Here is a 221413-nt window from a genome sequence, read left to right as displayed (position 1 = left end):
CGGTGGGGCAGAAGCTGCTACTGCGGCTGGGGCCGGCCAACGAGGCCGAACTCAAGGCGAAGCTGCGCACGATCCGCGGCCTGCTGACGGCGCGGCCGCCGTCGCATTGATCGACCTTGCGCGGCTTCAGTCGACGGCGCAGGGCATCGCGCGCCGCGCTTCCTCGTCGGCGCGGCGCGAATGCGTTTCCGAACACCACGACACCAGCGGGCGCAGCGCCACCGGCGCGCATGGCGGCATTGGCAACGCGGACGGTTTTTTCCCGGCAAGCATCCCTGCGACCCTGTGTGCCGTGCGTTCCACTGCGCGGCGGGTCAGCAGCATGTGCTACGACAAGACATGATCTGTAACTTTCTCAGTATTGTTGGCGTTGTACGGTGGTAGCGTGCTTTCGCGGGTGGTGGAGTTGGTGTTGTCGTAGGGCTTGACCGGCATGATGCGGGGTGGGTCGTCATGCGTGGTTTCCTTTCGACGTGGATTCGGAGGGCGTAGGAAAGTCGGACGAAGACGCGTGCACGTCGTGTTGGTCGTCCTTGCCCTTGGCCGGCACGTCGATTGGCTGTTCGTAGAGTTGAGTGCCGTCCTCAGCACTGAAACGCAAGCGGTATTTACCGGGGCGCAGGTACAGGTCGCTGATGGGCGCTCCCTGTTCAGTTGTGGTCACGCGAATAGGAGAGGCGCTGGCCAACGAAGCCTGGTCGAGCATTAAACGGTCAGCTGGTATCGCGTCGTTATCCTCGTCGGCATAACGCGCCTCGACCAGACAGGGGTAGTGCCGCTGACAGCGTGAACCATCCACGAGCCACGGCCGGCGCAAGCCACCCAGCGTCAGCCAGTCGGGACGGCCGTGTACAAGGCGGGCAGGCGGGAAGAACACGCTGACATCATAGCCTGGCTGCAGTGACCAGGGCTTGCCCTGAGTGTCGGCGAACACAATGGGTGCAGCGGGATGCAACTGCCGCATCACCGCGTCGTAGATGGGATGGTTGTCCTGGGCGAAGGCGTGCGGGTAGAGCATGGTCTGTTCAACCGAAAGCATTGGCAGCTCCGTGAGCTGGTACAGGTGCTCAGCCATCGATGAGCCGCCCAGAAAGCCGCCGGTCTTCACGATGTGCGCGTAGCCAGCGTCCACCACCAGACGTGCCTTGGGGTCGCGCTTGAACACCGCTTCGTACAGGTTTCGCGCCTGCTCGGCCTCACGTGCGTTACCAGTAGCATCGGAGAGCGCTTCGTAGGCCACTACCTTGAAACCTAGCTTCAGTGCGGTGCGTACCATTTCCGCGCACACTGGCTCTTCGGTGTAGAAGCCGCTTTTGTCCACGGGATAGCCGCGCTTGGCCAAGCCAGTGTCTGTCTGGTAGAGCGTTTCGGCGGCGAAGTAGTTGAAGCCTTCCGCGCGCAGCCGTGCGAGCAACTGCACGGTAAGGCTACGGGTGAGTGCGACATTGTGCGCTTCGTTCAAAAGCACGATACGGTAGGGTTTAGCCAGATCGGGGATCGCCATCAGCGCGGGGCGTGCTGTTTCGTTGGGCAGTTCTAGCGGCGAGAGGGCGTCATTCGCCGCAGGTGCCTGCCTGATCGAGAAACTGGCGTCGGCGTCCGGATAGTCGCCGATGAAACTTTGGTACCAGCTGAGGTATTGACCGAAGATTAGGCGGAAGGCCGGCGTGTTGTCCTGAACGTAAGCGTCGCGCATCGCCAAGTACTGCGCCAAAAGGCCCTTGCGGGTGTTGGCGTGGGCCATGATCTTCTCGGACTTATTCGATGCAGCGATCTGCAGCGCCTGCCATTGGGCCGCAGTCTGCGCGTGGGCAGCAGGTGCACTGCCTGCCAGCAGGATGGCGACGATCAGAACGATGGGGGAACAGCGCACGGACATCTGCAACCTCCGCATGGGTTTGCCACGTCACCGACGTTTTACCAGCCGTGCCTTGTCCTGTCGTGTGCGGCATGGCGGCATGGGCCATCAGTCATGCTTGTGCGACGGTTGCGGCGGCGCGTGCGGGTGCACAATCTGGGCTTCCATATCGAGATGGGGGTGCGCCATGTATCCGTCCACGCTTGCTGTCCTTTTGCTGTGCCTGCCCATGGCCACGCCGCTCGCCGCCGCAGAGGTACCCGCTCCGCCAGCCTATGTCGTCGCCGCGATCAACGATCCCGCACGTGCCGCCGACCGCCACGACGACGCCCGCCGCCAGCTGGCGGCGGTGATGACGTTTGCCGGGGTGAAGCCGGGCCAGAAGGTGGTGGAACTCGATCCCGGCAGCGGTTATTGGACGCGCGTGTTCAGCGCCATCGTGGGGCCGACGGGCCGCGTCTACACCGTATGGCCGGACGAGATGGCGAAGTATTCGGCCGAGAGTTTCGCGAACTGGCAGAAGCTGGTGGCCACCGCGCACTACGGCAACGTGAGCCTGCTCAAGCAGCCTGCCGCGCAGTTCGACGTGCCGCCCGGGATCGACCTGGTGTTCACCTCGCAGAACTACCACGACTACCACGATGCCTTCATGGGCCCGGTGGACATGGCGAAGTTCGACAAGCGGGTGTACGACACGCTCAAGCCCGGCGGCGTGTTCGTGGTGATCGACCACGTGGCGCCGGCCGGCTCCGGCCTGGCCGACACCGACACCTTGCATCGCATCGATCCGGCGGTGGTGAAGAAGGAAGTGGAGGCCGCCGGCTTCGTGTTCGACGGCGAGAGCGACGCGTTGCGCAACCCGGCCGATCCGCACACGGTCAAGGTGTTCGACAAGTCGATACGCGGCCACACGGATCAGTTCATCTACCGTTTCCGCAAGCCCGCCAGGTAGCCGGCTGCCGACGGCAGCCGGCGGGCCATGGATGGCCCGCACGCAGCCAATCACAAGGTGATTGGCTGGCGGAGCCAAGTCCGGCCATGGGCCGGACTTGGTGAGTCTTGAAAGTGCAGGACTGCACTTTCAAGACATCAAGGACATGCTCCGCTCTGGGGGCGGCGCATGCAGCGAGCTACCATCGACGCATGTCCCCGCTGCACTTCGACAACGCCTTCCTCCGCGAACTCCCAGGCGATCCCTCCGATGCGCCCGGCCCGCGCGAAGTGCCTGGCGCCTGCTATTCGCGGGTCATGCCCACGCCCGTGGCCGCACCGCGGTTGCTGGCCCATTCGGCGGAAATGGCCGAGACACTGGGCTTCGGTGCGGAGGAACTCGCCAGCGACGCCTTCGCGCAGGTCTTCGGCGGCAACGCCCTGCTGCCCGGCATGCAGCCTTGGGCGGCGAATTATGGCGGCCACCAGTTCGGCGTGTGGGCGGGGCAGCTCGGCGACGGTCGCGCGATCTCGCTGGGCGAGGCGGTCACGGACGGCGGCGAACGCTGGGAACTGCAGCTCAAGGGCGCCGGCCCCACGCCGTACTCGCGCGGCGCGGACGGATGCGCGGTGCTGCGTTCCTCGATCCGCGAATTCCTGTGCAGCGAGGCGATGCACCACCTCGGCATCCCCACCACGCGCGCGCTGTGCCTGGTCGGCACCGGCGAGGGCGTGGTGCGCGACCTGCTCTACGACGGCCACCCGCGCGCGGAGCCCGGCGCCATCGTCTGCCGCGCGGCGTCCTCCTTCATCCGCTTCGGCAGCTTCGAGCTGCCTGCGTCGCGCGGCGACACGGTGCTGCTGCGGCAACTGGCGGACTTCGCCATCCGCCGCGATTTTCCCCATCTGGCCGGGCAGGGCGAAAGCCTGTACGGCGACTGGTTCGGCGAAATCTGCGCGCGCACCGCACGGCTCATGGCCGAGTGGATGCGGGTGGGCTTCGTGCACGGCGTAATGAACACCGACAACCTGTCCATCCTGGGCCTCACGCTGGACTACGGCCCCTACGGCTGGATCGACGACTACGATCCGGACTGGACGCCGAACACCACCGACGCGCACCGTCGCCGTTACCGCTATGGCCAGCAGCCGAACGTGGCGTGGTGGAACCTCTCCCGGCTTGCGCAGGCCTTGGCACCGCTGTTCGGCGACATCGCGCCGCTGCAGGCGGGGCTTGACCGCTACGTCGCCGTCTACGCCGAGGCGGATCGCGCCAGCATCGCCGCCAAGCTCGGCCTGGCCGCATGCCGCGACGGGGACGTGGAGCTGATGCGGTCGCTGCAGTCCCTGTTGCAGCAGGCCGAAGTGGACATGACGCTGTGGTTCCGCAGCCTTGTCGACTTCGATCCGCGGCATCCGTCGCTGCAGCCGTTGCACGAGGCGTTCTACGACGAGGCGAAGCGGCACGCGAACGAGCCGGCCTTCGTGGACTGGCTGGCGCGCTACGCCGCCCGCCTCGCCGACGATCCGTTGCCGGCCGCGCAGCGCCGTGCCCGCATGCGTGCCGCCAATCCGCGCTACGTGCTGCGCAACTACCTCGCGCAACAGGCGATCGAGCGCGCGGAGCAGGGCGATTGCGGCGGTATCCACGAACTGCTCGACGTGCTGCGCCATCCGTGCGACGAGCAGGCTGGCCGCGAGGCCTTCGCGCGCAAGCGGCCCGACTGGGCGCGGCACAAGCCCGGCTGCTCGATGCTTTCCTGCAGCTCCTGAGCGGGTGCTTGTCCGCCATCTCCGCGTGGTCTCGTGGAGACAGTGAACAGGCTCTCAGGATTTGCGCCCGCGCACGATCCACACCCACGGAAACATCAGGAACAGCGGCCACGAGCGCTGCACGGCCAGCCCGGCTGCGCGCAGGGTTTCCGCGTAGTGCGCCGTATGGCGGAAGTCGAGCAGGGCGAGCTGGCCGCCGGGCCTGAGCACGCGGGCGATTTCGCGCACGGCCTGCTCGCGGTCGGTTTCGGTGGGCAGGTTGTGGATGGCGAGGCTGGAGACGACCGCGTCGAAGCTGGCGTCAGGATAGGGCAGCCGGCGCATGTCGCCGGTATCGATCTGCACGCGTTCGCGCAGGCCGGCCAGTTCGGCGTTGCGCGCGGTGGCCTCGGCGGCGTTGCCGCTCTGGTCGCGCGTGCTCCACAGATCCAGCCCGGTGACGCGGCCGCGCGGCAGGTGGCCGGCGGTTTCCAGCAACAGCATGCCGCGCCCGCAACCCACGTCCAGCGCCTGTTCGTCGCCGCGCAAGGCCAGCGAATCGATCATCCGCCGCAGCAGGATGCGCTTGCCGTACAGGCTGCTCAGCGTCATCAGCAGCGCCTCGGCCGCCATCACCGCGCCGGTCAGGATCAGCGTCCCCGCCAGCGAGGGCGACAGGAAGCCGGAGCCGGCGAAGCCGAGCGCGAGCAGCAGCGGCCAGCCGATGGCGAAGCCGAGCACCAGCGTGGGCGCGTCGATGCCGAACCGTGGTTTCCCCTGCATGGCCTGTTCTCGCGGCGAGATGTCGGCCATTCTTCGCCGGGCGCGGCAGCCGCGCCATTGACAGCTGTCATGCGTAGGGCGGGAAGCGAGACAACAGGAGCGAGGAGCAGGAGCAGGCGTGAAGCTCTTCGGCTTCCCTCTCGCGGCTCACTCCTCTCCCTCGCTCCTCGATCTTCAGCCCGGTCGCCGCGCGCCCAGCAGCACCAGCACTTCCTGTGCACTGCGGATGCGCTCGCTGGCGCCGGGCAGGTCGAGGGTGATGCGCAGCTTGTCCTGGCCGTCCAGCTTGTACACGCGCGGCAGCTTCTGGATCAGCCGGATGATCGCCATCGGATCGACCTCGGGCTTGTCGCGGAACACGATGCGGCCGCCGTTGGGGCCGAAGTCGAGCTTGCGGATGCCCAGCGGCGTGGCCATCAGCTTGAGGCCGGACAGCGCGAACAGGGTCTTGGTGGGCTCGGGCAGCAGGCCGAAGCGGTCGATCATCTCCACCTGCAGGTCGCGCAGCGCGTCTTCGTTGCGCGCGCTGGCGATGCGCTTGTACAGCGTCAGGCGCGTGTGCACGTCGGACAGGTAGTCGTCGGGGATCAGCGCGGGCAGGTGCAGCTCGACCTCGGTCTCGTGCTCGGAACTGAGGTCGAAGTCGGGCACCTTGCCGCTCTTCAGCGCGCGCACGGCGCGGTCGAGCAGCTCGGTGTAGAGGCCGAAGCCGATCTCCTGGATCTGGCCGGACTGCTCGTCGCCCAGCAGCTCGCCCGCGCCGCGGATCTCCAGGTCGTGCGTGGCGAGCGTGAAGCCGGCGCCAAGTTCCTCCAGCGAGGCCAGTGCCTCCAGGCGCTTTTCCGCGTCGGCGGTGATCGACTTGCGGTCGGGCACGATCAGGTAGGCGTAGGCGCGATGGTGCGAGCGGCCCACGCGGCCGCGCAACTGGTGCAGCTGCGCCAGGCCGAAGCGGTCGGCGCGGTCGATGATGATGGTGTTGGCCGTCGGGATGTCGATGCCGGTCTCGATAATGGTGGTGCACACCAGCACGTTGAAGCGCTGGCGGTGGAAGTCCGCCATCACCCGTTCCAGCTCGCGCTCGGCCATCTGGCCGTGGGCCACGCCGATGCGCGCGTCGGGGATCAGTTCCTCCAGCTCGCGCGCGGTGCGCTCGATGCTCTCCACTTCGTTGTGCAGGAAGTACACCTGGCCGCCGCGCTGCAGCTCGCGCTGGAACGCCTCGCGGATGGTGGCCGGATCCCATGCCGAGATGAAGGTGCGCACGGCCATGCGGTGCGCGGGCGGCGTGGTGATCAGCGAGAGGTCGCGCAGTCCGCTCATCGCCATGTTCAGCGTCCGCGGGATCGGCGTGGCGGTCATGGTGAGCAGGTCGACTTCCGCGCGCAGCTTCTTCAGCTGCTCCTTCTGGCGCACGCCGAAGCGCTGTTCCTCGTCCACGATGACCAGGCCGAGGTTCTTGAACTTGATGTCGGGCTGCAGCAGCTTGTGCGTGCCCACGATCACGTCGATCTGGCCGTCGGCCAGTCGCTTCAGCGCCTCGTTCACTTCCTTGGCGGACTTGAAGCGCGACAGCACGTCCACCTTCACCGGCCAGTCGGCGAACCTGTCGGCAAAGTTGCGGTAGTGCTGCTGGGCGAGCAGGGTGGTGGGCACCAGCACCGCTACCTGTTTGCCGGCGGTGGCGGCGGCGAAGGCGGCGCGCAGCGCCACCTCGGTCTTGCCGAAGCCCACGTCGCCGCAGATCACGCGATCCATCGCGCGCGGCGCGGCGAGGTCGCCGAGCACGGCGGCGATGGCCTGCTCCTGGTCGGGCGTTTCCTCGAACGGGAAGCTGGCGCCGAATTCCTCCACCAGCAGGCGGTCGATCGGCAACGACTCGCCGCCGCGCGCCTCGCGCTGCGCGTAGATCGCCAACAGTTCCGCCGCCACGTCGCGCACCTTTTCCGCGGCCTTCTTGCGCGCGCGCTCCCAGGCGTCGCCGCCCAGCGAATGCATCGGCGCCAGCTCCGGCGCGGTGCCGGAATAGCGGCTGACCAGGCCGAGCTGCGCCACCGGTACGTAGAGCTTGTCGCCCTTGGCGTACTCGATGACCAGGAACTCGCCTTCCATGCCGCCCAGTTCCATCGACAGCAGGCCCTGGTAGCGGCCCACGCCGTGATCCACGTGCACGATGGGCGAGCCGATGGAAAGCTCGGTGAGGTCGCGGATGATGGTGTCGGGATCGCGTGCCGCGCCGCGCCGCCTGCGCCGCTCGCTGCGCACGCGCTCGCCGAACAGCTCACGCTCGGTGAGCACGGTGAGCGCGGGCTGCCTGAGCGCGAAGCCTTGTTCCAGCGGAGCGATGGCGATGGCGAAGCGCGATGGCTCGTCATTCCGGCGCAGGCCGGAATCCAGCGGCGTCGTCGTGTGTTCGGGCGTTGCCGCAGCTGGATCCCGGCCTTCGCCGGGATGACGAGTGAGAAAGGCTTGCCAGCTTTCGACGTTCTCCGGCTTCAGCCCAGCGCTTGCCAGCGTCTCCAGCAGCGCTTCGCGCCGCCCCGCCGAATCCGCGGCCACCAGCACGCGGCCCGGATAGCTTTCGAGGAAATGCCTGAGCGACGTGCCCGGTTCCTCGCCCTTGCGGTTCAGCGGCAGCTCCGGCGCCGGTTGCGTGCCGGCGTCCATCGCGTGGGCGTGGCCGCTGTCCACCACCTCCACGCGCAGGCGCCTGTTCAACTGTTCGCGCAACTGCTCGGGCGAGAGATACAGCTCGGCCGGCGGCAGCACCGGGCGCTCGATGTCGTGGGCACGCTGGTCGTAGCGTTCGCCGGTCTGCGTCCAGAACACCTCGCTGGCCTCGCCCGCGCCTTCACCCAGCACGATGAGCGCGTCGTCGGCGAGGTACTCGAACAAGGTAGAGGTCTGCGGGAAGAACAGCGGCAGGTAGTACTCGATGCCGCCCGGCGTGACGCCTTCCTTCATGTCCTGGTAGAGCGGGCAGCGGCGCACGTCGATGGGGAAGCGCTCGCGGAGGGCGCCGCGGAAATCCCTGGCGGCCTGTTCGGTGAGCGGGAACTCGCGCGCGGGCAGCAGCTCCACCTTCTCCACCGGTTGCGCGGAACGTTGCGTCTCCGGGTCGAAGCTGCGGATCGATTCCACCTCGTCGTCGAACAGCTCGACGCGGTAGGGCTCGGCCGCGCCCATCGGATAGATGTCGATCAGCGCGCCGCGCACGGCGAAGTCGCCCGGCTCGGCCACCTGCGGCACGTTGCGGTAGCCGCTGGCTTCCAGCCGGCGCTGCTCGGTGGCCAGGTCGAACTTCTGCCCCTTCGCCACCACCAGGCCCGAGCCGGCGATGTGCGAGCGCGGCGCGATGCGCTGCATCAGCGTGGCCACCGGCACCACCAGCACGCCGCGCTTCACCGCCGGCAGGCGGTACAGCGTGGCGATGCGCTGCGAGACGATCTCCGGGTGCGGGCTGAACACGTCGTAGGGCAGGGTTTCCCAGTCCGGGAAATGCAGCACCGGCAGGTCGCCGGCGAAGATGCGCAGTTCGTCCTCCAGCGCCGAGGCGCGCTGGGTATCGCGCGTCACCGCCACCAGCAGGCCCGGATGTGCGCGCGCAGCTTCGGCCAGCAGCAGGGCGCGCGACGAGCCGTGCGGCGGCGTCCAGTAGCGGCGTTGCTTCGGCGACGTGGGGAGCGGGGGATGCGGAATCGGAGCGGACATGGGCACGCGGGCGCTGGGGGCGCGCATGGGGTGCCGCGCCGGGGAAGCGTTCAAGTGTAGCGCGTCGCTCCGCTCCGATCCCGCCCGCGCGTCAGCGCGCGTCGGGCTTGAGCATGCCCTTCACCGCGTCGTAGTCGCCGTCGTTGCGGTCAGCGGGGATGCCGAGCAGGTGGGTCATCAGCGGATAGACGTCCACGTTCGGGAATTCGGGGAAGCGCGCTCCCACCTGGAACGCCGGGCCGTGCGCGACGAACAGCGCGCGCATCAGCGGGTCGGCGTTGTCGTAGCCGTGCTCGCCGATGCTGATCCTGCCCTTGTGCTTGGCCAGGTAGTCGGCGGTGGTGATGCGCCAGCCGGTGTCGGCCACGCACACCAGTTGCGGCACGCGCGGGTTGCTGCCGTAGTGCAGGCGGGCGGGGATCCGCGTCTTGTCCCAGCAGCGCATGTGTTGCTGCGGCTGCTCCAGCCTGCGCTCGATGGCGGCGAAGTCGAAGCCCGGCTTCGGGTTGAAGCCGGCGACGATGCCGAGGCTGACGGTCTTCACCTCGTCCAGCGGCACCAGCTTTTCGATCAGCACGCTGTTGGGAAGCGGATTGCTGGCCATGCCGTGGTCGGCGAGCACGATGAGGTTGATCCGGTCGAACAGGCCGCGCTGCTTCAGCCCCGCCACCAGGCGCGCCAGCGCGGCGTCGGTGTCGCGCAGCGCCTGGTTCACCTCGGGCGAATCCGGGCCGTGGTCGTGGCCGGCGTGGTCGACTTCGTCGAAATACAGGGTGAGGAAGGTCGGGCGCTGCGCGGCGGGAAGATCCAGCCAGGCCAGCACCTGATCCACGCGCTGGTCGGGCGTCACCTTGCCGTCGTAGGGCAGCCAGTAGTCCGGATGCCTGCCGTGGATGTCGGCCTCGCTGCCGGGCCAGAACATGGTGGCGGTGCGCAGGCCGTGCGCGTCGGCGTCTTCCCAGATCGGCGTGCCGCCGGCCCACCAGCGGCCGTCGCCCACCGCCTTGCGGTTGCCCAGCGTGAACTTGCCCAGCGCCGGGTCGACCATGGTGTTGTTGACGATGCCGTGGTGGTCGGGGCGCAGGCCGGTGACGATGGTGTAGTGGTTGGGGAAGGTGAGCGAGGGGAACGAGGGCTGCATCGCGTCGGCATGCACGCCGCCTTGCGCCAGCATCGCCAGCGTGGGCGTGAGGCCGCGGTCGATGTAGTCCGCGCGGAACGCGTCGATGGAAACCAGCAGCAGCGGCGCCGGCCGGGTAGCGGCAGCGTGCGCGGGCGTGGCGGGCGGCTGCGTGGCGCAACCGGCGCTGAATGCGACCAGCGCAGCCAGCAGCAGGCGTGACAGTAATTTCATGTGGATGTCATACGATGCGGGTGTTCCCCCAATGATCGCCCAGAAGCCATGACAATCGCACGCATCCGCAGTGGATTTTGTTCGCTGGCCGTCCTGCTGGCGTTCGCCGGCGCCGCCTCGGCGCAGACCACGCCCGCGAACGCAAGCTTCCAGCAAACCGCGCAACGGCAGCACGTGAACGACCAGTTGCAGAAGAGCCAGCAGCAGTCGCAGCAGCGCCAGAACGTCTCGAACATGGCGCAGCAGCCGCTGGCGCAGGGCTCGGACGCGCGCCGTCAACAGGAGCAGGCCGACAGCGCGCAACAGCAGCGCGACAACGCGCAGCAGCAGGATACGGCCAGCCAGTACCGCGATGCTTCTACGCCGGCTGTTCCACAACAGGGCCATCCCTGAGAGCCTGTTAGCGACCTTCAATCCGTTGGTTTCTGTTTGTGGGAGTGGGGTTTTGCGTTATCGCTCGTCATTCCGGCGCAGGCCGGAATCCAGTGACCGTAAGGCTTGAACAAGCGTGATCGCTACTGGATCCCGGCCTGCGCCGGGATGACGAGCAGAGCTTTCGGGTTTTCAGTTCCCGCGCCGACGCGGCAGTGCCATGAGCAGCAACGCGGCCAGCAGCGCCAGATCCAGCCACGCGAACCAGTCGCCCCAGCGCGCGTAGAGCGTGTGCGTGGCGCGCAGCGGCAGGTCGCCCACCAGGGTTGCGTCGTGCATTTCGCTGGAGGTTTCCGCCAGCACGCGGCCGCGGTCGTCGCTGAGCGTGAGCCTGCCCCTGCGCGCGGAGCGGGCGATGGCGAAGCCGCTCTCCACGCCGCGCATGATCGCCATGCGGCTGTGCAGCCAGCCGTCGATGCCGAAGTCCCAGGCGGGCACCAGCAGCAGTTGCGCGCCGCGCGCCGCGTAGGCAAGGCTGGTGTCGTGGAAGTCCATGTCCTTGCAGATCGCCAGGCCGATGCGCGGCGTGCCGGGCAACATCGTGTAGTCCGTGCCTGGCGTGTACTGGCGTTCGAAGCCGGGGATCAGGTGGTGCTTGTCGTAGGTGAGCGGCGGCGCGCCGTCCGGCGCGAACGCCATTGCCATGTTGCGCTCGGCCTGCGGGTCGCGCGTGGAGTCGATGCCGATGTCCAGCGCCAGCTCGTGCCGGCTGGCCAGCTGCGCGAAGGCGGGCACGCTGGCATCGGCGGTGGCGAACGAGGTTTCCGGGATCACCACGGCGCGCGCACCCTGCTGCGCCAGCGTATCGATGGCTTGCACGTAGCGCGCCTGCAGCGCCTGACCAGTGGCGCTGCCCAGCTCGGGGCGTATCGGCTTCTCGATCGACGCTAGCCCGATGCGCAGCGTGGAATCTGCCGGCGCCTGCAGGCGCAACCCGCCGTAGAGCAGGGCGGCGGCGAGCGGAGCCAGCGCCACCGCAAGCACGGCGGTATGGCCGCGGCGCGATGGCGTCTGCGGCCACGCCAGGGTCGCCATCGCGGCGGGCAGCAACAGCAGCAGGAAGCTCACGCCCCACAGGCCGGTGACTGCGGCGACCTGGATTACCGGCAGCGCGTCCATCTGGCTATAGGCGATGCTGCCGAAGGTGCCGTGCGGCGACAGCAGGCTGTTGGCGTATTCGACCGCCACCCACAGCGCGGCCGGCGCTAGCGCGGCGGCCACCGTATGGCCGCGCAGCAGCAGGCGGCGGTGCAGCAGCACGGCCAGCATGAGCACCAGCGCCGGCCCGGCGATGGCCTCCATGATGAACGGCAGCGGCAAGCCGATGACGCCGTGCAGGTAGGCCCACTGGTTGCAGCCGCCGATTGCATAAGCGGCGAATGCGGCGAGCGCGGCCCAGCGCGCCCGCCCGCGCGGCGCCAGCCACAGCACCGGCAGCGGCGCGAGCCAGGCAAGCCACCACAGCGGGCGCAGGCCGCTGCCGAACCACCAGCCCAGCGCACCCAGCGCCGTCGCCGCGAGCGCGCCGACGAGTTTCCTGCGATCAAGCCCTGATGCCATCGAGCAGCCTCCCTATCGACGCGCGGTAGAACGCGCGGAATCGTTCGTCGTCGTAACTGAAGCGGCCGGCGCGGTACAGCGCGATCAGGCCGTGCGTGTGCGCCCATAGCGTCATCGCCACGTCCCACGGGTCGTCCTTGCGCAGCGCGCCTTCACGCATGCCTTCAGCCACGGCGTCGGCCACCACGTTGAGCGTGGGTGAGCGGCGCGCGCGGAAATCCTCGGGAAAGCGTCGCGCGTCGTCGCGGCGCACCGAGAACGCGTGGTCGAACAGATGCGGGTGCGTCAGCGCGTAGTCGAGGTAGAGCATCTGCGTGGCGAGCAGTCGCCCGATGACGTCTCCGCGGCCGGATTGCTGCTGCCAGTCGTCGGCCACGGACTGGAAGCCGTCGTCGGAGACGCGCTTGAGCAACGCCTCGCGGTTCGGGAAATGGCGGTAGATCGCCATCGGCGTGATACCCACCGTCTCGGCCACGCGTCGCATCGTTACCGCGTCCGCGCCTTCGCGGTCGAACAGCTTGTGCGCGGCGCGCAGGATCTTCTCGGAGGTGGTTAGGCGTGTCATGTATACATTGTATACATCGTGCGGCGTGCGACACCATATGCCGTTGGTTGGGGCGGTGTCGCTTATACGAAATGCAACAGGAAGGCGACTCCACTTCCGGTGGCGATCACCTGCCCGGTTGTCATCCCGGCGCAGGCCGGGATCCAGTGACGGTCACGCTCGATCAAGCCATACGGCTATTGGATTCCGGCCTGCGCCGGAATGACGTACACAGGGCTGGTGCTTCGCGCAGGTGCCCGGGAACCGTGAACAGGCGCTCAGGGCGCCGCGAACAGATCCCCGCGCGCGTGGCGGTCTTCCATCGCCAGCAGGAAGCGTTTGGTTGGCAGGCCGCCGCCGAAGCCGGTGAGGCTGCCGTCGCTGCCGATCACGCGGTGGCAGGGCAGCACGATGGGCAGCGGATTGCGGCCGTTCGCCGCGCCCACCGCGCGTACCGCCAGCGGCTGGCCGATGCGGCGGGCCATGTCGCCGTAGCTGACCGTGGTGCCGTAGGGGATGCGCGCCAGCTCCTGCCACACGGCCAACTGGAACGGCGTGCCCAGCGGATGCAGCGGCAGGTCGAATGCCTGCCGCGTGCCGGCGAAGTATTCCTCCAGTTGCACGCGGGCGAACGCGAGCTTGTCCGCATCGTGCACCCAGCGCGGGTCGGGCGATTTCCGGTGTTTCCCGTTCTCGAACCATATTTCGCGCAGGCCCTGCGCGTCGGCCACCAGTCGCAGTTGGCCGATGGGCGTGGCCAGTTCGTCGTACCAGATCGTTTCCTGCGTGCTCATGCGTGGGCTCCCTTGCGTTTCGTGCGCGGCGCGGGTGCGGCGTCGGCGCTGGCGCGCCACAGGTGGATCACCGCGTATGCGCGCCACGGCCGCCATGCTTCGGCGAGCGCGGTCAATGCCTTGGTGCCGAGCGCATCGCCGCCTCGTGCGGCGGCGCGGCGCAGGATCAGGTCGGCGGCGGGGAACGCATCGGGATGGCTCAGCGCGCGCATCGCCATGTAGTGCGCCGTCCATTCGCCGATGCCGGGCAGCGCGACCCAGCGCGCCACGAATTCGTCCAGCGGCCGTTCCGCGCGGAAATCCACGCGGCCGTCGAGCAGGGCGCGCGCCACGCCGCGTATCGTTTCGGCGCGCGCCGTGGTCACGCCGAGTTCGCGCAGGTCGGCATCCGCCAGCGCCTCGGGCGTGGGGAACAGGCGATCCAGCCCCAGCAGCGGTGCGGCGGCCAGCGCGATGCCGTGACGTTGCACGAGGCGCGTTGCCAGCGTGCGCGCTGCGGCCACGCTCACCTGCTGGCCGAGGATCGCGCGCACCGCGATCTCGAAGCCGTCCCAACTGCCGGGCAGGCGCAAGCCAGGGCGCTTGCGCAGCAGCGGGCGCAGCGTGGCTTCGCCGCGCAGCGCATCGGCGATCGTGCGCGGGTCGGCATCAAGGTCGAACAGGCGGCGCACGCGCGACACCACACCCTGCATCTGCGCCGGCTGCGGGCAATGCAGTTCCAGCTTCAGCGCGTGTTCGCCGCCCGGCCACGCGGAAACGCGCAGCCAGCCCGGCGCGTTCGCCGGGCCGAACACGCGCGCATACGTGGATTCGTCCACCTGCTCGATGCCGGGCAGCGCGCGGCCGCGCAGGAACGCGAGCAGCGACGCGAAGTCGAACGGCGGGCGGTAGGCCAGCCGCAGCGTCAGCGCATCGCTCTTCGCCGCGCGCGGCTGGCGGCGCAGTTCGCGCGGCGCGATGCGGTTCGCCTGCGCGAACGCGGCGTTGAAGCGGCGCAGGCTGCGGAAGCCGGACGCGAGCGCCACGTCCGTCACCGGCATCGCCGTCTCGGTCAGCAGCTGCTTTGCGAACAGCAGGCGGCGCGTGGTGTGCACGCTCAGCGGCGGCGCGCCCAGCCGCTCCGCGAACAGGCGGCGCAGTTGCCGCGCACCCACGCCGACGCGTGCGGCGAGCTGCTCCAGCGAGCCTTCGTCCAGCGCGTCGTGTTCGATCAGTTTCAACGCCCGCGCCACCACGTGGTCGCCGCGCTGCCACACGTCGTTGCCCGGCGACAGCTCCGGGCGGCAGCGCAGGCAGGGCCGGAAGCCGGCCGCTTCCGCCGCCGCCGCGCTTGCGTAGTAGCGCACGTTCTCGCGCTTCGGCGACGGCGCGGGGCACACCGGCCGGCAATAGATGCCGGTGCTGCGCACGGCGGTGAAGAACAGGCCGTCGAAGCGCGCATCGCGGCTGAGCCGAGCCTGCTCGCAAGCGCGCACATCGGGCAGGGCGGGGGCGTGTTGATCGTTCATGCCAGCAGGCTAGCACCGCGCCGACAAGGAAACTCGCCGTTTTCGGACATCAATGCATCAGGTGCATGTGCCAAGCTGGGCAGGGTGACGCAACCCACGCCATTACTGAGGATGCTTCGGTTTATCCGGCGCATGCGTCGCTGCCAACGGAATTGACCAAGGCCGGCAGCCCGATGATCGTTCTGCGAAGGCCTCCGCTGTCGCAGGTGACACTGCCGGGATATGGTGTCGGCCCGTCAGGTTCGTTGTAGCCGTGAACCGGACTGTCAACGCGAACACATAGGCCATAGGCTTGTTGTCGCTCCATCGAGCCAAGGAGAGCCGCCATGCCCATGCTTCCCTCGCCGTCGGTTCCGCAAAAACTGCGCGAGATGCTCAAGGACTATCCAGAGCATATCGAGGCTCTGCAGCAGTCGCTCAATCAGCTGGTTGAGAAGCCAAAGCACGGGGTTCCGCAGTTTGAGCGGGCTGTATGGGCCATTGAGGACCAGTTGGATGTCTTCTTTTCCGAGGCAAAGCTCAAACTCGAGGCCGCGGAGGCTGGTGGCGATGCCGAAGCCATCGCAAAGGCATTTCAAGTAGAGAGATTGATGGGAGCAGCCCGCTTGAACATGGGCGGCATGTCGGAACTCTGGGACTACTTCCAGACGCATGCAGATGCCTGCCCGTGAATTCCGTCATGGCATCACGCATGTTTGCCATGCGGGCGTCGCCGGTTTCATTCACCATGCCAGAATCGCAGCCGCGGAACATCACGCGTCACCAAACCATCGATAAGGAGATCGCGCCATGACCCAGACCATCGACCCCATCAAGCTCAAGGCCGCTGCCGAGCATCTGGAGTGGGTGCTCAAGCAGTATCCCGACAGCGATGATGTGCAGAGCTTGCTGCACTCGCTGACTCCGCTGATCGAGGATGCCAAGGCAGGCAGGATATTAGTGCCGATGGATAGCATGGATGTCCCTGGCGCGTGGAACTTTGGAGATGGACGCTACATCCCATACAAGAATCCAAGCGTCGATGATGCTTACGTGGAATTTTCCGTCGAACTAAGAGGAGGCCGAACCGAGCAAGACAAGCAACGCATCGCGCGTATGGATGCCATGCGGAAGGCTATGGCAAAAGGCTCGCAGCCATGAACGGCAACGACCTCACCGCCGATGTGCTCAAGCAGCAGCATGTTGCTGCTATCGCCAAGGGCGATACCTTTAGACCCAGCGGTGTAAGCGAAGCGGACGCACGCGCCTACCTAGACACCAACGAGGGTACCCTGTACTGGTATCGGCTTGCGGAGGCCGATCCAAATGCGCCTTCATCAACGATCGATGATCGTGCCATCAAGCACCTGCGATCTGGTCGAGAACTCCCCCGCATGGAGACACTCGGCACTCAAGACGCGCTAGTCAAGTTCGTCGCCAAAGGCGCGAGTCCAAGCGCCCACTCCCCATTTTTCGCGCGGGAGGCCCACGCCGAAGCCGCCATGGCCTCTGGCAAGAACATCTCCGAGTACTTCGGCCTGCCCATCGGCAGCGAGGCGCCGCGTTACGACATGTACCGGATTGCGCCCCAGATTCCCACGCAGGTCTTCGTCAATACAGTGGCGCCAACCTCCGAGCTTGGCGGCCTGGTCACCAAGACCGGTGGTGCCGAGCAGGCGCTGGTACCGAATCGCAAGCTGTTCACCGCACCGGTCTACGTCAAGACTATCGACAACACACCTCACCTTGCCGCCGACATCGAACGCGAGGGGTTCTCGCCCAATCTCGTGCGTGGCGCCAGTGCTCTCGGCACGGCGGTCGTCATGGTCGATGCGACCCGAACTGCGGGGCGCGCCTCCGACCTGCTCGATCAGGGCAATCGGATCGGTGCGGCCTCGACGATCGAGCACTTCGGCGCACGCAATCTCGGCGCGTGGGGCGGTGCGGCGCTTGGCGCGGAAATATTTGGGACAGCGGGCGCTGAGTCCGGCCCGTTCGATCTGCTTGTCGCCGGGGCAGGCGGCGTGGCCGGCGCCATCGGCGGCGACAAGCTCGCCGACGCCTGGGACAACCACAGGATCTACAACCAGACCGATCCGCACGGCACCACGTGGCACCTCGACCCGGAGCAGCCGCAGCAGGGCTGGACGCGCACGGCGGTCGATGCCTTCGCCGAACGCGGCTTGAGCAGCACGCACGTCGAAACCGCTCCGCCCGCCGTGGCCGAACGGCTGACCTTCCAGGCCAACAGCACAGCCGTGGAGCTGGCGCTGGCCCATCCGCCGACGCCGCGCGATCCCTACACGCAACCGGCCGGGCCGAAAGACACGCCGAGCCGTCTGGATGCGCCATGGGTGCGCGACGCGCAGACGCAACAGTGGTCGCGTACCGTGACCGACCAGTTGATGGAGCACGGACTCAAGAGCACGCATGCCGAAGTGGCCAGCCCGCAGCGCGCCATGGAACTCGACGCGGCGGCGCACCAGGCCATCCGCGACAACCTGGCAAGTTCGCCGCGCGGCATCGCGGAACGCTACCAATCGGCGTACGAGCGAAACGGCTGGGAGAAATTCGGCCCGATGCCGGAGTCGGTGACCGCTGCGCTCAAGGCAAGCGAAAACACCTTGCAAGCCTCGGATGGCCATACCTACACCCGCAATGCGGACGGGCAGTGGAGCACGCCCGGCCTGTTGTACGGCTCGAACGTCGCGGAAGGCCATGTACGGGCGGAGCTCGACGCCACGCGCGCGGCCGTGCGGCATCCGGCCATGCAGTCGCCGGCCGCGCAGGCATCGTTGCCGCCGCATTCGCCAACCCGGGCCATCACGCCGGCTGATCCGGGCTATGCGCGCAACGATCCGCGCCATGCGGATCATCCCGATCACGCGCTGTACCAAGAGTTGCGCGAGCGCATCCCGGCCGCTGGCGAAAAGCGCCTGCTGCAGTTCACCGCCGCCTGCCATGCTGGCGAGCTCAACCACCGCAACCTCGGTTCGATCGCCTACGACGAGCACCGCGGCGTCATGCACTTCATGCCGGCCATGGAGCCCAGGCCGCCGGTCGTGGTGGACGTGAAGACACCGTCCCCCGAACCCCAGCAGTCGATCCAGCGGATCGAGCAGGCCGATCGAATGCAGGCGCATGTCCAGGCCTTGCCCAGGGCCCACGGCGCGCAAATGGGCCAGCAGTCCGCTCCGGGCCTGTGAGCAGTCTTGCCGTGGATGCGATTGCCGCTGCCGCGACCATCTGACTCGCTGTTTCGTCGGGTCTGGACATCACAGCGGTTGTCCGCTGCGTTGACATCTGGCACAGCCTGCCGAACGATCCGGGAAGACGCTCCCTCGCTCTCCGGCACATACGCATGGCACACGCACATCGCGCTCTCCCTATGCGGCTCGTGATCGCGCTGCTGTCGGCCTGCCTGCCTTTCCACGCCGGCGCGACGGATGCGAAGCCGGCGGCGCGGAAATGGATCGCCACCTGGGGGCAGGCGATGACTTCGCAATACGTGCAGGTCGCCGGCAGCGACGGCAAGCCAAAACTGGACGCCTACGGCCAGCCCATCGAACGCGCGCCCACGGTCGATCACCTGACCCTGCGCCAGAGCGTGAACGTTAGTGCAGGCGGTGAGCGCGTGCGTATCTGTCTGTCGAACTACTACGGCCGCGCGCCGCTCACCGTGAGCGCCGCGCGCATTGCGCTGGGCGCGAGGCATGCCGGCGACCTGTCGGCGATCGAACCCGACAGCGACCGGGCGTTGAGCTTCAACGGAGGTAAACCCTCGATCACCATCGCGCCCGGTAGCGAGGCAGTAAGCGATCCGGTCGAGCTGCGCGTGCCGGCACTGTCGAGCGTGGCCGTCAGCCTGTACTTCGACGGGCCGGCCCAACTCGCCGATTTCCATCCGCTGGAACCGGTGCGCGTCGCGTACGCGGTCGATGGCGATGCCCTGCAACAGGCGTCGCTGGCGCAGCGTCCCGCCGCGAAAGCGCTGCCTCGCACGGATGGCGATCACATCTATGTGCTGGCCGGCGTCGAGGTCGAGGCGCCGGCCTGCACCCGCGGCATCGTCGCGTTCGGCGATTCGATCACCGATGGCGCACTCGCCAGCGCGCCCACCGCTACCTGGCCGGCGGTGCTGGCCGGCCTTGCGCAGCGCAACGGCGATGCGGCGGCGGTGGTGAATGCCGGCATCAGCGCCGACGAACTGAGCACCGACCAGATCGGCTCGCCCGAGGCCGGCGCTTCCGGCCTGAAGCGCTTCCTGCGCGACGTGGTCGACCGCCCCGGCATCACGGATGTCGTCGTGCTGTTCGGCGCCAACGACATCAATCGCGGCATCGATTCCGCCGGTTATCCAACTGGCGCATCGGCGGGCGACCTCATCGCTTCCATGCGCATGCTGGCCGACGTCGCCCACCAGCATCATCTGCGCATCTATGCCGGCACCGTCATGCCGTTCGCCGGATTTCCAGGCTGGTACAACCCGCAGCGGGAGGCCGTCCGGCTGCAGTTCAATCGTTGGCTACGCAGTTCGGGCAGCTTCGATGGCGTGGTCGATTTCGCCGCCGCCGTGGCAGGCGCGTACAAGCCGCCGCCGCTGGTCGCACAGCAGTCGCCGTTGCCGGTCGGCATGGCCACCGTCTGCGCGGGCGACACCGGCCTGCATCCGAACGACCGCGGCTACGCCGTCATGGGCACGCTGGCCTACGACGTGCTGTTCCACGCGAAGTTGCAGCCGCCGCTGGCTTGCCATTGAGACTCCGTCGCGGTGATCGCATCACGGCCCGTGCCTTCTCCCTACCATGCTCGCCAGCACCCCATCGCGTCGGATCAGGCCGTGGTACAGCGCTGCGCCCAGGTGCGCGAGGAAGGTGAGCAACAGCAGCAGTGCCAGCCAGGTGTGCAGGTGGCGCAGGATGGCGAACGCGGTCGTGCTGACGGGGAAGATCGGTGGCAGCCGCAGCGAATCGCCGAGCATCACCGGGTAGCCGCCGGCCGAGAGCATCGCCCAGCCCACCAGCGGCATTGCGATCATCAGCGCATAGAGCAGCCAGTGCGAGGCGTGTGCGGCCAGCTTCTGCAGCGCGGGCAGATCCGCCGGCAGTGGCGGTGGCGGATGGCGCAGGCGCACGGCGAGGCGCACCACGGCCAGCAGCAGGATCGCGATGCCCAGCGGCTTGTGGATGCGCAGCAGCCATTCATGGCGCTCGGATACCGACGCCACCATGCCGACGCCGATGAACAGCATCGCCAGGATCAGGATGGCCATCAGCCAGTGCAGCACGCGGGCGGGCAGGGTAAACACGCCGGTGGTGTTCTTCATCGCCGTGCCTCCGGTTGCGCTTGCGCGGGCATGCGGGCGGAGCCCGGCAGGTGCGCTTCCTCGCTGGTGCGGCGCAGATAGGAATCGGCATAGGCGGCCGAGCGCGCGGGCAGCAGCGGGTCGTCGGAGATCGCGATGCCGTGCGGCAGCACCGTGGGGTCGTAGTTGATGTCGCGGCATTCGCCGCTTGCCTGCGGCGTGGTGTCGGTGAGCGTCAGCGTGCCGGCGTCGATCTCGCGGCGATCCGCAGGCCATGTTTTGGTGGCGTCGCCGGTCGGGTCGCCGGGGTTAGCCAGCGTGACAAGCAGGCGCCAGCGCAGCGCACCCTGCGCCAGCCGCCGCGCCAGGTCGACATCCAGGTAATCGGTGCCGGCACCGCCCGCCGCGGCGGCGCCGTTTTCGGGAACCATGCGCCAGCGCACCGCATGCCGCTTGCCCTGCGCGTCGATGAAGTAGAACGCGTCCAGGCCCCAGTAGCTTTCCGTGGCGAAACTCGCGGACGGCTTCGCGGTTTTCGCCCAGGCGCGGAACGCGGCGGTTTCCGGATGCGCCGCGAAGAAGGCGGCAAGCTTCTTCGGGTTCGGCTTGCCGGTGGCCGGGTCGGGCTGCCCCGCCTGCAATTGCTCGAAGAACGCCTGCGGCGTGGCGACCGGGAACACCGGCATGCTGTTCATGCCGGTGCGCCACTGCTGGCCGTTCGCCTGGGCGAAGCGCAGCGCCATGCTGCGGATCGGCACGCTGCCGTCGGGGGCGTAAGGGTTGCCGCCGGGAATCGCGAAGCGGCCGACCACCGGCGTGCGCTGGCCTGCCGCGAACACCTGTGCCACCGAATACGCGGCGGCCTGGCCGTTGCCCTGGAAATAGCCGGCGACGCACACGCCCTTGGCGTGGTTGCGCCGATAGCCGGGATGCAACCCGGCGTTGGCCTGGAGCTGGTCGATGAGGCGCTTCGGCGTGAGCCGCTGCGGCGAAAGCCAGCCGCCGACGTAGGCGAAGGCGAGCGTGAACAGGGCGGGCGCGGCGACGATCGCCGTCCAGCGGTAGGCAGCGTGTTTCCTGGGCAGGGCGGCGGGCGTCATGCGGCATTTCTCCAAGTCCGATGGATGGCTCTTCGCTCGTACGCCTCGTGCGGTTACGCGCGGCGTTTGAAGCACGCATCGATGCCGATGCCCGCCGCTGACAGCCGGTGTACGGCGGTGCTACTGTCGGCGCCATCGTGCCCAGGGAGTGAGGCGGCTCATGTCGACGCGTGGACGCATCCTGCTGATCATTGCGCTGATCCTGCTGGGTATCGGGGAATACGGTTGGTCCATTACCAAGGCGATGTCGCTGTTTGCCGTGCCTCTGGACGGCAGGCCGCAACTGGCAAGGCAGCATGCACGCCGTGTGCCTGCCCTGAGCCGAAGCGGTTTCACGCCCGCCGAGGTGCATGCCTTTCTCGACAAGGTTCGGGCCGCCGAGGCTGTGGCCGACCCGCTGCAGCGCTGCCTTGATTATCCCGATCCGCCGCGCAGCCACTGGTCGCCGGCAACGGTAGAGGCCTATTGCCATTACTACCTGCAGAAGACGATCTCGTTCCACGAGGCACAGGAACTCATCCAGAGCGGGCACGCCGCCGAGCTGGATAGCCGGCTGGCGCAAGCCCTGCAGGCGCAGCGCACCCGCCCCGAATCGCGCGGCCTGCTGGATCACACGTACTTCAGTGCGTTCGATAATGGATCGTTCGATGTTCGCCAGACGCTGGATGCCTGGAAGCGCGCATCGCCCGACAGTGCGTTCGCCTTTGCCGCAAGCGGTTCGGCGTATGTGGCAATGGCATGGAAGGCGCGCGGCGGAGCCTATATAAACGATACGCCGCAAAGCAACATCGACGCCATGAACCGCCTGCTGATGGAGGCCGACTCCGATCTGGAGCGCGCGCTGGCCCTGAATCCCCAGGTCACGCCGACGTACGTCGCGATGATGCGCGCCGGTTCGCTGAGCTTGGGAGGCAGCTACACCCGCCGTGCCGTTCAGCGCGGCCTCGCGGTGGCGCCGGACAACTACTCGATCTACGGCACGTTGAGTTCCGTGGAGGAGCCTCGCTGGGGCGGCTCGTTGGAAGCCATGGATCGCGTCGCCCGGCAGGCGCAGGCGCACGTGAAGCGGAATCCGCTGCTGGCGATCCTGCTCTCCGCGGAACCGGCTTACCGCTACGACGTGTGCAATTGCCGGTCATCGGCCAGTTGGCCGGCTTATCCCACGGTGTTCGACAACGTGGCCAGCACGGCCCTGCTTTCCAGCGCCGGCAAGGCGGCCAGCGAAAACGGGCATCCCGAACTGGCGGTGATCTACCTGTCGGAGGCGCTGCGCTTTCAGCCGGGCGCCTTGGGCACGCGCCGGCAGCGCGATACCGACCTCGCCTACGTGGGTGAACCCCGGATGGCGCTCGACGACGCCAACCGGCTCATTGCGGACAATCCGCACGATGCCCGCAACTACCTGCTGCGCGGCAACGTCTACCGGTCGCTGATGGACACGCGGCATGCCGAGGAGGATCTCGAACACGCGCTGGCCATGGATCCCGACGACATCGATGTGCTCGGGCCGCTGGGAAGTCTCTACATCGACCAGACCCACGAGTGGGACAAAGCCTGGGACATCACCGATCGCATCATCCGCAAATATCCGGGCAGTCCGGCGGGATGGGTGATGCGGGCAACCATCCAGGAGTCGCAACCGCGCGCCGGCCTGGACGACACGTATCGGTACTTCGTCGAGCACTTCGGCCATGACCCCTCCATGCAATGGCAGATCGCCCACATCCGCGAAGTGCTTGCCAAGGCGAAGGCGCCGGCCGAACAGGTGTCAAAAAGCAACCAGGCCGACGGGTCGGGCCGGTAGCCGCTGCCAGCCGCCTGCCGGCACGTTTCGCCTCGCCTATACTCGATGGACTGTCCCACCAAGAGTTTGCGCCCATGAACGCCCCCACCCGCATCGACACCACCCGCACCATCCGCGCGCCGCGCGGCACCGAGCTGAGCTGCAAGAGCTGGCTCACCGAGGCGCCGTTCCGCATGCTGCAGAACAACCTCGACCCCGAGGTGGCGGAGAACCCGGCGGAGCTGGTGGTGTACGGCGGCATCGGCCGCGCCGCGCGCAACTGGGAGTGCTTCGACGCCATCCTGCGCAGCCTGCGCGAGCTGGGCGACGACGAGACCCTGCTGGTGCAGTCCGGCAAGCCGGTGGGCGTGTTCCCCACGCACAAGGACGCGCCGCGCGTGCTGATCGCGAACTCCAACCTGGTGCCGGCCTGGGCGAACTGGGAGCACTTCAACGAGCTCGATAAGAAGGGCCTGATGATGTACGGCCAGATGACGGCCGGCTCGTGGATCTACATCGGCTCGCAGGGCATCGTGCAGGGCACCTACGAAACGTTCGTGGAGATGGGCCGGCAGAGCTACGGCGGTTCGTTGAAAGGGCGATGGATCCTCACCGCCGGCCTGGGCGGCATGGGCGGCGCGCAGCCGCTGGCCGCCAGCCTCGCCGGCGCGTGCAGCCTCAATATCGAATGCCAGCAGAGCCGCATCGACTTCCGCCTCAAGACCCGCTACGTGGACGAGCAGGCCAGCGACCTCGACGACGCGCTGGCGCGCATCGCCAAGTACACCGCCGCCGGCCAGGCCAAATCCATCGCGCTGCTGGGCAACGCCGCCGACGTGCTGCCCGAACTCGTGCGCCGCGGCGTGAAGCCCGACGCAGTCACCGACCAGACCAGCGCGCACGATCCCGTCAACGGCTACCTGCCGCAGGGCTGGACGCTGGAGCAGTGGGCCGAGCGCCGCAAGAGCGACCCCGCCGGCACTGCCAAGGCCGCCAAGCAGTCCATGAAAAAGCACGTGGAAGCCATGCTCGCCTTCCACGCGCAGGGCATCCCCACCTTCGACTACGGCAACAACATCCGCCAGATGGCCAAGGACGAAGGCTGCGCCAACGCCTTCGCCTTCCCCGGCTTCGTGCCCGCCTACGTGCGCCCGTTGTTCTGCCGCGGCGTGGGCCCGTTCCGCTGGGTGGCGCTGTCCGGCGACCCGGAGGACATCTACAAGACCGACCAGAAGGTGAAGGAGCTGATCCCCGACGACCAGCACCTGCACAACTGGCTGGACATGGCCAAGAGCCGCATCAGCTTCCAGGGCCTGCCGGCGCGCATCTGCTGGGTGGGCCTGGGCCAGCGGCACAAGCTCGGCCTCGCGTTCAACGAGATGGTGCGCAACGGCGAGCTGAAGGCGCCGGTGGTGATCGGCCGCGACCACCTCGACTCCGGCTCTGTCGCTTCACCAAACCGTGAAACCGAGGCGATGAAGGATGGCAGCGACGCCGTGTCCGACTGGCCGTTGCTCAATGCGTTGCTCAATACCGCCGGTGGAGCGACCTGGGTGTCCCTGCATCACGGCGGCGGCGTTGGCATGGGCTACAGCCAGCACTCCGGCGTGGTGATCGTGTGCGACGGCAGCGCCGAGGCGGACAAGCGGATTGCGCGAGTGTTGTGGAACGATCCGGGTATCGGGGTGATACGGCATGCGGATGCGGGGTATGAGATGGCGGTGGAGTGTGCGAGGGAGCAGGGGTTGAAGTTGCCGATGGTTTGATATTTGTCGAGAGATGTTCGTTCTGTCCTGGCCAGTGAGAGAAATGCTATGCCGATCAAAACTCCAAAGCGACGTATGACAAATATGGACTCTTCGAACTCTATGAAGTCCGCAGTCAAGGGTGTTACGAAACGAGTTCGTAAACAGAAGGCCACTGTCGATAGCGGCTTGGTAAGCAAAATCAACCAACTTCGTGAGGCTGCTCCGTTCGTAAAATCGGTGTGTTTCTTTAATAATAAAGGCGGTGTTGGGAAAACTAGTCTGGTTGCTAATTTGGCGGCTCAACTCGGCTTGAATTGCGGTGCGCGCGTTCTTGTTGTCGATGCCGATCCTCAATGCAACCTCACTCAGTATGTATTAAGCGAAGATGATTTCTTGGATGCGTATAAGAACGAAGGGGCTGCGGAAAGCATTTATAGCGTCATTCACCCTCTTTCGGTAGGAAAAGGGTATACAAGTAGTTTGCCGATTAGAAATATTTCTAAATTTGGATTTGATCTTGTTCTTGGTGATCCTCGTCTAGCTTTGAAGGAAGATCTATTGGCGCAGGATTGGAGGGATGCCAGGTCAGGAGGGACTCGTGGCCTTAGGACTACTTTTGTATTTTCAGATCTAATTAAAAAGGCAGATAAGTACGATTTTGTATTTTTTGATATGGGCCCATCTCTGGGTGCTATTAATAGGGCGCTTTTGCTCTCCGCAAACTATTTTGTAGTGCCTATGTCGATCGATATATTTTCTCTATGGGCTATTCAGAATATAAGTGAGGCTATAAGAATATGGAGTAGAGATATTGCTACCGGTCTTAGGCTCGCGGAAGATCCATCTGAGTTGGATGTTTTGCGCGCGACTAGACTGAAATTCTTGGGGTATGTTACGCAGCAGCACAAAGAGCGAAGTGAGTCGGGTAGTCGCAGAATTGTTGAGGCTTATAATGCGATAAGTTCAAAAATACCTGATGAGATTAATTCGCGGCTCGGCGAGATTTTCTTAAGTAAGAAAATTCAGCCTCATTTGGGGGATATCAAGCATCTAGCTAGCTTGGCGCCGAAATCACAGACGCTCCATGTTCCGATGATCAATGTAACTGCGGTTGGTAGTTACGCCAGTATGCGTAAGCAGGCACGTAGTATTTATACGGCTATATCTGAGGCGTTTATCGACAATCTTCTGAAAGGTGCGTAGTAATGTCATCCTTTCAGATCAATGCTGATCTAATTGACGATTTAGCGAAGCGGCGTGTTGTTCTCTTTCTCGGATCCGGAGTATCCGCGAGTGCAGTGACGAAGGCGGGAGTGCGTATCAAGCAATGGGGTGCTTTTCTGGAAGGATGTGCAGATTTTTTGCCAGATGCTAAGGCAAAGAGTCTCGTGGATAAATTACTCAAGAGCCAGGATTATCTTCTTGCATGTGAGGTGCTTAGGCGGGGTCTGTCTGATATGTGGAGTAACCTCCTCCATAAAGAATTTGGGCAGATTGCTGATCCATCGTTGTTGCATAATGCAATTGTAGATTTAGATCAACGAATAATTGTTACTACAAATTTTGATAAGCTTATCGAGGCTGCGATTGAGCAGGGTAATTCGACGCATTACCCTAGAATAATAAATAAATTGAGTGCTGACGCATTTAAGATGTTGCGTGATGATGGTCGGTATCTTGTTAAAATGCACGGATCTATTGATGATCCAGAGACATTTATTTTTACAAAGTCTGAGTATATAGCCAAGGCATTCGAAAACTGGATATATGGTGAATTTCTTAGGACTTTGTTAGTAACTCACACTGTTTTATTTGTTGGTTTTTCAATGAGTGATCCGGCGGTTTCATCGCTTGTTGAGCAATATGCTTTTCGTTTTCCGAATGGTCGCCCTCATTATATTTTGCAAGGCGGCCCGATTGATCAGGAGCTGATCGATATAAATAAATCGTTGCGCAAATTATATGCTATTGAATACGACTCGCGGGACGATCATGCTCAATTGGTCGAGGTGGTGAAATTTATGCATTCTGAAATGATTCGGCGCCGATTGGAGCTGGTGGCTGATTCTTCAAATTTAGTGAAAACAGATTCGTAGTGAGGAATGATGAGTGGCGGGGCCAAAATGGGGTCAGATTCACTTATCCCACCAAAACGGGGTCAGGTTCACTTATCCCGTACTCGGAAGTGAGCTTGATCCCGTTTGATTTGGAGTTTTCCTGAATAGGAGATTGACATGGCATGGTCACCAGCAGGTATTCTTGCGCGTAATCGAGTCTGCAATATCGTCTATGGTGGTGCGATAGGGGGCTTTGATCCATTCAATGGGTTTACGTTTGGAGCCTGGCATCCACACGGAGCCCGTATTGGTTTTGATCAAGCAATAATTCAACACGTATACGCAAACGCTCCTGCTGACAACGGAGTTCCTGCATGGTATACCTGCCACTATTGCAATTGGGAGTACCCAATTGCGCGTTGCCATATAGATCATGTAATCCCTTGGGCGGATTATTCGCTGACCGTGACGAATAGCCTCACCTTGCCAAATGCTCGCGCTATAGAAGTCTGGGTCGGGTGCAACGACCCGGCGAACTTGGTGGTGGCTTGTGATTCTTGCAATACATCCAAAGGCAATAACGCGGTAACGCAGCACTGGATAAATAACAGGCGTGCATTGGCGAACGCGAATAATGGTTTTTAAGTAAGCAACAGTGCGAAACAGGGGGGGCAGAGTGCATTTTCTCGCGGTGTCAGAAGCATCTACGGAGGGATTTCCCTGTGACTGGGCAGACTCAGGATTTTTTTTATCATTATCGAACAATGGACACGCGCATCCTGTTGGCTCGTTACCGCAGCGGCGGGTTGTTGCCGGAAGCCAAGGCCGCATTGCTGGAGGTTCTAGCGGATCGCGGCTACACCGTGGAAGCATTGGAACCCAATAGCGTAGGTGGGATCGTCGAACTACGAGTTGATGAGACGGCCGAGGCGCACCCGTTTTCGATAAAGACGAGACCCTCGCTTTCGGTCGCGTGGAGCCGGATCGAGCAAAAGGTGGTGGCTGCCGCTTTACAGTCCAAGGATCGAGTCCGCTTTCGGGAAACTTGGGCGCAGGTTGCTCGCTTCGGCCTGCTTGCAGCGTGCTTGTGGTCGGTGCGACTAGCCACCTTGTTCGGCTTGGGGCTCTTTGTGACCGCGAACGTTTTTTGTGACTCCGGGCCAGAAGCAAGGTGTTTTCACATGGGTCTGCACTTTCTCGAGGTCGGCATGACAGCCGATGCCCTGTTGATGCCGGCCATGGTTGCTTTGCTGTTTCCGAAAAGATGGATTGCCTGGTATCTCAAGGTAGTCCCAGCGCTTTCGCTCGCGGTTTTCGGTGCATCCATCCACTGGTACCGCATACTTCCCATGCTCTGCCTGAAGGCGGCGGAGCTAAGTGCCTTGATTGCGTTTCTAGCGGCCGCCTTCCTGATCCTTTCGCGGAAGTCTGGACTTCTGCCGGTTCCGTAGACGCCATCCTAAGCTAGGAAGCGAACCTGACCCAGTCAGTTCGTGTCCCCATCCCCCGAAAAAACGCACACGCCCAACGCCTGGCTCTTGGCCTGGTACATCGCCGCATCCGCGGCGCGCAGGTAGTCGTCGGTGGTCGCGAAGCCGGACTGGCTGCTGACCACCCCGATGCTTGCGCCGCAGGTCACGGTGTGCGGGCCGATCCGGTAGGGGGCCGCAAGGGCGGTCGCCATCTGCCGGGCGCGGTCTGCGGCGCCCGCGGGATCGATGGACTCCAGCAGCACGTTGAACTCGTCGCCGCTCATGCGGGCGACCAGATCGATGGGTCGCACGCAGGATTCCAGCCGGCGCGCTACCTGCTGCAACAGTTGGTCGCCCGCATGGTGTCCAAGGGTGTCGTTGACGGCCTTGAACCGGTCGAGATCCAGCAGCAGCACGGCGAACGTGGTGGTGTCCGCTTGCGATGGCGTGTCGCCGCTTTTCGAAGTGCCGTCCTGGTGCAGCGCGATGGCGTGTTCGAGGCGGTCGCGGAACAGCGGTCGGCCGGGCAGGTTGGTCAAGGCGTCGTAGGAGCTGCCGCGTTCCGCCAGGTCGCTGAGCGACCCGGCCATGCGCACGGCGGTGCCGTTTTCGAATTGGGCGATCCCGCGCCAATTGAGCCACACCAGCCGCCCCGAACCATGGCGGGCGCGGAAATCCACGGAGAAGTTCGGGTGGTGGCCCGACAGGCGCCTGCGGTAGGCCGTCTCGACGCGTTCAAGGTCGTCGGGGTCGATGAGCAGCTGCAGAAATTGCCAGCCGTCTTCATGCAGGTGGCCGGCGTCGCCCAGCCCGACGATCTCGTTGAAGCGCTGCGACACATGCAGCACGCCCGTCTGCAGGTTCCAATCCCAGATGCCGTCATTGGAGCCGCGGGTGGCGAGCGCATAGCGGTTGTCGGACTGCACCAGTTCGAGTTCGGTACCTTTCTGCTCGGTCACGTCGATCATCAGGCCGATCATGCGATTCGGGCGGCCCGGCTCGACATCCACGCGGCACAGGTCGCGCACCCAGACGACCTTGCCGGATTTGGCGATCAGCCGGTAACTCATCTCGTACGCATAACTGTGCGTGGCGTAGTAGGCGGCGTCGTCGATGACCAGGGCTTCCGCCAGGTCGTCGGGGTGCACGTGTGCCCGCCAGAAACCGGGGTCGGCCCGCCACTCTTCCACCGAGTAGCCGAACAGGCGCTCCACCTGCGGGCTGAGGAAGGTATTGCCTACGCCAAGCTCAGCCTCCCACACCACGCCGTCGATGGTTTCCAGCAGCCGCAGGAAGCGCTGGCGATCCTCCATCAATACCTGCTCGCCGATCTCGGTGATCTCGATCAGCACGCCCTGGCGACTGATCACGCGATCCGCGGCGTCGGTCTTCGGTTGCAGCTGCAGGCGCATCCAGCGATGATCCGAGTCGGCGAAGCGCAAGCGGAACACCGGCATGCCTGCGCGCAAGGCTCCGGTGTCGTCGGGATGCACGAAGTCGAGCAAAGATCGGCCGAGCGCACCCTCCACCGGATGACCCGTGAGCCTGTGCCAGGCCGGATTCAGATAGGTGATGATCCACCGCGCGTCCGTTTGCACCACCGCGTCGGGCAGCAGTTGCAGCAGTTCTTCGGACGGGGTGAGAGGGGTGGGCATCGGTTCCTTATGCTCACCGAAGCGCAATCGTCCAGTCCAGCCCCGCAAAACCGGGGCCGGCTTCGCTTCGTGACCCGCTCGCACGTGAGGTGGGGACGGGTTCGCGTGGATGTTCGCGATGGTGGCGCCTGATCCTGTTCTGGCCGTGATCCATGCACCGTTTTAAAGTGGCCGCTGGCCCGAGCGAAGGAGTCGCCCCATGCTGACGACGCTTGCCGTTGCGAACTACCGCTCGTTGCGCGAACTGATCGTGCCGCTGGGACGGCTCAATCTCGTCGTCGGCGCGAACGGCAGCGGCAAGTCGAATCTGTATCGCGCACTGCGCTTGCTCGCCGAATCGGCGCAGGCGGGGATCGTGCCGGCGCTGGCGCGCGAGGGTGGCCTCGGCTCGGCGCTGTGGGCGGGGCCGGAGACGATCAGCCGCGCGATGCGGCGCGGCGAGGTGCCGGTGCAGGGCGGGCCGCGGCAGGAGTCGGTGCGGCTTTGCCTCGGCTTCGCGAGCGAGGAGTTCGGCTACGCGGTTGATCTCGGCTATCCGGAGCCCTCGTCCAGCGCGTTCGCGTTCGATCCGCAGATCAAACGCGAGGCGATCTGGAGCGGCCCGTTCCTGCGTGGTGCCAATACCCTGGTGGATCGCAACGGCAACATGGCGCGCGTGCGCGATGGGCGCAGCTGGTGCGTGGTGCATCAGCACCTCGACCCGTTCGAGAGCGTGTTCGGCCAGATCGCTGACCCGCAGGGTGCGCCCGAGGTATTGAGCCTGCGCGAGACGATCCGCGGCTGGCGCTTCTACGACCATTTCCGTTCGGATGCGGATTCGCCCGCGCGCCTGCCGCAGCTCGCCACGCGCACGCCGGTGCTGAGCCACGATGGCCGCGACGTTGCCGCCGCGTGGCAGACGATCCTCGAAATCGGCGATGCGCGCGCGCTCGATGCGGCCGTCGCGGACGCGTTCCCGGGCGCGGAAGTCAAAGTAAGCAACACGGATGGCCGCTTCCTGCTGCACTTCTCGCCGTGCGCCAAGTCATGGCTCACCCTATCGAAGCTTAAGGTTTGCCGCTTGGGGCATCTGCTACCAAATAGCGCTACTTCGTGCCCATTGCGAGGTCAATCGCCGCGGCCGGCTCGCCTGCCGCGCTCTTGCGCCGCCGAGGTTTCCTTTCCGACGCCGCCAGCAACTGCTGCAGGTAAGCGATGCCTTCTTCCTCGGGAAAGAAGGCCACCACATCGGCCACGCTGAGCTGATGACGTTCGCGCAGTGCGAGGAATTCCTCGCGGGCGCGGGCGATGCGCGCGGCTTCGGCGGCCCGCTTGCCAAGCGGCCTGGCTTGCTTTGGTTCGGAAGGCGTTTCCGGCTTCGGTTCGGGCCTGGTCTGCTCGAGCGCGGCCAGCTCGGCCTGGAACTGGCGAAAATCGTAGGGTCTGGAACTCATCGTGCTTGCATGCGGCGGGAACGAGGCATTCTCGCATGCCCGCGCAGGCCGTGCAGGCTTCCGGCGGCGGGCCGGATCGCATCTAATGCCCGCTGGTTTCCGTGAAACGTTCCCGATGAGTGCCTTGCTGCTGTTGTTCGTCTGCCTGGTGTTGGGCATGCTGGTGCGCCGCCATGCGCAACCGCCGGCCGGCATCGTGCACGGCCTGAACTGGTGGGTGCTCAACATCGCCCTGCCGGCGCTGGTGCTGGAACTGATCCCCACGCTGAAGCTCGATGCGCAGCTGTGGTTTCCGGTGGCCGCGATGTGGCTCACCTTCTTCGGCGCATGGCTGCTGTTCGCGTGGCTGGGGCGGCGGCTGGGCTGGTCGCGCGGGCGCGTCGGCGCGCTGGTGCTGGTGTGCGGGCTGGGCAATACCTCGTTCATGGGCTATCCGATGCTGCAGGCGCTGCACGGACAGGCGGGCCTGGCGCTGGCCGTGGTGGCCGACCAACTAGGCTGCTTTCCGCTGCTGGCCTCGATGGGCGTGGTGGTGGCCTGCGTATATGCGGGACGCACGCCCAACCCGCGCCTGATCGTGCGGCGCATCCTCACCTTTCCCGCCTTCATCGCCCTGGCGGCGGGCCTGCTGGTCGGCGCGCTGGGCGGCTGGCCGGAGGTGCTGGACGGCGTGTTCCATCCGCTGGGCGCCACGCTGACGCCACTGGCGCTGTTCTCGGTGGGCCTGCAGTTCCGCCTGCGCCTGGGTGGGCGCCAACTGGGCGCGGCGGCCTGCGGCCTGGGCTGGAAGCTGCTGCTGGCGCCGGCGCTGTGCTGGGTGCTGGGCGTGGCGGCGGGCGTGGGCGGGCTCACGCTTACCGCCGGTGTGCTGCAGGCGGCGATGGCGCCGATGGTGTCCGCGGCCATCCTTGCCGACGAGTACGAGCTCGATCCCGAGCTGGCGAACACCGTGCTCGGCGCGGGCATCGTGCTGTCCTTGCTCACCGTGCCCCTTGGTAACTGGTTGCTGGGGATGTGAATGTCAGGACATGACGCCGAGACGCCGTGCCATGTCGTCGACTGCCGCTCGAGCCTGCACGAGGCTGGAGCCGTCGCGCTGACGATAGAGGCGGAGCGCCTCGACGTAACGCCCGGCGCGCAGCTCGGCTTCGATCTCGGCGTTCCGGATTTCAGGGCGTAGTTCAGGCCGCTGTGCGGTGGAGGCGCGGTTGCGCCAACGCACGATCAAGTAACAGGCCGCGAGACAGCACAAGCCAAGATCCAAGAGGTGCTTGGCGATGTAATCCATGACAAAGCTCCATGAGGGATGTGGCGATAATGCCAGCGATGAACCATCCGCACAGCAACGATCCCACCGAAGTGCGCGCCGACGTCTGGCTGTGGGCCGCGCGCTTCTTCAAGACGCGCAGCCTCGCCAAGCAGGCCATCGACGGCGGCAAGGTCGAGGTCAACGGCGCGGGCTGCAAGCCGGCCAGGGCGCTGCACGCGGGCGACATGCTGAAGATCGGCCGCGGCGAGGAAAGGCTGGAGGTCGAGGTGTTGGCGCTGTCCGACAAGCGCGGCCCGGCCAGCACGGCACAGGCGCTGTATCGCGAGAGCGAGGCCAGCCGGCTGGCGCGCGAGGCATGGCGCGAGCAGCGCCGGCTGGTCGGCGTGCAGGCGCCGCGCCAGCGGCCGGACAAGCACGCGCGCCGTGAACTGCGTCGCTTGAAGGACGATCCGGGAGCCTTTTGAGCCGTCCCTGAGCAGTGCATCGCAGATTGCGCGGCGGTTCTGCCGCACCATGCGCGACAACGTCGGGGGCAATCCCCGCGCGACGGCAAGGGAGCATTGCAATGAACGGCATGGGTTTCTTCAAGCGTTGGCTGGGTGGCGCCGAAGCGTCGGCGCAGCGGCTGGAGATCCGGCGGCAGGCGCCGGCCGGCACGCGCATGCTGGTAGTGGACGACTCGCCCACGATCTGCGCCGTGCTGGGCCGCATGCTGGAGCAGGACGGCTACGCGGTGCAGAAGGCGGCCGACGGCGAACATGCGCTGGAGCTGGCCAAGGCCGAGCCGCCCGAACTGATCTTCCTCGACATCGTGCTGCCGGGCATCAACGGCTTTGCCGTGCTGCGCGCGCTGCGCCACGATCCGCGCACCGCGCACGTGCCCATCGTGATGATCAGCGGTAACCAGCAGGCCACCGAGCAGTTCTACGTGCAGCGCTATGGCGCCGACGATTTCATGAAGAAGCCGTTCGGCCGCGCCGAGGTGACGGCCAGCATTGACATGCTGGTGCGCGCCGGCCGGCTGGCCGCGCGGCCAACCGAACTGCCCGTGGCGGCGCCGGATCTGGTGATCGTGCCCGCGGTGCTGCCGGGCATGGCGGCCTGAAAGCCGGCTCATCGCCTCCCCGCAACGCGCTGGGCTGGTATGGCGGCGCGTATCTGTCCGCTTGCGCATGCCGGCGCCGGCGCGGAAACTTCGCAGATGTCGGTATCGGGGTAGGGGCAGGGAGATGGCCGGTTTCGGTTTGATCAAGCGTCTGGTGGGCGGCGATCGCCGCCACAGCGAGCCGCGCGTGCGAGCGGCAGCCAGCACGCGGGTGCTGGTGGTGGACGATTCGGCGACCATCCGCGCCGTGCTGGGCAAGATGCTTGGGCAGGACGGCTACGAGGTGCTCAAGGCGGCCGACGGCGAAAGCGCGCTGACGATGGCGCGCGAGGAGCCGCCGGGCCTGGTCTTCCTCGACATCGTGATGCCTGGCATGTCCGGCTTCGAGGTGCTGCGCACCCTGCGGCACGAGACCGCCACGCAGCACGTGCCCATCGTGATGATCAGCGGCAACGTGCAGGCCACCGAGCAGTTCTACGTGAAGCGCTACGGCGCCGACGACTTCATGAAGAAGCCGTTCGGCCGCGAGGAAGTGTTCGAGCGCATCCGCCAACTGGTGATGGCCGGCCGGCTGCCGGCGCGCACCACGCACGAGGATCCCGTGCTGCCGCAAGGCGTGAGCCAGGCGGAATGGGATGCGATCCCCGATATCGCGATGCCGGACGAGGCACATGTGCTGCCGCCGAAACCGGACGATCAGTAAGAGCCTGTCGCTACTTCCTCACTGCCTCCACTCAACCCTTCCCCTCGAGGGGAAGGGTTTTCGTTGGGAAGTGCAGCCATGGATGGCTGTCCGCTTGATTCTTGCGATCAGGGACGATCGCAAAGATCACTTCAGGTCGAAGCGGTCGAGGTTCATCACCTTGGCCCAGGCCGCCACGAAGTCGCGCACGAACTTCTCCTTGCCGTCGGCGCTGGCGTAGACCTCGGCCAGCGCGCGCAGCACCGAGTTCGAGCCGAACACCAGGTCGACGCGGGTGCCGGTGTACTTCGGCGCGCCGGTCTTGCGGTCGCGGCCTTCGAACAGCTCGCCGGCCGGCTTCCACTCGGTGGTCATGTCCAGCAGGTTGACGAAGAAATCGTTGCTGAGCACGCCGGGCCGCTCGGTGAACACGCCGTGCGCGCTGCCGTCGTGGTTGGCGCCCAGCACGCGCAGGCCGCCGATCAGCGCGGTCATCTCCGGTGCGGTCAGGGTGAGCCGTTGCGCCTTGTCGACCAGCAGGTGTTCGGCGGGGATGTCCGACTTCGCCTTGAGGTAGTTGCGGAAGCCGTCGGCGAAAGGTTCCAGGTAGCCGAAGGATTCGACGTCGGTCTGCTCCGCGCTGGCGTCGACGCGGCACGGCGAGAACGGCACCTCGATGGCGATGCCCGCGGCCTTCGCCGCCATCTCGATACCCACGCCGCCGGCCAGCACGATCACGTCGGCCAGCGAGGCCTTGCCCGAGGCCCGCTGGATCTCCTCCAGCTTCGGCAGCGCCTGGACGGCCAGCGCGTTGACCGCCCAGTCCTTCTGCGGGGCCAGCCGGATGCGCGCGCCGTTGGCGCCGCCGCGCTTGTCGCCGCCGCGGAAGGTGGAGGCCGAGGCCCAGGCCAGCGAAACCAGTTGCGACACGCTCAAACCCGAGGCGGTGATCCTGGTCTTGAGGTCGGCGATGTCGGCGGCACTGGGGTGGTGGATGGCCTTGGGCAGCGGATCCTGCCAGAGCAGGTCTTCCTGCGGCACTTCCGGGCCCAGGTAGCGCGCCTTGGGCCCCAGGTCGCGATGGGTGAGCTTGAACCACGCCCGCGCATAGGCGTTGGCGAAGGCCTGCGGGTCGTCGCGGAAGCGGCGCGAGATTTTTTCGTAGGCCGGGTCGAAACGCAGCGACAGGTCGGTGGTGAGCATGGTCGGCCGGCGCTTCGGCGAGTCGGCCGAAGGGCCGGGGATGATCGCGTCGGCGCCCTTGGCCACCCACTGGTGCGCACCGGCAGGACTCTTTTCCAGCTCCCACTCGAAGTCGAACAGGAACTTGAAGAAGTCGTTGCTCCATTGCGACGGCGTGCGCGTCCAGGTGACTTCCAGGCCGGAACCGATCGCATCCTTGCCCTTGCCGCTGGCGAACGTGCTGGCCCAGCCCAGGCCCTGCTGCTCCAGCGACGCGGCTTCCGGCACGTCGCCGACGTGGCTGGCCGGCGCGGCGCCGTGGGTCTTGCCGAGGGTGTGGCCGCCGGCGATCAGCGCCACGGTTTCCTCGTCGTCCATCGCCATGCGCGCGAAGGTCTCGCGGATGTCGTGCGCGGCGGCGAGCGGGTCGGGATTGCCGTCCGGGCCTTCCGGGTTCACGTAGATCAGGCCCATCTGCACGGCCGCCAGCGGGTTGTCCAGCGTGCGCTCGCCGGGCTTGCCGTGCGAGTAGCGGCTGTCCGGCGTGCTGCTTGCGGCCAGCCATTCGGTTTCGTTGCCCCAGGACACGTCGAGGTCGGGTTCCCAAACGTCCTCGCGGCCCGCGGCGAAGCCGAAGGTGCGGAAACCGCTGGATTCCAGCGCCACGTTGCCGGCCAGCACGATCAGGTCGGCCCAGGAAATCCGCTGCCCGTATTTCTGCTTGATCGGCCACAGCAGGCGGCGCGCCTTGTCGAGGCCGACGTTGTCCGGCCACGAGTTGAGCGGCGCGAAGCGCTGCTGCCCGCGCCCCGCGCCGCCGCGGCCATCGCCGACGCGGTAGGTGCCGGCGCTGTGCCAGGCCATGCGTATCATCAGGCCGGCGTAGCTGCCGCCGTCGGCGGGCCACCAGTCCTGCGAATCGGTCATCAGCGCCAGCAGATCCTTCTTCAGCGCGGCGTAGTCGAGTTTCCCGAACTCCTCGCGGTAGCTGAACTTTCCGCCCAGGGGGTTGGATTTCTCGGAATGCTGGCCCAGCAGGTCGAGCCGCAACTGGTTCGGCCACCAGTCGCGGTTGGTGGTGCCGGTGATGGTGTGGTGGAAGGGGCACTTCGCTTCGGCGGACATGGACTTTCTCCTTGGGCGTGGGGTGGCCAGGATCAATCTACGCAGCTTCGGCCATTCATGGAATTTGAATGTTCCAATGCTTGCGATAGTGCCTGGCTATCGACAGGCGCGAAGCCCGGAGTGTGCCGGATGGGCCGTTACGGAGAGGTGTCGATGTGCTGGTTCAAGGGCGCTCGGTCAAACGGCTTTTTGTTCGTCATTCCTGCGAAGGCAGGAATCCAGTGTCTTTGCATTCAATGGTCTGCAGACACTGGATCCCGGCCTTCTCCCACTGCTGTCCGGAATAATCTGGGGATGGTGTCGAAGGATGAAGGCCCGCGCCGCTTGCACGAAACATGGCGAGAAGGCGACTTCATTTCCGATAACGACCACCTATCCAGACTGTCATCCCGGCGAAGGCCGGGATCCAGTAGCGACCATGTTCGCTCAGGCCGCACGGCCACTGGATTCCGGCCTGCGCCGGAATGACGAGAAAGACCGCGGCCACGAATGTTCAAAATTATTCCGGACAGTTGTGGGCCTTCTCCGGGATGACGAGCGGATCTTCAGCGTAACTGCTTGAGCCGGTAGAGCGCTTCCAGCGCGTCGCGCGGCGTCAGTGCGTCGGGGTCGATGGCATCCAGCGCATGCTCCACTGCCGAGGGCGCGGGTGGGGCGAACAGCCCGAGTTGCGGCGAGGCGGCGGCGGGTGCCGGCGCGCTGGCGTGTGTGTGCATGCCGCGTTCCAGCTCCGCCAGCGTGCGCCGCGCGTCGGCGATCACCGCCTTCGGCAGGCCGGCCAGCGCCGCGACCTGCAGGCCGAAGCTGCGGTTGGCCGGGCCGTCCTTCACCGCGTGCATGAACACCAGTTGCTCGCCGTACTCGACGGCGTCCAGGTGCACGTTGGCGATGCCGGCGAACTCACCGGCGAGTTCGGTCAGCTCGAAGTAGTGCGTGGCGAACAGCGTGAACGCGCGGCTGGCGGTGGCCAGGTGCACCGCCGCCGCGCGTGCCAGCGCGAGGCCATCGTAGGTGCTGGTGCCGCGGCCCACCTCGTCCATCAGCACCAGGCTGTGCGCGGTGGCGTTGTGCAGGATGTTGGCGGTCTCGCTCATCTCCACCATGAAGGTGGACTGGCCGCGCGAGAGGTCGTCGCCTGCGCCGATGCGGGTGAAGATGCGGTCGACCGGGCCGATCGCCGCGCGGCTCGCTGGCACGTAGCTGCCGATGTGGGCAAGCAGAACGATCAGCGCGTTCTGCCGCATGTAGGTGCTCTTGCCGCCCATGTTGGGGCCGGTGATCACCAGCATGCGGCGGCCGTCGGCCAGTCGCAGGTCGTTCGGCTCGAACGGTTCCTCGCGCACCTTTTCCACCACCGGGTGGCGGCCGCGTTCGATGGCGATGCCGGGTTCGTCGGCGAGTTCCGGCGCCGTCCAGTCCAGCGTCCCGGCGCGTTCGGCCAGCGTGGCAAGCACGTCGAGTTCGGCGATGGCGGCGGCGGCCTGCTTCAGCGGTTCCAGCTTTTCGGTCAGCGTGTCGAGCAGTGCCTCGTACAGCGCGCGTTCGCGCATCAGCGAACGTTCCTTGGCGCTGAGCACCTTGTCCTCGAACTGTTTCAGTTCCTCGGTGATGTAGCGCTCGGCGTTCTTGGTGGTCTGGCGGCGGGTGTAGTGCGTGGGCGCCTTGTCCGATTGCGCCTTGCTGATTTCGATGTAGTAGCCGTGCACTCGGTTGTAGCCCACCTTCAGCGTGGGGATGCCGCTGGCGGCCTTCTCGCGTTCCTCCAGCTCGACCAGGTACTGGTCGGCGTGGGTGGACAGGCGGCGCAGTTCGTCCAGTTCGGCGTCGTAGCCGTCGTTGATGACTCCGCCGTCGCGTTGCAGCACCGGCGGCTGTTCGACGATGGCGCGCCGGAGCAGGGCGGCGGTTTCGGCGTGGTCACCGATGCGGTTGACGAGGGCATGCAGCAGCGGGCTGTCGAGTTCCGCGATTTTTTCTCGCAGCTCCGGCGCGGCGAGCAGGCCATCACGCAGCGTGGAGAGATCGCGTGGCCGCGCCGAGCGCAGCGCCACCCGCGCCAGGATGCGCTCCAGGTCGCCGATGCCGCGCAACTGCTCGCGCAAGGCCTCGTGGTGGCGGTTGTCGATCAGCGCACCGATGGCCTGATGGCGTGCGCGCAGCACCTCGCGCGAGCGCAGCGGCCGGTTCAGCCAGCGGCGCAGCAGGCGCGCGCCCATCGGCGTCACGGTTTCGTCCAGCACGCCGAGCAGGGTGTGTTCGGTGCGGCCGCTGGGGTGGGTGTCCAGTTCGAGGTTGCGGCGGGTGGCGGCATCCAGCGCGATGGTTTCGCTGGCCGATTCCACTGCCATGCCGCTCAGGTGCGGCAGCGCACTCTTCTGGGTTTCCTCGACGTAGCCGAGCAGGCAGCCGGCCGCGCCGATGGCCAGCGGCAGCTTGTCCACGCCGAAACCGGAAAGGTCGCGCGTGCCGAAGAAACGGTTGAGTTCGCGCCGCGCGGCGTCGCTCTCGAAATGCCACGGCGGCCGCTTGCGCAGGCCGGGCAGGCTGGCGACCAGTTTCGGCCAGGCTACGCTTTCGTCCACCAGCGTTTCCGCCGGCTGCAGGCGCGCGAGCTCAGCGGCGAGTGCTTCCGCATGCGGCACCTCGCTGAGCAGGAAGCGGCCACTGGAGAGATCCACCCAGGCGAGGCCGTAGCCGTCTTTCGCACCGGCACTGATCGCCAGCAGCAGGTTGTCGCGGCGCTCCTCCAGCAGCGCGGCGTCGGTCACCGTGCCGGGCGTGACCACGCGCACCACCTTGCGCTCGACGATGCCCTTGGCCAGCGCCGGGTCGCCGATCTGCTCGCAGATCGCCACCGATTCGCCCAACCGCACCAGCTTCGCCAGGTAGTTCTCGACCGCGTGATAGGGCACGCCCGCCATCGGGATCGGCGCGCCCGCCGACTGCCCGCGCTGGGTCAGCGTGATGTCGAGCAGCCGAGCCGCCTTGCGCGCGTCGTCGTAGAACAGCTCGTAGAAATCACCCATGCGAAAGAACAGCAGCACATCGGGATGAGCCGCCTTGGCCGTGAGGTACTGGCGCATCAAGGGGGTATGCAGGGAAAGATCGTCTTGGCTCATGCGTAGCTGCGCGTGGGTGGAACAGGGCGGCCGATCCGCGTTAACGTGCCGGCCTTGAAGATCGGGAGTCTCGCATGGAGTCGTCGTCTGTTCCTACCGATGCCGAGTTGTGCGAACTGGCGCAAACGGTGGCGGACGAGACGCTGCGCCAGCGGCTGATGCTGGTCACCGCGGAGTCCTGCACCGGCGGCTGGGTCGCCAAAACCCTCACCGACCTGCCGGGCAGTTCGGCCTGGTTCGACGCCGGCGTGGTGGCCTACAGCTACGAGGCCAAGCAGGCGCTGCTGGGTGTCGATCCGCGCATCCTGGAGCGCGTCGGTGCGGTGAGCGAGGAGATCGCGCTTGAAATGGTTTCCGGCGCGCTGGCGCGCTTCGGTGCGGGCGTGGCGGTGGCGGTCACCGGCATCGCAGGCCCCGGCGGCGGCACGCCGGACAAGCCGGTGGGCACCGTATGGATCGCCTGGAAGCGCCGCGGCGGCTACGCCCACGCACAGCTGTTCCATTTCGCCGGCGACCGCGAGGCGGTGCGCCGGCAGACCGTGGCCGCCGCGCTCGTGGGCTTGCGGAAAACCCTGACGGAATGACGCGCTCCGGGCCGGCTGGCCGGCTTGACCGGTGTGGGATACTGCGGATTCGCCGTGATCGCAGTCCGTGAGACGCAATGCGGCCATCATGTGTCCCATTCACAGCCCAACCGGAACCAAGACGATGGATGACAACAAGCGCAAGGCGCTCGCCTCGGCCCTCGGCCAGATCGAAAAGCAGTTCGGCAAGGGTGCCGTGATGCGCATGGGCGATCGCACCAACGACGCGATCGACACCGTATCCACCGGTTCGCTGGGCCTGGACATCGCGCTGGGCGTGGGCGGGCTGCCGCGTGGCCGCGTGGTCGAGATCTACGGCCCGGAATCCTCGGGCAAGACCACGCTCACCCTGCAGGTGATCGCCAACTGCCAGAAGAACGGCGGCACCGCGGCCTTCGTCGACGCCGAGCACGCGCTCGATCCCACCTATGCCGCCAAGCTGGGCGTGAACGTGGATGACCTGCTGGTCTCCCAGCCCGACACCGGCGAGCAGGCGCTGGAAATCGCCGACATGCTGGTGCGTTCTGGCGCCGTGGACGTGGTGGTGGTCGACTCGGTCGCCGCGCTCACGCCCAAGGCCGAAATCGAAGGCGAGATGGGCGACTCCCACGTGGGCCTGCACGCCCGCCTGATGAGCCAGGCGCTGCGCAAGCTCACCGCCAACATCAAGAAGTCGAATTGCCTGGTGATCTTCATCAACCAGATCCGCATGAAGATCGGCGTGATGTTCGGCAGCCCGGAAACCACCACCGGCGGCAACGCGCTGAAGTTCTACGCCTCGGTGCGCCTGGACATCCGCCGCATCGGCGCGGTGAAGAAGGGCGACGAGGTGATCGGCTCCGAAACCCGCGTCAAGGTGGTGAAGAACAAGGTGGCGCCGCCGTTCCGCCAGGCCGAGTTCGAGATCCTCTACGGCGAGGGCTCCTCGCGCGAAGGCGAGATCATCGAGTTGGGCGTGGCGCAGAACCTGATCGACAAGTCCGGCGCCTGGTACAGCTACAAGGGCGACCGCATCGGCCAGGGCAAGGAGAACGTGCGCCAGTTCCTGCGCGACAACCCCGCCATCGCCAACGAGATCGACGCCGAGCTGCGCGCCCGCCTGCTGGTGAGCGCCGGTGGCAGCGGCTTGCCGTTGGCCGCCGAGGCGATGGAAGGAGCGTAATGCTGCTTCTTCCCGGTTCCCTCTCCTGCGTGCAGGGGAGGGGCGGGGAAGGGTAAGTCGCGGCTATGAAGCGACACGACCATCCTGACAAGTCCCGACCCAGCGCCTACGACAAGGCGCTGGGCCTGCTGGCGCGCCGGGAGCAGTCGAAGCGCGAACTCCGCCGCAAGCTCGACCAGGGCGGCTACGCTGGCGAAGAGTCCGATGTGGCGCTGGCCAGGCTCGGCGAACAGCGCTACCAGGACGACGAGCGCTTCGCCGCCATGCTGCTGCGCAACCGCGCCGCGCAGGGTTATGGCCCTGCGCGCATACGCATGGAGCTGAAAACCCACGGTCTCGCGGACGCCGCGATCCGCCAGTTGCTCGACGAGGCCGAGGTTGATTGGCAGGCCCATGCCGCCAACCAGTTGCGCCGTCGCTATGGCGGCAAGCCCGCTGCGGATCGCGCCGAGCAGGGCAAACGGGCGCAATTCCTCCTGCGCCGCGGTTTTGCCGCAGCCACGGTAAGATATGCGACCCACGCCGAAGTGGACGAGGCCGACGAGGAAAGTTGATCGCGGCGGAGTAGCGGCGTGCCTCCCGCAGCCATCGCCGCCACGAATGAAAACCGCCGACATCCGCTCGACCTTCCTCGACTTCTTCCGCGCGAAGGGCCACACCATCGTGCCTTCCGCCTCGCTGGTGCCGTCCAGCGATCCCACGCTGCTGTTCACCAACTCGGGCATGGTGCCGTTCAAGAACGTGTTCCTGGGCAGCGAGAAGCTGCCCTACGTGCGCGCCGCCGACGTGCAGCGCTGCCTGCGCGCGGGCGGCAAGCACAACGACCTGGATGCCGTGGGCTACACCGCACGCCACCACACCTTCTTCGAGATGCTGGGCAACTGGTCGTTCGGCGACTACTTCAAGCGCGAGGCGATCACCTGGGCGTGGGAACTGCTCACCCAGGTGCTGAAGCTGCCGGCCGAAAAGCTGTGGGTCACCGTCTACCACACCGACGACGAGGCCTACGACATCTGGCACAAGGAAGTCGGCGTGCCGGCCGAACGCATCGTGCGCATCGGCGACAACAAGGGCGCACCGTTCGCCTCCGACAACTTCTGGCAGATGGCCGACACCGGCCCCTGCGGCCCCTGCACCGAGATCTTCTACGACCACGGCGCGGACGTGGCCGGCGGCCCGCCAGGCTCGCCCGATGAGGACGGCGACCGCTACATCGAGATCTGGAACCTGGTGTTCATGCAGTTCGACCGTGCGCCCGACGGCACGCTGTCGCCGCTGCCCGCGCCCTGCGTGGACACCGGCATGGGCCTGGAGCGCCTCGCCGCCGTGCTGCAGCACGTGCATTCCAACTACGAGATCGACCTGTTCCAGCACCTCATCAAGGTGGCTGCGGAACTCACCGGCACGAAGGATCTGGCCAACCAGTCGCTGCGCGTGATTGCCGACCACGTGCGCGCCTGCTCGTTCCTGATCGTGGACGGCGTGCTGCCGTCGAACGAGGGCCGCGGCTACGTGCTCCGCCGCATCATCCGTCGCGCGCTGCGCCACGGCTGGATGCTGGGCGTGCGCGGCGACTTCTTCTGGAAGATGGTGCGGCCGCTGGTCGAGGAGATGGGCGAGGCCTATCCCGAGTTGAAGGCCAAGCAGGCCTTCGTGGAAGACGCGCTGCGTACCGAGGAACAGCGCTTCGGCGAGACGCTGGAGCACGGCATGCGCGTGTTCGACGAGGTCACGGCAAAGTCTTCCGGCAAGACCATCGCCGGCGCCGACGCGTTCCGCCTCTATGACACTTACGGTTTCCCGGTCGACCTCACGGCCGACATCGCGCGCGAGCGCGGCCTCGCGGTGGACATGGAAGGCTTCGAGCAGGCGATGAACGAGCAGCGCGAGCGCGCCCGTGCCGCGGGCAAGTTCGAAGCCAAGGGCCAGATGCCAGCGGAACTCGCCAGCCAGCTTGCACCTACGGCCTTCCTAGGCTACGAGGCGCTGGCCGCGCAGGGCTGCAAGGTGCTGGGCATCGTGCGCGACGGCCGCCAGGTCGGGCAGCTCGCCGAGGGCGAGCAGGGTTTCGTGATACTCGACCACACGCCGTTCTACGCCGAATCCGGTGGACAGGTGGGCGACACCGGCACGCTGTCCAGCGGCGCCGGCCGTTTCGAGGTGGCTGACACGCTGAAGATGGGTGGTGTGTTCTTCGGCCATGCTGGCACCTGGCGTGGAGCGCAGCCGCTCAAGACCGGCGACGCGGTGGATGCGCAGGTGGACACTGCGCGCCGCCAGGCCATCGTGCTCAACCATTCCGCCACCCATCTGTTGCACGCCGCGCTGCGCAAGGTGCTGGGCACCCACGTCACGCAGAAGGGCTCGCTGGTGGCGCCGGAGCGCCTGCGCTTCGACTTCGCCCACCATAAGCCTCTGAGTCGCGATGAACTCGCCGAGGTGGAGTCGCTGGTCAATGCCGAGGTGCGCCGCAACACCGCCGCCGAAGTGCGCCACATGGGCTACGACGACGCCATCGCCTTCGGTGCGATGGCGCTGTTCGGCGAGAAGTACGGCGACGAAGTGCGCGTGCTGAAGATGGGCGAGTTCTCCACCGAGCTGTGCGGCGGCACCCACGTGAGCCGCACCGGCGACATCGGCCTGTTCAAGATCGTGGCCGAGTCCGGTGTGGCCTCTGGCGTGCGCCGCATCGAGGCGGTCACTGGCACGGGGGCGCTGGCCTTCGTGGCCGACGAGGAGCGCCGCCTCGGCGAACTGTCGCACCTGCTCTCCAGCAGCGGCGACGACGCCATCGAGAAGCTGCGCCAGGTGTTCGACAGGCAGAAGAAGCTGGAGCGCGAACTGGAATCGCTGCGTGCCAAGGCCGCCGGCAACGCCACCGCGGAGCTGGCTGGCAGCGCGCACGACGCCGGCGGCATCAAGATCGTCGCCGCACGGCTGGAAGGGTTGGATGCCAAGGCGCTGCGCGACAGCGTGGATCAGCTGAAGCAACAGCTGGGTGACTGCGTGATCCTGCTGGCGGGCGCGGCGGATGGCCGCGTGTCGCTGATCGCCGGCGTGCACGGCCGCGCGCTGGGCCGCATCAAGGCTGGCGATGTGGTGTCGCACGTGGCGAAGCAGATCGACGGCAAGGGCGGTGGCCGTCCCGACATGGCGCAAGGCGGTGGCGTGGATGCGCCCGCGTTGCCAGCGATACTGGCGAGCTTGCCGGTGTGGGCCTCCGCGCAGTTGTCGGCATAGGCGTGGCAACCCTGCCGAAGGTCATGTCGGTGCGCATTGCGCAGCGGATACATGCTCGCTAGTATCGTACAAACGTCGATTGCGACCGTCACGCATGTCTGAAGTGACTGCCGCGTCAGCTAGTTGAATGGAGAGCCGGGAAGGCGGTAGGGCCTTCGACGGATCGAACGTCAAGCTGCGGTGATGGAGGCTCAGGGGTGAGGCGCCATCGGTCGCAGGTCTGGAACCAGGAATAATGGAGCAGCAACCATGTTGATTCTGACCCGCAGGGTTGGCGAAACCCTGATGATCGGCGACGAGGTGACCGTCACCGTGTTGGGTGTAAAGGGCAATCAGGTGCGCATCGGTATCAATGCGCCCAAGGACGTTGCCGTGCACCGCGAAGAGATCTACCAGCGAATCAAGGGCGAGCACGATTCCGGCAATGCTCATGGCGGGGATCAGCACTGATCGCAGCCTTCGGGCTTTACGTCGAACCTGCCACCCGGTATTCTTGCCGGCTCTTAGCGACACCAAAACCCGGAGAGATGCCCGAGTGGCCGAAGGGGCTCCCCTGCTAAGGGAGTATAGGGTCAAAAGCCTTATCGAGGGTTCGAATCCCTCTCTCTCCGCCAGTACTGCAAAGCCCCTGTTTATACAGGGGTTTTTGCTTTTCTGAGGATGGGCTTGTCGCTCCACATATCGCTCCACAGCGAGCCGATATGCGCATCCCAAACTATCTGCGGTTGGCACCCTCAGGCATCTGGCATTTTCGCCAAAGAATTCCATCACGTCAGACCCGCAAGACGGGTAAGCACGAGGTCACGCGAAGCCTTGGAACACGTGACCTCCTGACCGCGCAGCAACGTGCGCTGGTTCTCGTCCAGGGGTATGCTCAGACCACACCAGTTGATGGGGAGTGGATGCGCCTTGGTGGATGCGTCAGCATTCCGCGAAGCGAAGTAACCGCGAATCCGCGACACGTCAACGTTGATCCACGCATCAGGGGGCTGAGTGTGGCTAGGGATAGCGTTCCGACCGTATCAACGATCCTCGGGGCCAAGCGCCGTGAGGATTACAAGCTTGTCCGTCGACCAGATGGCTCCATCGAGATGGAGGCCAACGGCGAGGAAGACCACGGTTTTGCCATGGATGCGCTTGAGCGCATCGGTCGGTTAGACCAAGAACCGTACTATCAAGAGCTCATGCGCTCCGCTCAGGCAGGTAACGCATCTTCTGCTCCTCCCCCTGACCCTGCATCGAAGATTCCAGTCATCCAGATTGGCAAGGCCGTGACGCAGTGGTTGGCTGAGATCAAGTCCAGCACACGCCCCAAGACCTTCAAAATAAAAACAACAGCAGTCGAGGGATTCGCCAAGCACTATGGCGAGAAGAGCTCACTCAAGGATGCTGGTCGGATTGATGTAGGCAACTGGGTTCAGGCCTTGAGGGCTGGCGGTCTGGAAACCCCGACCATCGTGAACAAGTGTTCGTATCTTCGTGGCTTCTTCGATTGGGCCAAGGCCCGTGGGTACTACCCACCTTTTGCCAAGGATGAGAATCCTGCGGCAGGTCAGATCGTGTTCGGGACACGTGAGAAGCGCGCCAGGCGAGCGTTCGGGTTCAAAGCTTTCAATGATGACCAGGTGTGCAAGCTCTTCGATGCCAAGGCCTTGGAAGGGCTCAGCGAGTCGGCCCAGTGGGGTGCTTGGATTGGCTTGTACACGGGCGCGCGCGTTGCAGAAGTTGGGCAACTGACGCTGGCAGACTTCGTGGAAGTCGATGGCATCTCCTGCATCCGAATTTGTGATGAGGGTGAGGGCCAATCGGTCAAATCCGAAGTCAGCATCCGGACGATTCCCGTCCATCCGAAGCTGATTGAGCTGGGGCTGTTGAAGCGCGTGGATGAGCTTCGGAAGGATCGTGAGAAGCGCTTGTTTCCGAAGGTGAAGGTCGGCGGGGTCAATGGGCCCGGAAACTGGTTGAGCAAGGCTTTCAGCCGTCATGTGCTGGCGACAGTTGGCAAGCCAGAGAAGGGGAAGTTTGGCTTCCACAGTCTTCGGAAGACGGTGGTGCAAGGGTTACAGAGTGCTGGGGTGACCGCTGAGCTTCGTGCTGCCTATGTGGGGCATGAGCTCGATGATGAACACCATGGCGCTTACAGCAGGGCTCCGACCATGCGGGAGTTGTTGGATGCGGTGAAGAAGTTGGATTGGGGCGTTAGGCAATAGGTGGAGCTGCTGAACTCGCAGCTCGTGTTCAATTTTGACAACCAAGGTGGGGCAAATGGATATTGTTGCTGTCATTAACTATAAGGGTGGAGTTGGTAAAACCACCGTAACCTCAAATATCGCAGGAGAGCTTGCCTTTCGTGGCAAAAAAGTTCTGTTGATCGATACTGATGCTCAGGCAAGTTTGACTTTCTCTTTTATCACTCCTGACGAATGGGACGAGGATTACAAATCCCACAAGACAATCAAGACCTGGTTTGATGCAATAAGTGGCGGTCACAATCCGAGGGATTTGAAGGAGTTCATCATCTCGCCTGCCAAGGTAAATGGATATCTTTCAAGAAAGGATACGGGTGGTCGGATAGATTTGATTTGCTCTCATCTTGGTCTAATCAATGTTGACCTTGAGTTGGCAACCCTGCTTGGTGGCGCCAATCTGCAACAATCAAAGCGCAACTATATCAAGGTGCATGGCAAACTTAGGAAGGCGATTAGGGATCTGGTCGATGAAGCGGACTATGATATTGTCCTTATTGATTGCCCTCCAAACTTCAATATCGTCACTAAGAACGCAATCATTGCCAGCGAGAAGATCCTGATTCCGGCAAAGCCTGACTATCTGTCCACGTTGGGCATCGATTATTTGCAGCGTAGTGTCAATGATCTCGTCAAAGAATTTAACGAATACGCGGCGCTTGACGAGGATGAGGATGAAATCGATCCTTCTATCCTTGGTGTCTTGTTTACGATGATTCAGATCACGAGCGGTCAGCCTATTTCGGCGCAGAGGCAATTTATTGCGCAAACCAAGCGGCTTGGTGTTCATGTTATGAATGCATACTTCAGGGAGAATAAGACCATATTTGCCAGCGCGCCTCAGGAGCTCATTCCTGTTGTCTTGAATGCTTATTCAAACAATACGCATTCAGACGCGGTGAAGGAAATTGAAGGCGTGGTTCGTGAATTCCAGTCGCTACTCTGAGGTATAAGAATGGACAAGTCGCAGAAAGCATTGGCTCTTATCCTTAATAAGGTTCTTTCAGGGGTGATGAACTTATCGAGCGAGGATGTCGATAAGTTATCTGACAAGGGCTACGACATAGAGCTTAGGGTTGTGCGCAAGCGTACTAAGGATGAGGTAGAGCAGGTTCCACTGGAAGATTTTAAAGCACTTGTTGAAAAACTAACTTCATTTAGTAGCCGTGATGAAGCTTCAGATTTTCTATTGCGAACCTTTGAGACCAAGAAGTCCGTCGAACAACTGGCTAGATCTTTGGATATACCCATCCTTAAACAGGATAAAGTTGAAACTCTCCGAGACAAGATCATTGAGGCGACGGTTGGTGCGCGAATTCGGTCTGAGGCTATCAAAGGAAAAGCTTGATTTCTATTTCTTTTAGGAGTTGGCTGCTATGTGGAAAATAATCGTCGTTCTGTTAATCGTGGCTGCTGCTGCTTTTTACTTTTTTGGCGGCCATCATTCCATGGCGAATGATAAAGAAGATTGTGCGAAGTCCACGGCTGGGATTTATGCCAGGCTAGGCGAACCAAGTCCGATGGATCAGTGCATGAAAAGGAAGGGTTGGAAGGTTATTGGAGATGGAGAGTACGGGCCTTAACCTCATTATGGCCTATATGGTATCGCCCAGTTCCATATCACAGAATATGTGGCTGGGCGTACATAGAGTCGACCATCGTCTGCCTTCTGTGGAATGTGCTCTGGAATATATATCGATAAAAGAAGTAAGCCAATGATGCCGGCTGCCTTAATATAACGATGTTTTGGTTTTTTATTATTTAGCGTATACATTTGTCGTCCTTATCTTGATCATATGACTCCTTTGTATCAGGATTGGCAATTTGGTCAAGGTGCTGATTTGTATTGGTATCGATATGCTTCCTCATTTGATGGGTTTCCGTTTTGCGTTTTAAGTGATTATCCTAGGCTATTGCCATGATAGGTATGGGCAGCAATTCATGAAGTGTCGAGATTTTTTGAGGGGATTTGTGTGGATCTGAGTAATTATGTTCATATAGTGCAGGATGCTGCCTTGCTTATACGTTATGACAGCCATAAAAAAGGGGTGCTGACGGAAGGGGTCGAATCTTGCTTGCTAATAATTGCTGAGGGTGGCGAGTCTTGTGCTTTTGTTCACGATTCAGGGCAACTTAATATCGCTGATATTGCTGCTCTGATACGAAGAGTTGAAAATCTTCGGAAGCTAACTTTTGTGCTAGGAATACAGGCATTCTCTCTTCATCGTGACCGAGTTAAGAAGCTAATAGGCATGTTGGGCGTCGCGGGTCGGCGTATTAACAGATCAAAGATTAACAGCCCCTCATTTGATTTTGCTTGGGGCTTTGATGGTGCGCATTTCGATGTGCCAGCAGGCGGTTTTTCTAATAAAGGGGTGCGAGATCCGAATCTTGCGATGCGCTCTGCTATAAATAGGCTTAACATTTTTTTTCTGGATAAAAATGCTCAAAATTTGAGTCTTGACCTTCAATATGAGTGGTCAGCGTTTAGTCCGATTCCTTTGCTTGGGTTGACATTAAATGAAATGTTGCGCAAGGTTTCAATTGAGAAGAAATTCATTGATCTGAATTTGCATATGCTTTACGAAGGGCACGTGGCTGGCGTTATCCGGATTCCAGACGAGCTATTGGGAATCGTGAGGAAATATGGTCTTGAAAAGCCAAGAAGACTGATCGACCCTAGTGGTTTAATTGAGGAATATATGAATTGGTTCGTAAGATGAGGAATTAGAGCTAGAGCGCGTCTATGTGTTGTTCCAACACGCCGCTCAAAGCCAAATCAAAATCTAAAGCATTCCAAAGCCGACCGTTGCTTGGGTTGGCTTTTTTGTGCGTCAAGATTGCTTGACATATATAGATTATCTGTTTTGATGTTTTACAGGTTACGGATTGACCTGCTACTAAGTCACGGAGGACGCATATGGATATTCACGCCCACGCTCGCCCACACCTTGAAGTTCATACCCGTTCCAAAGGCCATTCTTCGGTCGCTGGTTGTGCTTATCGTCTTGGCCTTCGGTTATATGATGAACGTGCTGGTGTTTGGCATGATTTCCGAAAACGGGAACTTGGCGAAGAAATTGTTCGCGCCCTGACCATTGCACCTGTGGGCGCACCATCATGGGCAACCGATCCCGCTCGGCTTTGGAACAGGGTCGAGCAAGCCGAAAAACGTAAAGACGGCCAGGTTGCCAGGGATTACCGTATCCCCATCCCCTTTGGCCTGACCGACCAGGATGCAGGGGATCTTGCTGAGGCCATGGCCCGTTTCATCTGTGATGAGTTGAACACCCCTGTCTCGATGGGCCTACATAGAGATGCTGACCGCGATGCGCTTGGCAACCTCAAGTCGTCGGACAAACAGGGCTTCCATGCGCATCTGTACTTCCCGACCCGTCCCTTGCTTGATGATGCAGATGGTGGTGATGGGAAGGGCCAGGCAAGTATGGGTTTTGGCCCGAAGCATCACGAATTTTCCAAGCAACACCTGGGCGCCGCCTTCATTGAGCTGTTGAACTGTCGTTGGTCAGAGTTGGCAACCGACTACGCTCGGAAGGCTGGTTCGGATCTCACCTACCAGTTCAAAAGCTACAAGCGCCTCGGGCTGAACCTGACACCGCAACCGACGTTGGGACGGTCAGCAACGGCCATGGAACGGAGGGGCATCTATACCAACCGAGGCGATTCCCTGCGCGAAGCTTTGGTCATGGCCCAGGTCTACGAGAAAGCCCATGCCAGCGCCTTGAAGGCCCAACACACCCAGGCCCGTCAAGATGTGGCAAGGGAAGCTGAGAAGCGCTCATGGGGCCAACCAAGCCCCATGCCATCACAAGCACCCCGTACCTTCACCTTGTCTGGAAAACGGAAGGCGTCAGTCGTCCAACCCATCATCCACAGGCAAGGTTCGCTCGCGCACCGATTGAAGGCATCGGCCCCAACACCGAAGACCAAGGAAGAACATGATGCGTTGGAGCGTTCCTTGGTTCTCATCGAAGCCTTGGACAAAGCATTCGCCGTCTACCATCAGCTTCAAAATGAGATGGATGAGCTGTTCAAGATCATCGAAGCAAACCGTGCGGCAAAGCTCGATGCAGAGTTCCAGGCCGACCAAAGCCGTCAGCATCGGAACCAGGCAAAGGTTCGGCTAGCACGTTGGGAAGAAGATCACCGTTGGCGGGTGCGAATGTTCGCAAGCATGGGTGGTTCACCTCTTCCAGAACACGAACGGCTTCGACAGGACGTTCGCCGACACGATGAACACGTGCAAGCCTTGAAGCAGGCTGTTGCCCATCATGCTTCCGAGGTGGTCAGACTAGATGTGGAAGCAAACACCTTGCAGGCCAAGCAAGCCGAAGTGCTGGCGACCATTCGGAACTCCTTGGTCAAGCTGCACGACCAGCAATCCACCTTGCTTCCAGAAATGATAAAAGCCCTGTCGGAATCCGACAGGGCCTTGGTGAGGGAGCAGTTGTCTGTCCTCTTTCCTGAGGTGGGGAAGATGGAGCAAGGTGTTAACGAAGTCGCATTGTCCAGCAGTACGGCTCCATCTTTGAAGATGGGCTAGCCCTGTCCACCCCACCACTTCATATATTTTCCCTTTGCATCGAACTGGACATAGGTCATGCTTGATTCGTGCGTGCTCTTGCCAAGGGCGTTGCCGAGGAAGGGAATGTAGGACTTCGCATCCTGTCCGTTCTTGCTGTAGAAGTAAGTCAGGGTCGTAGTGCCATCGGGATTCTTGGCAATACCTGTCGGTTGCCCGAGAAGGGCTTCAGCTTGGGCGATGGTGCTGACCCCTGCATGGAGCTGGTCAAGCTTGCTGGTGTCCATCTTGACGCCCGTGGTCGTGTTGACACAGGCCGAGAGAATGAGGGTGATGGCGATGGTCGCCAGAGTCTTCTTCATGATGGTTCCCCTGTGTTTTAAATGCCGAGTTTTCGGCTGATGGCCTGCATCAGGCCGTTTGCGGTGATTTCATCCATCCCACCCGCAAGCACATGACGCTTACCTGCTGCATGGACTTCGACCATGTACGAGTGGTCAGCAAACCAGTTCATCCGCTTGGCCCTTGCGCGCTCACCCATCTGTCGAACCGCGTCACCTGGCGCACCACTGGTGAATTGCACGAGGGTTTTATTGGCAAGGGATTGCTGAATCCGAAGACGGTCGATGGCGCCGACTTGCACCATGGTCAGTGCGAAGTCGTTGGCTGGGTTGGGGTAGTTGATAGCAGCGCCAGACACATAGATGCGCCTATCGGAGGCATGCTCTCGACGGTCGGCATTCTTGTGCAGCACGGCCAAAGCGAAGCCGATGCCAGCAACGGGTGACAACAGCAGGAGAAGCGGACTTCCATGGAGTGCCACCATGATGCCAGTGACGACTCCAACGATGGCGGCCATCATCAGGCCGATGAAGATGGAGGCTGGGATGGTGAAATCCTGACGATGGGCAGGATGCACGTCGAAGCGGATTTGGCCGTCTGATTCTTCTCGGGCAGTAAACGAACTGTCCTGGCGAACCTTCCTGTTTTTCTTGCTCGCCTGGACGAGGCTGTAGATACCCCAGCCAACGAGAGCGAGGGGCAGAAGCCCCAGCCAGGCATAGTCTGTAAGGGTGAGTACAACGCCAGCCATGATGCCGATGATGACGGCACTGACCGCGATTCCTTCCTGCTTCATGAGAACCCCTGTTCCTTGATGGAGGTTTGGATACTACCTGTTCTAGGGATACGTGCATGAAAATCAGGTAAATGGAACAGGGATAAAGACTTGGCTGGCCCGACCAGGATCAGCCTCGATGAAGCCCACTTCTGTCCATCGTCCCGAGTACGTTGCCCTCATCGCCCTCCTCAAGGAATACCGCCTCAAAGCAGGCTTGACCCAGGTGGCCGTGGCCGAGAAGCTCGGCATCAGCCAGACTGGGGTCTCCGACATCGAAGTCGGTAGCAGGGGCGTCGATTTCCTCGTCGCGCGTGACCTATGCAAGCTCTACGGGCGAACCCTTGACCACCTTTCAGCCGACCTCGACAAGCGGTTGCTGGATGAGAAGATCGAACCAGCGCCCCGCATCAAGCGAAAGGATCGGATGAGGCTGTAAGGCTTGGTGCAACGCCAGCTCCACTTTTGGGTGGTCTACCTCGTCTCTTCCTTGTGGATGGAGGCGTGACGGTCAGGTCATCTGCAGTTGCATATTTGATTTCATCGGCAAAATAATCCGCGAACTGCTCGTGGTTGTAAGGCATGAAATTCACGACAGGGAAGGCAATGTCTTCCATTGCTTTCTTGCAACCTTTGACGTCGGCTTCCTTGATGTAATGGACGCGCTCTACAGACCGACCTCGGCCCGTGCCTGTCAATTTCCGTATGGCTGATTCTGGAACCTCGGGCGTCAATTCCGCATATGTCCAAAAATGATTGCGGAAAGAGTGGAATTTTTTCTGAGAATCATCAATTTCGCACCAGCTCTTAAGATGCGTGGAGTTGAACCAAGCTGAAATCTTGGAGCCAGGCGTGCCAGAACCCTTATGTAAATCAGGGAAAAGATGCTTGAAGTGCTGACTCTTCATATAACGAACGTAGTCAAGAAAGCCCAGTTCAATAACCTTGGAATGAATGGGTAAGTATCGTCTGGCGTTTCTTGTTTTTAGCTTCTTACCATTTCTTCCATTGAGCGAAATACAGGGCACTGTGAGGGTATGGCCTTCCTTGTCGACACCGATAGGTACTTCGCAGATATCTTCCACATCAATTTGACCAATTTCATTTACCCTCATGCCTGAAAAGAAAGCAATGAGAATGGCCCAGAACTTCCATGGCGCATCAAGCGCCTTGAGGAATTCAGGGTCAAAGATGGTAGCTAACTCGTTATCATCGAAGGGCTGTCTAGCTTGCTCTTCATCGCGGATGTAATCACTTCCTCGAACGCAGCACGTAACATCACGGCGCATGTCGAATTGAACCATGCACCAATGGAAAAATGATTTTAGCGCCTTGATATGCTTGTACTGAGTCGCCGAGCATATGGGTTTCATACCCTTGGCGTGCGCCTCTCTTGCAATGGTGTAGTAATCCTTGTCCTTAAATTCTTCTTTCTTCTTAGCGTTGGCTGGAATGTGCCTGAGAATGTCGGTGTAGTGAGATACGTCTTTATATCGAAGCTCAGATAAAAGCTTATCTCCAACAATGTCTGAGAATGATGCTTTGACGAAGGCGTAAACGCCTTTGCGAGAATGATGGAGCTTTTTGTATGCACTAGATAGGAAGTATTTTTCCATCGCCTCAGAGAACAAGTGATCCTCTTCAATGGCCTGCTCTTTGATAGTCGTCATGAGCTGCTGATGACGATGCTCGATAACGGCAGTTAATGCCCGGCCCATGCTCTCAATCGCATCGGATGTTGGCGATGGAGGCGGTGGCTGAGTGGGTTCGGTAGTGGGAACTGTTAGTGCAGTTGGTGTGGCGTTTGAGCTATACGCAGTAGGGACAGCCGATTGTCTTAACCATCCATACTTACTGATGCTTTCAAGAATAACGGGGACTTGGCTTCCATCTCGAATGTTAATAATTGCACCAGACGGTAGGACTATCTCACAGATTGGTTTTCCTGATGTATCAGTTTCGTGGTTTATATGGGGCATGAGTCACTTCAAATTATCCCAACATCAGAACTCCTGACTTTCAGTAATGGTAAGTACTTTGGGCGTGCTGTTATATGATAAATGAGTCGCTTGTCAAGCGATTAGATGGGCCGATCAAAAATGCTAAAAAATAGCGTAAATGCTTGCGTTTTTATGTGCTTTCCGATCCGATGAAGTTGGTGAATTTAACCTTGACAGGTCTAGTATTTTTGGCATGATGCAATTAGGTTCGTAAAATTAGACGGTTTATTTTAATTTCACAGAGCCTGGGACTACTTGCTAGTCCATACTTATCTATGGAGTAGTTCTGGAAAATTGAACTAAATCATGGATGTGTTGGTAGGTATTTTTACCTGGGACTAGTGATTAAGAAATGCATGGAGCTAATGTTGGTCATGGATGACCGTTTTCCTTCAACAAAAAAAGCCCCGCAGTAATGCCTACGGGGCTTCTTATCACTCATCCAACGCTGAGTATCACTTCTTGGCGGTGGCCTTTTTCTTCGCTGGAGCTTTCTTGGCAACCTTCTTGGCCGATGCAGTCTTGGCACCTTGGATGAGCAGGTTTTCTGCCGTTACACCACGCTTCTTCAGGGCTTCAACGAACCAGAGTGGACGCTTGCCACGACCCGACCAGGTCTGAGCCGCGTTGTCAGGGTTTCGATACTTCGGAGCCACAGCAGCCTTCGGGCCTTTCGCACCCTTACCACCCCGCCTCGGGTAGACCTCATCCAAGGTCAGGCCAGAGCTTGCAAGGAGTGCGTCCATCTTGGCGCGAACTTCATGGATGTGGTTTTTGCGGGCGGCACCCATCTGGGCCTCGGCACTTTTGATGAGCGCTTGGAGTTCTGCGGGGGAAAGGGCATCGAGATTGATAGCCATGGTGATCCTTGGTTGAAGGGGCGGTTTTGTTTATCACGGGTCGGGTAGGTGTTCAACGGCTAGGTTCATTTGAACCGCCTGTTCTGACCTTGACCGATGGAATAGGGCAGGCCAAGATCACTCCACAACTCAAACCACGATGTGTGGCTTGGCAGGCCTTACGGGATACGGGGGAGATCACCTCCCTCTCTCTCCGCCAGATTGCAAAGAAGCCCTTTTTTAGGGCTTTTTTGTTGTCCTGGAGAAAGGCGCTTGGTCAAGTCGGTTGGTCAAATCCAATGCGACTTGCACACCATTTGCTGCGCCATGCCTCGGGCGTGTTCCACTTCCGCCTAATCGTTCCGGCCGATCTTCAACCCCTCCTTGGGCGGCGAGTCATCAAGAAATCGCTGGGCACCCGCGACCCCACATTGGCACGCTGGTGGGCCTACGCGCTGGGTGCGCGCTATGCTCAACTCTTCACCACGGCAAGGAGCAGGGGGAGCGCGATGGCCAAGGAGCCCAGGGAGGACGGCGTGTCTGCGCCGCCGAGGAAGCGTGATGTCCAACTTCGCACGGGCAGCGGTAACGAGGTGGTGGATTACGCCTGCGAGATCCGGGCGGATGGCTCCATGCGTATGGAGGCCAAGGACGAAGCCGATCACGCGCGCATGATGGCAGCGCTGAAAGAGGCCAAGGAGCCTCCCGCGTGGTTGACGCAGGCATTGCCTCGGCCCTCAGCCCCCTCCGCCGCGTCGGATGTGATGGGATTGGCTGGGGCGATGGAGAAGCTGGGCGCATCGCTGGCCCAGTCGTTGTCCGCGCAGGCCGTGTCCTCGTCAGCGTCCCCGGGGGCAGTGGTTCCGTCCCGCCCCCGTGCGATCGGGCTGGCGGCGGATCAGTGGCTGAAAAGCATCGAGACAGAAACACTCCGGAAGACCCTGACGATCAAGTCCGCGGCCATCATGGGTTTTGCGCGGCACGTCGGCTTGAAGAAGCTCTTTCACGAGGTGCAGCGCGAGGACGTGCATGCGTGGGTGGAAGCGATGCGGGCCAGCGGCTTGCAGACGCCCACCCTGGTCAACAAGACCTCCTATCTGCGCGGCTTTTTCACCTGGGCGGTGCAGGCCGGGCATTACCCCAAGTTCCCCAGAGACGAAAACCCGGCCATGGGCCACGTGATCTTCCGCAAGCGGGAGAAGCTGAAACGGAAGGCGATGGGGTTCCGGGCCTTCACCCAGGAGCAGATCCAGGCGCTCTACGCGCCGGAAGCCTTGGCGACGCTGGGCGAGGGTGCCCGTTGGGGCGCGCTCATCGGCCTCTACACCGGGGCCCGTGTGTCAGAGGTTGGCCAACTTGCGCTGGCGGATTTCATCGTCGTGGATGGGGTGCCGTGCCTGACGATCACGGACGAAGGAGAAGGGCAGAGCATCAAGAATGAGGCCAGCCGGCGCACGATCCCCCTCCATCCGGATTTGCTCACCCTGGGGCTCATGGAGCGGGTCGAGCAGTTGCGGCAGAAGGAGGAGACGCGGCTGTTCCCCAAGGTGAAGGTCGGGGCGGTGAACGGGCAGGGCCAATGGCTCAGCAAGGCGTTCACCCGGCACATCGAAGCAGTCGGGATCACAAAGCCTGCCAAGGGCAAATATGGGTTCCACAGCCTGCGAAAGACCGCAATCCAGACGATGAAGTCAGCCAAGGTGCCGTTGGAGTGGCGCTGTGCTTATGTTGGGCATGATCTTGATGAGGAGCATGTCGAAACGTATTCCGGCGAGTATGGGCCGCGGGAGATGTTGGGTGTGGTGATGCCAGGACTGGGTTGGGGAATGGGTGTTCCGGAGCTTCGCCGGGTTCTATTTGGATAATGAAGAGTCTCGTTTAGTCGAGTGGCAGGGCTGCTTTGCTGCTTCGACCGTTCGCCCGGTTCGGGTCATCTCAAGTTTCGAGACGCCCTGAGATTACCCTTGGTTTTCGGGTATGCGAGGTTGACCGTTATCATGCTTTAACCGGCTTGCCGCCGGAAAAACGGGGGAGCAATGGACGCATTAAAGAGTGCAGTCATTCATAGTTTGGAAAAGGACGCGCACGACGCTATGACCACAATCCGGCATGCGAGGGGTGCCCTCGATGTGACGGATAGGATGGTCGTGCAGTTGGCTCGTCAGCTCGCTGACTTGGTGGGTAAGGACGGAAATGCTGTGCTCTGGGGGCAGTTCGCTGCCGCCAACCGCGAAGGCAACTTCCCTGGAGCTGTTCGCACGCTGATGGATGAGGAGTTTGCCACATCGGCCTTTATGGATCTGTCTGTCGCAACCATGGAAGAGCTGAGGGAGCAGGCCGAGAAAAAGAGCGGCGCGACCGGTGGCCATATCTTCTTCGGTCAATATCAGACCAACGGATCCGCGTTCCTGTTGGTAGCCATGATCAAACAGAAAGGGGCCATTACCTTGTCTGAGGATCTTCGCCCGACAGAGATCAAAGAAATCGACATGTCGAAGCTTCACCAGGCCGCCCGCATCAACCTGGCGCGCTATGGTGAGCATCTCTCCGCCGACTCGGATGATGACGGGAATACCCAAGATCAGACCGAAAATTCGGAAGAAAAGACCTATCTGTGCTTCGTCAATCGCCGGGGGCGAGAGGAGGTTGCCGATTACTTTGTTGATGCTCTGGGGTGCGTCAAAGGCACTTCCTCATCGCAGCTGACCACGAAACTACTCAAGTCCGTCAAACAGTATGTGCGGGATCTACCCGAGATCGCGGGCGCGCATACGGAGATCAAGCAGGGCGTTGTGGACTACATGCAATCGCTTGGGGAAGGCCAGAACGTAAAGCTGGACGAAGTGGTCTATGCCGCCAAGGCAAAGGTTCATCCAACGCAAGCTCAGATCCTTGATGGGCTCAAACAGTTCCTGAACTCCGATCAGTGTCAAATCCCGGACGAGTTTCCGTTGAGCCGCCAAGCCTTGAAGCCGCACATTCGCATCAATGCTAAGAAGTCAAACTGGGGCCTGTGGTTCGAGACCGGCATTGTTGGCACTGCCGACTCCGAGTTTCTCTATGATGTTGTTCAAAAGCGACTGACGCTGACCGACCTGCCGCCGGACACGGTCGGTAGCATCGAGGCGGCGCTTCGGGCGCGTGGTCAGTTGTAGTCATGTTCGCCAACGTCGTCGCGCTTTACAGGAACTCGGGCCGCCCCGGTCTGGCTGGAGATCGCTTCTCTTTCCTGGGAACGGCTACTCCTGCGTTGGACGACACCATTCAGGCTTGCGAGCATCTCGACCCCGGCTTCGGGCACTTCGTCGACGGACCGGATCGATCAGACGGGGAAGTTGATTTTACGTGGGCGTTATCTAGCAATGAAACCGGTCGGTTCTACTTGTCCGTTGACGACTTTGTTGCTCGATGCGAAACCATCCACCGGGGCGAGTTTCCGCAGCACTTCTACATTGTCGATTTGGACTATTTTTCCCAAGAGCCTCGGACGACGGCCGTTGCCCAGCTGCAAGCGATTGAGCGTCTGTGCGAGCTGATCAGGCTTCTGGCTGCTCTTAGTGTCAGTGGAAACCTTGCATTGGCCGCAGGTCGGCCAGCACATCTGCTTTTCGTGAAGCCAGCGGCCTCAGGCGCGCCTCCAGTGACCGTGGAACTTACCACTCGTATTCAATTGGCCATGCTTGCGGCACCGAAGCCCGATATGGAGGTTCTCCGGGATCTTCTAAGTGAACAATCCCAGGGCAAGGTGAGAACCGAGGAATACAAGGCGATCTTCCGACTGGCCATTGCTGGGGTATGTGCTGAGGAGTCTTCTGAGGTTTCGCGTTTCGCACTACTGGTCGAGAAATGGGGCAGCATCCTGCAGCGCTTCCGGTATGACGTTGAATGCGTTGTGGATCGTATTTCTTTTGACGCCTTACGCCGGGAGATCGCGGACGCCGAACTCACATTTGTGGGCAAGGTGAACACCTCAGTTGTGGACAACGCCACTAAGTTCCTAGGTATCCCCGTTTCACTCGTAGCGGTTGCTGCGATTGCGTCCAGTAACTCGATCATCAGCGACATGCTTGTCTGTCTTGGTGCGCTGATCGTTGCCTTGGTCGTGAGTGGGGTATCGAAGGCGACCCGGCTACAACTCGGGACGACGACAACGGCGTTCAACACAGCACTGGCAAGTATGCGAGATCGGTCTCAAGCGAGCGGTGATGTGGCCGACCAGCTGAACATCCTTGCGAAAACCTATAACCGGCGGCGCGCCTTTGCTTCCCAAGTCGTCGCCACCTTTCAGGTCATGGCTTGGCTGCCCCCCTGGGTGGCCTTAGCCATCATCGCTTGGAAGTTCCCGCCGCCATGGATGATCAGTCTTTATGGGAGTTAGCAAGACATCATAGAAACATTCCATGGCTTATATGTATGTGGATTGCGCAAAGGCCTGTCTACATTTCATCCAAGCAATCCAAGATCGCTGATTTTACTTTTTAAACAACTAAGGAGATCACACATGCGTCCTGGAAGCAGATCGATAGGAAGGATCCGTGTTCCCTCTCCGCCGGCTGGAAAGTATTCGACCAGTGCTCCGAGCTTCTATGTCATGGAGGTTTTTTACGTGGATGAAGAAGGAAATCGGCTAGATCAACCACCTACTTGCTGGTATGTGATGGAGGATAGCGTTCCACCCACTGTTAAGAAGGTATGTTCAAGCCCCGATGATGCCGAGGCCTACGTGCTCGCGCTCCATGAAAAATACGGGCGAGGTTAGATTCTCTCCCGGAGCTTGGGCACATGTGCCACGTCCTGCTTTTGCCACAGGATTGGAGATGCCGACCATTCTGTATTATTGGACTGCCACTGTTCGATGCATGCTTTCAAAGCTTCATCGGCCTGGGTTCTTGCCTCCGCAACTGGGCATCTTGTCAGAGCAGCTAGAAAGGCTTGGTTCCAAAAGTCTTCGATCGTCATGGCGGATAACCTTGAAGTTGTCGTCACACATCTAGCAGGCGGCAATCAACTGTCAAGTAACTCGTGGGAACATCGGGGACAAAAGCGAAGCAGTGCAGGTCGTAGAGCGCGTCTTAGTGTTCTGCGAACACGACGCTCACAGCCCGGCCAACGCTAAGCATCTAGCCACCAGCTTGTGCTGCTCGCTGGCCTAACCGCCTGAGTTGGCCCAGAAGGTCTGTGCGAAGCCTGCATCATCCGCCAGCAGCAGCCAGAGGTGTTCCTTGAAGTGAGGGCCCGACATGCCGCGGTAGCTCAGGCTTACTGGAATGGTTGCGCCCGATCGCCAATCACCTGCGGCGCCCAGTGAACCAAAGGCATTCGATGCGCCTTTGCCATTGGCCAGGACCGGAATAACAATGTCCGAGAAGAACACCCGTGCCGCATCGTTGGGGATGGGGTGCGCTGAATCCGGATGGGTCATTGCTGCCCGGATGTCGGCCTCATCGGCATGAAGAGACACGTCCAGGGCAGGACGCGTGCCCGTATTCTCAATGAGTAGGTTCAAGGCAATCCCCGCGTTGCCACCGTCGTGAGTGCTGATCCTGACGGTCAGTAGGGGGCGGTTGGATTGCCGCCATGCCCGTATCGTGGAAACCAGGGAGAGGATGGCCACCAGCATGGATGTGGTCGAGATCCACAGCGCCATATCGGATTCTCGATGCTGGGGCGGGGTGGCTGCCTTGGCTGGGACGTCCCCTGTCGGTGTTGGTGCTGTGGTTGCCGCCGGGCAATCACCCACCCTGCGAACCTGCGACGCCGGGATGAGTTGCGTGGGTGCCTGATGCGACAACTTAGCGTAGTAAGTGTCATCCAATCGGGTGGCAAACCAAAGAGGTTGGCTTTGGCCGGGGTGGGTAGGATCGAGGATGTCTGCCCATGTTTTAGCCGGAGCGTTTTCGCCGGCATACAGCAGGACGCACTCCCTACCATCCTGGGATGAAATTCGGAGCGGATAAGCGGCAATCTGGCCGCCGAAGGGTGGGTAAAGAAGCGGGAGTGCCATGACCCCGATGGCGAGAAGAACCGCAACCCTCGCGTCTTTGAACGACCAGCCGTGAACGGCTTTGTGGGCCGTGATCAATTGGGCCAGGGCGATGGTGATGGAAAGCGCCATACAAGCCGCGCTTAACTCCATCAAGGTTCGGGGTTGAGCGTTTGTGGCCATTTTGAGCGCCCCGAAATACACCCAGAACACCACAAGCATCTGACTGGCCACCGCAAACGATAGCGCCGATACAAATCGCCATGGTGAGGTTCGGTCGCTTCGGGCCAGCTTGTAGATTCGCCACATGAGCCAGTAGGCCAGTGCCAGCACGATTGCCAGCAACCCCAGGATGAAAGGGCCGGCACCGATGTCATGAAATCGGGTCATGCCAAAAATGATCAGTGGCCAAGCGATGGCAATGGCCACGCTGATCAGGCCCCACCGTTCTGGCAGCGATAGCGAACCGTAAGGCGATTTCGCGCCTCTTTGTAAGGCTTGCCTTCGTTCTAAGGCCCACTGTTGATGGCCATGAAGCAAGGTGTGCCCTTTGGCATCGACCGGCATAGAAAGGAAAATCGCCGGCGCGAGGGATGCAAGGGACAGAACAGCTACGTTAGCGCCGACTGCGGCAGCGAGCGCAGGGAGGCCAGAAAGGACTCCTGGTGATGTAAAGCCCACCGGGAGGGCAAAGGTTTTGGTGAATTCGAACCAGTAGAGGGCACTGATGGCTAAAAGTATGCCTCCCAAGGGCACGGCCACCTTGGCCAGCCATGCGATGAGATCCAGAACGTGTTCGGACATGGTGGGCCGATCAGGTCCATTCGACGATGTCATGTGTGCTCCATGCGTATGGTTAAACGGAGACTTGGCTGGCTAGGGTGGTGCCCCTTGGCGTGCAAAGACTACAAGGCATCATTCGCAGCAGGTTAGCCCGCTTAAATGCCCACTTAGCTGCGCAATGTTGAGGATGTTTTGTGTCAAGTATGCTTGACACGTTACAGGCATCTGCTTTGATAGCTCTGTGGGGCGGGCATGCACGGCCGGCAGCCCGCTTCTTTATGGTCAGGATGACCGATCGCCCACGCAGGGCGGCCTATGACAAGGATGATGACATGGCTCTGCATGCCCGCCCCCACCTTGAAACCCACAGCCGGGGTGCCGGTCACTCGGCCATCGCCGGGGTCGCTTACCGCCTCGGCCTGCGCCTCTACGACCGGCGCACCGGCCAGTGGCACGACTACCGTCGGCGGAAGATCGGCGAGGAAATCGTCCGGGCGCTCACAGTGGCCCCCGAGGGTGCGCCGCCCTGGGCTACGGATCCCGAAGAACTCTGGAACCGTGCGGAGGCCGCTGAGAAGCGGAAAGACGCCCAGGTGGCCAGGGATTACAGGATCCCGGTGCCCATTGGTTTGACGGATCAGCAGGCCGGCGACCTGGCCGAGGAGATGGCTCGGTTCATCTGCCGAGAACTGCATACGGCGGTTTCGTTGGGTCTGCACCGCGATGCAGACGTGGACGCCCTTGGCAATGTGAAGCCACCTGATAGGCAGGGCTTTCATGCTCATATCTATTTCCCGACCCGCCGGCTGGAAGATATCCAGGGGGAGGACGGTGCCTCCAACTGGGGGCTGGGCGCCAAGCTGGTGCTGCTCTCGAACAAGAACACGTCCGGGGCGTTCGTGGAACGCCTCAATGAAAAGTGGGCAGAACTGGCCAACCGTTATACGGCGGCCAACAACCTGCCCGCGGACTACACCCACCTCAGCTATGCCCGCCAGGAGCTGCCGTTCGTCCCGCAGCCTACGTTGGGCGCGGCCGTCACGGCCATGGAGCGGAAAGGCTTCTTTACGCGCCGGGGCGATGCGCTGCGCGGGGACATCCTTGTTCCATCCTTGGTCTACGAGGCCGCCCATGCCGTCGTGCTCGAAGAGCAGCAGCGACAGGCTCAGGCCGACGTGCAGCGAGAAGCAGTGCAGCCAATCAGGGCCGAGCCGCCACCGGATCCATGCCCGGCGACGGGTCAAACTGATGCAACGCCGACGCCGGCAGCCACCCCGTCATCCGCCCCGGCGGCAGACCCGCCCATTCCGCTATTGGAAGGAGCGCCCGGTTCACTTCTGGCGAGGTTCCGGGAAAAGGTGCCCGCCCCCGAGGAACCCGAGGCGCGGCGGTTGTTTGCCCAGGTGCTGCGCCTAGTGCGGGTGATCGAGAAGGTGCTGAGTGTCCTGGCTCGCCTGGCGATCCAACTCAGCGACCACCATGAGGAACGCGACCGGCGCGAAGCCACTGCCTTCATGCATGAGGGTCAACACCGCGAACGGCGAGCGGTGCGTCAGTCCGCGCGGCAGCAGCTGGCCCAATGGGAGGCCGCGCATCCGTGGCGGTTGCGCACGGCCACCGTCATAGGGGAGCCCACCGAGTGGCAGCGACTACACCGCGAGGTGAGGCGATGGGATGAACTCACCCACGAGGCCCAAACCGCAGGGCGGCGTGTGCGGTCGCAGATCGCCACGTTCGACCAAGAAGGTCACCAACTGCGCGGTGACCAGCGCGAGCAGTTGGGTCGGCTCGGCGGCTCATTGGACAGCGTCCGCGACACCAGCGCCGATTGGGTTCTGGCCCTGCGCACCGCGGCAACCGCCGAGGAACAGGATTGGATCAAGGCCGCGCGGCCGGTGCTGGTGCGGGAGGACTGGAAGACCGCTGAGCCGACGCTTCGGCAACCGGCGTTGGAGCATCGGCCGAAGATGGGGCGGCCGGCATGAAGGGATATCCGTGGCTGAAGTCTGAATTGTGGGATGAGCGGTTAGGTAGTAGGCTCAGAATGGAATATCGTCGTCAAAATCTTTGCTAACTTTATTTGGTTTAGGCTTCATCAAAGTAAATTGGGACTTATTTGCCATAAGCCATTCCCAGCCGCTCTCCGTGAAGCTGTATACGGTAATCAGATCACCATCCCTATCAAGCCCTTCCGTCTGCGAAATGAGGCCATGGTTTACTAAGGCTTTGGCTGCAAGTGCGGCAGCAAATGGTGTGAAGCCAGCTTTCTCCATATCTCTGCGTATAACATAAAGACTGACGTTATCTTGAAGGGAGTAGAGATTTTCTCCTATGGTGGCGAGTGCCACCATTTCATGGGTCTCCAAGCCTTCAATTTTTGTCAATTTCGATAACCCAGCCGCAGCATCCCGTAACGTTGTTTCCTTGTTGAGGAGGGCTTTCATCCGTTCAGTGACTTTTGATTGTAGTTCTTTAAAATCCTGAGGGGTGCTCGTTTTGTATTTCAGAATGTTCCGATGCTGGACGTCAAAGGGATATTTGGTGGGGCGGTGCTCAGAACAAATCATAACCACCGGGCGATCGGAAGCGATGGCAAAGCCAAGTTCGAACCACACGTTTGGATTGTCCAAGGTGATATCTGCCAAGCAGATCCGCGCATCCCTGATCTGATCTTCAATCTCTTGAATGGGGATGGATGCTCCCGGATCCCGATCAACACGATACGGCTCCAGATCGGCTGCAACAATCGCAGGTGCAAGCACTTGATCGTATCGAGCGTCGAAATCGCCGCCATCAAACGGCTGGATGACAAAACACCGTTCCATCGTTGTGCCCCGTGCCCCTGTATTCAGTCGGGGCATCATAGAAGGTATTTCGCCCTTCGTCCTTTTCTGCTGACTACTGGCTTCCCTTCTTCCCCCAGCCGTTCCGCATGGGCTCCTTGGGCGGTGGCCAGCGCCAAGTAAGCCGCGAACCGCTCCGACACATACGGCACCAGATCCAGCGGTGGATAGGTCACGCCATCCAGGGCGCGTTTGCATTCCAGCAGTGACCCACGGGCCACGTAGGTTCGTGCATCTACGCCCTGGCCGTCACTGTGGCCGTTGATCGTCTGGATGACGCTCTTGGGGACGTGAGCCCGGTCGCATCGGGTGGTCAGGGTGTGGCGGAAACAGTGCAGGGATTTCTTGGCGCTGGTGATCCCGCAGGTATGGCGGAGGTGATGCTGGTTGAACCACCGGGAGGTGGTGCGGCCGGGGCCACCCTCCGGCCACTGCAAGCCGGGGAACAGGTGCTCGGATCCGGATGCTCGGACATCCGCCACGTAGCGCTCGAACCCCAGTTTCAGCAGGCGCGCCGGCACCGGCATCCGGCGCACTGAATAGACCGTCTTGATGCTCTGGCCGTCGCGGAACGGGCTGATGTCGAAGTAAGGGATAGTGTGCTCCACGCCCTCCTCATCTGTCTCGGTGTCGGTCTGGATATCGTCCAGATAGAGCTGCGAAATCTCATTGACCCGCATGCCCGTGAACAACGAGATCAGCGGCACCCAATATTTGTGCGGTTCCGTGTAGCGGCTCAGGTGCTGGGGCGCAAAGATGGCTTGAAGATCCTGCGCGGAGAAGATGTCCTTCTTCTTCGGGATCGCGTCTCGGTAGCGGGAGTTGTCCACGTAGTGGAATGGGTTTTCCGGGATCGTCTTGGTCTCCACGCACCAGTTGAAGAAGGCGTTCAGGCCCATGATGTGCTTGTATTGGGTGCCGCGCTGGATCGTTGTCAGTTTCCGCTTCTTGGTCTGGGCAGCCACTGTCCGCGCCGGGAGACCGATGAGTTCCGGGTAGTGAGCCAGATAGCGCGGCCAGGAGGCCAGGACATCGGCCATGGCGTTGGCATCTTCGGCGGTGACCTCGGCCACAGGCTTGTCGCCCAGCACATCCAGCAGCATGTCCAAGATGTAGCGGCGATCCCGGGTGGCCGGGGTGGCTTTCTTGGGCCCGCGCGCCAGGTTGGCGAGGTCCAAGGCCATCATCTCGCTCAGGAGCCGACCGGTGGCGATCGGTGCTGATTCGGCCGTGGCCTTGGCTTTGGGTTGGATTTGGATTCCGGCCGGGGTGCCCAAGGGCGGGAGTGTAGCGGGTGGCAGCGCGGGAACGATCTCCGCCGCGGCGGCATCCGTAATGGGGACAGTATTCGCCCCCTGACCAGTCAGTGGCAGCGACGGCGGGGGCGGTGCGGGCACCGGCGTGGAGGCCCAGACACTCTCATGCCGATGGGCGGTAGCATCCATGCCGAGTGATGGCGGCGACCGGAGAAACCGGATGGCAGTGTCGGCCCGATCCAGCATGAACTCCCGATCCACCATGCCTGGCCGGCCCGCCTGCGCCCGCATGCGATCAAGCAGGCCCAGCCGTTCGACCAGCTCCATGACCAGGACATGCCCATCCGGACAGGTCGGGGAGACGCGGAACCCTTCACGGGTGGCCACGAGGTCGTAGAGATGAGGTTCGGGGCTGGCGAGGGGCATGACGAGAACAACCGAGAAACGGAGCCGACGTTCTAGTCAAGATTTGTGCGCTGTCAACCCATTGTTTTTGCAAAGAAAATCACACTTTCAGAATCGACATTCTGGCGCGGTTGGCGGCCACTCAACACCGAAATGGCCGAGAAAACGGGGTGTTTCTCTTGCCGCCGTCGATACGCAACCCGTCCGGCGAGCCGGTGGCGTTGACAATCTGTGCGTTTCTGGGAGGTTAGACCCCTCTGCCCGGAGGCCCCCATGGCCGTGTCCCGAAACGTGTTTTTTGCCGCTTCGACCACCCCAGGGAAATAGGTAGGGTCTAAAAGACATACCACCTATTTTCAAGTAAAGCGCCGCCAGCGTTGAGATTTTCCAAGCTGCATTTTTCCGGATACTCGTCCGGCACAGGCTCATAGAAAAAGCCGCCCCCAACGGAGGCGGCCCCCAGGTTCCGGTGCATCGGCGCGTGCGCCTGACTTCTCGGAGTCACCCAAGCCTGGTGTGGAGAACAGCGGTCAGGGGTTCAGCAACGCCGTGAGTCGGGCATGCCATTCCTTCGCCAGTTCATGCTGGAAGTGGCTGCCCATCTTGATCTTGTGGGTGGGATGATCCACGTCGGCTGTTGTGAGGATCAGGTAGTTATCGTTGTGCCAGATCTTGCCGTAGCCATTGGGCTGATCCACCCACTCGTGCTTCCACCGGCGGACGTCCTCACGATTGAGGAGCCATTCCTTGCCCTTGGTGTCGCGGAACCACACTTGGCCTGTGGCCGCATTGATGGCGACATTCTTGGCGTGGTGCGTGGCTTCGAAAGAATGGCCGTTCGCGTGAAGCGTGATTGGCCCGGCGTTCTTGGCCTTGGGCTGGGGGTTGAAGACCGAGAAGAGCCTCGGCAAAAGAAACCAGGCTCCCAGCATGCAGCCGGGCACCAGCAAACCAGGCGGCAGGAAACGAAGCCCCACCACAAAAAACAGGAGCCATCCGGCGATGAAGCCAGCCACAATGGCCACGGCGATGCGCGCGATCTGGATCAGGATGCCCATGCTGATCCCCCTCACTGGTTTGACTGGGTGTTTTCAGCCCGCAGGTATTTCCCATTGCGGTCGAAATACAAATAGCTGTCCTTGTCGCTCGTGTTCGCTTTGACCGGGGCAAAGGGCACGTAATCGTCCACGGATGATTTGCTGACGATGACCTGATAGTGAAGGCGGGTGGTGCCGTCGCTTTCGGTTTCCCGTTCTTGCGGCTGCCCCAAGGCTGCGATGACCTGATCCATCGTCGTTTGATGCGGGACGAACCCTTGAACCGCGCTTTGGTTGAAATCTTTGCCGATGGTCGTGGCGCAACCGGCCAACAACATCATCACCGCCATCACCGCGGCCAGTTTCAGACTGTGCTTCATAGGGAACCCCTGTCTCGGAGCAGGTGCGCGTGACGATCACCAAGGCCGCACCTGCGCCGTCCCTGGCAACGCGAGAATACCGATGCAAAACGATTAAAGTCGAATAGTGATTAAATGCGTAGTCGCTACATGCGTAATGCGTTGATGCATATAGCTTTATGGCCTGTCCTGTTTCAGGGAGCCGGCCATGGCCACGACGAAAAAGGCGGTCCTTCGCCCCGCCAAATCCATTCATCGGCCTGAAAACCAGGTCGTTATCGAGGTGTTGCGGGCCTTGCGCGAGCGCACGGGTCTCAACCAGACCCAGTTTGCCGAGGCGCTGGGACGCACCCAGAGTTACGTGAGCAGTGCCGAGCGCGGGGCCAAGCTGGACACCTTGCAGATCCGGGACTGGTGCCATGCCTGTGGCACCGACCTGATCGGCTGGGCCACGGAGGTTGAGAAGGCCTTGGGTGGTGGCCGCAAAGTCATCGGGCGCAAGGGATTAGCCTGACGCCGGATGCCCTTCGGGCGGGCCGACACCGAGCGCCGGACGTCACCGGCGCCCCACATCGGCCATGGAGTCAGGGGCGTAAATGGCAAGTGCGGCACCTACCCTCCGCCTTCGAACGCCCAATCGTAAACCTTGTCCGGCGGATGCGGCCCCACATAGAACACGACCACGATTGATTGGCCATGGCGCTCCAGGCAGTCGAAATACACGCGTGCCGCTGCTTCCGCCGTGGTGTGATCGCCATCCTTTAGGTGCCACCACGATTTTTTATTTTGCGGCGGCCCACCTCTAAATCCCACTTTACTGTGGGCGGCATAGTCCACCCTATGGCGCGCCTTCCACTCGCGCATGGGCCCCAGATCCTCGCCTTGGGCCTTGCGCATCAGGATGTTGGCGGCGCGTTGGATGAAGGGCCAGCGCAGCGGGTCCGTCTCATCGGCACGCGCCAACGCCCCCTCGGCAAGCACTAAGTGATTGCATTGGGCCACACATGCACGGAATGCCTCGGTCGGGCAGACCACTGCTTGGGCTGCTGCTGGCTGGGTGGCTTGTAGCCAGGCGATGAGCTGTTGGTCGTCGCCCCGAAAGGTCTTGGCGCAATATTCCACCGTCGTCACTGCTTCCACAGCCCGACGATACCCACGCACGATCTGACAGGTTGCACAAGCCGGTTTGATCGTGTCCAGTCGCTCGAAAAGATGGTCATCGGGCCGATCTTCGCCCTTTTTGACCAACACCACTTCCACATCCGTTGTCCCGGTGCGAGCGACCAACTCTCGGGCTTGGACGGCAAAATGTTGGTAGACGAAGAGGTATCGCACGACCTCGCCCCGGACCGTTACCGCGACGCGCCTGCAGCGTCCAGCACCAGTCCCAACGGGAGTTTCAGCTCGCGCAATTCGTCGTCAGACATCCGCAAAACCGCGGCAATCGCAACGCGCTGCAATGCCGAGGCGCCCCCGTGGTCGACGGTGGCCACAACAACCGGCTCTGGGGTCGAATGTTGTGTAGGCGGCTGGATGACGGACAGAGCTTTCTCGACGGCGCGGTGAGACAACGCGGCCTGAGTCAGCTGACACTCCAACTCATTGCGAAGTCGGACGACGCGGTAGGCATTCCAATCCTTTCCTAGCCCCACCTTGCGCAATGCGGCAAACCACGGCTGCCACCAAGTCGCCCGCTGCTCGTCCTTGGCTAAGTCGCGGAGGGCATCGATATCGTCCGTGTGCGGCGGCTGATCGAGAAAGTCCAAAGCCATCTTTCGATGGAAGCCAACCGAAGGGGGAACCAAATGCACCACACCAGCGGCTGGGCTGGTGCCGCGGGCACAGGCCGTCACCTCACCTTGGTCTCGGTCGATGGCCAAAACAAACGGGGCATTGGGGCTGACCCAGGTCTGCCACAGGTTGGCCCGGGTGCCCGGCGCAGGCCGCGACGCAGGCAGTGGGCCCCATCGGTAGATGGGGTCAAGGCCGGCTCGCCCGACCACCACTACCGAGGGCACGTGCTCGGCGATGAATAGTCTTAGGCTGGCCGTTCGATAATGGCGTGGATTGAAATCTGGTAGGCGGGCTTTTAGCGCGCGGCTCAGCTGCGCGCCCGTGATGTCGCCGGCACCACTAACCAGAGCAGACACAGCAGAAACTGCTTCCGACAATTCCATAGTCATCCCCATAGCAAAAGGCTCACCAAAATATGGTGAGCCTTCGCTTTATTCGGAATCGCGGGATTACTCACAAATCTGACGTAACCCACGGCGTCTTGGCTTGGCCGAGCCGCTAGACAACCCCCTCGCAGTTTCTAGGCCGGAGCGAGGGATTGCCGCCAGCTTAGGCCGAGGTCTGCGGCTTGTCAAATGGGATCGCCCCGAAGGGGCAAAGCAGCAGCCCAGCCAAATGACTACGTGCGTGAGGCAGGCGACGTTGGCCAACCATGATAGCTTTTAGCGAACTTGGTCACCTCGGGAGGTCAAACTTTCCGACTTGGCTGGGCGTCGCAGGGCTTGTCTGGCTGGGGTGTCGATCCGCTCCCTCTCTCTCCGCCAGTACTGCAAAGCCCCTGTTTTTACAGGGGTTTTTGCTTTTCTGAGGATGGGCTTGTCGCTCCACATATCGCTCCACAGCGAGCCGATATGCGTATCCCCAACTATCTGCGGTTGGCACCCTCAGAGCCTGTTCACGATCTCCCCATGACCCGCGTTGCCTTGCCGTGGCCGTCAGGTGGTAGTACGTGGCGCAGTGCTTGCCTGGCTGGCAAGCCAAGCCGCGCGCTGCCGCATGGCGGCCACGGCAAGGCAACCCGAAGGGCCGGGTCTGTTTGCCCCCATCCCTGCGTCATCACTCAGTCGTGGACGGACGTCCACTCCTTCGTTCTTCCTTGATCTGCGTGCAAACAGCTCCCGGCGCGGGCCATGGGGAGATCGTGAACAGGCTCTCAGGCATCTAGCATTTTCGCCAAAGAATTCCATCACGTCAGACCCGCAAGACGGGCAAGACTGAAATCACGCGAAGCCTTGGAACCCGTGACCTCCTGACCGCACAGCAACGTGCGTTGAACCTTGTCCAGGCGTATGCTCGAACCTTCACACAGGTTGGGGGACTGGGTGTGTCTGTAGCTATGGATGGCGTACCTTCTGTTGAGGAAATCGCCAGGGCGATTGCTTTGGGGTACAAGGTCATCCGTCACCCGGATGGCAGGGTCGAAATTGAGGCCAACGGCAAAGCAGACCATGGTTTTGCCATGGATGCGGTCGACCATATCGGACGGCTGGATCAAGAGCCGTACTACCAAGAATTCATGCAGGCAGCTCGTGTTGCTGCATCTTCTGCTTTTCCCCCTGACCCTGCATCGAAGATTCCAGTCATTGCTATCGGCAAGGCTATGACGCAGTGGTTGGCTGAGATCAAGTCCAGCACCAGGCCCAAGACCTTCGGAGAGATCATGAAGAAGCTGCTCATCGCACTCCTGGCCATCATGTGCGCCGCGTGCGCACCGGTAGTAACCAAGGTGAACATTCCGGATATCGGAAAATCCGACGCAGTGCAGTTGACCGATATGCGGCCGGCCAGCGAAAAGGAACACGAGATCTTCAGCTTGCTGATCACTAGCAAGGAATATGGCATCTGGCGCGTAGGCGACGTGCAGCTGTCGCCCCCACCGCTGAAACTCCTTCAGTACGAATTTGCCAAGCAACCGAATGCCGGCAATGCGACGCCCAAGGTGATCGTTCGCCACTTCGTGGTCTACGCCAACATGCAATCGCAACTCAGGCACGGCGCGGTGGGGGCGGGCATTGGCGGAGTCATCGGCGGCCTGATCGGCAACGCCATGGCTAACCATGACGAAAGCGCCTTGACCAGCAACGTCGACGAGCGAGCGTTCGATGCGATGGCGACTGAGGAATACAAGCGCGGACTCTTCACGACCGCCGAAGATCCAGACAAGGCGTCGGTCTTCATCGTCTACATAGACACCGAGATCAACGGCGTCCGGGTCTTCACCCGCACCATCGCGCCTGCGATCTCCAAGAAAGGAACCCAGCCTCCGCTGGTCGATGCGGTGGAGCTGGCGATCCGGAATCAGCTCGCAAAGTACGGCAGTGACCCGGCCATGGCGCATTCCTGACGACCGGGCGGCCGCGGGTTGGAACGATTGGGCATACAACGGGACGGAGGCAATGAAGTCGTGGAGATGGCCTCTGTTCCCCTTGCGGGGTGATGGCGCACGGTGGCGTGACGGCGACACGGAGCAAAACAGGGGCGCGTCGAAAGCAGGGGCAGAGTGCACTCTCTTGAAGCGAGTGTAGTGAAAAGTCGACTCTGCCTCCTGCTTCCCGTTTGAAACTGCTGGCCTCGCTGATGAAGGTCGATTGACCCATGAGCACGTTACCCGCCTCGAGCGATTTCAACGTGGTGCGGCATGCCTGGGCATTTCTGCTCGCGTTCGATCAGAAGGGGGGGGGGCGGATCGGGCGCGGTTTCGCGCATGATCCATTGGGACTTCGACAACTTTGGCTTTGGCCAAACCGGATGTCGGCCGGATCGAGGGGCGAAGCCCGCCCGACAGGACGAACCGCGCACATCAGGAACGATCCGCCATGAAACAGATCCAGACGCGCTCCAAGACCGGCGTGATGCTTTTCAAGAACCGCGCCCGCAACGACTGGCTCAAGCGCAAGGGCATCGAACGCGAGAACATCCAGCTGGGCAAGCGGGTGCGGAAGAAGACCCGGTTCTACACGCCCGGCGAGATCCAGCCCCACATCGAGATGTTCGCCATCGCCGGCCAGCAGCGGCCGGGCCTCAACCCGGGTACCCACTACCGGCGAGCGGTGCATATTGCCTATACCGGAGGCTGGGCGGGCGACTTCGTGCTGGCCAATGCCACGGCCGGCTACAACCAGACGCCGGCCGGTTACGTCTGGCACCACTTCCACAACTGGACGCCGCCGCTGGTGAACGGCGGCAACGGCTATGGCACGTTGTACCTCATGACGGTGGCCGAACACGCCATCTACCACTGCGGCGGGGTGTTGCAGGCGGAAACACACCTGGGCGTTCCCTATCGGCCGTGAGCTGGCGACGGATCGGGTGGCACTGCATCTTCAATGTCTTTCAAAGGGAGCGCCGCCGGCACTGTGGCAGATCCAGCGCCGTTGCGGTCATTCCATGCTGTTTTCTACATTAAGGAGAATGAGCATGTCGTTTCAGTCGATGGCGGAGGCGGGCACAGGGTTCTTCCATCCGTGGAGCCAGGATACGTATCTGGAAACGCAAGGCATGGGTGACAGCTCGGGGATTTGCTACGCGGTCGCCGCCATGTGGATCGAACAGCGGTATCTGGCAGCCATAAGCGGTAAATCCGCCCGTGATGCCTTCAAAGCATTGTTCGCCAGCACGTCCGGAAAAAGCATCGCGATGCGCTTGCAGGATCAGCACAGCGAGGCGATACAGAACCATCTCAGCGCCGAGCCCAAGTTCCTGGTGGCTGCCAAAATGACCCCGGCCTTCGAATACCTCGGCGGATCGGGTCTCGGGCAAAAGGGTGCTACCGTGACGAACGATTTGCGGGTGTTGACCGATTTCGTGGAGGCCATGCCCGGCTTCTACTTCATCGGAGCCCACGGGCCAGGCGGAGGTCATGCATTCGCGGTTCACCACCGGTCGATGCCGGCACGGGCCATCACGCTCTTTGATCCGAACTACGGCGAAGTCACGTGGAACTCGGAGCTTTATTACAAGAGGGAGTTTTGCGCGTTCTTTTCCATGGTTCGCAATTTCGTCTACAAAGGCTCCTTGAGCGGCTTGATGGTGGTGTTCAGGGTCAGTAGCTGACGGGCGTTCTTGCGGCTACGGAACGAACCGAGTAACAAGGAAAGGGGGGGGGCGGGTTCGCCTCCGCGGTCTATCTGGAGCGCGACGACTGACGCGCCGGGTGAGCAGGCTAACGGGGCAGGTTCACTTTGGGGCATGTGAACCTGCCCCGTTTGATATCGACGGCTTGATCGGAATCAGGCGACGGCATAGTCGCCCATGCGGATATCCGGCCGGATCGGCAACGTGAGATCGCCGGCGATGAGTTGCAGTTCGCCTTCCTGGATCAGGCACTGCAGGCGCATGCTGCGCTCGCATAGGGTGGCCAGCTGCTGCATGTCGGTGGGATCGACGGCGAGCACGCTGAGGTTGTCGTGGCGCGTGAGCGCGCTGGCGATCTTGTTCCACCAGATGTCCGCGGCGTGGCCGCCGTAGGCCAGCACCACGACGTGCCGCGACTGGTTGCAGGCCTTGCGCAGGCGCGTTTCGTCCGGCAGGCCGACGTCGATCCACAGCTCGATCTCGCCGGTATAGGCCTTGCGCCACAGCGCCGGCTCGTCGGTGTCGCTGAGCCCCTTGCCGAACTCCAGCCGCTCGTCGGCATACAGCGCGAAGGCGAGCAGGCGCGCCATCAGGCGCTCCTCGGTTTCCGACGGATGCCGGGCGAGGGTCAGCGCATGGGTGGCGTAGTAGTGGCGATCCATGTCGCTGATCGACAGTTCGGCCTTGTGGATGGTGGCGGTGAGAGCCATGGGAGCACTTGGGTGAGCGTAAACCGGCCATTCTACGTGGCGTCGGCTCCAATGGAGGGAAACCGGCGCGGATGGAAAAGGCTGAGGGACGATTTTCAAAAGCCGACGTGCCGACCGGGAGGTTGTCCCTCACACTCGGGTCTTGTCGATCTGCAGTCCCGCCATTCGTCGTAACTCCGAGGCAGGCATCCGGCCGGCCACGACCAACCACGCCAGAGTCAAGGGAGAATCCACCATGCGCCTTACCACGCTTGCGCTGCTGCTGGCAGCCATTCCGGTCATGGCAACGGCCACGCCATTGCATTTCACCCTCGATCCGGATCACACGTATCCCAGCTTCGAGGCCGATCACATGGGGCTGTCGATCTGGCGCGGCAAGTTCGATCACAGCACCGGCACCGCGACGCTCGATACGGCCGCCAGAACCGGCACGGTGGATGTGACCGTCGACATCGCCAGCATCGACTTCGGCAATCCGGCGTTGAACAAGGTGATGCTGGGCGCCAAGGCGCCGATGTGCCAGAGAGAGTGCGGCACCTTCTTCGTGGCGAAATATCCGACGGCGCGCTACCGGGGCAGGCTCGCGGATTTCGTCGACGGCGCGCCGACCAGGGCCATCGGCACGTTGACGATGCGCGGGGTGACCCAACCGTTGACGCTCACCATCGATCGTTTCAAATGCGTCCCCGATTTCATGCTCAAACCGCGACTACGTTGCGGTGCCGATGCGCTGGGAACGTTTCAGCGCGACGCTTTCGGACTCGATGGCGGCAAGTCGTTCGGCATGGACATGAAAGTGACCCTCCGCATCCAGGTCGAAGCGGTTCAGGACAAATGAAGCCGGTCGGGGCGCACAACTGTCCGGAATAATTTTGAACATTCGTGGCCGCGGTCTTTCTCGTCATTCCGGCGCAGGCCGGAATCCAGTGGCCGTGCGGCCTGAGCGAACATGGTCGCTACTGGATCCCGGCCTTCGCCGGGATGACAGTCTGGATAGGTGGTCGTTATCGGAAATGAAGTCGCCTTCTCGCAATGCTTCGTGCAAGCGGCGCGGGCCTTCATCCTTCGACACCATCCCCAGATTATTCCGGACAGCAGTGGGCCGGGGCGGGCAGGTTGAGCCGCCCTGGATTTGCCGGATATTCCGGTCGCCGACCTCCGGCGATCCGCCGCCATCCTCAGTCCGGATCCTTGTCGTAGCGCGCGATGCCTTCGGGCAACTGCACCCATGCGTGCCGGCGGCATTCGTAGACCGAGTCCTGCGGCGGCGGAAAACCGGGATCGGCGAAGGCGCCCACCGCCACCATCACGAAGGCGTCGTTGCCTTCCTCGGTGTGGAACACCTGGCTGCCGCATACCGGGCAGAAGCGGAAACGGAAGCTCGCGCCCTGGTCGCCCGTGCGCACGAATTCGGTGGCCGTGCCTTCGACCTTCCACGGCGCCGCATAGCCGGCCAGCGCGGCGAAGACGCTGCCGGTGCGCTGCTGGCAGGCCAGGCAGTGGCAGACGCCGGTGCCGAGGGTCGGGCCCTGAACCTCGATACGCAATTGCCCGCAATAGCAGGACGCGGTGCGGCTTTCCATCGGATACCTCGGCGACAGCTTCGGGATGCCCCGGATGCGGCGAACGGCGGCGAGGCCGTCACCCCGGGAAACTCTTGCTTTGCTCGTCATTCCTGCGAGAGCAGGAATCCAGCGTCTTTGCGTTCAATGATTTGTAGGCAATGGATCCCAGCTTGACCAGCCCTGCGGCCGTTGAAAAGCACCTCGCTGGGATGACAGGCAAGAAGCGGATTGATCGGCTCTTTCCTTATAGCCTCGGTGCCGCACCGCCGACAGGGCCGAAAGGCACATCGGCCGTGGACGGCTGCGATCACTCAATCCGGCGAGGTGCCATGGTGTCCCAGCGCTCCAAACCGGCAGGTGTACCATCGGCGGCCAGAGGCCTGTCGCTTTCCGGCAGGTAGCTATCGAGGCAGATGGAGATCGCCCATGGTTGCGCAAGTCATTTCCGGTGAGACGCTCGATTACTCGCAGCCGGAAGGCATGCTCCCTTACGACAAGAACTGCGTCGCCATGACGTTCTCCCGACTGCTTGGCGTCGGGGTGTATCCGACGATCAACTTCCTGATCAGGAAGGGCTGGATCAGCAGGGCCTCCGACCTGGAGAACGACACCACCATCGACAAGGTGATTGGCAAGCTCGGCCTGACGGCACGTTATGCGGACACGCCTTGGGAAACCGTCAAGGTGGGCATGAAGGGCATGCCTGATGGGCGCTATTACGCCACCAACTGGGGGCCAAGCGGCTCCAGCGGCGGCAAGGGGCACGCTTTCGCCATCATCAAGAAGGGTGGGGTCGGCGTCTATGGCAACAACCAGGAAGTGAAGCAGTCGAAGAGCAGCTCGTCGAAGCCTTATCACCAGGCGATACACACCACGCACAAGATATCGGTCTACGGCCCCATCCTGTAGTGGCGAGTGCTTCAGCTTCCGACGCAGCCGGTTTCTGCAACCACCGGGCACCGAGGCTGGCGCATGCGGAAAATTTCCCGATGCGCCTGACGCTTGATTGCTTCCGGCAGCCATGCCCGCGGCGCTATTGTTTGGGCACCAGTTCGCCCGTCACCTTGCCGTTGGCGTCCAGCATCTGCAGCGACGGCGAGCCGTCCCTGGCGACCTTCATCACGATGCGCGGGTGGCCCTGCAGGTCGTCCATGGCGAGCTGCACGCTGCCGTCGGTATTGCGGCCGAGCACCATGCGCCGGGTCGGGCCGCCGTGTTCGGCGAAGAAGGCCTTCATCCTGGCCTGCTGCTGATCGGCCGGCAGGCTCTTGATGGAATCCATCAGCCGGATTTCTTCGAGGATCGAATAGTCCGGGTAGTCGTTGAACTGCAGCTTGGTGTAGCGGCCGTCCTTTTCCTGGTGGGAATCCAGCGCCATGGTCTGATCCTGCTCATAGGCGTCGAAGGACAGATGGCCGTGCGATTCCTTGGTTCCGTCCTTGTCTTTCTCGCCGCCGAAGATCAGGCCCCCGTTCTCGGTGCCTTCGTCGTTGTAGAAGATCATGCCGGCGGCCTTGCGGTTCGGGTGCGGGTATTCCTTGCCCTTGATGATGATGCCCGGTGCGGTGGCGGCATCGGAGATCACCAGGCGCAGCGTGCCGTCGGGTTCGCGCACGTTGATGCGGTGCACGTCCAGTTCGTCGAGCGACAGCTTCTTCGGCGCCTGCGCAAATCCGCTCAGCACCGTTGCGGCGAATACCACGGTGAGCACGCCGGCATAGATCGTCAGGAAACGCTGGCCGATGGGTTTCATGGGCTTGCCTCCTCGGTTGTGGGAAGGGATGCCCGGTGCGGTCGCGCGATGGTTGTCCGGGCAGCGGAACCGGGTACGGAAGGCGACGGGGAGCGCCTCCGAACCGGATCCATGCTGCAACCTTGCCTGCCGGAGGCGGGTCTTGAACGTGCCGGAAGTCCCCCGGACTTCTGGCGGCGGGTACTTGGTGCGAAATGCCAACCGCCATTTCACCTTCGCCATGGCAACTGACCGGCGGGTACCGGCCGCCGAGCCAGGCATTGCAGGGATCGCGACCATCCTTGCCCATGGATCAACACGTGTTCGCGGTGGCATGTCCGATGATCCGAAACATCGAAGGAAACACGCCGCTTTTCCGTGCTCCGATGGTTCCGTGAGCGCTTCGCTGCAGCCTTCATGCGGCTCCGAGGAAGCGCTCGACGATCTCCGGCAGCATCGGATCGACGGGGATCGTGTAGTGGGTGGTGTTCGGCACGATGGCGAGCTGGTTTGCGGGCCGCAGGGAGCCATCGATCCCGGCATCGCGCTGGCCGCCTCCCAGCGCCTTCCAGAACTCGACCATGTGTTCGGGCCGGATGGCGTCGGCGTCGGCATAGACCAGCAGCGTGCGTGCCTTGAGCCTGGCGACCTCGGCGCTCCAGTTGAAGGGGCGTTTGGTCAGGTCGCCGACCTTCCTGAAGAGATTCGTCCAATCGACATCGGGATAGGCCTTCCCCAACGGCGATGCCTTGACGCCAGGGCCGAGCGTGGCGGCGTTGGCCTCCAGCTGTTTGAAGGCCGTTACCCCCTCCGGATAAAAGCCGTCCTGCCTCATCGCCGCGGACACGAGCACGAGCCGGTCGACCGCGTCCGGATGGCGGACGGCGGTCTGCAGGGCGACGCCGGCGCCCAGCGAGTAGCCCATGACGTCGGCCTTGCCGAGATTCAGATGGCCGATCAAGGCAGCGATGTCGTCGCCCATCGTTTCGAAGCGTAGCGGCCTGTCGGTATCTGGCGTGCGCCCATGTGCCTGGAGATGGGGAGCGATCACCTGCCGGCCCTTGGCCAGCTCGGCCAGATTGCCCTTGAAGCTTTCCGGGTCGATGCCGCCGTGGAGAAGAACGAGCGGCTTGCCGGCGCCATGCACGCTGTAAAAGAGGTGCTGGCCATCGACGTCGGCAAAATGCCCGTTCGAAGCGACGAGAGCCTCCTTGGCTCGGACGGGAAGGATCGTGGCCAGCACGGCGGTCGCTGCGGCAGTCTTCAGGAAATCGCGTCTGAGCATAGCGTCCTCAGGTGGCGCCGAGCTGGCCAGCGCGGCGGTGATCGCGTGTTTCACCGCGATCACTTCCATGCGCCGGTGGATACGGTGTGGTTACGATCTTTCCGCGAGCAACGCATCCAACTGCGCGAACTGTTCGGGCAGGCCTTCCGCCGAGCCGGCGAGGGCTTCCTCGAGGGCCGCTGTGGTGGGATAGAGTTCGTGGAAAGTGACCAGCGTCTTGCCGTCATTTTCTTCGAACGTCACCGTGGTCACGGCGGCCTGATCGCTTTCTTCGTTCGTCCATACGATGCGCTCGTGCGGCGTTACTTCCCTGTACGTGCCGAAGAACGCCATCGGTTGATCGAAAGCCGGATGGCGGAACACGAGGCGATACGTTCCCCCGGTGCGAATATCCATGTCGCACGAGACCAGCGACATGCCCGCCGATTTCGGAACCCACCACTGCTTGAACAGTTCGGGGTTGCTCCATGCTTCGAAAACGATGCGCGCCGGGGCATCGAACGTCCGTGTCACCAGGAGTTCGCGGTCGGATTTGCGCTCCACGACAGTGCGGTTCATGGCGGCGGGGCTACCTTCTTTTGGTTTTGGCATCTGCCTTCTCCTTGCGTTTCAGGTGTTCGACAAGTTCGTCCAGCGCGTCGAAGCGCGCGCTCCAGAGTTGGCGGTGCCGCTCGATCCAGGCCGACTCTTCTTCCAGCCGGCGCAATCCGAGCTTGCAGGTGCGTATGCGCCCGACTTTCTCCGTGGTCACGAGCCCCGCCTGCTCCAGGATGCTGACGTGTTTCTTCATGCCCGTAAGGGTCATGTGAAACCTTTGGGCAAGGTCGGTGATCGAGGCGTCCGAGCTCCCGAGTTGCTCCAGCACGCCGCGTCGGGTGACATCGGAGAGCGCGGCGAACGTTGTGTCGAGGCGGGCTTGATAGTGAACCATATGGTTCACTGTATGGCGCATATGGGCGATTTGCAAGCAGATGGCCTCGTAGGCGCAAACCGCATGTGGTTCCTCTGCCGCTCCGAATCCAAACCGCGCATGCCAGGCACGGGCAACGTTCCGACTGGCGGCTTGTGGCGACTCGGTCAGGACGCCGGGTGATTCCTCAGGGAGCTGCCAGTCGACCGCTCCGTCAGCCAGTTGGGGACGCCCGTCGGGTTCTATGCCGCTCCAGGCCAACTTTGCCGGCGATACGCGACTTGGTCTGGTGGCGCGGTGCCCCCATGGTTTCGTGGAGGTGGCTGGCGATGACGGAGAGTGGAGCATGAAATCCTTCGGCAAACCGCCGCAGGGCGAGCGGCTGGAACGGTTGCGCGACCTGCCGTTGTGGGACGGCGAACGGCTGCGCAACATCCATCCGGTGCTGCCCGGCCTGCGCGACCCGCAGGCGCCGCGGCCGACCTTGCGCGAGTTCCTGTGCGGCGACGACAACCGCACGCCGCCGCAGCCGTTGCCCGCCAACGATCCGCGCGGCGCGTGGCTGCGCAAGCCTGCGAGCGGGCTGCGCGCCACCTGGCTGGGCCATTCCACGGTGCTGCTGGAGATCGATGGCTGGCGGGTGCTCACCGATCCGGTGTGGGGCCAGCGCGCCTCGCCGTTCACCCTGCTGGGGCCGAAGCGTTTCCAGCCGGTGCCGGTCGGGCTGCGCGACCTGCCGGCGATCGATGCCGTGGTCATTTCGCACGACCATTACGACCACCTGGACTATCCGACGATACGCGCGCTCGCCAAGTCGAAGGTGCCTTTCGTCACGTCGCTGGGCGTGGGCGCCCACCTCGAAAGCTGGGGTATCGCGCCTTCGCGCATCACCGAGCTGGTGTGGTGGCAAAGCCATCGCGTGCCCGGTACCGGACTCACCATCACCGCCGCGCCTTCGCAGCATTTCTCCGGCCGCGGCCTGAAGGATCGCAACCAGACGCTGTGGTCGTCGATGGTGATGGCCGGCGAGCGCCACCGCGTGTTCTTCAGCGGCGACACCGGGCTCACCACCGAGTACGAAGCCATCCGCGACCGGCTCGGCCCGTTCGACCTGGTGATGCTCGAAGTCGGCGCGTTCCACCCGTCCTGGGGCGACATCCACCTCGGCCCCGCCAATGCGCTGGCGGCGCATCGCCTGCTCGGCGGAGGCGTGCTGATGCCGGTGCACTGGGGCACGTTCGCGCTGTCCACGCATGCCTGGGACGAGCCGGTCGAAGACCTGCTCGCGCTGGCCGATCCCAGCGATACCGCGCTGCTGCTGCCGCGTCTCGGCGAGCCGGCCGAACCCGCCGAGCGCCGCGAGGTGCAGCCGTGGTGGCGGCGCGGACAACCCATGGGCGACGAGCGGCCTGTAGCCCAAGCCGAACCGGTGGAAGATGCGGCGAACGACCGCCTGGGCGACCAGTTGCCCTGGCCGCTGGATTGAGCGGCGCGACCTTGCCGGTCAGCCGGGCGGCCGGCCGTTGAACACCGCCAGCTGGGCGGCGAAGGCGCGCTGGTAGGCGGGGCGCGCTTCGCCGCGCGCGACGTAGGCAGCGAGGTTCGGGTATTCGTCCAGCATGCCGGAGGGTTTCAGCCGCTGCAGCGTGTGCACCATCATCAGGTCGCCCGCGCTGAACGCGCCGTCCAGCCATTCGGCCTTGCCACGCCGGACGGAAAGCTCGCCCAGCCGGGTGCGGATGCGATCCTTGATGAGCAGCAGGCGTTCCGCGCTCCAGGGCTTGTCGCCCTCCTGGAACTTGGCGACCTGCAGTTCGAGGATGGGCGGCTCCACCGTGTTGAGCGCGGCGAACATCCAGCTGATCGCGCGTGCCCTGGCATTCGGCTCGTCCGGCAGCAGGCCCGCGTGGCGCTGGGCGACGTGGAGCACGATGGCGCCCGACTCGAACAGCACGAGGCCGCCTTCCTCGTAGGTGGGGATCTGCCCGAACGGATGCAGCGCGCGGTGCGCGGGTTCCTTCATCGCCTTGAACGAAACGAGGCGGACATCGTAGCGCTGGCCGGCTTCTTCCAGCGCCCAGCGCACGCGCATGTCGCGTGCGAGCCCCTGGCCGCGGTCGGGCGAGCTTTCAAAGGCGGTGATGGTGGGGATCATGGGGAGGTTCCGGATGATGGAGCTAAGTCGTGGAAAAGCCCTGCGCCTGGCGACGCTTCGACTGCGCTCGCTGCGCGGGCTACGCTCTGCGCGAACGGTTGAGGAATGCCAGCCAGCGCGAACGGTTGGGGGTTGTCATCCCCGCCGCGCCGCCTCGATTGCCGCGATGTCGATCTTCGTCATGGTCATCATCGCCTCGAACGCGCGCTTGGCCGCGGCGGGATCGGGATCGCTGATCGCGGCCATCAGGGCGCGCGGGGTGATCTGCCACGACAGGCCCCACTTGTCCTTGCACCAGCCGCAGGCACTGGCCTGGCCGCCATGGTCGATGATGGCATTCCACAGGCGGTCGGTTTCGGCCTGGTCGTCGGTGGCCACCTGGAACGAGAACGCGTCGGTGTGCGGCAAGCCGGGGCCGCCGTTGAGGCCCAGGCAGGGGATGCCTGCGACCGTGAATTCCACCGTCAGCACGTCGCCCTGCTTGCCTGCGGGGTAGTCGCCGGGTGCGCGGTACACCGCGCCCACGCTGCTGTCCGGGAAGGTCTTGGCGTAGAACGTGGCGGCGTCCAGCGCGGTGCCGTCGTACCAGAGGCAGATGGTGTTCTTGCCGGTCATTGCGGTTCTCCTGGTTCGGGGCGACAGGGGCCCCTCATTCCTGCGACGAAGCAAGGCGGCGCGTATCGACATCGACGATGCGCGCGCAGTTCACGCATGTCCGTTCCCGGCGGCCCTGACGAAATCGACGAACGCGCGCAGCGGTGCGGGCAGGTGCTTGCGGCCGGGATAGTAGAGGTACGGCCCGCTGAAGGGCTGCCACCACGGCTTGAGCAGCGGCACCAGCGCACCGCTGTCGAGGTGCGGCTGCAGCCAGGCCTCGAACAGGTGGATGATGCCGAGCCCGTCCACCGCGGCGGCCACCTTGAGATCCACCGACGCGCCCAGGCGCACCAGCAGCGGGCCGCTGGGGTCGACGCGCACGATCTCGCCCTTGCGCTCGAATTCCCAGGCCGGGATGGCGCCGCTGGGGAACTGCCCGCGCAGGCAGGCGTGCCGCAGCAGGTCGCGCGGGTGACGCGGGCGGCCGTGCGCCTCCAGGTAGGCCGGCGCGGCGGCGGTGGCCATGCGCTGCACGCGCGGGCCGATCGGCACGGCGATCATGTCCTTCTCCAGCCGCTCGTCGTAGCGGATGCCGGCGTCGCAGCCGGCCGCCAGCACGTCCACGAAGCTGTCCTCGACGACGACTTCCAGCCGGATGTCCGGATAGGCCTTGAGGAAGGGCGTGACGATGGCGGGCAGCACCAATCGCGCCGCCGCCGCCGGCACGTTGAGCCGCAGCGTGCCGGCGGGGCGGTCGCGGTAGTGGTTCACCACGTCGAGTGCGTCTTGCACTTCGCCCAGCGCGGGCGACAGCCGTTCGGCCAGGCGCGCGCCCGCCTCGGTGGCGGCGACGTGGCGCGTGGTGCGGTGGAGCAGGCGCACGCCCAGTTGCGCTTCCAGCCGGCGCACGCTCTCGCTCAGGCGCGAGGCGGACATGCCGCTGCCGCGCGCACCTTCGCGGAAACCGCCGGCGCGCACCACGGCGAGAAAGGCGAAGAGATCCCGCAGTTCCGTATCCATTGTCCCGATTCCCGCACGGCCCGTGCCGATTGCACGGGATTATCGGCCAGGTGGCCGTGGCGTACAGTGCGGGCATCGGCGCCATCCGGCTGCCCTTGTCTGGAGACGATCATGAGCAAGCTGACGAACGCGGGCACTTTCGCCCTGGGCCACCGCACGGTGAGCCGCATGGGCTACGGTGCCATGCAACTGGCCGGGCCGGGCGTGTTCGGCCCGCCGAAGGATCCCGCCGCGGCGCTGGCGGTGCTGCGCGAGGCGGCGGCGAGCGGGGTGAACCATATCGACACCAGCGACTTCTACGGCCCGCACGTGACCAACCGGCTGATCCGCGAGGCGCTGCATCCGTATCCGGACGACCTGACGATCGTGACCAAGGTCGGCGCGGTGCGCGGCGCGGATGCCTCGTGGAACCCGGCGCAGAGCCCGGCCGAGCTCACCGCAGCCGTGCACGACAACCTGCGTAATCTGGACGTGGACGTGCTGGACGTGGTGAACCTGCGCACCATGGGCAACGTGCATGCGCCGTCCGAGGGCTCGATCGAGCCGCAGTTCACCGCGCTGGCGGAATTGCAGCAACGCGGCCTGATCCGCCACCTGGGGCTGAGCAACGTCACCGCGGCGCAGCTGGCCGAGGCGCGCGGCATCGCCGAGGTGGTCTGCGTGCAGAACCACTACAACCTCGCCCATCGCGGGGACGATGCGCTGATCGACGAACTCGGCCGCGCCGGCATCGCCTACGTGCCGTTCTTCCCGCTGGGCGGCTTCACCCCGTTGCAGTCGGACACCTTGTCGAAGGTGGCCCGTCGGCTGGGCTTCACGCCGATGCAGGTGGCGCTGGCGTGGCTGCTGGCGCGCGCGCCCAACATCCTGCTGATCCCGGGCACGTCATCGCTGGCCCACTTCCGCGAGAACCTGGCGGCCGCGACGATCCGGCTCGACGGGGACGCGCTGGCCGAGCTGGCGACGATCGGCGTCTCTGCGTGAGTGGCTGACCGCGCCGGCATCCGCGTTCAGGGCGTGTCTTCGCAGCAGGCGGTGGCGGCCGAGGGGCGGGCCTCGCCGTCGTAGCGGTCGTGCAGGCGCACCCAGTGCATGCCCTTGCCGTCGAGGTCGGGCATGCCGTCCCAGCCTTCGCCGCGGCCGAACGGCGTGAGGTCGAGGTAATGGTGGGTGGTCAGCAGCATGTCCAGTCCGCGGGCATAGCTGGAGTAGCTGTGGAACACGCGCTCGCCGTCGCGCAGGAACACGCTGACGCCGGGCAGTTCGCCCTCGAGGTAGCGATCCTCGCCGTGTGCGAGCATCTCGGCCTTGCTGCTGTAGTTGTATTCCATCGGCGCCACCGATTCGTCCTGGCTGACGTGGAAGTCGTGGTTGAAGTCGCTGCCCCAGGAGGAATACCACGGCAGCGTCCAGCCCATGCGCGCCTGGAAGCGCCGCAGCTCCGCCAGCGGTGCGCGCGAGACCAGCGCCAGCGTGGTGTCGCGCGCGTGCAGGTGCGCGAGGTGGCCGATGTTGTCCGCCAGGAAGGCGCAGCCGGGGCAGCCCTCGCCGCGGTCGCGGTGGAACATGAAGTGGTACACGATCAACTGGCGCCGGCCCTCGAACAGGCCCAGCAGGGTGGCTTCGCCGTCCGGCGTGTCGAACAGGTAGGGCTTTTCCACCGGCACCATCGGCAAGGCGCGGCGTTGCGCGTTCAGCCGATCCAGCATGCGGGTGGCGGCCTTCTCGGCGGCCAGCAGTTCCTTGCGCGCGGCAAGCCAGTCCTCGCGGCTGGCAATGGCGGGGAATGTGGACATCGTGCGTCTCCGGGCTTTGGGGTTACTGGAGACGACGAACGGGGCGGGCCGGAATCGACACGCCCCGTGATCGGCGGCTGCCCTGCGGCAATCGGGCGGAGCTTCAGGCCGCCGCGTCCACCAGCACCAGCTCGGCATCTTCCAGCGCGGTGACGCGCAAGGCGCATTCGTCGCGGATCGCCGCGCCGTCGCGGGCTTCCAGCTTCACGCCGTTGAGTTCCACCGTGCCGCTGGCCGGCACCAGGTAGGCATGGCGGCTTGGCGCCATCGCGTATTCCGCCGTCTCGCCGGCCTTCAGCGTGGCGCCCAGCACGCGCGCATCGGTGCGCAGGGGCAGGGCGTCGCCGTCGCCCGGCATGCCGCTGGCCAGCGCCACGAAACGCCCGGCGCGGTCGCCCTTGGGGAAGGGCCGCGTGCCCCACGATGGTGGCTGGCCGTGCGCGTCGGGGATGATCCAGATCTGGAAGATGCGGGTGGCCGTGTCCTCCATGTTGTATTCGGCATGGGTGATGCCGCTGCCCGCGCTCATCACCTGCACGTCGCCCGCGACGGTGCGTCCCTTGTTGCCGAGGCTGTCCTGGTGGCTGATCGCGCCTTCGCGCACGTAGGTGATGATCTCCATCTCCGCGTGCGGATGGGGCGGGAAGCCGGTGTGCGGCGCGATGGTGTCGTCGTTCCACACGCGCAGCGCGCCCCAGCCCATGCGCGCCGGGTCGTGGTAGCCGGCGAACGAGAAATGGTGCTTCGCGTCGAGCCAGCCGTGGTCGGCGCCGCCTAGGCGGTCGAAAGGCCTGCGTTCGATCATGGGAATGCCCTCATGGATGGATGCGCACAGCATGGGGCCCGGCAAGTCATGGGGGAACCGGCAGCCGGTGAACGGATCGTTTCCGCCGTGGATCGCGGCTGAAGCGCGCTTGTCCGCCTCGTGCCCGCTGTCCGCTGCGAGTGTCCGCGGACGGATATTCAGCCTTGGGTGGAGGCCGGGATTGGCCTGGGAGTGCGGTTTCCGGGCACCTGATGCGTTGGCACGGCGCTTGCTGAGTACATCTCGCGATCTCCTTTCCTCTCCCGACGGTGGAACCACCATGAAATTCAAAATCGAAACCCTGATGCTGCAGAGCCTGTTCGGCGCCTGCCTGCTGGTTTGCGTGATGGCGGTTGGCGGTATGCTATTGGGGTGAGCGGGTGACTTCTTGCCCATGCGTGTGGGCATTGCAGAGCGGGCAGGCTGAGGCAGATCACCCGGTTGCCGAGCACCCCAACGTGGAAGTGATCGTGGGCCGCGGCGTCGAAGTGGATTTTGATTGCAGCACGATCAAGTGCGATGCGGGTGCTGCCGGAAGTAAGCCTCGGGGCACGCATTGCCTTTGACGTGCTGAACGTGACAAAGGAGGCCCAGCGGGAAACCGTCTGGCCTTTTTCTTTTCGATCCTTCCGAGTTTAGCGTGGGTAGAGATCGAGGCCGCCACAAAAGAAGTAGGCGGCGGTCTTGAAGTGTTCGGGGTTTCGATATCCGCAGGCGCGGCGCTTGATGGCCATGAGTTTGCTGTTGATGCCTTCGGCAACCGCGTTGGTGATGCGTAACCGGCAATAGGTCAAGATGTTGTCCAGCCGCCGCTTGAGCATGTGGGCGACGTGGCGCATGGGTTCCAGGCGGCTGTGCGTCGCCTAGTGGAACCAGGCTTTGAAATAACGTCGCGCCCAGGCTTCACGCCGATAATCTCAAAGATGGCACAAGGCTTCCTTGATGGCCCACGCCCGTGCCACCTTCAAATGCTGGCCCATCAGCTCACGCAGTTGTACCCAGCCGCTGGCTCTGAAGGTTTTCCCAGCTGTAGAGCCACAGGTACTTGGTTCGGGCCAACGTGTTGTCGCCCTCGGCCCGCAAGGCGCGGTGCTCGGCCTTGCGCACCGTGTCCACGGCTTGGCCGACGTGCTGCATGATGTGGAAGCGATCGAAGACCACCTTCTGTGCGGCCTGGGGGACATGCGGAGTGGTTGCCTACCGGTAGGGTTCCCACATGTCCATGGCGACCACCTGGATTTGTTCGCGCTGTGCTGCGGACAGGGCCTCGTAGAATCCGGCCAGTGATTCCCGTGTACGCTCGTCCGCCATGTATTCGATGGTGGATCAATCGATGTCGCTGACGATCGTCGTGTACGAATGGCCTTTGCGGAAGGCCTTCTCGTCAACCCCGATACGCCGCAGTGACAGCGGTTCCTTGCGGGCTTGCCCACGCTTGACCGCCCGCTGCATCACGCCATACACCGCGTCCCATGGCAGGTGTAACAACCGGCAGGCGCCACTGACCGTGGCGCCCTGCTGCAGAACATCAATGATCCAGCGCTCCATCAGCAGCGTGAAGCGTGAGCGCGGCTCGGCCCAAGGCACCGCGATCTGCACTACCCCGTGATCTGGGCAACGCACCCGCGGGATCCGAGCCTTGAGGATCGTCTGCAACTGGCACGTATCCAGAGACGCCAGGAGCGCTCCGGCGCATGGTCGTGGATCGGTAGTTCCTGCCCACATTGCGGGCAGCGCCAACGTTGCCCCTCAGGGTGCTCGACCTGCACCTCCACTCGTTGACCTTCCAGATCCAGCTTTACCTCCGACACGAACCACGGTGCCGGCAGTCCAAGGATCTGGCGATACAAATCCACGTCGCGCATGGCAGGAACTCCTTTTTTGGAATCCCTCCATCCTTCTACCCAACACTAACCACGGGAAATCCCGGAAGGACCTTCTTTTCACGCCATAGCGGCGCTCGGCGTGCCTGCGAGCAGGAAATCCAGCGCTGCCTCGCAGGGCGCATCCACCTTCAGCGCGAGCAGCGGATCGGCGCGGGTGCGGCCGAGGGTGACGGCGGCAACGGGTTTGCCCGCCTGCGCGGCGGCGTGGGCGAAACGGTAGCCGGAATACACCATCAGCGAGGAGCCGAGCACCAGCATCGCATCGGCGTTGCGGCAGGCGCCCATGGCGGTGGCCACGCGTTCTCGCGGCACGTTTTCGCCGAAGAACACCACGTCGGGCTTCACGATGCCGCCGCAGCGCGGACAGGGCGGCACGTCGAAATCGTCGAAGCCGCAGCCTTCGAGGTCGGCATCGCCGTCGGGCGCGTCGGCGGCGTCGAGTTGCGCCCAGGCGGGATTGCGTTCGACCAGTTCGCGCTGGAAATCATGGCGTGGATTGCGCCAGTCGCAACACATGCAGCGCACGGTGTCGAGCCGGCCGTGCAGATCGACGACGTAGGCGCTGCCGGCGCGCTGGTGCAGGCCATCCACGTTCTGCGTGACCAGCAGTTCGATCCTGCCCTGGCGCTCCAGCTCGACCAGCGCGTGGTGCGTGGCGTTCGGTTGCGCGTGGCCGAAGCGGCGCCAGCCGACCAGGCTGCGCGCCCAGTAGCGGCGGCGGGTATGCGCCTCCTGCATGAAGGCCGCGAAGGTCACGGGCGGCGTGCGCTTCCACTGGCCGTCGCGGTCGCGGTAGTCGGGAATGCCGGATGCGGTGCTGCAACCCGCGCCGGTCAGCACGAACAGGCGCGGGTGGGCTTCGATGAAACGTTGCAGCGGGGTCATCGAGGTGGCGATCAGGCCTGCTTCAGCGTAGCCATGTCGATCACAAAGCGATACTTCACGTCGCCCTTGAGCATGCGCTCGTAGGCCTCGTTGATGTCTTTCATCGCGATCATCTCGATGTCGGACACGATGCCGTGCTCGGCGCAGAAATCCAGCATCTCCTGCGTTTCGCGGATGCCGCCGATCAGCGAGCCGGCGAGCTGGCGGCGCCGGAAAATCAGGTTGAACACGGTAGGCGAGGGATGCGGATGCTCTGGCGCGCCGACCAGGCACAACGTGCCGTCGCGCTTGAGCAGGGAGAGGAAGGGATCGAGGTTGTGCGAGGCGGCCACGGTGCTGAGGATGAAGTCGAAGCTGCCGGCGTGCGGCGCCATCTGCGCCGGATCCTTCGACACCACCACTTCGTCGGCGCCGAGGCGCTTGGCGTCCTCCTGCTTGCCGGGCGAGGTGGTGAACAGCACCACGTGCGCGCCCATCGCGTGCGCCAGCTTCACGCCCATGTGGCCGAGGCCGCCCAGGCCGACGATGCCCACCTTCTTGCCGGGGCCCACGTTCCAGTGGCGCAGCGGCGAATACGTGGTGATGCCGGCGCACAGCAGCGGCGCCACGGCGGCGAGCTGATCCGCCTTGTGGGCGATGTTCAGCACGAACTTCTCGTTCACCACGATGTTTTCGGAATAGCCGCCCCAGGTGTTCTCGCCGCCGAACACGGGGCCGTTGTAGGTGCCGGTGAAGCCGTTGTCGCAGTACTGCTCCTCGCCGTCGGCGCAGGAGGCGCAGTGCTGGCAGCTGTCCACCATGCAGCCCACGCCCACGGTGTCGCCGGGCTTGAACTTCGTCACCTGCGCGCCCACCGCGGTCACGGTGCCCACGATCTCGTGGCCGGGCACGGAGGGATAGAGCGTGCTCTGCCATTCGTTGCGCGCGGTGTGCAGGTCGGAGTGGCAGACACCGCAATACAGGATGTCGATCTTGACGTCGTGCGGGCCGGGCTCGCGGCGTTCGATGGCTAGCGGTGCAAGCGGCTGGCTGGCGGAGGCGGCTCCGTAGGCGCGGGTCTGGGTCATGCGGGATCTCCGGGGATGAGGTGATGCAAGCGGTTGAGTCTACGCTTCGCGGCGTGAAAGCAAAGGCATTGAACCGCGGTGTGGCGATACCCATGTGCGAAGGATTGTCCCCGTCGAGAACCCGCCATGTCCGACCTGTCCGCCTTCCCGATCACGCGGCGCTGGCCCGCGCAGCATCCCGACCGCATCCAGCTCTATTCGCTCAACACGCCGAACGGCGTGAAGGCGTCGATCATGCTGGAGGAGACCGGATTGCCCTACGAGGCGCACCTGGTGGACATCGGCAAGGACGAGAGCCATTTGCCGGAGTTCCTCGCGCTGAATCCCAACGGCAAGATCCCCGCGATCATCGACCCCGACGGCCCCGGCGGAAAGCCGCTGGGCCTGTTCGAGTCGGGTGCGATCCTGCAGTACCTCGCGGAGAAGAGCGGCAAGTTCCTGCCCGCCGATGCGGCGCGGCGCTGGGAGACAATCCAGTGGGTGTATTTCCAGATGGCGTCGATCGGGCCGATGTTCGGCCAGGTGGGTTTCTTCCACAAATACGCCGGCCGCGAGTATGAGGACAAGCGGCCGCTGGCGCGCTACGTCAACGAGTCGAAGCGCCTGCTCGGCGTGCTGGACGAGCGTCTCGCAGGGCGCGAGTGGATCATGGGCGACGAGTACACCATCGCCGACATCGCCACGCTGGGCTGGGTGAACAACCTGATTGGCTGGTACGACGCCGGCGCGCTGGTGGAATACGAGCATTTCAAGCACGTCGACGCCTGGCTGCAGCGCGGCCTGGCGCGGCCGGCGGTGCAGCGCGGCCTGAAGATTCCCTCGCGTTGACGCGCACGCGGAGGCGCGTTCGGTGAGCGGCGCGCTGCGATCCCTGGTCGAGGCGCTGGAGCGCGAGCCTTCGCTGCATGCGCCGGGCCGCCTGCGCGCGCGCATCGAGGCGCTCGACCGCCTCGATGCGTTGATGCCTGCGGCAGGCGAGGGCGTGGAGCCGCGGTACGCGCAGGCGTTGCGGCTGCGACTGGAGGCGGCCAATGCCGTGGAATTCGAGGCCATCCGCCGGTCGATACGCCAGGGCGATGGCGGCGAGGCGCTCCGGCGTGCTTGGCGCATGGACGACGACGGCGTACGCCACGCCGGCGATGCCTACGACTGGCGCGACGAGTTGATCAGTGGCGTGCTGCCGCTCGGAGAGCCGGGCGACACGGCAGCGCCGGCGCCGGAGATGGTGTTCTACCAGCCCACGCCTGCGCGGCACGTCTTCGACCTGCTCGGCCGCCTCGGGCTGGGCGTGGACGACGTCCTGGTCGACCTGGGCTCGGGGCTTGGCCATGTGCCGCTGCTGGTTGCCATCTGCACCAGGGCTCGCGGCGTGGGTGTCGAGATCGAGCCGGCCTACGTGCGGATCGCACGGGCCTGCGCACAGGATCTGCGATTGGCGAACGCGCAGTTCGTGCAGGGCGATGCCCGCGACGCGGACTTCGCCATCGGCAGCGTGTTCTACCTCTATACGCCATTCACCGGCGCCATTCTCCGCAGCGTGCTGGACGCGTTGCGCGGCGAGGCCGGACGGCGCGCGTTCCGCGTATGCAGTTTCGGCCCCTGCACGGCCGCGCTGTCCGCCGAGCCCTGGCTGGCGAGCGAGGACGCGCCGACGCCCGATCGCGTCGCGGTCTTCCGCACGCAGGGGTGAGTCGCGTCGCCGGTTCTGTCCGCACGATCGCCGTGGAGCGCCATGCCGTCACGGTGGCGTTAACCATGTCTTCATGCAATGACTCCGGAATATCGACAAACGCCTGAGTAGGGTCGATACGCGAGCGCGGCATCACGGTTTTGCCGTGGAAGTGAACGTGAGCTGCTGCAGCAGCGCCGCGCTCGCACCCAATCCCGCAACGGAGACCTCACATGAAAGGTTCAGTCACGGCAGGACTGTTGATTGCAGCTGCGCTGGCATTGTCGGCGTGCGGCAATAACGGCGGGACGCCTCCTCCCGAAGCCCCCGATCACGCGGCGAGCACACAGGCCCCGGCTGCGCCATCGCCTCCGGCGGCGCCGGCCAGCGCCCCCATGCCCGCAGCGACCAATGCCGCACCGGCGCCGGCCACGACCGCCGGAAGCGGATCGAATCCGCAGCATTAGAGATGCCTGATGCCTAGGGAAATCCCGGGGTGTCCCGGCAGACCATGGACGGTCTGCCACGACATGCATGCGCGTGCTCCTGGACAGTGCGGTGCGGCATGGACGGATGCATGAATCCGTCCACTCATTCGCCGGGGCGATACACGCGTTCGGTGTGCCCCTTGAGCTGGTCGGGCCAGAAATACACCGTGCGCAGGTTGCCGCTGGCGTAGCGCCCGGCCTCGTCGGCGAAGTGCGGGGAGTCGGGATGGCCGCTTTCGCCTCCGGCGGTGACGGCGCGTGCGCTCACCCGCGGGCCGAACTCCACCACGGCCACGAAGCTGTTGCCGCTGGAGCCGTAATACTTCTTCGTGCCCGGCCAGCGATGCGCGCCGAACGAGGCCAGCGAACCCCAGCGCGATGACACGAACGGCACCGGAATGCTGGGCTTGCCGTCGTCGAAGTGCGGCTTGATCGTGTCGTCCAGGCGCTGGAAGCGGTTGATCTCGCCCCAGGCCACGCCCCAGCTGCCGAAGTCCCGTACGAGGCGATCCACCGCCTCGTCCAACGCATGCAGGCGCTCCTGCGCGCCGCTGTCGCGCGCGATGTAGTCGTAGGGCGAGATGCCGGCGGCCTCCGCCTTGGCGTAGCTCTCGTCCCACAGCGTGTCGCCCCAGAACACGGCGAGCGAGGTGGGCATGGAGGCGATGTCCCAGCGGTCGTCCCAATGGCGCAGCAGTTCCACCGGGCCGGCCAGCTTCACCTTCAGCGGATTGCTGGCGGGCAGGGCGTCGTAGTCCTTCGCGAGAATGGGAACGAGCTTGGCGAACTCGGGCAGGTAGGAGTCGAATGCGTCGGCGATCAGCTTGGGTTTGCTGAAACCGCTGGCGCCGGTAAGCATGCCGGTGGCGTGGATGCCACGCGGGTTCTCACCGAAGGTATCCATGTAACGCGGGAAGTCGGCCTGCTTCGGACTGTATTTGCCTGCAGCGGAGTACGGCCAGTCGTTGGTGTTCATCACCCAGCCGTTCGGCGGATTCACCGCCTGCGGCAGTTCGTCCAATGGCGTGAGGCCATGCCAGTCGGTGGCCGGATCGCTGCCGTCCACCGGCTTGGTGTAGTCGAAGCGGTTGTCGCGTTTCGGCACGAACTGCGGCATCAGGAAGGCGATCTCGCCCTTGTCGTCGGCGAACAGCGTGTTGTTGGAGGAATTGGCCTTCAGCTCGGCCACCTTTATGTAGCTGGCGTAGTCGTGCGCCTTGGTGCGCAGCCAGCTCTGCTCCAGCGCGGCGACGGGCTTGTCCATCAGCGCCTCGGCGATCCACTTGCCGTCCTCGTTCTTCACGATGGGGCCGTGGTGGGTGAAGTACGCGGTGAAGCTGCGCGTCTTCAATGTGCCGTCGGCGGCGCGGTAGCGCACCGCGATCGTGCGCGCGGTCACCGGCCGCAGCGCCTTGCCGTAGCGGTAGTACGGCTTGCCGTCCTTGCGCACGATGGTCTCGGCGAACTCGTCCACCGCGTCGAGGCCGGTGGAGGTGTGCATCCAGCCGATGTGCTTGTTGAAGCCCTGGTAGATGAAGAACTGGCCCCAGGTCACCGCGCCGTAGGCGTCCAGTCCCTCGTCGCTGGACATCTGCAGCTCGGAGCGGAAGTAGAACGAGGTATGCGGGTTGATCCACAGCAGCGCGTGGCCGTCGGTGGTGAGCTTCGGCGCGATGGCGATGCCGTTGGAGCCGGTGGGCTCGGCCCAGCTCGGCGGGTTGGCCTCGCGGCTCCGCCGCCCCAGCGAAAGCCGGGGCCCGGTGACTTCATGCCGTGGAGTGCAGAGGCGTTGGGTTCCCGCTTGCGCGGGAGCGACGGGGGCGCAGGCGAGATCGTCCGGCTTGCCGTAGAACGCGGCGAGATCCTTCAGCGACACGCGCTCGATGTCGCCGCCGATGCTGCCCTCGGTGAAGGACAGCGCCATCCACGGCTCGAAGTGCGCGATCACTTTCGGGTGGACGTCCGGATGCGTGGCGAGATACCAGTTGAGGCCGTCGGCCCAAGCGTCCATCAGCTGGCGCAGCCAGTCGGGACTCTGCGCGTAGAGCCTCTTCAGCTCCGGCGTGTCGATCCACAGCCGCTGGCGCAGATCCTGCCAGATCGCGGCTTCGCCCTCGGCCTGCGCCGTCCAGCCCAGCGCGGTGAGGTAGTTCGTCTCCACCCGGTTGAAGTCGTCCTCGGCCTGGGCGTAGGCCATGCCGAACACCGCGTCTGCGTCGGTCTTGCCGTGCACGTGGGCGATGCCCCAGTCGTCGCGGGTGATCGTCACCGCCTGCGCCTCGCGTTGCAGGTGCGCGTGCTCGGCGGTCTGCGCCGGCGCCGCGGCGGCGAGGCCGATGGCGAGCATGGCCAGCCAGGGGCGGGCGCGGCGCAGGACGGAAATCGGATGGCGTGCGGGCATGCGTGCGGCATCGCTGCAGGTGGGTGTCCGGGCATCTTGCGGCGGCGGCCGTGCAGGGACAAGGCAACGCATGACAGGGTCGCGAACGAAACGGCCCGCCATGTGGCGGGCCGTTTCGTCGCGCATGCCGTGGCGGCAGGTCAGTGCCTGTGGTGATCCTGCCAGCCATCGCCGCCACGTGCCGCAGGGCGCGCGCCCTGGGCCGGGCGTGCGGCAGGCCGATAGGCCGGCCCGTTGCCCGGTGCCGGGCGATACGTCTGCTGCATCGGGCGATAGGTTTGTTCGTGGTAGTAGTTCTGCGGCTGGTAGTGCGTCGGGCGGTAGCCGCCGTTGCTCGCCGGCCGGTAGCCGACGGCATGGCTGCGCGGTGCGTAGTTGGCCGAGCGCAGCTCGGCATTCGTCCGTGGCGCATAGCGCACGCCGCCCGGGCCGCCGTTGAAGCTGGGGCGATTGACGGGGCCGCCCGATACGACCGGTCGGTTGTAGACGTTGGTGATGCGGTTAGTGACGTGGTTCACCGAGCGGTTGTAGTAGAAGCCGCGGCCGCGCCAGTAGCCGCCGTCGTAGCCATGGCCACCGTAGCCGTAGCCGTAGTTGATGCCGCCGTAGTAGCCCACGTGCCGGCCCCAGTAGCCGGCGTGGAAGATGTACACGCCGCCGCTCCAGCCCCAGTAGCCCGGCGTCCACAGCGCGCCGACGTAGGGCGCCAGCACCCAGGCGCCCGGTACCCAGTAGTACTGCGCGCCATCCCAGGCCCAGTAGCCCGGCGTCCACATGTAGCCAGGGCCCGGGATGGGCGGCTGCACGTACACCGGCAGCGGCGGTGGCGCGAAGTTCACCGAGACGAACACGCCGGCGTGCGCGCGGCCGGGGATGGCGGCGGCGATGGCGGCGGCGAGCAGAACCGCCGCGCCGCGCGCCAGCCAGGGGCTGCGCAGGGTGAAACTGCTGGTGGCGATGCGGGTGTTCATGGCGATTCCCTGTTGACGGTTGTGGGCATGCTAACGCGGCATGCGCCTGCGCCGGCGACGGCCGGGCGCAGTGCGGTTCAGCACCTGGGCGGATTGCCGTATCGCGACTGAATGCGCGTCGCGGCGCCGGGCGATGGTTATGCTCGGGATTCGCAACGTGGCGTCTTTCCGAGAACAGGATTTCCGTGGCCAGCGTGCCGCGGGATCGCGGCCAGCCTGTGGATCCGGCTCTTGGGTCGGTCGTGTGATGCAGCAAGCAGCCGGACATCACCCACCACAGATCAGGAGTACGTCATGCATACCCGTTTTGAACGCAATGGCCCGTTGACCGAACTGGCCAGCTATCCGCAGTGGGCACAGGATGTGGTAGCCGATTGCGAAGCCACCCGCAGCAGGGTGCTCGGCCACGAAATCTGGGCGCGGATGACCGTGCTCGAGCTGGACGGCGAATCCACGTACAACTTCATGGCCGGCCTGTGGCCCTTCATCGAGCGCTTTCCCAGCTACATGGCGCTGAACCTGCTGAAGACCCGCTATGGCCGCAGCGAGGGCGACGACATGGCCCGGCGCTGGCTGGTGCGCAATATCCGCGTGGAGCAGAACCATGCCGAATACTGGCTGGATTGGGCCGAGGGCGCGGGCGTGCCGCGGGCGAGCCTGCTGCACAAGCCCGCCCCGGCCGGCACCGACGGCCTGTACCGCTGGTGCGAGGAAATCTGCACGCACGGCTCCCTGGCGGCGGGCCTGGCCGCCACCAACTACGCCATCGAGGGCGTCACCGGCGACTGGGCGCACATGGTGTATTCCAGCGCCGCATACCGCGACAGCTTCGCGCCGGAGGCGCGCGCTGCCAGCCTGCGCTGGCTCAAGTTGCATGCGGCCTATGACGATACCCATCCGTGGGAGGCGCTGGAGATCATCTGCGCCGTGCTGGGCAGCACGCCGTCGGCGGCGGATGTCACGCATCTCCGCGAATGCATCGAGCGCAGCTATCTGTGCATGATACTGCTCGGCGACCGCTGCATACGCACGCACCACGAGGCGCATCTGCAGGGTGGCGTGGCGGCGTAGATTCGCGGATTGTCCACATGGCCGCTTCGACAATGCGGCAGGGGAGCGGGCGGCACCGGCGTGCCGCCCGCAATTTGGCATCATGGCACCGGCTCGATGGCGGAGGTTTCCGCGGCAGGGATTACGAAGCATTTCGATGGTAAAGATGCAGAAGCCATTGTGGCGACGCCTGATACCGCTGGCCTGGGGGCTGGCGGCAGCGGTCGTGCTGTTGTTCGCGCTGGCCTGGGGCGTGCTGCAGGTGCAGGTGACGCTGGCCGGGTTCCTCAACAGCGAAAGTGTCTGGTCGAAGGCGCAGAAGCAGGCGGTGATCGACCTGGAAAATTACGCTGCGTACGGCGATGCGAGCGATCTGGCCGGCTATCGCCGCAACCACGGCGTGCTCGCCGCCGACCGCTGGGGCCGCGACGCCATCATCGGCGGGCGCTACGACAAGGCGCGCGTCCACCAGGTGTTCGTGCAGGGCAACATGCTGCCGGCGGCCGAGCGCGGCATGACCTTCATGCTGGCGCATTTCTCCAACGCGCCCTACATGGCGTCGGCCATCGAGGCCTGGCGATCCACCGACGGCGACATTGCCCAACTCGACGTGATCGCCGGCGAACTGCAGCGGGCCTACGCGGCCGGCGCGCCCAGCCAGGCGGAAATCGACCGGCAGCGCGCGCGCATCGCGGCGATCAATGAGGACATCGCGCCGCGCAGCAACCGCTTCGCGCTGCAGATGGTGAGTGGCGCGGTGTGGCTCGGGCGCGCGCTGTTCGCCGCGGTGTTGCTGGCCGTGCTGCTGGTGGCGGTGCTGTGGCTGGGCATGGCGCGGCGCGTGCTGGATCGCATCCGCGGCAGCGAGGAGCGCTATCGCCTGCTGTTCGAGAGCGCGGTCGTGGCCATCGCGATCGTGGACGAGGCCGACGGCCGCATCCTGGAGGCGAACCAGCAGGCTTCGGAATGGACGGGACGCGCGCCGGAAGCCCTGATCGGCACGCGTTTCGACGACTTGTTCGTGCCCGATTCCGAGCATGCGGTCGGCCCAGCGCTGCAGGCCATGCTGTACGGCGGCGACGGCTCGCAACGGCCGGTGGAAATGCAGGTCAGCCACACCCTGTGGGGGCGGCGCCCGGTATGCCAGATGATCGTGCGCGACATCTCCGAGCGCGTGATGCTGGAGCGCGAACGGCGCGTGGCGTCCGAGGCGCTGGCCAGCATCGCCGAGGGCGTCATCATCGCGGACGCCGAGCGCCGGGTGATCTCGGTCAACACGGCGCACGTGGAAATCACCGGCTTCACCGCGCAGATGCTGGAAGGGCGGCGCTTCGACGAGCTGCGCCGCATGCCCGACGGCACGCCGTTGCCGGCGTCGATCTGGTCAAGCATTGCCGGCGGCGGCAACTGGGGCGGCGAGGTGCTGGGCCAGTACGCCGACGGCAGCAGCTATCCCGAGCAGATCAGCATCAGCGCGATCCGCGACGCCCAGCGCCAGGTGCTGCATTACGTGGCGGTGTTCAGCAACATCCAGGCGCTGAAGGTGCACCGGCGCCGGCTGGAGCACATGGCCAGCCACGATGCGCTCACCGGCCTGTACAACCGTTCGGAGTTCGAGCGCCGCGTGGAGGCGGCGATCGTGGCGGCGACGCGCACGCGCACCGCGATAGCGGTGCTGTTCGTGGATCTGGATGCGTTCAAGATCGTCAACGACAGCTACAGCCACGCCATCGGCGACCGCCTGCTGCAGAAGGTCGCCGAGCGCATCAGCCAGCAACTGGGCACGAACGACGCGGCCGGGCGCATCGGCGGCGACGAATTCACCGTATTGCTGGACAACCTCGAACTGCGCGAAGACGCCGGTGCCGTGGCCGAGCGCCTGCTCGCCAGCCTGGCCGAGACGATGGTGGTGGAGGATTGCGAGCTGGCGCTGAGCGCCAGCATAGGCATCGCCGGCTATCCGCTGGACGGCGGCGACGCGGCCACCCTGATCGCCAACGCCGACGCCGCGATGTACGCGGCGAAGAACAGCGAACGCAACACCTTCCGCTTCTACACGCCGATCATGCAGGCCGACGCGCGCCAGCGCCTGCTGCTGGTGTCGGAACTGCGCCGCGCGCTGGCCGAGGACGAGTTCCGCCTGAATTTCCAGCCCAGCGTGGACATGCGCAGCGGACGCATCGTGGCGGTGGAGGCGCTGCTGCGCTGGCAGCATCCCAAGCGCGGCGAACTGCCGCCGTCGGAGTTCATCCCGGTGGCGGAGAGCCTGGGCCTGATCCGCCGCATCGACGAGTGGGTGCTGCAATCGGCCTGCGCCCAGATCAGCGCCTGGAACCGCATCGGCATGCCGCCGATCCGCGTGGCGGTGAACGTGTCCGCGCGCTGGTTCGGCCATGCCGGTTTCATCGCCCACCTCGACCGCACCCTGCGAGCGCATGATGTGGCGCCGAACCGGCTGGCGCTGGAAATCACCGAGGGCGCCATGCTGAGGCTGGGCGACGACACCGAGCGCACCATGCACGCGCTGCATGCGTTGGGCGTGGAGGTGGCGATCGACGACTTCGGCACCGGCTACTCGTCGATGGCCTATCTCAAGCTGCCCTCGGTGACCAGCCTGAAGATCGACCGCTCCTTCGTCACCGGCCTGCCGGGCGAGACCAACGACGTGGCCATCGCCGAGGCCATCATGGCGATGGCGCGCAGCCTGGGCCTGCGCACCATCGCCGAGGGCATCGAAACCGAGGCGCAGCACGAGTTCCTGCTGCGCGCCGGCTGCGACGAGGGGCAGGGCTACCTCTACTCGGCCGCCGTGCCGCCGGCCGCCATCGAGCGCATGCTCAACGTGCGCGCGCGGACGGGGCCGGCGCCGTTGAGCCTGGTGCCGCATCGCCGCGGTTGATGGAGCGCCCTGCGTGACCGATGCCTTCGAGCTGGACGCCTATCTGCAACGCATCGGCCATCGCGGCGCGGCCACGCCGGATTTCGCCACGCTTGGCGCGCTGGCGGCGGCCCATGCGGCGGCGATCCCGTTCGAGAACCTCGATCCGTTCTGCGGCGTGCCGGTGCAACTGCAGCCCGAGGCCATCGTGCGCAAGCTGCTGCACCAGGGACGCGGCGGCTATTGCTTCGAGCAGAACCTGCTGTTCGCCGCCGCGCTGCGCGCCATCGGCTACGCGGTGCAGGGACTGATCGCGCGCGTGCTGTGGAACCAGCCGGAGGACGCGATTACCGGGCAGACCCACATGCTGCTGCTGGCGAGCGCCGGCGACGCGCATTGGCTGGCCGACGTGGGCTTCGGCAGCATGACCCTGGCCGGCGCGCTGCGGCTGGAGCCGAACGTGCCGCAGCCGACCGCGCTGGAGCCGTTCCGGCTGCTCGAGCGCGACGGAGAATGGCGGCTGCAGGCCTGCGTGCGCGGCGACTGGCTCACGCTGTACCGCTTCGACCTGCAGCCGCACGAGCACATCGACTACGTGGTGGCCAACCACTTCGTCTCCACCTTCCCGGACTCGCGCTTCGTGCGTCATCTGGTTGCCGCACGCACGGCTGCCGACCGTCGCCTCAGCCTGCTCGATCGCGAGTTCACCGTGCGCCGCCCCGGGCAGGAGCCCGAGCGCCGCAGCTTGCGCGACGGCGCGGAAGCGTGCCGCGTGCTGGAGCGGGAATTCCTGCTGCGCCTGCCGGATCGCGCCGGGCTGGAGCGGCGGATCGATCAGTTGCCTTGAGAGCCTGTTCACGATCTTTTCCAAAAGGAGAGACAATGTGCGGATGCGCAAGAAGACATATCCAAGTGATTTGAGCCGGGAACGGTTCGAGCTGATTCGGCCCTGTTGGAGCAAGCCCGCAAGCGAACCAAGCCACGCACGGTAGATCTGTACGAGGTGTGGTGCGCGGTGCTGTACCTACTGCGCACGGGCTGCCGGTGGCGGGCGTTGACCAGCGATTTCCCGAAGTGGCGCACGGTGCACGCGTATTTCCAGATATGGAGCGAAGTCGACAAGGACGGGGTGAGCCTGCTGGAGCGGGCGCTCAAAAAATCAGGTTGGCGTGGCCCGCGAGAAGGGGGCACCGCCTGCAGCCAGCTCTTGATCGTGGACGCGCAGAGCGTGAAGAACACGGATACGGCCGGCCAGAAGGGCTATGACGCCGGCAAGAAGGTGTCGGGGATCAAGCGGCACCTCGCGGTGGACACGCAGAGTTTACCGCACGCCATCGCGGTGACCACGGCGGAGGTGACCGATCGCCAGGGGGCCTTGCAGGCGTTCGAGCGCGGTAAGGCCAACCTGGGCCAGGTGCAAAGCGTGCTGGCGGACAGCGGCTACGTAGGCCACCCCTTTGCGCAGGGCGTGCAAAAGGTCTTGGGCGAACACACGTCAGGGCATGTCCTATGATTTTGTGTAAACGGGTTCTTGGCAGGAAACTGCCGTTTAACCCGGAGACACCATGAGTCCACCCCGCAAGCACGACGTACCGCACGAACTGCTCGACAGCCTGCTGGCCAACTACTCCAAGCCTGAAGACCTGATCGGCGAGAACGGCCTGCTCAAGCAGCTGACCAAGCTGCTGGTCGAGAAGGCGCTGGATGTGGAGATGACCGAGCACCTCGGTCACGAGAGGTATGAGCCGGTGTCCAACGCCGCCGGCAACACCCGCAACGGCCGCGACGGCACCTTCGAGCCGAAGCTGGTCCCCAAGCATCAGACCCGCTGGACCGGCTTCGACGACAAGATCCTGTCGCTGTATGCCCGCGGCATGACGGTGCGTGAGATCCAGGCGCACCTGGAAGAGATGTACGGCGCCGAGGTGTCGCCCAGCCTGATCTCCTCGGTGACCGATGCCGTGGTCGATGAGGTGAAGATCTGGCAGAGCCGGCCGCTGGATCCGGTGTACCCGATCGTCTACCTCGACTGCATCCACGTGAAGGTGCGCGAGGGTGCGGTGCGGGTGAAGGCGGTCTACCTGGCCATCGGCATCACCATGGCCGGCGAGAAGGAGGTGCTGGGCCTGTGGCTGGCCCAGACCGAGGGCGCGAAGTTCTGGATGCAGGTGGTGACGGAGCTACGCAACCGCGGCGTGCAGGACATCTTCATTGCCTGCGTCGACGGCCTGAAGGGCTTCCCCGAAGCGATCGAGGCGGTGTTCCCGCAGACGACGGTGCAGTTGTGCATCGTGCACATGGTGCGGCACAGCCTGAACTACGTGTCGTGGAAGCGGCGACCGGAGGTAGCGGCTGACCTCAAGCGCATCTACACCTGCGCCACCGCCGAGGAGGCCGAACTGCGGCTCGCCGAATTCGAGGCGCACTGGGATGAGGAGTACCCGCCCATCAGCCAGTCGTGGCGGCGCAACTGGCCGCGCCTGATCCCGTTCTTCGACTACCCGCCGGAGATCCGCAAGGTGATCTACACCACCAACGCCATCGAGTCGGTCAACTACGGCCTGCGCAGGCTGACCAAGCACCGCGGTGCGTTCCCCAGCGACGAGGCGTTGATGAAACTGCTGTATCTCGCCCTGCGCAACATCAGCAAGCGGTGGACGCTGCCCATACGCGATTGGAAGGCTGCACTCAACCGCTTTACCATCCAGTTCGAGGGACGCTTCCCTCAGCCGTAAACCAACCCGCCCGGTTTACACAAAATTCTGCACACGCTCTTGCCCAGCCACGGGAAAATATCGCTTTCCAGTCGGCGGATAACCTTGGTCGCGTAGTTGTCGCTCCAGCTTGTCTTTTGCTTGGCGAACCACTCGCGGCCTACGACCTCGAAACTGTTCGCCGCTGCGGCTTCGCTGGCGACCTTAACCGCCTTTCGTTGTGCGCCGGGGTCAATGCCTGTGGCGAGTTGCTTGCGAGCTTCTGCGAGTCGCTCGCGAGCGTCAGCAAGGCTTACTTCCGGGTAGGTGCCAAGAGAAGGGTGTTCCGCTTTTTGGTGACTGGTCGGCGGTAGTCGTAACGCCACCAACGTGCGCCATCTGGGCGCAGCAGCAGATAAAGGCCATTCCCATCGCGCAGCTTTTGATCGCGTTCGTTGGGCTTGGCTTTGCGGATAGCAGTATCGGTAAGGGACATTAGGCGGCTCCGTGACGGTAACAGGTTAGGGATGTGCCCCGGTTACCGCCAAACTTACCGCCAGTTACCGCTGGATTCGGCCGGTCTAGACTGGACTGCCTTGGATACAAGAAAGGCCGAAAACCCGTTATTTCTAGGGGTTTCCGGCCTTGGTTGCACCGTCTAGGACGGATAGATGGTGGAGCCAGGGAGGATCGAACTCCCGACCTCGTCATTGCGAACGACGCGCTCTCCCAGCTGAGCTATGGCCCCGAAAAGGGAAGGCGCATGATAGCCACTCGGGCTGGGGCGGGCAAGCCTGCGGCGTGCTCAGGCGGGCAGCAGGGCAGGCAGGCGTTCGCGCAGCACTTCGCCGCGCCAGCCGTCGAGGAAGTCCGGCCATTCGGCGGTGACCACGTATTCCTCCAGCACCTTGCGCGGGCAGAGCAGGCCGGGTGGCAGGTCGAGCTCGGCGGCGCGCTGGTCGATCAGTTCCTTCATCGCGTTCAGCGCCTTTTTCGCCTCACCCTGCGGGTGGGCGGGAATGGGGCGGGTGGCGGCGATCTCGTCGGCGGCCAGCGGTTCGCGCAACAGGGCGAACAGTTCGCCGCGCTGGGCGCTGCGCAGGGCGCGCTGGCCGCGCCCGCGCTGTTCGAGTTCGGCGAGGCCGGCCGGCGGTTGCTGGGCCAGGCTCATGGCGAGCGCGTCGTCGAGCAGCCAGGGGCGCGGACGATCAAGCGTGCGCGCGCTGCGGTCGCGCCACAGCAGGATGCGGCGCAGCAGGGCCTGCTGTTCCGGCGGCCATTCGGCGGCGCCGCGCATGGCGCGCTGCGGCTGCGGGTCGCCGTCGCGGTGGCTGGCGCGGCGCTTCAGGCGTTCGCAGTCTTCGGCGAACCAGTCGCTGCGGCCGCGCTGGCGCAGGCGTTCGGCGAGCTGGGCATGGATGGATTCCAGGTACACCACGTCTAGCGTGGCGTAGCTGCGCTGCGAGGCGGTGAGCGGGCGCTGCATCCAGTCCGAGCGCGTCTCGCCCTTGTCCAGTTCGTCGCCGCACAGTTCCGCGACCAGCGCGCGATAGCTGATGCCCAGCCCCATGCCGACGAAGGCGGCGGCGATCTGGGTGTCGAACAGCACGCGCGGGCCGTCGGGCAGCAGCGGCGCCAGCGTTTCCAGATCCTCGCCGGCGCTGTGCATCACGGTGACGGCGTCGCCGTGGCCCAGCTTCGGCTGCAGCGCGTCGCCGATGGCGAAGGCCAGCGGATCGACCAGCGCGTGGCGACCGCGGCAACCCAGTTGGAGCAGGGCGAGCTGCGGATGGAAGCTGTCGCGGCGCATGAACTCGGTGTCCATGCCGATCACGGCGTCCGCCGGCACGTCGTTCAGCCAGGCTTGCAGCATGGCGCGGTCGGCGATCCAGTCGGCGTTGGCGTCGGGCAGGGGCATGCGTATTCCTTGAAATCGCGGGGGCGTGGATTGCCCCGTCACCGGCGGTGACATAAGGTGGGCGGACGACGATAACAGGCCGATCCGGGAACGCCCAAGCATGCCGAGCAACGACACGCTGCAACGTCAACGCAATTTCGGCGGCATGGTCGGCATCGTCGTGCTGGCCCTTGGCCTGGGCTACCACTTTTTTCCCAATCTGTTCCATGCCGAGCCGGATGAAGCAGTGCGGCGCAGCGTGCCGGCGCCGCCGGCGAACGCGGCGGGCAGCGCGGCGATGGCCAGCGAACCGGCCGCCGGGGAGCTGAACGCCGGGCCGCCGCTGACCCTGGCGCCCACTGCGGTGATCGCCGCGCGGCTGGCGCGCGAGCACGCGGATCTGCCGAAGCAGCTCACGCCGGATCCGCCGAAGCTGCGCGCGTTGCTGGATCGCGCCGACAAGGCGCTGGCCGCCGGCCGCCTGGCCGGCGACGCGGACAGCGCCGCCGCGCTCTACCTGCAGGCGGCCAAGGAAAAGCCCGACAGCCGCCGCGCCGCGCAAGGCGTGATCGACGTGCGCGCGCGCCTGGCGGCGCAGACCGAACGCGACATCGCGCTGGGCAACGCCGAGGATGCGGGCGAGCACCTGGCGGCGTTGCAGCAATTGCCCGGCAGCGACGGCGACGCCATGCGCCTGTCGGCCGCGCTCAACACGCTCGCCGAAGTGCGTCCGCTGCTGGCCAAGGCGGCCGGCCTGCTGCAGCAGGGCAAGGCGGATCAACCCGTCGGTCGCAGTGCGCTGGACGTCTACCGCGAGGTGCAGCGGCGCGATCCGCAGAACGCGGTGGCCGAGCAGGGCATCCTGGACGTGCAGCGGGCGGTGCTGGATCGCGCGCTGGCCGCGGTGGCGCAGAACGACTTCACCGTCGCGGACAAGGTGCTGGCCGAGGCGCAGGCGATCCGCCCGGGCTCGCAGCAACTGCACGACGTGCGCCAGCGCGTGGCCGGCGTGCGCAATGCGCGCGCCAGCAGCGTGCTGGATCAGGCCCGCTCCGCGCTGGATGCCGGCAACATCGCGATGGCCAGGCAGCTCGCCGCGCAGGCGCAGGCGATCAGCCCGCAACTGCCCGATCTCGCCGCGTTCGGCCAGCAACTGCTCAACGCCCAGCTCTACGACAGCCACAAGCCGGGGCAGGTGTTCAGCGACCGCTACGTGGACATGACGGGACAATCGCCCGCGATGGTGGTGATTCCCACCGGCAGCTTCCTGATGGGGGCGGCCGGTGGCGACAGCAGCCGCGAGGCGAGCGAACAGCCGCAGCACAGGGTCGAGATCGCGCAAGGCTTCGCGATGTCGCGCAGCGCGATCACGGTGGGCCAGTTTCGCGAGTTCGTGCGCGCGAGCGGCTACGTGCCCGATTCGGTGAAGCACGGCGGCGCCAGCGTCTACGACGAGCGCAGCGGCGCGATGCGCGACGACAGCCGCGCCACCTGGCAGGACGACTACGCCGGACGCAAGGCCGCCGACAACCTGCCCGTGGTCAACATCTCGTGGGGCGACGCCAAGGCCTACGCCGACTGGTTGAGAGAACGCACCGGCAAGCCCTACCACCTGCCCAGCGAGGCCGAGTTCGCCTACGCGCTGCGCGGCGCCACCACCACGCGCTATTGGTGGGGCGACGGCACGCCTGCCGGCACGGTGGAAAACCTCACCGGCTCGAAGGATCGCTCGCCCAGCGGCCGGCGCTGGAACCACGCGTTCCGCAACTACGGCGACGGCTACTGGGGGCCGGCGCCGGTGATGAGCTTCGCGCCCAATCCGTTCGGCCTCTACGACATGGGCGGCAACGTCACGGAATGGACGGCCGACTGCTGGCACGACAACTACATCCGTGCGCCCGTCGACGGCACCGCGTGGATCAATCCGGGCTGCAGCACGCGCGTGCTGCGCGGCGGATCATGGGGCAGTTCGCCCGAGCAGGCGCGCTCGGCGTGGCGGCAGGGCGCCGATGCCGGCACGCGCAGCGGGCGCGTCGGTTTCCGCGTGGTGCGCGATCTTTGAATTTGTCGCGTCGCGACTACACCAAACACCTAAATTTCGCGTAGATTGTGCATGCCGCACGGCCATCGCCTCATCGGGGGCGGTGCCTCAATCACTACTGATGGATGCCCATGGCTACCAAGACCACTGCCAAGAAAGCCCCCGCCAAGGCCGCCAAGCCGGCGCCGAAGGCTCCCGCCGCCGTCAAGCCGATCAGCGACTCGCTGAGCAAGTCCGGCCTGATCGCCCACATCGCCCAGCACGCTGGCGTCGAAGCCAAGCACGTCAAGGCGGTGCTGGCCTCGCTGGAGCACGTCGTGCTCGGCTCGCTGCACAAGAAGGGCGTCGGCCAGTTCACCCTGCCGGGCCTGTTCAAGGTCAACGCGGTGAAGGTGCCGGCCAAGCCGAAGCGCACCGGCATCAACCCGTTCACCAAGCAGGAGCAGGTATTCGCCGCCAAGCCGGCCACCGTGAAGGTGAAGGTGCGTCCGCTGAAGAAGCTCAAGGACGCCGCGCTCTGAGCGCTCCGCTGCCTGGCCGGCGCAGCGCCGGCAGGCATGCATCACGGCCCGCTTCGACGGGCATGGCACAGGCCGCGCAAGCGGCCTGTGTCGTTTCATACCCGTGCGCGGCCACGGCGGCAGGCTAGACTTGTCCGCCACGAATCCACGAGCCAGCGAGGAACAGCGCGTGCCAGCATCCATGCCGCAAGCGGTCGATACCCCACTCACGCATGCCGCGATCTTCCTGGTCGTGACGCTGAATCCGGGGCCGGAACACCGCGACGCCGTGCGCGCGTTCTGCGGCGACCTGCCCGGCCTGCTGCGTGCGGTGGGTTTCCGCGACCTCGACGGGCGCCTGTCCTGCGTCACCGCGTTCGGCTCCGACGCCTGGGACGGCCTGTTCGGGTCGCCGCGGCCGAAGGAGCTGCATCCGTTCCGCGAGATCCGCGGCGCGCACCACGCGGTGGCCACGCCGGGCGACATCCTGTTCCACATCCGCGCCATGCGCATGGATCTGTGCTTCGAGCTGGCGATGCAGATCATGGCCAGGCTCGGCGGCGCCGTCGCGGTGGCGGACGAGGTGCACGGCTTCAAGTACTTCGACAACCGCGACCTGCTCGGCTTCGTCGACGGCACGGAGAACCCCCTGGGGCAGGAGGCGACCGGCGTCACCGTGATCGGCGACGAGGACGCGGCGTTCGCCGGCGGCAGCTACGTGATCGTGCAGAAGTACCTGCACGACATGCGGGGCTGGGACAGCCTGCCGGTGGAGGCGCAGGAAAAGATCATCGGCCGCACCAAGTTCGCCAACGTCGAGCTCGACGACGCGGTGAAGCCGAGCTGCGCGCACAACGCGCTGACCACCATCGTCGAGGACGGCGAGGAGCTGGACATCGTGCGCGACAACATGCCGTTCGGCGACGTGGGCAAGGGCGAGTTCGGCACCTATTTCATCGGCTACGCCAAGTCGCCGCGCCGGATCGAGCGGATGCTGGAGAACATGTTCGTCGGCAATCCGCCGGGCAATTACGACCGGCTGCTCGACTACAGCCGCGCCGTCACCGGCTCGCTGTTCTTCGTGCCGCCGGCGGCGTTCCTGGAGAGCTTCGGGGACTGACCGAACGCCCGCGCGGCTAGACGATGGGCACCTGGTTGACGTTGTTCTTCGGATCCGCCCAGAACGCCTCGTTCGCGAAGCGTCCGAAGATCTCGCGCGGCAGGATGGGCTGGCGTTCGAGGGCCTCCACCTTGGGCCGCACCGAATGCAGGCCGGGCATGCCGACGCGGGCGTCGAACTCGTCGGCGTTGTATTCGATGCGGTCGAAGTCGTGCTCGAACCACGGCTCGCCGAGGAAGCGGTAGACCGCGCGCATCGCCGCGGCCGGATCGCGCACCAGGCTCTCGTAGGTCAGCATCAGCAGGTGATCCTGCGCATGCTGGCCGTAGAACGCGTCCTTGGTGGCCTGGTAGGCGAAGCCCACCATGCCGCGCGGGTCGGTCAACGCCTCGATGCGCGAGTACACCGTGGTGTTGGTGTCGAAGCGGAACACCTTGCTGACGCTGACCGGCTGCCGGCGCACCAGCCGCTCCATGCTGTCCAGCACCCATGCCAGCTGGCGCACGCAGGCGATCACCTTCACGCCGGGGAACAGCATGTCGAGCAGTTGCATGCGGCTGCACCACAGCCGGCTGGTGTCGAACACCACCCCGGCGCCCGCCTGCACCGAGTAGAAGTTCTCGACCAGGCCGCGCAGCAGCGCGACGCGCTGCTCGTCGGAAACGTCGAAGGAGAAATCGTTCTTGCTGCTCGCCTCGGCCATCACCACGCCCATGATGTCGGCCAGCGGGCTGGTCATGCCGGCGCGGAAGCGCGGGTTCTGGTTGAGGATGGCGGCCAGCAGGGTGCTGCCCGCGCGCGGCAGGCCGGAGATGAAGTGGAATTTCCGTGGCGCGCCGGCGGCATCGGGGGCGGTGGGCATGGGCAAGCTCTCCTCTCGATCAACGCGGTGGGATTCGTCGGATGGTACGCGAGCCGCTCACGGCGGGGACGCGGTCGAGGCGCGTATGCGCATCTCGTAGCCGACCTCGACCATGCGGGCTTCGCCCTTGTCCTGCACGCGCAGCAGCAGTTCCTCGGTGGCGCGCCGGCCCATCTCGCGCACGGGCTGGTGCACGGTGGTCAGCGGCGGCCATACCTGGGTGGCGATGTTGGTGTCGTCGAAGCCGCAGATGGAGATGTCGCCGGGTACCGCCACGCCGGCTTCGGCGGCGGCCCAGATCGCGCCGGTGGCCATGTCGTCGTCGGCCGCGAAGATGGCGGTGGGCCGTTGCCGCAGCGCCAGCAACTGGCGCGTGGCCGCCACGCCGGACTCGAAGGAGAAGCGGCCCTGCACCATGTACGCGGGGTTTTCCCGCAGGCCCGCGCGCTTCATGCCGTCGCGGAAGCCGGCCAGGCGCCAGACGCCGCCGCCGTGCTTGGGGTCGCCGATGATGTGGGCGATGCGCCGGTGGCCTAGCGAGGCGAGGTATTCCACCATCGCCGCGGCGGCCTCGCGCTCGCGCAGCAGCACGCCGATGCAGTCTTTCGAATGCAGCGGGGCGATGGAGGCGAACGGCAGGCCGTTCCTGCGCAGGCAGTCGAGCAGTTGCGGGTGGTCGGTGAGCGGCGGGGTGAGGATCAGCCCGTCGGGCCGGTGCCGCGACAGGATGTCCTCGACGCGCTCGGCGAGATCCGGCGCCGTCGAGACCAGCGGCTGCACCATCATGCTGTAGTGCTGCGCCTCGCAGGCCGCCAGCACGCCGGCCTGCACCTCCATGATGTAGCTGGGCGACAGGTTGTCGTACAGCAGGCCGATCATGAAGGAACGGTTGGTGGCCAGGCTGCGCGCCGAGGTGAGCGGGCGGTAGTTGAGTTCCGCCATCGCCGCCAGCACGCGTTCGCGCACCGCGTCGCGCACGTTCGGCTCGCTGTTGAGCACGCGCGACACGGTTTTCTTCGAGGTGCCCGAGGCGCGGGCGACGTCGTTGATGGTCACGCGCGCCATGGGCGCCTGCTCGTGTTCAATGCGGGTTTTCCTGCGTGGCGGTGGCCGGGACGCTGCGTGCCGGAACGTTCCACCCGTCCACTTCGACGACCGGCGCGGCGGTTCCCTGCGCTGCGTAGCGCGCGGTCAGGATAATCGACTCGCCGGGCCACAGCGTGACGTCGTTGTCGCTCCACGTGATGGGCAGCGCGAGGTCGCCGTGCGCACCGCGCCGGATCGACACGTGCTGGAACAGCGCCACGGTCTTGGACGATACCGGCACCGACAACGTGACCGTGGTGACGTCATCGCCGCCCTCGTGCCGGGTCGTCGCGCGAACCTCGCTGGCTGCGGTTGGCAGGGAATGCAGCGCGGTCAGGTCGGCGTACTGCGTCAGCGGCGTGAGGTACCAGTTCGAGCGATCCCAGTCGAGCACGTCGGCTCGGGTGGACAGCCAGTAGACGTTGCGGCTGAGCGGCTTGCCGCCGGCGTCGGCGAGGTCGAGCTCGACGAAGTACGCGGACGACAGCCCGGCGATGGCCGGCAGCGTCGCCACCTGTTGCGCATGGTTGCCGGCGAGGGCGATGTCCTGCACGCGTTTCTCGTAGCGCACGCTGCCGTCCAGGTTGCGCACGCGGATGTCTGCTTGCAACCCGTGCGCCTCGTCCAGCGTGTGGTTCACCAGCACGATGGCGTGGGTGTCGTAGGCGTACTGGATGTGCAGCGGCTCGTTCGCCTTCTTGGCGCCGAAGTAAGCGCCCGCCGGGTTCATGTAGTAGTCGTACAGGTGCCAGTGCAGCGAGGGCCAGGCGTTGTTGAGCATCCAGTAGATCACGCCGGTGGAGGGATTGGCCGCGTCCATGTGCGCGTTGAACGCCTCGAACTGCGCGCGCACGTTGTCGTAGTTGTCGAGCTGGGCCTTGGCGACGTAGTCGGCGAGGCTGGTGGGCGCGCCGTAGCGGTGGGCCAGCGCGTTGTCGAACGGCGTCAGCACGGCGAACGGCGACCAGTCCGCGGAGGCGTGGTACTGGCGCAGTTCCGGGTACTTCCACAGCGCTTCCTGTTCCTGCGGCGACAGCATGCGCTGGAGGTCTTCCAGCCGCGGGATGGTGGCGCCGGCGCTGACCTCGGAGTCGAAGCCGAACGCGCCGCCCAGCTTGTCGGCGTACCAGTACGAAGGCGGGATCCAGTCGTACGGCCCGGCCATCTTCATGCCGGAAGGGCCGGTTACGGCGGTGCCCTGGGGCGTGGCCGCCGCGATGATGGGCAGCGGCCAGTCCGCGGCGCGCAGCGTATCCACGTACATCCTGGCGATGGCCGGCGGCGGCGCGTTGTCGCTGCCGATCAGGAAGCCGATCACCGAGGGATGGTTGCGCAGCAGGCGCGCCTCGCTGGCCATGGAATCCTCGGCCACCTTTTCGTCGTCGGCGCTCCACGGCGCGCCGCCGGTCTTGGCGGCCGATTCCCATTTGTCGCAGCACTCCCAGCCGGCCAGGATCAGGATGCCGTCGCGGTCGGCGAGGTCGTAGAAGCGCTGGTCTTCCAGCTTGCCTTCGCTGCGGATGGTGTTGAGGCCGAGGTTGCGCACGTAGGCGAACTCGGCCTCCATGCGCGCGGGGTCGTCGCGCAGGAACATGTCCGGCGCCCAGCCCGCGCCGCGGATCAGCAGCGGCTTGCCGTTGACGAAGAACTGGCGGTAGCCCTGCCTGGTGAGGCTGGAAGTGACGCTGCGTATGCCGAACGTGGCGCCGGCCTTGTCGGAGATCGCGCCGTTGACCGTGGCGGTGAGGTCGAGCCGGTACAGCGGATGGTCGCCCATGCCGATCGGCCACCAGACCTTCGGGTGATCCAGCGCGAGGCCCGGCGTGGTCTTCGGCGAGAACGCGACCACCTGCGCCTGGCCGGGCGCGAGGTGGATGGTCTGCCGCAGCGTCACGCCGGCCACGGTGCCGGCGATCGTCGCGTCGTGCGCCACCGTGTCGAGGTTCCTCGCCTCCACCTTCACGCTCAGCTCGGCGTGGGCAAGGTCGGGCAGCGACAGCGATGGGATCACCTGCGGCCAGCGCAGTTCCACCGGCCCGGTCTGCACGACGTCCACGCCGCGCCACGGGCCCATATTGTTGTCCGGCGGCGTGGGGTTCCAGTCCACCCAGCTCGTGGTCAGCGCCATCCGCGGGTCGGCCGGATGCACGTCCAGCGCGAGGGTGTTGGCGCCCGCATGCACCCACGGCGTCACGTCGATCTCGTGGACGGGGTAAGCGCCGGCGCTGTCGGCGACGCGGCGCCCGTTCAACCATACGTCGGCGCTGGCGATGATGCCCTTGGTGCGCAGCAGGGTGTGCAGGCCTTTCGCGCCGGCCGGCAGCATGAACTCGCCGCGGTACCACCACGGCGTCACGAACAGGGTGCCGCTGGAGTCCGGCACCTGCACGGCGCGCAGGTTGTCGCTGTGGAACACGTCCTTGTACGTGCCGTTTTCCAGCAGCCCGGCCATCACGGTGGCGCGGCCGCTGACCGGATACCAGCCCTTGGTGGCGTAGCCGGCGGCGGAGACTTCCGCGCCGCCCTGCTGCGCCTTCGCGCTGTCCTGGATCAGCCAGTGGCCGATGGCGGTGACGGAGCCCGCGCCGCCGGCCACCTGCGTGGCGGCCTGGTTCGCCTGCGCGTGCACGAGCGGCGCGGCGAGCAGCAACGCGGCCAGCATGGAAGGGGTATGTCGGATTCGGATGCGCATGGCGTCAATGTTCCCCGAGGTAGGCTTCGCGTATTTCCACCGGCGCGAACGGCCACGAGTGGTTGGCCCTGGCCCAGATCGCGAACACCACGACGCCGGCGAGTATCCACAGCCCGGACAGGATCAGCGACGAGGTGGAGGCGGATACGTACACGTAGATCCAGCCCAGCAGGGCGATCGCGCAAGGCACCGGGTAGAGCCACTGCCTGTACGGGCGTTCGAGCGTCGGCTGGCGCCTGCGCAGCACCACCAGCGCGGCGATCTGCGCGATGGACTGCACGATGATGGTTGCCGCCAGCAGCATGTTGATGACTTCGGTGAGATCGAAGAAGGTGCCGACGGCGGTCACCGCGCCCATCGTCAGCAATGCAACGTGCGGAAAGCCGAGCCTGGCGTGCAGGCGCCCGAACACGGACAGGAACACCTTCTCCTGCGCCGCCTGGAACGGCACGCGCGAGCCGCCCAGCAGGCCGGTGAACACCGAGGCGAACGCGGTCACGATGATGAGCACGGTCATCACCGCCGCGGCCAGGTGCCCCCAGCTGCGCTCCACCACCAGCGAGGCCACCGACTTGGACTGGGCGATCTCCTGCCACGGTGCCACGCCGAGCACGCTGATGTTGAGCAGCAGGTAGACGAACATCATCGCGATCACCGAGACGATGATGGAACCCGGCATGGTGCGGCCCGGGTCGCGCAGCTCGTCGCCGATGTAGGCGGTGGTGTTGTAGCCGAGGTAGTCGTAGATGCCGATCACCAGCCCCGCGCCCAGCCCCACGAAGAAGTGGTTGCCGAACACGCCGGCCGGCCAGGCGAAGGCGTAGCCCGCGTTGAAGTGCGAGAAGCCGGCCGCCGCCACGCCGATCACGGACACCAGCATGATGACCCACAGCGCGATGGTGATCGCGCGCACCGACTCGATGCGCCGGTACAGCATCCAGGTGACGAGGGCGGTCGCCGCCAGGCCGATCAGGTGCACCTGCCACCAGCCCAGGTTGGGGAAGAAGAACTGCAGGTACTCCACCATGCCGATGATGCCGGTGGACATCAGCAGCGGAATCGCCAGCAGCATCGTCCAGATGAACAGGAACGGCATCAGCTTGCCGGTGCGGTACTGGAACGCCTCGCGCAGGTAGACGTAGGTGCCGCCGGAGCCCGGCATCGCCGCGCCCAGTTCGGCCCAGACCAGGCCGTCGGCCATCGCCAGGATGGCGCCGGCGATCCAGCCGATCACCGCCTGCGGCCCGCCCATCGCGGCCACCATGATGGGGATGGTGATGAACGGCCCGATGCCGCACATCTGCGTCATGTTGATCGCGGTGCCCGAGAACAGGCCGATGGAGCGATGGAAGCCGTTGTCGCGGGCGGGTGGGTGGGCGCTGGAGTCCTGCATGGTGGCCTTGTCGTCGTGGGTTGCGTGCGTGCGCTGGTGGAGATGCGCTGCTTTTCTTCATCGTCATTCCGGCGCAGGCCGGAATCCAGTGACCGTATGACTCGATCAGGCGTGATCGCTACTGGATCCCGGCCTGCGCCGGGATGACGAGCGGATTGTCGAGCACTCATCAATGAGGCAAGGTCGAACCCTCTCCCCCAGCCCCTCCCCCGGAGGGGGAGGGGAGAAGGGCGACCGCCAGGATCGGGGCAGCGAGGGGGACTGCCAAGTCACCGCTCCGCTCACCACTGTCCTCGTATGCCGAACATGAACATGCGCTCGGAGAAGTTCGAGTGCGCGGGCTGGTCGGGCCACACGAGGTAGTAGCGCTGGTACTCGTTGGTGAGGTTGGTGCCGTCCAGGAAGATTTCCGCGTACTTGCTGAGCTTGTACGAAACCGACGCGTCGAGGTACTTCTGCGGCGCCTCGTACATCTCCATGCCGGTGATGCCGCCCACGCTGTCCTGCACCGCACGGCGCGAGCGGTAGTTGTACGCCACGCGCGCCTGGAAGCGGTCGTCCTGGTACCACAGGATGAAGTTGCCGGACTTGGTGGAGTTGTCCTGGAACGGGATCTCGTGACCGGCCAGATCCCGTTCGCCCGAGTTGCTGGGCGCGTAGGTGGCGTTCACTTCCATGCCCGTCCTGGACAGGATGCCCGGCAGGAAGGTGAAGCCCTGGCGGTAGTCGAACTCCGCGCCGTGGATGCTGTTGCCGGTGCCCTGCACGGGTTCGGTGATCACGATGCAGTGGTTGCGCACCACGCCGTCCTCGTCGGGCAGGGTGCAGTTGGTCACGCTGCCGTTCTTGATGAAGCTCTGCATGTTGATGCGGAACAGCGCGAGGCTGAGCATGCTGGTGGGGTTGATGTAGTACTCCAGCGACGCGCCGTAGTTGGTGGAGCGCCACGGGTTGAGGTTGGGGTTGCCGTTCGACTGGCCGTCCGCGACGCGGAAGATCGGCCCCTGCGGCGTCTCCATCAGCGAGTAGTCGAGCTGCAGGCCGCCGCCCCAGGTGCTGAGATCCAGCGGCATCATGTTCTTGGAATAGGCCAGGCGGAACTTCAGGCTGTCGGTGATATCCAGCGAGAAGTTGGCCGACGGCAGCACGTCCTGGTAGCTGCGCCGGGTGACGGAGGTGCCCACGTCGGCGGGCTCGTCGCCGTACGAACCGGGGTCGCCGCTGAGGTGCTGGGTCGTGGCCAGGTGGGTGCGGATCACGCGCACGCCGACGTTGCCGCTGTAGGGCATGTCGCCCAGCATGCCGCTGAAGTCGCCCTGCAGGTAGCCGGTCAGCTCCTTCAGCCCCACGCCCCAGGTGGTGCCCGGTTCGCCCACCTCGACGGTATCGGGATAGAGCGACTTCCAGTACGAGACCGGGTTGATCATCGCGGACGGATTGATCGCCCAGAAGTTGATGCCCGAGCCGAGCAGGTTGGTGTATTCCTTCCAGTTGCCCGACAGCGGCGCCGGCGTCTTCGGCATGGAGATGGCGGAGATCGGCCCGGCGCGGAAGGCGCCCTGGTCGTTGCCGGCGGTGCACGAGCCGCTGTCCATCACCACGTCGGCGCCGACGTAGCGCACCAGGCATCCGTTCGGGTCGCTGGCGCCCATGCCGGCGTACACAGGCGTCTCCAGCGTCCAGCCGATGTTGTCGGCATGGCGGATGCTGTTGCGCAGGCCGAATTCGAGCTTGAAGCCGTCCTCGAAGTCGTACTTGCCGTCGAAGCGCAGCGCGTTGAGGCTCACCTGGCGGTCGTAGTCGCCGGCGGATTCCAGCGTCTTCATCGTCCAGCCGTTCGGGTTGGCGAAGTCGGCGGCCAGCGAGGAGGGCATGCTGATCGTGAGGTAGCGGCCGCCGAAGTTCGCGATGATCGGCACCGTGTTCTGCGGCACGCCGTTGGCGTTGAACACGCGGTTGCCGCCGAGCTGCGACGGGAAGACCATGGTGCCGGGCGGTACGGCGGAGGCGCTGCCGTCCACCATCGCGTTGGGCCACAGCGCGCCGTCGGAATCGGAGATGTTGACGTCGGTTTCCATGTTGGACTGGAACGCGGTGTCGCGCACGCCGCGCAGGCTGGCGGTGAACGCGCCGCCGTTGTCGTAGTCCAGTTGCAGGTTGAAGTTCTTCGCGTTGGAACTCTTCTGCGTGATCTGCGAGAACGACTCCACGTCGCCCGGCCACTTCTCGTACACCTGCGTGGTGTACATCTGCATGCCGTTCCAGTCGGGATCGGGCGTGCCGTAGGCGCCGAGCGCGGGGCTGCCGGTGTTGCGCGACTGCAGCGGCACGTAGGTTGCGCCCTCCCAGTTGGTGGAGTTGAACTGGATGCCGACGTTGCGATCCCACTCGCGCTGCTGCGAGTAGAAGTAGTCGCTGGTCAGGCTGAAGCCGTTGCCGAGATCCATCTGGAACGAGGCGTTGGCGGACTTGCGCTTGCGCTGGGTGGTGGTGTCGTAGAGGCCGAAGTTCTGGCTGCCCATGAACACGCCGTTGGACTTGCCGTCGCCGTTGACGTCCACGCTGCCGTCGGCGTTCTGCACGATCTGAGAGGGGATCGGCGCGCCGTTCCAGCCGGACAGGAAGCCGTTGTAGCCGCCCGCGCTGGCCGCGTTCTCGCCGTTGAGCACCACGCCGTACTGGTCGAGGCCCTCGCTGGCGTTCATGCGCGTGGTGTCGGAGAAATCGGCGGACACCAGCAGGCCCCACTTGCCATCGTCGTTGTACGAGATCAGGCCGTTGGCCTCGGGGCCCCATTTGCTGGTGCTGCTGCCGCGCTCGCCGTTGGCGGAGTAGCTGTAGGTGAAGCCGCTGGGCAGATCCCAGGGGCGGTAGGTGTGCAGGTCGATCGCGCCGCTGATGCCGGCGTCGGTCTCGCTGGCGGTGGCCGACTTGACCACGTCCACGCCGTGGAAAAGGGTGGAGGGCAGCATGGTGAAGTCGGGCTGCTGCGAGTCGATCTGATCCGCCGTGATGAACACTTCGCCGTTCAGCATGGTGCCGACCTGGGGCAGGCCGCGCACGTCCACCGAAGTGCCCACGCCGGCGTCGCGGTTGATCTGCACGCCGGTGACGCGCTGCAGCGAGTCGGTGATGGTCACGTCGGGCAGGGCGCCGATGTTTTCCGCGGTGATGCTGTCCTGGATGTTCGGTGCCTCGCGCTTGATGTCGATGGCGCGCATCTGCGACGCGCGCACGCCGGAGACGGTGACGGCCGACAGCGTGACCGCGTTCTTCTCGGTGTCGGTCTTCTTCTTCGCGTCCGGCGACGGCGTGGCCGGCGCGGTTTGCGACGAGGCGCTTTGCGCGCCGGCGGCGTCCGTCTGCGCAGGCGTGGAAGCCATGGCCGAAGTCGACACGACGGCGAACAGCGACATGGATATGGCAAAGGACAAGGGATGCTTGCGATGTGCGGTGGACATGGGCTTTACCTCGTGGTTGATGCCGGTCGAATCTCGGGTGCTCCGCGGTGTTCCAACTCGTGTAGCCGGGCGGCGCCCGCTGCCGGCGCCTTGTTGCGATGTTTCTCGATCCCCTCGCCGTGGGCTTGCGCGCCACGGCGGTTTCCATCCGGTGTTGCCGCGCGGGCGCGTGCCCGCGCTTGCCGCCTATTTCGAGAACGCGATGCGCGCCAGCGCCCACTGGCCGTCGCGTGGGTCGCCGGTGGCGAAGATGCACAGCTCGCGGACGCCGGCCCCCACCGGTATCGTCAGGTTTGCGTCGAGGCGGTTCTGTCCTTTTGCCTGCGCCGCCGCCAGCGGCAGGCTGGCCAGCAGCGGCCCCGCGCAGGAACCGGCGTGGATCTCGAACTCGCCCGCCGCGCTGGCCTTGCGGCGCACCACCGCGCCTTCGGCCTCGTCGCCGAAGCGCCACGCGATGCGTTCCACCTCCAGCGCGACATGCTTCGCGCCTGCCAGCGAGGCCTGCGGCCACAGCCAGCACGCATTGCCAATGTCCACCGCATAGACCGGTCGCGGCCCCTGCGCCGGCCGGCTACCGTCCAGGCGCGAGGGCGGCTGTTGCGAACAGGTGGCGAGCGCGCTGCCGTCGCGGGTGAGCAAGGTCGTTTCGTCCAGCACCTGCGTGCGCGGCGCGGCCAGTTCGAAACCGTCCGCCGCGAACGTCGCGGCGCGCAGCGTCGTGCCGCCCGGCAGCGTGAGCGGCTGGGCATAGCGCGTGGAGTCTTCCGTAGGGGCGGAGCCGTCCGTGGTGTAGCGGATCGCGCCGAATCCCGTCTGGCTGGAAAGTTCGACGCGGAACGCGCCGTCGGCGCCGGCCGCGACGTGGAAGGCGGGCGCGAACGCGCCGTCGGCATAGCCGATGCCCAGCGCGCGGTAGCGCGCCAGTTCGGCGGGCAGGCGTTGCAGGAAGCCGTTCCAGTCGTGCGCATCCGCGGGCGACCAGCCGAGTTCCGCCAGCGCCGCGATGCGCGGGAACACCGCGTGCTGGTCGTGCGCGAAGGTCGGCATCTGCTCGGCCCACAGGCCGGCCTGCACGCCGACGATGCGCGCGGCCTCGGTGGCGCTGGCGCCGGGCGGCACGACGGTGGTGTCGTAGGCCTGGCGCAACGTGGCCATGGGCGCGGGGCCGGCCCATTCGTCGGGCAGGGCGGACTGGTAGTGGTCGAAGTACAGCGATTCCTGCGGCGTCATCACCACGTCGTGGCCCTGCCGGATCGCCTGCAATGCCACGCGCTCGTGGTCGTCGCCGTGCCACGACATCACCACCTGCGAGGCCGGCAAGGTGGCGCCGGCGACCAGTTCGTCGTCCCAGCCCACCGGCGTGCGCCCGTGCTGCACGAGGTAGTCGGCGAGCCGGCCGATGAACCAGCCCTGCAACTGATCCATGTTCGCCAGGCCCAGCTTGTGCATCTGCGCGCGCACTTCGGGCGAGGCGTTCCACTGCCGTTTGTCGGCCTCGTCGCCGCCGAGCGAGACGTACTTCGACGGGAACAGCCGCATCACCTCGTCCAGCACGTCGTCGACGAAGCGCAGGGTCTTTTCGTCGGGCTTGAGCAGCCACGGGCTGACGCCCCAGTCCGTCCACACGGCCGGTTGCTGGCCGGTGACGCCCAGCCACGGATAGGCGGCGATGGCGGCCTGCGAATGGCCGGGCAGGTCGATCTCCGGCACCACGTCCACGTAGCGCGCGGCGGCGTAGCGCACGATGTCGCGCACCTCGGCCTCGGTGTAGTAGCCGCAGTAGGGCTTGCCGGCGGCGCCGGTCAGCTCGCCGTCGGTGCCGACCGCCTGGCGGCAGGCGCCGGTTTTCGTGAGCTCGGGATACCGGGGGATTTCCAGGCGCCAGCCCTGGTCTTCGGTCACGTGCCAGAGCAGCACGTCGAGCTTGTCCAGCGCCATCCAGTCGATCAGCCGCTTGATGTCGGCGACGCTCTGGAAGTGCCGCCCGGAATCCAGCAGCAGCGAGCGCCAGGCGAAGCGCGGGTGATCGTCGATGGTGCCTGCGGCCACCTCGGCCGGCGCGTTGCGTCTCCAGCCGGGCGGCGTCAGCAATTGCCAGAGCGTGACGCTGCCGTAGAACGCGCCGCGTGGCGTGCGTGCGGTGACGCGGATGCCCTGGTCGTCCACCGTGATGCGATAGCCCGCGTCGCCCACGACATCCGCACCCGGGTTCACGTCGAACGTGATCGCGGGATGAGCGGCGGCATCGGCGGTGATGCGCAGGTGCAGGCCGCGGACGTCGGCCAGCCGCTGCATGAGCCGCTCCGCGATGGACTGCACTTCCTCGCGATGCGCGCCACGTACCGCGATCGCGGCGCCATCCGCGATCTCGACCGCACCGGATCCGGCAGGGCGGGCCAGCACCGGTTGTGGCAGCAGCGACCATGCGGGCACGGCGGGCGCCGCAGCGGCGCCGCCGCTGGCCGCCAGCCACGCGATGGCGATGCGCCGGAACAGCTTGGCTGGCGCGACGCGGCTCATGCGGCCAACCGCCCGAGGTACCACCGGGCCGCGCCCAGCACGCCGTGGCGGCCATGCTCCGTTACCCACACTGGAACCTGCGAAAGCAATGCACGTGCGCTGCGCCCATGCAGGAAGCGTTGCTCGAAGGCGCTGCGTTCGAGCAGCGCGAACATCGAGGACAGGAAGCCGCCGGCCAGGTACACGCCGCCGGTGGCCATGAAGGCCAGCGCGAGGTTGCCGGCCAGGCTGCCCAGCGATGCGCAGAAGATTTCCACGGCTTCCATGGCCAGCGCGTCGCTTCCCGCTGCGGCCGCGGCGGTGACGGCCTCGGGTGTCGCCAGCTTCGGCGCCTCCCCCTGCAGGGTGCACAGCGCCGCGTACGCGGTCAGCAGGCCGGGGCCGGACACGATGCGCTCGAACTCCACGTAGCCGCCGCCCGGCGCCAGGTGCGCGAGGATCTCGCGCTCGCGGATCGAGTTCGGGGCGTAATCCATCTGGCCGGCTTCCGTCGTCAGCACGCAGCCGCCGGCCGGGCCGGGTACGTGCACGGCGGCACCCAGGCCCGTACCCGGCCCGATCACCAGGGTCGGGCCGTTGCCGGGCGTGGTTGGCCCGCACAGATGGCGGCCGCCACGGGCGAGATCGCCGTCGAGCGCATGGCCCAGTGCCTCGAAGTCGTTGAGCACGGCCACGTCGTCCAGCCCAAGCGCGTGGCGCAGGGTCGGCAGGTGGATGGGCCAGGGAAGGTTGTCATTGGCCACCTCGTCGCCCAGCAACTGGCCTGCGCAGGCCAGCACGCAGTGGCGCACCGGCTGCCGCACCTCGGCGTTGATGAATGCCTGCAGCAGCGCCGACAGCCGCGGGAAATCCGCGCACGCGAACTTGCGGTAGGCGAGCACCTCGGCCATGCGCCCGCCGGACTGGGCGGCCCGCATCAGCGCGACGCGCGCGTGCGTGCCGCCGATGTCGGCCGCCAGAAATGGCGTCGCCGGTATCCCGGCCAGTCGATCCGCATGGTTCGTTGCCACGTCCAACGCGCTCCCCCGCAATGGCTTCGTCACCAGCTTGAAACCTTGTTGACACCGGTGTCAAGTATCGGCGCAGCATATCGGTGGCGCGCCGGAGCGGGGCATTCAAAGGGGAGTGGTTGCGACGGAGGAGCTTGTGATGACTGGCTCCGGGCACGAAAAAGCCCGCGGTTGCGCGGGCTTGGGATGTCTTGCCGGGTTGTGCTGTAACCGCCTGCAACCCTCGCTTGGTACCGGTGAGAGGACTCGAACCTCCACTCTGTCGCCAGAAGCGGATTTTGAGTCCGCCGCGTCTACCATTCCGCCACACCGGCATGTGGATTACACATTATGCCGGGATCAGTGCACCGGGTCGAGGCCCAACTGGCGTTCGCAGCGCTCGTAGCCGGATTCGCCGGCCAGCGGCTGGAACACCGCGCAGTGGGTCATGTTGCCGGAGTAGATGTGCAGGCTGACCGCGATGTCGTGGTCGCTGGGGTTGCGGATGGTGTGGTACTCGTGCGGCGGGATCAGGCTGCCGGCGGAACCGGGGCCGGCCTGCACCGAGCCCACCGGCTGGAAGCGGCAATGGCCGTCGGCGTCGTCCATGCGCTCGTACTGCACCACGTCCAGCGCGCCGCGCCAGACGCCTTCCACGCACCACATGCCGGCGTGGTCGTGGATCGGCGTGCCCTGGCCGGGGCCCCAGGTCATCGCCACCACGCAGTAGCCGTGGTCGTCGCTGCGGTACAGCTCGCGCCGCGCGTAGCGGCCTTCGGCAGTTTCCAGCACGCAGTCGGGCAACTGGATCTGGTTGCCGCGGATCAGCTTGCACAGGCTGTTGCGCAGGCTGTCGGTGATCGCCGGCGTGCTGTTCTGGGCGACGGCGGTGTCGATGGCATCGATGAGCTGGCGACAGCCTGGGAATTCGGTGGTGAGCATGGCGACTCCACGCAAAGCCTGAAAGGGTCAGGTGATTATAGATTCGGCGGTCGGTCATGACGAATGGTCATGAGCGGCGCCCGCAGCGGCGTCCTGCCGTTCAGGAGCGGACGCGGGAATGTTGCGGTGCGTTTGTGCCGTGGTGGATCGAAGCGCGCCGATGTTCGACGGCTACGCGCTGCGCAACGGGCCGAACCGGAGCGAAACGCGGCTGATCGTCGTCTGCGACGAGCACGGCAACTGCCACGACCCTGTGCCGCCGCCGACCCATGCCGCGCCGCCGGGTGCCATGGCAGGCGGGGCCGGCTTCGACTTCAGGGGCTTCGGGTCGCGCGTGTCCGCGTTGCCGGTTCCGCCGTCAGGCGCTGGAGGCCCCGCAGATATGCGCCGCGCGTGCCGGAGGTGCCTGTTGCCATGGTCTGGAAAGATTCGTTTTCGATCCGGAGCAGATGCTTCGGGTCTGCGCAATACAATCCATCCAATCGGGTCAATTCACAGGGGGGCTGGGCATGGGAACCGTTTGTCAGGCATGTGGCTACGAAAGAAAGCCGACCGATCAGGCGCCTGACTGGCAATGCCCCGCTTGCGGCAAGGCGTATGCGAAAACCCTGCAGGAACCACACCGGCCGCTGGCGCCCTACGAGGATGACCCCAGCGGGGAACCCGATGACGAACCGCACGAAGACCCCTGGTTCCAGATGGGGCTGAAGGCGATTTTCAGTGACAGATCCGTATGGCTCAAGGCTCTTGTCTGCCTGCTTCTTTTTGCTTTTTTCCCGGTTGTTTCCGTGCTTTCCGGTGATGTGCCGGCATCCGACCTCATTCTGCACAGTGATCTTGGATCCACTGCGTTTCTTGCCGTCACGATGACGGCGATAGCGGTTGTGGGAAAGGTCGCGAGTGCGCGGGTTGATTTCAATGACCCACGATCCGTACTTGTATTTGCGGCCCCACTCATCGGGATCGCCCTTGTGTTGATTTTTCTCCCTGGGGCGATTTCGCGACACAACCAGGCGCATGACGATGCCAGGATTCGGTATAACGGGTTGCGGGCCAGGGCGGAGGTCGTCCACGTCTATCAAGGTGTCTTGTACGGAACGCGTGCGATTCACTCCTACTACGTGGAATACGCGTTTGTGCCATCAGGCCAGACGGAGTCCGTACACGGCTACGCATGGCTCGGAGACGATGGCGACCCCCATGTCGATTACGCGCGTTCGAACGGTCAGGTTCCGATTGCCTACGAAGTCGGTCATCCCGAAGTCTCCGAGCTGAACTTCGATGATGAAGTTTTTCGCCGCGACTATGGCGCAAGCCCCGGTGGCATGGGGAGCTTGCTGATCCGGGGCGTATTGGTGGTGGTCGCGGTCGTGGTCTTTCTCAACTGGCTGCGTTCTAGAGGGGGAATGCAGCAGTGATCCTTACTTCGCGGGCCGGTTTTTGCTGGGACGACGAGGAAATCAGGGCCTTCAGGCCGTAATCCGCACCGGATTCAGAGCTTCGCCAGGAAACTGCCGATGGCGCGGCTGTAGTTCTCGATGTCCACCAGGAAGGCGTCGTGGCCCTGCGGCGAGTCCAGCGCCACGAAGTCCACCGCGGCGCCGGCGGCGCGCAGGCCGTCGGCGATCTGCTCCTGCTGCTCCAGCGGGAACAGGATGTCGGTGCTGACGCCGATCACCAGCGCGCGTTCGACGCGGATGCGCTTCAGGCCTTCCATCACGTTGCCGCCGCCGTACTCGGCGGTGTCGAACCAGTCGCTGGCGCGCGAGAGGTAGAGGTAGCTGTTGGGGTCGAAGCTGCGCACGAAGCGGCGGGCGTGGCCTTCGAGGTAGGACTCCACCTGGAACTCGAAGCCGAAGGGCTGTGCGGCCTGCTGCTCTGCGCGCTGCTCGGCGTCGAGGCGGATGCGCGCGAAGCGGCCGTTCCATTCCATCGCCGAGCGGTAGGTGATGACGCCCAGCTTGCGCGCGATGCTCATGCCCATGTCGGGATAGCGCGTGCCGTCGGCACTGCCGTCGTGGGGGCCGATGTCGTAGTGGCCGCCAGCCCAATCGGGATCGAGCCGGATCGCCTCGCGCTGCAGCGAGCGGATGGCGATGGCGAAGGGCTGCGCCTGCGGCGCGGTGTCCACGCTGACGTGGGCGCGCACGGTGCCGGGATGCAGCAGCATGTAGGCCAGCGCGGCCATGCCGCCCATCGAGCAGCCGACCAGGCAGGCAAGGCGTTCTATGCCGAGCTGGCGCACCACTTCGCGGGCCGCGTTGGCCACGTCTTCCAGCGACAGCTCGGGGAAGTCCAGCCGGTACGCCTCGCCGGTGGCGGGGTTGGTCGAGGCGGGGCAGGTGGAGCCCTTGTCGCTGCCCAGCGAGTTCACGCAGACCACGAACCAGCGGTCGGTGTCGATGGCCTTGCCGGGGCCGGCCATGCCTTCCCACCAGCCGGGCGTGGGGTCGTCCGCGCTGGACATCATGTGCGCGCTGGGCGAGAGGCCGGTGAGCACGAGGATGGCGTTGTCGCGCGCGGCGTTCAGCGTGCCCCAGGTCTCGTAGGCCACGCGCGCGCCGTGCAGCGTGCCGCCGCGCTTCATGGCGAACGGCGAGGGCAGGTTGCAGTAGCGGCGTGCGTCGGTCACTCAGTGCACCTTGTCGATGGTGAGGGCGATGGGCGTCTTGCGTCCGGTGTCCACGATGCCGGCGCTGCCTTCGAGGTCGCCGGCTTGGGCGATGGGCTGGCCGTCGTGGCTGATGCGCGCTTCCACCACCACGCGCGCCACCGAGGAGAGCTTCAGCTCCGGTGTCATCGCCATCGCGTCGCTGAGCGTGACGGTGGCGGGCAGCGCGCTGGCGGCCAGCTTCGCCACGGCCAGCGGCATCGGCGGGCCGCCCACGGCGCGGGCGAATACGTAGAGCTGGTCGCCGGCCTGCAGCTTGTTCTTGAGCGCGGGGGCGAGGCTCACCTGCACGGTCAGCGTGGTTCCTGGGTTGGTGGCAGGTGCGGACTCGGCGGAAGGTTTGATGCCGGCGCGGGCGTCAGCGTTGGCGATCTGTTCGGCCACGGCCTTGGCGACCGTCGAGCCGGGTTCCAGCAACGGTTGCAGCCTGCGCCAGGTGGCGGCGGCGTCCGCGTATTGCGCGTGCTGGAACTGGCTGATGCCGAGCAGCCACAGCGCGCGCTGGCTGTCCGGCTGCAGTTCCAGCGCGCGATGCAGCCGGTCGAGGGCGCGGCCGTCGATGCGGTGGTCGCTGCGTGCCATCGAATCGGTTTCGGCCCAGCCCACCAGCGCGGTCACGTCATCTGGCGTGAGCTTCAGCACGTGATCCCAGGCGTCGCGCGCGTCGGCGGGCTGCTTGAGCGCGGTGGTGGCTTCGGCAAGCAGGGCCCAGCCCTGCGCGTCGTTCGGCTGTTGCGCCAGGTGCGTGCGCAGGTCGGCCAGCGCCTGCTGGAAGTCCATGCGCTTGGGCGCGGCGGGCACGCCGTCCAGCGCGATGGGCGTGCCGACGTGCAGGTACAGCGCGCCGGCGCCCAGCGGCAGCAGCAGTGCTATGCCCAGAGCCAGCGCGAACACGCCGCGCGAACGGCCGTTGCGGCGCCCCTCGCGCAGCAGCGGCACCAGCAGCAGGGCCAGCGCCACCGCGAGCATCGCGGCGGCGGCCAGATAGAACGCGAGCTTCACCAGTCGTCCCCCGTGTCGGCGGGCTCCGCGCCAGCCGGGTTGTCGTTCGCGCCAGCGGCACCGCGGCGCCGGCGTATCGCCACCGTCACCACCGCGGCGCCGGCCAGCAGGATCGCCAGCGGGCCGAACCACAGCAGCCAGGTGGCGGGTTTCAGCGGCGGGTCGTACAGCACGAAGTCGGAATAGCGATTCACCAGGTACTGCTTGATCTCGTCGTCGCTCTTGCCCTGCTGCATCAGCTGGAACACTTCCAGCCGCAGGTCGCGCGCGAGGTCGGCGTTGGAGTCGGCCAGATCCTCGTTCTGGCAGACCATGCAGCGCAGCTGTTTCGTCAGGTGCTGGAAGCGCACTTCCTGCGCGTGATCCTTGAACGGCAGCGGCTCGATCGCGCCGGTGGCGGCGAGCGCGTGGCCGGCGCAGGCCAGCAGCGCGGCGAGCAGCAGCGCGCGCGGCTTCATGGCGTCTCCCGCTGCACGGCGGCGATGGCCGGCTGCAATTCCCGCGCGATCACCTCGGGCGTGAGCGGGCCGATGTGCTTGTAGCGGATCACGCCCTTCGCATCGATCAGGAAGCTCTCCGGTGCGCCGTACACGCCGAAGTCGATGGCGGTGCGGCCGGGCCGGTCGGCGACCACCACGTCGTAGGGATTGCCGCGGTCGCGCAGCCAGGCCTTGGCGTCGTCGGGCGCGTCCTTGTAGTCGTAGCCCACCAGCGCGATGCCGAGCTGGCGGCCGTCGGCCATCAGCACCGGGTGTTCCTCGGCGCAGGCCACGCACCAGCTGCCGAACACGTTGAGCAGGTAGGGCTTGCCGAGCAGGCTGGCCTTGGTGACGGTCTGGTCGGGCGCGTCCAGCTTCGGCAGCGCGAAGTCGGGCGCGGGCTTGTTGATCAGCGGCGAGGGCACGTAGCGCGCGTCGTGCCAGGTGTTCCACCAGATGCCGAAGCCGAACAGGCCCACCAGCGCCAGGAACACGATGAGCGGCACGAAGCGCTTCACGCCGGCGACTCCTGCGCCGCACCGGATGTCGCCGCCTCGGCGGCGATGCGCTTGATGCGGAAGCGGCGGTCGCCGGCGGCGACGAAGCCGCCCAGCATCATCAGCACGCCGCCGCCCCAGATCCAGCGCACGAAGGGCTTGTAGTACAGCCGCAGTGCCCAGGCGCCCTCGATGTTGTTCGCGTCCATCGGCTCGCCCAGCGCCACGTACAGGTCGCGGAACACGCCGGCGTCCACCGCCGATTCGGTCTGCACCTGTTCGTGCGAGTAGGTGCGCTTCTGCGGGCGCATCGTCGCCACGGTGGCGCCGCCCTGCAGCACGGTGACCACGCCCTGGTCGGCGTGCCAGTTCGGGCCCACGGTGCGATGCACGCCGTCGAAGCGGAAGTCGTAGCCGGCGACGTGTTCGCTCTGGCCCGGGGCGAGGCGCACGTCATGCGTGACGCTGAGCGATTCGGACAGAAGCACGCCGATCACGAACACGCCCACGCCGAGGTGCGCCAGCAGCATGCCGGCCATCTCGGCGGGATAGCGCCGGCCGCGCGGCACTTCGCGCCAGCGCTTGTACGCGTACAGCAGCACGCCCACCGCGATCCACACCGCCGCCGCCACGCCGACGATGGCCTTCGACTGCCCCTGCACGAAGAACGCCGCCACGATGGCGCATGCCGCCGCGGCGATGCCCGCGCGCAGCGCGATCGCCTTCAGCAGGCCGGCATCGGCCTTGCCCCAGTGCAGGAACGGCCCGAACGGCAGCAACAGCACCACCGGCGCCATCAGCAGCGGGAACAGCAGGCCGAAGTAGGGCGGCCCCACCGAGATGCGGCCCAGGTGCAGCGCGTCGCCGATCAGCGGGAACAGCGTGCCCAGCAGCACCATCGCCGAGGCCGTGGCCAGCATCAGGTTGCCGATCAGCAATGCCGTCTCGCGCGAGACGATCTGGAAAGGCCGCCCGCCCGCCACCTTGGGCGCGCGCAGCGCGTACAGCAGCAGCGAGCCGCCCACCACGATGGTGAGGAAGATCAGGATGAACACGCCGCGGCGCGGATCGGAGGCGAACGCGTGCACCGAGGTGAGCACGCCCGAGCGCACCAGGAAGGTGCCCAGCAGCGACAGCGAGAACGCGAAGATCGACAGCAGCAGGGTCCACGCGCGCAGGCCGCCGCGCTTCTCGGTGATCGCCTGCGCGTGGATCAGTGCCGCGCCCACCAGCCACGGCATGAAGCTGGCGTTCTCCACCGGATCCCAGAACCACCAGCCGCCCCAGCCCAGTTCCGCATAGGCCCACCAGCTGCCGGCCACGATGCCGAGGGTGAGGAAGCCCCAGGCCGCGTTCGTCCACGGCCGCGCCCAGCGCACCCAAGCCTGTTCCACCTCGCCGCCCAGCAGGGCCGCGATGGAGAACGCGAACGCCACCGAGAAGCCCACGTAGCCCATGTAGAGCACGGGCGGGTGGAAGGTCATGCCCGGATCCTGCAGCACCGGATTCAGGTCGGCGCCGTCGGCCGGCATCGGCAGCAGGCGGCCGAACGGGTCGGAGGTGAACAGGATGAAGGCGAGGAAGCCGATGGCGACCAAGCCCATCACGCCGATCACGCGCGCGGCGAACACTTCCGGCAGCTTGTGGCTGAACGCGGCCAGCGCCACCGTCCACGCGTTGAGGATCAGGATCCACAGCAGCAGCGAGCCCTCGTGCGCGCCCCACACCGCCGCGATGCGGTAGTACCACGGCAGCGCGAGGTTGGAGTTGTCGGCCACGTACTGCACCGAGAAATCGAAATGCAGGAAGGCCCACACCAGGATCAGGAAGGCCGTTGCCACGAACACCGCCTGGCCGGCGGCGGCGGGACGCGCCACCGCCATCAGCGCGCGGTTGCCGCGCCATGCGCCGACCAGCGGCAGCACGCCCTGCGCGATGGCGAGCAGGAAGGCGAGCACCAGCGCGAGCTGGCCGAGTTCGGGGGTCATGGGCTCTTGTCCTGCGCGGCGGCCTGCTTCACCTTCGCGTCCGCATGCGCCTTGGCCATCGCGTCCTTCAGCTCCTTCGGCATGTAGGTCTCGTCGTGCTTGGCCAGCACCTCGGTGGCGACGAAGCGCGCGCCGGCCATGTGGCCGGTGGCGATCACCGACTGGTTGTCGCGGAACAAGTCGGGCAGGATGCCGGTGTATTCCACCGGCATCGCGCCGCCGGCGTCGACCACGGTGAAGGTGACCTGCAGCGAATCCTTGCTGCGCTGGATCGAGCCGGCCTTGACCATGCCGCCGAGGCGGAAGGTCTTGTACTGCGCGGCCTGTCCCGACTGCACCTGGCTGGGGGTGAACAGGTAGTTCATGTTCTGCTGCAGCGCGTACACCACCAGGCTTATCGCCAGCGCGGCGGCGACCGCGACCACGATCACGAGGGTGAGCCTGCGCTTGCGGGTGGGGTTCATCGGCATGGCGGGTCAGTTCGTTGAAGATGAGGGGCGGCGTTCGCGCGCGGCCTGCCGCGCCAGCCGGCCGCGCAGTTCGCGCAGGATGCGGCGGCGGCGCAGCCGCGGCGCCACGCTGTCGGCGATCAGCACGATGAAGAACACGGCATAGGCGGGCCACACGTAGCCTGCGTAGCCGCCCATCCTGAAGAAAGCGGCGGCTTCGCCGCTCAGCACGAAGAGGTGCGACAGCGCGCTCATCGGCCGGCCTCGGCTTGCGCGATCCCGCGCACCCAGTCCTTGCCGCCTTCCAGCGCGAGGATGTCGGTGCGCGCGCGGCGGCACAGGCTGGCCGCGTAGTAGCACTTGGTGGCCAGCGTCATCGCCAGCAGCGGCCACAGCATCTCCCACGGCATCTTGGAGTGGCCGAAGATGTTCACCGTGCTGCCCTGGTGCAGCGTGTTCCACCACACCACCGAGTAATGCACGATGGGCACGTTGATCACGCCGATGATGGCGAGGAAGCTTGCGGCGCGCGCGCCCTGGCGGCGATCCTCGAAGGCGTGGTACAGCCCGATCACGCCGAGGTAAAGGAACAGCAGCACCAGCTCCGAGGTGAGCCGCGCGTCCCACGTCCACCACGTACCCCACATCGGCTTGCCCCACAGCGAGCCGGTGACCAGGGTGATGAAGGCGAACGCCGCGCCGATCGGCGCCGACTCCATCGCCACCACCTCGGCCAGCTTGATGCGCCACACCAGCGCGATGAAGCCGGACACGCCCATCATCGCGTAGACGAACATGCTCATCCACGCGCTGGGCACGTGGATGAAGATGATGCGGTAGGCGTCGCCTTGCTGGTAATCCGGCGGCGCCAGCACCAGCCCGCCGTACAGGCCGACCGCGCCGAACAGCAGTGCCAGCCCCATCGCCCACGGCCACACCGCGCCGGCGAAGCGGTAGAAGGTCGGCGGCGAGCCCAGCTTGTGCAACCAGAGCGGAATCCAGGTAGACATCGCTTACGAGTCCAGGGCAATGCGCAACGCTGCCGCGCAGGCCAGCGGCGCCAACACCACGCAGAGGATGAGTGCGGCGGCCAGCCACGCGACCGGAGCGAACCACGGAAGCCCCTCTTGGGCGGCTGCAACCGCGCCGGCCGCGAAGATCACCACCGGCACGCACAGCGGCAGCAACATCAAGGCCAGCAGCATACCAGAGCGCCGCGTGCCGGCCGTCAGCGCCACCAGCACCGCGCCGAGCAGGCTGAGCAGCGGCGTGGCCAGCAGCAGCGCCAGCAGCAGCGCAGGCATCGCAGCGGTCGGCAGGTGCAGCATGCCGGCCAGCAGCGGCGCGATCACGATCAGAGGCAAGGCCGTGGTGAGCCAGTGCGCGAGGATCTTCATCCCCAGCATCAGTGCCAGCGGCTGCGGCGCCAGCACCAGTTGCTCCAGCGAACCGTCCTCGATGTCGCTGGCGAACATCGCATCCAGCGCCAGCAGCATCGCCAGCAGCACCGTCACCAGCACCACGCCGCCGGCGATCCGCTGCAGCAAGGCCAGATCCGGCCCCAGCGCGAACGGGAACAGTACCACCACGATCACCGCGTACAGCACCGGCATCGCCAGGTCGCCGCGGCGGCGCCAGGCCAGGGTGAGATCGCGGCGGAGCATGGCGGCGCAGGCGCGCGGGAGCGGGGTGCTCATGGCGCAGCCTTCCGCAGTACCACAGCCATTTCCCTTTGGGCCAACAAAGCGGAGTGGCTCGGGTGCTGGTAGGTGACCGAAAGCTCGCGGCAGACGAGCCAAGGCTCAGAAGAGCGGAAAGATCGTCGCGAGCACCCGCCCCTCACCCCAACCCTCTCCCCGAAGGGGAGAGGGAGCTTGCCCGCTTGGCCGGAACCGCACGCCTGCATTCGGCAGGCGACCGAGAGGTTATCCCTGGTGAGCTTGCCTGCGATGGCATGCGATGGTTCCCGGACATGCTTACGCATGCAGGCGTATCCGTTGCGGCTCGCCGCCATGGAATCCCACCGCTCCATGGCTGCTCACCAGCGCCGCGCCGCCTTCGGCGATGTGCCGCTCCAGCAATCGGTTGACCAGCGCGATACCGTGCCGATCAAGGTTTGCGTAAGGCTCGTCCAGCAGCCACAGCGCAGCCGGTTGCAGCAGCAGGCGCGCCAGTGCGGCGCGCTTCTTCTGTCCTGCGGAAAGCCGTCGTACCGGTTCGTCTTCGTAGCCGTGCAGGCCCACCTCGTCCAGCGCTGCATCCGGCGCGACGCCGTCGCGGCAGCCGTGCAATCCGGCGGCAAAGGCCAGGTTCTCGCGCGGGCTCAGCTCGTGCTTCTGCCCCAACTGGTGGCCGAGGAACAGGATCTCGTTCGCGCAGGCGTCGTGCCGCCACGGCGCACCGCGCCAGCGCAGTTCGCCTTCGCTCGCGTGCAGCAAACCGGCCAGCAGGCGCAGCAGGGTGGACTTGCCGCTGCCGTTGTCGCCCTCGACCAGCGTCAGTTCGCCCGCATGCAGCCGGAAATCCAGCGGCGCGAACACCGGCTCGTCCTGGCGGTGGAAGCTCAGGCGGCGTGCTTCGAGCAGGGGCATGGCGACGGAGGCGGCGGTCATCCGCCGCATTCTCCGCAATGCCCGGCGAGCTTGTCCATGCGGCGCGCTGCCGCTGCGGTCACGCCAGCATGCGCAGTTCGGCGGGGCCGTCGGCCTCGCCGTGCACGTAGGCCAATTGCGCGTGCTCGCGCATCAGCGTGTCCAGCGTGGGCACGTCGGCGCCGATCACGAACAGGCTGGGTTCGCTCCAGCCGGTCTGGCCCACGCCGATGGCGGGATACACGGCGACCTGCGGTAGCCTGCCCAGCGCATCCACCAAGGCCTGCTGCGCAGCGAGGTTTTCCGCGGGCGGTCGCCTGCGCGCTTGCGGGTTCCACGCGGTGATGAAGCCCCACGGACGCGCGCCGACGACGGTGGCCAGTTCGGCCGGCAGCGGCAGGTCGATGCGGATGGCCGCCCAGCGCACCGTGTCGAGCACCACGTGGTAAGTGGTGTTGCGGAAGTCTTCGAGCAGGAACTCGTTCATGGTGCGGCGTCGGCGGGGCTACAGGGGCAGGGGCGGCAGCCGAGCTTGCAGCATTCGCGCCGCCGCGTCGAGGTCGATGGCGTCCGCATTCGGTGCGTCGCGCAGGATTTCTTCCAGCAGCGCGTCCTGCATGCGGCCGCGTTCCAGCGCATAGCCGTAGGGCAGGTGCGTGAAGGTGACCATGCGGTAGCGCGCCATGAAATGCTTTGGCGCGCGTTCCGCCAGCTTCGCGCCCAGCGCCCGCTTGGCGAGGTAGTGCGGGTCGGCCACCGAGTCGCGCATCTCCACGTAGTTCTCCAGCGCCATCGCGGCGATCGCATTGGCGTTGGGCTGGCGGATGCGCTGGAACTCGGCGAACACGCCGGCGCTGTCGCCGGGCGCGGCGGCGAGCAGTTCGGTCAGCGTCACCGTGTCCTCGAAGCCGCAGTTCATGCCCTGGCCGTGGAACGGCACGATGGCGTGCGCCGCGTCGCCCACCAGCAGCGCGCGGCCGTCGAGGTGCCAGCGGTCGAGATACAGCGTGGACAGCGTGCCCATCGGGTGCCCGGCATAGTCCGCGTCGAAGCGCGGGATCAGCGGCAGCAGGTCGGAGAAATCCGCGGCGAAGAACGCGCGCGCCGCCGCCGCGTCGGGCAGGGTGGCAAAGCTGGGATGCGCGCCCTGCGCGGGCAGGAACAGCGTCACCGTGAAGCTGCCCTCGGCGTTTGGCAGCGCAATGCACATGTAGCCGCCGCGCGGCCAGATATGCAGCGCGTGCGGTTCGATGGCGAAGCGGCCTGCGCCGCCGGCCTGCTGCACCAGCGCAGGAGGCAGGGTGTCGGCGGCGGGGATTTCCAGTTCCTTGTAGCCGTGGCCCAGGGGCTCGATGCGCTCGCCCAGCGGCGCATGGGCGTTCATCGCCGCGCGCAACGCCGAACCCGCACCGTCGGCACCGATCAGCAGGCCCGCGTCGTGCCCGCGCATGGCACCGGTTTCGTCGGCCAACTGGATGCGGCTCTGTCCGAAATCCGCACCCGCCAGCGACTGGCCGAAATGGAAACGCACGCCGGATGTCTCAGCCGCATCCAGCAGCAGCATGTTCAGCGCACCGCGCGACACCGACCAGATCACCTCGCTGTCGTCCACGCCGTAGTGCTGCAACCCGCTGGTGCCGTCCGGCGCATGCACCATGCGCCCGCGCATCATCACCGCGCGTTGCAGTACCTGGTCGGCCAGCCCCGCCGTGCGCAGCGCCTGCAAGCCGCGCTCGGCCAGCGCGAGGTTGATCGAGCGCCCGCCGAGGAAGCCCGCGCGGCGCGGATCGGGGCGCTTCTCGAACACTTCCACCGCAAAGCCGCGCTGCGCCAACTGCCGCGCTTGCAGCGCGCCCACCAGGCCGCCGCCGATCAGGGTGATGCGAGGAGCTTGCGTCATGGCGCGTTCCGGGAGAGGGGTCGCGACACTGTTCCGCATGCGGCGGAGGACTGCAACACTGGTCGGAGTGCCGCGCCGGTTATCGAGACCGGGGTTGCTTCAGTCGCTCACTGGCCGAGTGAGTTATCAAAGGTGATGGATGTGACCTTCACGTCCCCCAGTTTCTCTTGCGCCGCTGCAAGCAGTTGAGGATCGGCATTGTAGACATCGCTCGTAAGCTCATCGTTGCTTTTGCCGAGACGTTTGCCTTCCTCTTCCATCATGTTGAAGAGATCATCGTTGTCCTTGTCGCCAAGAATGGTTCCCGTGAACTGCACCTCAAGCCAACCATCTGCGTGGCTTCCTCCGAGAGTGGCACTGATGCTTGGATCCGTGGAGGCGCCGCATTCGGATGGCCCCGCACAAGACAAGGTGGGGCCGGAGGCTCCTCCCGCATTGAACACATCGGCAAAGGTGAGTCGTGTAAGGTCGAATGCCGGCTCACTCGGCAGCATCGCCTGCATCGAAACGGTACAGGTTGGGCCGATATCGAGGGAAAGCGCTTGAACGGTGTTCTGGGAGATGTTCGCCGTGACCCGGCAGCCATCGACCTGGTAGGTGCGTGTCTGTTTCCCGTCGCCCTCATCGTCGATCCGCTGCGCAGGCCCGGTCATCGACTCTACCCAAGCCGGGTTTCCACCTATGGCACCGGGGACGAAGAGCTTGGAGAGTGTGGAGGGTAAGGCAGGGGAGGCGGGTAAGGCGGCATTATGGTTGCCCTGTGCCTTGTCCTGCTTTTCATGGTCATGGATGGATTCGCCGATCTTGCCAAAAAGAGAATCCTTCGAGCACGCGGTCAATGTCAGTAATGCAGCAAGAATCACTAGTGGTTTCATTATTACTTATCCTGTCGCGAGGATGGATGGTGCTATGCCGTGCGAGTAACGATTTCTCGTTTTGATATTCATTCTGCATGGCCTTGCGCGGGTCCTGCTGGCTGATCTGAAAATGTGATGCGGCGGGATAGCGGCGGTCTGGGTGGTTCGGTCATGGATGTTTTCTTGGCGGCGCGACGATCCATCCACTGGAAGAATTCCGTCAGGATGCTGAGTGCTCCAAACGTTACCGCTATGAAACCCTCGATGTTTGATGCATTTATAAAAAATAGAATGATCATTGCAATGAGAGTGCATGTTTCAATGAAATAACGAGGCCACTTGATTGCAACGGCCAGCAGGCATATGAATAACAGGATGCATTGTGCCCCCATGATGCCAAGGACTTGGGCTGCATTGGAGATTTCATTGAAGAGATCGTTCATCTTACTTCCCTAGGTTGAAGCCATGACCTGCATCGAAAGTAATAGGTAAGGTCAAAGTCGATTTCGTAGGTATGTCGTTCTTGAGGTATGGAAGGTATTGGGACTTGAGGGCGGCCTCGATGGCGGCCTTGTCCAGTTCGGGGTATCCCGAGCTCTGTTGGATACGGGCGCTGACGGCGTGGCCGTCGGCATCGACGGTCACGAGTACGTTGGCTATGCCTTGATGGCGATTTCGAATGGCCTGGGGCGGGTAACGGGCTTGGAGCGCATGGACGATAACTGGCCCTTTGCTCTGATCCGTATTGGTTCCCGGGGGTGTTTGTGCGGAAGCCGCTCCTGCATTGAATGACAGGGCGGTGATAAGGCACGACAGGATCAGTGCCTTGCAATGCTTCATCATTTCAACTGTCTCCTCAATGGTGAGGGTTCAATCAAGGTGCGGAGAGGCTGTTTGTCTTGTGTGCGCCACCATTTCGACTGAATTAACTAGTGAGTGGGCGCTGCGATATTTCCTGGATTTCCTATTGAGCACACGTAATTCGGAAGCAGTTCGACCGAGGCATACCATTGCACGAAATGCTTGGCAAACAAGAAGAACGCTACCTGATCAGGCGGGAGAGAGCCCCCTTCGATGGTGCCTCTTGCCATGCGCGCCATATTTAATTCATCGTTTGCGATTGAATATGGTTCTGTTGCAGAGTGTAGCTGCACAAAAAATGAGTTGTCGTGCGAGACTAAGCGGCATCGTGATAGATGATTTTCGGAGATTTCTGAATTCATTTCTGGTTCGGAATTGTTGTCAGTGGAAAATACAAGGACACCCATGTCCGGGTTCTGGGTGATTACTTCTCCGATAACATATGGTGGTTTAGGTGGATTTTGCTTTAATGTAAATGTATCTATGCCAATAATCCGATATGAGGAATAAGAGATCGGCGCGAGCTTTGGAGGGGAGGAGGCTGCGAGTGAAGATCCGGCTACGGCCAGATATGCCAGCAAGGCCATGCTGAACTTCATGGCTTTTTCTCCAGCGAACCACTAAAGGCGTGAGCTTCGCTCTCCTCAAACCAGTACCCATCCACATCGCCGCCGCGTACGGTTCGGAATACGATCTTGCATGGATAGCCTTCCTCGCCGTTTTGGAACGATGGGGCCATGTCGGAATGGAATTCGTGGCCTTGCTGGCGTGCGACGCCTTCTCGTCGCCAAAACCCGTGCTCGCCCCAGCCGCCTGTGAGGTCGAAGGCGATCTCGCTGTCGCGCACGATGAACGAGCGAACCTCGACAGGATCGCCGTCCTCGAAATACAGAGTCCCCGAATACATGGTGTCGCCCCCTGGTTCGATGGAGCCGTGCCAGCGGAGACTTCATCCCGTTGCCCTGCGTGGCGGCGTATCCGCCACCTTCTGTCGCTGGCGAGAGCCTCGAAGAATCCCCGTTGCCACTGCGAAAATTGAAGCCCTTGGTTCGGCGCTTCCTTCCTTGTAAGTATTGGATCTCCGAACTTTTACTGTCAAGCCATGGCCGCACGACACTGGTTCGGAATCCCCATACCGTCAGGAACCCCGTTCACGGAGCCTGCGGATGAAGCATTTCGGCGATCGCCTGCGCGAGGCGCGCGTGGCCGCGGGAATGACGCAGGAGCAGCTCGGCTTTGAACTTGGCGTCACCAAGTCGTCGGTGTCGGCCTGGGAGAACGGCCGCGAGACGCCCAGTTTCCGGATGCTGCCGGAGCTACGGCGCCAGTTGCGGCGCTCGCTGGACGAACTGATCTGCGGCATCGGCCCGGTCGACGCATCGCCGGAACGTGTAGTGCGGGATGTTGCCGACGAGACGTCGCCACTGGCTCGCGACGAGAAGGAGCGGGCACTGTTGGTGCGCTACCGCAGGCTGCTTCCCCGGCAACGGGCCGCGCTGCTGGATTTGATCAAGCAGGCGGAGTGACGTTGCAAGGGGGCGGCGATCCCGTGTCGGGGATCATGGTGCATGGATTCCGGGAAGCGCCCATATCCCTCGGCTGCGCCGAGAGAATCGAGCGGAATCAGAAGCTCATGAAATACCCGCCGTTCACCGGCAGGTTGACGCCGGTGAGGTAGCTGGCGTCGTCGGCGCTGAGGAAGCACACGGCGCGGGCGATGTCGGCGGGCTGGCCCAGCCGGCCCACCGGGATGCCGGCGACGATCTGGGCGCGGATCTCGGCCGGCACGGCGGCCACCATCGGCGTGTCGCAGTAGCCGGGCGAGACGGTGTTGACGGTGACGCCCTTGCGCGCGGTCTCACGCGCCAGCGCCATCGTGAAGCCGTGCACGCCGGCCTTGGCGGCGGAGTAGTTGGCCTGGCCGAACTGGCCGGTCTGGCCGTTCACCGAGCTGATGTTGACGATGCGGCCGAAGCCGCGCGCGGTCATGCCTTCCACCACGGCCTGGCTGGTGTTGAACACGCCGTCCAGGTTCACGCGCATCAGCTCGTGCCATTGCGCGGGCGTCATCTTGCGCAGGCTGGCGTCGCGGGTGATGCCGGCGGCGTTGACCAGGATGTCCACGCCGCCGTGTTCGCGTTCGAGGCGGCCGACCAGCGCGGCGCAGGCCTCGTGGTCGCTGACGTCCAGCGCTTCATGGCGGATGGCGTCGCCGAATGCGGCAGTGGCTTCGCGGAAAGCGGCGAGGCGGGCTTCGCTGGCGGGCAGGTCGGCGGCGACCACGCGACGGCCGGCTTGCGCCAGTTGGCGGCAGATTTCGGTGCCGAGGCCGCCGAGGCCGCCGGTGACCAGAGCCAGGCGGGAGGTGACAGGTGCGTTCATGGGGTTTCCGTTGCCTTGCGATCGTCCCTGATCGCGTGAATCACACGGGCGGCCATCCATGGCTGCACTTTGGGGTGTTTTTGCGATCATCCATGATCGCGAGAGTCAAACGGGCGGTCATCCATGGCCGCACTTTTCAAATAAAAACGCGCCGCTTTTGGGCGGCGCGTTGGCGGGATGGTGTGGCGTTGATCAGCCGGATTTCTTGCCGCGGCCGCCCGGCGGGGTGATCTGCGCGGCGGCGTCGAGCAGGCCGCGCTGCATGGTCTTCCACGCGTCCATGTTGCGCTCGGTCAGCTCGTTCACCATCGCCCAGGGGGTCTGGCCCATCAGGCTGTTGAGCTGGGTGCGGAACTGCTGCTGCTGGTCGAGGAACACCTGCAGGCTGCGTTCCAGGTACGGCCCCATGAAGCCCTGCAGCGAGTCGCCGTAGAAGCGGATGATCTGGCTGAGCAGCTGGGGCGACAGCATCGGCTGCCCCTTCTCCTCGTGCTCGGAGATGATCTGCAGCAGCACGGAGCGGGTGAGATCCTCGCCGGTCTTGGCATCGCGGACTTCGAAGTCCTCGTTGTCCAGCACGAGCTGACGCACCTCTTCCAGCGTGATGTAGCTGGAGATCTCGGTGTCGTAGAGCCGACGGTTCGGATACTTCTTGATGGTGCGTTTGTTTTGTGCCATGCGGCGAATCTAGCAGGAGATATTGCGCCGCACCAGTAGACCAATGGCATGCGTCTGCCGAAATTGGTCTGCTCGGCGATGGCCGTGGCGCGGCGATGTGCGCCACGGTGGTCTGCAACAAACGGTGTCGGATCAGTGCCCCACGGCCCCGCCGGCGCTGCCGAACGGCGGCTTGGCGAACCACAGGATGGGGATCAGCAGCACGAACAGCACCGCGCAGCCCCAGAACACGTCGTTCACCGCCAGGGTGAGCGCCTCGCGGTTCACCAGCTGGTCGATCAGGCCCAGGCTTTGCGTGTGCGGCATGCCGTGCTGGGTCAGGCCCTGCAGGAACCGCGTGGCCGCGGGGTTGGCGTTGCTGACGTTCTCGGTGAGATTGGCATGGTGCAGCTCGCCGCGGTGCTGCCACAGCGTCACCGTGATCGCGGTGGACATGCTGGAGCCCATGGTGCGGCAGAAGTTGGACAGGCCCGAGGCGCTGGCGATCTCCGAGGCGGGCAACCCGGAGAGATAGATCTGGTTCAACGGTATGAAGAAGCAGGGGATGGCCATGCCCATCACGAAGCGCGGCACCACCAGCGTGCCGAACGAGGCGTTGCTGTCGAAGCCGGCGAACCAGTACGAAGTGAGCGCGAAGACGATGAAGGCGAAGGTCACCACCGCACGCAGATCCAGCCGATGCATGTTCTTGCCGAGGATCGGCGACAGCAGGAAGGCCAGCACACCCACCGGCGCGGTGGCCAGGCCCGCCCAGGTGGCGGTGTAGCCCAGGTCGAGCTGAAGCCACAGCGGAAACACCACGTTGATGCCGAAGAACGCGAACATGCCCAGCGTCAACGCCACCACGCCCACGGTGAAGTTGCGCTGCTTGAACAGCGACAGGTCGATCACCGGATGCTTGGCGTGGATTTCCCACACCACCAGGAAGGTGAGGCTGACCAGGGCGACCAGGCCCAGGGTGAGGATCAGCGGCGAGGCGAACCAGTCGTGGTCGTTGCCGTTGTCCAGCATGAACTGCAGGCAGCCCACGCCCGCCACCAGCAACACCAGCCCTATGGCGTCGATCGGCGCCTTGACGGTCTTCGTCTCGCGCTTGTGCAGGATCGACCAGGTGATGACCGCAGCGGCGATGCCCACCGGCAGGTTGATGTAGAAGATCCACGGCCAGGAGAAATTGTCGGTGAGCCAGCCGCCCAGGATCGGGCCGAAGATCGGCGCCACCACCACCGTCATCGCCCACATCGCCATGGCGATGCCCTGTTTCTCCTTCGGATAACTGGTCAGCAGCAGGGTCAGCGACAGCGCCACCATCGGGCCGGAGCCCGCGCCCTGCATCAGGCGCGCGAACACCAGCATCGGCATGCTGGTGGCCAGGCCGCACAGCATCGAGAAGATCACGAACAGCAGCACCGACACCACGAAGGTGCGCACCTCGCCGAAGCGCCGCGCCACCCAGCCGGTGAGCGGCTGCATGATCGCGCTGGCCAGCGAGTAGGAGCTGATCGTCCAGGTGCCTTCGCTGGCGCTCACGCCGAGGCTGCCGGAGATGTGCGGCACGGCCACGTTGACGATGGTCATGTCCAGCACCTCCATGAAGGTGCTGAACGCGACGGCGATGGTGAGCAGCGCCAGCGGGCCGCCGTGCAGCGGCTTCAGCGGTGTGGCGTTTTCGGGCGTGGTGGCCATGCGGGGCTCGCGTGGGTGCTTGGAGCTATGGGTTTGTGGTTGCAGTTCCAGGCTCGTCATCCCGGCGAAGGCCGGGATCCAGCGCCCACGAGCCATCGAGCGCAAAGACACTGGATTCCGGCCTTCGCCGGAACGACGAACAGAGTCCGGGTGCCCTCAGCGCGACTTGCCGCCAGCGCCGAGGTTGGCCGCGATCACCTTGTCGGCCTCGGCATCGGCCTGGCTGGCGATGGCGTCGTACACGCTGGTTTCGGCCGCAGGCTGCGCCGGGCCGGTGGCCAGCACCTTGCCCTGATCCCGGCTGATGTCCACGGTGACGTCGGCGGACAGGCCCACGCGCAGCGGGTGCTCGTCCAGTTCCTTGTCGTCCAGCGCGATGCGCACCGGCACGCGCTGCACCACCTTGATCCAGTTGCCGGTGGCGTTCTGCGCGGGCAGCAGCGAAAACACGCTGCCGGTGCCGGCGCCCAGGCCGATCACCTTGCCGTGGTATTCCACCTTGCTGCCGTAGAGGTCGGTGGTGATGGTCGCCGGCTGGCCGATGCGGATGTGGCGCAACTGGTTCTCCTTGAAGTTGGCGTCCACCCACAGGTGGTGCAGCGGGATCACGCTCATCAGCGGCTGGCCGGGCGCGACGCTGTTGCCGAGCTGCACGCTGCGCTGGGCCACGTAGCCGGACACCGGCGCCACGATGGTGTTGCGCTGCGCGGCCACCCAGGCGGCGCGGAAGTTGGCGCGCGCCTGCTGCACGGCCGGATTGTCGGCGATGTCGGTGCCGGCGATGGCGGCGTGCGCGGCCTGCGCCTGCGCCTGCGCCGCGTCCAGCGCGGCCTGCGCGCCGGCCACGGCGTCGCGCAGGTGCTGCACGGTCTCGGGCGATTCGGCCTGCGCGGCCACCAGCGGCAAGTGGCGCTTGAGGTCGGCCTCGGCCTTGGCCAGGTCGATCTTGCGCGCCGCCACCGCGGCATCGGCGCCGCTGGCGCTGTCGGTCTGGCCGCGCACCTGGCGCACCGCAAGCGCGAGCGCGCTGCGCGCCTGCCGCAGGCGCACGTCGGCGTCGGTGGCATCGAGCTTCACCAGCACCTGGCCGGCATCGACGTGCTGGGTGTCGTCGGTGAGCACGGCGACCACCGTGCCGGGCACCTGCGCGGAGATGCCGACCTGGTTGCCGCCCACATAGGCGTTGTCGGTGCTCTCGCGGGTGGAGAACACGAACTTCCACAGCAGGAACCAGGCCAGTGCGGCGAGCACGAAAACCATCGTCACGATCAGCAGCGCGCGGCGGCGCTTGGGTGGATCCTTGGCGGCGAGGCCGCTGTCGTTGGCGTCCTGCGGAAGGGCGGACTCGGTGGCGCTCATGGGCTGGGGCTCCGGTTGGCGTTCTTGGAAAGTGGCGTGTTGGAAGGCGTGGTCGCGGCAGCGGCGTCGGCCGGCATGCGGTAGCCGCCGCCGAGCGCGTCGACGAGGGCGAGGTCGGTGCTCAGCGCCTGCGCGTGCAGGGCGACGGCCTGATCTTGCTGTTGCAGCAACTGCGCCTGCGCGGCGAGGCTTTCGCGGGCATCGCGCACGCCGCGTTGCAGGCGGGCCTGCGCGTTGGCGTCGAGCCGTTCGCCGGCGTCGACCTGTTGTTGCTGCTGCTGGCGCGTGGCGGCCAGGCGCTCGGCGGCCAGTACCTGGCTGGCGACCTCGCGCGCGGCGTGGAACACGGTGGCGTTGTACTGCGCCACCGCATCGTCGAGCTGGGCGCGGCTGATGCCGTAGGCGGCCTTCAGGCGTCCGCCCTCGAAGATGGGCAGGTGCAGTGCCGGGGTGAGGCCGAGCACGCGGCTGCTGGGACTGAACACGTTGCCGAGGTCGCCCGAACCGCCGCCGCCGAATAGTGCGGGCGTGGCCTGGTTGGTGCTGGACAGCCCGGCCATCGCGGCGATGCTGATGTCGGGGAAGAACTGCGCGCGCGCTTCGTCGGTCTGCTTCAGCGCCGCTTCCACCTGCCAGCGGCTGGCGGCGATGTCGGGACGGCGGGCGATCAGGTCGAGCCTGGCGTCGGCGGGCAGGCCGCCGCGAACCGCCGGCAGCGGGCGCGGCGACAGCGGCGGCAGCTCCTCGGGCGCCACGCCGAGCAGGGCCGCCAGCGCCACCTTGCGGATGCGCGCCGAGCTTTCCAGCGCGGTCTGCGCCTGTTCCACGCCGGCGATGCGCGAGCGCGCCTCCTGCACGGTGTCGGGCAGATCCACGCCCTGCCGCACGCGCAGTTCGGCGATCCGCAGCAGGCGCTGCTGCACGTCCAGCGATTGCCTGGCCAGCGCCAGCCGCGCCTCGTCGGCCAGCCAGCCGAAATAGGTGTCGGCCACCGCGTTCTGGATAGTCAGCGCGGCAGCCGCGCGCTGCGCCTCGGCGGCGTGCGCCTGATCCAGCGCGCTCTCGATGGCGGCGCGCTTCTTGCCCCACCAGTCGAAGTCGTACTGGAACTGCACGCCGAGGTCGGCCTGGTTGTACCAGGTGAAGCCGAGCAGCTTCGGCGGCATCAGGCCGTGTTCGCTCATGCGCTGGCGGGCGACCTGCGCGCTGCCGTTGATGCTCAGACCGGCCTGCGCGGCGGCGAGCTTCACCGACTGCTCGGCGGTGTGCACGCGGCTCTGCGCCTGCGCGAGGTCGGGCGACTGGCGCAGCGCGGTCGCCATCAGGTCGTCGAGCTGCCGGTCGTCGTAGCCGCGCCACCAGTCGGTGGCGGGCCAGCCGGCGACGGCGGCGTCCTGCAGGCCGGCCAGCGGCACGTCGTCGCGCAGGGCGGGGTGCTGCAGCTTCGGCGGCGCGAACGCGCAGCCGGCGAGCGCCAGCGCGACGGCGAGTGCCATGGCTGTGCGTGGACGCGGCGGGATGAGGGTCATCTTGGGCTCCTTCACGACGCGTCCTGCGCGTCGAGCTGGTCGAGGTTCTTGGCGAGCTTGCGCAGCAGCCGGCTGAACTGCTTGCGTTCGGCGGCGGTGAAGCCGGCGAAGATCGCCTCGGTGTGCGGGAACATCGGCGGCAGCATCTTCTGCACGAAGCGGCGGCCGGCGGCGGTGATGCGCATCAGCACGCAGCGGCGATCCTCGGCGCTGGCGCCGCGGGAGATCAGGTCGCGCTTCACCAGCGCATTGCCGATGCGCGTCATGTTGGTGCTGCCCTGCGAGGTGAATTCGCACAGCTCGCCTGGCGTGGAGCTGCCGTCCGGGCGGCTGTGCAACATCATCAAGGTGAGGAATTCGCTGTGGTTGAGCTGGTGCGGCTTGAGCTTCTCTTCCAGGCCTTCGTCCATGCGCTTGCCCAGCATGGACATCAGGCGGCATAGCGTGACCTGCTCGACGGGCAGCCCGGGCACGGCCTCGCGCATGCGCCCGACGCCTTCGTCCATCATTGCTATGCAGTTGCCCAAACGAGTCATTTCATCAGTTCATATTTCACTGGTGAAATAAATTGTGGCGCGGCTTCGCGCGCGGCGCAAGTGTCGCGATGGATTACGCGGGATCGGGTTCGGGGAGGCCGAACAGGCGGCGGGTATTTGCGGCGGTGGCGGCGGCCACGTCGCGCTCGGTTTCGCCGCGCAATGCGGCCACGCAGCGCAGCACGTCGGCGACGTGCGCGGGTTCGTTGCGCTGGCCGCGATGGCTTGCGTCGGGCTGGTCGGGCGCGTCGCTCTCCAGCAGCAGGAATTCGAGCGGCATGCCGGCCACGATGCGGCGCAGGCGTTGCGCCCGCTCGTAGGTGACCGGGCCGCCGATGCCGACCAGGAAGCCGAGATCCCACAGCCGGCGCGCCTGCTCCTCGCTGCCGGAGAAGCTGTGCACCACGCCGCGCACGCCGGGGTGGCGGCGCAGGGTGAGGATGACCTCCTCCAATGCCTGCCGCGCATGCACGATCACCGGCAGGCCGAGCTCGCGGGCCAGCGCCAGTTGCTGCTCGAAGTACTCGCGCTGCAACGCGGGATCGAGGCCGGGCGCCGAGAAATCCAGCCCGATCTCGCCGATGGCGACGGCTTCGTTCGCTTCGCACCACGCTGACAGTGCGACGACGTCGCCTGGCGCATGCTGGTGCAGAAACACCGGGTGCAGGCCGTAGGCGGGATGCAGCATGCGCGGGTGCGCCGCACAAAGACCGCGGATGCGCGGCCAACTGGCAGCATCCACGGCCGGTATCACCAGTTGCCGGACACCGGCGTCGCGCGCGCGTTGCAATACGAGCGCCCGGTCGGCGTCGAAGGCGCGGTCGTCGAGATGGACGTGGCTGTCGGCAAGCACGGGTGTGATGGGTCTCTCGGTGTCTGGCTAGTGTAACGATGCCGGTCTAGGCAGTATTCAGATTCATGAAGGTTCAATGGCACCGCAGGCCGCACGAAGTTGCGCTTGCGGCCGAAACACAAAACAGAGGAGGAGTGGTCATGAAGAAGTTGATGGTCAATGCACTCAACGTGGGGATTGTGGCGGCGCTGGCTGTCGGCTTGTCGGCTTGCAACCGCAGCGCCGATGCCGGCACGGCGGGCGACCAGGCCGGGAACGGCGCGCAGCCCGCGGCCGTGCAGCAGCCGGCCGGCCCGCAATACGCGCAGGTGACCAGCGTGACGCCGGTGCATTCGACGACGGCGTCGCACCAGGTCTGCCACGACGAAGTGGTCAGCCAGGCCGCGCCGCCGAAGGATCAGCACAACATCGCCGGCACTGCGATCGGCGCCGTGGCCGGTGGCCTGCTCGGCCACCTGGTCGGCGGCGGCAAGGGCAAGACCCTGAGCACGGTGGCTGGCGCGGCGGCGGGCGGTTATGCCGGCAACCGCATCGAGAACGCGCACCACAAGCCGCAGGTGACCCAGTCGGTGCAGCGCCAGTGCAGCACGGTGGCCGGCAGCGACAAGATCGTCGGCTACGACGTGCAGTACGTGTACAACGGCGTTACCCGCACCACGCGCATGGATCACGATCCGGGCAATCGCGTGCAGGTGCAGGAAGGCGTGACGGCGGTGTCGGACGCCCGTTGATTCCGGCATGGCGTGAACCTCGAAGGAGCATGTGATGAACCTTTCCGTGCGAAGCATCGTTCCCGTGGCCGTGCTGGCCGCCGGGTTGGCGTTGTCCGGTTGCGTCACCAGCCCTGACTACGGCCATGGCGGCTATTACGCGCAAGGCTCTGGCAACGGCTACCGCCGGTGCCAGAGCTGCGGCGTGGTGCAGGACGTGCGGCAGGTGTACCTGGATGGCGGCAACCCGAACGGCGGCGTGCTGGGTGCGGTGATCGGCGCGGTGGCCGGTGGCGTGCTGGGCAACACCATCGGCAAGGGTGATGGCCGCAAGGCCGCCACGGTGGCCGGTGCGGTGGCCGGCGGCATCGTCGGCAACCAGGTCGGTCAGCGTTCGGGCGGCGGGCGTGACGCGTGGCGCATCGTGGTGCGGCTGGACGACGGCCGTTACGCCACGGTGACGCAGCGCGAAGACCCGCGCGTTCGCAACGGCGATTACGTGCAGGTGAGCGACGGGCACGTCTATCCGATGTAGCCATCGCGAGTGCGTCAAGAAATGGACGCCTGGACGTCTGGACGTCCAAAAGAAAAGGCCCTCGCAAGAGGGCCTTTTCATTCCTGCGATCATGCACGATCGCGGGAGTGCTGAGCGGCGCAGCCGGGGGCGGTCGCTTGTTCGGCTCTCGCGGTCATGGGCGACCGCGAAAGCGAATCCTCAGTTCACTGCATAGAACGTGTGGTCGCCGATGGTGATGCTTTGCTTGTTGCGCGACCATGCAGGCGAGATCGTCGCGGTGGCGAAGTGATCCGCGCGCGGCACCAGCATGCGGCGCTGGTTCTTCGGCAACTGCCAGTCGTAGATGGTTTGCCCGGCAACCTCCCACGCCTTGTGGAAAGCGTCGAGGTTGGTGATCTCGAATGAGCCGGGCACGGTGGTGGTCGCGAACTGGTGCGGAGCGGTGACGACTTCGCACACCGTGTCGCCCCACTGGCCGCGTTCGCGGCGGCGCATCGCCACCTCGGCCACGGCCATCTGGCCGATGGTGGGTTGGCTGCGCGCCTCCAGATATACCGTCGTGGCCAGGCAGGCCTGGTTGGCGACGGGTTGCGGCATCAGGGTGGTCAACCACAACAACATGGAAAGTTTCATTGTCTGCCTCCAGCGTGCTGTACGCGCAGACGGTGGTATGTCCTGGCGCCGTTGCGGTGGACGGGCGGGCAGGCCGTTCCACCTGGATTGAATCGCGCAACCGAAACTTGTGGCTGGGCGAAGTGCCACGGGATTGTGGCGTCCGGACGGCGGTGCAGCTGTGCCGTCCGGGGTTTGTCGTTGCTGGCGTTGCGCGGCGTGTCGCCGTGTAGCCTGCAACTTGTTCCGCACTCTGGCGGGTGTTCCATCCGGTGCTCTTCACCGGGTCGCGCCGATTCGGAATCTTCCGGTTCGTCGCGTGCATCGGCAGCCGTGTGTGACGGGGGCCGCATTGATTTGGTGGGCGGAGCCTAGCGGCGGTTTTTTTCCACGGCAAGTGCCTGGTGATTCCAATTCGGTGCAAATCGACGACGAAAGTGAACGAATGTTCACGTATGCGCGACTATGTACGCGTCAGTTTTCCCATTGGTGTCGCACACGCAGTACGAGTCCATCGTCGAGCGGCAGCGTTGCTCCATCCAGATGCGTGGATGCGATGTCGTCGTTCAATACGGCAAGGGCGTCGATGTGTTTGCCGTGCGCGACGGCGTCGAGCAGCACGCCGACCTCGCTGCCGTCGCGACGAAGCACGTCGCCAGGCGTCGCGTTGCGTTCGAGTTGCACCTTGCACAGATGCCGCTTGTGCCCGCCGCGCCAGTGCAGGCGCGCGACGATTTCCTGGCCCGGGTAGCAACCCTTGTCGATGGCGACGGCCTGCAGCCGGTGCAGCGACAGCGCAGGAGGCAGCAGGGTGTCGAGTGCGGATGCCGGCAGCCATGGCCAGCCGAGTTGCAGTTGAGCGTGGCGCCACATCGCATCGCCTTCGCCTTCGGTGGCGATGCGCAGGCCGTGCGTGCCGCAGCCGAGCACGATGCCGTTCGGTGCGGCGGCCACTTCATGCAGGGGCAGGGCGGCATCGGTGGAGAGCGTGCGCCACGGCGAATCCGCGATGGCGAGTTTCGAGCGGAACACATAACGGCGCAGCGCGTCGCCCATCGCGGCGGCCTCGCCTCCGCGCAACAGCAGCAGCAGGCGTTGTTCGTCCAGGCGCGCGAGATGGAACAGCGCGCGCACGCGGCCCTGCGCATTCAGCCATGCGCTGAACTGCCACGCGCCGACGGCGAGTGACTGGACGTTGCTGCTGAATTGCGCGTGCGCGAAAGCGATCGCGTCGGGGCCTTCGATCAACAGGGTTTCGGCGGGGCAGGGCATCGGCATAGGTGAGGCAAGATGTGGCCGGTGGCGACGGATCGCAAGTCGTCAAGGTTGTGCGGCATTGCGTCAAGTATTAATCTCCGGCCGCTTGCGATGACCATGTCCGACACTTCCCGCCCTCCCGAATCCAGGCCTGTTTCCGCCACGTCGGAAACCGTGGCCGTGCCCGCGCAGCCAGCGGGGGAGAAAGAGGCGACGGAGCGGCCGGCGCTCGATCCCACCCGCTACGGCGATTGGGAGAAGAACGGGCGCTGCATCGATTTCTGATGCGTCGCGCGGCGGCATGCGTCGTCGCGCGGAGGCGGTTCGGCTTGGCAGGCAGCTTCAGCGATTCCACTTCAGGATAGCCGCCATGGCAGACACGCGACGACCGCTCTCTCCGCATATACAGATCTACAAGTGGCAGGTGCAGATGGTGACCTCCATCCTGCATCGAGCCACCGGCATCGCGTTGGCCGTGGGCACGCTGCTGGTGGTGTGGGGCCTGCTCTCGCTGGCCGCCGGCGAAGCCGCCTTCGGCCAGTTCAAGACCTGCATGGGCAGCCCGCTGGGCATGATCCTGCTGCTCGGCTGGAGCTGGGCGCTGTTCTACCACCTGTGCAACGGCATCCGTCACCTGCTGCAGGACACCGGTGCGGGTTACGCCATTCCGAAGTTCGTGCGTTCGAGCTGGCTGTCGGTGATCGTCAGCCTGCTGCTGGTCGTCATCGTCTGGGCCTGCGTGCTGACCTGTGGAGGTGCCGCATGAGCGCGAACGCGAAAGACCTGCGCAATCCGCTGAAGCGTGCGCGCGGCCTCGGTTCCGCGCAGTCGGGCGTGGGCCACTGGTGGACGCAGCGCGTCACCGCCGCCGCGCTGATCCTGCTCGGTCTGTGGTTCGTGTTCACCGTGCTGTCGCTGCTGCACGCCGACTACGCCACGGCGAAGGCCGCGGTGGCGAAGCCGTGGAACGCGCTGCTGCTGATCCTGTTCGTGGTCACCATGTTCTGGCACGCCGTGCTCGGCCTGCAGGTGGTGATCGAAGACTACGTGCACACCCGCTGGAAGGAAGTGGTTCTGCTGGTGGCGATCAAGTTCCTCGCGGTGCTGGGCGCGCTCGCGGGCGTGCTGGCCGTGCTGCGCATCGCTTTGGGAGTCTGAGTCCGTGGAAAGCTACAAGATCCAGCAGCACAAGTTCGACGTGATCGTGGTCGGCGCCGGCGGCGCGGGCCTGCGCGCCACCTTCGGCCTGGCCGAGAAGGGCCTTAAGACCGCCTGCATCACCAAGGTGTTCCCGACCCGCTCGCACACCGTGGCGGCGCAGGGCGGCATCGCCGCCGCGCTCGGCAACATGGGCGAGGACGACTGGCGCTTCCACTTCTACGACACCATCAAGGGTTCGGACTGGCTGGGCGACCAAGACGCGATCGAGTACATGTGCCGCGAGGCCATCCCCTCGATCTACGAACTGGAACACTACGGCGTGCCGTTCTCGCGCACGGACGAAGGCCGCATCTATCAGCGCCCGTTCGGCGGCATGACCACGCATTACGGCAAGGGCACCGCGCAGCGCACCTGCGCCGCGGCCGACCGCACCGGCCACGCCATCCTGCACACGCTGTACCAGCAGGCGCTGGCGCACGACGCCACCTTCTTCATCGAATACTTCGCGATCGACCTGATCTTCGACGACGAAGGCGTCTGCCGCGGCGTGCTGGCGCTCGACATGAACGAGGGCACGCTGCACCTGTTCCGCGGCCAGGCCGTGGTGCTGGCCACCGGCGGCTACGGTCGCGCCTACTTCAGCGCCACCTCGGCGCACACCTGCACCGGCGACGGCGGCGGCATGGTGCTGCGTGCGGGCCTGGCATTGCAGGATCTGGAGTTCGTGCAGTTCCACCCCACCGGCATCTACGGCGCGGGCTGCCTGATCACCGAAGGCGTGCGCGGCGAGGGCGGCTACCTCACCAACTCCAAGGGCGAGCGCTTCATGGAGCGCTACGCGCCCAGCGCGAAGGATCTGGCCTCGCGCGACGTGGTCAGCCGCGCCATCACCATCGAGGTGCGCGAAGGCCGCGGCGTGGGCGAGCACAAGGATCACGCCTTCCTCAACCTGATGCATCTCGGCCCCGAGGTGATCCACGAGCGCCTGCCGGGCATCGCCGAGTCGGCGCGCATCTTCGCCGGCGTGGACGTGACCAAGGAGCCGATCCCGATCCTGCCCACCGTGCACTACAACATGGGCGGCATCCCGACCAACTACCACGGCGAAGTGGTGCAGAAGAAGGGCGACGACGTCGACGCCGTGGTGCCGGGCCTGTTCGCCATCGGCGAGGCGGCCTGCGTGTCCGTGCACGGCGCCAACCGCCTGGGCTCCAACTCGCTGCTCGACCTGGTGGTGTTTGGCCGCGCGGTGTCGCACCGCTGCGCCGAGCTCATCAAGCCCGGTACGGCGCACAAGGATCTGCCGGCCAGCGCGCTGGACAAGGCGCTGGCCCGCTTCGACGGCCTGCGCCATGCCGATGGCGAGCTGCCGACCGCGAAGATCCGCCTCGACATGCAGCGCACCATGCAGAGCGACGCCGCGGTGTTCCGCACCGGTGAGACGCTGAAGGAAGGCTGCGCCAAGATCGACGCCGTGCATGCCTCGTTCAAGCATGTGCGCACCAGCGACCGCTCGCTGGTGTGGAACTCCGACCTGATCGAGACGCTGGAGCTTGCCAACCTGCTCGACCAGGCGGTGGGCACCATGCACTCCGCCGAGCAGCGCCCGGAAAGCCGCGGCGCCCACGCGCGCGAGGACTTCCCGGATCGCAACGACGCCGAGTGGATGAAGCACACCTTGGTGAAGGTGGACGAGAACGGCAAGGCCAGCTTCGATTTCCGCCCGGTGCACATGTACACCCTGACCGACGAGGTCGAGGTGGTGCCGCCGAAGAAGCGCGTTTACTGATTCTTCTTGGAAAGTGCGGCCATGGATGGCCGCCTTTTGACTTTCGCGTTCATGGATGGACGCACCAACACAGTCGAGGCAAACGTGGCCGAGTTTTCGCTACCCAAGAATTCCAAGATCCAGCCCGGCAAGCACTTCCCGGCGAAGGATGCGAAGAAGCCGCGCACCTTCCGCATCTACCGCTGGAACCCGGACGACGGCCAGAACCCGCGCATCGACACCTACGAGGTGGACATGGCCGCATGCGGCCCGATGGTTCTGGACGCGCTGCTGAAGATCAAGAACGAGATCGACCCCACGCTCACGCTGCGCCGCTCCTGCCGCGAAGGCATCTGCGGTTCCTGCGCGATGAACATCGACGGCACCAACACGCTGGCATGCATCTGCGCCGTCGACAGCGTGGCCAAGGGCGACGTGAAGATCTATCCGCTGCCGCACATGCCGGTAGTGAAGGATCTGGTGCCCGACCTCACGCACTTCTACGCCCAGTTCGCCTCGATCAAGCCGTGGATGCGCACGCAGAGCGCCGCGCCCGACCGCGAGCGCCTGCAGTCGCCGGAAGACCGCAAGAAGCTCGACGGCCTGTACGAGTGCATCCTGTGCGCCTGCTGCTCCACGAGCTGCCCCAGCTACTGGTGGAACGGCGACCGCTACCTCGGCCCGGCCATCCTGCTGCAGGCCTACCGCTGGATCGTGGACAGCCGCGACGAGGACACCGGCGCCCGCCTGGACGACCTGGAAGACCCGTTCAAGCTCTACCGCTGCCACACCATCATGAACTGCGCGCGCACTTGCCCGAAGGGCCTCAACCCGGCCAAGGCGATCGCGGAGATCAAGAAGCTGATGGTGGAGCGGCGCGCCTGATCTTTCCCCTCTCCCCTCCGGGGAGAGGGCAGGGTGAGGGGCGGGTGCTCGCGGGAAAGTTGATCGAGGAAAGCTTTCGATGATGGATCGACGCAAGATTGGCCCCTCACCTCAATCCTCTCCCCGAAGGGGAGAGGAGGCTAACGCGGCGCTGCGCGCCAGCTGTCATGGATAAGAGCGGGCGCCTCCGCTGGCGCACTCGCCGCGGCACCCGCGAACTGGACGCGCTGTTCGGCGGCTGGCTGGACGAGGCCTTCCCGCACGCCGACGAGGCGCAACAGCAGGCCTTCGACGAGCTGCTCGACGTGCAGGATCCCGATCTGTGGGACTGGGTGATGGGCCACGCCAAGGCGCCGCGCGCGGACTGGCAGGCGATCATCGATGACATCCGCGCCCGCCATCGGCTTTGAGTACCGTCCCTCGCGCTGGCTGCCGCGCCTGTTGTGGCTGCTGGCGGCGCTGGCGCTGCTGGCCATCGCCCTGGCCGGCTTGCCGTTCTGGTTGAAGTTGCCGCTGGCGCTGCTGGTTGCCGGATCGGCGTGGCGCGCCGTGCGCCGGCACCAGCGCTCGCCGGTGACTGCCGCAGGCTGGAGCGGTGAGGGCGGCTGGAGCCTGCGCTTTGCCGACGGCAGCGACGTTCCCGCCGCGCTGGCTTCGTTCCGCGTGCTGGGCGCCACTGTCATGCTGCGCCTGCGTACGGCGCTGCCGGGCGAACAGGTGCTGCTGCTGGCGCCCGACAACAGCGATGCGGACATCCGTCGCCGCCTGCGCATGCGCTTGGCCGCGGCGCAGGCGGGACTGGCCGCGCCCCGCATCTGAATCTCCGCTGCGCGGGCACTTTGCCTCCCCTGCGTTGTCTGTGCGAATGCCGGATAATGCCGGCTCCCGCGGGCGAGCCGCCCATCGAACCTACAGCGACCCGCCCATGTTCCGACCGCTAGAGCTTTTCATCGGCCTGCGCTACACCCGCGCCAAGCGGCGCAACCAGTTCATCTCCTTCATCTCCGCCGTCTCCATCGTATGCATCTCGATCAGCGTGATCGCGCTGATCGCGGTGATGTCGGTGATGAACGGCTTCGACTACCAGATGAAGACGCGCATCCTCGGCGCGATCTCGCATGCCACCATCTCCGGCGTCGGCCAGAGTATCGAGGACTGGCCGCGTGCGCTGAAGATCGCCGAAGCCAACCCGCACGTGAGGGGCGCCGCTCCCTACGTGGAGATCCAGGCGCTGCTGCAAGGCCGCGCGCCGGCGGCGGCGCTGGTGCGCGGCATCGTGCCCGGCCTCGAATCCAAGGTGGTCGACATCGGCAGGCACATGGTGCACGGCAAGCTCGATGCGCTCACGCCGGGCAGCTGGAACATCGTGTTGGGCCAGGATCTCGCCACCCAGCTCGGCGTGGGCGTGGGCGACCAGGTGGTGATGGCGGTGCCGGAATTCCGTGCCACCCCGTTCGGCGGCGTGCCGCGCATGCGCGGCTTCCACGTGGTGGGTACCTTCACCATGGGCATGGAGCAGTTCGACTCCGGCCTCGCCCTGGTCAACATCCAGGACGCCGAGAAACTCAACAGCCTCAGCGGCCCCAGCGGCATCCGCCTGAAGCTGGACGACCTGTTCAACGCGCGGCCGGTGGCGCGCGAGCTGGCCGACACGCTGGGCCAGGTCTACCAAGTGCAGACCTGGGAGCAGACCAATGCCAACCTGTTCTCCGCGCTTACGATGGAGAAGAAGGTGATGGGCATCATCCTCTCGCTGATCGTGCTGGTGGCGGTCATCAACCTGGTCTCGATGCTGATGATGCTGGTCACCGACAAGCAGGCCGACATCGCGATCCTGCGCACCCTGGGTGCCACGCCCCGTAGCGTGATGGGCATGTTCATGGTGCAGGGCCTGCTGGTGGGCCTGGTCGGCATCGGCTTCGGCGTGAGCCTCGGCTCGCTGCTGTCGTGGAAGCTGCCGGGCATCGTGAAGGTGATCGAGCGCGTGTTCCACGTGCAGTTCCTCTCGCCGGACGTTTATTACATCAGCGAAGTGCCCAGCCGGCTGGAGCTGCACGACGTGGTCTGGGTGGCGCTGGTCACCTTCGCGTTCTCGCTGCTGGCCACCCTGTATCCCGCGTGGCGCGCCTCGCGCACGCAGCCGGCGCAGGCGCTGCGCTATGAGTGAGAAGAACTCCATGCCGTCGAACGCACCCGTGCTGCGCGCCCATCGCGTGGCCAAGACCTACGCCGAGGGCGGCCTGCATACCGAGGTGCTCACCGACGTCAGCTTCGAGCTGAAGCGCGGCGAGACCATGGCCATCGTGGGCGCCTCCGGTACCGGCAAGAGCACCCTGCTGCACATCCTCGGCGGGCTGGACACGCTCAGCGCCGGCGAGGTGGAAGTGGACGGCCGCCAGCTGTCGAAGCTCTCCGATGCCGAGCGCGGCCGCGTGCGCAACCGTTCGCTGGGCTTCGTCTACCAGTTCCACCACCTGCTGCCCGAGTTCACCGCGCTGGAGAACGTGTGCATGCCGTTGCTGATCCGCGGCACGGCGATTGCCGAGGCGCGCCGGCAGGCGTCGACATTGCTTGAGCGCGTGGGCCTTGCCGCGCGCCTCGACCACAAGCCGGCCGAGCTTTCCGGCGGCGAACGCCAGCGCTGCGCGGTGGCGCGCGCGCTGGTGACCAAGCCGGCCTGCGTGCTGGGCGACGAGCCCACCGGCAACCTCGACGAGGGCAATGCGGCGCAGGTCTACGAGCTGATGCTGGAGCTCAATCGCGAAGTGGGCACCAGCTTCATCCTGGTCACCCACGACACGCGGCTGGCGGCGCGGATGGATCGCACGCTGGTGCTGCATGCGGGTGTGCTGCGCGAGCAGGCGCGCGGTTGAGATTTCTCCCTCCCCCTTTGGGGAGAGGCTCGGAGTAAGGGACGGGGGCTCGTAACGACCTCTCACTTCCGCCCTTGGTTAGTCTGCGGGCGGCCGATGGCCCACGCCATCGCCAGGAACGGTGGCCGCCGACGAGAGCCTCGCAGCGGCCATTCCGCGCCGTATCTGCGAACCGGGGGCTTCGTGCTTGAAGTCGCCTGCAAGGCCTAGTCCTACACGTTTTTCATCCGATTCTCTGCCGCTGGCGCGTTAGCCTCGATCGATCCATTCGATATCGGGCAAGGCATGGCGCAGACGGGCGACAAACCGTTCACCGCGACAATGGCGGCGCCCGCGCTGCTGCTTGGAGTGCTGGTCGTGCAGTGGTTGCCGGCCTTGCCGCCACGTTGGCTGTCGCTGCTGTTGCTGTTGCCTGTCGCTGCGGCTTTCTGGTGCTGGCCGCGCTGGCGCTTGCCGTTGTGCTGTTGCGCCGGTGTGCTGTGGGCGATGGCCTGCGGTGCGGGGGCGATGGATGCGCGCCTGCCGCGCGAGCTGGAAGGCCGCGACTTCGTGGTGACCGGGCACATCGCCGAACTGCCGCTGGTGCGCGAGGACGCCACGCGCTTCGCGCTGTATGTCGATGGCGCCACCCTGGACGGCAAAGCCGTGCCCTTGCGTGGCCGCGCGATGGTGTCGTGGTACGACGATGCGCCGCCGCTCGCGCCTTGCGAACGCTGGCGCCTGCTGCTGCGGTTGAAGCGTCCGCGCGGCCTGCTCGATCCCGGCGCGTCGGACGGCGAACGCATGGCCTTGCAGCGCCGCATCGTGGCCACCGGCTACGTGCGCGCGGACAAGGCCAATGGCCTGATCGGCCGCGCGGCGTGGTGCGTGGACGGCATGCGCGACGCGATCTCGCGTGGCATCGCGGCGCGCGTGGGCGATCCGCATGATGCCGCGCTGCTGCAGGCCTTTTCGGTGGGCGACACGCGCAACTTGAGCCAGGACGATTGGGAAGTCGCGCGCGCCAACGGCATCCCGCATTTGATCGCGATCTCCGGGTTCCACGTGGGCGTGGTGGCGTTGATCGGCGCGTGGCTGGCCGGCTTGCTGTACCTGCTGTGGCCGGGACTGGCCCTGCGCCTGCCGCGCGTGCAGGCGCAGGCCGCCGGAGCCCTGTTGATGGCGGGGTTGTATGGCGCGCTGGCCGGCTTCGGCCTGCCCACGGTGCGCACGCTGGTGATGATCGCGGTGGTGGCGCTGGCGCGCTGCTCGCGGCGCGGCGGGCATGGCGCGCATTCGCTGGCGCTGGCGATGATCGTGATCCTCCTGTTCGATCCGTTGTCCGTGCTGGCGGCGGGCTTCTGGCTGTCGTTCACCGGCGTGGCCCTGCTGATGCTGTGCCTGCAATCGAGTGGCCGCGGCCTGCGCGCCTTCCTGCACGAACTCACGGCGGGGCAGCTCCTGATGACGGTGTCGCTGTTGCCGCTGACGCTGTGGTTCTTCGGCGAGGCCTCGCTGGTGGGCGCGCTGTCCAACCTCGTCGCGGTGCCGTTCGTGAGTTTCGTCATCGTGCCCTGCGTGTTGCTGGGCACGGTGCTGCTGGGCCTTTGCCCGTCGCTGGCCGTGCCGGTGCTGTGGCTGGCGGCGAAGTTCGCGCACGCGCAATGGTGGCTGCTGGAGCGCATGGCGACGTGGCCGGGCGGGCACTGGTACCTGCCCGAGGTGCGGCCGTGGGCGCTGCTGCTGGCCACGCTTGGTGCGTTGTGGCTATTCCTGCCGCGCGGCGTGTCGCTGCGCGCGCTCGGCCTCGTGCTGTTCCTGCCGCTGCTGTGGCCGGAGCTGCCGGTGCCGGCCGGCGGGGCGTTCCAGGCCTGGGTGCTGGATGTGGGGCAGGGTTTGTCGGTGCTTGTGCGCACCCGCGACCACGCCTTGCTGTACGACACCGGCGCGCGATATCCCTCGGGCTACGACCTGGGCGAGGCGGCGGTGCTGCCTTCGATCCATGCCCTGGGCATCGCGCGGCTCGACGTGCTAATGGTGAGCCATGCGGACAACGACCACGCCGGCGGCGCCGAAGCGGTGGTCGCCGCGTTCCCGCAGGCGCTGCGCTACGCGGGCGAACCGGGGCGTATGCACGTGCCGGTGCAACGCTGCGCGGCGGGGCAGGCGTGGACATGGGACGGCGTGCGCTTCCGCGTGCTCAGCCCGGCGGTGGGCGAACACGGCAAAGACAACGACCGCTCCTGCGTGCTGCTGGTGGAAGGCACGCGCGGCGCGTTCCTGCTCACCGGCGACATCAGCTCGAAGGTTGAACCGACCGTGGCCGATGCGGTGGGAGACGGCCCTTCGCCGGTGCTTCTGGTGCCGCACCACGGCAGCAAGACCTCGTCCAGCGCGGATTTCATCGACGCGGTGGATCCGCCGTTCGCCGTCGTCTCCGCCGGCTGGCGCAACCGCTTCGGGCACCCGAAGCCAGAGGTGCTGGCGCGCTATGCGGCGGCGCGCGTGCCGGTGCTGAACACCGCCGACAGCGGTGCGGTCGCGCTGGATTTTCCCGCCGACGGCCCGGCCCGCGTGACGGCGCGCTGGCGCCTGCGCGATCCGCGCTACTGGCGCGAGCGGCCGTGAGGTTCGGGGACTGCCACGCCCGCCACGGAACCGCGCGAACCGGCTGCTATGATGCGGCCTCTCGTTTTGAACGTCCGGTGGAACGAACGTGCTCGATATCCTGATGGCTGGTGGTTGGGCGATGCTGCCCATCCTGGTGTGCTCGCTGGTGGCGCTGGCGATCGTGCTGGAGCGTTGCTGGACGTTGCGGCGCAATGCCGTGCTGCCGCCGGGGCTGGGCGAGGAGGTGCGCCAGTGGGCGCGCGCCGGCCAGCTCGATCCCCGCCATCTGGAAGCGCTGTCCAACGATTCGCCGCTGGGCGAACTGCTGGCCTCGGCGCTGGCGGTGCGCGGGCAGTCGCGCGACATCATCAAGGAGCGCATCGAGGACACCGGCCGCCACGTGGTGCACCGGATGGAGCGCTACCTCAGCACGCTAGGCACCATCGCGCTGATCGGCCCGCTGCTCGGCCTGTTCGGCACGGTGATCGGCCTGATCCGCATGTTCATGCAGGTGATGGCCGGCGGCATCGGCGATCCGGCGAAGATGGCCGGCGGCATCGGCGAGGCGCTGATCTGCACGGCCTCCGGCCTCACCGTGGCGATCCCCGCCTACGTGCTGCACCGCTGGCTGCGTTCGCGCATCGCCGGCTACTGCGTGCAGATGGAGAAGCAGGCCACCGCGCTGCTGGACGAACTGACCCTCCCGGCGCCCGCCGCCGCGTCACGCGTGCGCCGCGCGGCCGCGACCGCCGCGCCGAACGCAGGCTGATTCCATGCGCATCGGCAACGACCGCCGCCGGGACGAGTTCGAGATCAACGTGGTGCCGCTGATCGACGTGCTGCTCACCCTGCTGATGTTCTTCGTGCTCACCAGCACCTTCGTGCAGCACTCGCGCATGCAGGTCACCCTGCCCAGCGCCAGCGCGCAGGATCGCGACATGAACGCGCCCGCGCTCACCATCACGGTGGATCGCGACGGCCGCTACTGGGTGGGCAGCGACGCCGTGCCGGGCGAAGGCATCGCCGTGCTGAAGCAGGCGATAGAGAACAACGCCAACGGCGACCACGACCGCCCGGTGACGATCCGCGCCGACGCGCTGTCCTCGCACCAGAGCGTGGTGACGGCGATGGACGCGCTGGGCCAGCTCGGCTTCACGCACCTGTCCATCGCCACCACGCCGACGCAGCCGGGCGCGGCGCGATGAGCGGCGGCAAGACCAGGATCTGGGACGCGCACACCTGGGCCGTCTACAAGCGCCTGCTGGGTTACAGCCGGCGTTACTGGGCGGTGGGGTTGATCGCCTTGGTCGGCATGATCCTCGACGGAGGCGGCCTGGCAAAGTTCACCGAGCTGATCCAGCCGATGATCGACAACCTGTTCAAGGACAAGGATCCGTACCTGATCTTCTGGATGCCGATCTGGATCATCGGTATCTTCTTCGTGCGTTCCATCGGCACCTTCGTCAGCAGTTATGGCATGGCCTATATCGGCCGGCACGTGGTGCAATCGATCCAGAGCGACGTGTTCGCGTCCTACCTGCGCCTGCCGGCCGCCTATTTCGGCACCGAGTCCTCGGGGCAGCAGATCTCGCGCATTACCTATACCAGTGAACAAGTGGCCTCGGCCGCCAGCGATGCCGCGAAGATCGGCATCACCGACGGATTCACCGTGCTGGCGATGTTGTACGTGATGCTGCACAAGAGTCCTTACCTGGCGATGTCCCTGCTGGTGATGGTGCCGGCGATTGGAGTGGTCGCCACCGTGGTGAGCCGGCGATACCGGCAGATCAGCCGGCGCATCCAGGGCTCGATGGGTTCGGTCACCGGTACGGTGGAAGAAGTGGTGGGCGCCCACCGCGAAGTGCGTATCTACGGCGGCCAGGAGCACGAGGCCGGGCGCTTCGGCGAGGTGACCCGGCATACCCGTCGGTTGAACTTGAAGATATCCGCCACCAACGCGGCTTCCAGTTCCACCGTGCAACTGGTGGCGGCCGGGGCGCTGGCTACCCTGGTGTTCCTGGGCACGCGGCCTGCGGTGCTGAACGATGCGATGACGCCGGGCGTGTTCTTCGCCGTGCTCACCGCGATGGGCGCGATGTTGCCTTCGTTGAAACGTCTGACCAACGTGCAATCGAACATCCAGCGCGGCATGTCGGCGGCGGAGGATCTGTTCGAAATCATCGATCTTCCGCCGGAAACCGACCGCGGCACGCGCGTGCTGGAACGCACCCGTGGCGACCTGCGCTTCGAGGATGTGCGGCTCACCTACCCGCGCAACGAATTCGAGGCGCTGCGCGGCGTGAACCTGCATTGCGCGCCGGGCACGGTCACCGCCCTGGTGGGGCGCTCGGGCAGCGGCAAGAGTTCGCTGGTGAGCCTGTTGCCGCGCTTCAACGAGCCCAGCGATGGGCGCATCGTGCTCGACGGCGAGAACTACCAAGACTACACCCTGGCCTCGCTGCGCCGGCAGATCGCCTGGGTGGGGCAGAGCGTGGTGCTGTTCGACGACACCGTGGCCAACAACATCGCCTACGGCGAACTGGCCGGCGCCAGCGAGGCCGACATCGTGGCCGCGGCGGAGGCCGCCAACGCGATGGAGTTCATCGCGCGCCTGCCCAAGGGTATCCACAGTCACATCGGCGAGGGCGGCAACACCCTGTCCGGCGGCCAGCGCCAGCGCATCGCCATCGCGCGCGCCATCCTCAAGAACGCGCCCATCCTGGTGCTGGACGAGGCCACCAGCGCGCTGGACACCGAATCCGAGCGGCTGATCCAGCAGGCGCTGCAGAAGCTGATGCGCAACCGCACCACGCTGGTGATCGCGCATCGCCTTTCCACCATCGAGGGCGCCGACCAGATCGCGGTGATGGAGCAGGGCCGCATCGTCGAGCGCGGCGGCCACGCCGAACTGCTGGCGCTGGGCGGCCACTACGCCGCGCTGCACCGCATGCAGTTCCACGACGCGAACATCGGCGGCGATTGAAGCTGCCATGGCGGTTGCCGACACACTCGCCGAAGCGTGGTACGGCCATCGTCGCAGCCCATGGTGGACATGGCCGCTGGCCGGCCTGTACGGCGCGCTTTCCGCGCTGCGCCGCGGGCTGTACCGCCTAGGCGTGCTGCACCGCGTGCGCGTGGCCGTGCCGGTCGTCGTGATCGGCAACCTCACCGCCGGCGGCACCGGCAAGACGCCGCTCACCATCGCGCTGGCGGAGGCCCTTCGCGCACAGGGATTCCGTCCCGGCGTGGTGAGCCGCGGCCACGGCGGTCGCCAGCGCGAACCGCTGCTGCTGGGCGACACGCCCGACGCCGCCGACGTGGGCGACGAGCCTTGCCTGATCCGCGCCAGCGGCGTGCCGGTGGCGGTAGGGCGCGATCGTCCCGCGGCGGCGCGGTTGCTGGTGGCGGAAGGCTGCGACGTGGTGATCGCCGACGACGGCCTGCAGCATTACCGCCTCGCCCGCGACGTCGAGATCTGCGTGATCGACGGCGCGCGCCGCTTCGGCAATGGCCGGCTGCTGCCCGTCGGCCCGTTGCGCGAGCCGCTGCGCCGGTTGGCGCGCGTGGATCTGCGCGTGTGCAACGGCGGTGCGCCGCGGGCCGGCGAATTTCCCATGCGATTGGCCGGCGGCGAGGCCGTGACATTGGACGGCGCGCGCCGGCAACCGCTGGCGGATTTCGCGGGCCGGCGCGTGCATGCGGTGGCGGCCATCGGCAACCCGGCGCGCTTCTTCGACAGTTTGCGCGAGTGCGGCATCGACGTGGTCGAACACGCCTTCGCCGACCACCACGCCTTCGTCGCCGACGACCTCGCGTTCGGCGACGAACTGCCCGTGCTGATGACCGACAAGGACGCGGTGAAGTGCCGCGCCTTCGCGCAGCCGCACTGGTGGCGCGTGCCGGTGCGCGCCAAGCTGCCGGCGGAGTTCTTCGATGCCGTGCTGGCGCGCCTACGCCGCGACTGACTTCCCGGCCACATACACCTGCCGCGCGAGTTGGCCGCCGATCCAGTAGCACAGCTCGGCGGGCTGCTTCGCATGCCATGCCACCAGGTCGGCGCGCTGGCCCACGGTCAGCGTGCCGCGGTCGGCCAGGCCCAGCGCGCGCGCCGCGTTGACGGTGACGCCGCGCAGCGCTTCCTCCGGCGTGAGGCGGAACAGCGTGCAGGCCATGTTCGCGGCCAGCCGCAGCGAGAGCAGGGGCGAGGTGCCGGGGTTGCAGTCGGTGGCGATGGCGATGGGCACGCTGCGCTCGCGCAGCGCGGCCAGCGGCGGCAGCCGCGTCTCGCGCAGCGCGTAGAACGCGCCGGGCAGCAGCACGGCCACGGTGCCGGCCTGCGCCATCGCGGCGACGCCGGTGTCGCCCAGGTGTTCCAGGTGGTCGGCGGAGAGGCCGTCGAAGCTCGCCACCAGTGCTGCGCCGCCCTGGTCGGAGAGCTGCTCCGCGTGCAACTTCACCGGCAGGCCGAGCTGCGTGGCGCGCTCGAACAGCCGGCGCGTCTCGGCGTGCGTGAAGGCAATCTTCTCGCAGAACGCATCCACCGCGTCGACCAGCCCTTCGGCGGCCAGCGCGGGCAGCATCGTGTCGATGACCAGCGTCACGTAGTCGTCGCGACGCTCCTTGTACTCGGGCGGCAGCGCGTGCAGGCCGAGGAAGCTGGTGCGCACGGTGATGCCGAGTTCCGCGCCGATGCGCCGCGCCACGCGCAGCATGCGCCGCTCGGTTTCCGGTTCCAGCCCGTAGCCGGACTTGATCTCCAGCGTGGTGACGCCGTCGGCGCGCAGGGCGCGGGCGCGCGGCAGCGACTGCGCGAACAGCGCGTCCTCGTCCGCTGCGCGGGTGGCGCGCACGCTGGAGACGATGCCGCCGCCGGCGCGGGCGATGTCTTCGTAGCTGGCGCCGTTGAGGCGCAGGTCGAACTCGTTGGCGCGGTTGCCGCCGAACACCAGGTGCGTGTGGCAATCGACGAGGCCTGGCGTGAGCAGGGCGCCGCCGAGATCCTCGACATGCGCGGCGCTGGCGCCGGGCGGCAGTTCGCGCATCGGGCCGATCCACGCGATGCGGCCGTCAGCGCAGGCCAGCGCGCCGTCCTCGATCAGCCCGAACGGCGTATCGCCCGCAAAGCTGGCGAGGTTGGCGTGGGTGAGCAGAAGGTTCCAGCGCGACGGCGTCATGGGGCTTCGGTCGTCTCGTCGGGCGTCGCCGCCGGTTCGCCGTAGGCGCTGGTGGCGCCGGCGTTTCCGGGCTCCGGCTCATCCACCCCGCCATCGGCCTGCGCGTGCCCCGCGTGCTGCTGCTCGAAGTCGCGCACCATGCGCTCGGCGAAATCCTTGTAGACCGGCGTGGGGCTGAAGATCGACGCGGCGGCGCGGGCGAGCAGGCAGGCGGCCATGATCGGTATCACCATGTCCTGGTTGTCGGTCAGCTCCATCGCGATCACCGCCGAGGTGAGCGGCGCGCCGGTGACGCCGGACAGGTAGGCGCTCATGCCCAGCAGCACCACCGCCGCCTCCGGCGCGTGCGGCAGCAGATGGGCGATGTTGTGGCCCAGGCCCGCACCCACCGCCAGCGCCGGCGAGAAGATGCCGCCCGGGATGCCGGCCCAGTACGAGACCACGTTGGCGAGCAGCTTGACGATGCCGAAGCTTTCGCCGGGCGTGGTCGAGGCCTCCTGCACGAAGGCGCGCGCCTGGTCGTAGCCGGTGCCGTAGACGCTGTTGTGCGAAAGCACGCCGATGACGGCCAGCGCCAGTCCGCAGCCGGTGGCGAACAGCACCGGCCAGCGCGCGCGCAACCGGCCGATCATGGCCAATGGGCCATTGCGGCTGAGCAGAACCAGCCGCGCGAACAGGCCGCCGAGCAGGCCGCAGACGACGCCGCACAGCAGCACCGCCAGCCAGGCGTGGCCCAGCAGCAGGTCGGCCTGCACTTCGCCGAAGTACGAGTAATTGCCCATGATGCCCAGCGACACCACGCCGCCCACGATCACCGCGGTCAGCAGCAGGCCGCTGAAGCGGTGCTCGAAGGTGCCGGCCAGTTCCTCGATGGCGAACACTACGCCGGCCAGCGGCGTATTGAAGGCCGCCGCGATGCCCGCCGCGCCGCCGGCGAGGATGAAACGCGAGGCGGCCTTGGGATCGGTGAAGCCGAAGCGCCGGCCCAGCGAGTAGAACAGGCCCGCGCCCACGTGCACGGTCGGCCCCTCGCGGCCGATGGAGGCGCCCACCGCCAGCGCGATCAGGGTCAGCAGCATCTTGCAGGCCGCGATCGGCAGCGCCAGCATGCGCGCACGGAACCCCTCGTCCTCGATGTGCATGGTGGCGATCACCTGCGGGATGCCGCTGCCGCGCGTGGCGCGCAAGCGCCCTTCGGTGGCCCAGGCCAGCAGCCCGAACACCACCGGCGTGATGATCAGCGGTATCCACACGCCATGCGCGAGGATGTGCTGGAACAGCGCATAGGCCCAGTTGCTGGCCTTGGCGAACAGGATCGCCGCCAGCGCCACCAGGATCGCGCCGCTCCACAGCGCGATGCGCCGTTTCCACTGCATTGGCGCGAAGAATTCGTGTCCAAGCAGCGCCTGCAGGCGTGGGTTGGATGATTTCGTCGTTGACTCGGGCATCGGGCGATTATCGCAGATGCCGCATGCGCGGCGGCTACAATGCCGCGATACGCCCGGGAGCCCTCCATGAGCCAATACGTTCGCAAGTTCTCGCCGGTGTCGCCATGAACGGCTGGAGCGGCCGGGTCGACCTGCCGGAAGACGCCTCCACGCGGCGCTGGCACCAATGGGTGCGCGAGCCGGCGGCCGGCAGCGCGCCCGGCGTGGCCATCTTGGGTTTCGCCAGCGACGAAGGCGTGCGCCGCAACGGCGGTCGCGTGGGCGCGGCCGAAGGCCCCGCCGCGCTGCGCAGGATGCTCTCCAACCTGCCATTGCTCGACGACACGCCGCTGTACGACGCGGGCGACGTCGATGCCGCCGATGGCGATCTCGAGAGCGCGCAGTTGCGTTACGCAGCGAAACTCGCCGCCTTGCTCGACGCCGGCCACCTTCCGGTTGGCCTGGGCGGCGGGCACGAGATCGCGTTCGCCACCTACCAGGGCCTGGCCATGCATCTGGGCGAGCGGCGCCCGCGCGTGGCCATCGTCAACTTCGATGCCCATTTCGACCTGCGCCGGCAGGATCGCGCCAGTTCCGGCACGCCGTTCCTGCAGGCCATCGAACATGCCGCCGCACATGGCCTGCCGCTGGATTACTGCGTGCTCGGCATCAGCGCCTCGGCGAACACGCGCGTGCTGTTCGACACCGCCGACGAACTGGGCGTGCATTACGTGCGCGACGACGAACTGGGCCTGCTCGAACTGCCCGCGCGCATCGCGCAGTTGCAGGCCTGGCTGGCGGACGTCGACACCGTCTACCTCACGATCTGCCTCGACGCCTTGCCGCATGCGGTGGCGCCCGGCGTCAGCGCGCCCAGCGCCCGTGGCGTGCCGCTGGAGGTGGTCGAGCCGCTGCTCGACGCCATCGCCGCCACCGGCAAGGTGAAGGCGATGGACGTGGCGGAACTGTCGCCGCCGTTCGACCGCGACAACGTCACCGCGCGCGTCGCCGCGCGGCTGATCCATCGCGTCGCGCATGCCGTGCGGCGCGCTTAGCCGCCGCATCGATGGATGACAGGGCCGTTGCGCCCTGTTTTGCCTGCGCTCAGGTCGATAAGGCCCGGCTGAACCCGCGCGGCCCGTGTCGTCGGCGCTGATTTGCGCGGGACGTTTCCAGCAGCACCAACCCCATGCGGAGGAGTGCTGCCATGCGTCGTTTCCTTTCCACTTGCCTGCTTGCCGTCGCCCTGGTTGGAGGCAGCGTTGCACTGACCGGCTGCGTGGTGGTGGCGCCGCGCCACGAGCGCGTATGGGTGCCGGGTTACTGGGGCGCCGGCCACGTGTGGGTCGGCGGTTACTGGCGCGCTCGCTGAATCCTGCGCTGCGCAGGAAGCCGATGGATCCATCGGCCTGTTCAAAATCTACTGTTCGCCTTTTCCGGTTTTGCGGCCGGTTTTTTTGCAGTTATCCCTAGGAATAGAGCGCTGAAGTCGTCTGCCGCTGGCAAGTTCCCTCTCCCCTGTGGGGAGAGGGCTAGGGTGAGGGGCGGGTGCTCGCGACAACCTTTCGTTTTTGCGATTTGGCTCGCCTGCAGCGGGCTTTCGGACGCCTACCGGCGCCCGAGTCACTTCTCTTTGCTGGCCCACGCCACCGCAGGAGCGGTGGCGAACGGCGAAGCCGGCCCGAAGGGCGGAGGGCAGGATGCACGGAGTCAAGAGAAGTAACCAAGAGAGAAGGGCCTGGTTCAATCCGCCGGAACTACAAGCAGGCCATGTCGAGGAAGTTGGACAAACTCCCGCCGACACGAGCTTCACAGCGGCCACGCCGCACCGTATCTGGACACTGAGGGCGTTCACAGTCGTTATCCTGTCGCAGGCGGATGCTGCGCAGCGCATAGAACATCCACAGACGCGATTCAAAGCTATGGCGCACAAGGTCGCCGGCGTGGGCCGGACAGAGGCTTTGAACAGGCTTTCAGGGATCGCCGTGGCGAAAAAAAAGCCGCGCCGGCGATGGCCGGCGCGGCTTCACGTTGCGCAGGGGGAGGAAATCCCGCGCGAACGTCCTTACTGGCCGCCGCTGGTGCCGGCGGCCTTCTGCTGGGCGCGGAACTGCTCCCACTGCTGGCGGCGGGCCTGCGCCTGCGCCTTCTGTGCGGCCAGCTGCGACTGCTGCGCCGGGGTCAGCACGTTGTAGACCTGCGCGCGGACGTTGGCCATCTGCTGCACGCGCGCCGTGGTGGCGGCGCCTTCGGCCTGGGCCAGCGCGGCGGCGGCGGACTGGTAGCCGGCGTCGGTCGGGTTCATCGCCTCGAAGGCTTCGCGCTGCTGGCGCAAGGCCTGGCGCTGGCCCTTGTCCTGCTCGAAGCTGCTCTTCATGATCTGCTTGATGCTGGCCTTCTGGGCATCGCTCAGGTTGAGCTTGTGGAAGTCCATCATGCCGTGGTGGCCGCCATGGTGGCCCCAGCCGCCGTGGCCGCCCGGGCCGGGGGCGCCCTGGGCTGCGACGGCGAAGCTGCCGATGGCCAGTGCCGAGCTGAGGGCCAGGCCGAGAATGAGGTTCTTGCGCATGGTTGTCGCCTCTTGCGTTGGGGGAGTGGAGCGTGTGGCTATTGGACGACAACCCCGCGTGTACCTACTTTGCGGGAACGTAAAGATGGGTAAAGCCGTTGCCGCCGGTTGCCGCCGCATCGCTAAATAACGCCATGACCCGCATCCTGATCGCCGACGACGACCGCGAACTCTGCAGCTTGCTTGCCGAATACCTGCAGCGCGAAGGCTTTGCCGTGGATCTCGCCCACGACGGCGAGGAGGCGCTGGCGCGGCTGCACAACGCGGCGCAGCGGCCCGACCTGCTGATACTCGACGTGATGATGCCGGGCCGCGACGGCCTGGAGACGCTGCGCGAGCTGCGCATGAAGTACCGCCTGCCGGTGATCATGCTCTCCGCGCGCGGCGAGCCGGTGGATCGCGTGGTGGGGCTGGAGCTGGGCGCGGACGACTACCTCTCCAAGCCCTGCCTGCCGCGCGAACTGCTGGCCCGCGTGCGCGCGCAACTGCGGCGCCATGCGCCGGGCGCGGCCGCCGCGGGTGAGTTGCAGCTCGGCGCGTTGAAGCTGTTTCCCGGCGAACGCCGCGCGCTGGTCGGGGAGCAGGAGCTGTCGCTCACCGGCGCCGAATTCCAGTTGCTGCTGGCGCTGGCGCAGCGTGCGGGCGAGCTGGTGGACAAGGCCGCGCTCACCCGCCTCGCGCTGGGCCGCGAACTGGAGCGCTACGACCGCAGCATCGACGTGCACGTGAGCCGCCTGCGCCACAAGCTGGCCGAAGCCTCCACGCAATCGCCGCGCATCGACTCGGTGCGCGGCGCCGGCTACGTGCTGGTGGCGGGCGCGCCATGAACCCGTTCAAGAGTTCGCTGTACTGGCGCCTGCTGCTGTGGTTCTGCGCGGCCAACCTGCTGGTGCTGGTGCTGGGCGCCTTCCTCACCCAGCGCTTCGTGGAATACACCACCGAGGTGGAGATCGACTGGGCCGCGCTGGCGCAGTCGGCCGACCAGGCCTTTGAGCGGGGCGGCCCGGCCGCGCTGGACGAGTGGCGCGGACGGCAGCGCCACGAGGGCGTGGACGCCACCTTGTTCCAGGACGGCCGGCCGTTGCTGCCGATCCGCCTGCCGCCGTCGATCCGCGATTCCTTGCCCGACATGCTGGCGACCAACCGCAGCCTGGTGCTGAAGCCCTGGCGTAACCAGTTCATGTACCTCGCGGTGCAGCCGGTGATCGGCGCCGACGGCCGGCAGCGCCAGCTGGTGGCGATCAGCCGCACGCATACGCGGCTGCCGCCGCAGGCGCGCGCGCGGATTCTGCTGTCCGTGCAGTTCGCGTTGTCGCTGCTGTTCATCGGCCTGGTGGGCTGGTGGGTGGCGCGCAGCGTGGCGAAGCCGGTGCAGGCGCTGCGCGACGCGACGCGGCGCATGGCGGCGGGCGAGCTGTCGGCGCGCGTGGATCATCCCGGCGGCGCCTCGCGCGACGAACTGGCGCAGCTCGCCGGCGATTTCGACGCCATGGCCGAGCGCATCGAGGCGCTGGTGACGCACGACCGCCGCGTGCTGCAGGATCTCTCGCACGAACTGCGTTCGCCGCTGGCGCGCCTGCAGCTGATCCTCGACCTGGCCCAGCGCAGCGACGATCCCGCCGCGGCGGAGCGCTACTTCCGCCAGGCCGAGCAGGAGATCGCACGGCTCGACCGCATGACCGGCGACATGCTGGCGCTGTCGCGCATGGAAGGCGGCCTGCCGGGCATGGAGCGCGAGCGGCTGGACTTCGCCGAGCTCGCGCACGAAAGCCTGCGACAAGCGACGCTGGAAGCGGATGCGCGCCGCATCGGCCTGCAATGGCAGCCCGTCGACGGGATGATCGAGGTGGTCGGCACGCCCGTGCTGCTGGAACGCGCGCTGGGCAACCTGATCTCCAACGCCATCAAGTACAGCCCCGAAGGCGGCAGCGTGGAAGTCTCGGTGCGCAGCATCGAAGGACAGGCCGAGTGCCTGGTGCGCGACCACGGCCCCGGCGTGCCGGAGGCCGAGCTGGCGTCGCTGTTCCGGCCGTTCTTCCGCGGCAGCAACGCCGCGCGTGCCGAAGGCCACGGCCTAGGCCTCGCCATCGCGCAGCGCGTGGCCAAGGCGCACGGCGGCGACATCCTCGCGCGTAACGGCGAGGGCGGCGGGCTGGAGGTGCGACTGAGGCTGCCGAGGGTTGGCGATTGAAGGCTTCCGTGCGCCATGTCCGCGCGAGCGGGCGAGGGATGCTCCCGCGGTTCAAAAGCATCCTGTGGATGTACGCCGCCGCGCTCGTCGTCCTGTATTTCGCCGTACCCGCCGCGCTGCTGCGTTGGGGGTTCGACCGGGCGATATTCAGCGCGCAGTCCAGCGACCGGACGCACGAGGATGCGCGGTTCGATCTCGCCGTGTCGCCCGATGCCACGGTCGTGGTGCGCAGGTACGGCGACGCCGGGCGGGCATGCGCGTTCTTCTTTCCGGGCCAGCACGGCGGCATCGGCACCTACGAGAAAACCCTGTTCCCCTTGATGCGTGCATCCGGGGCCGACGTCTACGCCATTTCATACCCGGGGCAGGATGGAGCGAAGGGACGCGCCCATGTCGCCAGCCTGTTCGACCAGGTGGCGTCGGCGCTGTCTCGGGCGAGCCAGTCGGCCCATTGCGGCATGGATCGCAGCGTTTTCGTCGGCCGGTCGCTGGGCGCAACCGTGGCGTTGGCGGAGGCGGTGAAATTCAGGCCCAGGGGAGTGCTCGTGGACAGCCTGGGGGCGGATCTCACCAGCGTGGTTCGGGCCTGGATCGGCCGGCACCGGCTATTGATGGGCTGGCAGGCGCTGCCCGTGCGCGCGTTGCTGGGGCGGCGGGACTATCCCGCCGCGTCGCTTTTCAGGCAGATGCCGTCCGTGCCCGTGTCGGTGTTCCAGGGAACCGCCGATATGGTGACGCCCTATGCGCTGGCCCGGAATGCGACACTGGGGCGCCCGAACGTGACGTTCACGACGGTGGATGGCGGCACGCACCATGACACCTACCTGCGCGCCGGGGAGGCGTATGCCGCAAGCCTGCGCTCGTTGCTGGATGCGGATACCTCGCGGAACAAATGACCCTGCCTGACGCCCACGACCTGCCAATGCGCCGCAACGCCTTCGCCGCCGTGGGCCTGGCGCTGTGCGCGGCGCTGTTCTTCACGATGACCTACGTGCTCAACCGCAGCCTGGTGAGCGGCGGCGGGCATTGGGCGTGGGCGGTGATCCTGCGCTACCTCATCACCTTGCCGCTGCTGGCGCTGGCCCTGCCGTGGCAAGGCGGGCTGGGCGAGCTGCCGCGCGAACTGCGCACGCATCCGCGCGCGTGGCTGACGTGGAGCAGCGTGGGCTTCGTGCTGTTCGGCATCCCGCTGACCTGGGCCGCCGGCAGCGGGCCGGCATGGCTGGTGGCGGGCAGCTTCCAGACCACCGTGTTGGCCGGGCCGCTGCTGGCGCCATTGATCTATCGCGATGCACGCCGTCGCTTGGCGTGGCCCACGCTGGCGATCGGCGTGCTGATCGTGGCGGGCGTGTTCGCGCTGCAATGGGGTCATGCCCACGGCCATCTCGGTGCGGGCGACTGGCTGGCGGCAGGCGCGGTGGTGCTTTCCGCGTTCGCCTATCCGCTGGGCAACCGCATGCTGTTGCTGCATCTGGAAACCAGCGCGCAGCGGGTGAATGCCTTGCAGCGCGTGTTCGGCATGACGCTGTGCAGCTGGCCGCTGTGGTTGCTGATCGCCGCCATCGCATGGCGCACGATCGGCCTGCCGGGTTGGCGCGAAGTGTTGCTGGCCGGCGGCGTGGCCTTGTCCTCGGGCGTGATCGCTACCGTGCTGTTCTTCGCCGCCACCGACCGCGTGCGCACGCAGCCCACCGCGCTGGCCGCGGTGGAGGCGATGCAGGCGGCCGAGCTGCTGTTCACCACCGTGTTGGGCGCGGCCCTGCTTGGCGAGGCGTGGCCGCGTGGCTGGGCCTTGCTCGGCGCGCTGGCGATTGTCGCGGGCATCGCGCTGTTCGGCTGGGTGAGCGGGCGCGAGGCCGCGGGCGACGACGAAGCCGTGCGCGCGTTGCGCAGCGACCGCAGCGCGTAGCGGCTCGCGACCTGCATCGGGTGGGATAATTCCGCGTCCCCGCGCGAACCCCGCCATGACTGACGACGCCATCCCCAGCATCCGCCACGGCACGCCGGAGTTCCGGCGCACCAACCTCGCGCTGTTCGCCGCGGGCCTGGCCACGTTCGGCCTGCTGTACTGCGTGCAGCCGCTGATGCCGGAGTTCAGCCGCGACTACGGTGTGAGCGAGGCCGGCGCGGCGATGTCGCTGTCGCTCACCACCGGCGTGCTGGCGTTCGCCATGCTGTTCGCCGGCGGGCTGTCCGATGCGAAGGGGCGCAAGCCGGTGATGGTGGCCTCGCTGCTGTCGTCGGCGGTGCTGGTGCTGGCCAGCGCGGCGATGCCGGACTGGACTTCGCTGCTCGCGGTACGCACCTTGCTCGGGCTCACGCTGAGTGGCCTGCCCGCGGTGGCGATGACCTACCTCGGCGAGGAAATGCACGCCGAGTCGATCGGCCTCGGCATGGGCCTGTACATCAGCGGCAGCGCGGTGGGCGGCATGGGCGGACGGCTGGTGGCCGGCGTACTGGCCGACTTCTTCGGCTGGCGCACGGGCGTGGCCGTGGTGGGGGTGATCGGCCTGGCCTGCGCGCTGGCGTTCTGGCATGCGCTGCCGCCGTCGCGGCACTTCGTGCGCCAGCCGTGGAATGCGCGCGCGCTGGCCGCGCGCTTCGCCGGCATGTTCCGTGATCGCGGCCTGCCGTGGCTGTTCGCCGAAGGCTTCCTGCTGCTCGGCGCCTTCGTCACCGTCTACAACTACCTCGGCTACCGGCTGCTGGCGCCGCCGTACAACTTGAGCCAGGCGGTGGTGGGGCTGATCTTCGGCATCTACCTGATCGGCACCTTCAGCTCGGCGTGGATGGGCCACCTCGCAGGCCGGTTGGGGCGGCGCAAGGTGCTGTGGACGGCGCTGGCGCTGATGCTGGCGGGCGTGCTGCTGACCCTGGCCGCGTCGCTGTGGCTGGTTGCGCTGGGCATCGTGGCGGTGACCTTCGGCTTCTTCGGCGGCCACTCCATCGTCAGCAGCTGGGTGGGCCGGCGCGCGGGCGCGGCGAAGGCGCAGGCCTCGTCGATGTACCTGTTCTGCTACTACATGGGTTCCAGCGTGGCCGGCGCCAGCGGCGGACTATTCTACGCCGCGCACGGCTGGAACGGCGTGGCTGCGTTCACCGGCGCGCTGGTGCTCGCGGGGTTGGCGATCGCGTTGGCGCTGATCCGGCTCAAGCCGCTGGTGGGCGTTGCGACGCCGCCCACGCCGATGAGCAAGGGCGCGATGCCGTGAGGTTTACAGCCGCAGCGTGATCTGTGCGGTGCCGGGCTCGTCCGCCATCAGGCGCCGGGTGAAGCCCAGCTCGCGGCACAGCTCCAGCATCGGGCGGTTTTCCAGCAGCACGTAGCCCCACAGCTCGGCGAGGCCGCGGCGGCGGCAGTCGTCTACCAGCCGCTGCATCAGCAGTGCGCCAAGGCCGATGCGGCCCCAGTCGTGCTCCACCACCACCGAGAACTCGGCGCTGTCGGCGGACTCGTCCACGTAGATGCGGCCCACGCCGCGGATCTCGGCGGGGCGCACCGATTCGTCCACCAGCACGAGGGCGGTCTCGCGCGCCGGGTTGGTGTGGCACATGCGCTGCGCCATCGGCTCGGGCAGCTCGGACATCGCGTGCAGGAAGCGGCGGCGGATGTCCTCCGGCGACAGGCGTGCGAAGCAGCGCTGCAGCGCCGCCACGTCGCCGGGCGCGATCTCGCGCAGCCACAGTTCGCGGCCGTCGCGGCTGTGCACGCGCTCGCCCCGCGTGGTGTGCACGCTGAGCGTGGGGGCATGGCGTTCGCGGCCACGCGGGGGCAGCGGCGAGTGCGGGATGGACGAGCGCAGGCTGGCGGCGATCATGTCAATACTCTTGCGTATTGTGTGCAATGCAGCATGACGCGATTCCAGCTTCGGTGCAAGCCCGTGTGCCGGTTTGCCGCAGTCGCGCATTCAGCTTTGCGGCTTACCCGGCGGCTTCCGTGGCCGCTTCGGGCCGGGCGCGGAATGATGGCCCTGCGCCGCGTCGATGGCGTCGATCCAGCCCGCGCGCGAACCGGGAAAGGCGTCGGCGTAAGGCACATAGGGCTTGATGTCGAGGATCGGCGTGCCGTCCAGCAGATCCACGCCGCGCACGCGCAGCGCACGCTCCTCCACCGCCACCAGCTCCACCGCCGACAGACCGATCGCGTTCGGCCGGTGCGGCGAACGCGTGGCCAGCACGCTGCGCTTGCCGCCGCCGCGCGGCGGCCGCACCTGCGGCTTCCAGCCTTCGCTGCGGTGGAACACGAACAACAGCCAGATCCGCTCGAAGCCGGCGAGATCGGCAAACGCCTCGCTGGGTAGCCCTTCCACGAACTCGATGCGCGCCTCCGCCTCGCTGCCCGTCTCGGTGCCCGCCACCACGGTGGGCTGGTGCGGCGCGTCGATGCGCCGCGCATAGGGCGAGCGCACGTGGGCGATGGGGTGGGCGGTGAAGGGAATGCTTTCGTCCACGATTCAACGCACCGGCAGGAAAACCCGCATCAGCGGATGCCGACGCCCACGCCCAGCCCGAAGCTGATGTTGGGATGTCCGCTGCGCATTTCGTCCGGCGTCCACACGTGCGATTGCGCGGTCTTCACCAGCGGGAACACGTAGTCGGCCTGGCCGACCTTGCCGACGCGGGTGCCGGCGAGCTGGCCATCGACGGTGATGGGCGCGCCGTCCGGATAGTTCATCGGCTCGGCGTAGCCGGGCACGATGGCGATGAAGCGGCCGCTGGCGCCGGCGCCGAACCGTGGCCGCTGCGAGGAGTCGAGCGGGTAGGCCAGCACCTCGATCTCGCTGTGGTCGGGCAGGTTGCGCACGCCCACCACGCGGCCGCCCCAGATCACCTGGCCTTGCGAGAACTGCTCCGGCGTTTGCGCCACCTGGCTGGGCGTGGCGGCGAGCGTGCCAGGCGCGGCCTTGTAGATCGGCGCGGGTGCGCAGGCGGCGAGGCCGAGCAGCAGGGCGGGCAGGACGATGCGGACGGAAACGGCGGCGAGGCGCATGGCGTGCTCCGATGGGCGAAGGGCCGAGGTTGCCAGCCCGTCATCCCGGCGAAGGCCGGGATCCAGTGTCTTGGTCTGCGGATTCCGCAAGGCACTGGATTCCCGCCTGCGCAGGAATGACAGTGGCTGTGTCGTGAGCTTAACGGCGGCGCGTGGTGGGCGGTAGTCGCATGGGCTTGATGGTTTTCGCGGGCGGTGCCGGAGCGGCTTCATCCACCAGCCAGTCCAGCTTCCATTCGGCGGGCTTTTCCTGCGCGAGCAGGCGCGCCATCGCGCGCAGCGGTTCGCGCAGGGTTTCGTCGAGCTGCCAGGGCGCGTTGACGATGGCCATGCCGGTGCCGTTGAGGCGCAGCGGCGAGTCGTCGCCGTGCACCAGCAGCTCCGCACGCAGCACGCGCTTCGCGCCGCAGTGCGAGAGCCAGCGCAGGAAGGGCTGCACCTGGCTGCGCCGCTTGATCGGGTACCACACGGCGTAGATGCCGCCGGGCCAGCGTTGCAGCGCTTCCTTCAGGGCCTGCTCGATCAGGCGGTACTCGGCTTCCTGCGCTTCGTAGGGCGGGTCGATCAGCACCAGACCGCGCTTCTCCTTCGGCGGCAGCAGCGCCTTCAGCGCTTCGTAGCCGTTGCGTTCGTGCACGTGGATGCGCGCATCGCGGTGGAACAGTTCGCGCAGGCGCGCGGCTTCCTCGGGATGCAGTTCGCACAGCTGCGCGCTGTCGATGTCGCGCATGGCCTGCGCGGCCTGCAGCGGCGAGCCGGGGTAGAGCTTCAGGCCCTGCGTGTTGCCGGACAGGGCGAGGATGCCGTCCAGCCAGCGGCGCAGCAGCGGCGGCAGCGGCTCGTGGCTGGCGTTGCCGGTGTCGGGGAACAGCAGGCGCGCGATGCCTTCCTTGTATTCGCCGGTCTTGCCGGCTTCGGCGCCGTCCAGCGCGTAGCAGCCGCTGCCGGCGTGGGTGTCGATCACGCAGAACGGCGCGGGCTTCTGCTTGAGCGCTTCGACCAGCGCCAGCAGCACGGCGTGCTTGAGTACGTCGGCGAAGTTGCCCGCGTGGTAGGCATGGCGGTAGTTCATGGCGGCGTTCGTGGGCAGGGCGCGCCAGTATAGGCCGCACGGAGCCTGCTCCAGAGTTGAGCGGGCGAATCGCGCGTGGCTATGCTCGCCGCATGGATCGTTTTTTCCTCCGCCGCCTGCGCCGCTGCCGCGTGTTTTTCGCGCTGGCATTGTGTGCGTGGCTGGGCCTGGCCACGACGGTGTTTGCGCAGGCGGACTGCTGCGCCGGGATGCGCGGCATGGCGACGGCGACGCATCACCACGACGCGCCCGCGCCTGCGGGCAGCGTGCATGTCGATTGCGCCTGCGCGCACACGGCGGCGGTGATGCCGGCCATCGGGATGCCGGTTGGCCCCGTGCGCTTCTCCGCGACGGCATGGCAGGCGCCGCATGCCATGGCCCCCGACTTGGCCCACGCGCCGCCCTTGCGGCCACCGCTGGCCTGATCCGCTCCGTTCGTGCCGACTCGTTCGGCTGATCGCCCGCCGACACGCGGGCTCGTGGCCGCATGCGCGGCCACGTATCGGGAGTGAAAAATGGACGTGCTGGATTCGCGCGACGTGCGACTGTCGCGCCGACGTTTCGTGCAAGGCTTGATGCTGGGCGGTGTGGCCGCCGGCCTGGGGATGCGCACCGGCGCATCCGCCGCGCAGGCGGCGAGCGCCGCACCGCGCGAACTGCGCGGCACGCAGTTCGACCTGTCCATCGGCGAGTTGCCGGTGGATTTCACTGGCCGCAGGCGTGTCGCCACCGTGGTGAACGGCCAGTTGCCGGCGCCGCTGCTGCGCTGGCGCCAGGGCGACACGGTGACCCTGCGCGTGACCAACCGTCTGCGCGTGCCAAGTTCCATCCACTGGCACGGCATCCTGCTGCCGTCCGGCATGGACGGCGTGCCGGGCATCAGCTTCGCCGGCATCGCGCCGGGCGAGGCGTTCACCTACCGCTTCCCGGTGCGGCAGGGCGGCACGTACTGGTACCACGGCCACTCCGGCTTCCAGGAGCAGACCGGCCTGTACGGCCCCATCGTGGTCGAGCCGGCGGGCGGCGAGCGCTTTCCCGCCGAGCGCGACTACGTGGTGATGCTCAGCGACTGGACGGACGAGGATCCGCTGGCGGTCTATGCGCACCTCAAGAAGCAGGGCGATTACTACGACTACGCCGAACCCACCGTGCCGGATTTCCTACGCGACGCACGCGTGCAGGGCGTGCGCAAGGCGCTCGCCGAGCGGCGCATGTGGCAGCAGATGTGCATGAGCCCCAACGATCTCGCCGATGTGGGCGGCGCCACCTACACCTACCTGATGAATGGCCGTGCGCCGGCCGGCAACTGGGAGGGTTTGTTCAAGCGTGGCGAGAAAGTGCGGCTGCGCTTCATCAACGGCTCGGCGATGACGATCTTCGACGTGCGCATTCCCGGCCTGAAGATGACCGTGGTGGCCGCCGACGGCCAGGACGTGGAGCCGGTGAGCGTGGACGAGTTCCGCATCGCCGTGGCCGAGACCTGCGACGTGATCGTGGAACCCGCCGACGACCGTGCCTGGACCGTATTCGCGCAGTCCATCGACCGCGGCGGCTACGCCTGCGGCACGCTGGCGCCGCGCGCGGGCATGCGCGCGGCGGTGCCGCCGATGGACGCGCGCCCGGTGCTTTCGATGGGCGACATGATGGGGTCGATGGGCGCTTTTCCCTTCGCCCGTCGGGAGCGGGTGCGGGCGGAGCGTGGCGTTGCCGGTTTCGCCGAACCCTCACCCCCAACCCCTCTCCCGGCGGGAGAGGGGAGCACGGCACACCATGCGCGCAGCGAATACGACAACCCTGGCGTGGACATGCGCGTGGACACGCCGCGTACCACCCTCGACGATCCGGGTGCCGGCCTGCGCGACAACGGCCGGCGCGTGCTCACCTATGCCGACCTGCACACCATCGGCGGTTCGCTGGACGCGCGCGAGCCAAGCCGCGAGATCGAGCTGCACCTCACCGGCAACATGCGGCGCTACATGTGGTCGTTCGACGGCGTGAAGTTCTCCGACGCGAAGCCCGTGCATTTCCGCGCCGGCGAGCGGCTGCGGCTGGTGCTGGTCAACGACACCATGATGAACCACCCGATCCACCTGCACGGCATGTGGAGCGAGCTGGAAAGCCCCGACGGCGGGTTCCAGGCGCGCAAGCACACCGTCAACGTGCAGCCCGCGCAGCGCGTCGCCTACGGCGTCACCGCGAACGCGCTGGGACGCTGGGCCTATCACTGCCACATGCTCTACCACATGGAGGCGGGGATGATGCGCGAGGTGCTGGTGTCATGAGCGCATTCATCCGCAACACGCTGGCCTGCATGGCGCTGTCGCTGTCGGCGATGGCATGGGCGCAGCAGACCGACCCCGCGCCGGCAGGCAGTGTGGGCATGGCCATGAACATGGATGGCATGGAGATGTCGGGCATGCCACAGGGATCCGCGCAGCCAGCGGAGCTGGCGCCGCAGCCAAGCCAGGTCGAGCCTGCATCCGCGAGCAGTACCGCCACGGACGCGAGTGGCATGGACATGTCTTCGATGCCCGCCATGGATCATGCCAGCCATGCCGGAGACGCCATGCCGGCGATGGATCACGGCCACGCGCACGACAGGGGCGCCATGCCCGGCATGCGCATGCAAGGCGGCGCGGCGCCCCCGGATGCGCGCAGCGCCGACTATTCGGATGGCACCAGCTACGGCGCGATGCCCGGCATGGAAATGCGCGATGCCGAGCCGCTGGGCATGCTGCGCTTCGACCGGCTCGAAGCCTTCGACGGCCTGCATGGCGGCGGCCAGTCGTGGGAGATGGAGGGCTGGTACGGCACCGACATTGACAGGCTTTGGTTGCGCAGTGAAGGCCAACGCGAAGACGGCAGGTTCGACGACAGCGACATCGAGGCCTTGTGGAGCCACGCCGCGACTCCGTACTGGAACACCCAGCTCGGCGTGCGCAACGACTTCGGCGACGGCCCCTCGCGCCAGTGGCTGGCGTTCGGCGTGCAGGGGCTGGCGCCGTACTGGTTCGGGCTGGCGGCCACCGCCTATGTCGGCTTGGATGGCCGCACGGCGGCACGCCTGCGGGTCGACTACGAGTTGCTCATCACCCAGCGCCTGATCCTTGAGCCGGAGTTCGAAGCGAACCTGTACGGCAAGAACGATCCGCAACGGCGCCTGGGCAGCGGCTTGTCCGACGCCGACTTCGGCCTGCGCCTGCGCTACGAGATACGCAGGCAGTTTGCCCCCTACCTGGGCGTGGCGTGGACGCGGCGCTTCGGCGGCACGGCGGCTTTCGCACGCGATGAAGGTCGCCCCGTTTTCGACCGCCGGCTCGTCGCTGGCCTGCGCATCTGGTTCTGAGGATCACGCCATGAAGAAAGTCGCCGAACGCGCGCTCGTTGTCGCCGCCACGCTCGCGGTGCTGGGTGTTGGCGCGTGCATCTACATCTGGTCGGGGTTGTACGACATCGGCGCGGACGCGCCACACTGGAAGCCGACCCATGCCTTGCTTGAAACCCTTCGCGACCGCTCTATCCAAATGCGTTCGGCAAATCTCGCCATGCCGGATCTCGACGATCCGCAGCGCATCCTCAAGGGCGCCGGCCAGTACGCGGCCATGTGCACCGGTTGCCATCTCGCGCCAGGCATGCGCGATTCCGAGATCCGCCCCGGCCTGTATCCGCAGCCGCCGAACCTCTCGCGGCAACGGGTCGATCCGCGGGCCGCATTCTGGGTCATCAAGCACGGCATCAAGATGAGCGCGATGCCCGCCTGGGGCGGCAGCCACGACGACGCCACGATCTGGAGCATGGTCACCTTCCTGCGCCAGCTGCCGGGCATGACGCCCGCGCAGTACCAGGCCATCGTGGCCAAGGCACCGCCGGACGACGACATGGATGCCGGCGCCGGCCATCCGGCAGCCGGCCATCCGGGCATGGGCGACATGCCCGGGATGGCCGGCACGTCTTCCGCTCAGTAGGCCACGGTGATGCGGCGGCGCGGGGCGTCGTCTTGCTCGACGCGGTCGAGCAGGGCGACCGCGTAGTCGGCCACGCTGATGCGGCTGGCGCCATCGGCGTCGGTCAGCAACTGGTCGCCGCCGATGCGGTAGTGGCCGCTGCGCTCGCCGTCCTCGATCAGCGCGGCGGGGCTGATGTAGATCCAGGCCAGCGGCGAGGCGCTGGCGCGGAAGGCTTCCAGCGCGCGGCCCTGGGCCGCGGCCTCGGGCTTCCATGCCGCCGGGAAATTCGGGTCGTCGAGCACGCGCACGCCCGGCGCGGTTTCCAGGCTGCCGGCGCCGCCGACCCAGGCGAGGCGCGGCACGCCGGCCACCGGCAACTGGTCGAGCAGGATGCGCGCGTTGCCGGGCAGGCTGTCGGGGTTGCCGTCGCGGCGGGCGGACAGGCTGGCCACCGCCGCGTCGCTGCCGCGCACGGCTGCCAGCCAGGTCTGCGGATCCGCCACGTCGCCGGTGACGACGCGCAGCTTGTGGTGGCGTGCGTCGAGGCGGGCCGGATCGCGCACGATGGCGGTCACGTCGTGGCCGCGCGCCAGCGCTTCGTCGAGGATGGCGCGGCCGATGTGGCCGGTGGCGCCGAACAGTGCGATGTGCATGAAAGTCTCCGGTGGATGGCAACGGGGCACAGCATGCGCTTCGCCATTCGTCCGATAAACCGTCCATGGCGCAATTCACTGTAAAGTCGTGATTGACAGTGGAGGAGGCGCATGAGCGAAGTCAACCTCAACCGGCTGGCGGTGCTCGCGGCGCTGGTGCGCGCCGGCTCGTTCACCGCGGCGGCGGAGCAACTGGGCCTGACCAAGGCCATGGTGAGCCAGCACCTGGCCCGGCTGGAGCGCGAGCTGGGTGTGACCCTGCTGGTGCGCAGCACGCGGCGGATGGCTCTGACCGAAGCCGGCGCCGCCTTCCACGCCGATTGCGAGCGCATCCTCGGCGAGGCCGAGGCCGCCATCGAACGCGTCGGCGAGAACCGCGAGACCCCGCGCGGCACGTTGCGCCTCACGGCGCCGGTGAACTACGGCGCCATGGTGGTGGCGCCCGCATTGGCCAGCTTCCTGCGGGCTTGGCCCGAGGTACGCGCCGAACTGGTGCTGGACGACGGCATCAGCGACCTGATCGGCGGCCGCTTCGACCTGGCGATCCGCGGCGGCCCGCTGCGCGACTCCGGCCTGCGCGCGGTGCGGCTGGCCGGCTTCCGCCAGTTGCCGGTGGCGGCGCCGGCCTACCTGGAAACGCACGGACGGCCACGCCGGCCGCGGGATCTCGCGCAGCACGGCGCCATCCTGCTCTCGGTGCTCAGCTCGCCGGCGAGCTGGATCTTCACCGCGCGCAACGGCGACCAGGTTCGCGTGCGGCTGGCGCCGCGCGTGCAAAGCGACAGCGCGGCGGCGGTGCACGCGATGGCGCTGGCCGGCGCCGGAGTGGCGGTGCTGCCTGATTTCATGGTGGAAGCCGATCTCGCCGCCGGTCGCCTGGAACACCTGCTGCCCGCGCAACGCCTACCCGAGGGCAGCTTCCATGCGGTGCATGCGAACCTGCATGCGCCGGCCAAGGTGCGCGCCTTCATCGAGCATCTGCGTAAGAGCATCGCCGGAGTAAGGGCCGGCGCCTGATGTCCGCTTGCGGCGGTCGCAGGCGGGCCGGGCGCTACTCCACGATGGAATGGCTCTCCGCCACGCCGAGCAGTTCCGGCTGCTCCACCGGGTGCCGCTTGCGCGACAGCAGCGGATGCGTGAATACCGCAGCGAGGATCACCGCCACGCCGGCGTAGAACCAGCCGTCCAGTTGCCGCTGCTCGCCGAGCAGCAGGATCGCCAGCACGATGGCGTAGACCGGTTCCAGGTTGGTCACCATCTGCGTGCCGAACGCGCTGAGGTGGCGCAACGCCACCAGCGCCAGCGCGAACGGCAGCAGGGTGCAGCCGAAGGCCAGCGCGAGCAGCAGCAGCGCGTCGTGCATGCCAGGCAGCACGAAGGCCGGGCCGGCGTGCGGCAGCAGCGGCGCCAGCGCTCCGAGAAAGACGGTGCCGGCGCCCAGCTCGATGCAGGTGATGGTGAGCGGGTCGCCGTGTTCCACCATGCGCTTGTTGAACGCGCTGAACAGGGCCGCCAGCAACGCGCACACCACGCCCACCGCGATGCCCGCGCGCATGCCGGCGGGCACGCCGCCCACCACCATCGCCACGCCCGGCACCACCGCCACGCCGATCAGCATTTCGCGCGGGTCGAATTTGCGCTTGGCGATCCACGGCTCCACGAAGGCCAGGAACACCGGCCCCAGCGCCATGCAGGTGGCGCCCACCGAGGCGTTGGCGAGCTTGATCGCGGCATAGAAGGTGAGCCAGTGCAGCGACACCAGCACGCCGATGCCGGCATAGGCCCAGCGCAGGCGCGTCGGCATCGCGCGCAGGCCGCGCCACACGCGCGGCACCAGCAGCAGCGCCGTCGTCACCAGCAGCACGCGCCACCACACCAGCGGCAGCGCCGGCAGGCTGATCAGCTTGCCGAGGATCGCGGTGAAGCCCCACAGCAGCACGCAAAAATGGATCTGCAGACGGGCCTTGCTGACGGCTTGCATGGAATACGCATCGATAGGGGAACGCCGCATTCTACGTCGCGCCCGTCCACCCGGAAATTGAAAAGTGCAGCCAGGGATGGCTGCCCGTTTGATCCTCGCGATCAGGGACGATCGCAAAGATTCAATGCCGCACCTGCTGCAGCACCGTGGCGCAGGTGTCGGCGTTGCCGTTGCCGTGGCTGGGGGCGATCAGCGCCAGCAGCGCGGCGGCCGGTGCGGCGACCACGCCCAGCGCCACCGCGCCCGCGCCGCGTGCGAGCAACGGGCCGGCATGCACGCCCACGTCGGGCTGCTTGAACGTGCCGTGCACGTACAGCGGCGAGCGCAGCGTGAACAGGCGTACGCCCTTGGTGTGCGGGATCACGTCGAGGTTCAACTTCTCGTCGGCGAAGTCCACCGTGCCGTCGACGTTGATCAGCGCGTCCTGCGTGTCGAACACGAACAGCCGCGTGCGGAACAGGCCGTCCTGCGCCTGGAAGTCGCCGGCGGCGCAGTCGATCTTCACTGTCCTGTCGCCGAACAGCTTGCCGAGCACGATGTTGCCCACGTTGAGGCCGGCGGTTTCCAGCAAGTTGCGGCTGATCGCGCCGTTGTCCATCAGCAGCTTCAACTGGCCGCTGGCGCTGCCGAGCAGGGCGGCGACGGAGTTGCCGCGCGCGTCCAGCGCGGCGTCGCCGTTGATCTCGCCGAGGCTGGTGCGCATCGCCGCGAAGCCCTGCGACAACTGCTCGATGCGCAGCCGGCGCGCGCCAAGCTTCAGCGCGCCGCGCATCGGCGTGGCGCTGCCGTCGAGGCGCAGCATGCCGTCCACCTGTCCACCGGCCACGCCGAAGCGCAGCGGATCCAGCGTCAGCGTGCCGTCGTCCATCACGAGGTGGGTGGACAGCGACTGGATCGGCAACGACGGGCCGTGCTCGATGCGTCCGGCGGCGAACGTCACGTCGGCGTCCATCGCCTTCCAGCGGTCGATGCGGAAGGCCTGCGTGGGCAGCACGCGATCCGATGCGGTGGGCGGCGGCGAGGTAGTGCTGGAGCCGCCGCCGCCGACCAGCGGCGCGAGGTCGGCGAAGCGCAGCAGCGTGGCCTGCACCTTGCCGCTGAGCTTTGGGCGTGCGCCGCCGGTGACGTAGTCGACGTCGCCGGCGAGATCGCTGCCGCCCACGTGGGCACGGAAGCCGTGGTAGCCGAAGCGGCCGCCGCTGCGCCCGAGCGTGGCGGTGAGCCGGCCGCGGGTGGCGTAGGGCGGCGTGTCGGGCAGGGTCACGCCGAGGATGGGGTAGAGCTTCGCCATGCTGGAGCCGGCGAGCCACAGGCGCAGGTCGAGCGCACCGAGGTGCAGCGGGTCGGTGAGCGTGCCGACCAGGGCGATGTGGGTGTCGCCGATGCGCAGCTTCGCCTGCAGCGGAAACGGCTGGTCGGACTGCTGCAGCGCCAGTACGGCGCCGATCCTGCCGCTGCCGTCCAGCGGCGCGCCCTGGTAGCTGCCTAGCGCGCTCCAGGCGAACTGGTAGCTGGAGCGTCGCGCGGCCGCATCGCCGGGATCGTTCCGGCCGTCGCTCTTGTCCATCGCCTTGCCGGCGCCGCGGCCCGCGCTGCTCGTCGCCTGTGCGCGCGCATCCGCCGTTGCCTGCGCCACGATCTGGTCGTAGGGAATCGCCTTCTGCAGCGGCTCGATGCGCACGGCTATCTTCGCGCGGTCGATGGCGTCGTCCAGCGCGATGCGGCCGGCGTCGAAACCGATGGCGCCGAGATCCACCGACCACGCGGAAGGCGCGCCGCCCTGCGGCAGGTCGAACGTCCAGTTGGCGCGGCCCTGCGCATCGCGCTCCAGATCCACGCTGGGGTTCACCAGTTGCAGGGTGGGTATGCGCACGCGGTGCCGCAGCAAGTCCAGCGGCGAGAGGCTGAGGCGCAGCGCATCGAGATGCGCGAATTGCGGCTGTTTCGCCCATGCGGGGTTCGCGATGGAGATGTCGCGCGCCACGATATGCGGCCAGGGCACCCAGGTGCGCCAGCCGTGCGATTGCGCGTCGCGCATCCACTGCACGCCGAGATCGCCGTTGATCGCGAACGGGCGGCCGATCGCCGTGCTGGCCTGCGCATCGATGGTCGGCTTCAGCTTGTTCCAGTCGAATAGGGACAGCGCCACCACCAGTGCCGAAACCAGCACGATGGCGAGTGTCGCGGGCAAGCCGATGATCCATGCCAGCAGTTTGTGGCTGCGCTTCATGATCGTCTCCCTGCCGCCGCGATGCGGCACATGGTGGCGATGGTGGTGCGCCTAGGCTTAACCGATGGCGTGGCAAGATTTCGTAGCGAAGGCCGGTTCCGGCTCATCCCGCGTTCATGCGGCGGTCAATCCCCGTCGCCGTCTGCGCCGGCTTTCCAGTAGCCCGTGGCCTTGATCCAGTCCTTCGGCACGCCGCGCTGTTCCAGCGATTGGCGCAGCGCGCGGGCGCGGTTCGATTCGGCGGCGATCCACCAGAAGCGGTCGCCTTCGATGGCGGGCAGTTCGCGCAGCGCGTGTTCCAGCGATTCGCCTTGCGCGTCGTCGCGCCCGAACCAGCGGATCTCGACGCTGGCTGGCGAGAAGAGCAGCTGGCGGTCGGCGGCTTCGGGAATCTCGATCAGTGCGGTGGCGCGCCTGCCGGCCGGCATTTCCTCCAGCCAGCGGCTGATGGCGGGCAGGGCGGTTTCGTCGCCGGCCAGCACGTAGTGGTCGAAGTCGTCGGCGATCACGTGCGAACCGCGCGGGCCGCCCGCGCCGAGGCATTGCCCTGGCGCCGCCTGTTCGGCCCAGCGCGAGGCGGGGCCGTCGCCGTGCAGCACGAAGTCGATCACCAGTTCGCCGCGCGCGGCATCGTGGTGGCGCGGCGTGTAGTCGCGCATCGGCGAGGGTTCGCGGCCGGTTGGGAATTCCGGGCCGTTGGCGCCCAGCGTGGGCAGCACCAGTTCGCCGGCGCGGTTGGGGAAGAACAGTTTCACGTGGTCGTCGGGCGCGGCGCTGCGGAAGCCTTGCAGTTCGGCACCGCCCAGCGTCACGCGCTGCATGTGCGGCGTGATGCGCTCCACGCGCAGCACCTCGAGCCTGCGCAGCACGACCTCGTGGCGCAGGCGCTGGTGAACGTGCCGTTCGGCCGCTGCGGCCGTCATTCGCGCGCTCCCTTGGCGGCGATCTCGCCGGCGGCGCGCTCGAGGATGTCGGCCACGCGCTCGGCTTCGGCCTTGTCCCAGCTGGTGCGCATCAGTAGCGCGTGCTTGAGCGCGTGCATGGCTTTTCGCACACGCATCGGCGCGGCCATCTTCGCCGCCAGCCTGGCGCTGTGTTCGGTGCGCGCGTTGGCCGCGTCCACGGCGGCGCGGTTCTCGTCGAGGAAGGCGCGGCCCTCGTCGGTGATCGCATACAGCTTGCGGTTGCCGGCCTCGTTCTCCACTGACGCGTAGCCCATGTCCTCCAGCATGGCGAGGGTGGGGTAGATCGCGCCGGGGCTGGGCGTGTACTGGCCGTGGAACATCTCCTCGATCATGCGGATCAGCTCGTAGCCGTGGCGCGGCTGCTGCTCGATCAGCGCCAGCAGCAGCAGCTTGAGGTCGCCGTGGCCGAACATGCGGCCACCGCCGCCGCGACGGCCGCCGCCGCGCAGCCCGTCCCAGCCGCCGAAGGCGGCGCCCCGACTGTCGTCGAAGTGGCCATGGCGGCCGGCGTGGAAGCCGCGCTCGTCGCCCTCCATGTCGAAGGGGTTGAAACCGTGGTGATGGTGGTGGTGGCGGATGTGCTGGAAGAAGTGGTGCATGCGCATGGTTGGTTCCGATATATCGAATTGGTGGAGTGACGATATATCGTAGATATGTCTTTTGCAAGTGCGCCAGATGGGTTTTCGATGGGGCGGAGTGGCTTGCCCTGGGGGTGTGGCAAGGGACGCAGCAGTTTCGTGCGCCTGCCGGCGCTCGAGTTCCTTTCTCTTTGCGTGCCCAAAGAGAAAGGAACCAAAGAGAAAAGGCACCCCGATGCGGCGCTTTCCGTCCATCCATGGACGGAAAGTCCGTGAGGCGCGGCCGGGCTTTTAGGCCGGGCTCCTGCCCGGTCGAAAAGGCGCTGCCATCCATGGCAACGCCCGCTGCGCGGCCTGATCGTCCACGCCTCACCGCCGCATAGGGGCCCCGGAAAAACAGCGCGCTCCTGCGCGCAGAGGCAACAGCCAAAGCAGAGCAAACCAAAGCAGAGCAAACCAAAGCAGAGCAAACCAAAGCAGAGCGGAGCGAGGTGTCGAGTGCTCTTGCTCGTCATCCCGGCGTAGGCCAGGATCCAGCGGCGGCATGGCTTGAACGAGCGTAATCGCTACTGGATGACTCACTACGCTTGCCCCTTCGGGGCCGCCCTGCGGGCGTTCTGCGCGCAGCGCGTTTGTCCGGCCTACGGCGGAATGACGAGCGTGGGAGTTCTCAGTTTTCAGATGCGGTGCGGTGTGGTCGCATCGTGTATCGCGCCCGCCAGGGAAGAAAAGCCAGCATCCCGCGAACGGAAACGCTCAACCCTTGCGCCGAATCCGCCACACCCACGCCGGCGGCAGGTTAAGCCATGCCCCGCCGACGCGTTCGGCCTGCAGTCCAAGCCGATGCCGCAGCGCGCGCGGCACCGGGCAGCGCAGGCCGTAGGTGAACTGGTAGAGCGCGCCGTCGGCTTGCAACTGGCGCTCGAACACGCCTTCGACGATGGCGGCGACCTTGTCGGCGGGTATCGACAGCAGGGGCAGGCCGCTGATCACGGCGCTGGCGCGTTCGTCGCCGAACAGCGGCGAGGAGCGGCCCAGCCGTGCGGCGTCCATGCGCAGCACGCGTGCATGCGGGTAGCGGCGCGCCAGCGTGGCAGCCAGCACGGCGTCGGTTTCCACCAGCACCAGGCGATGGCCGGGCACGCCGCGTTCCAGCAGCGCCCGCGTGAACACGCCGGTGCCAGGGCCGAGTTCGATCACCGGGCCGTGCGCATGGTCGACGTGCGCCGTCATCAGCCGTGCCAGCGCGGGGCCGGACGGTGCCAGCGCGCCCACACTGCGCGGGTCGCGCAGCCAGGCGCCCAGCAAGTGCATGGTGTCGTTCAATGGCATGCGGTGCGTAACCCGGTCGTCTGCAGTCACCATAGCCGGAATGGACGGGACGGATGTTCGGATGCGGTTATGGCATCACCGGCTTGCCGCCGTCGCGCACCGGGATGTCGATGTTGCACAGCCCGACCTTGCCGGCGGGCAGGGTGTAGAAGCTGTCGCGGCGATTGCGCTTGGCCTCGATCAGTTTGGCGAAGGTGGCGCTGTCGGTGCGCAGCACCTGGATGTTCGCGCGCTGCGCGGGCGGCAACTCCGAGGCGAGCCGCACTGAAATGATGGGCAGGCGCTGCTTGGGATCGGTGTAGAAGCCCATCGGCGCCGGGCCGCGCGGCAGGGCGGACAGCAGCGGCATGCCTTCCAGCACGCGGCCCGCGATGGCGAGGTTGCGATCCAGGTTGCGCGGCGCCTGGCCGATGATCGCGTACAGCGAGCTGCCGTTGCCGCTGTCGGGCGCCACGTCGCGCGCCACGCCCACCGCGCCGTAGCAGTGCGTGAGCCACTCGCGCCCGGTGACGGGATCGCGCGCGGCGGGGAAGCCTTCGCTGAAGCCCACCTGTGGCGCGTACACGTCGCCGTCGGGCAGCGCCGTCCACGGCAGTTTGGGGTCGATGGCGCGGGTGTATTCCGGCGGCAAGGTCTTCTTCGCCGTGCCCAGCGATTTCAGCTTGGCCGGGTCGGGATGGTCGTCGTCGCTGGCGGGGTCGTCCCACTGCGCCACGAAGTTGTCCTGCACGCGGTTGACCGAGGTGCCGTCGAAGTAGTGCTCGCGCACCAGGGTGCGGATGTTGGCCGCGTGCAGCGGGGTGAAGTCCGGCGCCAGCTCGATCACCACGCGGCCCGTGGGCAGCTGCATGTAGAGCAGGTTGTCCGGGTCGGGCGTGCGCCATTCGGAAGGCTTGGACGCATCCAGCAACTGCTTCGGGCTGGGCGTGTGCTTGTCCTGCGCGGCGAAGCCGGGCATGGCGGCGAGGGCGAGTGTCGCGGCGATGGCGACGGCAAGGTGGCGGCGCATGGTGGTCTCCCCGTGTGGCTGGCGTTGCGGCACGTTAGTAGGCGCCGGTTTTCATTTACGGTTGAGTGCGGGTTTGCCGGCACGCCGGCCTTTCAAGGCATAGCCGATCCCCAGCAGCACGAACCACACCGGGCTGGCCAGCAGGGCGGCGCGGGTGTCGGGCTGCAGGCACAGCAGCACCAGCACGAAGGCGAAGAACGCCAGGCACGTCCAGCACATGAACACGCCGCCGGGCATCTTGTAGGTCGACTCGGCGTGCTGCTGCGGACGCTTGCGGCGATATGCCATGTAGGCGCACAGGATCAGCGACCACACGAACATGAAGAGCACGGCGGACAGCGTGGTGACCAGGGTGAACGCGGTGACCAGGTTCGGCACGAGGTAGATCAGCGCCGCGCCCAGCAGCAGGCAGAAGCAGGAGAACAGCAGGCCCAGCGAAGGCACCGCCGCCTTCGACAGCCGCGCGAACGGCTTCGGCGCATGGTTCTCGCCGGCCAGGCCATACAGCATGCGGCTGGTGGAAAAGATGCCGCTGTTGGCCGAGGAAGTGGCCGAGGTCAGCACCACGAAGTTGATCAGGCTTGCCGCCGCCGGCACGCCGGCCAGCACGAACAGCTCCACGAACGGGCTCTTGTCCGCCTCGACCAGCCGCCACGGCGTCACCGCCATGATCGCCGCCAGCGCCAGCACGTAGAAGATGATGATGCGCACCGGGATCGAGTTGATCGCCTTGGGCAGGTTGCGGCGTGGATCCGCCGTCTCGGCGGCGGTGGTGCCGACCAGCTCGATGCCGACGAAGGCGAACACCGCGATCTGGAAACCGGCGAAGAAACCCGACAGTCCGTGCGGGAACAGGCCGCCGTCGTTCCACAGGTTGGCCAGCGTGGCCTTGTTGCCCGCCGGCGAGTGGAAGCCCCACGCCACCAGCGCGAAACCGACCACCACCAGCGCGATGATCGCGACGATCTTGATCAGCGCGAACCAGAACTCCAGTTCGCCGAACATCTTCACCGTGGTCAGGTTCAGCGCCAGCAGCAACAGCACGCACAGCAGCGCCGGTATCCACGGCGCCAGGTGCGGCAGCCAGAACTGCACGTAGGCGGCGATCGCGATCACCTCGGCGATGGCGGTGACGATCCAGCAGAACCAGTACGTCCAGCCGCAGAAAAAGCCGGCCCACGGCCCCAGCAGGTCGGTGGAGAAGTCGATGAACGACTTGTACTCGAGGTTCGACAGCAGCAATTCGCCCATCGCGCGCATCACGAAGAACAGCATCACGCCGATGATGAGATACACCAGCAGGATCGACGGCCCCGCCAGGCTGATCGTCTTGCCCGAGCCCATGAACAGGCCGGTGCCGATGGCGCCGCCCAGCGCGATCAACTGCAGGTGGCGGTTGGAGAGGCTGCGCTTCAGGTGCTCCGGTTGCTGCGTGGCTGCGGACATGCGGGCGCCTGGGTCGTGGACGGGTCGCCACGATAGAAGAAACGCGCCAGCCCCGCCAACGGTGCCGTTGGCGGGGCAGCAAAGTCTGTGCAATTCCGTGCGGGTCGGGCTCATTCCACTTACGCCAGTTGGTATGCACGGTCGGCAACTTGGGGAAGTCAGCCGGCAAGCACCGCCACTGACAGCCGGTGCGCAACGGATACAGCATCTGCAGAACACCTCATACAGAGCCAGCGTTGTCGGCTTGGTAGGCTGACGAACGGTGCATGGTAGCGGTTCGATTTGGGCGAACTTCTCTCGACGGATGCCGCTCGGGTACGCGATGACGCCCAAGCAGATGAGCCTATCGATGCAGCAGGATGCCGGTTTCAAGCGGCACCGCAAGCCGACACGGCGCAACGTATTCCTGGCGGAGATGGATCAGGTGGTGCTGTGGGCGGAGCTTTGCGCGGTCAGCGCACCCCACTACACGGATGCACACAAGCGCGCACCGAAGTGGGGCCGGAAATTCTGGATTGCCGCCAGGCGCAGTGTGGTGAAAGCGATCGAGGATTGCGAGCTGAGCGCGATCACCGAACAACTGGAGCATGCCAAGGCCTCGATCCGTGCCGCGGTGGAACACCCGTTCCGGTTACTCAAACGGCAGTTTGGCTACGCGAAGGTGCGCTACAAGGGGCTGGCGAAGAACGGTGCGCAGGTGACGACGCTGTTCGCGCTGGTGAATCTGTGGATGGTGCGCAGGACGTTGTTGCAGGCAACGTAGGGCGACTGTGCCCGCAGGGGCCAACGGCGGCATGGAAAATACGACAGGAGATCGAGTCCGCGTCTGCTTTTTGCCCTCCTGATTCCCCACATGTCGCATCCGCTGATACGCCGAGGGTAGACGCTGCGACCGTCTGAAGAGGCGGAGGAAGTGTCATGAAGAAGAACCAGGTGCAGTTTCAGCCAGGGGTGAGTCTGATGGGTTTCCTTGAACGCTATGGCAGCGAAGCACAGTGTCGTGAGGCCCTGGCAAAGGTGCGTTGGCCGAACGGGTTTCGCTGCCCGGACTGCGGTCATGCGGGTCGCTGCCATCTCAAGGGACGCGATGTGTATCAGTGCAACCGCTGCAAGCGGCAGGGATCGCTGACCAGCGGTACGTTGTTCGCAAAAACCAAGCTGCCGCTGCGTACGTGGTTCCTGGCCATCTATCTGTTGACCCAGCACAAGAACGGCATCTCGGCCCTGTTGCTGCATCGGCAGTTGGGGGTGTCCTACAACACGGCATGGCTGCTCAAACACAAGTTTATGCAGGCCATGGTCGAGCGCGACAGCGAGCAGGCGCTCGGTGGCATCGTGCAGATCGACGATGCGTACTGGGGCGGCGAACGACACGGCGGCGGCACGGGGCGTGGCAGCCCCGGCAAGACCCCCTTTGTGGCGGCGATCCAGTGCAATGCCGAGGGCCATCCGATCGCCATGCGCATGGATCGGGTGCCGGGTTCCGCAAGACGGTATTGGCGGCATGGGCAAAGCGTCACCTGGTGCCGGGCACCGCGGTGGTGTCCGATGGCCTGAACTGCTTTCCGGATGTCGCCGAGGCCGATTGCACGCATGTTCCTCTCGTTACCGGCGGTGGCCCACCCAGCGAGGGACACCCGATCTTCTGGTGGATCAACACGGTGCTGGGCAATCTCAAAACCGCCATGCATGGCACCTACCACGCGGCCCGCCCGAAGTACCTGCAACGCTATTTGTCCGAGTTCTGCTATCGCTTCAATCGGCGCTTCGACTTGGCTGCCCTCGTACCACGCCTCATCGTGGCGGCCGCACGAACGCCACCGCTGAATTATCGACTCGCAACCTTGGATGCGTGATATGGGGAATCAGGTTTGCCCTTGTCGGGTTCAATCACCCGCGAAAGCAGCTGAGTGGCGATTGATCAGACCATCCCTAGTATTGGGCTCTGGAGACTGTAAACAGACTCTTAGCTTTCTCGCCGCCGGTAGTCTTCTCTAGGGAAGCACTTGCTAGGCTACACAGTTTATTCTAGTGAGGTTGAACGACATTTATGTTTCTCCTATCGATCAGCACGCATGTCGTGTCCCGATCCTTATGGCAGGAGGCTCGGTTTGTCTGCGACAGCGCGCTGGCGGAAGGGTTGGCGTATGTGTTGATCCTACACGGAGCAGAGCTCCTTGCCGATGAAAGCGTGCTGACAGAACAGGATCACGGGCGTGCCAGTCGCTTCCGTCACGTGATCGACTGCCGCAACTTCACACTGGGGCGCACGGCGGTTCATCAGCTTGTTCGTCCGGCAAACGCCACGAAGCCTTACGCGTTCCTGCTTGGCGACCATGGCAAGCCTTTCCTGTCTAATTGCGCGGCCTTTAATCTGTCCCACTCGGAGGATTGGGTTGCGTGTACCGTTGGCCCGAACCCGTTGCTCGGCATTGATGTCGAAACATTTGGGCGTCTTCAGGACTACCGTGCAGTGCTGTCTTCCGTCGTGCATCCGGCTGAGCAGCGGTGTATCGAGCAAGCCGAGCCGGATCAGCGGTGGGCATTGTTCAGGCGCTGCTGGACGCGCAAGGAGGCTGTGCTCAAGGCGACCGGCAAGGGGTTGAGCGACGATTTGCGCTCGATCGACGTTCGGTTGAATGAGCGCGAGCCCGTGCTCAGGTGCCCTGCGCCGCTGCGCCTGATCGACCTCGCGGTAAACCATGAGCTTACGACAGTCTCGCTGGCGCTGGATGCTTCGGTGCCAGGCGCGGTGGTGATGATTGCATCCTGACACCTTTGGCGGATTGCCGCTCGCAATGGAGCATGCGCACAAGCCGTGAACTGAACCGCCCCGTGTTTCGTGGAGGCCATTTGGTTTGAGTCACGCCGCCTTGGGCAGCGCAGCCTGTTGCCGATAGTAAGCCGCCTCGGCTTCCGCTGGCGGGATGTTCCCGATCGGCCCCAGCAAGCGTTTGTGATTGAACCAGTCCACCCAGTCCAGCGTGGCCCATTCCACGGCCTGACGGTTCGGCCAGGAGCGCCGGTGGATCACCTCGGCCTTGTACAGGCCGTTGATCGTCTCGGCCAGGGCATTGTCGGACGAGTCGCCGACGCTGCCGACCGAGGCGTCGACACCCGCCTCGGCCAGGCGCTCGCTGTAGCGGACGGACACGTATTGCGATCCCCTGTCGCTGTGATGGATCAGTCCGCCTTTGTCGAAGGGCTTGCGAGCATGCAGCGCCTGCTCCAGGGCATCGAGCACGAAGTCCGTGTGCATCGTGCTCGACACCTTCCAGCCCACGATGCAACGGGCGTACACGTCGATCACGAAGGCCACGTACAGGTGTCCCTGCCAGGTCGACACGTAGGTGAAGTCGGCCACCCACAGCGCATTCGGACGAATGGCCCGGAACTGCCGATTCACCCGGTCCTGCGGACAGGACATCGCCGTGTCGCTGACCGTCGTCTTCACGCCCTTGCCGCGGATCACCCCGCGTAGATCCAGCCGCTTCATCAGCCGCGCCACCGTGCAGCGCGCCACGGCGACCGATTCACGCCGCAGCTGCCGCCAGACCTTGCGCACCCCGTAGACCCGACGGTTCTCCTCCCACACCCGCTGGATATCGGCACACAGCCGCGCGTCCCGCTGGACGCGCGCCGGCGCCTTGGCTGGATCGACCCGCCGGGCGGCATGCAGGTGATACGTCGACGGGGCGATCGGCAACACCTTGCAGATCGGCTCGACCCCATGGACGCCTCGATGGTCGTCGATGAACGCTGTCATGGCTTGAATCGGCGGTCGAGCTCCGCCTGGGCAAAATACGCACTGGCCTTGCGCAGGATCTCGTTGGCCTGGCGCAGTTCACGCACTTCGCGCTCCAGCGTTTTCATCTTCTCGCGCTCGGAGGTGCTCAGGCCCTCACGCAGACTCTGGTCACGCTCCGCCTGGCGCACCCAGTTGCACAGCGTCTGCGCCGTGCAGCCGATCTTGCCGGCGATCGACTCGATCGTCGCCCACTGCGAGGCGTGCTCCTTCTGGTGCTCGAACACCATCCGGATCGCTCGCTCACGGATCTCACGTGAGTACGTCGGGGATTTCTTCTTCGGGGTTTCCATTGCTCCATCCTCTCAAGAGTTGGAGCCTCCGAGAATCCCGGGGCGGTTCAGTCCAATCATCTGTGCCGTGGCTTCCAAACTCAGACCATGTTCCAAGGGCAGTACGACCGCTTGCGCCTGTCGCAACTGCTCCACGGTCTTGGCCTCGGCAATCGCCGTGCGCGCCTGCGCTAACGCTTCCTGCCCTCTCGCCATTCTTGCCATCGCGTTCACCGTCGTCGGCCACGATGGCTATATTATTGATCCATAGATATGGAAATGGAATTAGCTCTCCGCCCAGCGCCGCAGCAGGTTGTGGTACGTGCCGGTGAGCTGCAGCACGGCGTCGCGGTCGGCGCCGGTGGCGGCGAGGCGCTGGATGGAGGCATCCAGCTCGAACAGCAGGCGGCGCAGGCCGTCGTCGCGCACCAGGCTCTGCACCCAGAAGAACGCGGCCACGCGCGCGCCGCGCGTCACCGGCTGCACGCGGTGCAGGCTGCTCGACGGGTAGATGATGGCGTCGCCGGCGGGCAGCTTCACCTCGTGTTCGCCGTAAGTGTCGCTGACGATCAGCTCGCCGCCGTCGTACTCGTCCGGCTCGCTGAGGAACAGCGTGCAGGAGATGTCGCTGCGCAGTTGCTCGCCGTTGGGCAGCGACATCACCGAACCGTCGACGTGCATGCCGTATTCGCCGCCGCCCTCGTAGCGGTTGAAGCGCGGCGGCAGGGTGCGCAGGGGCAGCACGGCGGCGTGGTAGAGCGGGTTCTTCGCCAGCGCGGCCAGCACCGTCTCGCCCAGTTGCCGGCGCAGCGGCGAGGCGTCGGGCAATTGCCGGTTGCGCTTCACCTGGGCGCCCTGCGCGCCCACGGTTTCGCGGCCGTCGACCCAGTCGGCGGCGTCCAGCGCGGCGCGCGCCTGCCGCAGCTGTTGCTGGCTGAGTATGTCGGGGATGTGCAGCAGCATGGTGTGTGGCTCCTCAACGCGGAAAGCCTTCCCGAAGGAAGGCTTCCGAGTGTGCCCGATTGCGCGGCGGGCGGTTTGACGCGGGTCAGAAGCGGAAGTTCGCCGTCAGCATGCCCGAGCGCGAAGCCCCGGGGATGTAGCGGTAGCCGCTCTTGTTGATCGACGCCGCGTACTCCTTGTCGAACAGGTTGTAGAGGTTGAGCTGCAGGTCGAAGTGCTTGTTGACCGGGTAGGTGGCCATGGCGTCGAACACCCAGTAGGCATTGACGTATCGCGGCGTGCCGATGGCGCCGTCGGGGCCGCGCTGCATCTCGCCGGAGTAGCGCCCGCCGCCGCCGATGACCAGGCCGAACGGCAGGCGGTAGGTGGTCCAGGTGGTGAACGCGTTCTTCGGCGTGTAGGCCAGTTCGCCGGAGCCGTCGATGGCGGGCGCGGAGGTCGAGGAGCCGCTGCTGGCGGAGCCGCTGGTCGCGCTGGTGTGCATGCTGGTGAAGCCGGCATTGACCGCCCAGTTGGCGGTGAGCTGGCCCACGGCGGTGATCTCCACGCCCTGCACGCGCTTCTTGCCGATCTGGTAGTAGAGCAGGGTGGTGGGATCCTGCTCCAGGTCGTTGCTGACGGTGGTGCGGTAGAGCGCGGCGGTGAGCAGCAGGCGCTGGTCGAGCAGGTTCCACTTCGTGCCCACTTCGGCGGTGCGCGCCTTCTCCGGATCCATCATGGCGTTGTCCGCGCTGTTGGCCGAGCTGCTCAGCGACAGGTTGTTGCCGCCCGGCGGCTGCGCGGAGGTGGCGAGGTTGGCGTAGATGCTGCCGTTCGCCGCCGGCTTGTAGATCACGGCGAGCTGCCAGCTGGTGAGGTTGCCGGACTTGCCGGCATCCAGGCCGGGTACCACGCTGCCGGCGGGCAGGCTGCCGCAGGCCGGGCCTCTCTTGCCGCCGCAGGCGACGGCGCTGGCGAAGTCGGTGTCGTAGTGATCCAGGCGCGCGCCGGCGTTGACCTGCCAGTGCTCGTCGAACTTCAGCGTATCGAACAGGTAGGCGCCGGCCGTGTCGGTCTTGCCGTTGCTCCATGCGCCGTTGGGGCCGTAGAGCAGCGCACTGCCGACATCGGGGTTCGGGTCGTACAGGTTGGCCGCGGGCCAGGTGCTGCCGTTCAGCGCGGCCATGGTGATGGCGTCGACCTTTTCCCGGCTCAGCTCGATGCCGGTGCTGAGGTTGTGCGTGACGGCGCCGGTCTCGAAGTCGGCGGTGAGGTTGAGCTGGTTGGCGACGATGCGGTTGGTCTGGTTCTTGAAGTTCGGGTTGCTGCGCGCCTGCGTCCAGGTCGAGATGTCGCCCGGGTCGGGCGTCTTGAGGTTGGCGGCGGTGGCGGTGAACGAGGTCAGCAGGTAGTCCTCGTGCGTGCGGCCCCAGCGCAGGGTGTCGTGCAGCGCCACGTCGTCCGAGAAGTCGTGCTGCAGGATCGCGGTGAACATGTCCTCGCCGACGTTGTCGTGATCCTGGTCGGTGCCGTAGAAGTTGCTGGGATCGACCTTCGGCGCGCCGCCGATGAAGGGGCGCGTGGGATCGGGCGAGGAGTAGCCGGGCAGGCCGATGGTGGGGATGCCGCCATCGGGCACGTTGTTCTGCTTCACGTGCAGGTAGTCGAGGTACACGCGGGTGGGCGTGCCCAGGCCGAAGGCCAGCGTGGGCGCCACGCCCCAGCGCTTGTTCTTCACCTCGTCGCGGCCGGGCACGCCGCTGTCCTGGCCCAGCACGTTGAGGCGGAAGGCGGCGTTCGTACCGATCTGCTGGTTCCAGTCGGCGGTGGCGCGCCTCTGGCCGCCGCTGCCGTAGGACACCGAACCGGACACGGCATTGTCGAGCTGCGCCTGCTTGCTCACCATGTTGACCGCGCCGGAGGGGGCGGTGCGGCCGTATTCCGTGCTGTCCGGGCCCTTGGTCACTTCGACCTGCTCGATGTTGAACACGTCGCGCGAGATCGTGCCGAGATCGCGCACGCCGTCCACGAAGATGCTGCCGGAGGTGTCGAAGCCGCGCATGTAGATGGCGTCGCCGGTGTTGGTGGAGCCGTTCTCGCCCGCGAAGAACGTGCCTACGCCGGGGGTGTTGCGCAGCGCCTCGGTGAGCGTGGTGGCGCCCTGCTCGTGGAGCAGCTCGTTGCTGATGACCACGATGGTCTGCGGCGTGTCCACCAGCGGCTGGGTGAACTTGGGCGAGGAAACCTGATCGACCTTGTACGGCACGGCGGTGCCTTCCACGGTGACGCCGGCCAGGCGCTTGGCCTGGGTGATCTGCGGCGCGTCGGCGGCAGGAGCCGCGGCATCGGCGGCGGCCGCCATCGCCGGCAGCGCCAGCGCGAGGCTGGTGGCCAGCGTGGCGGCGGTGAGCGCGGGCACGCTGCCGCGGCGCGTGACGGGATGCTTGCGGCTCTTGACGAAGTCCATCGGTAAAAAATCCTCGGCGGTTCAGGGAAAGGCAGAGCGCAGCGCCGGGCGGCCTTCGCATGGCGCGACGGCGCGGATGGTCTGCGCGGAACGGCGCGAGGTTAATTCAAACGAGAATGATTCGCAATGACTCCGGGCCGTGTGCGTGCGCATGCCGGCTCGGCAGCGGCGGGCCGCGGCGCTACGCTTGAGCGGATATCGGCACGAGGAGAACCAAGACCATGCGCATCCTGATCGTGGGCGCCGGCGCCACCGGCGGCTACTTCGGCGGACGCCTGCTGCAGGCGGGGCAGGACGTGACCTTCCTGGTGCGCGAGCGCCGCGCCGCGTTGCTCGCGCAGCACGGCCTGCGCATCCGCAGCGCGCTGGGCGATGCCGACATCGCCGCGCCGCCCACCGTCACCGCGGCCACGCTGCGCGACCCCTTCGACCTCGTGCTGCTGAGCTGCAAGGCCTGGGATCTGCCGCAGGCCATCGAGGACATCGCGCCCGCCATGGGCGAACGCAGCGCGGTACTGCCCGTGCTCAACGGCATGCGCCAGCTCGACCTGCTCGACGCCCGCTTCGGCGCGTCGCGCGTGCTGGCCGGGCATTGCGCCATCGCCGCCACGCTGGACGAGGACGGCACCGTGCGCCACCTCAACCGCATGCACCACCTAGGCTTCGGCGAGCGCGACGGCGGCGACGCGGAGCGCGTGCAGCGCATCGCGCAGGCGATGGCCGGCGCGAACTTCGACGCGCGCGCCAGCAGCCATGCCGTGCAGGACATGTGGGACAAATGGGTGTTCCTCGCCAGTCTCGCGGGCATCACCTGCCTGATGCGCGCGCCGGTGGGCGACATCGTGGCCGCGCCCGGCGGCCGCGAGGCCGCGCTGGCCTTGCTCGACGATTGCCGCCGCATCGCCGCCGCCTGCGGCCACGAACCCGGCGCGACGGTGGTCGAGCGCGCCCGCGGCATGCTCATCGAGGCCGGCTCCACGCTCAGCGCCTCGATGATGCGCGACCTCGAACACGGCGGCCGCGTCGAAGCCGACCACGTGATCGGCGACCTGCTGGCGCGCGGCGAGGCGCACGGCGTGGAGGCGCAGGTGCTGCGCCTAGCGCATGCGCACCTGAAAGCCTACGAGGCGCGTCGGGCACGCGGCTGAGAGCCTGTTTGAAGCGTCATCCCAGCGAGGCGCTTTTCAACAGCCGAAGGGCTGGTCAAGCTGGGATCCAGTGCCGTTACTTTTTCAAGAACAAATCACTGGATGACTCGCTGAGCTCGCCCCTCCGGGGCCAGCCTTCGGCTGTTCAGCGCTCGCATGGCTCGCTTTTGTCCTGCTTTCGCACACTACTGTCCGGAATAATTTTGAACATTCGTGGCCGCGGTTTTTCTCGTCATTCCGGCGCAGGCCGGAATCCAGTGGCCGTGCGGCCTGAGCGAACATGGTCGCTACTGGATCCCGGCCTTCGCCGGGATGACAGTCTGGATAGGTGGTCGTTATCGGAAATGAAGTCGCCTTCTCGCAATGCTTCGTGCAAGCGGCGTGGGCCTTCATCCTTCGACACCATCCCCAGATTATTCCGGACAGCAGTGTGCTTTCGCAGGAATGACGAGAAGGAGTCGTTATTGATCCGGCCTGCAAATAGTTTCCGTCGATGTCCTTCGACTCCGCTTCGCTACGCTCAGGACGAACGGTGGACGTATCGTATTTGCGGGCCGGATCAATAGGCCAACGAGGAGGTCGCAAACAGGCTCTGAGCGAACCGCCGCACGGCCGATGGAGGCGTGCGGCGCGCACAAAAAAACGCCGCGCTTGCGCGCGGCGTCGAGGAGGACGCGCACCGCGACGACCAGCGTCGCGGTGCGCGAGATGTCACCAGATCTTCACCTGCTTGTCGCCCGAACGCACCATCGCGTCGCCCGGCTTGCACTGGAAGGCGGTGGCGAAGGCGGTCATGTCGGACGGCGAGGCAATGGCGCGGATCGCGATCGGCGAGTGCGGATCGGTGTTGAGGCGCAGTTCGGCCGCCTTCTCGCGCATGCTGCCGCGCCACACGCGCGCCCAGTTGAGGAAGAAGCGCTGATCCTGGGTGTAGCCGTCGATCTTCGCGTCGGCTTCCTTCGGATCGGCCTTGAGCGCGGTCTGCAGCGCGTCGTAGGCGATGTTGAGGCCGCCCAGGTCGGCGATGTTCTCGCCCAGGGTCAGCTTGCCGTTGACGTGCAGGTCGGGCTTGCCGGCGATCGGGGCGTAGCCGTCGTACTGCTCCACCAGCGCCTTGGTGCGCTCGTCGAACTGCTTCTTGTCCTGCGCGGTCCACCAGTCCTTCTTGTTGCCGTCGCCGTCGAATTGGCTGCCCTGGTCGTCGAAGCCGTGGCTGGACTCGTGGCCGATCACCGCGCCGATGCCGCCGTAGTTGATCGCGTCGTCGCCCTTCGCGTAGAAGAACGGCGCCTGCAGGATCGCGGCCGGGAAGTTGATGGTGTTGGTGCTGGGGTCGTAGTAGGCGTTGACCGTCTGCGGGGTCATGCCCCATTCCTTGCGGTCGGTCTTCTTGCCGATGTGCGAGAGGTCGAACTGGTAGTTGTACTTCTGCGCGGCCTGCAGGTTGGCGTACCAGCTGTCCGGGCTGACGGTGAGGCCCGACCAGTCGCGCCACTCGCCCTGGTCGGGGTAGCCGATCTTGGGCAGGAACTTGTTCCACTTGTCGATGGCCTTGGCCTTGGTGGCGTCGCTCATCCAGTCCAGGTGCTCGATGCGATCCTTCAGCGCGTCGCGCACGTTGGTGACCAGCTGCTCGGCGCGCTGCTTGGCTTCCGGCGTGAAGTACTTGGCCACGTACAGCTCGCCCAGGCCCATGCCCATCGCACTGTTGACGCCGTTCAGCACCTGCTTCCAGCGCGCCATCTGCTCGGGTGTGCCGTTCAGGGTCTTGCCGTAGAAGTCGAACCTGTTGTCGCGGAAGGGCTTGGACAGCGCGCTCGAGGCCCCGCTGATGGTGTGGAAGCGCAGGTAGGCCTGCCACTCGGAGACCGGCGCGGTGGCCAGCAGCTTGTCGAACTCGGCGAAGAACTTCGGCTGCGACAGCGAGAAGCCCTTGTCGATGGTCACGCCCTGGGCCTTGAAGAACTGCTCCCAGCTGAAGTGCGGGGTGACCTTGTCGGCGTCCTTGACGCTGACGAAGTGGTACTCGTTGTCGAGGTCGCGCAGCTCGGTGGGCGCCAGCGAGGCGCCGGCCAGCGCGGTCTCGAACTTCATCACCGCGTCGGCCTGCTTCTTGGCGTCGGCCTCGGCCACGCCGGTCAGTTCCAGCGTCTTGGCGATGTAGGCGAGGTAGGCGTTGCGCAGATCCTTGTACTCGGGCTTGAAGTAGTAGTCCTTGGTCGGCAGGCCCAGGCCGTCCTGCTGGGCGAAGCCGATCTGCTGGGTGGCGTCCTTGAAGTCGGCGCCGGAGCCGAAGTCGAACACCTTGCCGTCGCCCTCGGCGGCGCTCTGGTCGAGGTAGTTCACGATGTCGGCGGTGTTCTTCAGGCCGTCGATGGCGGCGAGCTTGGGCTTGATCGGGTCGAAGCCGGCTTTCTCGATGGCGGCGTCATCCATGCCGGACTTGTACAGCCAGCCGATCTTCTGTTCGACCGAGCCGGCCTTGGCGCTGTCGGCGTTCTTGGCGGCGTCCTCGACGAGCTGGTGCTGGTCGTCCAGGCTCTTTGCGTACAGCTGGACGAAGGATCCCCACGAGGGGTAGTCCGCCGGGATCGGGTTGGCGGCGACCCACTTCGCGTTGACGAAGCTGTTGAAGTCCGTGCAGGCCTCGGTGCTCGGGCCCAGCTCGCCGACGTCGAACACGCTCTTCGGCGCGGCGGCCGCGGCGGTGCTGGCGGCCGGTGCCGGGGCGGCGGTGGTGGCCGGCTTGGCCGGCGCAGGAGCGGCGGCCTGCTCGCTCTTGCCGCAGCCGGTCAGCGCCAGCGCGACGGCGGCGGCCAGCGCCATGGGCTTCAGGAATTGCTGGGTCATGGATTTCCCTCTTTAGGTGTGTGGTGCCGCCGTGGCGGCGCGTTGCGCATGCTGGCCGGTTGCGGCTGATCCCATGCCCCGGCCATGACCGCCCACGCTAGGCCGTTCGTCATGGGCGGCACAGTGTCAAAGGTCAGGGGTGGGCGGCAGGCGTTGCGTGGCGGGCAGGCTGTCCGGCGCCACCGCGCCGCCGGAGATGATGAAGGCCATCGCCTGATCCATCGTCCAGTCGGTGGGCGTGAGCTCGCTCATCGGCACCAGTTCCAGGTAGCCGCCGGTGGGGTTGGGCGTGGTGGGGATGTAGACCGCCGCCATCTCGCGGCCGGTGCCTTCCTCGACCAGGGTGCGGGTGACGAAACCCACCACCTTCATGCCCGGCCGCGGGAAATCCACCAGCACCACGCGTTGCGTGCCGCCGGGCTTGTTCTGCAGCACCGCGGTCAGCTTCTTGGTGCCGCCGTAGATCGTCTGCACCAGCGGAATGCGCTGCAGCAGAGCGTCGAAGGCGTCGAGCAGGCGCTTGCCGATCACCCGGTTCGCCAGCCAACCCACCGCGTACAGGCCGCCCAGCGTCAGCAGCAGGGCGAGCACGAACACCAGGCCGCTCTTGCTGAGCGTGTCCGCCGCGTGCGGCGCCACCAGCCTCAGCGTTTCCGTCAGCGCCGCCACCAGCGGGGCGCCGATGCCGGCCAGGAGGCCCAGCACGAACTTGAACACCAGCACCGTCACCCACAGCGGCAGGAAGGTGAGCAGGCCGGTGATCAGATAGCGTTTGAGTCGAAGCGGTGGCATGGCGGCGTGCACGGGGATGGGGACGAGCCATTGTAGTCAATGGCCCTGGCCCGACGGCGGGCGCTGTGATTTTTTTCGCGCCCGTGCGAATCATGCTGGCAACGACGGGAACGCGTGGACGGACATGGGCGGCAAGGCGGATCAGCAACGCTTCGAGGCGCTGTGGCGCGAGCACCGGGGCATCGTGCTCAAGGTGGCCGGCGTCTACGCGCGCGGCGCCGAGGAGCGGCTCGACCTGGCGCAGGAGATCGGGGCGCAGCTGTGGCGCTCCTTCGCCAGTTACGACGAGCGGCGCGCGAAGTTCAGCACCTGGCTGTACCGCATCGCGCTGAACGTGGCGATCTCGCATCTGCGCCGGACGGGCGACGGGGCCGGCCGTTTCGAGCCGCTGGACGAAAGCCACCTGGAGACCATCGCGGGCGAGCCCGCCGCGGAACAGGACGAGCGCCTGGCGGCGCTGCATGCCTTCATCGCCGAGCTCGACGCGCTCAACCGCGCGCTGATCCTGCTCTACCTCGAAGACCGCAGCCACGCCGAGATCGCCGAGGTGCTCGGCATCAGCGCCAGCAACGTGGCGACCAAGATCAACCGCATCAAGCAGCACCTGCGCGGCCGGATGACGGCCGCCACCACCACCGGAGCATGACGATGGAACTCGACGAGATGAAGCTGGCATGGCAGGCCATGGGCCAGCAACTGGAGCGGCAGAACGTGCTGCAACTGGAGTTGCTGCGACAGGGGCGCGCCGACCGCCTGCACCGGCACCTGCGGCCGCTGGCATGGGGGCAATCGCTGCTGATCGTGCTGGGCGTCGCCACCATGCTGTGGGGCATCAGTTTCTGGTCGACGCACCTGGACATCTGGCAGGCGGTGGCCTGCGGCATCTTCATGCAGCTGTTCGGCACCCTGGCCTTTGCCCTCCCGATCCGCTTGCTGGTGATGCAACAGGGCATCGACTACGCCGCGCCTGTGCTGGACATCCAGCGCCGCCTTGCGCAGATGCGCGCCTGGCGGGTGAAGGTGGAGGCGCCGGTGTTCGCGGTGCTGGGAGGCGTGGTCTGGATACCGGCCTTGCTGATGCTGGCGCAGTACGAAGGGGATCCCTTCGGGCTGAATCCGTGGCAGCACATGCGGCCTGGCGTAATGGCGTGGCTGCTGTTGAGCGTGGCTGTTGCCGTTGGCCTGGTGTTTCTGGCCCGTTTCGTGGTGCGCCGGCTGGGTCATGGCCGCTGGCTGGAGAATGGTCTCGCCGGCAGCGCCATCGTCAAGGCCGAGGCGGCGCTGGAGGAAATGGCGCGCTTCGAGCGGGAATAGTCTCGCTCGTCATTCCGGCGCAGGCCGGAGGCGCTTCACAACAGCGAAGCTGGTCATCCAGTGCCGTCACGGCGGGTTATCGCGAAAATCCCCTCGCCCGGTTCCTGGATTCCGGCCTGCGCCGGAATGACGAAGCAGGGGCCTCAGCGCGCCCTCGGCTTCAACCGCACATAGATTTGCTTGCGCACGCGGGCGACCACTTCGCCGGAGGCGGTGGTGATGTCGTTCTCGAACCAGCGCAGCACCTTTCCCCCGCTGGCCGCCGCTTCGCGCAGTTCGTCCAGCGTGGCGTCGTCCAGGTGGAAATGCGCATAGACGTCCTCGCGGCCGGGCGCCACGAAGTCGATGCTGCCGGCCTTGTCCCACACGTAGTAGTCGGGGCCGAGCCGGTGCATCGCCAGCAGCATCCAGAACGGATCGACCATGGCGAACAGGTTGCCGCCGAACTGGCTCTTGACGTAGTTGCGGTTCCACGGGCGCAGGCGCAGCACGATCTTCGCCTGCGTGTAGTCCTCGCTGAGCGACTGCACGCGGATGCTGTTGAACAGGAATGGCGGCCAGAGGTTCAGCAGGCGGCGGAAGGTGGATGCGCGCATGGGGCACGGAGCGGCGGGAACGGCTCCGTACTTTAGCGTATGGATTGGATGGCGGCCAGCCGGTTCAGAACAGCAGCGACGCCATGCGGCGGCGGTAGCGGCCCACCAGTTCGGCATCGTCCAGCGTGGCGAAGGCGGCGAGCAGGCGCTTCTTCGCGGCGCCGTCGTTCCAGTCGCGGGCCTTTTCGAGGATGGCGAGGAACTGTTCGAGGCCGGCGGCGGGATCGTTGCCCAGCAGCAGGCGCACGCCGAGCAGGTCGCGCGCTTCCCAGTCGGCGGGGTTGGCGGCGATGCGCTGTTCGAGTTCGGCCTGCGCGGGGGCGTCCTTCAGCGAGCGCGCCAGTTCGAGCTGGTGGCGCAGGCACACGGCACGCGCGTCGGTGGCGAGGTTGGCGGGCAGGGCGTCCAGTTCGGTGGCGGCGGCGTCGCTGTGGCCGGCCTGCGCCAGCGCCACGGCGAGGTCGAGCTTGAGCTCGGTGCGCTCGGGCTCGGCGGCGATGGCCTGCTGCAGGCGGTTGATCGCCGCCTCCGGCGTCTCGGCGGGCGCTTCTTCTGCTGCATCGGTTTCGTCGCCCTCGCGCGGCTGCACGTGGCGTTCGATGAATTCGCGCAGCTCGCCCAGCGGCAGCGCGCCGGCGAAGCCGTCGGCGATCTGGCCGTCCTTCACCAGCATCACGGTGGGCACGCTGCGGATGCCGAACATCGCGGCGAGCTGCTGGTTCTTGTCCACGTCCACCTTGCCGAGGCGGAACGCGCCCTTGTATTCGGCGGCGAGCTGTTCCAGCAGCGGGCCCAGCGTCTTGCACGGGCCGCACCAGGTGGCCCAGAAATCCACCAGCACCGGCGTGTCCAGCGAGGCGTTGAGCACGTCGGCCTCGAAGTTCTGTTCGGTGACGTCGAAGACGTGGTCGAGAGTGGCGTCGGTCACGGCGGGTTCCGTCCGGAGGGAGAAGGATGAAGGCGATTGAAATGGAGCGTGCCGCCCAGCATATCAAGCCCGTGCCGCATCGCCCGCGGCACAGCCGGATTTGCGAGAATCGCCGGATGGATCTGTCCCCACCGGATGCACTCGACGACCTGACGGCGGCGCAACCGCTGCTGATCTGCGAGCATTGCGACACCGTGCATCGCCGCGGCCCGCTGGCGAAGGGCGAGGTGGCCGAGTGCGCGCGCTGCGGCGCGGTACTGCAGCGTTGCCGCGGCATGGGCGCGAACGCCTTGCTGGCGCTGATCCTCACCGCGTTGCTGGTGTTCGCGCAGGCCACGCTGTGGCCCATCGTGACCCTGGGCCTGAACGGCCAGTACGTGGACGCCACGCTGTGGGACGTGATCCGCGTGATGTGGACGGATCACTCGCAGGTGGTCGCGGTGCTGGCCGCGCTCACGCTGTTCGTGTTCCCGCTGTGCAAGATCTTCATGCTGGGCTGGTTGCTGCTGTACGCGCGCAGCGGCCGCCGCGCGCCGGGTTTCCGCCGGCTGATGGTCGCGCTGCACCACCTCGGGCCATGGACGATGAGCGAGGTGTTCGTGCTCGGCGCGCTGGTGTCCATCGTCAAGGCGCACCTGTATTTCGACGTGCTGCCCGACCCCGGCATCTATGCGTATGCGGGGTTGATGCTGCTGATCACGCTGTTCGCGGGCGTCGACCTGACCCGGCTGTGGGACGAGACGCGCGAGGAGTCGCCATGAGCGCCTTGCCGCGCGCCGCGGAACTGGGCCTGCTCGGCTGCCACGTCTGCGGCCAGGTATGCCGCGCCGCGGACGAGGGCGGGGACATCCAGGCCTGCCCGCGCTGCGGCTCGACCCTGCACCGGCGCAAGCCGGCGGTCTATGCGCGTTGCTGGGCGCTGCTGATCGCCGCGTTCCTGATGTACATCCCCGCCAACGTGCTGCCCATCATGCGCACGGCGAGCCTGGGCGACATCGACGACAACACCATCCTCAGCGGCGTGGTGGAGCTGTGGGTGAAGGGCTCGCCCGGGTTGGCGGTGATCGTGTTCTGCGCCAGCATCATGGTGCCGATGCTGAAGTTCCTCGCGCTGAGCACGCTGCTGATCAGCTGCCGCCGCGGCAGCAACTGGGCGCGGCGGCAGCGCGCGCAGCTGTACCGGCTGGTGGAGCTGATCGGCTACTGGTCGATGCTGGACGTGTTCGTGGTGGCGCTGCTCACCGCGCTGGTACGCTTCGGCTACTTCAGCCTGGTGGAGCCGCTGCCGGGCGTGGTGTTCTTCGGCCTCACCGTGGTGCTGACCATGTTCGCCTCGATGTGCTTCGATCCCCGGCTGATCTGGGACGGCAAGGAAGATTCCGATGACTGACGAAAAATCCGCAGCGCCGCAGCCGGCGGGCGGCAATGCCTTGCCGCGCGCGGTGGTGCGCAAGCGGCGCACGAACGCCTCGCTGATCTGGCTGGTGCCGATCCTGGCCGCGGTCGTGGGCCTGTCGCTGGTGGTGAACGCCTGGCTGCAGGCCGGGCCGGAAATCACCATCAGCTTCCAGACCGCGCAGGGGCTGGCCGAGGGCAAGACGCCGGTGAAGTACAAGGACGTGGTGATCGGCAAGGTGGTCAAGATCCGCCTGAGCGGCGACCACAGCCACGTGCTGGTGAAGGTGGCGCTGGACAAGAGCGCGAAGTCGTTCGCCACCGCGGGCACGCGCTACTGGGTGGTGCGCCCGCGCATCGGGCTGGGCGGCGTCTCCGGCGTGGACACGCTGTTCTCCGGCGCCTACATCGGCGCCGACACCGGCGATTCGCAAGCGTCGCAGGAGGAGTTCAAGGGCCTGGAAAACCCGCCCGCGGTGACCCACGGCGAGCCGGGCAGGAGTTTCGTGCTGCATGCCGACGACCTTGGCTCGCTGGACATCGGCTCGCCCGTCTACTACCGCCGCATCCAGGTGGGACGCGTGGTGTCCTACAAGCTGGACAAGGACGGCAAGGGCGTGTCGCTGGCCGTGTTCGTCGACAGCCCCAACGACCGCTACGTGGACATCTCCACCCGCTTCTGGAACGCCAGCGGCGTGGACGTGTCGCTGGGCGCGGACGGGCTCAAGCTCAACACGCAGTCGATGGCCACCGTGCTGGCCGGTGGCGTCGCCTTCCAGGATCCCGGCGGCCCGCACGATGACACGCCGGCGCCCGACCAGGCCAATTTCACGCTGTTCGCCGACCAGGCCTCCGCGATGGCGCCGCCGGACGGCCCGCCGCAGTACATCCGCATGCGCTTCGACCAGTCGCTGCGCGGCCTGGCGGTGGGCGCGCCGGTGGAGTTCCTCGGGATGAACTTCGGCAAGGTGGTGTCCGTGCGCATGGACTACGACGAGAAGACCCATCACTTTCCGTTCATCGTCGGCGCCGTGATCTACCCCGAGCGGCTGGGCCAGGCGCACGACAAGCTGGTGGCGCTGGCGAAGCGGCGCGGCGACAACGCCGACCTCTCGCACATGGTGGGCATGCTGGTCGACCACGGCATGCGCGCGCAGGCGCGCACCGGCAACCTGCTCACCGGCCAGCTCTACATCGCGCTGGATTTCCTGCCGCATGCGGCGAGGGCGAACTACGACCCCGCCGCGCGTCCGCTGGAAATCCCCACCGCGCCCGGCAGCTTCGACAAGCTGCAGGAACAGATGGCCGACATCGTGGGCAAGCTCGACAAGATCCCGTTCGACCAGATCGGCAACCACCTCAACGACTCGCTGGCCAGCCTCGACGCCACGCTCAAGCAGGCGAACGGCAAGACGTTGCCGGCGATCGACGACACCATGCGCGACGCGCGCAAGACCCTGGGCACGGTGAACGACACGCTGTCCACCGACTCGCCGCTGCAGCAGAACCTGGGCCACTCGATGCAGGAATTGCAGCGCACGATGCGCTCGCTGCGCGTGCTCACCGACTACCTCGGCGTGCATCCCGAGGCGCTGCTGCGCGGCCGGCCGGCCGACCCCGCGCCGGCTGCGCCGAAGCCACAGCCCGCCGCCCGACCGGACAGGAGCCAGCCATGAGCCGCCTGCGTTACTGGACACTCGCCGGCGCGCTCGCGCTGGGCCTTGCCGGCTGCGCTTCCGCGCCGGTGCGCTACTACACGCTAACGACACCGGGTGGCCCCGCCGGGAGCAACGCGCCCGCGCCGTATCCGTTCGAACTGTTGCCGGTGGGCGTGCCCGCCCAAGTGGACGTGCCGCAACTGGTGGTGCGCACGGGCGGGCAGGGCATGCAGCCGCTGGATGGCCAGCGCTGGATCGCGCCGCTGGGCGACGAGATCCGCGGCGCGCTGTCCGCCGACCTGGCCAGCGCGCTGGGCGTGGCCGACATGGACGGCCTGCCGGGCAATGGCCAGCCGCGTTTGCGCATCACGCTGGACGTGCGCCGCTTCGAGTCGGTGCCCGGCGACCACGCGCTGATCGAGGCGGCGTGGAGCCTGCGCCTCAGCGGCGGTTCCGGCGGGCAGGAGGCGCTTTCCTGCACCAGTCTCGTCAGCGAGCGGGTGGGCGCGGGCTACGACGCATTGGTGGCCGGCCACCAGCAGGCGCTGGCCTCGCTCGCCGCCCGCATCGCCGCCACGGCGCGGGCCTACGAGTCCGGCAACCGGCCGGCCTGCCCCGCCGGCTGATGCCGGCAATCGGCGGGGAACGGCGGCCATTCTGCTAATCTGCCCCGTTCTCCCTGCCGCCCGCTACAGCCCCGATGCAAGACGCCCAAGAAGCCAGCAAGAACGACACCGACTACCAGCCGCAGGCGGTGGAAACCGCCGCCCAGCAGTACTGGAGCGCGCAGCGCGCGTTCGAGGTGAAGGAAGACCCGGCCAAGCCGAAGTTCTACTGCCTTTCGATGCTGCCGTATCCCTCGGGCGCGCTGCACATGGGCCACGTGCGCAACTACACCATCGGCGACGTGATCAGCCGCTACCAGCGCATGCAGGGCCGGAACGTGCTGCAGCCGATGGGCTGGGACGCGTTCGGCCTGCCCGCCGAGAACGCCGCGATCAAGAACAAGACCGCGCCGGCCAAGTGGACCTACGCCAACATCGAGCACATGCGCGGCCAGCTGCAGTCGCTGGGCTACGCGATCGACTGGAGCCGCGAGTTCGCCACCTGCCGCCCCGAGTACTACCGCTGGGAACAGCTGATGTTCACCCGGCTGATGAAGAAGGGCCTGGCCTACCGCAAGAACTCGGTGGTGAACTGGGATCCCGTCGACCAGACCGTGCTGGCCAACGAACAGGTGGTGGACGGCCGCGGCTGGCGTTCCGGCGCGGTGGTGGAGAAGCGCGAGATCCCGCAGTGGTTCCTGCGCATCACCGACTACGCGCAGGAGCTGCTGGACGGCCTGGACACGCTGCCGGGCTGGCCCGACGCGGTGAAGACCATGCAGCGCAACTGGATCGGCCGCAGCGAGGGCCTGGAGATCCACTTCGCGGTGGAAGGCGAGGCCGAACCGCTCACCGTGTTCACCACGCGTCCCGACACGCTGATGGGCGTCACCTTCGTTTCCATCGCCGGCGAACATCCGCTGGCGCTGAAGGCCGCGCAGCACAATCCGCAGCTCGCCGCCTTCCTCGACGAGCTGAAGCACGGCGGCGTCTCCGAGGCCGAGCTGGAAACGCAGGAAAAGCGCGGCATGGCCACCGGCCTGTTCGCCATCCATCCGGTCAGCGGCGACAAGGTGCCGGTGTGGGTCGCCAACTTCGTGCTGATGGGCTACGGCACCGGCGCGGTGATGGCGGTGCCCGGCCACGACGCGCGCGATTTCGAGTTCGCGCACAAGTACCAGCTGCCGATCCGGCAGGTGATCGCTTTGGCTCGTCATTCCGGCGAAGGCCGGAATCCAGTGACGGAAACCTACGACCCTGCCGTGTGGCAGGAGTGGTACGGCGACAAGACCCGTGCCGACATGCGCGTGATCAACTCCGGCGCGATGGACGGCAAGGACTACCGTGCCGCCTTCGATTACATCGCCGGCGTGCTTGAAGCCGACGGCAAGGGCCAGCGCCGCGTCAACTGGCGCCTGCGCGACTGGGGCGTCAGCCGCCAGCGCTACTGGGGCTGCCCGATCCCGGTGATCTACTGCCCGAAGTGCGACGCGGTGCCGGTGCCGGAAGACCAGTTGCCGGTGGTGCTGCCCGAGGACGTGGCCTTCAGCGGCGTGCAGTCGCCGATCAAGGCCGATCCCGAGTGGCGCAAGTGCGCCTGCCCGCAGTGCGGCGGCCCCGCCGAGCGCGAGACCGACACCTTCGACACCTTCATGGAGTCGAGCTGGTACTACGCGCGCTACACCTCGCCGGGCGCGGACGGGCAGGTGGACGGCCGTGCGAACTACTGGCTGCCGGTCGACCAGTACATCGGCGGCATCGAGCACGCGATCCTGCATCTGCTGTACTTCCGCTTCTATCACAAGCTGATGCGCGACGCGGGTCTGGTGCAGTCGGCCGAACCGGCCACCAACCTGCTGTGCCAGGGCATGGTGATCGCCGAGACGTTCTACCGCGACAACGCCGACGGCTCGAAGGACTGGATCAACCCCGCCGACGTGGAGATCCAGCGCGACGACAAGGCGCGCGTTGTCGGCGCGCTGCTCAAGGCCGACGGCCAGCCGGTGCAGATCGGCGGCACCGAGAAGATGTCGAAGTCCAAGAACAACGGCGTCGACCCGCAGGCCATGGTGGGCAAGTACGGCGCCGACACGGTGCGCCTGTTCTCCATGTTCGCCGCGCCGCCGGAGCAGTCGCTGGAATGGAACGAGGCCGGTGTGGAAGGCATGGCGCGCTTCCTGCGCCGTTTCTGGCGCGAGGTCGTCACGCATGCCGCACAGCCGGATCACCCGGTGGTCGACCCGTCGCAGCTCAACGCCGAACAGAAGACGCTGCGCCGCCAGTTGCACGAGACCATCCAGAAGGTGAGCGACGACTTCGGCCGCCGTCATTCCTTCAACACCGCCATCGCCGCGCTGATGGAACTGCTCAACGCGGTGAACAAGTTCGCCGACATGAGCGAGCAGGGCCGCGCCGTGCGCCACGAGGCGCTGGAAACCATGGTGCTGCTGCTTAATCCGGTGGTGCCGCACGTCAGCCACCACCTGTGGCAGGTGCTGGGCCACGCCGAGGCCGTGCTGGAAGACCAGCCCTGGCCGGCCGTGGACGAAAGCGCCCTGGTGCGCGACAGTCTCACCCTCGCGGTGCAGGTCAACGGCAAGCTGCGCGGCACCATCGAGGTGCCGGCCAGCGCAAGCAAGGAAGAGGCGGAAGCGCTGGCGTTGGCGCAGCCGCAGGTGGCCGCCTTCCTCAAGGATCTCGCCGTGCGCAAGGTGATCGTGGTGCCCGGCAAGATCGTCAACATCGTCGCAGGATGAAAGCCATGAACCGCATGCTCCGTGTCGCGCTGCTGCTCGCCATCGCCCTTGCGCTCTCTGCCTGCGGCTTTCACTTGCGCCGCAACGTGGCGTTGCCGCCGGCGATGAGCCGCGTGCATCTCACGGTCACGGGCGGCGGCGACCTGCAGCGCAAGCTGGCGCGCGCGCTGGAAGGCGCCAACGTCACCGTCGAGGACGCCGCCGGCCCCGGCATCGCCGAACTGAACGTGCCGGTGGCCGCGTTCAGCACGCAGTCGCTGACCCAGGGCGGCTACGTGCGCATCACCGAATACGGCGTGCACTACCACGTGGAGTTCGACCTTGCCGGCGCCGACGGCACGGTGCTCGTGCCGCACCAGCACATCGACATGCAGCGCGAATACAGCTACGACTCCACCGACGCCGTGGGCAACGCCTCGCAGGTGCAGGAAATCCAGGGCAGCCTGGTCGACGACATGGTGCAGGCCATCATGTTCCGCCTCGAAGCCGCCGGCCAGCATCCGCGGGCGGCGCCCGCACCGGCATCCACCACCGGCAAGCCCTGATGCCGCTCGCCCCTGCGCAATGGCAGAAGGCGCTGGCCGCCGACTCGCTGGCGCCTGTCTACCTGCTCGCGGGCGAGGAACTGCTGGTGCTGGAAGCCGCCGACGCGCTGCGCGCGCAGGCGAAAAAGCTCGGCTACGCCGAGCGCGAGGTGCTGGAAGTCGAGCAGCGTTTCGACTGGGATGATCTCGCCCGTGCCGCCGCCGGCATGTCGCTGTTCGCCACGCGCCGCCTGCTCGACCTGCGCCTGCCCACCGGCCGTCCCGGCGTGGACGGCGCCAAGGCCATCAACGAGTTCTGCGCCAATCCGCCGCCCGACGTGACCCTGCTGATCACCGCGATGGAGTGGAGCAGCAAGCACGATGGCGCCTGGAGCAAGAAGCTGGAAGCCGCCGGCGTGATGGTGGTGTTCAACGCGCCCAGGCCCAACGAGTGGGCCGCCTGGATCGGCGCGCGGCTGGCCTCGCGCGGCCTGAGCGCCACGCCCGATGCCGCGGCCCTGCTGGCCGAGCGCGTGGAAGGCAACCTGCTGGCCGCCGCGCAGGAAGTGGACAAGCTCGTGGTGCTGCGCGCGGGCGACTCCACGCGCATCGACGCCGACGCGATGGAAAGCCTGGTCGCCGACAGCGCCCGCTACGACGTGTTCAAGCTCACCGACGCCGCGCTGGCGGGCGAGGGCGCGCGCGCGCTGCGCATCCTCGCCGGCCTGCGCGCCGAGGGCGACGAGCTGATCGCCATGATGGGCTGGCTGGTGAACCAGTTGCAGCTTGCCCTGCGTCTCGCCAACGCCCCCGACCTCGCCGCCCAGGCGCGCGCCGAGCGCCTGTGGCCCGCGCGCGAGCAGCTGTTCCGCAAGGCGTTGCGCCGTGCGCCGCGCGAACACTGGCTGGCCTGCCTCGCACGCGCCTCGCGCATCGACCGCATCGCCAAGGGGCGCGAGCAGGGCGAGCCCTGGCGCGAAGCCGAGCGTCTGATCGCGGCGATCGCCGAGCCGTGGGCGGCGCGGGCGCTCGCATGATTCCCGACTCGCCTGCTTGGCTCCCTCTCCCCTTCGAGGAGAGGGTTGGGGTGAGGGGCCGGTGCTCGCGACAACCTTCCAGATCCGCACTTCGCCCCGCCCTGGTTGCAGCAGAGCTTGCGCGATGAGCACACGCCCCCTCGCCATCTTCGGCGGCACCTTCGACCCCATCCACATCGGCCACCTCACCGTGGCGTGGGAAGCCGCCGAGTTGCTGGATGCGGAGGTGCGGCTGATGCCCGCCAACGTGCCGCCGCATCGGCCCGCGCCGCAGGCTTCTCCCGCCGAGCGCGTGGCGATGCTGCGTGCGGCCTTGGCCGGCCAGTCGCGGCTGGCGCTGGACGCGCGCGAACTGGAGCGCGCCGGCCCCTCGTACACCATCGATACCTTGCGCGAGCTGCGCGCGGAACAGGGTGAACGCCCGCTGGTGCTGTTGCTCGGTGCCGACGCCTTCGCGGGCCTGCCGACCTGGCATCGCTGGCGCGAGCTGTTCGACTTCGCGCATGTCGGTGTGCTGAGCCGGCCAGGCGTGGAGGCCGAATGCCCTGCGGAGCTGGCCGGGGAAGTCGCCGCGCGCCGCGTCGACGACGTGGCGGCATTGCGTGCGCAGCCTTGCGGCAAGCTGATCGAGCTTGCGGTGACGCCACTGGAAATCTCCGCCACCCGCATCCGCGAATTGCTCGCTGCAGGACGCGATCCGCGCTATTTGTTGCCGGCGGGGTTGTTTGATGATCCGGTGCTGTTGAGGCCGTATCGCCGCTGAAGCGGTTTTGCTGGGTTCAAGGCGGTTTCGCCCCGCTGCCGCGGCGCGAGTTACTTTCTCTTTGCGTGGCCAAAGAGAAAGTAACCAAAGAGAAAGGCCACCCCGGTTGGCGCTTGCCGAGCATCCTGCCCGGCAAGTCCGTGAGGCGAGGCCGGGCTTTTCGAGCGGACTCCTGTCCGCGCGAAAAGGCGAGCCCATCCGTGGGCTCGCCCGCTGCGCGGCCTGGTCGTCCCCGCCTCACCGCCGCCCAGGGGCCCCGGAAAAGCAGGCGCGCATCGTGCGCGCCAGAAGCCGAAGCGCGGCAAGCTCGTGGCTGTTGCTGTTGCTGTTGCTGTTGCTGTTGCTTCTGCGCGCTGGGAGCGCGCTGCTTTACCCGGGGCCCCTATGGCACGGCGGGTGGGCGGAGGAAAGTCCGCAGGATGGCCCGCAGGGATGCGGGCCAGTTTTTCGCCGGGACAGGAGCCCCGTCGAAAAAAACCGTAGCCCACCCGCGCACCCGGAAGGCAGGATGCCTGGAGGGCGCGCCATCGGGGTGCCGTTTCTCTTTGGTTCCTTTCTCTTTGGGCATGCAAAGAGAAAGGAACTCGGGCGCCGGCAGGCGCTCGAAACCGCCTTGAATCCAGCGAAATCGCTTTGAAGCGCGCATGGATATGCGGCATTTCGAGCTCGAAGTCATCCTCCGGTGCAAACAAGTAACGGTACGCGGCTCACCCCACCCGCGCCACAAACCGCAACGCCACCGAGTTCATGCAATAGCGCAACCCCGTCGGCGGCGGCCCGTCGTCGAACACGTGGCCGAGGTGGCTGCCGCAGCCGGCACAGCTGATGGCGGTGCGCTCCATGCCGAAGCTGTCGTCGCGGGTCTCGATCACGTTCCGCTTCGCGATGGGCTGCCAGAAGCTGGGCCAGCCGGTGCCGGAGTCGAACTCGGTGGCGGCGTCGTAGAGCGCGGTGGCGCAGGCCACGCAGCGGAACAGGCCGGCTTGCGCGGGGCGTTCGTGCGGGCCGCTGAAGGCGCGTTCGGTGCCGTCGCGGCGCATCACGTCGAAGGCCAGTGGCGTGAGGCGCGACCGCCATTGCGCGTCGCTGAGCACCAGCCGCTGCACGCGGCAGGCGCCGAGGTCGCGGCCGTCGTCGGCGTAGCACTCCAGCAGCACGTCGCCGGGCGTGTCGTGGATCAGCGCCGGCAGTCCGCCTTGGGCGCCGGCGGCGAGCAGGCGGGGCAGGGCGAAGCTGCCGCCGACCGCGAGCAGGGCGCCGCCGCTCACGGCGGCGCGCAGGAAGCGGCGGCGATCCATCGCGAGGGTTTCATCGATGCGGGACATGGCATGCCTCCGATGCGCGATCGCTCAGCCGAAGGTGAACGCGTAAGCGTGCACGCCGGGGTCGAGGAAGGTGATGGTGAAGGTGCGCTCGCCGTTGCCGTGGGCCTGGCGCACCAACTGGTACAGGCGCTGCGCGTTGACGGTGCCGTTGCCTTCGGCGTCGGTGTCCATGCCGTGGTCGTCGCCGGGGGCGTGGCCGTCCAGCGCGATGCGGAAGCGCACCGGCTTGCCGTCGCTGCCGGGGCCGAGCACCAGGTGCAGGTCGCGGCCGCGGAAGCGGTAGGTGATGGAGCCGTCGGCCGCGTCCAGCGTGGCCTCCTGCGGGCGCACGATCCAGCGGCCGGCCAGCGCCCACTGGTTGGTGGCGAGCTGTGCCGGCGCGCGGTAGTCGAACGCTTCGTCATGCGCCACCCGGCCGCCGGCGAAGTCGTCGGCGCGCGCGTAGCCCACGTAGGTTTCCGGCGAGCGGTCGCCATCGCCGGAGATGGCTGCCTGTGCGCCCTTTGCGCCGGGCTGCACGTAGCCGCCGGGCAGGTTCTTGTAGCCGGCCTCGGTGAGCAGCTGGCGAATCGTGTCCTCGCCTTTGGCATAGCCGCCTTCGCCGAAATAGTGGTGGCGGATCTGGCCGTGCGCGTCGATGAAGTAGTCCGCCGGCCAGTATTCGTTGTTGAAGCCCTGCCAGATGGCGTAGTCCGAATCCAGCGCCACCGGATAGGTCACGCCCAGCCGCTGCACCGCCGCGGCCACGTTGGCCCGATCCTTCTCGAACGCGAATTCGGGCGAGTGCACGCCGATCACCACCAGGCCGTGATCCTTGTACTTGTCGTACCAGGCCTGCACGTAGGGCAGCGAGCGCAGGCAGTTGATGCAGGAGTAGGTCCAGAAATCCACCAGCACCACCTTGCCGCGCAGCGAGGCGGGCGTGAGCGGTGCGCTGTTGAGCCAGCCGGTGGCGCCGGAGAGCGTGGGCAGCGTGCCTTCCACCGGCAGCGCCTCGCCGGGCTGCGGCGCGGGCGAGGCCATGGCGGCGGGCATCGGCCGCACGGCGTCGATCAGCTTCTGTTCGAGGCCGTTGGTGCCGGCCAGCGAGACGCGGGTGAGCACGCCGGTATCCACGCCCGAGGCGATGGCAGCCACGCCGGCCAGCACCAGCACGCCCAGCGTGCGGCGCACCCATTGCCCGGCGCCCAGCGAGCGCTTCATCAGCGCGAACACCTTGCCGCCCACGGCCAGCGCCAGCGCCAGCGAGGTGGCCGCACCCAGCGCGTAGGTGAGCAGCAACAGGGTGGTGGTGACGCTGGCGCCCTTGAGCGCCGCGCCGGTCAGCAGCAGGCCGAGGATGGGGCCGGCGCACGGCGCCCACAGCAGGCCGGTGGCGATGCCCAGGCCCACCGCGCCCCAGATCGACTCGCCATCGTCCTCGGTGCGCTGCGACAGCCGGTTGCCCAGCGCCACGAACGGCCGCGTCAGCCATTCGGCGACGTGGCTGGAAAGCAGGGTGAGCCCGAGCAGGGCCAGCACCACCAGCGCCACGGCGCGGCCGTACTGGTTCGCGTGCACCGCCCAGCCGCCGCCCACCGCGGCCAGCGTGGCGACCAGCGCGAAGGTGGCCGCCATGCCGACCAGCATCGGCAGGCCGCTTTTCAGGAACGGCCGGTCGGCACGCGCGAACACGAAGGGCAGCACCGGCAGGATGCACGGGCTGAGGATGGTGAGCACGCCGCCGAGATAGGCAAGGATCAGCAGGAGCATGGCGAGGGTTCCGGGTTGGGGTGTGCTGGTGATTCGCCGCCACCGCGCCGATGGTTACATCAACCGGTGCGAGGTAACCCGACCGATGGATGCGGCGAATGGCAGGATGGAACCGCAGCATGGGACGAATCGCCCTTGACCGCCGATGGCACCTTGGTATGGGATGGCGGCTTCGCCCCGTCATTGGATTGCCGCGTTTCCGTGCCTGCCGAACCCGCCAGCGTCAGCGAACAGGTCGAGCGCCGGCGCGCGGCGTGGATGGCCGCCGCGCAGGCGGGCGATCGGCGCGCCTATGAGCGCGTGCTGGCCGATTCGGTGGCGCTGATCCGCACGGTGGCGCGCCGGCAGGGCGTGGGCACGGATGCGCTGGACGACGTGGTGCAGGAGACCCTGCTCACCGTGCACCGCGTGCGCCACACCTACGATCCGGCGCGTTCCTACGATGCCTGGCTCAGCGCCATCGCCGGGCGCCGCGCCATCGACGCATTGCGCAGCCATGGCCGGCGCGACCGGCGCGAACTGCACGACGACATCGCGCTCGAACAGCACCCCGACCGCGACGACGCGAGCATGGATGCCGAGCGCCGCCAGCAGGCGCGGCGCCTGCGCGAGGCCATCGCGCAGCTGCCGCCCGGCCAGCGCGAGGCGGTGGAACAACTCGGCCTGCGCGAGCAATCGCTGGCCGAGGCCGCAGAGCACACCGGCCGCAACGCCGGCGCGCTGAAAGTGAACCTGCACCGCGCATTGAAAGCCTTGCGCGGCCGCCTCAACGGAGAACCTTGAGCAACATGTCCGAGCCACGCCACCAGACCCTGATCGACGCGCTCGGTGCCGAACTGGTGCCGGTGCGGCGCCTGCTGCCGCCGTGGCGGCGCACGCTGGGCTGGCTGGCGCTGGTGGCGGTGGTCGCCGCGTTGCTGTTCGCGCACTACGGCGACCAGCCCATGCTGCGCCGCTGGGCCGGCGCGCCGGATCTGGCCTGGGCCGCGCTGGGTGCGGTGCTCACCGCGGTCACGGCGGCGTGGGCCGCGTTCACGCTGGTCGTGCCGGGGCGTTCGCGTGCGTGGGCCTGGCTGCCGCTGCCGCCCGCGCTGCTGTGGATCGCCGCCAGCGGCCTGGGTTGCCTGCGCACCTGGCTGGCGCCGGGCACCAGCATCGCCACCCTGCACCAGTCGGCCGATTGCCTGGTCTTCATCGTCGGCTTCTCGATCCCGCTGTCGGCATTGATGGTGTGGCTGTTGCGCCGCGCCTGCCCGCTGCGTCCATTGCTCACCGCGCTGCTGGTGGGCCTCGCCAGCGCCGCGGCCTCGGCCAGCCTGCTGGAGATTTGCCACGCCTTCGACGCCGCCGCCACCGACCTGCTCACGCATGCGCTGGCGGTGGCGATCGTGGTCGCGGCGAACGCGGCGATGGGCGGGCGGCTGCTGTCGAGGTAACCGCTCGCGTGTCCGCGGCGAATGAAGGAACGGGGGCGGCTTGCCCGCTTCCGTCCCTTTCCCATTCCAAGGATCAGCCCATGAACGCACGCACGCTTGCCGCACTCGCGCTTTCCGCCGCCGTCGGTGCCTTCGCCTTCGCGCCCGCTCACGCGCAGGACGCGATGGCCGCGTCCTCCAGCACCGCCATATCGCACGCTGCCATGCAGTCCAAGGACGCCATGCACAAGGACGGCATGAAGATGAAGAAGGCTGCGATGAAGTCCAAGTCCATGCACCACGACGGCATGATGAAGAAGGACGACGGGATGAAGATGAAGAAGGACGATGTAATGAAGAAGGATGCCGGCGACGCGATGAGCGGTGGCTGATGCACCCGCGGCATGGCGGGCCGCGCCGTCCGCCATGCCGTGCCGCCGCTATTGATCCGGCCCGGAAATACGATACGTTCACCGTTCGTCCCCGGATCGAGTCCGGGGCAGGCTCTGAGCGTGGCGAAGCGGAGTCGAAGGACACCGGCGGAAACCATTTGCGGGCCGGATCAACAAGCGGTGGATAGCGGTGGATAATGCCGGGAACCCCCGCCGCGGACGACGCGCATGGCCCTCTTCGCACAGCAGGTCGGCATCGAGCATCCATTGATCCAGGCGCCGATGGCCGGCGCCAGCACGCCGGAACTGGTCGCCGCGGTGTCCAACGCGGGAGGCCTGGGTTCGCTGGGCGTGGGTTATGCCGAGCCGCAGACCATCCTCGACCAGGCGGCGCGGATCCGCATGCTCACTGGCGCCCCGTTCGCGTTGAACCTGTTCGTGCTGCCCGACGACATCGAGCCGGACATGGCGGCGGTGGCGCGCGCCCGCGCACGGCTCGATGCCCTGATGGAGCGCGAAGGCCTGGATGCGCGCACCACGTTGCCGGCGCGTTGGGCGCCGCGCTTCTCCGAGCAGTTCGCCGCGCTGTGCGAGGCGCGGCCCGCGGTGGCCAGCTTCGCGTTCGACCTGCCCACGCCGGCGCAGATGCAGGAACTGAAGCGGCGCGACATCTACGTGATCGGCACCGCCACCACGGCGGCGGAGGCGCGCGCCTGGGCCGAACGCGGCGCCGATGCGGTATGCGTGCAGGGCGCCGAGGCGGGCGGTCACCGCGGCGGATTCCTGCATGCGGGCGAGACGCCGCTGATCGGCCTGTTCGCGCTGATCCCGATGGCGGTGCGCGCAGTCACGGAGTGCTGCGGGGACGTGCCGGTGATCGCCGCCGGCGGCATCATGGACGGCGCCGGCATGCTCGCCGCCGAGGCGCTGGGCGCGGCGGCCAGCCAGCTCGGCACGGCCTTCCTCGCTTGCCCCGAGTCGTCCGCGGCGGAGGCGTGGAAGCACGACCTGGCCACCGCGGAAGACCATCGCATCGCCACCATCCGCAGTTTTTCCGGCCGCGCCGCGCGCGGCCTGCGCAACCGCTACGTGGAGGCGATGGAAGGCGCGGCGGGCGAACTGCCGGCCTATCCCGTGCTCAACGCGCTCACCGCGCCCCTGCGGCGTGCAGCCGCCGCCGCAGGCCGCGCCGACCTCGTTTCCGAATGGTGCGGCCAGGCCGCCGCGCGCGTGCGTCCGCAGCCCGCCACGGAACTGGTGGCGCGGCTGATGCACGAATACCGGCTGGCGCGACGGGCGCTGGCGCACTGACGTCCGGGTTGCCGCGGCGCCCGTGGCAGGGCGCCGTAGCACTTCCGTCGTGCAGGGCAGGGGTAATCGCGATCCCGTGCATCCACCACCTGGCCGGGAAGCTGCTGGCATCGGGTGGCCTGGCATCGGCGCCTTGACCTGGGCTTGATGGGCGGGCGTTATACTGCCGCCGCGCCGCACGGGCGCGCGATTCCGCACCGAGGCACTCCCTCTTGAGCACCAACCGCAAGACCAAGGCCGACTCCACGGCCGAACTGCGCAAGACCGTCGTCGCCGCGCTGGAAGAACTGAAGGCCAAGGACGTCCGCGAGATCGACGTCCGCGGCAAGACCTCCATCGCCGACCTGCTGGTGATCGCCTCCGGCACCTCCGCGCGCCACGTCAAATCCATCGCCGACGAAGTGGTGAAGTTCGCCAAGAAGGCGGGCGTGATGCCGTTGGGCGTGGAAGGCGAGCAGGAAGCCGAGTGGGTGCTGGTGGATCTGGGCGACGTGATCGTCCACGTGATGCTGCCGCGCATCCGCGAGTTCTACGGTCTGGAAAGGCTGTGGACGGTGGGCGACCGCGAGCCGGATGTCGGCGCCGCGAGCGTCGGGTGAGCATCGGGGAGTCGCCATCCCCTTGGCGGGGAGGGCGCCGATTTTCTCCCTCTCCGTTGCGGAGAAGGCGCAGGTTTTCTCCCTCTCCCCTGCGGGGAGAGGGTTGGGGTGAGGGGACAAGCTCGCGATACATGGGCTACGAAGCAAAAGGCTGCTTCGATAGGCGTTCCCGCAAGCCCCGACCCCTCACCTCAATCCCCTTCGACGGGCTCAGGGCGGCGCTCTCCCCAAAGGGGAGAGGAGGCGAACGCAGGCGCTGCGCGCCGGCTTTTACTCTTGGACGGCAATGATGCGCACGCGCATCATCGCCGTCGGCGAGCGCATGCCCGCCTGGGTGGCGGAAGGCTTCGCCGAGTACCGCAAGCGCCTCTCGCACGAGCTGCCGCTGGAACTGGTCGAACTGAAGCCCGGCGCGCGCGGCAAGGGCCGCGACGATGCGAAGGCGATGCTGGACGAGGGCGCCGCGATCCTCGCCGCCTTGCCGCGCGACTGCCACGTGGTCGCGCTGGACGGCCGCGGCAAGGCCTGGTCGAGCGAGGAGCTGGCCACGCAGCTCTCGGCGTGGCGCATGGCGGGACGCGAGCTGGCCTTCCTGATCGGCGGCCCCGACGGCCATGCGCCTGCAGTGCTGGCGCGCGCCGACCAGCGCTGGTCGCTGGGCCCGCTCACCCTGCCGCACATGCTGGTGCGGCTGGTGCTGGCCGAGCAGTTGTACCGCGCCACGACCATCGTGGCGGGGCATCCCTACCACCGGGCCTAGTCCGGCGATGACGCTGCCGCTGCTTGGCTGGCTGTTCGCGCTCGGGGTGGTGGCGCACAACGCCGAGGAGGCGTGGCTGCTTCCGTCGTGGCCGTTGCGCCCCAGGTTCCGCCGGGTGGCCGTGGGAGCGGGGGCGTTCCGGTTCGCCGCGGCCATCCTGTCCCTCGTTGCGCTGCTGGCTGCCTGGCTCGCCGGTGTCGGCGGGCCGCACAGCCTCGGCGCGTACTTCATCGCGGGCTATGCCGCGGCCATGCTGCTGAACGTCCTGGTGCCGCATGTCGCAGCGACGGTGGCGCTGCGAGCGTACGCGCCGGGCACCGCCACCGCCTTGTTGTGCAACCTGCCGCTCGGCGGCTGGCTCGTGTACCGGTCGCTGGCCGAACGCTGGATCGAACCGTCCGTGTTCGCCGTGTCCGGCCCGTTGACGGTATTGGGCGTGGCGATACTTGGCGCATCGCTGATCTGGCTGGGCGGCCGGTGCGAGGCCGCATGGAACAGGCGATCCTCCCGGCGCGTCATGCGGTAGGCTCGATCAGCGTCTTCGCAGCGGAATCATCATGGCCATCCTTGTCCGTCCAGCCACTCTCCACGACCTCGACGCGCTGGTGCCGCTGTTCGACGGCTACCGCCAGTTCTACGGCAAGCCGTCCGACGAGGGCGGCGCGCGCGAGTTCCTTATGGCACGCCTGCGCCTCAACGAATCGCAGATCCTGCTTGCGCGCGACGCGCACGGCGCGGCGCTGGGCTTCACCCAGCTCTACCCGCTGTTCTCCTCGGTGCGCATGGTGCGCACCTGGCTGCTCAACGATTTGTTCGTGGCCGCGGGCGCGCGCCGGCAGGGCGTGGCGAAGGCCCTGCTCGAAGCGGCGGCGGCGCATGCGAAGAAGCTGGGCGCGGCCAGCCTGTCGCTCTCCACCGCGCACGACAACCTGCCGGCGCAGGCCTTGTACGAATCGCTGGGCTGGCAGCGCGACACGCAGTTCCGCGAATACAGCCTCACGCTCTGAAGGATCGCCGCATGCTCCATCTCGCCTCGCAGTCGCCGCGCCGCCGCGAATTGCTCACACAGCTCGGCGTGGATTTCCGCGTGGTCGACGTGGACGTGCCCGAGCTGCGCACCGCGCAGGAATCGCCGCGCGAATACGTGAACCGCGTCGCGCGCGACAAGGCGCGGGCCGGGC

At 66.2% G+C, this 221413-nt stretch carries 203 protein-coding genes, 3 tRNA genes, 8 pseudogenes and 1 other annotated feature (2 of these 215 only partly in view); of the genes and pseudogenes, 107 read left to right on the top strand and 107 right to left on the bottom strand.

All coding sequences use genetic code 11. The features are described 5' to 3' along the window. On the top strand, positions 1-110 hold the 3' end of the coding sequence (locus tag ACZ5Z2_RS12090; protein WP_464758837.1) for a DUF3014 domain-containing protein. It extends 730 nt beyond the left edge of the window; the window shows 110 of its 840 coding nt (coding positions 731-840); its start codon lies off the left edge, out of view; it ends in the stop codon at positions 108-110. After that, positions 107-343 (top strand): hypothetical protein, encoded by a 237-nt coding sequence (locus ACZ5Z2_RS12085; RefSeq protein WP_464758836.1) that lies wholly within the window; start codon positions 107-109, stop codon positions 341-343. The genes ACZ5Z2_RS12090 and ACZ5Z2_RS12085 overlap by 4 nt, the downstream gene beginning before the upstream one ends. Positions 344-451: 108 nt before the next feature. Here the strand turns inward: ACZ5Z2_RS12085 and ACZ5Z2_RS12080 are convergent, their stop codons facing one another. Beyond that, positions 452-1879, bottom strand: a complete 1428-nt coding sequence (locus tag ACZ5Z2_RS12080; RefSeq protein WP_464758835.1) for a hypothetical protein — start codon at positions 1877-1879, stop codon at positions 452-454. Positions 1880-2087: 208 nt separating this feature from the next. Here ACZ5Z2_RS12080 and ACZ5Z2_RS12075 point away from each other — a divergent pair, with 208 nt between their 5' ends. Further along, entirely contained in the window at positions 2088-2810 is a 723-nt protein-coding gene (locus tag ACZ5Z2_RS12075) for a class I SAM-dependent methyltransferase (RefSeq protein ID WP_464761702.1), read from the top strand. Positions 2811-3001: 191 nt separating this feature from the next. Then, positions 3002-4561 (top strand): protein adenylyltransferase SelO, encoded by a 1560-nt coding sequence (locus ACZ5Z2_RS12070; RefSeq protein WP_464758834.1) that lies wholly within the window; start codon positions 3002-3004, stop codon positions 4559-4561. Between the two features lie 54 nt (positions 4562-4615). Here ACZ5Z2_RS12070 and ACZ5Z2_RS12065 read toward each other — a convergent pair whose 3' ends face one another. The 3 genes from ACZ5Z2_RS12065 to ACZ5Z2_RS12055 form a co-directional block, all read right to left on the bottom strand. Further along, positions 4616-5323 carry a class I SAM-dependent methyltransferase gene (locus ACZ5Z2_RS12065; protein ID WP_464758833.1) on the bottom strand — a complete coding sequence of 236 codons (708 nt, stop codon included), beginning with the start codon at positions 5321-5323 and terminating at the stop codon, positions 4616-4618. A 174-nt stretch (positions 5324-5497) separates the two neighbouring features. Continuing rightward, positions 5498-9034 carry a transcription-repair coupling factor gene (gene mfd / locus ACZ5Z2_RS12060; RefSeq protein ID WP_464758832.1) on the bottom strand — a complete coding sequence of 1179 codons (3537 nt, stop codon included), beginning with the start codon at positions 9032-9034 and terminating at the stop codon, positions 5498-5500. A gap of 91 nt (positions 9035-9125) precedes the next feature. After that, positions 9126-10388: an alkaline phosphatase family protein gene (locus ACZ5Z2_RS12055; protein ID WP_464758831.1), complete on the bottom strand. Its 1263-nt coding sequence runs from the start codon at positions 10386-10388 to the stop codon at positions 9126-9128. A gap of 48 nt (positions 10389-10436) precedes the next feature. Here ACZ5Z2_RS12055 and ACZ5Z2_RS12050 point away from each other — a divergent pair, with 48 nt between their 5' ends. Beyond that, on the top strand, positions 10437-10781 hold the full coding sequence (locus tag ACZ5Z2_RS12050; RefSeq protein WP_464758830.1) for a hypothetical protein: 345 nt from the start codon (positions 10437-10439) through the stop codon (positions 10779-10781). Between the two features lie 171 nt (positions 10782-10952). On the opposite strand, the gene ACZ5Z2_RS12045 is transcribed toward ACZ5Z2_RS12050, so the two are convergent. The 4 genes from ACZ5Z2_RS12045 to ACZ5Z2_RS12030 all read right to left on the bottom strand — a co-directional run bounded on the left by ACZ5Z2_RS12045 (position 10953) and on the right by ACZ5Z2_RS12030 (position 15226). Then, a complete protein-coding gene (locus ACZ5Z2_RS12045; RefSeq protein ID WP_464758829.1) occupies positions 10953-12380 on the bottom strand; it encodes a nitrilase-related carbon-nitrogen hydrolase in 1428 nt (475 codons plus the stop codon). Beyond that, positions 12364-12945, bottom strand: coding sequence for a TetR/AcrR family transcriptional regulator (locus ACZ5Z2_RS12040; protein ID WP_464758828.1), 582 nt, complete (start codon positions 12943-12945; stop codon positions 12364-12366). The genes ACZ5Z2_RS12045 and ACZ5Z2_RS12040 overlap by 17 nt, the downstream gene beginning before the upstream one ends. Before the next feature lie 257 nt (positions 12946-13202). After that, the gene (locus tag ACZ5Z2_RS12035) at positions 13203-13718 is read right to left on the bottom strand and encodes a methylated-DNA--[protein]-cysteine S-methyltransferase (protein ID WP_464758827.1); all 516 of its coding nucleotides are present in this window, start codon (positions 13716-13718) and stop codon (positions 13203-13205) included. Next, entirely contained in the window at positions 13715-15226 is a 1512-nt protein-coding gene (locus tag ACZ5Z2_RS12030) for a DNA-3-methyladenine glycosylase 2 family protein (RefSeq protein WP_464758826.1), read from the bottom strand. Before ACZ5Z2_RS12030 ends, ACZ5Z2_RS12035 begins: the two co-directional genes overlap by 4 nt. Positions 15227-15552: 326 nt before the next feature. Here ACZ5Z2_RS12030 and ACZ5Z2_RS12025 point away from each other — a divergent pair, with 326 nt between their 5' ends. The 4 genes from ACZ5Z2_RS12025 to ACZ5Z2_RS12010 all read left to right on the top strand — a co-directional run bounded on the left by ACZ5Z2_RS12025 (position 15553) and on the right by ACZ5Z2_RS12010 (position 19964). Continuing rightward, complete coding sequence (locus tag ACZ5Z2_RS12025) at positions 15553-15897, top strand: hypothetical protein (protein ID WP_464758825.1); 345 nt, start codon at positions 15553-15555, stop codon at positions 15895-15897. Between the two features lie 118 nt (positions 15898-16015). Further along, complete coding sequence (locus ACZ5Z2_RS12020; RefSeq protein WP_464758824.1) at positions 16016-16366, top strand: hypothetical protein; 351 nt, start codon at positions 16016-16018, stop codon at positions 16364-16366. After that, positions 16363-18411: a hypothetical protein gene (locus ACZ5Z2_RS12015; protein WP_464758823.1), complete on the top strand. Its 2049-nt coding sequence runs from the start codon at positions 16363-16365 to the stop codon at positions 18409-18411. The genes ACZ5Z2_RS12020 and ACZ5Z2_RS12015 overlap by 4 nt, the downstream gene beginning before the upstream one ends. A gap of 182 nt (positions 18412-18593) precedes the next feature. Beyond that, positions 18594-19964 (top strand): GDSL-type esterase/lipase family protein, encoded by a 1371-nt coding sequence (locus ACZ5Z2_RS12010; RefSeq protein ID WP_464758822.1) that lies wholly within the window; start codon positions 18594-18596, stop codon positions 19962-19964. A 21-nt stretch (positions 19965-19985) separates the two neighbouring features. On the opposite strand, the gene ACZ5Z2_RS12005 is transcribed toward ACZ5Z2_RS12010, so the two are convergent. Both ACZ5Z2_RS12005 and ACZ5Z2_RS12000 read right to left on the bottom strand, forming a co-directional pair. Then, entirely contained in the window at positions 19986-20531 is a 546-nt protein-coding gene (locus ACZ5Z2_RS12005; RefSeq protein WP_464758821.1) for a cytochrome b, read from the bottom strand. Next, positions 20528-21610: a catalase family peroxidase gene (locus tag ACZ5Z2_RS12000; RefSeq protein WP_464758820.1), complete on the bottom strand. Its 1083-nt coding sequence runs from the start codon at positions 21608-21610 to the stop codon at positions 20528-20530. Before ACZ5Z2_RS12000 ends, ACZ5Z2_RS12005 begins: the two co-directional genes overlap by 4 nt. Before the next feature lie 148 nt (positions 21611-21758). Between ACZ5Z2_RS12000 and ACZ5Z2_RS11995 the strand changes: the two genes are divergently transcribed. The 5 genes from ACZ5Z2_RS11995 to ACZ5Z2_RS11975 all read left to right on the top strand — a co-directional run bounded on the left by ACZ5Z2_RS11995 (position 21759) and on the right by ACZ5Z2_RS11975 (position 28649). Further along, positions 21759-23414, top strand: coding sequence for a tetratricopeptide repeat protein (locus ACZ5Z2_RS11995; RefSeq protein WP_464758819.1), 1656 nt, complete (start codon positions 21759-21761; stop codon positions 23412-23414). A gap of 74 nt (positions 23415-23488) precedes the next feature. Further along, a complete protein-coding gene (gene hutU, locus ACZ5Z2_RS11990) occupies positions 23489-25159 on the top strand; it encodes a urocanate hydratase (protein ID WP_464758818.1) in 1671 nt (556 codons plus the stop codon). Between the two features lie 102 nt (positions 25160-25261). Then, complete coding sequence (locus tag ACZ5Z2_RS11985) at positions 25262-26344, top strand: ParA family protein (protein WP_464758817.1); 1083 nt, start codon at positions 25262-25264, stop codon at positions 26342-26344. 2 nt (positions 26345-26346) lie between these two features. Continuing rightward, positions 26347-27237, top strand: a complete 891-nt coding sequence (locus ACZ5Z2_RS11980; RefSeq protein ID WP_464758816.1) for an SIR2 family protein — start codon at positions 26347-26349, stop codon at positions 27235-27237. Positions 27238-27920: 683 nt separating this feature from the next. Continuing rightward, on the top strand, positions 27921-28649 hold the full coding sequence (locus ACZ5Z2_RS11975; protein ID WP_464758815.1) for a hypothetical protein: 729 nt from the start codon (positions 27921-27923) through the stop codon (positions 28647-28649). A gap of 35 nt (positions 28650-28684) precedes the next feature. Here ACZ5Z2_RS11975 and ACZ5Z2_RS11970 read toward each other — a convergent pair whose 3' ends face one another. Next, a complete protein-coding gene (locus ACZ5Z2_RS11970) occupies positions 28685-30325 on the bottom strand; it encodes a diguanylate cyclase domain-containing protein (RefSeq protein WP_464758814.1) in 1641 nt (546 codons plus the stop codon). 199 nt (positions 30326-30524) lie between these two features. Here ACZ5Z2_RS11970 and ACZ5Z2_RS11965 point away from each other — a divergent pair, with 199 nt between their 5' ends. Together ACZ5Z2_RS11965 and ACZ5Z2_RS11960 are read left to right on the top strand one after the other, a co-directional pair. Beyond that, a complete protein-coding gene (locus ACZ5Z2_RS11965) occupies positions 30525-31565 on the top strand; it encodes an AAA family ATPase (protein WP_464758813.1) in 1041 nt (346 codons plus the stop codon). Between the two features lie 308 nt (positions 31566-31873). After that, entirely contained in the window at positions 31874-32776 is a 903-nt protein-coding gene (locus tag ACZ5Z2_RS11960) for an AEC family transporter (protein ID WP_464758812.1), read from the top strand. A 3-nt stretch (positions 32777-32779) separates the two neighbouring features. Here the strand turns inward: ACZ5Z2_RS11960 and ACZ5Z2_RS11955 are convergent, their stop codons facing one another. Beyond that, on the bottom strand, positions 32780-33046 hold the full coding sequence (locus ACZ5Z2_RS11955; RefSeq protein ID WP_464758811.1) for a hypothetical protein: 267 nt from the start codon (positions 33044-33046) through the stop codon (positions 32780-32782). 38 nt (positions 33047-33084) lie between these two features. On the opposite strand from ACZ5Z2_RS11955, the gene ACZ5Z2_RS11950 reads away from it, so the two are divergent. The 3 genes from ACZ5Z2_RS11950 (at position 33085) to ACZ5Z2_RS11940 (ending at position 34836) form a co-directional block, all read left to right on the top strand. Beyond that, a complete protein-coding gene (locus ACZ5Z2_RS11950) occupies positions 33085-33492 on the top strand; it encodes an RNA-binding S4 domain-containing protein (RefSeq protein ID WP_464758810.1) in 408 nt (135 codons plus the stop codon). Positions 33493-33593: 101 nt separating this feature from the next. Then, entirely contained in the window at positions 33594-34133 is a 540-nt protein-coding gene (locus ACZ5Z2_RS11945; protein WP_464758809.1) for a response regulator, read from the top strand. A gap of 124 nt (positions 34134-34257) precedes the next feature. Beyond that, the gene (locus ACZ5Z2_RS11940) at positions 34258-34836 is read left to right on the top strand and encodes a response regulator (protein WP_464758808.1); all 579 of its coding nucleotides are present in this window, start codon (positions 34258-34260) and stop codon (positions 34834-34836) included. Between the two features lie 126 nt (positions 34837-34962). Here the strand turns inward: ACZ5Z2_RS11940 and katG are convergent, their stop codons facing one another. Both katG and mutS read right to left on the bottom strand, forming a co-directional pair. Continuing rightward, positions 34963-37122 (bottom strand): catalase/peroxidase HPI, encoded by a 2160-nt coding sequence (gene katG / locus ACZ5Z2_RS11935; protein WP_464758806.1) that lies wholly within the window; start codon positions 37120-37122, stop codon positions 34963-34965. Positions 37123-37667: 545 nt separating this feature from the next. After that, positions 37668-40241, bottom strand: coding sequence for a DNA mismatch repair protein MutS (mutS, locus tag ACZ5Z2_RS11930; protein ID WP_464758805.1), 2574 nt, complete (start codon positions 40239-40241; stop codon positions 37668-37670). A gap of 74 nt (positions 40242-40315) precedes the next feature. Between mutS and ACZ5Z2_RS11925 the strand changes: the two genes are divergently transcribed. The 11 genes from ACZ5Z2_RS11925 (at position 40316) to ACZ5Z2_RS11875 (ending at position 52037) form a co-directional block, all read left to right on the top strand. Continuing rightward, positions 40316-40825, top strand: a complete 510-nt coding sequence (locus tag ACZ5Z2_RS11925; protein WP_464758804.1) for a CinA family protein — start codon at positions 40316-40318, stop codon at positions 40823-40825. A 124-nt stretch (positions 40826-40949) separates the two neighbouring features. Further along, positions 40950-41987, top strand: coding sequence for a recombinase RecA (gene recA, locus ACZ5Z2_RS11920; protein ID WP_464758803.1), 1038 nt, complete (start codon positions 40950-40952; stop codon positions 41985-41987). Between the two features lie 65 nt (positions 41988-42052). Next, positions 42053-42541: a regulatory protein RecX gene (locus ACZ5Z2_RS11915; protein WP_464758801.1), complete on the top strand. Its 489-nt coding sequence runs from the start codon at positions 42053-42055 to the stop codon at positions 42539-42541. A gap of 46 nt (positions 42542-42587) precedes the next feature. Continuing rightward, positions 42588-45227, top strand: a complete 2640-nt coding sequence (gene alaS, locus ACZ5Z2_RS11910) for an alanine--tRNA ligase (protein ID WP_464758800.1) — start codon at positions 42588-42590, stop codon at positions 45225-45227. 249 nt (positions 45228-45476) lie between these two features. Beyond that, positions 45477-45677, top strand: a complete 201-nt coding sequence (gene csrA / locus ACZ5Z2_RS11905; RefSeq protein WP_464758799.1) for a carbon storage regulator CsrA — start codon at positions 45477-45479, stop codon at positions 45675-45677. Between the two features lie 71 nt (positions 45678-45748). Further along, a tRNA-Ser gene (locus tag ACZ5Z2_RS11900) sits at positions 45749-45841 on the top strand. Between the two features lie 87 nt (positions 45842-45928). Continuing rightward, the gene (locus ACZ5Z2_RS11895) at positions 45929-47437 is read left to right on the top strand and encodes a DUF6538 domain-containing protein (protein WP_464758797.1); all 1509 of its coding nucleotides are present in this window, start codon (positions 45929-45931) and stop codon (positions 47435-47437) included. A 55-nt stretch (positions 47438-47492) separates the two neighbouring features. Next, entirely contained in the window at positions 47493-48419 is a 927-nt protein-coding gene (locus tag ACZ5Z2_RS11890; protein ID WP_464758796.1) for a ParA family protein, read from the top strand. Between the two features lie 9 nt (positions 48420-48428). Continuing rightward, positions 48429-48821, top strand: a complete 393-nt coding sequence (locus ACZ5Z2_RS11885) for a hypothetical protein (RefSeq protein WP_464758795.1) — start codon at positions 48429-48431, stop codon at positions 48819-48821. Positions 48822-49488: 667 nt separating this feature from the next. Beyond that, positions 49489-50196, top strand: a complete 708-nt coding sequence (locus ACZ5Z2_RS11880; RefSeq protein ID WP_464758794.1) for a hypothetical protein — start codon at positions 49489-49491, stop codon at positions 50194-50196. 197 nt (positions 50197-50393) lie between these two features. Then, positions 50394-52037, top strand: coding sequence for a MobA/MobL family protein (locus ACZ5Z2_RS11875; protein WP_464758793.1), 1644 nt, complete (start codon positions 50394-50396; stop codon positions 52035-52037). Here the strand turns inward: ACZ5Z2_RS11875 and ACZ5Z2_RS11870 are convergent. Together ACZ5Z2_RS11870 and ACZ5Z2_RS11865 are read right to left on the bottom strand one after the other, a co-directional pair. Next, positions 52034-52378, bottom strand: a complete 345-nt coding sequence (locus ACZ5Z2_RS11870; protein WP_464758791.1) for a hypothetical protein — start codon at positions 52376-52378, stop codon at positions 52034-52036. The two genes, ACZ5Z2_RS11875 and ACZ5Z2_RS11870, sit on opposite strands and share 4 nt — an antisense overlap. A 17-nt stretch (positions 52379-52395) precedes the next feature. Next, a complete protein-coding gene (locus tag ACZ5Z2_RS11865; RefSeq protein ID WP_464758790.1) occupies positions 52396-53154 on the bottom strand; it encodes a hypothetical protein in 759 nt (252 codons plus the stop codon). A gap of 118 nt (positions 53155-53272) precedes the next feature. On the opposite strand from ACZ5Z2_RS11865, the gene ACZ5Z2_RS11860 reads away from it, so the two are divergent. Then, entirely contained in the window at positions 53273-53572 is a 300-nt protein-coding gene (locus ACZ5Z2_RS11860) for a helix-turn-helix domain-containing protein (protein ID WP_464758789.1), read from the top strand. On the opposite strand, the gene ACZ5Z2_RS11855 is transcribed toward ACZ5Z2_RS11860, so the two are convergent. Then, the gene (locus tag ACZ5Z2_RS11855) at positions 53544-55112 is read right to left on the bottom strand and encodes a site-specific integrase (RefSeq protein ID WP_464758788.1); all 1569 of its coding nucleotides are present in this window, start codon (positions 55110-55112) and stop codon (positions 53544-53546) included. The genes ACZ5Z2_RS11860 and ACZ5Z2_RS11855 overlap by 29 nt on opposite strands. Positions 55113-55588: 476 nt before the next feature. After that, the gene (locus ACZ5Z2_RS11850; RefSeq protein ID WP_464758787.1) at positions 55589-55993 is read right to left on the bottom strand and encodes an H-NS histone family protein; all 405 of its coding nucleotides are present in this window, start codon (positions 55991-55993) and stop codon (positions 55589-55591) included. 278 nt (positions 55994-56271) lie between these two features. Between ACZ5Z2_RS11850 and ACZ5Z2_RS11845 the strand changes: the two genes are divergently transcribed. From ACZ5Z2_RS11845 to ACZ5Z2_RS11835, 3 genes are all read left to right on the top strand, one after another. After that, positions 56272-57837 (top strand): DUF6538 domain-containing protein, encoded by a 1566-nt coding sequence (locus tag ACZ5Z2_RS11845; RefSeq protein ID WP_464758786.1) that lies wholly within the window; start codon positions 56272-56274, stop codon positions 57835-57837. A gap of 171 nt (positions 57838-58008) precedes the next feature. Then, positions 58009-59127, top strand: coding sequence for a nucleoid-associated protein (locus ACZ5Z2_RS11840; protein WP_464758785.1), 1119 nt, complete (start codon positions 58009-58011; stop codon positions 59125-59127). 2 nt (positions 59128-59129) lie between these two features. After that, positions 59130-60350, top strand: a complete 1221-nt coding sequence (locus ACZ5Z2_RS11835) for a hypothetical protein (protein ID WP_464758784.1) — start codon at positions 59130-59132, stop codon at positions 60348-60350. Between the two features lie 377 nt (positions 60351-60727). On the opposite strand, the gene ACZ5Z2_RS11830 is transcribed toward ACZ5Z2_RS11835, so the two are convergent. Next, positions 60728-60931 carry a hypothetical protein gene (locus ACZ5Z2_RS11830; RefSeq protein WP_464758783.1) on the bottom strand — a complete coding sequence of 68 codons (204 nt, stop codon included), beginning with the start codon at positions 60929-60931 and terminating at the stop codon, positions 60728-60730. Between the two features lie 190 nt (positions 60932-61121). Further along, the gene (locus ACZ5Z2_RS11825) at positions 61122-62792 is read right to left on the bottom strand and encodes a hypothetical protein (protein ID WP_464758782.1); all 1671 of its coding nucleotides are present in this window, start codon (positions 62790-62792) and stop codon (positions 61122-61124) included. 278 nt (positions 62793-63070) lie between these two features. On the opposite strand from ACZ5Z2_RS11825, the gene ACZ5Z2_RS11820 reads away from it, so the two are divergent. Next, positions 63071-64723 carry a MobA/MobL family protein gene (locus ACZ5Z2_RS11820; protein WP_464758781.1) on the top strand — a complete coding sequence of 551 codons (1653 nt, stop codon included), beginning with the start codon at positions 63071-63073 and terminating at the stop codon, positions 64721-64723. Between the two features lie 54 nt (positions 64724-64777). Here ACZ5Z2_RS11820 and ACZ5Z2_RS11815 read toward each other — a convergent pair whose 3' ends face one another. The 4 genes from ACZ5Z2_RS11815 to ACZ5Z2_RS11800 all read right to left on the bottom strand — a co-directional run bounded on the left by ACZ5Z2_RS11815 (position 64778) and on the right by ACZ5Z2_RS11800 (position 68659). After that, positions 64778-65602, bottom strand: coding sequence for a hypothetical protein (locus tag ACZ5Z2_RS11815; RefSeq protein ID WP_464758780.1), 825 nt, complete (start codon positions 65600-65602; stop codon positions 64778-64780). Then, positions 65599-67263, bottom strand: a complete 1665-nt coding sequence (locus ACZ5Z2_RS11810) for a site-specific integrase (protein WP_464758779.1) — start codon at positions 67261-67263, stop codon at positions 65599-65601. The genes ACZ5Z2_RS11815 and ACZ5Z2_RS11810 overlap by 4 nt, the downstream gene beginning before the upstream one ends. Positions 67264-67772: 509 nt before the next feature. Continuing rightward, positions 67773-68300 carry a hypothetical protein gene (locus tag ACZ5Z2_RS11805; RefSeq protein WP_464758778.1) on the bottom strand — a complete coding sequence of 176 codons (528 nt, stop codon included), beginning with the start codon at positions 68298-68300 and terminating at the stop codon, positions 67773-67775. An 11-nt stretch (positions 68301-68311) separates the two neighbouring features. Further along, positions 68312-68659, bottom strand: a complete 348-nt coding sequence (locus ACZ5Z2_RS11800; RefSeq protein WP_464758777.1) for a hypothetical protein — start codon at positions 68657-68659, stop codon at positions 68312-68314. Positions 68660-68846: 187 nt separating this feature from the next. Here ACZ5Z2_RS11800 and ACZ5Z2_RS11795 point away from each other — a divergent pair, with 187 nt between their 5' ends. Then, positions 68847-69152: a helix-turn-helix domain-containing protein gene (locus ACZ5Z2_RS11795; RefSeq protein WP_464758776.1), complete on the top strand. Its 306-nt coding sequence runs from the start codon at positions 68847-68849 to the stop codon at positions 69150-69152. 98 nt (positions 69153-69250) lie between these two features. On the opposite strand, the gene ACZ5Z2_RS11790 is transcribed toward ACZ5Z2_RS11795, so the two are convergent. Then, positions 69251-69973: a hypothetical protein gene (locus ACZ5Z2_RS11790; RefSeq protein ID WP_464758775.1), complete on the bottom strand. Its 723-nt coding sequence runs from the start codon at positions 69971-69973 to the stop codon at positions 69251-69253. 17 nt (positions 69974-69990) lie between these two features. Next, on the bottom strand, positions 69991-70815 hold the full coding sequence (locus tag ACZ5Z2_RS11785) for a hypothetical protein (RefSeq protein ID WP_464758774.1): 825 nt from the start codon (positions 70813-70815) through the stop codon (positions 69991-69993). Positions 70816-71609: 794 nt separating this feature from the next. Between ACZ5Z2_RS11785 and ACZ5Z2_RS11780 the strand changes: the two are divergent. From ACZ5Z2_RS11780 to ACZ5Z2_RS11770, 3 genes and pseudogenes are all read left to right on the top strand, one after another. Beyond that, positions 71610-72776: pseudogene (locus ACZ5Z2_RS11780) on the top strand (DUF6538 domain-containing protein); the annotation flags it as partial. 472 nt (positions 72777-73248) lie between these two features. Beyond that, a complete protein-coding gene (locus ACZ5Z2_RS11775; protein WP_464758773.1) occupies positions 73249-73725 on the top strand; it encodes a hypothetical protein in 477 nt (158 codons plus the stop codon). 124 nt (positions 73726-73849) lie between these two features. Further along, a complete protein-coding gene (locus tag ACZ5Z2_RS11770; protein WP_464758772.1) occupies positions 73850-74485 on the top strand; it encodes a YopT-type cysteine protease domain-containing protein in 636 nt (211 codons plus the stop codon). A gap of 176 nt (positions 74486-74661) precedes the next feature. Here the strand turns inward: ACZ5Z2_RS11770 and ACZ5Z2_RS11765 are convergent, their stop codons facing one another. Then, positions 74662-75216 (bottom strand): YaeQ family protein, encoded by a 555-nt coding sequence (locus ACZ5Z2_RS11765; protein ID WP_464758771.1) that lies wholly within the window; start codon positions 75214-75216, stop codon positions 74662-74664. Between the two features lie 235 nt (positions 75217-75451). Here ACZ5Z2_RS11765 and ACZ5Z2_RS11760 point away from each other — a divergent pair, with 235 nt between their 5' ends. Then, entirely contained in the window at positions 75452-76054 is a 603-nt protein-coding gene (locus ACZ5Z2_RS11760) for a YceI family protein (RefSeq protein ID WP_464758770.1), read from the top strand. A gap of 340 nt (positions 76055-76394) precedes the next feature. On the opposite strand, the gene ACZ5Z2_RS11755 is transcribed toward ACZ5Z2_RS11760, so the two are convergent. Beyond that, positions 76395-76799, bottom strand: coding sequence for a GFA family protein (locus ACZ5Z2_RS11755; RefSeq protein WP_464758768.1), 405 nt, complete (start codon positions 76797-76799; stop codon positions 76395-76397). Positions 76800-77207: 408 nt separating this feature from the next. Between ACZ5Z2_RS11755 and ACZ5Z2_RS11750 the strand changes: the two genes are divergently transcribed. Then, complete coding sequence (locus tag ACZ5Z2_RS11750; protein WP_464758767.1) at positions 77208-77690, top strand: hypothetical protein; 483 nt, start codon at positions 77208-77210, stop codon at positions 77688-77690. 124 nt (positions 77691-77814) lie between these two features. On the opposite strand, the gene ACZ5Z2_RS11745 is transcribed toward ACZ5Z2_RS11750, so the two are convergent. From ACZ5Z2_RS11745 to ACZ5Z2_RS11730, 4 genes are all read right to left on the bottom strand, one after another. Then, entirely contained in the window at positions 77815-78534 is a 720-nt protein-coding gene (locus tag ACZ5Z2_RS11745; RefSeq protein ID WP_464758766.1) for a hypothetical protein, read from the bottom strand. A 394-nt stretch (positions 78535-78928) separates the two neighbouring features. Then, positions 78929-79867, bottom strand: coding sequence for an alpha/beta fold hydrolase (locus ACZ5Z2_RS11740; RefSeq protein ID WP_464758765.1), 939 nt, complete (start codon positions 79865-79867; stop codon positions 78929-78931). A 21-nt stretch (positions 79868-79888) separates the two neighbouring features. Further along, positions 79889-80356: an SRPBCC family protein gene (locus tag ACZ5Z2_RS11735; protein ID WP_464758764.1), complete on the bottom strand. Its 468-nt coding sequence runs from the start codon at positions 80354-80356 to the stop codon at positions 79889-79891. Between the two features lie 10 nt (positions 80357-80366). After that, positions 80367-80765 carry an ArsR/SmtB family transcription factor gene (locus ACZ5Z2_RS11730; RefSeq protein WP_464758763.1) on the bottom strand — a complete coding sequence of 133 codons (399 nt, stop codon included), beginning with the start codon at positions 80763-80765 and terminating at the stop codon, positions 80367-80369. Positions 80766-81054: 289 nt separating this feature from the next. On the opposite strand from ACZ5Z2_RS11730, the gene ACZ5Z2_RS11725 reads away from it, so the two are divergent. Then, positions 81055-82194 carry an MBL fold metallo-hydrolase gene (locus ACZ5Z2_RS11725; protein ID WP_464758762.1) on the top strand — a complete coding sequence of 380 codons (1140 nt, stop codon included), beginning with the start codon at positions 81055-81057 and terminating at the stop codon, positions 82192-82194. An 18-nt stretch (positions 82195-82212) separates the two neighbouring features. On the opposite strand, the gene ACZ5Z2_RS11720 is transcribed toward ACZ5Z2_RS11725, so the two are convergent. From ACZ5Z2_RS11720 to ACZ5Z2_RS11710, 3 genes are all read right to left on the bottom strand, one after another. Beyond that, positions 82213-82863 carry a glutathione S-transferase family protein gene (locus ACZ5Z2_RS11720; RefSeq protein ID WP_464758761.1) on the bottom strand — a complete coding sequence of 217 codons (651 nt, stop codon included), beginning with the start codon at positions 82861-82863 and terminating at the stop codon, positions 82213-82215. A 135-nt stretch (positions 82864-82998) separates the two neighbouring features. Further along, complete coding sequence (locus ACZ5Z2_RS11715) at positions 82999-83478, bottom strand: VOC family protein (protein ID WP_464758760.1); 480 nt, start codon at positions 83476-83478, stop codon at positions 82999-83001. A gap of 90 nt (positions 83479-83568) precedes the next feature. Next, positions 83569-84480 (bottom strand): LysR family transcriptional regulator, encoded by a 912-nt coding sequence (locus tag ACZ5Z2_RS11710; RefSeq protein ID WP_464758758.1) that lies wholly within the window; start codon positions 84478-84480, stop codon positions 83569-83571. 111 nt (positions 84481-84591) lie between these two features. On the opposite strand from ACZ5Z2_RS11710, the gene ACZ5Z2_RS11705 reads away from it, so the two are divergent. Then, complete coding sequence (locus ACZ5Z2_RS11705; protein WP_464758757.1) at positions 84592-85464, top strand: aldo/keto reductase family oxidoreductase; 873 nt, start codon at positions 84592-84594, stop codon at positions 85462-85464. A gap of 26 nt (positions 85465-85490) precedes the next feature. Here ACZ5Z2_RS11705 and ACZ5Z2_RS11700 read toward each other — a convergent pair whose 3' ends face one another. The 7 genes and pseudogenes from ACZ5Z2_RS11700 to ACZ5Z2_RS11670 all read right to left on the bottom strand — a co-directional run bounded on the left by ACZ5Z2_RS11700 (position 85491) and on the right by ACZ5Z2_RS11670 (position 90919). After that, positions 85491-86276, bottom strand: a complete 786-nt coding sequence (locus ACZ5Z2_RS11700) for a DUF899 domain-containing protein (RefSeq protein WP_464758756.1) — start codon at positions 86274-86276, stop codon at positions 85491-85493. 103 nt (positions 86277-86379) lie between these two features. After that, on the bottom strand, positions 86380-87081 hold the full coding sequence (locus ACZ5Z2_RS11695; protein ID WP_464758754.1) for a pirin family protein: 702 nt from the start codon (positions 87079-87081) through the stop codon (positions 86380-86382). 635 nt (positions 87082-87716) lie between these two features. Continuing rightward, positions 87717-87932, bottom strand: a pseudogene (locus ACZ5Z2_RS11690) (transposase); the annotation flags it as partial. A gap of 133 nt (positions 87933-88065) precedes the next feature. Then, a pseudogene (locus ACZ5Z2_RS11685) lies at positions 88066-88392 on the bottom strand (transposase). A 15-nt stretch (positions 88393-88407) separates the two neighbouring features. Continuing rightward, positions 88408-88737: a helix-turn-helix domain-containing protein gene (locus ACZ5Z2_RS11680; protein ID WP_464758753.1), complete on the bottom strand. Its 330-nt coding sequence runs from the start codon at positions 88735-88737 to the stop codon at positions 88408-88410. 287 nt (positions 88738-89024) lie between these two features. Next, complete coding sequence (locus ACZ5Z2_RS11675; RefSeq protein ID WP_464758752.1) at positions 89025-89852, bottom strand: NAD-dependent protein deacetylase; 828 nt, start codon at positions 89850-89852, stop codon at positions 89025-89027. A gap of 11 nt (positions 89853-89863) precedes the next feature. Next, on the bottom strand, positions 89864-90919 hold the full coding sequence (locus ACZ5Z2_RS11670) for an NAD(P)-dependent alcohol dehydrogenase (protein ID WP_464758751.1): 1056 nt from the start codon (positions 90917-90919) through the stop codon (positions 89864-89866). 126 nt (positions 90920-91045) lie between these two features. Here ACZ5Z2_RS11670 and ACZ5Z2_RS11665 point away from each other — a divergent pair, with 126 nt between their 5' ends. Continuing rightward, positions 91046-91747: a glutathione S-transferase N-terminal domain-containing protein gene (locus ACZ5Z2_RS11665; RefSeq protein ID WP_464758750.1), complete on the top strand. Its 702-nt coding sequence runs from the start codon at positions 91046-91048 to the stop codon at positions 91745-91747. A gap of 22 nt (positions 91748-91769) precedes the next feature. After that, positions 91770-92609, top strand: a complete 840-nt coding sequence (locus tag ACZ5Z2_RS11660) for a methyltransferase domain-containing protein (RefSeq protein WP_464758749.1) — start codon at positions 91770-91772, stop codon at positions 92607-92609. Between the two features lie 570 nt (positions 92610-93179). Here ACZ5Z2_RS11660 and ACZ5Z2_RS11655 read toward each other — a convergent pair. Continuing rightward, positions 93180-95477, bottom strand: coding sequence for a penicillin acylase family protein (locus ACZ5Z2_RS11655; protein ID WP_464758748.1), 2298 nt, complete (start codon positions 95475-95477; stop codon positions 93180-93182). Between the two features lie 140 nt (positions 95478-95617). Next, complete coding sequence (locus tag ACZ5Z2_RS11650; protein WP_464758746.1) at positions 95618-96448, bottom strand: YXWGXW repeat-containing protein; 831 nt, start codon at positions 96446-96448, stop codon at positions 95618-95620. Between the two features lie 294 nt (positions 96449-96742). Between ACZ5Z2_RS11650 and ACZ5Z2_RS11645 the strand changes: the two genes are divergently transcribed. The 5 genes and pseudogenes from ACZ5Z2_RS11645 (at position 96743) to ACZ5Z2_RS11625 (ending at position 103111) form a co-directional block, all read left to right on the top strand. Next, positions 96743-97519, top strand: coding sequence for a TenA family transcriptional regulator (locus tag ACZ5Z2_RS11645; protein ID WP_464758745.1), 777 nt, complete (start codon positions 96743-96745; stop codon positions 97517-97519). 145 nt (positions 97520-97664) lie between these two features. Further along, a complete protein-coding gene (locus tag ACZ5Z2_RS11640) occupies positions 97665-100397 on the top strand; it encodes a putative bifunctional diguanylate cyclase/phosphodiesterase (RefSeq protein WP_464758744.1) in 2733 nt (910 codons plus the stop codon). Positions 100398-100410: 13 nt separating this feature from the next. After that, the gene (locus tag ACZ5Z2_RS11635) at positions 100411-101223 is read left to right on the top strand and encodes an arylamine N-acetyltransferase family protein (RefSeq protein ID WP_464758743.1); all 813 of its coding nucleotides are present in this window, start codon (positions 100411-100413) and stop codon (positions 101221-101223) included. A gap of 43 nt (positions 101224-101266) precedes the next feature. Continuing rightward, positions 101267-101874, top strand: a pseudogene (locus ACZ5Z2_RS11630) (IS5 family transposase); the annotation flags it as partial. Positions 101875-101941: 67 nt separating this feature from the next. Further along, complete coding sequence (locus ACZ5Z2_RS11625) at positions 101942-103111, top strand: IS256 family transposase (protein ID WP_464758742.1); 1170 nt, start codon at positions 101942-101944, stop codon at positions 103109-103111. Here the strand turns inward: ACZ5Z2_RS11625 and ACZ5Z2_RS11620 are convergent. The 4 genes and pseudogenes from ACZ5Z2_RS11620 to ACZ5Z2_RS11605 all read right to left on the bottom strand — a co-directional run bounded on the left by ACZ5Z2_RS11620 (position 103102) and on the right by ACZ5Z2_RS11605 (position 104987). Further along, positions 103102-103326 carry a phage integrase central domain-containing protein gene (locus ACZ5Z2_RS11620; protein ID WP_464761701.1) on the bottom strand — a complete coding sequence of 75 codons (225 nt, stop codon included), beginning with the start codon at positions 103324-103326 and terminating at the stop codon, positions 103102-103104. The genes ACZ5Z2_RS11625 and ACZ5Z2_RS11620 overlap by 10 nt on opposite strands. A gap of 33 nt (positions 103327-103359) precedes the next feature. Further along, a pseudogene (locus ACZ5Z2_RS11615) lies at positions 103360-103565 on the bottom strand (Arm DNA-binding domain-containing protein); the annotation flags it as partial. 176 nt (positions 103566-103741) lie between these two features. Next, positions 103742-103817 (bottom strand) — tRNA-Ala (locus ACZ5Z2_RS11610). 57 nt (positions 103818-103874) lie between these two features. Beyond that, a complete protein-coding gene (locus tag ACZ5Z2_RS11605; protein ID WP_464758740.1) occupies positions 103875-104987 on the bottom strand; it encodes a ribonuclease D in 1113 nt (370 codons plus the stop codon). Between the two features lie 100 nt (positions 104988-105087). Here ACZ5Z2_RS11605 and ACZ5Z2_RS11600 point away from each other — a divergent pair, with 100 nt between their 5' ends. The 3 genes from ACZ5Z2_RS11600 (at position 105088) to ACZ5Z2_RS11590 (ending at position 108627) form a co-directional block, all read left to right on the top strand. Continuing rightward, positions 105088-107028 (top strand): formylglycine-generating enzyme family protein, encoded by a 1941-nt coding sequence (locus ACZ5Z2_RS11600; RefSeq protein ID WP_464758739.1) that lies wholly within the window; start codon positions 105088-105090, stop codon positions 107026-107028. Positions 107029-107138: 110 nt separating this feature from the next. Beyond that, the gene (locus ACZ5Z2_RS11595; RefSeq protein WP_404612651.1) at positions 107139-107528 is read left to right on the top strand and encodes an HU family DNA-binding protein; all 390 of its coding nucleotides are present in this window, start codon (positions 107139-107141) and stop codon (positions 107526-107528) included. A gap of 169 nt (positions 107529-107697) precedes the next feature. Beyond that, on the top strand, positions 107698-108627 hold the full coding sequence (locus tag ACZ5Z2_RS11590) for a Dyp-type peroxidase (protein ID WP_464758738.1): 930 nt from the start codon (positions 107698-107700) through the stop codon (positions 108625-108627). Between the two features lie 16 nt (positions 108628-108643). Here ACZ5Z2_RS11590 and ACZ5Z2_RS11585 read toward each other — a convergent pair whose 3' ends face one another. From ACZ5Z2_RS11585 to ACZ5Z2_RS11545, 9 genes are all read right to left on the bottom strand, one after another. Next, positions 108644-109489 (bottom strand): sulfotransferase family protein, encoded by an 846-nt coding sequence (locus ACZ5Z2_RS11585; protein WP_464758737.1) that lies wholly within the window; start codon positions 109487-109489, stop codon positions 108644-108646. A gap of 57 nt (positions 109490-109546) precedes the next feature. Further along, a complete protein-coding gene (locus ACZ5Z2_RS11580; RefSeq protein ID WP_464758736.1) occupies positions 109547-110554 on the bottom strand; it encodes a LacI family DNA-binding transcriptional regulator in 1008 nt (335 codons plus the stop codon). 16 nt (positions 110555-110570) lie between these two features. Beyond that, positions 110571-113267: a glycoside hydrolase family 2 protein gene (locus tag ACZ5Z2_RS11575; protein WP_464758734.1), complete on the bottom strand. Its 2697-nt coding sequence runs from the start codon at positions 113265-113267 to the stop codon at positions 110571-110573. Positions 113268-113271: 4 nt separating this feature from the next. Continuing rightward, complete coding sequence (locus tag ACZ5Z2_RS11570; protein WP_464758733.1) at positions 113272-114660, bottom strand: APC family permease; 1389 nt, start codon at positions 114658-114660, stop codon at positions 113272-113274. A gap of 281 nt (positions 114661-114941) precedes the next feature. Continuing rightward, on the bottom strand, positions 114942-118121 hold the full coding sequence (locus ACZ5Z2_RS11565; RefSeq protein ID WP_464758732.1) for a TonB-dependent receptor: 3180 nt from the start codon (positions 118119-118121) through the stop codon (positions 114942-114944). A gap of 186 nt (positions 118122-118307) precedes the next feature. Next, on the bottom strand, positions 118308-120641 hold the full coding sequence (locus ACZ5Z2_RS11560) for a beta-N-acetylhexosaminidase (protein ID WP_464758731.1): 2334 nt from the start codon (positions 120639-120641) through the stop codon (positions 118308-118310). Continuing rightward, positions 120638-121651: a glucokinase gene (locus tag ACZ5Z2_RS11555; protein ID WP_464758730.1), complete on the bottom strand. Its 1014-nt coding sequence runs from the start codon at positions 121649-121651 to the stop codon at positions 120638-120640. Before ACZ5Z2_RS11555 ends, ACZ5Z2_RS11560 begins: the two co-directional genes overlap by 4 nt. A 228-nt stretch (positions 121652-121879) precedes the next feature. After that, a tRNA-Leu gene (locus ACZ5Z2_RS11550) sits at positions 121880-121965 on the bottom strand. Between the two features lie 25 nt (positions 121966-121990). Continuing rightward, complete coding sequence (locus ACZ5Z2_RS11545) at positions 121991-122572, bottom strand: cysteine dioxygenase family protein (RefSeq protein ID WP_464758729.1); 582 nt, start codon at positions 122570-122572, stop codon at positions 121991-121993. Between the two features lie 509 nt (positions 122573-123081). On the opposite strand from ACZ5Z2_RS11545, the gene ACZ5Z2_RS11540 reads away from it, so the two are divergent. Continuing rightward, entirely contained in the window at positions 123082-123990 is a 909-nt protein-coding gene (locus ACZ5Z2_RS11540; RefSeq protein ID WP_464758728.1) for a hypothetical protein, read from the top strand. A gap of 74 nt (positions 123991-124064) precedes the next feature. On the opposite strand, the gene metX is transcribed toward ACZ5Z2_RS11540, so the two are convergent. The 17 genes from metX to ACZ5Z2_RS11455 form a co-directional block, all read right to left on the bottom strand. After that, positions 124065-125204, bottom strand: a complete 1140-nt coding sequence (gene metX, locus ACZ5Z2_RS11535) for a homoserine O-acetyltransferase MetX (protein ID WP_464758727.1) — start codon at positions 125202-125204, stop codon at positions 124065-124067. Beyond that, on the bottom strand, positions 125205-126245 hold the full coding sequence (locus tag ACZ5Z2_RS11530; protein WP_464758726.1) for a tetratricopeptide repeat protein: 1041 nt from the start codon (positions 126243-126245) through the stop codon (positions 125205-125207). After that, complete coding sequence (locus ACZ5Z2_RS11525) at positions 126242-126703, bottom strand: cytochrome c-type biogenesis protein (RefSeq protein ID WP_464758725.1); 462 nt, start codon at positions 126701-126703, stop codon at positions 126242-126244. Before ACZ5Z2_RS11525 ends, ACZ5Z2_RS11530 begins: the two co-directional genes overlap by 4 nt. Then, positions 126700-127242, bottom strand: coding sequence for a DsbE family thiol:disulfide interchange protein (locus ACZ5Z2_RS11520; RefSeq protein ID WP_464758724.1), 543 nt, complete (start codon positions 127240-127242; stop codon positions 126700-126702). Before ACZ5Z2_RS11520 ends, ACZ5Z2_RS11525 begins: the two co-directional genes overlap by 4 nt. Continuing rightward, on the bottom strand, positions 127239-129209 hold the full coding sequence (locus tag ACZ5Z2_RS11515) for a heme lyase CcmF/NrfE family subunit (protein ID WP_464758722.1): 1971 nt from the start codon (positions 129207-129209) through the stop codon (positions 127239-127241). The genes ACZ5Z2_RS11520 and ACZ5Z2_RS11515 overlap by 4 nt, the downstream gene beginning before the upstream one ends. After that, positions 129206-129673 (bottom strand): cytochrome c maturation protein CcmE, encoded by a 468-nt coding sequence (gene ccmE / locus ACZ5Z2_RS11510; RefSeq protein ID WP_464761700.1) that lies wholly within the window; start codon positions 129671-129673, stop codon positions 129206-129208. The genes ACZ5Z2_RS11515 and ccmE overlap by 4 nt, the downstream gene beginning before the upstream one ends. Positions 129674-129685: 12 nt before the next feature. After that, positions 129686-129913, bottom strand: a complete 228-nt coding sequence (ccmD, locus tag ACZ5Z2_RS11505) for a heme exporter protein CcmD (protein WP_464758721.1) — start codon at positions 129911-129913, stop codon at positions 129686-129688. Continuing rightward, the gene (locus ACZ5Z2_RS11500; RefSeq protein WP_464758720.1) at positions 129910-130668 is read right to left on the bottom strand and encodes a heme ABC transporter permease; all 759 of its coding nucleotides are present in this window, start codon (positions 130666-130668) and stop codon (positions 129910-129912) included. The genes ccmD and ACZ5Z2_RS11500 overlap by 4 nt, the downstream gene beginning before the upstream one ends. 3 nt (positions 130669-130671) lie before the next feature. Next, on the bottom strand, positions 130672-131355 hold the full coding sequence (gene ccmB / locus ACZ5Z2_RS11495) for a heme exporter protein CcmB (RefSeq protein ID WP_464758719.1): 684 nt from the start codon (positions 131353-131355) through the stop codon (positions 130672-130674). 279 nt (positions 131356-131634) lie between these two features. Next, complete coding sequence (ccmA, locus tag ACZ5Z2_RS11490) at positions 131635-132270, bottom strand: cytochrome c biogenesis heme-transporting ATPase CcmA (RefSeq protein ID WP_464758718.1); 636 nt, start codon at positions 132268-132270, stop codon at positions 131635-131637. Between the two features lie 58 nt (positions 132271-132328). Further along, positions 132329-132736, bottom strand: a complete 408-nt coding sequence (locus ACZ5Z2_RS11485) for a DUF3293 domain-containing protein (RefSeq protein ID WP_464758717.1) — start codon at positions 132734-132736, stop codon at positions 132329-132331. Between the two features lie 18 nt (positions 132737-132754). Continuing rightward, positions 132755-134149 (bottom strand): FAD-dependent oxidoreductase, encoded by a 1395-nt coding sequence (locus tag ACZ5Z2_RS11480; protein WP_464758716.1) that lies wholly within the window; start codon positions 134147-134149, stop codon positions 132755-132757. A 107-nt stretch (positions 134150-134256) separates the two neighbouring features. Continuing rightward, on the bottom strand, positions 134257-135024 hold the full coding sequence (locus ACZ5Z2_RS11475) for a hypothetical protein (RefSeq protein ID WP_464758715.1): 768 nt from the start codon (positions 135022-135024) through the stop codon (positions 134257-134259). A 68-nt stretch (positions 135025-135092) separates the two neighbouring features. After that, positions 135093-135449, bottom strand: a complete 357-nt coding sequence (locus ACZ5Z2_RS11470) for a hypothetical protein (protein ID WP_464758714.1) — start codon at positions 135447-135449, stop codon at positions 135093-135095. A 1-nt stretch (position 135450) separates the two neighbouring features. After that, positions 135451-135849 (bottom strand): energy transducer TonB, encoded by a 399-nt coding sequence (locus ACZ5Z2_RS11465; RefSeq protein ID WP_464758713.1) that lies wholly within the window; start codon positions 135847-135849, stop codon positions 135451-135453. Positions 135850-135935: 86 nt separating this feature from the next. Further along, entirely contained in the window at positions 135936-136466 is a 531-nt protein-coding gene (locus tag ACZ5Z2_RS11460; protein ID WP_464758712.1) for a hypothetical protein, read from the bottom strand. Then, positions 136463-136774, bottom strand: coding sequence for a hypothetical protein (locus ACZ5Z2_RS11455; RefSeq protein WP_464758711.1), 312 nt, complete (start codon positions 136772-136774; stop codon positions 136463-136465). Before ACZ5Z2_RS11455 ends, ACZ5Z2_RS11460 begins: the two co-directional genes overlap by 4 nt. 259 nt (positions 136775-137033) lie before the next feature. Between ACZ5Z2_RS11455 and ACZ5Z2_RS11450 the strand changes: the two genes are divergently transcribed. Next, entirely contained in the window at positions 137034-137393 is a 360-nt protein-coding gene (locus tag ACZ5Z2_RS11450) for a helix-turn-helix transcriptional regulator (RefSeq protein WP_464758710.1), read from the top strand. A 97-nt stretch (positions 137394-137490) separates the two neighbouring features. On the opposite strand, the gene phbB is transcribed toward ACZ5Z2_RS11450, so the two are convergent. From phbB to ACZ5Z2_RS11415, 7 genes are all read right to left on the bottom strand, one after another. Then, positions 137491-138249 carry an acetoacetyl-CoA reductase gene (gene phbB, locus ACZ5Z2_RS11445; protein ID WP_464758709.1) on the bottom strand — a complete coding sequence of 253 codons (759 nt, stop codon included), beginning with the start codon at positions 138247-138249 and terminating at the stop codon, positions 137491-137493. Positions 138250-138441: 192 nt separating this feature from the next. Continuing rightward, on the bottom strand, positions 138442-138927 hold the full coding sequence (gene phaR / locus ACZ5Z2_RS11440; protein WP_464758708.1) for a polyhydroxyalkanoate synthesis repressor PhaR: 486 nt from the start codon (positions 138925-138927) through the stop codon (positions 138442-138444). Between the two features lie 132 nt (positions 138928-139059). Continuing rightward, positions 139060-140613 (bottom strand): DHA2 family efflux MFS transporter permease subunit, encoded by a 1554-nt coding sequence (locus ACZ5Z2_RS11435; RefSeq protein WP_464758707.1) that lies wholly within the window; start codon positions 140611-140613, stop codon positions 139060-139062. 156 nt (positions 140614-140769) lie between these two features. Beyond that, the gene (locus ACZ5Z2_RS11430) at positions 140770-141972 is read right to left on the bottom strand and encodes an EmrA/EmrK family multidrug efflux transporter periplasmic adaptor subunit (protein WP_464758706.1); all 1203 of its coding nucleotides are present in this window, start codon (positions 141970-141972) and stop codon (positions 140770-140772) included. Further along, complete coding sequence (locus ACZ5Z2_RS11425) at positions 141969-143468, bottom strand: efflux transporter outer membrane subunit (RefSeq protein WP_464758705.1); 1500 nt, start codon at positions 143466-143468, stop codon at positions 141969-141971. Before ACZ5Z2_RS11425 ends, ACZ5Z2_RS11430 begins: the two co-directional genes overlap by 4 nt. 44 nt (positions 143469-143512) lie before the next feature. Beyond that, positions 143513-144007, bottom strand: coding sequence for a MarR family winged helix-turn-helix transcriptional regulator (locus ACZ5Z2_RS11420; RefSeq protein WP_464758704.1), 495 nt, complete (start codon positions 144005-144007; stop codon positions 143513-143515). Positions 144008-144110: 103 nt separating this feature from the next. After that, the gene (locus tag ACZ5Z2_RS11415) at positions 144111-144890 is read right to left on the bottom strand and encodes a TatD family hydrolase (protein ID WP_464758703.1); all 780 of its coding nucleotides are present in this window, start codon (positions 144888-144890) and stop codon (positions 144111-144113) included. Positions 144891-145030: 140 nt separating this feature from the next. Here ACZ5Z2_RS11415 and ACZ5Z2_RS11410 point away from each other — a divergent pair, with 140 nt between their 5' ends. Both ACZ5Z2_RS11410 and ACZ5Z2_RS11405 read left to right on the top strand, forming a co-directional pair. Then, positions 145031-145621, top strand: a complete 591-nt coding sequence (locus ACZ5Z2_RS11410; protein WP_464758702.1) for a glycine zipper 2TM domain-containing protein — start codon at positions 145031-145033, stop codon at positions 145619-145621. Between the two features lie 34 nt (positions 145622-145655). Further along, on the top strand, positions 145656-146135 hold the full coding sequence (locus tag ACZ5Z2_RS11405; protein ID WP_464758701.1) for an outer membrane lipoprotein: 480 nt from the start codon (positions 145656-145658) through the stop codon (positions 146133-146135). Positions 146136-146315: 180 nt separating this feature from the next. On the opposite strand, the gene ACZ5Z2_RS11400 is transcribed toward ACZ5Z2_RS11405, so the two are convergent. Beyond that, the gene (locus ACZ5Z2_RS11400; protein ID WP_464758700.1) at positions 146316-146750 is read right to left on the bottom strand and encodes a cell wall hydrolase; all 435 of its coding nucleotides are present in this window, start codon (positions 146748-146750) and stop codon (positions 146316-146318) included. 453 nt (positions 146751-147203) lie between these two features. Then, the gene (gene ygfZ, locus ACZ5Z2_RS11395; protein WP_464758699.1) at positions 147204-147977 is read right to left on the bottom strand and encodes a CAF17-like 4Fe-4S cluster assembly/insertion protein YgfZ; all 774 of its coding nucleotides are present in this window, start codon (positions 147975-147977) and stop codon (positions 147204-147206) included. Positions 147978-148103: 126 nt separating this feature from the next. Between ygfZ and ACZ5Z2_RS11390 the strand changes: the two genes are divergently transcribed. From ACZ5Z2_RS11390 to lpxK, 14 genes are all read left to right on the top strand, one after another. Beyond that, a complete protein-coding gene (locus ACZ5Z2_RS11390) occupies positions 148104-148271 on the top strand; it encodes a DUF1674 domain-containing protein (protein WP_464758698.1) in 168 nt (55 codons plus the stop codon). An 85-nt stretch (positions 148272-148356) separates the two neighbouring features. After that, positions 148357-148752: a succinate dehydrogenase, cytochrome b556 subunit gene (sdhC, locus tag ACZ5Z2_RS11385; protein WP_464758697.1), complete on the top strand. Its 396-nt coding sequence runs from the start codon at positions 148357-148359 to the stop codon at positions 148750-148752. Next, the gene (gene sdhD / locus ACZ5Z2_RS11380) at positions 148749-149144 is read left to right on the top strand and encodes a succinate dehydrogenase, hydrophobic membrane anchor protein (RefSeq protein WP_464758696.1); all 396 of its coding nucleotides are present in this window, start codon (positions 148749-148751) and stop codon (positions 149142-149144) included. The genes sdhC and sdhD overlap by 4 nt, the downstream gene beginning before the upstream one ends. A gap of 4 nt (positions 149145-149148) precedes the next feature. Continuing rightward, the gene (gene sdhA, locus ACZ5Z2_RS11375; RefSeq protein ID WP_464758695.1) at positions 149149-150936 is read left to right on the top strand and encodes a succinate dehydrogenase flavoprotein subunit; all 1788 of its coding nucleotides are present in this window, start codon (positions 149149-149151) and stop codon (positions 150934-150936) included. A gap of 84 nt (positions 150937-151020) precedes the next feature. After that, entirely contained in the window at positions 151021-151800 is a 780-nt protein-coding gene (locus tag ACZ5Z2_RS11370) for a succinate dehydrogenase iron-sulfur subunit (protein WP_464761699.1), read from the top strand. A gap of 167 nt (positions 151801-151967) precedes the next feature. Beyond that, complete coding sequence (locus ACZ5Z2_RS11365) at positions 151968-152210, top strand: FAD assembly factor SdhE (protein ID WP_464758694.1); 243 nt, start codon at positions 151968-151970, stop codon at positions 152208-152210. Continuing rightward, complete coding sequence (locus tag ACZ5Z2_RS11360) at positions 152182-152619, top strand: protein YgfX (RefSeq protein ID WP_464758693.1); 438 nt, start codon at positions 152182-152184, stop codon at positions 152617-152619. Before ACZ5Z2_RS11365 ends, ACZ5Z2_RS11360 begins: the two co-directional genes overlap by 29 nt. Before the next feature lie 106 nt (positions 152620-152725). Further along, a complete protein-coding gene (locus ACZ5Z2_RS11355) occupies positions 152726-153967 on the top strand; it encodes a lipoprotein-releasing ABC transporter permease subunit (RefSeq protein ID WP_464758692.1) in 1242 nt (413 codons plus the stop codon). A gap of 10 nt (positions 153968-153977) precedes the next feature. Continuing rightward, complete coding sequence (gene lolD / locus ACZ5Z2_RS11350; RefSeq protein WP_464758691.1) at positions 153978-154673, top strand: lipoprotein-releasing ABC transporter ATP-binding protein LolD; 696 nt, start codon at positions 153978-153980, stop codon at positions 154671-154673. Positions 154674-154958: 285 nt separating this feature from the next. After that, positions 154959-157280, top strand: coding sequence for a DNA internalization-related competence protein ComEC/Rec2 (locus ACZ5Z2_RS11345; RefSeq protein ID WP_464758690.1), 2322 nt, complete (start codon positions 154959-154961; stop codon positions 157278-157280). Positions 157281-157368: 88 nt separating this feature from the next. After that, on the top strand, positions 157369-158031 hold the full coding sequence (locus ACZ5Z2_RS11340) for a MotA/TolQ/ExbB proton channel family protein (protein WP_464758689.1): 663 nt from the start codon (positions 157369-157371) through the stop codon (positions 158029-158031). 4 nt (positions 158032-158035) lie between these two features. Then, a complete protein-coding gene (locus tag ACZ5Z2_RS11335) occupies positions 158036-158467 on the top strand; it encodes an ExbD/TolR family protein (RefSeq protein WP_464758688.1) in 432 nt (143 codons plus the stop codon). After that, the gene (gene msbA, locus ACZ5Z2_RS11330; RefSeq protein ID WP_464758687.1) at positions 158464-160245 is read left to right on the top strand and encodes a lipid A export permease/ATP-binding protein MsbA; all 1782 of its coding nucleotides are present in this window, start codon (positions 158464-158466) and stop codon (positions 160243-160245) included. Before ACZ5Z2_RS11335 ends, msbA begins: the two co-directional genes overlap by 4 nt. Before the next feature lie 7 nt (positions 160246-160252). Beyond that, a complete protein-coding gene (lpxK, locus tag ACZ5Z2_RS11325; protein WP_464758686.1) occupies positions 160253-161227 on the top strand; it encodes a tetraacyldisaccharide 4'-kinase in 975 nt (324 codons plus the stop codon). Here the strand turns inward: lpxK and hutI are convergent. Both hutI and ACZ5Z2_RS11315 read right to left on the bottom strand, forming a co-directional pair. Then, positions 161213-162436, bottom strand: a complete 1224-nt coding sequence (gene hutI, locus ACZ5Z2_RS11320) for an imidazolonepropionase (protein WP_464758685.1) — start codon at positions 162434-162436, stop codon at positions 161213-161215. The two genes, lpxK and hutI, sit on opposite strands and share 15 nt — an antisense overlap. After that, positions 162433-163884, bottom strand: coding sequence for a chloride channel protein (locus ACZ5Z2_RS11315; RefSeq protein WP_464758684.1), 1452 nt, complete (start codon positions 163882-163884; stop codon positions 162433-162435). Before ACZ5Z2_RS11315 ends, hutI begins: the two co-directional genes overlap by 4 nt. 104 nt (positions 163885-163988) lie before the next feature. Here ACZ5Z2_RS11315 and hutG point away from each other — a divergent pair, with 104 nt between their 5' ends. Then, on the top strand, positions 163989-164918 hold the full coding sequence (hutG, locus tag ACZ5Z2_RS11310) for a formimidoylglutamase (RefSeq protein WP_464758683.1): 930 nt from the start codon (positions 163989-163991) through the stop codon (positions 164916-164918). Positions 164919-165070: 152 nt separating this feature from the next. After that, positions 165071-165235 carry a hypothetical protein gene (locus tag ACZ5Z2_RS11305; protein WP_464758682.1) on the top strand — a complete coding sequence of 55 codons (165 nt, stop codon included), beginning with the start codon at positions 165071-165073 and terminating at the stop codon, positions 165233-165235. A 693-nt stretch (positions 165236-165928) separates the two neighbouring features. On the opposite strand, the gene ACZ5Z2_RS11300 is transcribed toward ACZ5Z2_RS11305, so the two are convergent. Continuing rightward, positions 165929-166432 carry a Spy/CpxP family protein refolding chaperone gene (locus tag ACZ5Z2_RS11300; protein ID WP_464758681.1) on the bottom strand — a complete coding sequence of 168 codons (504 nt, stop codon included), beginning with the start codon at positions 166430-166432 and terminating at the stop codon, positions 165929-165931. A gap of 134 nt (positions 166433-166566) precedes the next feature. On the opposite strand from ACZ5Z2_RS11300, the gene ACZ5Z2_RS11295 reads away from it, so the two are divergent. From ACZ5Z2_RS11295 to ACZ5Z2_RS11275, 5 genes are all read left to right on the top strand, one after another. Then, positions 166567-167259 (top strand): response regulator, encoded by a 693-nt coding sequence (locus ACZ5Z2_RS11295; RefSeq protein WP_464758680.1) that lies wholly within the window; start codon positions 166567-166569, stop codon positions 167257-167259. Further along, positions 167256-168623 (top strand): sensor histidine kinase, encoded by a 1368-nt coding sequence (locus tag ACZ5Z2_RS11290; RefSeq protein WP_464758679.1) that lies wholly within the window; start codon positions 167256-167258, stop codon positions 168621-168623. The genes ACZ5Z2_RS11295 and ACZ5Z2_RS11290 overlap by 4 nt, the downstream gene beginning before the upstream one ends. Positions 168624-168691: 68 nt before the next feature. Then, positions 168692-169519 carry an alpha/beta fold hydrolase gene (locus ACZ5Z2_RS11285; protein ID WP_464758678.1) on the top strand — a complete coding sequence of 276 codons (828 nt, stop codon included), beginning with the start codon at positions 168692-168694 and terminating at the stop codon, positions 169517-169519. After that, positions 169516-170532, top strand: a complete 1017-nt coding sequence (locus tag ACZ5Z2_RS11280) for a multidrug resistance efflux transporter family protein (RefSeq protein ID WP_464758677.1) — start codon at positions 169516-169518, stop codon at positions 170530-170532. Before ACZ5Z2_RS11285 ends, ACZ5Z2_RS11280 begins: the two co-directional genes overlap by 4 nt. Before the next feature lie 55 nt (positions 170533-170587). Beyond that, positions 170588-171835, top strand: a complete 1248-nt coding sequence (locus tag ACZ5Z2_RS11275; RefSeq protein ID WP_464758675.1) for an MFS transporter — start codon at positions 170588-170590, stop codon at positions 171833-171835. A 3-nt stretch (positions 171836-171838) separates the two neighbouring features. Here the strand turns inward: ACZ5Z2_RS11275 and ACZ5Z2_RS11270 are convergent, their stop codons facing one another. The 4 genes from ACZ5Z2_RS11270 to ACZ5Z2_RS11255 all read right to left on the bottom strand — a co-directional run bounded on the left by ACZ5Z2_RS11270 (position 171839) and on the right by ACZ5Z2_RS11255 (position 174685). Beyond that, a complete protein-coding gene (locus ACZ5Z2_RS11270) occupies positions 171839-172441 on the bottom strand; it encodes an N-acetyltransferase family protein (protein ID WP_464758674.1) in 603 nt (200 codons plus the stop codon). Positions 172442-172531: 90 nt separating this feature from the next. Then, positions 172532-173074 (bottom strand): tRNA (N6-threonylcarbamoyladenosine(37)-N6)-methyltransferase TrmO, encoded by a 543-nt coding sequence (gene tsaA / locus ACZ5Z2_RS11265; protein ID WP_464758673.1) that lies wholly within the window; start codon positions 173072-173074, stop codon positions 172532-172534. Positions 173075-173103: 29 nt separating this feature from the next. Beyond that, complete coding sequence (locus ACZ5Z2_RS11260; protein WP_464758671.1) at positions 173104-173613, bottom strand: Slp family lipoprotein; 510 nt, start codon at positions 173611-173613, stop codon at positions 173104-173106. A 139-nt stretch (positions 173614-173752) separates the two neighbouring features. Next, a complete protein-coding gene (locus ACZ5Z2_RS11255) occupies positions 173753-174685 on the bottom strand; it encodes a 23S rRNA (adenine(2030)-N(6))-methyltransferase RlmJ (RefSeq protein WP_464758670.1) in 933 nt (310 codons plus the stop codon). 92 nt (positions 174686-174777) lie between these two features. Here ACZ5Z2_RS11255 and ACZ5Z2_RS11250 point away from each other — a divergent pair, with 92 nt between their 5' ends. The 4 genes from ACZ5Z2_RS11250 to ACZ5Z2_RS11235 all read left to right on the top strand — a co-directional run bounded on the left by ACZ5Z2_RS11250 (position 174778) and on the right by ACZ5Z2_RS11235 (position 178650). Next, positions 174778-175110 carry a hypothetical protein gene (locus tag ACZ5Z2_RS11250; RefSeq protein WP_464758669.1) on the top strand — a complete coding sequence of 111 codons (333 nt, stop codon included), beginning with the start codon at positions 174778-174780 and terminating at the stop codon, positions 175108-175110. 90 nt (positions 175111-175200) lie between these two features. Continuing rightward, complete coding sequence (locus ACZ5Z2_RS11245) at positions 175201-176967, top strand: copper resistance system multicopper oxidase (protein WP_464758668.1); 1767 nt, start codon at positions 175201-175203, stop codon at positions 176965-176967. Further along, complete coding sequence (locus tag ACZ5Z2_RS11240; protein WP_464758667.1) at positions 176964-178031, top strand: copper resistance protein B; 1068 nt, start codon at positions 176964-176966, stop codon at positions 178029-178031. The genes ACZ5Z2_RS11245 and ACZ5Z2_RS11240 overlap by 4 nt, the downstream gene beginning before the upstream one ends. A 10-nt stretch (positions 178032-178041) precedes the next feature. Continuing rightward, the gene (locus ACZ5Z2_RS11235) at positions 178042-178650 is read left to right on the top strand and encodes a c-type cytochrome (protein WP_464758666.1); all 609 of its coding nucleotides are present in this window, start codon (positions 178042-178044) and stop codon (positions 178648-178650) included. Here the strand turns inward: ACZ5Z2_RS11235 and ACZ5Z2_RS11230 are convergent. Then, the gene (locus ACZ5Z2_RS11230) at positions 178644-179285 is read right to left on the bottom strand and encodes an NAD(P)-dependent oxidoreductase (RefSeq protein WP_464758665.1); all 642 of its coding nucleotides are present in this window, start codon (positions 179283-179285) and stop codon (positions 178644-178646) included. The genes ACZ5Z2_RS11235 and ACZ5Z2_RS11230 overlap by 7 nt on opposite strands. A gap of 111 nt (positions 179286-179396) precedes the next feature. On the opposite strand from ACZ5Z2_RS11230, the gene ACZ5Z2_RS11225 reads away from it, so the two are divergent. Then, complete coding sequence (locus tag ACZ5Z2_RS11225; RefSeq protein ID WP_464758663.1) at positions 179397-180302, top strand: LysR family transcriptional regulator; 906 nt, start codon at positions 179397-179399, stop codon at positions 180300-180302. Between the two features lie 34 nt (positions 180303-180336). Here the strand turns inward: ACZ5Z2_RS11225 and ACZ5Z2_RS11220 are convergent, their stop codons facing one another. The 7 genes from ACZ5Z2_RS11220 to cycA all read right to left on the bottom strand — a co-directional run bounded on the left by ACZ5Z2_RS11220 (position 180337) and on the right by cycA (position 188826). Next, positions 180337-181266: a DMT family transporter gene (locus ACZ5Z2_RS11220; RefSeq protein ID WP_464758662.1), complete on the bottom strand. Its 930-nt coding sequence runs from the start codon at positions 181264-181266 to the stop codon at positions 180337-180339. Positions 181267-181387: 121 nt separating this feature from the next. Then, positions 181388-183496, bottom strand: a complete 2109-nt coding sequence (locus ACZ5Z2_RS11215) for an AsmA family protein (RefSeq protein ID WP_464758661.1) — start codon at positions 183494-183496, stop codon at positions 181388-181390. A 125-nt stretch (positions 183497-183621) separates the two neighbouring features. Further along, complete coding sequence (locus ACZ5Z2_RS11210) at positions 183622-184419, bottom strand: siderophore-interacting protein (RefSeq protein WP_464758660.1); 798 nt, start codon at positions 184417-184419, stop codon at positions 183622-183624. After that, positions 184416-185066: a PadR family transcriptional regulator gene (locus ACZ5Z2_RS11205; protein WP_464758659.1), complete on the bottom strand. Its 651-nt coding sequence runs from the start codon at positions 185064-185066 to the stop codon at positions 184416-184418. Before ACZ5Z2_RS11205 ends, ACZ5Z2_RS11210 begins: the two co-directional genes overlap by 4 nt. A gap of 729 nt (positions 185067-185795) precedes the next feature. Next, a complete protein-coding gene (locus tag ACZ5Z2_RS11200; protein ID WP_464758658.1) occupies positions 185796-186371 on the bottom strand; it encodes a class I SAM-dependent methyltransferase in 576 nt (191 codons plus the stop codon). Positions 186372-186438: 67 nt separating this feature from the next. Next, positions 186439-187380 carry a peptidylprolyl isomerase gene (locus ACZ5Z2_RS11195; RefSeq protein ID WP_464758657.1) on the bottom strand — a complete coding sequence of 314 codons (942 nt, stop codon included), beginning with the start codon at positions 187378-187380 and terminating at the stop codon, positions 186439-186441. Positions 187381-187431: 51 nt separating this feature from the next. Continuing rightward, positions 187432-188826: a D-serine/D-alanine/glycine transporter gene (gene cycA / locus ACZ5Z2_RS11190; RefSeq protein WP_464758656.1), complete on the bottom strand. Its 1395-nt coding sequence runs from the start codon at positions 188824-188826 to the stop codon at positions 187432-187434. A 466-nt stretch (positions 188827-189292) separates the two neighbouring features. Here cycA and ACZ5Z2_RS11185 point away from each other — a divergent pair. From ACZ5Z2_RS11185 to ACZ5Z2_RS11170, 4 genes and pseudogenes are all read left to right on the top strand, one after another. After that, positions 189293-189589: pseudogene (locus ACZ5Z2_RS11185) on the top strand (transposase); the annotation flags it as partial. A gap of 155 nt (positions 189590-189744) precedes the next feature. Beyond that, positions 189745-189885 (top strand): annotated as a pseudogene (locus ACZ5Z2_RS11180) (transposase); the annotation flags it as partial. Positions 189886-190223: 338 nt separating this feature from the next. Next, positions 190224-190682, top strand: a pseudogene (locus ACZ5Z2_RS11175) (IS1595 family transposase); the annotation flags it as partial. A gap of 194 nt (positions 190683-190876) precedes the next feature. Then, positions 190877-191599, top strand: a complete 723-nt coding sequence (locus ACZ5Z2_RS11170) for a 4'-phosphopantetheinyl transferase family protein (protein WP_464758655.1) — start codon at positions 190877-190879, stop codon at positions 191597-191599. 90 nt (positions 191600-191689) lie between these two features. Here the strand turns inward: ACZ5Z2_RS11170 and ACZ5Z2_RS11165 are convergent. The 3 genes from ACZ5Z2_RS11165 to ACZ5Z2_RS11155 all read right to left on the bottom strand — a co-directional run bounded on the left by ACZ5Z2_RS11165 (position 191690) and on the right by ACZ5Z2_RS11155 (position 196312). Next, a protein-coding gene (locus ACZ5Z2_RS11165) for an IS3 family transposase (protein WP_464758653.1) occupies positions 191690-192924 on the bottom strand; the annotation gives its coding sequence in 2 pieces (ribosomal slippage) (positions 191690-192627 and positions 192627-192924; 1236 coding nt in all). After that, positions 192518-192634: a sequence feature (AL1L pseudoknot), on the bottom strand. Its footprint overlaps the gene before it by 117 nt. A gap of 264 nt (positions 192925-193188) precedes the next feature. Continuing rightward, complete coding sequence (locus ACZ5Z2_RS11160; RefSeq protein WP_464758652.1) at positions 193189-193866, bottom strand: Fe2+-dependent dioxygenase; 678 nt, start codon at positions 193864-193866, stop codon at positions 193189-193191. Between the two features lie 85 nt (positions 193867-193951). Continuing rightward, positions 193952-196312 (bottom strand): catecholate siderophore receptor Fiu, encoded by a 2361-nt coding sequence (locus tag ACZ5Z2_RS11155; RefSeq protein ID WP_464758651.1) that lies wholly within the window; start codon positions 196310-196312, stop codon positions 193952-193954. 221 nt (positions 196313-196533) lie between these two features. On the opposite strand from ACZ5Z2_RS11155, the gene panE reads away from it, so the two are divergent. Continuing rightward, complete coding sequence (gene panE / locus ACZ5Z2_RS11150; RefSeq protein ID WP_464758650.1) at positions 196534-197460, top strand: 2-dehydropantoate 2-reductase; 927 nt, start codon at positions 196534-196536, stop codon at positions 197458-197460. Positions 197461-198171: 711 nt separating this feature from the next. On the opposite strand, the gene ACZ5Z2_RS11145 is transcribed toward panE, so the two are convergent. Both ACZ5Z2_RS11145 and ACZ5Z2_RS11140 read right to left on the bottom strand, forming a co-directional pair. After that, complete coding sequence (locus tag ACZ5Z2_RS11145) at positions 198172-200310, bottom strand: M13 family metallopeptidase (RefSeq protein WP_464758648.1); 2139 nt, start codon at positions 200308-200310, stop codon at positions 198172-198174. A gap of 126 nt (positions 200311-200436) precedes the next feature. After that, positions 200437-201102 carry a DUF502 domain-containing protein gene (locus ACZ5Z2_RS11140; protein WP_464758647.1) on the bottom strand — a complete coding sequence of 222 codons (666 nt, stop codon included), beginning with the start codon at positions 201100-201102 and terminating at the stop codon, positions 200437-200439. Between the two features lie 124 nt (positions 201103-201226). Between ACZ5Z2_RS11140 and ACZ5Z2_RS11135 the strand changes: the two genes are divergently transcribed. Then, the gene (locus tag ACZ5Z2_RS11135; protein ID WP_464758646.1) at positions 201227-201748 is read left to right on the top strand and encodes an RNA polymerase sigma factor; all 522 of its coding nucleotides are present in this window, start codon (positions 201227-201229) and stop codon (positions 201746-201748) included. A gap of 2 nt (positions 201749-201750) precedes the next feature. After that, positions 201751-202416, top strand: coding sequence for a hypothetical protein (locus ACZ5Z2_RS11130; RefSeq protein WP_464758645.1), 666 nt, complete (start codon positions 201751-201753; stop codon positions 202414-202416). A gap of 143 nt (positions 202417-202559) precedes the next feature. Here ACZ5Z2_RS11130 and ACZ5Z2_RS11125 read toward each other — a convergent pair whose 3' ends face one another. After that, positions 202560-203012 carry a DUF4442 domain-containing protein gene (locus tag ACZ5Z2_RS11125; RefSeq protein ID WP_464758644.1) on the bottom strand — a complete coding sequence of 151 codons (453 nt, stop codon included), beginning with the start codon at positions 203010-203012 and terminating at the stop codon, positions 202560-202562. Positions 203013-203076: 64 nt separating this feature from the next. Next, positions 203077-203940, bottom strand: a complete 864-nt coding sequence (gene trxA / locus ACZ5Z2_RS11120) for a thioredoxin (RefSeq protein WP_464758643.1) — start codon at positions 203938-203940, stop codon at positions 203077-203079. A 116-nt stretch (positions 203941-204056) separates the two neighbouring features. Here trxA and ACZ5Z2_RS11115 point away from each other — a divergent pair, with 116 nt between their 5' ends. From ACZ5Z2_RS11115 to nadD, 8 genes are all read left to right on the top strand, one after another. Continuing rightward, entirely contained in the window at positions 204057-204701 is a 645-nt protein-coding gene (locus ACZ5Z2_RS11115) for a paraquat-inducible protein A (RefSeq protein WP_464758642.1), read from the top strand. Beyond that, a complete protein-coding gene (locus ACZ5Z2_RS11110) occupies positions 204698-205330 on the top strand; it encodes a paraquat-inducible protein A (protein WP_464758641.1) in 633 nt (210 codons plus the stop codon). The genes ACZ5Z2_RS11115 and ACZ5Z2_RS11110 overlap by 4 nt, the downstream gene beginning before the upstream one ends. Further along, entirely contained in the window at positions 205323-207011 is a 1689-nt protein-coding gene (locus ACZ5Z2_RS11105) for a PqiB family protein (RefSeq protein WP_464758640.1), read from the top strand. The genes ACZ5Z2_RS11110 and ACZ5Z2_RS11105 overlap by 8 nt, the downstream gene beginning before the upstream one ends. Continuing rightward, a complete protein-coding gene (locus ACZ5Z2_RS11100) occupies positions 207008-207619 on the top strand; it encodes a PqiC family protein (protein ID WP_464758639.1) in 612 nt (203 codons plus the stop codon). Before ACZ5Z2_RS11105 ends, ACZ5Z2_RS11100 begins: the two co-directional genes overlap by 4 nt. 74 nt (positions 207620-207693) lie before the next feature. Then, the gene (leuS, locus tag ACZ5Z2_RS11095) at positions 207694-210354 is read left to right on the top strand and encodes a leucine--tRNA ligase (protein ID WP_464758638.1); all 2661 of its coding nucleotides are present in this window, start codon (positions 207694-207696) and stop codon (positions 210352-210354) included. Positions 210355-210359: 5 nt separating this feature from the next. Further along, positions 210360-210899: an LPS-assembly lipoprotein LptE gene (locus tag ACZ5Z2_RS11090; protein ID WP_464758636.1), complete on the top strand. Its 540-nt coding sequence runs from the start codon at positions 210360-210362 to the stop codon at positions 210897-210899. After that, positions 210899-211915 carry a DNA polymerase III subunit delta gene (holA, locus tag ACZ5Z2_RS11085; RefSeq protein WP_464758634.1) on the top strand — a complete coding sequence of 339 codons (1017 nt, stop codon included), beginning with the start codon at positions 210899-210901 and terminating at the stop codon, positions 211913-211915. The genes ACZ5Z2_RS11090 and holA overlap by 1 nt, the downstream gene beginning before the upstream one ends. A gap of 124 nt (positions 211916-212039) precedes the next feature. Continuing rightward, positions 212040-212678 carry a nicotinate-nucleotide adenylyltransferase gene (gene nadD, locus ACZ5Z2_RS11080; RefSeq protein WP_464758633.1) on the top strand — a complete coding sequence of 213 codons (639 nt, stop codon included), beginning with the start codon at positions 212040-212042 and terminating at the stop codon, positions 212676-212678. A gap of 707 nt (positions 212679-213385) precedes the next feature. Here the strand turns inward: nadD and msrB are convergent. Beyond that, a complete protein-coding gene (msrB, locus tag ACZ5Z2_RS11075; RefSeq protein ID WP_464758632.1) occupies positions 213386-214003 on the bottom strand; it encodes a peptide-methionine (R)-S-oxide reductase MsrB in 618 nt (205 codons plus the stop codon). A gap of 24 nt (positions 214004-214027) precedes the next feature. After that, positions 214028-215755 carry a cytochrome c biogenesis protein DipZ gene (locus ACZ5Z2_RS11070; protein ID WP_464758631.1) on the bottom strand — a complete coding sequence of 576 codons (1728 nt, stop codon included), beginning with the start codon at positions 215753-215755 and terminating at the stop codon, positions 214028-214030. 258 nt (positions 215756-216013) lie between these two features. Here ACZ5Z2_RS11070 and ACZ5Z2_RS11065 point away from each other — a divergent pair, with 258 nt between their 5' ends. From ACZ5Z2_RS11065 to ACZ5Z2_RS11025, 9 genes are all read left to right on the top strand, one after another. After that, positions 216014-216538 carry an RNA polymerase sigma factor gene (locus ACZ5Z2_RS11065; RefSeq protein WP_464761698.1) on the top strand — a complete coding sequence of 175 codons (525 nt, stop codon included), beginning with the start codon at positions 216014-216016 and terminating at the stop codon, positions 216536-216538. A gap of 5 nt (positions 216539-216543) precedes the next feature. Further along, the gene (locus ACZ5Z2_RS11060; protein WP_464761697.1) at positions 216544-217191 is read left to right on the top strand and encodes an NrsF family protein; all 648 of its coding nucleotides are present in this window, start codon (positions 216544-216546) and stop codon (positions 217189-217191) included. A gap of 80 nt (positions 217192-217271) precedes the next feature. After that, the gene (locus ACZ5Z2_RS11055; protein WP_464758630.1) at positions 217272-217562 is read left to right on the top strand and encodes a pentapeptide MXKDX repeat protein; all 291 of its coding nucleotides are present in this window, start codon (positions 217272-217274) and stop codon (positions 217560-217562) included. Between the two features lie 228 nt (positions 217563-217790). After that, complete coding sequence (locus ACZ5Z2_RS11050; RefSeq protein ID WP_464758629.1) at positions 217791-218873, top strand: NAD(P)H-dependent flavin oxidoreductase; 1083 nt, start codon at positions 217791-217793, stop codon at positions 218871-218873. 212 nt (positions 218874-219085) lie between these two features. Next, entirely contained in the window at positions 219086-219472 is a 387-nt protein-coding gene (gene rsfS / locus ACZ5Z2_RS11045; protein WP_464758628.1) for a ribosome silencing factor, read from the top strand. Between the two features lie 289 nt (positions 219473-219761). Beyond that, positions 219762-220232: a 23S rRNA (pseudouridine(1915)-N(3))-methyltransferase RlmH gene (rlmH, locus tag ACZ5Z2_RS11040; protein WP_464758627.1), complete on the top strand. Its 471-nt coding sequence runs from the start codon at positions 219762-219764 to the stop codon at positions 220230-220232. A gap of 7 nt (positions 220233-220239) precedes the next feature. Beyond that, complete coding sequence (locus tag ACZ5Z2_RS11035; RefSeq protein WP_464758626.1) at positions 220240-220758, top strand: HXXEE domain-containing protein; 519 nt, start codon at positions 220240-220242, stop codon at positions 220756-220758. Between the two features lie 31 nt (positions 220759-220789). Next, positions 220790-221239 (top strand): N-acetyltransferase family protein, encoded by a 450-nt coding sequence (locus ACZ5Z2_RS11030; protein WP_464758624.1) that lies wholly within the window; start codon positions 220790-220792, stop codon positions 221237-221239. A gap of 11 nt (positions 221240-221250) precedes the next feature. Then, on the top strand, positions 221251-221413 hold the 5' portion of the coding sequence (locus tag ACZ5Z2_RS11025) for a Maf family protein (RefSeq protein WP_464758623.1). Its footprint extends 410 nt past the window's final position; the window shows 163 of its 573 coding nt (coding positions 1-163); the start codon lies at positions 221251-221253; the stop codon falls past the right edge of the window.

It is taken from the genome of Rhodanobacter sp. G1 (genome assembly GCF_055397855.1).
The sequence above is the reverse complement of the archived record's forward strand: the minus strand, read 5'-3'. Positions and strand labels throughout refer to the sequence as shown.

What these genes read in the sequence shown, in the direction of transcription:
- ACZ5Z2_RS11455 (WP_464758711.1), bottom strand. Translation starts at nt 136,774, where the DNA reads ATGTATTCGGGGACTCTGTATTTCGAGGACGGCGATCCTGTCGAGGTT.
- ACZ5Z2_RS11850 (WP_464758787.1), bottom strand. Translation starts at nt 55,993, where the DNA reads ATGGCTATCAATCTCGATGCCCTTTCCCCCGCAGAACTCCAAGCGCTC.
- ACZ5Z2_RS11895 (WP_464758797.1), top strand. Translation starts at nt 45,929, where the DNA reads ATGCGCATCCCAAACTATCTGCGGTTGGCACCCTCAGGCATCTGGCAT.
- ACZ5Z2_RS11110 (WP_464758641.1), top strand. Translation starts at nt 204,698, where the DNA reads ATGAGCGCCTTGCCGCGCGCCGCGGAACTGGGCCTGCTCGGCTGCCAC.
- ccmD (WP_464758721.1), bottom strand. Translation starts at nt 129,913, where the DNA reads ATGAGCGCGCTGTCGCACCTCTTCGTGCTGAGCGGCGAAGCCGCCGCT.
- lpxK (WP_464758686.1), top strand. Translation starts at nt 160,253, where the DNA reads ATGGCGGTTGCCGACACACTCGCCGAAGCGTGGTACGGCCATCGTCGC.
- ACZ5Z2_RS11655 (WP_464758748.1), bottom strand. Translation starts at nt 95,477, where the DNA reads ATGCCCGCACGCCATCCGATTTCCGTCCTGCGCCGCGCCCGCCCCTGG.
- ACZ5Z2_RS11480 (WP_464758716.1), bottom strand. Translation starts at nt 134,149, where the DNA reads ATGACGCAAGCTCCTCGCATCACCCTGATCGGCGGCGGCCTGGTGGGC.
- ACZ5Z2_RS11140 (WP_464758647.1), bottom strand. Translation starts at nt 201,102, where the DNA reads ATGCCACCGCTTCGACTCAAACGCTATCTGATCACCGGCCTGCTCACC.
- ACZ5Z2_RS11035 (WP_464758626.1), top strand. Translation starts at nt 220,240, where the DNA reads ATGACGCTGCCGCTGCTTGGCTGGCTGTTCGCGCTCGGGGTGGTGGCG.
- ACZ5Z2_RS11200 (WP_464758658.1), bottom strand. Translation starts at nt 186,371, where the DNA reads ATGCCATTGAACGACACCATGCACTTGCTGGGCGCCTGGCTGCGCGAC.
- ccmE (WP_464761700.1), bottom strand. Translation starts at nt 129,673, where the DNA reads ATGAACCCCACCCGCAAGCGCAGGCTCACCCTCGTGATCGTGGTCGCG.
- ACZ5Z2_RS11940 (WP_464758808.1), top strand. Translation starts at nt 34,258, where the DNA reads ATGGCCGGTTTCGGTTTGATCAAGCGTCTGGTGGGCGGCGATCGCCGC.
- ACZ5Z2_RS11745 (WP_464758766.1), bottom strand. Translation starts at nt 78,534, where the DNA reads ATGAAACCCATCGGCCAGCGTTTCCTGACGATCTATGCCGGCGTGCTC.
- ACZ5Z2_RS11290 (WP_464758679.1), top strand. Translation starts at nt 167,256, where the DNA reads ATGAACCCGTTCAAGAGTTCGCTGTACTGGCGCCTGCTGCTGTGGTTC.
- ACZ5Z2_RS11760 (WP_464758770.1), top strand. Translation starts at nt 75,452, where the DNA reads ATGCGCCTTACCACGCTTGCGCTGCTGCTGGCAGCCATTCCGGTCATG.
- recA (WP_464758803.1), top strand. Translation starts at nt 40,950, where the DNA reads ATGGATGACAACAAGCGCAAGGCGCTCGCCTCGGCCCTCGGCCAGATC.
- hutU (WP_464758818.1), top strand. Translation starts at nt 23,489, where the DNA reads ATGAACGCCCCCACCCGCATCGACACCACCCGCACCATCCGCGCGCCG.
- ACZ5Z2_RS11870 (WP_464758791.1), bottom strand. Translation starts at nt 52,378, where the DNA reads ATGAAGAAGACTCTGGCGACCATCGCCATCACCCTCATTCTCTCGGCC.
- ACZ5Z2_RS11720 (WP_464758761.1), bottom strand. Translation starts at nt 82,863, where the DNA reads ATGATCCCCACCATCACCGCCTTTGAAAGCTCGCCCGACCGCGGCCAG.
- ACZ5Z2_RS11700 (WP_464758756.1), bottom strand. Translation starts at nt 86,276, where the DNA reads ATGTCCACATTCCCCGCCATTGCCAGCCGCGAGGACTGGCTTGCCGCG.
- ACZ5Z2_RS11595 (WP_404612651.1), top strand. Translation starts at nt 107,139, where the DNA reads ATGGCTACCAAGACCACTGCCAAGAAAGCCCCCGCCAAGGCCGCCAAG.
- ACZ5Z2_RS11090 (WP_464758636.1), top strand. Translation starts at nt 210,360, where the DNA reads ATGAACCGCATGCTCCGTGTCGCGCTGCTGCTCGCCATCGCCCTTGCG.
- ACZ5Z2_RS11925 (WP_464758804.1), top strand. Translation starts at nt 40,316, where the DNA reads ATGGAGTCGTCGTCTGTTCCTACCGATGCCGAGTTGTGCGAACTGGCG.
- ACZ5Z2_RS11970 (WP_464758814.1), bottom strand. Translation starts at nt 30,325, where the DNA reads ATGCCCACCCCTCTCACCCCGTCCGAAGAACTGCTGCAACTGCTGCCC.
- ACZ5Z2_RS11845 (WP_464758786.1), top strand. Translation starts at nt 56,272, where the DNA reads ATGCGACTTGCACACCATTTGCTGCGCCATGCCTCGGGCGTGTTCCAC.
- ACZ5Z2_RS11125 (WP_464758644.1), bottom strand. Translation starts at nt 203,012, where the DNA reads ATGCGCGCATCCACCTTCCGCCGCCTGCTGAACCTCTGGCCGCCATTC.
- ccmB (WP_464758719.1), bottom strand. Translation starts at nt 131,355, where the DNA reads ATGAGCACCCCGCTCCCGCGCGCCTGCGCCGCCATGCTCCGCCGCGAT.
- ACZ5Z2_RS11105 (WP_464758640.1), top strand. Translation starts at nt 205,323, where the DNA reads ATGACTGACGAAAAATCCGCAGCGCCGCAGCCGGCGGGCGGCAATGCC.
- ACZ5Z2_RS11235 (WP_464758666.1), top strand. Translation starts at nt 178,042, where the DNA reads ATGAAGAAAGTCGCCGAACGCGCGCTCGTTGTCGCCGCCACGCTCGCG.
- ACZ5Z2_RS11820 (WP_464758781.1), top strand. Translation starts at nt 63,071, where the DNA reads ATGGCTCTGCATGCCCGCCCCCACCTTGAAACCCACAGCCGGGGTGCC.
- ACZ5Z2_RS11360 (WP_464758693.1), top strand. Translation starts at nt 152,182, where the DNA reads ATGACATCCGCGCCCGCCATCGGCTTTGAGTACCGTCCCTCGCGCTGG.
- ACZ5Z2_RS11220 (WP_464758662.1), bottom strand. Translation starts at nt 181,266, where the DNA reads ATGCAAGCCGTCAGCAAGGCCCGTCTGCAGATCCATTTTTGCGTGCTG.
- phbB (WP_464758709.1), bottom strand. Translation starts at nt 138,249, where the DNA reads ATGAACGCACCTGTCACCTCCCGCCTGGCTCTGGTCACCGGCGGCCTC.
- ACZ5Z2_RS11245 (WP_464758668.1), top strand. Translation starts at nt 175,201, where the DNA reads ATGGACGTGCTGGATTCGCGCGACGTGCGACTGTCGCGCCGACGTTTC.
- ACZ5Z2_RS12080 (WP_464758835.1), bottom strand. Translation starts at nt 1,879, where the DNA reads ATGTCCGTGCGCTGTTCCCCCATCGTTCTGATCGTCGCCATCCTGCTG.
- ACZ5Z2_RS11060 (WP_464761697.1), top strand. Translation starts at nt 216,544, where the DNA reads ATGTCCGAGCCACGCCACCAGACCCTGATCGACGCGCTCGGTGCCGAA.
- ACZ5Z2_RS11545 (WP_464758729.1), bottom strand. Translation starts at nt 122,572, where the DNA reads ATGCTCACCACCGAATTCCCAGGCTGTCGCCAGCTCATCGATGCCATC.
- ACZ5Z2_RS11295 (WP_464758680.1), top strand. Translation starts at nt 166,567, where the DNA reads ATGACCCGCATCCTGATCGCCGACGACGACCGCGAACTCTGCAGCTTG.
- ACZ5Z2_RS11465 (WP_464758713.1), bottom strand. Translation starts at nt 135,849, where the DNA reads ATGATGAAGCATTGCAAGGCACTGATCCTGTCGTGCCTTATCACCGCC.
- ACZ5Z2_RS11725 (WP_464758762.1), top strand. Translation starts at nt 81,055, where the DNA reads ATGAAATCCTTCGGCAAACCGCCGCAGGGCGAGCGGCTGGAACGGTTG.
- ACZ5Z2_RS12025 (WP_464758825.1), top strand. Translation starts at nt 15,553, where the DNA reads ATGCCCATGCTTCCCTCGCCGTCGGTTCCGCAAAAACTGCGCGAGATG.
- ACZ5Z2_RS11710 (WP_464758758.1), bottom strand. Translation starts at nt 84,480, where the DNA reads ATGGATACGGAACTGCGGGATCTCTTCGCCTTTCTCGCCGTGGTGCGC.
- ACZ5Z2_RS11030 (WP_464758624.1), top strand. Translation starts at nt 220,790, where the DNA reads ATGGCCATCCTTGTCCGTCCAGCCACTCTCCACGACCTCGACGCGCTG.
- leuS (WP_464758638.1), top strand. Translation starts at nt 207,694, where the DNA reads ATGCAAGACGCCCAAGAAGCCAGCAAGAACGACACCGACTACCAGCCG.
- ACZ5Z2_RS11255 (WP_464758670.1), bottom strand. Translation starts at nt 174,685, where the DNA reads ATGAACTACCGCCATGCCTACCACGCGGGCAACTTCGCCGACGTACTC.
- ACZ5Z2_RS11585 (WP_464758737.1), bottom strand. Translation starts at nt 109,489, where the DNA reads ATGCCCACCGCCCCCGATGCCGCCGGCGCGCCACGGAAATTCCACTTC.
- cycA (WP_464758656.1), bottom strand. Translation starts at nt 188,826, where the DNA reads ATGTCCGCAGCCACGCAGCAACCGGAGCACCTGAAGCGCAGCCTCTCC.
- ACZ5Z2_RS11735 (WP_464758764.1), bottom strand. Translation starts at nt 80,356, where the DNA reads ATGAACCGCACTGTCGTGGAGCGCAAATCCGACCGCGAACTCCTGGTG.
- ACZ5Z2_RS11210 (WP_464758660.1), bottom strand. Translation starts at nt 184,419, where the DNA reads ATGACGGCCGCAGCGGCCGAACGGCACGTTCACCAGCGCCTGCGCCAC.
- nadD (WP_464758633.1), top strand. Translation starts at nt 212,040, where the DNA reads ATGAGCACACGCCCCCTCGCCATCTTCGGCGGCACCTTCGACCCCATC.
- ACZ5Z2_RS11805 (WP_464758778.1), bottom strand. Translation starts at nt 68,300, where the DNA reads ATGGGCATCCTGATCCAGATCGCGCGCATCGCCGTGGCCATTGTGGCT.
- ACZ5Z2_RS11355 (WP_464758692.1), top strand. Translation starts at nt 152,726, where the DNA reads ATGTTCCGACCGCTAGAGCTTTTCATCGGCCTGCGCTACACCCGCGCC.
- ACZ5Z2_RS11775 (WP_464758773.1), top strand. Translation starts at nt 73,249, where the DNA reads ATGAAACAGATCCAGACGCGCTCCAAGACCGGCGTGATGCTTTTCAAG.
- ACZ5Z2_RS11405 (WP_464758701.1), top strand. Translation starts at nt 145,656, where the DNA reads ATGAACCTTTCCGTGCGAAGCATCGTTCCCGTGGCCGTGCTGGCCGCC.
- ACZ5Z2_RS11755 (WP_464758768.1), bottom strand. Translation starts at nt 76,799, where the DNA reads ATGGAAAGCCGCACCGCGTCCTGCTATTGCGGGCAATTGCGTATCGAG.
- mfd (WP_464758832.1), bottom strand. Translation starts at nt 9,034, where the DNA reads ATGTCCGCTCCGATTCCGCATCCCCCGCTCCCCACGTCGCCGAAGCAA.
- ACZ5Z2_RS11855 (WP_464758788.1), bottom strand. Translation starts at nt 55,112, where the DNA reads ATGCCCCATATAAACCACGAAACTGATACATCAGGAAAACCAATCTGT.
- ACZ5Z2_RS11070 (WP_464758631.1), bottom strand. Translation starts at nt 215,755, where the DNA reads ATGCTCCTGCTGATCCTTGCCTATCTCGGCGGCGTGCTCACCATCCTC.
- ACZ5Z2_RS11475 (WP_464758715.1), bottom strand. Translation starts at nt 135,024, where the DNA reads ATGAAACCACTAGTGATTCTTGCTGCATTACTGACATTGACCGCGTGC.
- ACZ5Z2_RS12055 (WP_464758831.1), bottom strand. Translation starts at nt 10,388, where the DNA reads ATGAAATTACTGTCACGCCTGCTGCTGGCTGCGCTGGTCGCATTCAGC.
- ACZ5Z2_RS12015 (WP_464758823.1), top strand. Translation starts at nt 16,363, where the DNA reads ATGAACGGCAACGACCTCACCGCCGATGTGCTCAAGCAGCAGCATGTT.
- ACZ5Z2_RS11600 (WP_464758739.1), top strand. Translation starts at nt 105,088, where the DNA reads ATGCCGAGCAACGACACGCTGCAACGTCAACGCAATTTCGGCGGCATG.
- ACZ5Z2_RS12005 (WP_464758821.1), bottom strand. Translation starts at nt 20,531, where the DNA reads ATGAAGAACACCACCGGCGTGTTTACCCTGCCCGCCCGCGTGCTGCAC.
- ACZ5Z2_RS11665 (WP_464758750.1), top strand. Translation starts at nt 91,046, where the DNA reads ATGTCCGACCTGTCCGCCTTCCCGATCACGCGGCGCTGGCCCGCGCAG.
- ACZ5Z2_RS11575 (WP_464758734.1), bottom strand. Translation starts at nt 113,267, where the DNA reads ATGCGCATCCGAATCCGACATACCCCTTCCATGCTGGCCGCGTTGCTG.
- ACZ5Z2_RS11840 (WP_464758785.1), top strand. Translation starts at nt 58,009, where the DNA reads ATGGACGCATTAAAGAGTGCAGTCATTCATAGTTTGGAAAAGGACGCG.
- ACZ5Z2_RS11460 (WP_464758712.1), bottom strand. Translation starts at nt 136,466, where the DNA reads ATGAAGTTCAGCATGGCCTTGCTGGCATATCTGGCCGTAGCCGGATCT.
- ACZ5Z2_RS11560 (WP_464758731.1), bottom strand. Translation starts at nt 120,641, where the DNA reads ATGAGCCGCGTCGCGCCAGCCAAGCTGTTCCGGCGCATCGCCATCGCG.
- ACZ5Z2_RS11785 (WP_464758774.1), bottom strand. Translation starts at nt 70,815, where the DNA reads ATGGAATTGTCGGAAGCAGTTTCTGCTGTGTCTGCTCTGGTTAGTGGT.
- phaR (WP_464758708.1), bottom strand. Translation starts at nt 138,927, where the DNA reads ATGGCACAAAACAAACGCACCATCAAGAAGTATCCGAACCGTCGGCTC.
- ACZ5Z2_RS11835 (WP_464758784.1), top strand. Translation starts at nt 59,130, where the DNA reads ATGTTCGCCAACGTCGTCGCGCTTTACAGGAACTCGGGCCGCCCCGGT.
- ACZ5Z2_RS11345 (WP_464758690.1), top strand. Translation starts at nt 154,959, where the DNA reads ATGGCGCAGACGGGCGACAAACCGTTCACCGCGACAATGGCGGCGCCC.
- alaS (WP_464758800.1), top strand. Translation starts at nt 42,588, where the DNA reads ATGAAAACCGCCGACATCCGCTCGACCTTCCTCGACTTCTTCCGCGCG.
- ACZ5Z2_RS11605 (WP_464758740.1), bottom strand. Translation starts at nt 104,987, where the DNA reads ATGCCCCTGCCCGACGCCAACGCCGACTGGATCGCCGACCGCGCCATG.
- ACZ5Z2_RS11795 (WP_464758776.1), top strand. Translation starts at nt 68,847, where the DNA reads ATGGCCACGACGAAAAAGGCGGTCCTTCGCCCCGCCAAATCCATTCAT.
- csrA (WP_464758799.1), top strand. Translation starts at nt 45,477, where the DNA reads ATGTTGATTCTGACCCGCAGGGTTGGCGAAACCCTGATGATCGGCGAC.
- ACZ5Z2_RS11645 (WP_464758745.1), top strand. Translation starts at nt 96,743, where the DNA reads ATGCATACCCGTTTTGAACGCAATGGCCCGTTGACCGAACTGGCCAGC.
- hutI (WP_464758685.1), bottom strand. Translation starts at nt 162,436, where the DNA reads ATGACGCCGTCGCGCTGGAACCTTCTGCTCACCCACGCCAACCTCGCC.
- ACZ5Z2_RS11580 (WP_464758736.1), bottom strand. Translation starts at nt 110,554, where the DNA reads ATGGCGCGCGTGACCATCAACGACGTCGCCCGCGCCTCGGGCACCTCG.
- ACZ5Z2_RS12070 (WP_464758834.1), top strand. Translation starts at nt 3,002, where the DNA reads ATGTCCCCGCTGCACTTCGACAACGCCTTCCTCCGCGAACTCCCAGGC.
- ACZ5Z2_RS12050 (WP_464758830.1), top strand. Translation starts at nt 10,437, where the DNA reads ATGACAATCGCACGCATCCGCAGTGGATTTTGTTCGCTGGCCGTCCTG.
- ACZ5Z2_RS11875 (WP_464758793.1), top strand. Translation starts at nt 50,394, where the DNA reads ATGGATATTCACGCCCACGCTCGCCCACACCTTGAAGTTCATACCCGT.
- ACZ5Z2_RS11650 (WP_464758746.1), bottom strand. Translation starts at nt 96,448, where the DNA reads ATGAACACCCGCATCGCCACCAGCAGTTTCACCCTGCGCAGCCCCTGG.
- ACZ5Z2_RS11500 (WP_464758720.1), bottom strand. Translation starts at nt 130,668, where the DNA reads ATGTCTACCTGGATTCCGCTCTGGTTGCACAAGCTGGGCTCGCCGCCG.
- ACZ5Z2_RS11915 (WP_464758801.1), top strand. Translation starts at nt 42,053, where the DNA reads ATGAAGCGACACGACCATCCTGACAAGTCCCGACCCAGCGCCTACGAC.
- ACZ5Z2_RS11450 (WP_464758710.1), top strand. Translation starts at nt 137,034, where the DNA reads ATGAAGCATTTCGGCGATCGCCTGCGCGAGGCGCGCGTGGCCGCGGGA.
- ACZ5Z2_RS11160 (WP_464758652.1), bottom strand. Translation starts at nt 193,866, where the DNA reads ATGCTGCTGCACATCCCCGACATACTCAGCCAGCAACAGCTGCGGCAG.
- ACZ5Z2_RS12035 (WP_464758827.1), bottom strand. Translation starts at nt 13,718, where the DNA reads ATGAGCACGCAGGAAACGATCTGGTACGACGAACTGGCCACGCCCATC.
- sdhD (WP_464758696.1), top strand. Translation starts at nt 148,749, where the DNA reads ATGAGCGCGAACGCGAAAGACCTGCGCAATCCGCTGAAGCGTGCGCGC.
- ACZ5Z2_RS11365 (WP_464758694.1), top strand. Translation starts at nt 151,968, where the DNA reads ATGGATAAGAGCGGGCGCCTCCGCTGGCGCACTCGCCGCGGCACCCGC.
- ACZ5Z2_RS11055 (WP_464758630.1), top strand. Translation starts at nt 217,272, where the DNA reads ATGAACGCACGCACGCTTGCCGCACTCGCGCTTTCCGCCGCCGTCGGT.
- ACZ5Z2_RS11740 (WP_464758765.1), bottom strand. Translation starts at nt 79,867, where the DNA reads ATGGAAGTGATCGCGGTGAAACACGCGATCACCGCCGCGCTGGCCAGC.
- ACZ5Z2_RS11400 (WP_464758700.1), bottom strand. Translation starts at nt 146,750, where the DNA reads ATGAAACTTTCCATGTTGTTGTGGTTGACCACCCTGATGCCGCAACCC.
- ACZ5Z2_RS11640 (WP_464758744.1), top strand. Translation starts at nt 97,665, where the DNA reads ATGCAGAAGCCATTGTGGCGACGCCTGATACCGCTGGCCTGGGGGCTG.
- ACZ5Z2_RS11770 (WP_464758772.1), top strand. Translation starts at nt 73,850, where the DNA reads ATGTCGTTTCAGTCGATGGCGGAGGCGGGCACAGGGTTCTTCCATCCG.
- ACZ5Z2_RS12075 (WP_464761702.1), top strand. Translation starts at nt 2,088, where the DNA reads ATGGCCACGCCGCTCGCCGCCGCAGAGGTACCCGCTCCGCCAGCCTAT.
- ACZ5Z2_RS11625 (WP_464758742.1), top strand. Translation starts at nt 101,942, where the DNA reads ATGAGTCCACCCCGCAAGCACGACGTACCGCACGAACTGCTCGACAGC.
- ACZ5Z2_RS12000 (WP_464758820.1), bottom strand. Translation starts at nt 21,610, where the DNA reads ATGACGCCCGCCGCCCTGCCCAGGAAACACGCTGCCTACCGCTGGACG.
- ACZ5Z2_RS11815 (WP_464758780.1), bottom strand. Translation starts at nt 65,602, where the DNA reads ATGATGCCCCGACTGAATACAGGGGCACGGGGCACAACGATGGAACGG.
- ACZ5Z2_RS11470 (WP_464758714.1), bottom strand. Translation starts at nt 135,449, where the DNA reads ATGAACGATCTCTTCAATGAAATCTCCAATGCAGCCCAAGTCCTTGGC.
- ACZ5Z2_RS11215 (WP_464758661.1), bottom strand. Translation starts at nt 183,496, where the DNA reads ATGAAGCGCAGCCACAAACTGCTGGCATGGATCATCGGCTTGCCCGCG.
- ACZ5Z2_RS11300 (WP_464758681.1), bottom strand. Translation starts at nt 166,432, where the DNA reads ATGCGCAAGAACCTCATTCTCGGCCTGGCCCTCAGCTCGGCACTGGCC.
- ACZ5Z2_RS12040 (WP_464758828.1), bottom strand. Translation starts at nt 12,945, where the DNA reads ATGACACGCCTAACCACCTCCGAGAAGATCCTGCGCGCCGCGCACAAG.
- ACZ5Z2_RS11525 (WP_464758725.1), bottom strand. Translation starts at nt 126,703, where the DNA reads ATGAAGCCGCGCGCGCTGCTGCTCGCCGCGCTGCTGGCCTGCGCCGGC.
- ACZ5Z2_RS11425 (WP_464758705.1), bottom strand. Translation starts at nt 143,468, where the DNA reads ATGGCACTCGCCGTCGCGCTGGCGCTCGCCGGCTGCGCGTTCGCGCCG.
- ACZ5Z2_RS11240 (WP_464758667.1), top strand. Translation starts at nt 176,964, where the DNA reads ATGAGCGCATTCATCCGCAACACGCTGGCCTGCATGGCGCTGTCGCTG.
- msbA (WP_464758687.1), top strand. Translation starts at nt 158,464, where the DNA reads ATGAGCGGCGGCAAGACCAGGATCTGGGACGCGCACACCTGGGCCGTC.
- ACZ5Z2_RS12045 (WP_464758829.1), bottom strand. Translation starts at nt 12,380, where the DNA reads ATGGCATCAGGGCTTGATCGCAGGAAACTCGTCGGCGCGCTCGCGGCG.
- ACZ5Z2_RS12010 (WP_464758822.1), top strand. Translation starts at nt 18,594, where the DNA reads ATGCGGCTCGTGATCGCGCTGCTGTCGGCCTGCCTGCCTTTCCACGCC.
- ACZ5Z2_RS11670 (WP_464758751.1), bottom strand. Translation starts at nt 90,919, where the DNA reads ATGACCCAGACCCGCGCCTACGGAGCCGCCTCCGCCAGCCAGCCGCTT.
- hutG (WP_464758683.1), top strand. Translation starts at nt 163,989, where the DNA reads ATGAACGGCTGGAGCGGCCGGGTCGACCTGCCGGAAGACGCCTCCACG.
- katG (WP_464758806.1), bottom strand. Translation starts at nt 37,122, where the DNA reads ATGTCCGCCGAAGCGAAGTGCCCCTTCCACCACACCATCACCGGCACC.
- ACZ5Z2_RS11800 (WP_464758777.1), bottom strand. Translation starts at nt 68,659, where the DNA reads ATGAAGCACAGTCTGAAACTGGCCGCGGTGATGGCGGTGATGATGTTG.
- ACZ5Z2_RS11420 (WP_464758704.1), bottom strand. Translation starts at nt 144,007, where the DNA reads ATGGACGAAGGCGTCGGGCGCATGCGCGAGGCCGTGCCCGGGCTGCCC.
- ACZ5Z2_RS11100 (WP_464758639.1), top strand. Translation starts at nt 207,008, where the DNA reads ATGAGCCGCCTGCGTTACTGGACACTCGCCGGCGCGCTCGCGCTGGGC.
- ACZ5Z2_RS11170 (WP_464758655.1), top strand. Translation starts at nt 190,877, where the DNA reads ATGTTTCTCCTATCGATCAGCACGCATGTCGTGTCCCGATCCTTATGG.
- ACZ5Z2_RS11280 (WP_464758677.1), top strand. Translation starts at nt 169,516, where the DNA reads ATGACCCTGCCTGACGCCCACGACCTGCCAATGCGCCGCAACGCCTTC.
- ACZ5Z2_RS11155 (WP_464758651.1), bottom strand. Translation starts at nt 196,312, where the DNA reads ATGGACTTCGTCAAGAGCCGCAAGCATCCCGTCACGCGCCGCGGCAGC.
- ACZ5Z2_RS11885 (WP_464758795.1), top strand. Translation starts at nt 48,429, where the DNA reads ATGGACAAGTCGCAGAAAGCATTGGCTCTTATCCTTAATAAGGTTCTT.
- ACZ5Z2_RS11225 (WP_464758663.1), top strand. Translation starts at nt 179,397, where the DNA reads ATGAGCGAAGTCAACCTCAACCGGCTGGCGGTGCTCGCGGCGCTGGTG.
- ACZ5Z2_RS11750 (WP_464758767.1), top strand. Translation starts at nt 77,208, where the DNA reads ATGGTTGCGCAAGTCATTTCCGGTGAGACGCTCGATTACTCGCAGCCG.
- holA (WP_464758634.1), top strand. Translation starts at nt 210,899, where the DNA reads ATGCCGCTCGCCCCTGCGCAATGGCAGAAGGCGCTGGCCGCCGACTCG.
- ACZ5Z2_RS11205 (WP_464758659.1), bottom strand. Translation starts at nt 185,066, where the DNA reads ATGCGCATGCACCACTTCTTCCAGCACATCCGCCACCACCACCATCAC.
- ACZ5Z2_RS11390 (WP_464758698.1), top strand. Translation starts at nt 148,104, where the DNA reads ATGTCCGACACTTCCCGCCCTCCCGAATCCAGGCCTGTTTCCGCCACG.
- ACZ5Z2_RS11955 (WP_464758811.1), bottom strand. Translation starts at nt 33,046, where the DNA reads ATGGATTACATCGCCAAGCACCTCTTGGATCTTGGCTTGTGCTGTCTC.
- ACZ5Z2_RS11145 (WP_464758648.1), bottom strand. Translation starts at nt 200,310, where the DNA reads ATGACCCAGCAATTCCTGAAGCCCATGGCGCTGGCCGCCGCCGTCGCG.
- ACZ5Z2_RS11865 (WP_464758790.1), bottom strand. Translation starts at nt 53,154, where the DNA reads ATGAAGCAGGAAGGAATCGCGGTCAGTGCCGTCATCATCGGCATCATG.
- ACZ5Z2_RS11515 (WP_464758722.1), bottom strand. Translation starts at nt 129,209, where the DNA reads ATGACCCCCGAACTCGGCCAGCTCGCGCTGGTGCTCGCCTTCCTGCTC.
- ACZ5Z2_RS11810 (WP_464758779.1), bottom strand. Translation starts at nt 67,263, where the DNA reads ATGCCCCTCGCCAGCCCCGAACCTCATCTCTACGACCTCGTGGCCACC.
- ACZ5Z2_RS11540 (WP_464758728.1), top strand. Translation starts at nt 123,082, where the DNA reads ATGGGAACCGTTTGTCAGGCATGTGGCTACGAAAGAAAGCCGACCGAT.
- ACZ5Z2_RS11830 (WP_464758783.1), bottom strand. Translation starts at nt 60,931, where the DNA reads ATGACGATCGAAGACTTTTGGAACCAAGCCTTTCTAGCTGCTCTGACA.
- ACZ5Z2_RS11860 (WP_464758789.1), top strand. Translation starts at nt 53,273, where the DNA reads ATGAAGCCCACTTCTGTCCATCGTCCCGAGTACGTTGCCCTCATCGCC.
- ACZ5Z2_RS11275 (WP_464758675.1), top strand. Translation starts at nt 170,588, where the DNA reads ATGACTGACGACGCCATCCCCAGCATCCGCCACGGCACGCCGGAGTTC.
- msrB (WP_464758632.1), bottom strand. Translation starts at nt 214,003, where the DNA reads ATGTCCCGCATCGATGAAACCCTCGCGATGGATCGCCGCCGCTTCCTG.
- rlmH (WP_464758627.1), top strand. Translation starts at nt 219,762, where the DNA reads ATGCGCACGCGCATCATCGCCGTCGGCGAGCGCATGCCCGCCTGGGTG.
- ACZ5Z2_RS11050 (WP_464758629.1), top strand. Translation starts at nt 217,791, where the DNA reads ATGGCCCTCTTCGCACAGCAGGTCGGCATCGAGCATCCATTGATCCAG.
- ACZ5Z2_RS11950 (WP_464758810.1), top strand. Translation starts at nt 33,085, where the DNA reads ATGAACCATCCGCACAGCAACGATCCCACCGAAGTGCGCGCCGACGTC.
- ccmA (WP_464758718.1), bottom strand. Translation starts at nt 132,270, where the DNA reads ATGACCGCCGCCTCCGTCGCCATGCCCCTGCTCGAAGCACGCCGCCTG.
- ACZ5Z2_RS11315 (WP_464758684.1), bottom strand. Translation starts at nt 163,884, where the DNA reads ATGCCCGAGTCAACGACGAAATCATCCAACCCACGCCTGCAGGCGCTG.
- ACZ5Z2_RS11410 (WP_464758702.1), top strand. Translation starts at nt 145,031, where the DNA reads ATGAAGAAGTTGATGGTCAATGCACTCAACGTGGGGATTGTGGCGGCG.
- ACZ5Z2_RS11065 (WP_464761698.1), top strand. Translation starts at nt 216,014, where the DNA reads ATGGCCGCCGCGCAGGCGGGCGATCGGCGCGCCTATGAGCGCGTGCTG.
- ACZ5Z2_RS11260 (WP_464758671.1), bottom strand. Translation starts at nt 173,613, where the DNA reads ATGCGCCTCGCCGCCGTTTCCGTCCGCATCGTCCTGCCCGCCCTGCTG.
- ACZ5Z2_RS11565 (WP_464758732.1), bottom strand. Translation starts at nt 118,121, where the DNA reads ATGTCCACCGCACATCGCAAGCATCCCTTGTCCTTTGCCATATCCATG.
- sdhC (WP_464758697.1), top strand. Translation starts at nt 148,357, where the DNA reads ATGGCAGACACGCGACGACCGCTCTCTCCGCATATACAGATCTACAAG.
- ACZ5Z2_RS11270 (WP_464758674.1), bottom strand. Translation starts at nt 172,441, where the DNA reads ATGATCGCCGCCAGCCTGCGCTCGTCCATCCCGCACTCGCCGCTGCCC.
- ACZ5Z2_RS11250 (WP_464758669.1), top strand. Translation starts at nt 174,778, where the DNA reads ATGGATCGTTTTTTCCTCCGCCGCCTGCGCCGCTGCCGCGTGTTTTTC.
- ACZ5Z2_RS11765 (WP_464758771.1), bottom strand. Translation starts at nt 75,216, where the DNA reads ATGGCTCTCACCGCCACCATCCACAAGGCCGAACTGTCGATCAGCGAC.
- ACZ5Z2_RS11485 (WP_464758717.1), bottom strand. Translation starts at nt 132,736, where the DNA reads ATGAACGAGTTCCTGCTCGAAGACTTCCGCAACACCACTTACCACGTG.
- ACZ5Z2_RS11285 (WP_464758678.1), top strand. Translation starts at nt 168,692, where the DNA reads ATGTACGCCGCCGCGCTCGTCGTCCTGTATTTCGCCGTACCCGCCGCG.
- ACZ5Z2_RS11335 (WP_464758688.1), top strand. Translation starts at nt 158,036, where the DNA reads ATGCGCATCGGCAACGACCGCCGCCGGGACGAGTTCGAGATCAACGTG.
- mutS (WP_464758805.1), bottom strand. Translation starts at nt 40,241, where the DNA reads ATGAGCCAAGACGATCTTTCCCTGCATACCCCCTTGATGCGCCAGTAC.
- ACZ5Z2_RS11980 (WP_464758816.1), top strand. Translation starts at nt 26,347, where the DNA reads ATGTCATCCTTTCAGATCAATGCTGATCTAATTGACGATTTAGCGAAG.
- ACZ5Z2_RS11115 (WP_464758642.1), top strand. Translation starts at nt 204,057, where the DNA reads ATGGATCTGTCCCCACCGGATGCACTCGACGACCTGACGGCGGCGCAA.
- ACZ5Z2_RS11675 (WP_464758752.1), bottom strand. Translation starts at nt 89,852, where the DNA reads ATGACCCCGCTGCAACGTTTCATCGAAGCCCACCCGCGCCTGTTCGTG.
- ACZ5Z2_RS11230 (WP_464758665.1), bottom strand. Translation starts at nt 179,285, where the DNA reads ATGCACATCGCACTGTTCGGCGCCACCGGCCACATCGGCCGCGCCATC.
- ACZ5Z2_RS11945 (WP_464758809.1), top strand. Translation starts at nt 33,594, where the DNA reads ATGAACGGCATGGGTTTCTTCAAGCGTTGGCTGGGTGGCGCCGAAGCG.
- ACZ5Z2_RS11435 (WP_464758707.1), bottom strand. Translation starts at nt 140,613, where the DNA reads ATGGCCACCACGCCCGAAAACGCCACACCGCTGAAGCCGCTGCACGGC.
- ACZ5Z2_RS11715 (WP_464758760.1), bottom strand. Translation starts at nt 83,478, where the DNA reads ATGACCGGCAAGAACACCATCTGCCTCTGGTACGACGGCACCGCGCTG.
- ACZ5Z2_RS12020 (WP_464758824.1), top strand. Translation starts at nt 16,016, where the DNA reads ATGACCCAGACCATCGACCCCATCAAGCTCAAGGCCGCTGCCGAGCAT.
- ACZ5Z2_RS12065 (WP_464758833.1), bottom strand. Translation starts at nt 5,323, where the DNA reads ATGCAGGGGAAACCACGGTTCGGCATCGACGCGCCCACGCTGGTGCTC.
- ACZ5Z2_RS11130 (WP_464758645.1), top strand. Translation starts at nt 201,751, where the DNA reads ATGGAACTCGACGAGATGAAGCTGGCATGGCAGGCCATGGGCCAGCAA.
- ACZ5Z2_RS11195 (WP_464758657.1), bottom strand. Translation starts at nt 187,380, where the DNA reads ATGCGCCGCCACCTTGCCGTCGCCATCGCCGCGACACTCGCCCTCGCC.
- ACZ5Z2_RS11430 (WP_464758706.1), bottom strand. Translation starts at nt 141,972, where the DNA reads ATGAGCGCCACCGAGTCCGCCCTTCCGCAGGACGCCAACGACAGCGGC.
- ACZ5Z2_RS11305 (WP_464758682.1), top strand. Translation starts at nt 165,071, where the DNA reads ATGCGTCGTTTCCTTTCCACTTGCCTGCTTGCCGTCGCCCTGGTTGGA.
- ACZ5Z2_RS11890 (WP_464758796.1), top strand. Translation starts at nt 47,493, where the DNA reads ATGGATATTGTTGCTGTCATTAACTATAAGGGTGGAGTTGGTAAAACC.
- lolD (WP_464758691.1), top strand. Translation starts at nt 153,978, where the DNA reads ATGCCGTCGAACGCACCCGTGCTGCGCGCCCATCGCGTGGCCAAGACC.
- ACZ5Z2_RS12030 (WP_464758826.1), bottom strand. Translation starts at nt 15,226, where the DNA reads ATGAACGATCAACACGCCCCCGCCCTGCCCGATGTGCGCGCTTGCGAG.
- ACZ5Z2_RS11135 (WP_464758646.1), top strand. Translation starts at nt 201,227, where the DNA reads ATGGGCGGCAAGGCGGATCAGCAACGCTTCGAGGCGCTGTGGCGCGAG.
- ACZ5Z2_RS11965 (WP_464758813.1), top strand. Translation starts at nt 30,525, where the DNA reads ATGCTGACGACGCTTGCCGTTGCGAACTACCGCTCGTTGCGCGAACTG.
- ACZ5Z2_RS11960 (WP_464758812.1), top strand. Translation starts at nt 31,874, where the DNA reads ATGAGTGCCTTGCTGCTGTTGTTCGTCTGCCTGGTGTTGGGCATGCTG.
- ACZ5Z2_RS11825 (WP_464758782.1), bottom strand. Translation starts at nt 62,792, where the DNA reads ATGACATCGTCGAATGGACCTGATCGGCCCACCATGTCCGAACACGTT.
- ACZ5Z2_RS11695 (WP_464758754.1), bottom strand. Translation starts at nt 87,081, where the DNA reads ATGATCGAACGCAGGCCTTTCGACCGCCTAGGCGGCGCCGACCACGGC.
- ACZ5Z2_RS11705 (WP_464758757.1), top strand. Translation starts at nt 84,592, where the DNA reads ATGAGCAAGCTGACGAACGCGGGCACTTTCGCCCTGGGCCACCGCACG.
- panE (WP_464758650.1), top strand. Translation starts at nt 196,534, where the DNA reads ATGCGCATCCTGATCGTGGGCGCCGGCGCCACCGGCGGCTACTTCGGC.
- ACZ5Z2_RS11985 (WP_464758817.1), top strand. Translation starts at nt 25,262, where the DNA reads ATGAAGTCCGCAGTCAAGGGTGTTACGAAACGAGTTCGTAAACAGAAG.
- ACZ5Z2_RS11570 (WP_464758733.1), bottom strand. Translation starts at nt 114,660, where the DNA reads ATGCAGGACTCCAGCGCCCACCCACCCGCCCGCGACAACGGCTTCCAT.